The sequence below is a fragment of the Pedobacter frigiditerrae genome, from assembly GCF_004331645.1.
Classification (GTDB): Bacteria; Bacteroidota; Bacteroidia; order Sphingobacteriales; family Sphingobacteriaceae; genus Pedobacter; species Pedobacter frigiditerrae.
In genome coordinates this window covers 1,326,446-1,557,131 of the sequence record NZ_SJSK01000001.1, presented here as the reverse complement: position 1 = coordinate 1,557,131, position 230,686 = coordinate 1,326,446, and the positions used below count along the sequence as shown (strand labels likewise).

At 35.3% G+C, this 230,686-nt stretch carries 195 protein-coding genes, 4 tRNA genes and 1 riboswitch (2 of these 200 cut by a window edge); of the genes, 98 read left to right on the top strand and 101 right to left on the bottom strand.

From position 1 onward, the window contains the following. Together EZ428_RS06630 and EZ428_RS06625 are read right to left on the bottom strand one after the other, a co-directional pair. Window positions 1-1,064 carry the 5' portion of a TerC family protein gene (locus EZ428_RS06630; protein ID WP_131552304.1) on the bottom strand. 10 nt of this gene lie to the left of the window's left edge, so the window shows 1,064 of its 1,074 coding nt (coding positions 1-1,064); its start codon is at window positions 1,062-1,064; its stop codon lies beyond the left edge, outside the window. After that, on the bottom strand, window positions 1,064-2,035 hold the full coding sequence (locus EZ428_RS06625) for a polyprenyl synthetase family protein (RefSeq protein WP_131552303.1): 972 nt from the start codon (window positions 2,033-2,035) through the stop codon (window positions 1,064-1,066). Before EZ428_RS06625 ends, EZ428_RS06630 begins: the two co-directional genes overlap by 1 nt. A 70-nt stretch (window positions 2,036-2,105) precedes the next feature. Between EZ428_RS06625 and EZ428_RS06620 the strand changes: the two genes are divergently transcribed. The 3 genes from EZ428_RS06620 (at window position 2,106) to EZ428_RS06610 (ending at window position 4,217) form a co-directional block, all read left to right on the top strand. Continuing rightward, window positions 2,106-3,095 (top strand): alpha/beta hydrolase, encoded by a 990-nt coding sequence (locus tag EZ428_RS06620; protein ID WP_131552302.1) that lies wholly within the window; start codon window positions 2,106-2,108, stop codon window positions 3,093-3,095. Window positions 3,096-3,115: 20 nt separating this feature from the next. After that, window positions 3,116-3,496, top strand: a complete 381-nt coding sequence (locus EZ428_RS06615; RefSeq protein ID WP_131552301.1) for a PH domain-containing protein — start codon at window positions 3,116-3,118, stop codon at window positions 3,494-3,496. 247 nt (window positions 3,497-3,743) lie between these two features. Next, on the top strand, window positions 3,744-4,217 hold the full coding sequence (locus tag EZ428_RS06610) for a YdeI/OmpD-associated family protein (protein ID WP_131552300.1): 474 nt from the start codon (window positions 3,744-3,746) through the stop codon (window positions 4,215-4,217). A 57-nt stretch (window positions 4,218-4,274) separates the two neighbouring features. On the opposite strand, the gene EZ428_RS06605 is transcribed toward EZ428_RS06610, so the two are convergent. Both EZ428_RS06605 and EZ428_RS06600 read right to left on the bottom strand, forming a co-directional pair. Beyond that, entirely contained in the window at window positions 4,275-4,958 is a 684-nt protein-coding gene (locus EZ428_RS06605; protein WP_131552299.1) for a LytR/AlgR family response regulator transcription factor, read from the bottom strand. Then, window positions 4,955-6,019: a sensor histidine kinase gene (locus EZ428_RS06600; protein ID WP_131552298.1), complete on the bottom strand. Its 1,065-nt coding sequence runs from the start codon at window positions 6,017-6,019 to the stop codon at window positions 4,955-4,957. Before EZ428_RS06600 ends, EZ428_RS06605 begins: the two co-directional genes overlap by 4 nt. Before the next feature lie 177 nt (window positions 6,020-6,196). On the opposite strand from EZ428_RS06600, the gene EZ428_RS06595 reads away from it, so the two are divergent. Together EZ428_RS06595 and EZ428_RS06590 are read left to right on the top strand one after the other, a co-directional pair. Further along, window positions 6,197-7,285: a TlpA disulfide reductase family protein gene (locus EZ428_RS06595; protein ID WP_131552297.1), complete on the top strand. Its 1,089-nt coding sequence runs from the start codon at window positions 6,197-6,199 to the stop codon at window positions 7,283-7,285. Between the two features lie 61 nt (window positions 7,286-7,346). Further along, a complete protein-coding gene (locus tag EZ428_RS06590) occupies window positions 7,347-7,997 on the top strand; it encodes a hypothetical protein (RefSeq protein ID WP_131552296.1) in 651 nt (216 codons plus the stop codon). Window positions 7,998-8,010: 13 nt separating this feature from the next. On the opposite strand, the gene EZ428_RS06585 is transcribed toward EZ428_RS06590, so the two are convergent. The 6 genes from EZ428_RS06585 to EZ428_RS06560 all read right to left on the bottom strand — a co-directional run bounded on the left by EZ428_RS06585 (window position 8,011) and on the right by EZ428_RS06560 (window position 14,135). Further along, window positions 8,011-9,426 carry an MBL fold metallo-hydrolase gene (locus EZ428_RS06585; protein WP_131552295.1) on the bottom strand — a complete coding sequence of 472 codons (1,416 nt, stop codon included), beginning with the start codon at window positions 9,424-9,426 and terminating at the stop codon, window positions 8,011-8,013. Window positions 9,427-9,596: 170 nt separating this feature from the next. After that, window positions 9,597-10,613, bottom strand: a complete 1,017-nt coding sequence (locus EZ428_RS06580; protein ID WP_131552294.1) for an asparaginase — start codon at window positions 10,611-10,613, stop codon at window positions 9,597-9,599. A 101-nt stretch (window positions 10,614-10,714) separates the two neighbouring features. Further along, window positions 10,715-11,092: a GxxExxY protein gene (locus EZ428_RS06575; protein WP_131552293.1), complete on the bottom strand. Its 378-nt coding sequence runs from the start codon at window positions 11,090-11,092 to the stop codon at window positions 10,715-10,717. A 124-nt stretch (window positions 11,093-11,216) separates the two neighbouring features. Beyond that, entirely contained in the window at window positions 11,217-11,984 is a 768-nt protein-coding gene (locus tag EZ428_RS06570) for a TatD family hydrolase (protein ID WP_205945614.1), read from the bottom strand. Between the two features lie 97 nt (window positions 11,985-12,081). Continuing rightward, window positions 12,082-13,074: an FKBP-type peptidyl-prolyl cis-trans isomerase gene (locus tag EZ428_RS06565; RefSeq protein ID WP_131552291.1), complete on the bottom strand. Its 993-nt coding sequence runs from the start codon at window positions 13,072-13,074 to the stop codon at window positions 12,082-12,084. Between the two features lie 50 nt (window positions 13,075-13,124). Beyond that, a complete protein-coding gene (locus EZ428_RS06560; RefSeq protein WP_131552290.1) occupies window positions 13,125-14,135 on the bottom strand; it encodes a DHH family phosphoesterase in 1,011 nt (336 codons plus the stop codon). A 115-nt stretch (window positions 14,136-14,250) separates the two neighbouring features. On the opposite strand from EZ428_RS06560, the gene EZ428_RS06555 reads away from it, so the two are divergent. The 3 genes from EZ428_RS06555 (at window position 14,251) to EZ428_RS23950 (ending at window position 16,148) form a co-directional block, all read left to right on the top strand. Then, entirely contained in the window at window positions 14,251-14,670 is a 420-nt protein-coding gene (locus tag EZ428_RS06555; RefSeq protein ID WP_131552289.1) for a nucleoside-diphosphate kinase, read from the top strand. A gap of 90 nt (window positions 14,671-14,760) precedes the next feature. Beyond that, the gene (locus EZ428_RS06550) at window positions 14,761-15,531 is read left to right on the top strand and encodes an FKBP-type peptidyl-prolyl cis-trans isomerase (protein WP_131552288.1); all 771 of its coding nucleotides are present in this window, start codon (window positions 14,761-14,763) and stop codon (window positions 15,529-15,531) included. A 443-nt stretch (window positions 15,532-15,974) separates the two neighbouring features. Then, window positions 15,975-16,148 carry a hypothetical protein gene (locus tag EZ428_RS23950; RefSeq protein ID WP_165501720.1) on the top strand — a complete coding sequence of 58 codons (174 nt, stop codon included), beginning with the start codon at window positions 15,975-15,977 and terminating at the stop codon, window positions 16,146-16,148. Between the two features lie 27 nt (window positions 16,149-16,175). On the opposite strand, the gene EZ428_RS06545 is transcribed toward EZ428_RS23950, so the two are convergent. Beyond that, complete coding sequence (locus EZ428_RS06545) at window positions 16,176-16,466, bottom strand: DUF721 domain-containing protein (RefSeq protein WP_131552287.1); 291 nt, start codon at window positions 16,464-16,466, stop codon at window positions 16,176-16,178. Beyond that, window positions 16,459-17,562 (bottom strand): DNA replication/repair protein RecF, encoded by a 1,104-nt coding sequence (gene recF, locus EZ428_RS06540; RefSeq protein ID WP_131552286.1) that lies wholly within the window; start codon window positions 17,560-17,562, stop codon window positions 16,459-16,461. Before recF ends, EZ428_RS06545 begins: the two co-directional genes overlap by 8 nt. A gap of 203 nt (window positions 17,563-17,765) precedes the next feature. On the opposite strand from recF, the gene EZ428_RS06535 reads away from it, so the two are divergent. The 3 genes from EZ428_RS06535 to ytxJ all read left to right on the top strand — a co-directional run bounded on the left by EZ428_RS06535 (window position 17,766) and on the right by ytxJ (window position 19,565). Continuing rightward, the gene (locus EZ428_RS06535; RefSeq protein ID WP_131552285.1) at window positions 17,766-18,434 is read left to right on the top strand and encodes a tetratricopeptide repeat protein; all 669 of its coding nucleotides are present in this window, start codon (window positions 17,766-17,768) and stop codon (window positions 18,432-18,434) included. A gap of 114 nt (window positions 18,435-18,548) precedes the next feature. Next, window positions 18,549-19,040, top strand: coding sequence for a 6,7-dimethyl-8-ribityllumazine synthase (gene ribH, locus EZ428_RS06530; protein ID WP_131552284.1), 492 nt, complete (start codon window positions 18,549-18,551; stop codon window positions 19,038-19,040). Between the two features lie 192 nt (window positions 19,041-19,232). Beyond that, window positions 19,233-19,565: a bacillithiol system redox-active protein YtxJ gene (gene ytxJ / locus EZ428_RS06525; RefSeq protein WP_131552283.1), complete on the top strand. Its 333-nt coding sequence runs from the start codon at window positions 19,233-19,235 to the stop codon at window positions 19,563-19,565. Window positions 19,566-19,673: 108 nt separating this feature from the next. On the opposite strand, the gene EZ428_RS06520 is transcribed toward ytxJ, so the two are convergent. Further along, window positions 19,674-21,203, bottom strand: coding sequence for a malate:quinone oxidoreductase (locus EZ428_RS06520; protein WP_262711779.1), 1,530 nt, complete (start codon window positions 21,201-21,203; stop codon window positions 19,674-19,676). A 350-nt stretch (window positions 21,204-21,553) separates the two neighbouring features. Between EZ428_RS06520 and lipA the strand changes: the two genes are divergently transcribed. From lipA to EZ428_RS06505, 3 genes are all read left to right on the top strand, one after another. Next, on the top strand, window positions 21,554-22,435 hold the full coding sequence (gene lipA / locus EZ428_RS06515) for a lipoyl synthase (RefSeq protein ID WP_131552281.1): 882 nt from the start codon (window positions 21,554-21,556) through the stop codon (window positions 22,433-22,435). Between the two features lie 66 nt (window positions 22,436-22,501). Continuing rightward, on the top strand, window positions 22,502-23,053 hold the full coding sequence (locus EZ428_RS06510) for an RNA polymerase sigma factor (protein ID WP_131552280.1): 552 nt from the start codon (window positions 22,502-22,504) through the stop codon (window positions 23,051-23,053). 1 nt (window position 23,054) lies between these two features. Then, window positions 23,055-23,873, top strand: a complete 819-nt coding sequence (locus EZ428_RS06505; protein WP_131552279.1) for an anti-sigma factor — start codon at window positions 23,055-23,057, stop codon at window positions 23,871-23,873. A gap of 206 nt (window positions 23,874-24,079) precedes the next feature. Here EZ428_RS06505 and EZ428_RS06500 read toward each other — a convergent pair whose 3' ends face one another. Next, entirely contained in the window at window positions 24,080-25,573 is a 1,494-nt protein-coding gene (locus EZ428_RS06500; protein ID WP_225871007.1) for an NAD(P)H-hydrate dehydratase, read from the bottom strand. 124 nt (window positions 25,574-25,697) lie between these two features. On the opposite strand from EZ428_RS06500, the gene yiaA reads away from it, so the two are divergent. Both yiaA and EZ428_RS06490 read left to right on the top strand, forming a co-directional pair. Beyond that, on the top strand, window positions 25,698-26,105 hold the full coding sequence (gene yiaA / locus EZ428_RS06495) for an inner membrane protein YiaA (RefSeq protein ID WP_131552278.1): 408 nt from the start codon (window positions 25,698-25,700) through the stop codon (window positions 26,103-26,105). Between the two features lie 129 nt (window positions 26,106-26,234). Continuing rightward, window positions 26,235-27,464 carry a glycoside hydrolase family 5 protein gene (locus EZ428_RS06490; protein ID WP_131552277.1) on the top strand — a complete coding sequence of 410 codons (1,230 nt, stop codon included), beginning with the start codon at window positions 26,235-26,237 and terminating at the stop codon, window positions 27,462-27,464. On the opposite strand, the gene EZ428_RS06485 is transcribed toward EZ428_RS06490, so the two are convergent. The 3 genes from EZ428_RS06485 to EZ428_RS06475 are packed head-to-tail and all read right to left on the bottom strand — an operon-like array spanning window position 27,461 to window position 30,508. Then, window positions 27,461-27,868 carry a hypothetical protein gene (locus EZ428_RS06485; protein ID WP_131552276.1) on the bottom strand — a complete coding sequence of 136 codons (408 nt, stop codon included), beginning with the start codon at window positions 27,866-27,868 and terminating at the stop codon, window positions 27,461-27,463. The two genes, EZ428_RS06490 and EZ428_RS06485, sit on opposite strands and share 4 nt — an antisense overlap. A gap of 59 nt (window positions 27,869-27,927) precedes the next feature. After that, window positions 27,928-28,566, bottom strand: coding sequence for a response regulator transcription factor (locus EZ428_RS06480; RefSeq protein WP_131552275.1), 639 nt, complete (start codon window positions 28,564-28,566; stop codon window positions 27,928-27,930). Window positions 28,567-28,576: 10 nt separating this feature from the next. Beyond that, window positions 28,577-30,508, bottom strand: coding sequence for a tetratricopeptide repeat-containing sensor histidine kinase (locus EZ428_RS06475; protein WP_131552274.1), 1,932 nt, complete (start codon window positions 30,506-30,508; stop codon window positions 28,577-28,579). A gap of 123 nt (window positions 30,509-30,631) precedes the next feature. Here EZ428_RS06475 and EZ428_RS06470 point away from each other — a divergent pair, with 123 nt between their 5' ends. From EZ428_RS06470 to EZ428_RS06440, 7 genes are read left to right on the top strand one after another with little or no spacing between them, the layout of a single operon-like run. Beyond that, complete coding sequence (locus tag EZ428_RS06470) at window positions 30,632-31,765, top strand: NAD(P)/FAD-dependent oxidoreductase (protein ID WP_131552273.1); 1,134 nt, start codon at window positions 30,632-30,634, stop codon at window positions 31,763-31,765. Next, window positions 31,758-32,462 (top strand): methyltransferase domain-containing protein, encoded by a 705-nt coding sequence (locus tag EZ428_RS06465; RefSeq protein ID WP_131552272.1) that lies wholly within the window; start codon window positions 31,758-31,760, stop codon window positions 32,460-32,462. The genes EZ428_RS06470 and EZ428_RS06465 overlap by 8 nt, the downstream gene beginning before the upstream one ends. Next, on the top strand, window positions 32,459-33,511 hold the full coding sequence (locus EZ428_RS06460) for a type III polyketide synthase (RefSeq protein WP_131552271.1): 1,053 nt from the start codon (window positions 32,459-32,461) through the stop codon (window positions 33,509-33,511). The genes EZ428_RS06465 and EZ428_RS06460 overlap by 4 nt, the downstream gene beginning before the upstream one ends. 1 nt (window position 33,512) lies before the next feature. Continuing rightward, window positions 33,513-33,947 (top strand): 3-hydroxyacyl-ACP dehydratase FabZ family protein, encoded by a 435-nt coding sequence (locus tag EZ428_RS06455; protein ID WP_131552270.1) that lies wholly within the window; start codon window positions 33,513-33,515, stop codon window positions 33,945-33,947. After that, on the top strand, window positions 33,940-35,214 hold the full coding sequence (locus tag EZ428_RS06450) for a beta-ketoacyl-[acyl-carrier-protein] synthase family protein (protein WP_131552269.1): 1,275 nt from the start codon (window positions 33,940-33,942) through the stop codon (window positions 35,212-35,214). Before EZ428_RS06455 ends, EZ428_RS06450 begins: the two co-directional genes overlap by 8 nt. Further along, window positions 35,207-35,467: an acyl carrier protein gene (locus EZ428_RS06445; RefSeq protein ID WP_131552268.1), complete on the top strand. Its 261-nt coding sequence runs from the start codon at window positions 35,207-35,209 to the stop codon at window positions 35,465-35,467. Before EZ428_RS06450 ends, EZ428_RS06445 begins: the two co-directional genes overlap by 8 nt. Beyond that, window positions 35,457-35,996: a 4'-phosphopantetheinyl transferase family protein gene (locus tag EZ428_RS06440; RefSeq protein WP_131552267.1), complete on the top strand. Its 540-nt coding sequence runs from the start codon at window positions 35,457-35,459 to the stop codon at window positions 35,994-35,996. Before EZ428_RS06445 ends, EZ428_RS06440 begins: the two co-directional genes overlap by 11 nt. 92 nt (window positions 35,997-36,088) lie before the next feature. Here the strand turns inward: EZ428_RS06440 and uvrA are convergent, their stop codons facing one another. Further along, window positions 36,089-38,935, bottom strand: coding sequence for an excinuclease ABC subunit UvrA (uvrA, locus tag EZ428_RS06435; protein ID WP_131552266.1), 2,847 nt, complete (start codon window positions 38,933-38,935; stop codon window positions 36,089-36,091). A gap of 229 nt (window positions 38,936-39,164) precedes the next feature. On the opposite strand from uvrA, the gene EZ428_RS06430 reads away from it, so the two are divergent. Beyond that, the gene (locus EZ428_RS06430; protein WP_131552265.1) at window positions 39,165-40,406 is read left to right on the top strand and encodes a DNA cytosine methyltransferase; all 1,242 of its coding nucleotides are present in this window, start codon (window positions 39,165-39,167) and stop codon (window positions 40,404-40,406) included. A 552-nt stretch (window positions 40,407-40,958) separates the two neighbouring features. Then, window positions 40,959-42,167 carry an enoyl-ACP reductase FabV gene (gene fabV, locus EZ428_RS06425; RefSeq protein ID WP_131552264.1) on the top strand — a complete coding sequence of 403 codons (1,209 nt, stop codon included), beginning with the start codon at window positions 40,959-40,961 and terminating at the stop codon, window positions 42,165-42,167. Between the two features lie 70 nt (window positions 42,168-42,237). On the opposite strand, the gene EZ428_RS06420 is transcribed toward fabV, so the two are convergent. Genes EZ428_RS06420 through EZ428_RS06400 form a run of 5 tightly spaced genes read right to left on the bottom strand, consistent with a single transcriptional unit; the run spans window position 42,238 to window position 46,120 of the window. Beyond that, window positions 42,238-43,761 carry a SulP family inorganic anion transporter gene (locus EZ428_RS06420; protein WP_131552263.1) on the bottom strand — a complete coding sequence of 508 codons (1,524 nt, stop codon included), beginning with the start codon at window positions 43,759-43,761 and terminating at the stop codon, window positions 42,238-42,240. 43 nt (window positions 43,762-43,804) lie between these two features. After that, complete coding sequence (gene arsB / locus EZ428_RS06415; RefSeq protein WP_131552262.1) at window positions 43,805-44,866, bottom strand: ACR3 family arsenite efflux transporter; 1,062 nt, start codon at window positions 44,864-44,866, stop codon at window positions 43,805-43,807. Between the two features lie 2 nt (window positions 44,867-44,868). After that, window positions 44,869-45,288 carry an arsenate reductase ArsC gene (locus EZ428_RS06410; RefSeq protein WP_131552261.1) on the bottom strand — a complete coding sequence of 140 codons (420 nt, stop codon included), beginning with the start codon at window positions 45,286-45,288 and terminating at the stop codon, window positions 44,869-44,871. Between the two features lie 14 nt (window positions 45,289-45,302). Then, window positions 45,303-45,770: a DUF6428 family protein gene (locus EZ428_RS06405; protein WP_131552260.1), complete on the bottom strand. Its 468-nt coding sequence runs from the start codon at window positions 45,768-45,770 to the stop codon at window positions 45,303-45,305. 17 nt (window positions 45,771-45,787) lie between these two features. Continuing rightward, window positions 45,788-46,120: an ArsR/SmtB family transcription factor gene (locus tag EZ428_RS06400; protein WP_131552259.1), complete on the bottom strand. Its 333-nt coding sequence runs from the start codon at window positions 46,118-46,120 to the stop codon at window positions 45,788-45,790. A gap of 78 nt (window positions 46,121-46,198) precedes the next feature. On the opposite strand from EZ428_RS06400, the gene EZ428_RS06395 reads away from it, so the two are divergent. Beyond that, window positions 46,199-47,077 (top strand): pirin family protein, encoded by an 879-nt coding sequence (locus EZ428_RS06395; RefSeq protein WP_131552258.1) that lies wholly within the window; start codon window positions 46,199-46,201, stop codon window positions 47,075-47,077. Window positions 47,078-47,164: 87 nt separating this feature from the next. Here the strand turns inward: EZ428_RS06395 and EZ428_RS06390 are convergent, their stop codons facing one another. Together EZ428_RS06390 and EZ428_RS06385 are read right to left on the bottom strand one after the other, a co-directional pair. Beyond that, window positions 47,165-48,214: a ferredoxin--NADP reductase gene (locus tag EZ428_RS06390; protein WP_131552257.1), complete on the bottom strand. Its 1,050-nt coding sequence runs from the start codon at window positions 48,212-48,214 to the stop codon at window positions 47,165-47,167. A 228-nt stretch (window positions 48,215-48,442) separates the two neighbouring features. Next, a complete protein-coding gene (locus EZ428_RS06385; RefSeq protein WP_131552256.1) occupies window positions 48,443-49,216 on the bottom strand; it encodes a lytic transglycosylase domain-containing protein in 774 nt (257 codons plus the stop codon). Between the two features lie 221 nt (window positions 49,217-49,437). Here EZ428_RS06385 and EZ428_RS06380 point away from each other — a divergent pair, with 221 nt between their 5' ends. After that, entirely contained in the window at window positions 49,438-50,967 is a 1,530-nt protein-coding gene (locus EZ428_RS06380; protein WP_131552255.1) for a pseudouridine synthase, read from the top strand. Window positions 50,968-51,293: 326 nt separating this feature from the next. Continuing rightward, window positions 51,294-52,391 (top strand): lactonase family protein, encoded by a 1,098-nt coding sequence (locus EZ428_RS06375; protein WP_131552254.1) that lies wholly within the window; start codon window positions 51,294-51,296, stop codon window positions 52,389-52,391. A gap of 155 nt (window positions 52,392-52,546) precedes the next feature. Here the strand turns inward: EZ428_RS06375 and bshA are convergent, their stop codons facing one another. From bshA to tilS, 4 genes are all read right to left on the bottom strand, one after another. After that, entirely contained in the window at window positions 52,547-53,686 is a 1,140-nt protein-coding gene (gene bshA, locus EZ428_RS06370) for an N-acetyl-alpha-D-glucosaminyl L-malate synthase BshA (protein ID WP_131552253.1), read from the bottom strand. 139 nt (window positions 53,687-53,825) lie between these two features. Beyond that, the gene (locus EZ428_RS06365; RefSeq protein WP_131552252.1) at window positions 53,826-54,299 is read right to left on the bottom strand and encodes a hypothetical protein; all 474 of its coding nucleotides are present in this window, start codon (window positions 54,297-54,299) and stop codon (window positions 53,826-53,828) included. Window positions 54,300-54,441: 142 nt separating this feature from the next. Further along, a complete protein-coding gene (locus EZ428_RS06360; RefSeq protein WP_131552251.1) occupies window positions 54,442-54,924 on the bottom strand; it encodes a hypothetical protein in 483 nt (160 codons plus the stop codon). Beyond that, window positions 54,925-56,256, bottom strand: a complete 1,332-nt coding sequence (tilS, locus tag EZ428_RS06355; RefSeq protein WP_131552250.1) for a tRNA lysidine(34) synthetase TilS — start codon at window positions 56,254-56,256, stop codon at window positions 54,925-54,927. A 54-nt stretch (window positions 56,257-56,310) separates the two neighbouring features. Between tilS and EZ428_RS06350 the strand changes: the two genes are divergently transcribed. Beyond that, the gene (locus EZ428_RS06350; RefSeq protein WP_131552249.1) at window positions 56,311-58,548 is read left to right on the top strand and encodes an OstA-like protein; all 2,238 of its coding nucleotides are present in this window, start codon (window positions 56,311-56,313) and stop codon (window positions 58,546-58,548) included. On the opposite strand, the gene rdgB is transcribed toward EZ428_RS06350, so the two are convergent. Further along, window positions 58,545-59,126, bottom strand: a complete 582-nt coding sequence (gene rdgB / locus EZ428_RS06345) for an RdgB/HAM1 family non-canonical purine NTP pyrophosphatase (protein WP_131552248.1) — start codon at window positions 59,124-59,126, stop codon at window positions 58,545-58,547. The genes EZ428_RS06350 and rdgB overlap by 4 nt on opposite strands. After that, window positions 59,119-59,724, bottom strand: coding sequence for a hypothetical protein (locus EZ428_RS06340; protein ID WP_131552247.1), 606 nt, complete (start codon window positions 59,722-59,724; stop codon window positions 59,119-59,121). The genes rdgB and EZ428_RS06340 overlap by 8 nt, the downstream gene beginning before the upstream one ends. A gap of 212 nt (window positions 59,725-59,936) precedes the next feature. On the opposite strand from EZ428_RS06340, the gene EZ428_RS06335 reads away from it, so the two are divergent. The 4 genes from EZ428_RS06335 (at window position 59,937) to EZ428_RS06320 (ending at window position 64,020) form a co-directional block, all read left to right on the top strand. After that, window positions 59,937-60,422: a hypothetical protein gene (locus EZ428_RS06335; RefSeq protein ID WP_225871006.1), complete on the top strand. Its 486-nt coding sequence runs from the start codon at window positions 59,937-59,939 to the stop codon at window positions 60,420-60,422. Between the two features lie 58 nt (window positions 60,423-60,480). Beyond that, on the top strand, window positions 60,481-61,845 hold the full coding sequence (locus EZ428_RS06330; protein WP_131552245.1) for a peptidylprolyl isomerase: 1,365 nt from the start codon (window positions 60,481-60,483) through the stop codon (window positions 61,843-61,845). Continuing rightward, complete coding sequence (locus EZ428_RS06325) at window positions 61,846-62,808, top strand: AAA family ATPase (RefSeq protein WP_131552244.1); 963 nt, start codon at window positions 61,846-61,848, stop codon at window positions 62,806-62,808. Window positions 62,809-63,102: 294 nt separating this feature from the next. Further along, complete coding sequence (locus EZ428_RS06320; protein ID WP_131552243.1) at window positions 63,103-64,020, top strand: M28 family peptidase; 918 nt, start codon at window positions 63,103-63,105, stop codon at window positions 64,018-64,020. Window positions 64,021-64,706: 686 nt separating this feature from the next. On the opposite strand, the gene EZ428_RS06315 is transcribed toward EZ428_RS06320, so the two are convergent. The 8 genes from EZ428_RS06315 to mutL all read right to left on the bottom strand — a co-directional run bounded on the left by EZ428_RS06315 (window position 64,707) and on the right by mutL (window position 73,717). Next, complete coding sequence (locus EZ428_RS06315; RefSeq protein ID WP_131552242.1) at window positions 64,707-65,594, bottom strand: glycerophosphodiester phosphodiesterase family protein; 888 nt, start codon at window positions 65,592-65,594, stop codon at window positions 64,707-64,709. Window positions 65,595-65,722: 128 nt separating this feature from the next. Further along, the gene (locus EZ428_RS06310) at window positions 65,723-66,577 is read right to left on the bottom strand and encodes a DUF4440 domain-containing protein (protein ID WP_131552241.1); all 855 of its coding nucleotides are present in this window, start codon (window positions 66,575-66,577) and stop codon (window positions 65,723-65,725) included. Between the two features lie 77 nt (window positions 66,578-66,654). Next, window positions 66,655-67,632 carry a M28 family peptidase gene (locus EZ428_RS06305; protein ID WP_131552240.1) on the bottom strand — a complete coding sequence of 326 codons (978 nt, stop codon included), beginning with the start codon at window positions 67,630-67,632 and terminating at the stop codon, window positions 66,655-66,657. 4 nt (window positions 67,633-67,636) lie between these two features. Continuing rightward, entirely contained in the window at window positions 67,637-69,097 is a 1,461-nt protein-coding gene (cysS, locus tag EZ428_RS06300; RefSeq protein ID WP_131552239.1) for a cysteine--tRNA ligase, read from the bottom strand. 69 nt (window positions 69,098-69,166) lie between these two features. Continuing rightward, a complete protein-coding gene (locus tag EZ428_RS06295) occupies window positions 69,167-70,285 on the bottom strand; it encodes an endonuclease/exonuclease/phosphatase family protein (protein ID WP_131552238.1) in 1,119 nt (372 codons plus the stop codon). Beyond that, window positions 70,285-71,130 carry a rhomboid family intramembrane serine protease gene (locus EZ428_RS06290; protein ID WP_131552237.1) on the bottom strand — a complete coding sequence of 282 codons (846 nt, stop codon included), beginning with the start codon at window positions 71,128-71,130 and terminating at the stop codon, window positions 70,285-70,287. The genes EZ428_RS06295 and EZ428_RS06290 overlap by 1 nt, the downstream gene beginning before the upstream one ends. Further along, the gene (locus tag EZ428_RS06285) at window positions 71,123-71,863 is read right to left on the bottom strand and encodes a rhomboid family intramembrane serine protease (RefSeq protein ID WP_131552236.1); all 741 of its coding nucleotides are present in this window, start codon (window positions 71,861-71,863) and stop codon (window positions 71,123-71,125) included. Before EZ428_RS06285 ends, EZ428_RS06290 begins: the two co-directional genes overlap by 8 nt. Before the next feature lie 3 nt (window positions 71,864-71,866). Next, complete coding sequence (gene mutL / locus EZ428_RS06280; protein WP_131552235.1) at window positions 71,867-73,717, bottom strand: DNA mismatch repair endonuclease MutL; 1,851 nt, start codon at window positions 73,715-73,717, stop codon at window positions 71,867-71,869. A 227-nt stretch (window positions 73,718-73,944) separates the two neighbouring features. On the opposite strand from mutL, the gene EZ428_RS06275 reads away from it, so the two are divergent. Together EZ428_RS06275 and EZ428_RS06270 are read left to right on the top strand one after the other, a co-directional pair. Continuing rightward, window positions 73,945-75,576, top strand: coding sequence for an amidohydrolase (locus tag EZ428_RS06275; protein ID WP_131552234.1), 1,632 nt, complete (start codon window positions 73,945-73,947; stop codon window positions 75,574-75,576). Continuing rightward, window positions 75,563-77,380 carry a serine hydrolase domain-containing protein gene (locus tag EZ428_RS06270; protein ID WP_131552233.1) on the top strand — a complete coding sequence of 606 codons (1,818 nt, stop codon included), beginning with the start codon at window positions 75,563-75,565 and terminating at the stop codon, window positions 77,378-77,380. Before EZ428_RS06275 ends, EZ428_RS06270 begins: the two co-directional genes overlap by 14 nt. Window positions 77,381-77,557: 177 nt before the next feature. Here the strand turns inward: EZ428_RS06270 and EZ428_RS06265 are convergent, their stop codons facing one another. After that, window positions 77,558-78,235, bottom strand: a complete 678-nt coding sequence (locus EZ428_RS06265; RefSeq protein WP_131552232.1) for a hypothetical protein — start codon at window positions 78,233-78,235, stop codon at window positions 77,558-77,560. Between the two features lie 401 nt (window positions 78,236-78,636). Between EZ428_RS06265 and EZ428_RS06260 the strand changes: the two genes are divergently transcribed. Further along, window positions 78,637-79,041: a helix-turn-helix domain-containing protein gene (locus EZ428_RS06260; RefSeq protein ID WP_131552231.1), complete on the top strand. Its 405-nt coding sequence runs from the start codon at window positions 78,637-78,639 to the stop codon at window positions 79,039-79,041. Window positions 79,042-79,251: 210 nt separating this feature from the next. Here the strand turns inward: EZ428_RS06260 and EZ428_RS06255 are convergent, their stop codons facing one another. Both EZ428_RS06255 and EZ428_RS06250 read right to left on the bottom strand, forming a co-directional pair. Beyond that, window positions 79,252-80,082 (bottom strand): DUF6929 family protein, encoded by an 831-nt coding sequence (locus EZ428_RS06255; RefSeq protein ID WP_131552230.1) that lies wholly within the window; start codon window positions 80,080-80,082, stop codon window positions 79,252-79,254. Window positions 80,083-80,226: 144 nt separating this feature from the next. Continuing rightward, entirely contained in the window at window positions 80,227-81,189 is a 963-nt protein-coding gene (locus EZ428_RS06250) for an isopenicillin N synthase family dioxygenase (RefSeq protein WP_131552229.1), read from the bottom strand. A 225-nt stretch (window positions 81,190-81,414) separates the two neighbouring features. Here EZ428_RS06250 and msrA point away from each other — a divergent pair, with 225 nt between their 5' ends. The 3 genes from msrA (at window position 81,415) to EZ428_RS06235 (ending at window position 85,703) form a co-directional block, all read left to right on the top strand. Next, window positions 81,415-82,017, top strand: coding sequence for a peptide-methionine (S)-S-oxide reductase MsrA (msrA, locus tag EZ428_RS06245; RefSeq protein ID WP_131552228.1), 603 nt, complete (start codon window positions 81,415-81,417; stop codon window positions 82,015-82,017). Window positions 82,018-82,196: 179 nt separating this feature from the next. Further along, entirely contained in the window at window positions 82,197-82,829 is a 633-nt protein-coding gene (locus EZ428_RS06240) for an NAD(P)H-dependent oxidoreductase (protein ID WP_131552227.1), read from the top strand. A 72-nt stretch (window positions 82,830-82,901) separates the two neighbouring features. Next, window positions 82,902-85,703, top strand: a complete 2,802-nt coding sequence (locus EZ428_RS06235; RefSeq protein WP_225871005.1) for a carboxypeptidase regulatory-like domain-containing protein — start codon at window positions 82,902-82,904, stop codon at window positions 85,701-85,703. A 61-nt stretch (window positions 85,704-85,764) separates the two neighbouring features. On the opposite strand, the gene EZ428_RS06230 is transcribed toward EZ428_RS06235, so the two are convergent. The 4 genes from EZ428_RS06230 to EZ428_RS06215 all read right to left on the bottom strand — a co-directional run bounded on the left by EZ428_RS06230 (window position 85,765) and on the right by EZ428_RS06215 (window position 90,779). Next, window positions 85,765-86,136 carry a hypothetical protein gene (locus EZ428_RS06230; RefSeq protein WP_131552226.1) on the bottom strand — a complete coding sequence of 124 codons (372 nt, stop codon included), beginning with the start codon at window positions 86,134-86,136 and terminating at the stop codon, window positions 85,765-85,767. A gap of 162 nt (window positions 86,137-86,298) precedes the next feature. Further along, the gene (locus EZ428_RS06225) at window positions 86,299-88,752 is read right to left on the bottom strand and encodes an outer membrane beta-barrel family protein (protein ID WP_131552225.1); all 2,454 of its coding nucleotides are present in this window, start codon (window positions 88,750-88,752) and stop codon (window positions 86,299-86,301) included. A gap of 48 nt (window positions 88,753-88,800) precedes the next feature. Next, entirely contained in the window at window positions 88,801-90,414 is a 1,614-nt protein-coding gene (locus EZ428_RS06220; RefSeq protein WP_131552224.1) for a PspC domain-containing protein, read from the bottom strand. 11 nt (window positions 90,415-90,425) lie between these two features. Then, window positions 90,426-90,779, bottom strand: a complete 354-nt coding sequence (locus tag EZ428_RS06215) for a PadR family transcriptional regulator (RefSeq protein WP_131552223.1) — start codon at window positions 90,777-90,779, stop codon at window positions 90,426-90,428. A gap of 207 nt (window positions 90,780-90,986) precedes the next feature. Here EZ428_RS06215 and proB point away from each other — a divergent pair, with 207 nt between their 5' ends. Together proB and EZ428_RS06205 are read left to right on the top strand one after the other, a co-directional pair. After that, window positions 90,987-92,063 (top strand): glutamate 5-kinase, encoded by a 1,077-nt coding sequence (gene proB, locus EZ428_RS06210; RefSeq protein WP_131552222.1) that lies wholly within the window; start codon window positions 90,987-90,989, stop codon window positions 92,061-92,063. 119 nt (window positions 92,064-92,182) lie between these two features. Next, on the top strand, window positions 92,183-93,430 hold the full coding sequence (locus tag EZ428_RS06205) for a glutamate-5-semialdehyde dehydrogenase (protein WP_131552221.1): 1,248 nt from the start codon (window positions 92,183-92,185) through the stop codon (window positions 93,428-93,430). 12 nt (window positions 93,431-93,442) lie between these two features. Here EZ428_RS06205 and EZ428_RS06200 read toward each other — a convergent pair whose 3' ends face one another. Continuing rightward, the gene (locus tag EZ428_RS06200) at window positions 93,443-94,102 is read right to left on the bottom strand and encodes a SanA/YdcF family protein (RefSeq protein WP_131552220.1); all 660 of its coding nucleotides are present in this window, start codon (window positions 94,100-94,102) and stop codon (window positions 93,443-93,445) included. A 321-nt stretch (window positions 94,103-94,423) separates the two neighbouring features. Here EZ428_RS06200 and EZ428_RS23945 point away from each other — a divergent pair, with 321 nt between their 5' ends. Next, on the top strand, window positions 94,424-94,579 hold the full coding sequence (locus EZ428_RS23945; protein WP_165501719.1) for a hypothetical protein: 156 nt from the start codon (window positions 94,424-94,426) through the stop codon (window positions 94,577-94,579). Window positions 94,580-94,583: 4 nt separating this feature from the next. Here EZ428_RS23945 and EZ428_RS06195 read toward each other — a convergent pair whose 3' ends face one another. Next, window positions 94,584-95,723, bottom strand: a complete 1,140-nt coding sequence (locus EZ428_RS06195) for a putative sensor domain DACNV-containing protein (protein ID WP_131552219.1) — start codon at window positions 95,721-95,723, stop codon at window positions 94,584-94,586. A 459-nt stretch (window positions 95,724-96,182) separates the two neighbouring features. Between EZ428_RS06195 and EZ428_RS06190 the strand changes: the two genes are divergently transcribed. Both EZ428_RS06190 and EZ428_RS06185 read left to right on the top strand, forming a co-directional pair. Then, entirely contained in the window at window positions 96,183-96,899 is a 717-nt protein-coding gene (locus tag EZ428_RS06190; protein ID WP_131552218.1) for a pirin family protein, read from the top strand. 67 nt (window positions 96,900-96,966) lie between these two features. Beyond that, window positions 96,967-97,266: a hypothetical protein gene (locus EZ428_RS06185; protein WP_131552217.1), complete on the top strand. Its 300-nt coding sequence runs from the start codon at window positions 96,967-96,969 to the stop codon at window positions 97,264-97,266. A 10-nt stretch (window positions 97,267-97,276) separates the two neighbouring features. Here the strand turns inward: EZ428_RS06185 and EZ428_RS06180 are convergent, their stop codons facing one another. Next, window positions 97,277-97,666, bottom strand: coding sequence for a response regulator (locus EZ428_RS06180; RefSeq protein WP_131552216.1), 390 nt, complete (start codon window positions 97,664-97,666; stop codon window positions 97,277-97,279). A 314-nt stretch (window positions 97,667-97,980) separates the two neighbouring features. On the opposite strand from EZ428_RS06180, the gene EZ428_RS06175 reads away from it, so the two are divergent. Further along, window positions 97,981-98,460: a hypothetical protein gene (locus EZ428_RS06175; protein WP_165501718.1), complete on the top strand. Its 480-nt coding sequence runs from the start codon at window positions 97,981-97,983 to the stop codon at window positions 98,458-98,460. Window positions 98,461-98,554: 94 nt separating this feature from the next. Here the strand turns inward: EZ428_RS06175 and EZ428_RS06170 are convergent, their stop codons facing one another. After that, entirely contained in the window at window positions 98,555-100,366 is a 1,812-nt protein-coding gene (locus tag EZ428_RS06170) for a M61 family metallopeptidase (RefSeq protein ID WP_131552214.1), read from the bottom strand. A gap of 145 nt (window positions 100,367-100,511) precedes the next feature. Here EZ428_RS06170 and EZ428_RS06165 point away from each other — a divergent pair, with 145 nt between their 5' ends. The 8 genes from EZ428_RS06165 to EZ428_RS06130 all read left to right on the top strand — a co-directional run bounded on the left by EZ428_RS06165 (window position 100,512) and on the right by EZ428_RS06130 (window position 111,537). Then, the gene (locus tag EZ428_RS06165; protein ID WP_131552213.1) at window positions 100,512-101,615 is read left to right on the top strand and encodes an efflux RND transporter periplasmic adaptor subunit; all 1,104 of its coding nucleotides are present in this window, start codon (window positions 100,512-100,514) and stop codon (window positions 101,613-101,615) included. After that, a complete protein-coding gene (locus tag EZ428_RS06160; protein WP_131552212.1) occupies window positions 101,612-104,731 on the top strand; it encodes an efflux RND transporter permease subunit in 3,120 nt (1,039 codons plus the stop codon). The genes EZ428_RS06165 and EZ428_RS06160 overlap by 4 nt, the downstream gene beginning before the upstream one ends. A 1-nt stretch (window position 104,732) precedes the next feature. Further along, window positions 104,733-106,049, top strand: a complete 1,317-nt coding sequence (locus EZ428_RS06155; protein WP_131552211.1) for a TolC family protein — start codon at window positions 104,733-104,735, stop codon at window positions 106,047-106,049. A 17-nt stretch (window positions 106,050-106,066) separates the two neighbouring features. After that, a complete protein-coding gene (locus tag EZ428_RS06150; protein ID WP_131552210.1) occupies window positions 106,067-106,921 on the top strand; it encodes an N-acetylglucosamine kinase in 855 nt (284 codons plus the stop codon). A 244-nt stretch (window positions 106,922-107,165) separates the two neighbouring features. Further along, window positions 107,166-108,827: an immunoglobulin domain-containing protein gene (locus tag EZ428_RS06145; protein ID WP_131552209.1), complete on the top strand. Its 1,662-nt coding sequence runs from the start codon at window positions 107,166-107,168 to the stop codon at window positions 108,825-108,827. A gap of 35 nt (window positions 108,828-108,862) precedes the next feature. Further along, complete coding sequence (locus tag EZ428_RS06140; RefSeq protein WP_131552208.1) at window positions 108,863-109,588, top strand: hypothetical protein; 726 nt, start codon at window positions 108,863-108,865, stop codon at window positions 109,586-109,588. 27 nt (window positions 109,589-109,615) lie between these two features. Next, window positions 109,616-110,554, top strand: a complete 939-nt coding sequence (locus tag EZ428_RS06135; RefSeq protein ID WP_131552207.1) for a T9SS type B sorting domain-containing protein — start codon at window positions 109,616-109,618, stop codon at window positions 110,552-110,554. 11 nt (window positions 110,555-110,565) lie between these two features. After that, on the top strand, window positions 110,566-111,537 hold the full coding sequence (locus EZ428_RS06130; RefSeq protein ID WP_165501717.1) for a PorP/SprF family type IX secretion system membrane protein: 972 nt from the start codon (window positions 110,566-110,568) through the stop codon (window positions 111,535-111,537). On the opposite strand, the gene EZ428_RS06125 is transcribed toward EZ428_RS06130, so the two are convergent. The 3 genes from EZ428_RS06125 to EZ428_RS06115 all read right to left on the bottom strand — a co-directional run bounded on the left by EZ428_RS06125 (window position 111,538) and on the right by EZ428_RS06115 (window position 114,940). Then, window positions 111,538-111,738: a hypothetical protein gene (locus EZ428_RS06125; RefSeq protein ID WP_131552205.1), complete on the bottom strand. Its 201-nt coding sequence runs from the start codon at window positions 111,736-111,738 to the stop codon at window positions 111,538-111,540. A 3-nt stretch (window positions 111,739-111,741) separates the two neighbouring features. After that, a complete protein-coding gene (locus EZ428_RS06120; RefSeq protein ID WP_131552204.1) occupies window positions 111,742-113,259 on the bottom strand; it encodes a glycoside hydrolase family 10 protein in 1,518 nt (505 codons plus the stop codon). 115 nt (window positions 113,260-113,374) lie between these two features. After that, window positions 113,375-114,940, bottom strand: a complete 1,566-nt coding sequence (locus EZ428_RS06115) for a M20/M25/M40 family metallo-hydrolase (protein ID WP_225871004.1) — start codon at window positions 114,938-114,940, stop codon at window positions 113,375-113,377. Between the two features lie 577 nt (window positions 114,941-115,517). Between EZ428_RS06115 and EZ428_RS06110 the strand changes: the two genes are divergently transcribed. The 4 genes from EZ428_RS06110 to EZ428_RS06095 all read left to right on the top strand — a co-directional run bounded on the left by EZ428_RS06110 (window position 115,518) and on the right by EZ428_RS06095 (window position 120,057). After that, window positions 115,518-116,351 carry a helix-turn-helix domain-containing protein gene (locus EZ428_RS06110; protein WP_165501716.1) on the top strand — a complete coding sequence of 278 codons (834 nt, stop codon included), beginning with the start codon at window positions 115,518-115,520 and terminating at the stop codon, window positions 116,349-116,351. 75 nt (window positions 116,352-116,426) lie between these two features. Continuing rightward, on the top strand, window positions 116,427-117,875 hold the full coding sequence (locus EZ428_RS06105; RefSeq protein WP_131552202.1) for a serine hydrolase: 1,449 nt from the start codon (window positions 116,427-116,429) through the stop codon (window positions 117,873-117,875). 781 nt (window positions 117,876-118,656) lie between these two features. Beyond that, window positions 118,657-119,241, top strand: a complete 585-nt coding sequence (locus EZ428_RS06100; protein ID WP_205945612.1) for a Crp/Fnr family transcriptional regulator — start codon at window positions 118,657-118,659, stop codon at window positions 119,239-119,241. 93 nt (window positions 119,242-119,334) lie between these two features. Further along, window positions 119,335-120,057 carry an SDR family oxidoreductase gene (locus EZ428_RS06095; RefSeq protein WP_131552201.1) on the top strand — a complete coding sequence of 241 codons (723 nt, stop codon included), beginning with the start codon at window positions 119,335-119,337 and terminating at the stop codon, window positions 120,055-120,057. A 234-nt stretch (window positions 120,058-120,291) separates the two neighbouring features. On the opposite strand, the gene EZ428_RS06090 is transcribed toward EZ428_RS06095, so the two are convergent. Then, window positions 120,292-121,566, bottom strand: a complete 1,275-nt coding sequence (locus tag EZ428_RS06090; protein ID WP_131552200.1) for a DUF1501 domain-containing protein — start codon at window positions 121,564-121,566, stop codon at window positions 120,292-120,294. 7 nt (window positions 121,567-121,573) lie between these two features. Continuing rightward, complete coding sequence (locus tag EZ428_RS06085; RefSeq protein ID WP_131552199.1) at window positions 121,574-123,541, bottom strand: DUF1800 domain-containing protein; 1,968 nt, start codon at window positions 123,539-123,541, stop codon at window positions 121,574-121,576. Between the two features lie 353 nt (window positions 123,542-123,894). Here EZ428_RS06085 and EZ428_RS06080 point away from each other — a divergent pair, with 353 nt between their 5' ends. After that, window positions 123,895-127,710 (top strand): beta-propeller domain-containing protein, encoded by a 3,816-nt coding sequence (locus EZ428_RS06080; RefSeq protein ID WP_165501715.1) that lies wholly within the window; start codon window positions 123,895-123,897, stop codon window positions 127,708-127,710. Between the two features lie 61 nt (window positions 127,711-127,771). Here EZ428_RS06080 and EZ428_RS06075 read toward each other — a convergent pair whose 3' ends face one another. The 5 genes from EZ428_RS06075 to EZ428_RS06055 all read right to left on the bottom strand — a co-directional run bounded on the left by EZ428_RS06075 (window position 127,772) and on the right by EZ428_RS06055 (window position 132,922). After that, window positions 127,772-129,226 carry a glycoside hydrolase family 30 protein gene (locus EZ428_RS06075; protein WP_131552197.1) on the bottom strand — a complete coding sequence of 485 codons (1,455 nt, stop codon included), beginning with the start codon at window positions 129,224-129,226 and terminating at the stop codon, window positions 127,772-127,774. A gap of 216 nt (window positions 129,227-129,442) precedes the next feature. After that, a complete protein-coding gene (locus tag EZ428_RS06070) occupies window positions 129,443-130,708 on the bottom strand; it encodes an MFS transporter (protein WP_131552196.1) in 1,266 nt (421 codons plus the stop codon). A gap of 4 nt (window positions 130,709-130,712) precedes the next feature. Continuing rightward, window positions 130,713-130,937, bottom strand: coding sequence for a hypothetical protein (locus EZ428_RS06065; RefSeq protein WP_131552195.1), 225 nt, complete (start codon window positions 130,935-130,937; stop codon window positions 130,713-130,715). Between the two features lie 4 nt (window positions 130,938-130,941). Then, window positions 130,942-131,532 (bottom strand): TetR/AcrR family transcriptional regulator, encoded by a 591-nt coding sequence (locus EZ428_RS06060; protein WP_131552194.1) that lies wholly within the window; start codon window positions 131,530-131,532, stop codon window positions 130,942-130,944. Window positions 131,533-131,587: 55 nt separating this feature from the next. Continuing rightward, window positions 131,588-132,922, bottom strand: coding sequence for a M23 family metallopeptidase (locus EZ428_RS06055; RefSeq protein ID WP_131552193.1), 1,335 nt, complete (start codon window positions 132,920-132,922; stop codon window positions 131,588-131,590). A gap of 280 nt (window positions 132,923-133,202) precedes the next feature. Here EZ428_RS06055 and EZ428_RS06050 point away from each other — a divergent pair, with 280 nt between their 5' ends. Next, the gene (locus EZ428_RS06050) at window positions 133,203-134,045 is read left to right on the top strand and encodes a L,D-transpeptidase family protein (RefSeq protein ID WP_131552192.1); all 843 of its coding nucleotides are present in this window, start codon (window positions 133,203-133,205) and stop codon (window positions 134,043-134,045) included. Window position 134,046: 1 nt separating this feature from the next. Here the strand turns inward: EZ428_RS06050 and EZ428_RS06045 are convergent, their stop codons facing one another. The 5 genes from EZ428_RS06045 to EZ428_RS06025 all read right to left on the bottom strand — a co-directional run bounded on the left by EZ428_RS06045 (window position 134,047) and on the right by EZ428_RS06025 (window position 140,894). Further along, window positions 134,047-134,352 carry a GNAT family N-acetyltransferase gene (locus EZ428_RS06045; RefSeq protein ID WP_131552191.1) on the bottom strand — a complete coding sequence of 102 codons (306 nt, stop codon included), beginning with the start codon at window positions 134,350-134,352 and terminating at the stop codon, window positions 134,047-134,049. A 68-nt stretch (window positions 134,353-134,420) separates the two neighbouring features. Then, window positions 134,421-135,101 carry a GNAT family N-acetyltransferase gene (locus EZ428_RS06040; protein ID WP_131552190.1) on the bottom strand — a complete coding sequence of 227 codons (681 nt, stop codon included), beginning with the start codon at window positions 135,099-135,101 and terminating at the stop codon, window positions 134,421-134,423. A 489-nt stretch (window positions 135,102-135,590) separates the two neighbouring features. Next, window positions 135,591-135,815, bottom strand: a complete 225-nt coding sequence (locus EZ428_RS06035) for a CDGSH iron-sulfur domain-containing protein (protein WP_131552474.1) — start codon at window positions 135,813-135,815, stop codon at window positions 135,591-135,593. Between the two features lie 142 nt (window positions 135,816-135,957). Continuing rightward, window positions 135,958-137,835 (bottom strand): RagB/SusD family nutrient uptake outer membrane protein, encoded by a 1,878-nt coding sequence (locus EZ428_RS06030; RefSeq protein ID WP_165501714.1) that lies wholly within the window; start codon window positions 137,833-137,835, stop codon window positions 135,958-135,960. Between the two features lie 11 nt (window positions 137,836-137,846). Beyond that, window positions 137,847-140,894, bottom strand: coding sequence for a SusC/RagA family TonB-linked outer membrane protein (locus EZ428_RS06025; RefSeq protein WP_131552189.1), 3,048 nt, complete (start codon window positions 140,892-140,894; stop codon window positions 137,847-137,849). 389 nt (window positions 140,895-141,283) lie between these two features. On the opposite strand from EZ428_RS06025, the gene EZ428_RS06020 reads away from it, so the two are divergent. Continuing rightward, entirely contained in the window at window positions 141,284-141,889 is a 606-nt protein-coding gene (locus EZ428_RS06020; RefSeq protein WP_205945609.1) for a DUF2306 domain-containing protein, read from the top strand. On the opposite strand, the gene EZ428_RS06015 is transcribed toward EZ428_RS06020, so the two are convergent. The 4 genes from EZ428_RS06015 to EZ428_RS06000 all read right to left on the bottom strand — a co-directional run bounded on the left by EZ428_RS06015 (window position 141,857) and on the right by EZ428_RS06000 (window position 146,448). Continuing rightward, window positions 141,857-142,066 (bottom strand): hypothetical protein, encoded by a 210-nt coding sequence (locus EZ428_RS06015; protein WP_131552188.1) that lies wholly within the window; start codon window positions 142,064-142,066, stop codon window positions 141,857-141,859. The two genes, EZ428_RS06020 and EZ428_RS06015, sit on opposite strands and share 33 nt — an antisense overlap. Window positions 142,067-142,185: 119 nt before the next feature. Then, complete coding sequence (locus EZ428_RS06010; RefSeq protein ID WP_165501713.1) at window positions 142,186-143,046, bottom strand: alpha/beta fold hydrolase; 861 nt, start codon at window positions 143,044-143,046, stop codon at window positions 142,186-142,188. Between the two features lie 15 nt (window positions 143,047-143,061). After that, complete coding sequence (locus tag EZ428_RS06005; protein WP_131552187.1) at window positions 143,062-143,631, bottom strand: dihydrofolate reductase family protein; 570 nt, start codon at window positions 143,629-143,631, stop codon at window positions 143,062-143,064. Between the two features lie 309 nt (window positions 143,632-143,940). Next, a complete protein-coding gene (locus EZ428_RS06000; protein WP_131552186.1) occupies window positions 143,941-146,448 on the bottom strand; it encodes a zinc-dependent metalloprotease in 2,508 nt (835 codons plus the stop codon). A gap of 409 nt (window positions 146,449-146,857) precedes the next feature. Between EZ428_RS06000 and EZ428_RS05995 the strand changes: the two genes are divergently transcribed. Continuing rightward, window positions 146,858-148,234, top strand: a complete 1,377-nt coding sequence (locus EZ428_RS05995; RefSeq protein WP_131552185.1) for a caspase family protein — start codon at window positions 146,858-146,860, stop codon at window positions 148,232-148,234. A 401-nt stretch (window positions 148,235-148,635) separates the two neighbouring features. Here EZ428_RS05995 and EZ428_RS05990 read toward each other — a convergent pair whose 3' ends face one another. The 8 genes from EZ428_RS05990 to EZ428_RS05955 all read right to left on the bottom strand — a co-directional run bounded on the left by EZ428_RS05990 (window position 148,636) and on the right by EZ428_RS05955 (window position 161,408). Beyond that, on the bottom strand, window positions 148,636-149,526 hold the full coding sequence (locus EZ428_RS05990; protein ID WP_131552184.1) for a helix-turn-helix domain-containing protein: 891 nt from the start codon (window positions 149,524-149,526) through the stop codon (window positions 148,636-148,638). Window positions 149,527-149,600: 74 nt separating this feature from the next. Next, window positions 149,601-150,419, bottom strand: a complete 819-nt coding sequence (locus tag EZ428_RS05985; RefSeq protein WP_131552183.1) for an SDR family NAD(P)-dependent oxidoreductase — start codon at window positions 150,417-150,419, stop codon at window positions 149,601-149,603. A 104-nt stretch (window positions 150,420-150,523) separates the two neighbouring features. After that, window positions 150,524-151,423 carry a helix-turn-helix domain-containing protein gene (locus tag EZ428_RS05980; RefSeq protein ID WP_131552182.1) on the bottom strand — a complete coding sequence of 300 codons (900 nt, stop codon included), beginning with the start codon at window positions 151,421-151,423 and terminating at the stop codon, window positions 150,524-150,526. 97 nt (window positions 151,424-151,520) lie between these two features. Further along, window positions 151,521-152,369 carry an SDR family oxidoreductase gene (locus EZ428_RS05975; protein WP_225871003.1) on the bottom strand — a complete coding sequence of 283 codons (849 nt, stop codon included), beginning with the start codon at window positions 152,367-152,369 and terminating at the stop codon, window positions 151,521-151,523. A gap of 162 nt (window positions 152,370-152,531) precedes the next feature. Further along, on the bottom strand, window positions 152,532-155,738 hold the full coding sequence (locus tag EZ428_RS05970; protein WP_131552181.1) for a PAS domain S-box protein: 3,207 nt from the start codon (window positions 155,736-155,738) through the stop codon (window positions 152,532-152,534). A 400-nt stretch (window positions 155,739-156,138) separates the two neighbouring features. Beyond that, window positions 156,139-158,271 carry a polysaccharide lyase family protein gene (locus tag EZ428_RS05965; RefSeq protein WP_131552180.1) on the bottom strand — a complete coding sequence of 711 codons (2,133 nt, stop codon included), beginning with the start codon at window positions 158,269-158,271 and terminating at the stop codon, window positions 156,139-156,141. Window positions 158,272-158,410: 139 nt separating this feature from the next. After that, window positions 158,411-159,916: a hypothetical protein gene (locus EZ428_RS05960; protein WP_131552179.1), complete on the bottom strand. Its 1,506-nt coding sequence runs from the start codon at window positions 159,914-159,916 to the stop codon at window positions 158,411-158,413. A gap of 76 nt (window positions 159,917-159,992) precedes the next feature. Beyond that, window positions 159,993-161,408 carry a Gfo/Idh/MocA family protein gene (locus tag EZ428_RS05955; protein ID WP_131552178.1) on the bottom strand — a complete coding sequence of 472 codons (1,416 nt, stop codon included), beginning with the start codon at window positions 161,406-161,408 and terminating at the stop codon, window positions 159,993-159,995. A 251-nt stretch (window positions 161,409-161,659) separates the two neighbouring features. Here EZ428_RS05955 and EZ428_RS05950 point away from each other — a divergent pair, with 251 nt between their 5' ends. The 4 genes from EZ428_RS05950 to EZ428_RS05935 all read left to right on the top strand — a co-directional run bounded on the left by EZ428_RS05950 (window position 161,660) and on the right by EZ428_RS05935 (window position 171,077). Beyond that, on the top strand, window positions 161,660-162,073 hold the full coding sequence (locus EZ428_RS05950; protein WP_131552177.1) for a VOC family protein: 414 nt from the start codon (window positions 161,660-161,662) through the stop codon (window positions 162,071-162,073). A gap of 543 nt (window positions 162,074-162,616) precedes the next feature. Beyond that, entirely contained in the window at window positions 162,617-164,563 is a 1,947-nt protein-coding gene (locus EZ428_RS05945; RefSeq protein WP_131552176.1) for a hypothetical protein, read from the top strand. 22 nt (window positions 164,564-164,585) lie between these two features. Beyond that, window positions 164,586-165,413: a hypothetical protein gene (locus EZ428_RS05940; protein WP_131552175.1), complete on the top strand. Its 828-nt coding sequence runs from the start codon at window positions 164,586-164,588 to the stop codon at window positions 165,411-165,413. A 6-nt stretch (window positions 165,414-165,419) separates the two neighbouring features. Continuing rightward, on the top strand, window positions 165,420-171,077 hold the full coding sequence (locus tag EZ428_RS05935; protein WP_131552174.1) for a DUF6531 domain-containing protein: 5,658 nt from the start codon (window positions 165,420-165,422) through the stop codon (window positions 171,075-171,077). Window positions 171,078-171,561: 484 nt separating this feature from the next. Here the strand turns inward: EZ428_RS05935 and EZ428_RS05930 are convergent. From EZ428_RS05930 to EZ428_RS05915, 4 genes are all read right to left on the bottom strand, one after another. Next, a tRNA-Glu gene (locus tag EZ428_RS05930) sits at window positions 171,562-171,633 on the bottom strand. A gap of 75 nt (window positions 171,634-171,708) precedes the next feature. Further along, window positions 171,709-171,785, bottom strand: a tRNA-Met gene (locus tag EZ428_RS05925). Window positions 171,786-171,878: 93 nt separating this feature from the next. Continuing rightward, window positions 171,879-171,950, bottom strand: a tRNA-Glu gene (locus tag EZ428_RS05920). 148 nt (window positions 171,951-172,098) lie between these two features. Then, a tRNA-Met gene (locus EZ428_RS05915) sits at window positions 172,099-172,174 on the bottom strand. Between the two features lie 111 nt (window positions 172,175-172,285). On the opposite strand from EZ428_RS05915, the gene era reads away from it, so the two are divergent. The 3 genes from era (at window position 172,286) to EZ428_RS05900 (ending at window position 175,434) form a co-directional block, all read left to right on the top strand. Further along, window positions 172,286-173,176 carry a GTPase Era gene (era, locus tag EZ428_RS05910; RefSeq protein ID WP_131552173.1) on the top strand — a complete coding sequence of 297 codons (891 nt, stop codon included), beginning with the start codon at window positions 172,286-172,288 and terminating at the stop codon, window positions 173,174-173,176. Between the two features lie 213 nt (window positions 173,177-173,389). Then, window positions 173,390-174,691 carry a ribosome biogenesis GTPase Der gene (der, locus tag EZ428_RS05905; protein ID WP_131552172.1) on the top strand — a complete coding sequence of 434 codons (1,302 nt, stop codon included), beginning with the start codon at window positions 173,390-173,392 and terminating at the stop codon, window positions 174,689-174,691. Between the two features lie 224 nt (window positions 174,692-174,915). Then, window positions 174,916-175,434 (top strand): GNAT family N-acetyltransferase, encoded by a 519-nt coding sequence (locus tag EZ428_RS05900; protein WP_131552171.1) that lies wholly within the window; start codon window positions 174,916-174,918, stop codon window positions 175,432-175,434. Window positions 175,435-175,776: 342 nt separating this feature from the next. On the opposite strand, the gene EZ428_RS05895 is transcribed toward EZ428_RS05900, so the two are convergent. Then, on the bottom strand, window positions 175,777-177,384 hold the full coding sequence (locus EZ428_RS05895) for a S41 family peptidase (protein ID WP_131552170.1): 1,608 nt from the start codon (window positions 177,382-177,384) through the stop codon (window positions 175,777-175,779). A gap of 191 nt (window positions 177,385-177,575) precedes the next feature. Between EZ428_RS05895 and murQ the strand changes: the two genes are divergently transcribed. The 9 genes from murQ (at window position 177,576) to EZ428_RS05850 (ending at window position 187,570) form a co-directional block, all read left to right on the top strand. Beyond that, complete coding sequence (gene murQ / locus EZ428_RS05890; protein ID WP_131552169.1) at window positions 177,576-178,379, top strand: N-acetylmuramic acid 6-phosphate etherase; 804 nt, start codon at window positions 177,576-177,578, stop codon at window positions 178,377-178,379. Window positions 178,380-178,503: 124 nt separating this feature from the next. Then, window positions 178,504-179,070, top strand: a complete 567-nt coding sequence (locus EZ428_RS05885) for a hypothetical protein (RefSeq protein ID WP_131552168.1) — start codon at window positions 178,504-178,506, stop codon at window positions 179,068-179,070. Window positions 179,071-179,105: 35 nt separating this feature from the next. Beyond that, window positions 179,106-179,849: a Bax inhibitor-1/YccA family protein gene (locus EZ428_RS05880; RefSeq protein WP_131552167.1), complete on the top strand. Its 744-nt coding sequence runs from the start codon at window positions 179,106-179,108 to the stop codon at window positions 179,847-179,849. 120 nt (window positions 179,850-179,969) lie between these two features. Then, a riboswitch (SAM riboswitch) is annotated at window positions 179,970-180,073 on the top strand. A 158-nt stretch (window positions 180,074-180,231) separates the two neighbouring features. After that, complete coding sequence (gene metH, locus EZ428_RS05875) at window positions 180,232-183,930, top strand: methionine synthase (RefSeq protein ID WP_131552166.1); 3,699 nt, start codon at window positions 180,232-180,234, stop codon at window positions 183,928-183,930. A 37-nt stretch (window positions 183,931-183,967) separates the two neighbouring features. Further along, complete coding sequence (locus EZ428_RS05870) at window positions 183,968-184,327, top strand: four helix bundle protein (protein ID WP_131552165.1); 360 nt, start codon at window positions 183,968-183,970, stop codon at window positions 184,325-184,327. A 27-nt stretch (window positions 184,328-184,354) separates the two neighbouring features. Continuing rightward, window positions 184,355-185,308 carry a methylenetetrahydrofolate reductase [NAD(P)H] gene (metF, locus tag EZ428_RS05865; RefSeq protein ID WP_131552164.1) on the top strand — a complete coding sequence of 318 codons (954 nt, stop codon included), beginning with the start codon at window positions 184,355-184,357 and terminating at the stop codon, window positions 185,306-185,308. 30 nt (window positions 185,309-185,338) lie between these two features. Then, window positions 185,339-186,736, top strand: coding sequence for a pyridoxal phosphate-dependent decarboxylase family protein (locus EZ428_RS05860; RefSeq protein ID WP_131552163.1), 1,398 nt, complete (start codon window positions 185,339-185,341; stop codon window positions 186,734-186,736). A gap of 62 nt (window positions 186,737-186,798) precedes the next feature. Next, window positions 186,799-187,113, top strand: coding sequence for a hypothetical protein (locus EZ428_RS05855; protein ID WP_131552162.1), 315 nt, complete (start codon window positions 186,799-186,801; stop codon window positions 187,111-187,113). A 43-nt stretch (window positions 187,114-187,156) separates the two neighbouring features. Continuing rightward, the gene (locus EZ428_RS05850) at window positions 187,157-187,570 is read left to right on the top strand and encodes a hypothetical protein (protein WP_131552161.1); all 414 of its coding nucleotides are present in this window, start codon (window positions 187,157-187,159) and stop codon (window positions 187,568-187,570) included. An 81-nt stretch (window positions 187,571-187,651) separates the two neighbouring features. Here EZ428_RS05850 and thrC read toward each other — a convergent pair whose 3' ends face one another. From thrC to EZ428_RS05825, 5 genes are all read right to left on the bottom strand, one after another. Then, complete coding sequence (gene thrC / locus EZ428_RS05845) at window positions 187,652-188,959, bottom strand: threonine synthase (protein ID WP_131552160.1); 1,308 nt, start codon at window positions 188,957-188,959, stop codon at window positions 187,652-187,654. Between the two features lie 71 nt (window positions 188,960-189,030). Continuing rightward, window positions 189,031-189,960: a homoserine kinase gene (locus EZ428_RS05840; RefSeq protein ID WP_131552159.1), complete on the bottom strand. Its 930-nt coding sequence runs from the start codon at window positions 189,958-189,960 to the stop codon at window positions 189,031-189,033. Between the two features lie 77 nt (window positions 189,961-190,037). Then, complete coding sequence (locus EZ428_RS05835) at window positions 190,038-190,490, bottom strand: DinB family protein (protein ID WP_131552158.1); 453 nt, start codon at window positions 190,488-190,490, stop codon at window positions 190,038-190,040. A 3-nt stretch (window positions 190,491-190,493) separates the two neighbouring features. Continuing rightward, the gene (gene thrA, locus EZ428_RS05830; protein ID WP_131552157.1) at window positions 190,494-192,950 is read right to left on the bottom strand and encodes a bifunctional aspartate kinase/homoserine dehydrogenase I; all 2,457 of its coding nucleotides are present in this window, start codon (window positions 192,948-192,950) and stop codon (window positions 190,494-190,496) included. A gap of 300 nt (window positions 192,951-193,250) precedes the next feature. Next, window positions 193,251-193,694: an RDD family protein gene (locus EZ428_RS05825; RefSeq protein WP_165501712.1), complete on the bottom strand. Its 444-nt coding sequence runs from the start codon at window positions 193,692-193,694 to the stop codon at window positions 193,251-193,253. 530 nt (window positions 193,695-194,224) lie between these two features. On the opposite strand from EZ428_RS05825, the gene rsgA reads away from it, so the two are divergent. Then, window positions 194,225-195,145, top strand: coding sequence for a ribosome small subunit-dependent GTPase A (gene rsgA / locus EZ428_RS05820; RefSeq protein ID WP_131552155.1), 921 nt, complete (start codon window positions 194,225-194,227; stop codon window positions 195,143-195,145). 93 nt (window positions 195,146-195,238) lie between these two features. Here the strand turns inward: rsgA and EZ428_RS05815 are convergent, their stop codons facing one another. After that, on the bottom strand, window positions 195,239-197,755 hold the full coding sequence (locus tag EZ428_RS05815; protein ID WP_131552154.1) for a hypothetical protein: 2,517 nt from the start codon (window positions 197,753-197,755) through the stop codon (window positions 195,239-195,241). Beyond that, window positions 197,712-198,725 carry a hypothetical protein gene (locus EZ428_RS05810; RefSeq protein WP_131552153.1) on the bottom strand — a complete coding sequence of 338 codons (1,014 nt, stop codon included), beginning with the start codon at window positions 198,723-198,725 and terminating at the stop codon, window positions 197,712-197,714. Before EZ428_RS05810 ends, EZ428_RS05815 begins: the two co-directional genes overlap by 44 nt. Window positions 198,726-198,789: 64 nt before the next feature. Here EZ428_RS05810 and dtd point away from each other — a divergent pair, with 64 nt between their 5' ends. From dtd to EZ428_RS05795, 3 genes are all read left to right on the top strand, one after another. Then, window positions 198,790-199,248, top strand: a complete 459-nt coding sequence (gene dtd, locus EZ428_RS05805) for a D-aminoacyl-tRNA deacylase (protein WP_131552152.1) — start codon at window positions 198,790-198,792, stop codon at window positions 199,246-199,248. Window positions 199,249-199,257: 9 nt separating this feature from the next. Next, window positions 199,258-199,584: a nucleotide pyrophosphohydrolase gene (locus tag EZ428_RS05800; RefSeq protein ID WP_131552151.1), complete on the top strand. Its 327-nt coding sequence runs from the start codon at window positions 199,258-199,260 to the stop codon at window positions 199,582-199,584. Window positions 199,585-199,746: 162 nt separating this feature from the next. Then, a complete protein-coding gene (locus EZ428_RS05795; RefSeq protein WP_205945607.1) occupies window positions 199,747-200,598 on the top strand; it encodes a hypothetical protein in 852 nt (283 codons plus the stop codon). Window positions 200,599-200,675: 77 nt separating this feature from the next. On the opposite strand, the gene EZ428_RS05790 is transcribed toward EZ428_RS05795, so the two are convergent. Then, window positions 200,676-201,065 (bottom strand): HIT family protein, encoded by a 390-nt coding sequence (locus EZ428_RS05790; protein WP_131552150.1) that lies wholly within the window; start codon window positions 201,063-201,065, stop codon window positions 200,676-200,678. Between the two features lie 71 nt (window positions 201,066-201,136). After that, window positions 201,137-201,610 carry a transcription elongation factor GreA gene (gene greA, locus EZ428_RS05785; RefSeq protein WP_131552149.1) on the bottom strand — a complete coding sequence of 158 codons (474 nt, stop codon included), beginning with the start codon at window positions 201,608-201,610 and terminating at the stop codon, window positions 201,137-201,139. Between the two features lie 187 nt (window positions 201,611-201,797). On the opposite strand from greA, the gene EZ428_RS05780 reads away from it, so the two are divergent. Beyond that, window positions 201,798-203,681 carry a M1 family metallopeptidase gene (locus EZ428_RS05780; protein WP_131552148.1) on the top strand — a complete coding sequence of 628 codons (1,884 nt, stop codon included), beginning with the start codon at window positions 201,798-201,800 and terminating at the stop codon, window positions 203,679-203,681. A gap of 72 nt (window positions 203,682-203,753) precedes the next feature. On the opposite strand, the gene EZ428_RS05775 is transcribed toward EZ428_RS05780, so the two are convergent. The 3 genes from EZ428_RS05775 to rsmA form a co-directional block, all read right to left on the bottom strand. After that, window positions 203,754-204,230, bottom strand: a complete 477-nt coding sequence (locus tag EZ428_RS05775; RefSeq protein WP_131552147.1) for an OsmC family protein — start codon at window positions 204,228-204,230, stop codon at window positions 203,754-203,756. A 97-nt stretch (window positions 204,231-204,327) separates the two neighbouring features. Then, window positions 204,328-205,257 carry a 2-hydroxyacid dehydrogenase gene (locus EZ428_RS05770; RefSeq protein WP_131552146.1) on the bottom strand — a complete coding sequence of 310 codons (930 nt, stop codon included), beginning with the start codon at window positions 205,255-205,257 and terminating at the stop codon, window positions 204,328-204,330. Beyond that, on the bottom strand, window positions 205,258-206,043 hold the full coding sequence (gene rsmA / locus EZ428_RS05765) for a 16S rRNA (adenine(1518)-N(6)/adenine(1519)-N(6))-dimethyltransferase RsmA (RefSeq protein ID WP_131552145.1): 786 nt from the start codon (window positions 206,041-206,043) through the stop codon (window positions 205,258-205,260). It abuts the gene before it with no gap. Window positions 206,044-206,227: 184 nt separating this feature from the next. On the opposite strand from rsmA, the gene pdxA reads away from it, so the two are divergent. From pdxA to EZ428_RS05685, 16 genes are all read left to right on the top strand, one after another. After that, window positions 206,228-207,307 carry a 4-hydroxythreonine-4-phosphate dehydrogenase PdxA gene (gene pdxA / locus EZ428_RS05760; RefSeq protein WP_131552144.1) on the top strand — a complete coding sequence of 360 codons (1,080 nt, stop codon included), beginning with the start codon at window positions 206,228-206,230 and terminating at the stop codon, window positions 207,305-207,307. A gap of 160 nt (window positions 207,308-207,467) precedes the next feature. Beyond that, window positions 207,468-208,193 (top strand): DUF4412 domain-containing protein, encoded by a 726-nt coding sequence (locus EZ428_RS05755; protein WP_131552143.1) that lies wholly within the window; start codon window positions 207,468-207,470, stop codon window positions 208,191-208,193. A gap of 54 nt (window positions 208,194-208,247) precedes the next feature. Continuing rightward, window positions 208,248-209,033, top strand: a complete 786-nt coding sequence (locus EZ428_RS05750; protein ID WP_131552142.1) for a hypothetical protein — start codon at window positions 208,248-208,250, stop codon at window positions 209,031-209,033. A gap of 6 nt (window positions 209,034-209,039) precedes the next feature. Further along, window positions 209,040-209,879, top strand: coding sequence for a sulfurtransferase (locus EZ428_RS05745; RefSeq protein WP_131552141.1), 840 nt, complete (start codon window positions 209,040-209,042; stop codon window positions 209,877-209,879). Window positions 209,880-210,473: 594 nt separating this feature from the next. Then, window positions 210,474-211,007 (top strand): YceD family protein, encoded by a 534-nt coding sequence (locus EZ428_RS05740; RefSeq protein WP_131552140.1) that lies wholly within the window; start codon window positions 210,474-210,476, stop codon window positions 211,005-211,007. Between the two features lie 15 nt (window positions 211,008-211,022). After that, window positions 211,023-211,214, top strand: a complete 192-nt coding sequence (rpmF, locus tag EZ428_RS05735; protein WP_131552139.1) for a 50S ribosomal protein L32 — start codon at window positions 211,023-211,025, stop codon at window positions 211,212-211,214. Window positions 211,215-211,309: 95 nt separating this feature from the next. Continuing rightward, the gene (gene plsX / locus EZ428_RS05730; protein ID WP_131552138.1) at window positions 211,310-212,248 is read left to right on the top strand and encodes a phosphate acyltransferase PlsX; all 939 of its coding nucleotides are present in this window, start codon (window positions 211,310-211,312) and stop codon (window positions 212,246-212,248) included. A 98-nt stretch (window positions 212,249-212,346) separates the two neighbouring features. After that, window positions 212,347-213,342, top strand: a complete 996-nt coding sequence (locus EZ428_RS05725) for a beta-ketoacyl-ACP synthase III (RefSeq protein ID WP_131552137.1) — start codon at window positions 212,347-212,349, stop codon at window positions 213,340-213,342. A 143-nt stretch (window positions 213,343-213,485) separates the two neighbouring features. Further along, window positions 213,486-213,962, top strand: a complete 477-nt coding sequence (gene accB, locus EZ428_RS05720; RefSeq protein ID WP_131552136.1) for an acetyl-CoA carboxylase biotin carboxyl carrier protein — start codon at window positions 213,486-213,488, stop codon at window positions 213,960-213,962. Between the two features lie 42 nt (window positions 213,963-214,004). Continuing rightward, a complete protein-coding gene (accC, locus tag EZ428_RS05715; protein ID WP_131552135.1) occupies window positions 214,005-215,345 on the top strand; it encodes an acetyl-CoA carboxylase biotin carboxylase subunit in 1,341 nt (446 codons plus the stop codon). Window positions 215,346-215,499: 154 nt separating this feature from the next. After that, window positions 215,500-216,381, top strand: a complete 882-nt coding sequence (tatC, locus tag EZ428_RS05710) for a twin-arginine translocase subunit TatC (RefSeq protein ID WP_131552134.1) — start codon at window positions 215,500-215,502, stop codon at window positions 216,379-216,381. Window positions 216,382-216,534: 153 nt separating this feature from the next. After that, a complete protein-coding gene (gene rpiB, locus EZ428_RS05705) occupies window positions 216,535-216,975 on the top strand; it encodes a ribose 5-phosphate isomerase B (protein ID WP_131552133.1) in 441 nt (146 codons plus the stop codon). Between the two features lie 54 nt (window positions 216,976-217,029). Next, the gene (locus EZ428_RS05700) at window positions 217,030-218,676 is read left to right on the top strand and encodes a M28 family peptidase (RefSeq protein ID WP_131552132.1); all 1,647 of its coding nucleotides are present in this window, start codon (window positions 217,030-217,032) and stop codon (window positions 218,674-218,676) included. Between the two features lie 108 nt (window positions 218,677-218,784). Beyond that, entirely contained in the window at window positions 218,785-220,176 is a 1,392-nt protein-coding gene (locus tag EZ428_RS05695) for a LutB/LldF family L-lactate oxidation iron-sulfur protein (RefSeq protein ID WP_131552131.1), read from the top strand. A gap of 60 nt (window positions 220,177-220,236) precedes the next feature. Next, the gene (locus tag EZ428_RS05690) at window positions 220,237-222,213 is read left to right on the top strand and encodes an alpha-ketoacid dehydrogenase subunit alpha/beta (protein WP_131552130.1); all 1,977 of its coding nucleotides are present in this window, start codon (window positions 220,237-220,239) and stop codon (window positions 222,211-222,213) included. A 58-nt stretch (window positions 222,214-222,271) separates the two neighbouring features. Then, window positions 222,272-223,087, top strand: a complete 816-nt coding sequence (locus EZ428_RS05685) for a hypothetical protein (protein ID WP_131552129.1) — start codon at window positions 222,272-222,274, stop codon at window positions 223,085-223,087. Here the strand turns inward: EZ428_RS05685 and EZ428_RS05680 are convergent. From EZ428_RS05680 to sov, 7 genes are all read right to left on the bottom strand, one after another. Beyond that, window positions 223,039-223,650 carry a SprT-like domain-containing protein gene (locus EZ428_RS05680; protein WP_131552128.1) on the bottom strand — a complete coding sequence of 204 codons (612 nt, stop codon included), beginning with the start codon at window positions 223,648-223,650 and terminating at the stop codon, window positions 223,039-223,041. The two genes, EZ428_RS05685 and EZ428_RS05680, sit on opposite strands and share 49 nt — an antisense overlap. 415 nt (window positions 223,651-224,065) lie before the next feature. Beyond that, window positions 224,066-226,168 (bottom strand): ferrous iron transport protein B, encoded by a 2,103-nt coding sequence (gene feoB, locus EZ428_RS05675; protein ID WP_131552468.1) that lies wholly within the window; start codon window positions 226,166-226,168, stop codon window positions 224,066-224,068. A 13-nt stretch (window positions 226,169-226,181) separates the two neighbouring features. Beyond that, window positions 226,182-226,397: a FeoA family protein gene (locus tag EZ428_RS05670; RefSeq protein ID WP_131552127.1), complete on the bottom strand. Its 216-nt coding sequence runs from the start codon at window positions 226,395-226,397 to the stop codon at window positions 226,182-226,184. A gap of 124 nt (window positions 226,398-226,521) precedes the next feature. Beyond that, window positions 226,522-229,305, bottom strand: coding sequence for an outer membrane beta-barrel family protein (locus EZ428_RS05665; protein ID WP_131552126.1), 2,784 nt, complete (start codon window positions 229,303-229,305; stop codon window positions 226,522-226,524). Between the two features lie 266 nt (window positions 229,306-229,571). Beyond that, window positions 229,572-229,976, bottom strand: a complete 405-nt coding sequence (locus EZ428_RS05660) for a VanZ family protein (protein WP_131552125.1) — start codon at window positions 229,974-229,976, stop codon at window positions 229,572-229,574. Continuing rightward, on the bottom strand, window positions 229,977-230,357 hold the full coding sequence (gene gcvH, locus EZ428_RS05655; protein ID WP_131552124.1) for a glycine cleavage system protein GcvH: 381 nt from the start codon (window positions 230,355-230,357) through the stop codon (window positions 229,977-229,979). Between the two features lie 97 nt (window positions 230,358-230,454). Next, window positions 230,455-230,686 carry the end of a T9SS outer membrane translocon Sov/SprA gene (gene sov / locus EZ428_RS05650; protein ID WP_225871001.1) on the bottom strand. 6,932 nt of this gene lie beyond the right edge of the window, so the window shows 232 of its 7,164 coding nt (coding positions 6,933-7,164); the start codon falls outside the window, past its right edge; the stop codon is at window positions 230,455-230,457.

Sequence of the window (230,686 nt, the reverse complement as noted above, 5' to 3'; positions counted from 1 at the left end):
CGCTCTACTTCTTCTGAAGTACGTTTTACCTTTTTAGGAAATACCAATGATGCCACAATGCTTGCCGTTAAAATAAACAAGATGATCAACAAAGAATGTTCTGTTGTAAAACCCCACTCTTTTAAATAATGATGAGCGAGCATTTTTACACCAATAAAAGTCAATAAAAAAGCCAAGCCGGTTTTTAGATAATGGAATTTATGGATGATGTTAACTAGTAAAAAGAACATAGACCTTAAACCCATAATGGCGAATATGTTCGAAAAGAATACAATGTAAGCATCTTTTGTAACTGCAAAAATTGCGGGAATAGAGTCTACAGCAAAAATCAAATCAGTAAATTCTACAATTAACAACACTAAGAACAATGGGGTTAACAGCCTTTTACCATTTACCTTATGAAAAAAATTATTCCCTTCGTAACGAGGGTGAATAGCGAAAAATCTAGATGCAAACTTAACTACTGGATGTTTTTCGGTATCAATTTTATCCTCCTCGTCTTTAGAGAAGAACATTTTCATGCCAGTAAAAATTAAGAAAGCTCCAAAAACATATAAAATCCAAGAAAATTCATTAATCAAGGCAGCTCCTAAAAAAATGAAGATGAACCTCATGATAATTGCTCCTAAAATACCCCAGAATAAAACCCTATGGTAATATTTCTCTGGTACAGCAAAGGCTGAGAAAATCAGCACAATAACAAAGATATTATCTACAGAAAGGGCATATTCAATCACATAACCTGTTAGAAATTCAATTCCTAAATTCTGGTTGTAAAGCTTTAAACTCTCTTCAAAATTACCTGGAATAAGCGTAATTTGATGTTGATGCGCTTTAACGATTTGCTGCAGTTGTGCAAAATCTCTAATGCCATGTAATTCTTGCCCTTCTAAAATGAGCAAGAAATAAAAGCCCAGGGCAAGTGTCACCATAATGAAACTCATGATACCAGCTTGTTTTAAGCTTATGATGTGATCCTTTTTACTAAATAAACCTAAATCTAGCGCTAAAATAAGCACAATAAAAACCAGGAAACCACCAATGAATAATAATTCGTTCGACATTATTTTTTACGTTCTGTTGTATATCTTACCAGTTGTTCTAATCCAGTTCTCGCATCACTTTCTTCAAATTGATACAAAATATCAAAAGCTTCCTGTTGATATTCGAGCATTTTCTGATTGGCGTAATGAACCCCATCTTTGCTATTAACGAAATCTATTATTTCTTGTATTTTTTTCGGATCATCTTGATGGTTTTTCACCAAATTGATGATTCGTTTTCTTTCTGATTTTTCTACGCTATTTAAAGCATAAATTAATGGCAAGGTTACTTTTTTCTCTTTAATGTCAATTCCTAGTGGCTTACCAACATCGTCAGTTCCAAAATCGAAAGTATCATCCTTAATTTGAAAAGCGATACCTACTTTTTCTCCAAATAAGCGCATTTTCTCAACTGTTTCCTCATCGGCCCCCGCCGAAGCAGCACCACAAGCACAGCAAGACGCAATTAAAGAAGCTGTTTTCTGACGAATTACATCAAAATATAATTCCTCACTGATATCCATCCTTCTTACCTTTTCAATCTGCAACAACTCGCCCTCACTCATTTGCTGCACGGCAGTAGATACTATCTTCAACAAAGCAAACTCGCTATTGTTTACCGAAAGCAATAGGCCTTTTGCTAACAAATAATCCCCTACTAAAACGGCTATCTTATTTTTCCATAAAGCATTGATAGAAAAAAAACCTCTACGCTCGTAAGCATTATCAACTACATCATCGTGTACCAATGTTGCTGTATGTAAAAGTTCTACCAAAGCCGCTCCTCTATGTGTCGATTCGATAATGCCACCGCATAATTTTGCTGCAAAAAATACGAACATAGGTCGCATTTGTTTGCCTTTTCTTTTTACAATATAATGGGTAATGCGATTTAATAGTGGCGCATCGCTATGCATAGAATCCTTGAATTTGGCTTCAAAAGCATCAATCTCTGCGGCAATAGGTTGTTTTATCTGATTTATTCCGGGCATTCAGCTAAAAATGTGTCTACAAACTTACTTAAATTCCATTAAAACCGTATTTTTAATCAAACTTATATAGATGAAATTATTCTTAAGCATACTATTTGTCATCTTTTTGATATTGGTAATCGTTTATTTTGTTGGCCCAAAACCACTTAAACCAAAATACAACACTAAACTTCCAAGTATTCCTACTTTATCGGCCTTGCCAAATTATGTGACTAGACAAGAATCCAAGTTTAAGATTAAACCAGGTAATGAGGCTGAAATTGTTTGGGCAGATAGTACGAAACAGCAAACTGAATATGCAGTAGTTTATCTGCATGGCTTTTCTGCTTCAAAACAAGAAGGAAATCCGGCTTACGATTATTTAGCTAAAGCTTTACATGCCAATTTATATTTAGCTCGTTTGGAAGATCATGGTTTAGATACCGTTGCACCGATGCAGCATTTTACAGCCGACCGACTTTGGGAAAGTGCTAAAAAGGCTTATGCCATTGGCAAAAAACTAGGCAAAAAGGTAATTCTATTAGGTACTTCAACAGGTGGAACTTTAGCATTACAATTAGCAGCAGCCTATCCAGAAATTAACAGTCTGGTGTTAATGTCGCCAAATATTGCCATTAATGATGATAAAGCTTGGTTATTGAACAACCCTTGGGGTTTACAAATTGCTCGACAAGTTACTGGTGGTGAGGAACGAATTGTAGAAGGTAAAGACCCTATTTACAAGAAATTCTGGTATACAAATTACCGTTTAGAATCTTTGGTAGAACTAGAGGAAATGATTGAAAGCAGCATGACTCCAGAACTTTTTGCTAAAGTAAAACAACCAGTTTTAATGTTGTACTATTATAAAAGTGAAACTGAACAAGACCCTGTTGTTAAGGTAGATGCAATGTTAAAAATGTTCGATGAACTAGGAACACCTTCTGATTTAAAACAGAAAATTGCTGTCCCTAATGCAGGCAATCATGTAATTGGTTCGGCTATTACATCTAAAGACATTTTAGGAGTGGAGCATGCGATGGATGGGTTTATAGCAGAAAGACTAAAGCAAAAAAATTAAATTAAAATTTAAATAGAAAAATGGGATTATTTTCATCGTTAATGGGCAATGCAGGAGCAGTTAGCCAAGAAGAATTAAAAAAGAATTATGGTCAGTTGTTAATAAACGGTGAAGAAATTGAACTTGGCTTTAAATTAATCAGAGACACTTTTATTTTTACCAATAAGCGATTAATTCTGATAGATGTACAAGGTTTAACAGGGAGTAAAACAGAATATCTATCTGTAGCGTATAAAAGCATTTCTAAATTTAGCGTAGAAACTGCAGGAACTTTCGACTTAGAAGCTGAATTAAAAATATGGATTTCGAGCGAAACCATACCAAGCATCAAAAAGAAATTCAATAAATCTGTTAATGTATATGAGGTGCAAAATGTATTGGCACATCACGTTTTAGGATAATAATTATTCATCTATTAGTTAGTCAGAGAATTACAATATTAACTTTGTGTCTTTGCAGTTAATATTAGAAAAACAAGGGCAACATATTTTATACTGTAGTATAGTCCCGCCATACACTACCTGCCTACCGCAGTCAGGCAATCTTTTTTGTCCTTCGACAACTTGTCCCGACACTTCGGGAAGCTCAGGATGACAAAAAATATTTTCGTTACTGTCGGGTTAGATAACAAAGCCAGAACCGTAAACAATGAAACACCAATTTGAAGCAAAAATCTATAAAATAGGAATCAATTGGGCAGTTGATGTTCCTGCTTATATAACGGCTCAATTGAAACCAGAAAAAGGTTACATCAGAATTAAGGGCCAAATCAATGATTTTGATTTTATCCAAACCTTAGTTCCTGTAAAAAATTCACCTTACCGATTATTTGTAAACCTCCTCATGATGAAAGGTGGTAAAACCACTCTAGGTGAAGTTGCTGCTTTTGCGATAGAACAGAACGAAGTAGAACTGGTAAAAATGTATGCAATGCCAAAAATACTTTCAGCCATACTTGAAAAGGAAAAGTTAAATGATGATTTTAATGCACTAAGCGAAGCCAGAAAAAAAGACATCCTCAAATATTTAAGCTTTATAAAAACCGGAGAAACGATGATAAAAAATATCAATAAATTAATCGAACAGCTTAAAAGCAAACATAAAAATATAAGAATACCTTAATTCAATTTTATATTTTTTGCCTTTCCCTACCAGTATCTCATCTCCTAAACTAATCGATTATAAGTCAATCTTTAGTTGGTTTATTGCTTCTTTATAACTTTCCCCAATCGGAATTCCAACTTCGTTGATACGAATTTGATTTTTATCAATCGCTGTGATATAAGCTTGATTGATGAGATAAGACCTATGTACTCTAAAAAAATGTTTTGCTGGCAATAATTCGGTTAAATATTTCATCGTCATGTGTACTATTAAATTCCCATTATTGGTGTGCAATAGCAAATAATCTTTTATCGACTGAACATAAAAAACAGTAGCGTGTTCAACCTTCAACAATTTGCCAGAAACTTTAAAGTAAGTATAGTTTTTTTCCTCGTCTAAGATAATCGGTTGCAGTTTAAAGAATTTGGTCAAACTTTTATCAAACCTATCAATTGTTATGGGTTTCAATAAATAATCTACTGCGTCTAAGTCATAACTATCTGCAGCGTATTCTGAAAAGGCTGTTGTAAATATAACTGCAGGTGGGCTTTTAAGTGATTTTAAAAAATCAACACCATTTAACCCAGGCATTTTAACATCCAAAAACATTAAATCAATTTGCCGTTGATGTAATATTTCAAAAGCCTCAAAAGCCGTGTTGCACTTCCCTACCAATGATAAATTTTCTTTACCATTAATATACCCTTCTAAAATATCTTGCGCCAAGGGCTCATCATCAACAATTAGGCAATTAATCATCTCATTTCTAATGTTAAACTTACTTGATGAGTTTTCCCATCATTTTGTATTTCCAGTTTATGTTTTTCTGGATATAAAATTTCCAACCTTTTTTTAACATTTACCAAACCTATCCCACCTGCGCCTCCTTTATTTTTAGCTATACTATTATTAACTTCTAAAGTTAGTTCTTCTTCAGTTTTACAAATTATAATGTTCACGAAACCTTCCTTTGCTTCTTCTTCAATACCGTGTTTAAATGCATTCTCTATAAAAGGCAATAACAATAATGGACTTATTTTGCTTTTATCATCTATGCCTTGCACATCAAATTTAATGTTAATCGCAGTTCGATACCTTATATTTTCTACTTCAACATAGTTCTGAATAAATGCAATTTCATCTTTTAAAGGCACTAGATTTTCATCCGATTTATATAATATATAACGCATCATTTCGGCAAGCTTAGCTACCAATGGAGCTGTAGCTACAGATCGTTGCAATGCCAAACTATAAATGTTATTTAGTGTATTAAAAAAGAAATGAGGCTGTAATTGCGCCTTTAGATGAGTGAGTTCTGAAACTAGCTGTTGCTCTTTTAATGCTTTTAACTGTTCATCCTGTTGTACAGAATACATAAAATAAGCGAGTGAGCCTACAGCTAGAAATTCTTTTAAAACATATGCTAAACTATATCCAATTGACCTAAACCTTAAATATTTTAAGGCAGAATTTCTCAGCCCTTCTGAAAGAAAAGGTAAGTTGGAATATAATAGATTGACAGCCTTGTTATATAGAGAATAGCAGATTAAAAAGCCAACAATGAAGACAATAAACTGCCATACTTTCTTTTTTATCAATAAATGTAGTAAGATTTTATAGAAAGAATAAAAGGCAATTAAATTAGAAGTTCCATAGGCAATATTATATTCTACAGCTGATAAGTCAACACCAAAAATATGTCTTTCCCAAATGTTGTATTCGAAATCCGTAAGTATACGAAAAAGATAAAAGTATGTTAGGAAGAAGAAAAACTCGACTTTTCTATATTTATCAACCTTAAATTGTAAACGCCTTAGCATAGTAACAAGGTAAAGAAAAATTAGTGATGGAGATTTGTTTCAGTTCTATTTTCGACTAAGGGCTGGTTTTTTTCGACTAAAATTGATTTTCACTATATGTCGAATTAATAATGGTTTTAATCTAATTAGAAAAAAGAAACCATTTCCATCAATTACTTTTGGATACACAATTTTAAAATGATGACAAATCTAAAAAATCTAAGCATTTTATTTATGCTATCAATTTCTTCAGTTTCAGCTATAGCGCAAACCTTTAATATTACTGGCCAAACAACAGGAATTGATGATGGAACTTGGTTATATCTTCGGACTTCATCACCAGAAAAAACTTTAGATTCCACAAAAGTGATAAATGGGCGGTTCAAATTAGTTGGAAAAACAAATGAAAAAGTTAGCCACCTAGCTATTTATACTGCCAAATATGAAAACTATCTGTTTTTCTGGGCAGAGCAAAACACTCATTTGCAGTTAAAAAATGGAGAGTTTAAAAAAGGCATCATTACCGGTTCTAAAACACAAACACAAACTGATCTTCGTAATAAGCTTAAGGAACCAAACCGAAAATTACAAGACAGCTTAAGCCAGCTTCTCGCCAAAGAAAAAGATATTGCAACTAAAAAAGAATTGAAGGAAAAGCTGAATACCGCTAAAAATGCAGAAAAGGAATTAGATATCAAAGATGTTAGAGATAATCCAAATTCATTAATAAGTGCATATATTTTAAGTGTTTACGCCTCTACTTGGGGTAAAGAAAAATCTGCTGAACTTTACAATAACTTAAGCTCAGAAATGAAAAACACAACTTATGGCAAAACCATTAATGATTTTATAAACCTTAACCAAGAAATAAAGATTGGAGGCAAATTTGCTGATTTTGAGCAGGCTAACACTGCTGATAAAAAAATTAAACTATCAGGTATTAAAGCAAAATATATTCTATTAGAGTTTTGGGGTTCATGGTGTGGCCCTTGTAGAGAAGAAAATCCTAACTTAGTTAAAACCTATAATGCATATAAAGACAAGGGTTTCGAGATTTTAGGCGTGGCAGCCGATGATAAAAAAGAGCAATGGTTAAAAGCAATTAAAGACGATCATTTACCTTGGGAAAATGTGAGTGATTTAAAAGGAGATAAAAATGAAGCGGCCTTGATTTATGGCATCTCCGCCTACCCAACTAACTTTTTGATTGATGAAAAAGGAATTATTATAGCAAAAAACTTACGTGGAGATGCATTAAGTAAGAAATTAGCAGAATTGCTACCTTAACCATATTTTGCCTTCCTTTTAACTAAGCATGGAATTATAGCTTTCCTATCATCCACTTTATATGATAAGAAATAGAACTAAAATATTTTACCCTGCCGGATTAATTAGCCTCACTCTTTTACCTATACTTTGTATTTGGAATTTAAATAATCAAAAAGCTTTTGAAAAAATTGGCGCTTTAGAAGTTGCCTATTTTTATCATAATGAGTTAGAAGAATATAGTAATTTGCAGTCTTTTAAAGAGTTAATTTCATCAAGGAATTATACTGATATTGAATTTAGTGGCAATGAAAAAGGCGACAATATCATACTTGAATATGCAAAGGAAAAAATCACTGCATTAATCAAATTTAAAGACACAATAAATGGAGTTCATTTTAAATTTACAGAAAAAGCTAAATATTGGAATTTTGTTAAAGCAGTAGATATTTGTCAGCAAAAAAACCAATATCCCATAATGGATGGAAACAATATTTGGTTTAGCTATTATGCTCCTTTTATTGAAGAAAAAAATGATTCTGTATGGATTTGCGGAACAAATGAGGCTGCAAGAATATTTGTAGTAAAAGCAGAAAGATTAGCTGAATTTGACGAATACTTATCCAAAAAAATCAATTGTTTTATCCTTCCGCTTTTAGTTTTCTTACTAATGTGTTTCTTCAGTTTCAGAAAAATATTGCAAGAACGATTGCCTCGTCGTTCCTCCTCGTAATGACGAAATTTATCTAAACTTTCATCGCTTTGCTCGGACAAGCAAAATCAGTTCTTTTTAAGCTAGTTTCTTTAAGTGAACCATAACCACCAGCAATGTCAATCACGTTTTCTATACCACGAGCTTTTAAGATGGATGCTGCAATCATAGAGCGATAGCCACCTGCACAATGAATGTAATAAGTTTCATCAGGATTAATTTCACCTGTCCAATCGTTAATATAATCCAAAGGACGAGTTAATGTAGCTTCTAAATGTTCTGACTCATACTCTCCTGGCTTACGAACATCTAAGGCATTAATATATTCATTCGCATTCAAAACTGCTTCAAACTCATTTGCAGAAATTGATTTGATTTCATCAGTTTCTTTTCCTGTTTCTTTCCAAGCAGCAAATCCACCTGCCAAATAACCAATCGTATTATCGTATCCAACCCTTGCTAACCTGGTAATCGCTTCTTCTGCCTTGCCCTCTTCTGTAACCAATAACAATTCTTGTTTCAAGTCGGTAATTAAAGCACCAACCCAAGGCGCAAATTGTCCGTTTAAGCCAATGTTTATTGAATTTGGGATAAATCCCTTAGCAAAAACCTGAGGATCTCTTGTATCTAATATTAAAGCGCCAGTTAAATTGGCAACAGTTTCAAACTCTTTTGGTGATAAAGCAACTAAGCCCTTTTCAAAAACCTCATCAATACTTTCATAACCACCTTTATTCAACGCTACATTTTTAGCAAAATATTGTGGTGGAGGTAAAATTCCATCTGTTACTTCTTTAATGAATTGTTCTTTAGAACTTGCTTTTAAAGCGTAATTGACTTCTTTTTGGTGACCTAAGGTATCAAAGGTCTCTTTGCTCATACTTTTACCGCAAGCAGAGCCAGCACCATGAGCAGGATAAACAATTACATCATCTGCCAAAGGTTTAATCTTTGTAGTTAAGGAATCATAAAGCAAACCTGCTAAATCGTCCATCGTCAAATCGCCTTTTTGAGCCAAATCGGGTCTGCCAACATCGCCTATAAAAAGTGTATCACCAGAGAAAATACAATAGTCTTTACCGTTTGCATCTGTTAACAAATAGGTAGTGGATTCGAGCGTATGACCCGGTGTATGTAAAGTTGTAATGGTTAAATCACCAATTTTAAATTGCTCACCATCTTTAGCAATATGCGATGGAAAGTCAGTTTTTGCAGTTGGTCCGTAAACAATTGTTGCTCCAGATTTTTCTGCTAAATCTACGTGACCAGAAACAAAATCTGCGTGAAAATGAGTTTCGAAAATATATTTAATAGTTGCCCCATTTTGAGCAGCTTTTTTTAAATAAGGATTTATTTCACGTAGCGGGTCGATGATAGCAGCTTCGCCATTACTTTCTATATAATAAGCCGCTTCGGCTAAACATCCCGTATATATTTGCTCTATTTTCATTTTCCTAGTATCAAGTAGCGAGAATAAAGTATCAAGCTAAATTTATCGATCATCAAAAATAAGGTTATAAATTTAGATGTAGAATGATTTTAATCATAATTGCAGCAATTTTACTTAAACGAGATATGAGATAAGTTGCAACTTAACCAATGAACTATTGAACGAATGAACTAATTAGTTTGCTCCCCAGCAATTGAAATTTCTAACAATCGTTTTACTTCTGCTGTACTTAAATCTTGCCCTAATAAATACATCAACTTAGTAACCGCCGATTCAAAAGTTAAATCAGAACCACTTAAAATTCCCATTTTTTGTAGTTTTCTACTGGTTTCATACAAACCTAATTGTACAGAACCTCCCTTACACTGAGAAATATCCAATATGATTTTGTTGGCTTCAATAGCTTCCTTTAAACAGGTTATAAACCAAGGCGCTGTTGTTGTATTTCCTGAACCAAATGCTTCTAAAATGATTGCTGCTGCATTAGATTCTGTTATTGCCCTAACAGCATTTTCTGTTATGCCTGGATACATTTTCAACACTCCAATATTTGAGTTAAATGACGTATGAATTTGAAAAGCTTTGGTTGGAATTGGTAAAATATAGTTTGGATAAAAATCTAAATTCACTCCTGCCTCTGCCAAAATTGGATAATTTGGCGATGCAAATGCTTCGAATTTTTCTGAGTTATATTTAATGGAACGATTTCCTCTAAAAAGCTGATAATCGAAATAAATACATACTTCAGGAACCATGGCGTTACCATCTTTTTTAGTCGCCGCTATTTCTAAAGCCGTTATTAAATTCTCTTTTGCATCGGTTCTAATCTCTCCTATAGGTAATTGAGAACCTGTTAAAATAACTGGCTTAGCCAAATTTTGCAACATAAAGCTCAAGGCAGATGCAGTGAAAGACATGGTATCTGAACCATGTAAAATCACGAATCCATCAAAGGCATCATATTTTTCTTTAATTAACTCTGCTAGTTCTGCCCAAACTTCTGGGTTCATATTTGATGAATCTAGAATTGGGTCGAAAGAGTGAACAGAAAGTTGGTAATCTAATCTGGCTAATTCTGGCACATTATCCTGAATTTGTTCAAAATCAAATGGAATTAAAGTACCTGTTTTAGCATCATTAACCATCCCGATGGTACCGCCAGTGTAGATAATAAGAATTTTGGTCATACAGTTCAAAGATATAGATTTTTACCACAGAGAAAAGGAGAATTTAGAGTGGGATAACCGCAAAGAGCGCTAAGTTTTCCGCAAAGAATAAGAGGAAAGTTCTAGAGTTGATTAACTACTCGCTTTAATCCGTCCTTTAACCTAAATGTATTAAAGTTCATGAGTAAACCTAATTTATAATTACCTAATTTTAGATAGGTAAGTGTCTGCGCTAAATGAACATTGCTCAACGTATCTAACCTTTTCAATTCTAGCACTAATTTGCGTTCTACTAGAATATCTATTTTGTATCCACAATCCAGCTTAACATCCTCATAAACAACTGGCATTACTTTTTCCTTCTCTACAAAAAGTCCTGATTGATTTATCTTATGGAAAAGACATTCTTTATAAACGTTTTCTAGAAGACCTGGACCAAGTACTGTGTGTACCCCAATTGCAATTCCAATAATCTCATTTGACAATTCATTTTCATCCATTTCCCAATTTACAAATAAAAATTAACTAACTGATTATAAATACATTAAGTTAATCAATACTTAACAAAATTTCTTTTAACTTCATTTTCTTCGCGAAATCTTTTTGTCTTTGCGGTTAAAAAACTTAAACCCCAAATATCCTCCTCGAATTCTCCGTAGTAATCTCTGCCACCTCTTCTAAACTTACCTTATAAATATCAGCTACTTTTTGAGCGATGTGAATTAAATAACTACTTTCATTTGGTTTACCACGAAATGGAACTGGAGTTAAATATGGCGAATCAGTTTCTAATACAATATCCTTTAATGGAATGTCTTCCAATACTAAATCTAATCCAGCTTTTTTGTAAGTAACTACACCACCAATACCTAAATAAAACCCCAAATCTATTGCTCTTTTACCTTGTGCTAAATTCCCTGTAAAACAATGAAAAATCCCTCTTAACTTTTCATCCTTCATTTCATCTAGAACTTCGAAAGTTTCATCAAAGGCTTCACGGCAGTGGATAACTATTGGTAAACCTAAATCTTTAGCCCAATTAATTTGTTGCTTAAAGGCATCTTGCTGTATAGCTAAAGTAGTTTTATCCCAATATAAATCGATGCCAATTTCGCCTATGGCATAAATTTTTCTATCCCCTATGCTATTATAAATTAAAGGCAGTTGAGTTAAGTAATCTTCTTTTACATCGCAAGGGTGCAAGCCAGCCATCGCAAAACAATTTTCAGGATATTTTGCAACCAAATTATCAATCATCTCAATAGATTTCACATCTACATTTGGAAGGAAGAGTCGTTTTACATCAAAGGCAAAACACCTATCCATTAATAATGCTTGTTTTTCTAAATCGGTTTCGTAATATAAATGGGTGTGGGTATCTGTTAAAAGCATATACAAAGGTATTTTTATTTCTCAGCATTGCTGAAAATTGGGCACAAAAAAAACCCTGCTCCAATAAGAACAAGGTTTAATATTTTAATTAATTTGATTATGGTTTTGTTGACACAACTGGTGCTACTGGAGCAGGTGGCGCTGGCTGACCTTTGATGATGTTTACTACTTCTACATCGAAAACAACTGGTGCATACGGACCAATACCGCCTTGTGGACTACCTTGTTCTCCCCATCCTAATTTAGATGGAATAACAACTGTAATTTTACCACCCTTACCAATTAAAGTTAAAGCTTCTGTGAAACCTGGAACAGTTTGTCCTTGTACCATTTTAGTTGGCCCATAAGGTTTGCCTGGCTGTAATTTGCCTGCTTCTTTTGCTTTTTTCTCATCGCTAGTATCAAATAACTTATATTTTCCTTTAGCATCTTTTTTAGTTAATGTTCCAGTGTAATTTAATAATACTGTGTCACCCATAGCCGGTCTATCGGCACTACCAGGAGCAGTAATTACATAATTTAAACCACTTGGAGTTGTTTTAACTTTTAAGTCGTTATCAGCAATGTAAGTTTTGATTTTTCCTTCTTCAGCATTTTTAATTTTGTCAATTGTAGTTTTATAATCTGCTTGGAAAAATTCACCTGCTCTTTTTTGGAAAACTGAATCTGCCTCACCTGCTTTTTTAGCTACTACTTTTTCAATTTTAACTGTAAAAGTGATGTATTTATCATTTTTAAATTGCTCTGGTTTAGGATTTTTAGTGTAAAAAGCCATGGTATCCAAGTTCACTTTAAAAGTTGCACTATCTCCTTCACCAAACATTAATAAAACATCATTAATATCACCAGCATAAGTTTTTGCTTGAACCGGGAATATTTGTGCCATTTCGTTATCATAAGTGCTAGCTAAAACTGAATCTTTATCGTTTTTCTGTACAAAGTTCATTTTAATTGCATCACCTACTTTAATTTTTTCTTTTCCTTCAGAATGATGAATTGTATACAACAAACCTCCTGGACCTTTTTTCTCTCTGTTGCAAGAAGCTAAGCCTAATGTAGCCGCTAAAAGAATTACTAAACTTTTTTTCATTATGTTTTATTTGTTTTTAATTTGGTTGAAGAGCTTTCTGCTCATCTTTTTTATTGTAATAATTGAGTTTTATATTCTGGCAATATCGATTTAAATTCGGCAATTGTATCTGCCAAATTCTTATCAGATGCTCCACCTGCTGCATTTCTATGACCACCACCTGCAAAGTATTTTTTGCAGATTTCGTTGGCCGGGAAATCGCCAGTAGAACGCAAAGATAATTTAACTTTATCAGTTCTTTCAATAATAAATGCAGCTAACTTAATTCCGTTAATAGATAGGGCATAATTTACAATACCTTCTGTATCTCCAGTAGCAATATCATAATTTTTTAGTTCTTCTGCAGATACCGTAATTATAGCTACATTAAAATCTCTTAAAATCTCTAGTTTGTTAGTCAAACAATGACCTAAAAAGCGCAAACGGTTTTCAGATGCATTATCATACACCAACTGGTGGATTCTCCAATGTTCTGCTCCTAAATCAATTAAATCTGCAGCTATGCGATAAACTGCCGACGTTGCAGATGGAAAACGGAATGAGCCAGAATCTGTCATAATTCCTGTATATAAACAAGAAGCCACATCTTTGTTTATTAATTCGCCTTCATTCAGCTCATTAACTATAAAGTCGTAAACTAATTGAGCAGCAGCGCAGGCATTGATATTCCAGTGGCGATAATCATCAAAATCCTCTGGTTCTAAATGATGGTCAATCATCAATTTTAAACCTGGAGCTTGACGAATATGTTCTCCCAATTCATTTATCCTGCTTAAGGTGTTAAAATCACAGCAAAAAATTAAATCAGCTTGATTAACTAACTCAACAGACTTTTCTTCAGCCTCTGTATATATAATTACATCAGAGTTATTTGGCATCCAATGTAAAAAATCTGGATAATCTGTTGGTGTAATTACACTTACGTGATGCCCTTTTTGAATTAAAAAGGCATACAAACCCAAAGATGAGCCCATGGCATCTCCATCTGGTTTGTGATGTGTTGTAATCACAATCTTTTGTGGCGTAGCCAATAATGTCTTTAGTTCAGAGATCGATATCATAATTTTTCGCCTGCAAAGCTAATAATTTTAGGTTTAATTGATAGCTTTAATTCAGTAACCTTTAATATTAAGCTAAAGATTTGTACTTTTGCAAAAAATCTTGATTTAATATACAATGAGTACAAATAGAACATTTACAATGATAAAGCCTGATGGTGTTGCGAACGGGCACATTGGCGCTATCATAAACGACATCACTGCAGCTGGTTTTAAAATCATCGCTTTGAAATACACAAAATTAACGTCAGAAAAAGCTGGTGAATTTTATGCAGTTCACAGTGCTCGTCCTTTTTATAATGATTTAGTAAGCTTTATGTCTTCAGGACCTATCGTTGCTGCTATCTTAGAAAAAGATAACGCTATTGAAGATTTTAGAACTTTAATTGGTGCAACTAATCCTGCTGAAGCTGCGAAAGGCACTATCCGTCAGAAATATGCAAAATCTATTGATGCAAATGCAGTTCACGGTTCTGATTCTGATGAAAACGCTCAAATTGAAGGAGATTTCTTCTTTACTGCTGACGAACGTTTCTAAGCAAACTATCAGTTAAATTACATACATAAGCACCTTAATCAAATGAGGTGCTTATTTTTTTATTTATATTTCGACCTTAAAAATAAAAGAATGAAAAGAATACTTATAACAGGAATAATAGCCGTAGTGGGTTTAAGCGTAAATGCCCAAACAGTTGCAAAAAAAACTACAACAGTTAAAAAACCTACAACTTCTGTAAAAAGCGTATCAAAGGTTGTTGCAAATAAAGCACCTTTATTTAAAAACACTTTAGATTCGGCTAGTTATGCTTTAGGGATAAATGTTGGTAGCAGCTTTCAATCCGGCGGCTTAAAAACCATCAATTACGAATTGTTTAACAAGGGATTGAGAGATGTTTTCTCAAAAGCAAATCCAACATTAAGCCAGCAACAATGTCAAGAAGTGATCAACAATCTTTTCACCAGCTTTAGCAAACAAAAAGAAGCAGAAGACAAGCAAAAATATATGCCCAACGTTAATGCTGGCAATCAGTTCTTGGCAGCAAATAAGGTAAAACCTGGCATTAAAACAACTCCAAGTGGTTTACAATACGAGGTAATTACTCAAGGAGCGGGCGCTAAGCCAGGTGCTATAGACCAAGTTACCGTAAACTATAAAGGCACGTTATTGGATGGGACAGAGTTTGACAGTTCTTATAAAAGAGGTGAACCTGCAACATTTGGCTTAAACCAAGTTATTTCAGGTTGGACAGAAGGTTTGCAATTAATGCAAGAAGGTTCAAAATACCGCTTCTTTGTGCCCTATAATTTAGCTTATGGCGGTAGAGCTACCCCAGATGGCAGCATTCCTCCATTTAGCACTTTAATATTTGAGGTAGAACTGATTAAAGTAGCTCAATAAACTTCAATTGCATAGAATATCTAAGACGCATTTTGAAAAAGATGGGTCTTTTTTTACGCTAATGCAGACCTGTCTAAAGGCAAAATGTTATTTAGTTAAAAATTAAGCCAGCTGAAATTTGCAATCTTGTACAATTGCCATTAATAGATAGTCTAAGTATCATTGTACACCTACAGGGGTTTAACAGGGACTCTACAGGGGTCCAATAGGGAGTTAACAGGGGGAATATCCCTGTATAATCCTAATCATATCTTTGTTTGATATGAGTTTGTTATCACCGACACCTATTTCTCAATTAAGGAAGAGCTTGAAAAACTATAAAGTTGAATTCTTGACTTAAAGTTTATGAAGTAAATGCAATTTCCCATATTAGGTAAATCCTATATATTTTAAAACTATTCGTGATTTTCTCTGTTTTATCTCCAAATTAAAACAAAATCATCATGAGAAAATATAGCGCCTTGGCAATAGTTGCCTTGTTAGTAACCACATTAAGCAGTTGCGAATTAGTTGAAGGAATCTTTAAGGCCGGTGTTTGGTCGGGAGTAATTATAGTAGTTATTGTTTTAGCCTTAATTATTTGGTTAATCTCTAAAGTTTTCGGCGGAAAAGGCTAAAAGTGATGTTTTAATTCTACATCGCTTTTATAGAAAAACAATTTCTGTAATCACTTTAGAACCTGCTCGTTCATTTAACTTATCTATAATTCCTGTTCTAACCATCAATAATTCATTCTTAATGACTGAGGATTCGATGCGAACAAATAATTTTCCCTGACTAACATAAATTTGGGTAGTTCTATTTGCCACTGCCGTGCCCATTAATTCTGGCCAATGTACCACAATGCCAGTTTCATCATATTTGCCACGCAAGCGATAAACCGATAACATTTTTGTTATGGCATCTTTTAATGATATGTCGTTTGGTTTACGCATGTTTAATTATTCCATTATCAACTTCAAACAAAGCTACATCAACTTTAATTTCATTAAAAACAGAAAGTACTCTTTCTTTTCCTGTATCAGTAATAAATAGCTGTCCAAAGTCATGATGAGAAACCATCTCCATTAATTTATGTACCCTCAAATCATCCAATTTATCAAAAATATCATCTAATAATAACAAAGGTTTAAACCCTTTAAATTGCTGTAGATAGCTATATTGTGCAAGTTTTAAGGCAATTAAAAATGATTTCTGCTGTCCTTGGGAGCCGAATTTTTTCAATGGCATATCGCCTATGGCAAACAAAAGCTCATCCTTATGTATACCAGTTGTTGTTCTTTCTAAAATTCTATCTTTTTCTATGGAATTAATTAATAAATCATTAAAAGGCTGGTCGTTTAGTTGACTTTGATAGCTTAAAGAAACCTGTTCGGCATCATCAGTGATATAACTATAATGTTTATTAAAAAGTGGAATAAAATCAGACAAGAACTGTTTTCTCTTCTCATATAGCTTATTACCAGATAAAATCAATTGTTCGTCTAAAATCTGCAATAGTGTTATATCTAACTTTCTTGTAACGGCAACTTGTTTTAGTAAAGCATTTCTATTTAAAAGATGTTTGTTGTAAATAATCAGTTCATCTAGATAACTTGCATCTGTTTGAGAGATTACATTATCTATAAATCTTCTACGTTCTTCACTCCCATCCATGATCAAATTAACATCATAGGGAGAAATCATTACCAAAGGGAAAAGTCCTATGTGATTAGCTAATTTATCGTACTCTTTTTTATTTCTCTTAAAGCTCTTTTTTTGATTTCGTTTTAAGCCACAAGTGATCTTTTCATTTTTTTCCTTTCTATCAAAATCACCTTGTATTAAAAAAAGGTCTTCGCTTGTTTTAATTTGTTGGCTATCTATTGGATTAAAGTAGCTTTTGCAAAGGCACAAATAATGTATGGCATCTAGCAAGTTAGTCTTTCCAGCACCATTATTGCCTACAAAAGCATTCACTGTTTTAGCAAAGGTTAGCTCAGCTGAAGAGTAATTTTTAAAGTTGAGAAGAGTAATGTTTTTTAACCACATAGTTGATGCACAAAGATAACTTTTTATATGTGTAAGGCGAATAGAGTTTCTAGCTAATGAGATAGTGTTTTAGCTGGTGTTATGCTTAACACTTAGCGCTATACACCCTACTTAAACATGCTCTTAATTAAATAGTTAAAAAAGGGGTTGATACTTTCATTGAAAAACGTATTTTTGCAATCTCAATTTTTTTTTAAAAACAAATGTCTACAACAGATACTACAACAACACAACCAGTGAGAAAAGGAACTTTCTTTGAGGAGAACGGTAAAAGTTTGTTATTTATAGCAGTAGCTATACTTGCTTTAGGAGCAATTGCTCTATATTATTTCGCATCTTATTTGCCAAACAGAGCAGATGAAGCAGCTGCTAAAATGTTCAAATCAGAGCAATATGTAGGTGTAGATTCTTTAGCTAATAAAGCAATAAATGGTGAAGGTGGTAATTATGGGCTAGAAAAAATTGCTGAAGAATATGACAATACTAAATCTGCTAACTTAGCTAATCTTTACTTAGGTGGTATTTATTTACGTAAAGGCGAATACAAAAAAGCTACTGAAGCATTAGGTAAATATACAGCTACTGGTAGTCCAGTTGCAGATCCATTGGCCTTAGGCTTATTAGGAGATGCTTATAGCGAGTTAAAAGACTACAAACAAGCTGCAACTTATTATAAAAAAGCAGCTGATAAAGCAAGTAACAAATTTACTTCTCCTATGTTCCTTAAAAAATTGGGTTTAGTGAACGAAACTTTAAAGGATTTTAAAGGTGCCGAAGAAGCTTACGAAAAAATTAAGTCTCAATATCCAGATAGCCAAGAAGCAACAATGATAGATGAGTATTTAGCTCGTGTACAAGCACAAACAAACTAATTTTCCGCAAAGCGGATTAAAAAGACTCTGTTAACGCAGGGTCTTTTTTGTTTTATGACAACTTTACAACTTTACAACCTTTAAACATTTCAACAATAAATTTATCTTTGCACCATGGCTTCACATCTTAAAAATCTATCAGATTTTTCTCATACCACCATTCCAAATGGTGCAGATTTTAAAATCGCTATCGTTGTAGCAGAATGGAATGCGAAAATTACTGGCGCACTTTATCAAGGTGCTTATGATACTTTAATAAAGTATGGCGTAGATAAAAAGAATATCATTTCAATGGCCGTACCAGGAAGTTTTGAGTTAACAGGAGCTGCAGAAATTTTATTAGCAAAAAAGAAAAAATTAGATGCAGTAATTTGCCTTGGCTGCGTAATACAAGGAGACACAAAACATTTTGATTTTATTTGTGATGCTGTAGCTAACGGAATTACAAATGTTGGCATTAAGCACAGCAAGCCTGTTATTTTCGGAGTTTTAACCACTAACGATGAGCAACAAGCTATTGATAGGGCTGGCGGCAAACACGGAAACAAAGGAGATGAGGCCGCAATAACTGCTTTAAAAATGGCTCATTTTTCGGCAACAATTTAACAAGCTTGCTTGTTATTCATAAAATTTTGTAATTTAGAGTTATAAAAAGGAATTCTTAAAACAATCATCGATGAAAAAGGTAGCTATTCTATTATTATTTGTGTTCTGCGCTATCGCAGTATTAGAATCATGCTCTTCTCGCCTTTGCCCTGCTTATAGCTCTTACCCAGAGGGAAAAAGGAGGAGATAAAAATGCAATGGATAAGTCTTAACAACCTTGAACAGGTTGATACCATTAAAAATGCGAGTGGATATAGTGTTATTTTTAAGCACAGTACTCGTTGTTCTATCAGCTTAATGGCTAAAAGGAATTTCGAGTTAGACTGGGAAGCTATTCCTGCAGATACGCAACTTTACTTTTTAGATTTAATAAGTCATCGAGATATTTCTGCAGCAATTGCCGAAACTTTCCAGGTTCATCATGAATCGCCACAAACGTTATTAATTAAGGATGGCGAATGCATTCTAGATTCATCGCATAGCGATATTTCTGCAGAAGAAATTGCGGAAACTATAATAGCATAAATTCTTTCGATGAAAAAGGGATGTCATCCTGAGCGTAGTCGAAGGAATTCTTAGGTGATTTAATTTTAGAAGTCTTCGACTACGCTCAGACTGACAAACTAAGCCAGACTAACCCTCTACCAGGCTATTTAATTTTAGCACAGCTGATGTGTGTTTTCTAGTTTGCTCACATAGCTCATTATTGTCTGCTAAATTCTGCCCGTAAGTAGGGATCATGGCTTTTATTTTAGCTTGCCATTCTGAGGTCTGCAATTTGCTCTTAAAGCAACGTTCTAATAAATCTAGCATAATAGACACTGCAGTTGATGCACCGGGTGAGGCGCCTAATAAAGCTGCAATTGAACCATCAGCAGCGCTCACTACTTCGGTGCCAAACTCTAAAATTCCTCCCCCACTTTTTTTCTTTTTAATTACTTGTACTCTTTGTCCGGCGTACTCTAATTCCCAATCCTTAAATTCGGCATTTGGCAGATATTCTTTTAAGGCCTCAAATCTATCTTCTGGAGATTGACGAATCTGCTCAATCAAGTATTTTGTTAAATCGATATTTTTTAGTCCGGCAGAAACCATCGGACGGATATTATTAAATTTGATAGATAGCGGCAAATCTAAGAACGAACCATTTTTTAAGAATTTGGTAGAAAAACCGGCATACGGACCAAAAAGCAAAGCTTGTTTACCATTTATGATTCTCGTATCTAAATGTGGAACAGACATTGGTGGAGCACCAACGGCTGCTTTTCCGTATACTTTAGCATGGTGACGAGCAATTACTTCTTCATTTGTACATTTTAACCATTGCCCGCTAACCGGGAAGCCACCAAAACCTTTGCCTTCTGGTATATCAGATTTTTCTAATAAAGGCAGTGAACCACCGCCGGCGCCAATAAATACAAATTTAGCTAAGCGTTTGCGTTTCTTTTTAGATTCTAAATCTTTAACTGTTACTTTCCAATCGCCATTATCCATTTTATCTAACTCGCGGATTTCGTGATTAAAATGCAAAGTAACATTTGATTGTTTACTCAAATAGCTAAACATTTCCCTGGTTAAAGAACCGAAATTTACATCGGTACCCAAATCCATTTTTGTTGCAGCAACTTTATCTTTCTTAGACCTGCCTTCCATAACTAAAGGTGTCCATTCTTGAATTAGAGCTGGTTCTTCTGTATATTCCATGTCCTTAAAAAGATTGCATTGCTGTAAAGAAGAAAATCTAGTTTTAAGGAACTCAACGTTCTTTTTACCCCAAACAAAGCTTAGGTGAGGAATATTTCTAATAAAAAGATAAGGGTCAGAAAGAATGTTCTTTTCTACAAAGTAAGCCCAAAACTGTTTAGAAACTTCAAAAGATTCGGCAATTTGCACTGCTTTTTTAACATCTACAGAACCATCTTTCTTTTGCGGGGTGTAGTTTAATTCGCAAAATGCCGAGTGACCAGTACCTGCGTTGTTCCAGGCATCAGAACTTTCGGCAGCCGCAATATCTAAGCGTTCGTAAATTTCAATGCTTAAACTTGGGTCTAGTTCTTTTAAAAGTAAACCTAAAGTGGCGCTCATGATACCTGCACCAATTAAAATAACATCTGCGTCGGTTTCAACAACCGTCTTTTTCTTTTTGCTCATTACTATACTTATAAACCTTTTTTGAAAAGCACTTATAATGCTATTTTGTTTTAAAAAGGGTGCTAATTACTAATTTTCCGAGCTACAAATTTACTATTTGGATAGAGTAAACAAATATAAAAATTTGTATTGAAATTGATGTGTTTTTTTAACTGTTGCACAGCCCTTTATTATCTAAACCTTATTGAAGTGGAAATCTTTTTGTTGCGAAGCTTCAAAAAATTGAAACGTAGGGAAGGGCTAACTTTAAAAGTAGAAGTGTAATTGTTTTTAAAATTATTTCAATACGCTTAAATAAAACATTACAACCTTCAAACATTTCAATCTTACAACAATTCATGAAGATTGTTTAACTTTGTACCATGATTGAACTTCCTGTAGTTGCTGCTGTTACAGAAAAGGCTCGTAAACCAGATTGGTTAAGGGTTAAATTACCTGTTGGCAAGGAATATGCGCAAGTTAGAAGCCTTGTAGACACACATAAATTGCATACCATTTGCGAAAGTGGCAATTGCCCTAATATGGGCGAATGTTGGGGCGCAGGCACGGCCACATTTATGATTTTAGGTAATATTTGTACGCGTTCATGTTCATTTTGCGCCGTTGCTACTGGCAGACCTCTAGCTGTAGATACAGATGAACCAAATCGTATTGCAAATTCAGTAAAACTGATGAATGTTAAACATTGCGTTATTACTTCGGTAGATCGTGATGATTTAAAAGATGGTGGTTCTATCATTTGGGCCGAAACTTTACAAGCCATCAGACGCGAAAGTCCAAAAACTACATTAGAAACTTTAATTCCAGATTTTAAAGGTCAGTGGGATAATTTATACCGTGTTTTAGAAGAAAGACCAGAAGTAATGAGCCACAATGTAGAAACGGTTAGACGTTTAACAAAACAGGTTCGTATTCAGGCTAAATATGATAGAAGCTTAGAAGCTTTAAAAAGGATTTCGGAATTTGGGTTAAGAACTAAAACAGGTATCATGTTAGGCTTAGGTGAAACTGAAGACGATGTTTTAGAATCCATGGATGACTTGGTAGCAAATGGCGTTCATATTTTAACTTTAGGGCAATATTTACAGCCGACAAGAAACCATCACCCAGTTGTAGATTGGATACATCCAGACCAATTTGCAAAATACAAGGAAATTGGATTGGCAAAAGGCTTAAGATATGTGGAGAGTGGCCCATTGGTACGTTCGTCCTATCATGCAGAAAAACATTTATTCGATTTTTAGAGCTGTAAGTTTTAACTAAAACAAAAATTACTACGAGCTTGTTATAGTTTCTGTATATTAGCACCATTGGCACTAGCAAAAAAAATATCACTCTCTGAAGAAGAACTGGTTAACGCCCTTAAAAGACAGGACACTATCGCAATTAAAGCATTGTATGATATGTATTCGGGTGCTTTGTTAGGTGTGATATCCCGTATTGTTCTACATACTGAGGTTGCTGAAGACCTTTTACAAGAAACTTTCGTTAAAATATGGAATTCTGCCGGGGGATATGACTCTTCAAAAGGTCGTTTATTTACTTGGATGATGAATATTGCTCGTAATCTTTCTATAGATAAGTTACGTTCGAAAGATTTTAAGAATTCTAATAAAAACCAAGACATTGAAAATAACGTAGATTTTATCGACGAGCAAAAGAAAGTGAGTTTTAATTCTGATGTTTTAGGTTTAAAGGATATGGTTACATTACTTAAACCTGAGTTTAAGGATGTGTTAGATATGGTCTATTTTAAAGGCTATACACACGTAGAAACAGCAGAAGAATTAAATTTACCTTTGGGTACTGTTAAAACTCGTGTTAGGATGGCTATTTTAGAGTTAAGGAAAAAATTTAATTGAGGTGGAAGAAGTAAAAGCATATATCGAATCAGGCATACTTGAACTTTACGTTTTAGGGCAGTTAACTGCAACAGAACGTACCGAAGTTGAAGTCATGGCCAGCAAACATCCGGAGGTTAAAGCAGAAATAACTGCCATAGAACTTGCGATGGAGGCTTATGCACTCGAAAATGCAATTGCCCCATCTGCAGCATTAGAAGATAAAATCTTAGCACAATTTACCGAAACCAAAGCCCAGCCTAAGGTTGTGCCTCTTTATGAAGTTAAAAATGACGTGAGGATAAAAACTTTACGTTATGCTTTAGTGGCTTGCGTTGCTTTATTAGTGATTAGTGTCGCTGCTTTATTCTCTGTTTACACTCAATTAAAATTAGCTAATAACCAAATTGTTAGTTTAAGTTCTGAGAAAGATAAGTTTGCAACTACGGTTACCAAACTTGAGTTTGATAAGGCTGGTATGCAAAACCAAATTGACATGACAGAAACCACAGAGTGGGCAACTGTTAAGTTAGCTGGTGTTGCAAATTCACCAAAGGCTAAAATGTTGGTATATTGGAATAAAAAGAACAAAAGCATATTAATTAACCATTCGGCAATGGATTTACCCAAAACAGATAAATCTCATGAATATCAGTTATGGGCTTTGGTTGATGGAAAACCTGTTAGTTTAGGGGTATTTGGTGAAAATGCCAAAGATGCCGTACAACAGATGGAAACCATACCAAGAGCACAAGCATTTGCCGTAACTATTGAACCTACTGGTGGCAGTGTTAACCCTACTATGGAAAAAATGGTGGTGATGGGTGGTGTAACTATATAATATTTGTCATTCTGACAAAGGAAGAATCTATTTAATTGTATTTCTTGAAGCGCAAATTAGTGCAGCTAACAAAGGTTGTCCTGTGCCAATGTCATCCCTTTGGGACTATTCGCTTTAATCGCTACGCTTCGTGCTCGCTGCTATCAGGGCTATTAAACATAAGCATGACAAATAACGGGTATCTTTTCATAGAGCATAAACATCTCTTAGCTTAAGCTATCTTTCATTGTCTTCGGAATTTGTAAGGCAACCTGATGAGCACTTACCACAAACTTATTTTCTGCTAATTTATCTCCAGCTTTTCCGTGTATGTAAACAGCTAAAGTTGCAGCATCTTCAGATGAATAACCTTGCGCCATAAATGCTGTTATTATCCCTGTTAATACATCTCCCATCCCACCAGAGGCTATCGCCGGATTACCAGTTGGATTGATTCTAACTTCGCCAGTTGGCAAACAGATAAATGTATATTGATTCTTTAACACAATAATCAAATCCCTTTCCTTTGCCTCTTTTTGAGCGGTCTTTATTCTACCCCACCAGTTTTTATGTTCGCCAAACAAACGATCGAACTCTTTCACGTGAGGCGTTAAAATACTTTCAGCTGGTAATTTATCTAATAAATCTTTTCGTTTACTTAAAATTGTCAACCCATCTGCATCAACAATTATAGGTTTATTCAGGTTGATAATTTTCTCGAACAATTCTTCATTTTCAGGCTCCAACCCTAAACCAGGGCCAATGGCAATTACATTAAACTTATCAAAATCTTCAATCGCCAAATGTTCATTTCGTGGCAAGGCCATAACCTCTGGCAAAGTAGTATTAAGTGCTATTAATCCACTTTGTGGTAAACAGACTGTTGTTAAACCTGCCCCAGCATTTAAACAAGCACTTGCAACTAAAATTGCCGCTCCCATTGTGGTAGTATTTCCTGCAACTAATAAAGCGTGTCCATAAGTTCCCTTGTGACTAAAATTTGCTCTTGGCTTAATCAGCGCTTTTATATCTGCATTCTTTAACAGTTTCCAGTTACTTGTTAGTCCTTGAATAAAGTTTTCATCAAGACCAATATCTACGATTTTATACCTGTAAAATGCTTCGACAGATTCAGGAAAGAAAAAATTAATCTTCGGTCGCTGAAAAGAGATCACTAAATCAGCTTTAATGCCATTATAGTTTTCAGGAATTTCTCCTTCTGTAGCAAATCCTGTTGGCACATCAACCGAAATAATCCTTGCTTTTGAAGCATTTACCAGAGCAACTAAATCTGCATAATCATCTTTTAGTGGCTTATTGAGCCCTGAACCAAGCATTGCATCAATTATAATATCTGCTTTAAGCTCTTTTAATTTTACTGCGTTTTGTACAATAGTAACAGGAACCTTTAGCTTCAATAAACGTTTTACATTTTGCTTGTTACCTTCACTTTGGCTATCAGCGAATTTAATTACATAAACTGAAATATTCTTGTACTTATCGTTGTGCAATAACCTAGCAATAGCCAAACCATCTCCCCCATTATTTCCTTGTCCACATAAAATGGATAGCTGTGCTTCTTTATCTAAAACCTCTTTTTTAAAAAGTTTGCAGAAGGCTTTCGATGCATTTTCCATTAAATTAATTGAAGAAATTGGTTGATTGATAATTACATAATTATCAGCTTCTTGCATTTGATTTGCGGTTATTAGATTTTGCATTTAACTAAGTTAATTAAACTACTAACTAAATACAATTATGGTAGCTTTTGTTTGAGTTAGTAACATTTTAAGGCTACTTGCATCTCATTATCAATAATTAAATAGCTAACCAAAATTAAAAACGATGAATCAAAAACCATCAAACGCATTCATAGCAGCCGCATGGATAGCACTTGGAATTGGCATGATTGGCTTTATTGTAGGGCTTTGGCGCTCCGATATGCTATTAAACGAAAAAGGTTATTATTTTACCGTATTGATGTTCGGCCTTTTTGCCGTTATATCTTTACAAAAAGCAGTAAGAGATAAATTAGAAGGCATTCCAGTAACTGAGATTTACTATGGAATAAGCTGGTTTTCTACCCTATTAACAATCACTTTGTTAATTATTGGACTATGGAATGCAGACATTTTGCCCAGTGAAAAAGGCTTTTATGCCTTTGCTTTTCTACTAGCTCTATTTGCAGCTATCACGGTACAAAAAAATACCAGAGACAGCCAAATTTTTAACAGAACACAAAATTTGGATTAATTAATCCAGCATTATTACAGCCATCTTGTTCAAAGCAAGGTGGCTTTTTTATGCGCAAACCTTTGCGTAATCTATTCAGAAAAATTTTGTTTAATAGCAGTAATTTAGGACAACCAAATGTAATTTTTAATGAAAGCTTTAATAAAAATTGTTCTTATTTTTTTAGTGCCACTATCGCTAAGTGCACAAACTAATCGTTTTTTTAATGTAAAAGGTAAAGATATCATCGCCCCTAATGGCAAAGTGATAGTACTAACTGGAACAAATTTGGGCAACTGGTTAATACCGGAAGGATACATGTTTAAATTTAAGGATGTGGGCTCACCAAGAATGATTAACCAAGTTTTTAGTGAATTGATTGGGCCAGATAAAACCGCAGCATTTTGGAAGAAATATTTAGATAATTATATCACAAAGGAAGATATTCATTATTTAAAATCTACTGGGATGAATTCTATTCGCATTCCTTTTCACTATAAAATGTTTACCACTGAGAGCTACTTAGGTTCTAATAATCCAAATCGTGGATTCGAATTAATGGACAAAGTAATTAAGTGGTGCAAGGAAGAGAATTTGCCTGTAATATTAGATATGCATTGTGCACCAGGTGGACAAACTGGAGATAATATTGATGATAGTGATGGCTATCCTTTCTTATTTGAGAATGCAGCAAGTCAGGAATTAGCCAAAAGCATTTGGAAAAGAATCGCCCTGCATTATAAAGATGAAACTGCAGTTATTGGATACGATTTATTGAATGAACCAATTGCGCATTATTTCGACACCAAAAAATTAAATCCATATTTAGAACCGCTTTATAAAAGTATAACAGCCGAAGTAAGAAAAGTTGATAAAAACCATTTGATATTTCTGGGAGGCGCACAATGGGATTCAAACTTTAAAATTTTCAATCAGCCTTTTGATAGCAAATTGGTTTACACTTTTCATAAATATTGGACTGCCACTACACAAAATGTGATACAAGATTATTTAGATTTTAGGGATAAATACAATGTACCTATTTATGTTGGCGAAACCGGCGAAAACAAAGACCAGTGGATTTTAGAATTTAGAACATTGATGGAAAAACATAACATCAGTTGGCATTTTTGGCCTTATAAAAAAATGGATGCCAAAGCAGGAATTGTAACTTTTCCAATTCCAGAAAACTATAATTTGATTATTAAATATGCAGACCAGCCTAAAAACAATTTTGCCGATCTAAGAAAATTTGCACCAACAGACAGAGCTCTTATCGAAAAAGCTTTAGACGGTTTGTTGGAGCAATGCAAATTTTCTAATTGCACTACAAATGATGGTTACCTAAAAGGGTTAGGATTAAAAACCGGGAAACTCTAAATCGCTACGGCTGTCCAATTTAACTTATAAGTATCACAACTCAAGCCTGTAATATTCATCCTAAAAGTGCCATTAGCATGTTTACCGTTAACAACTCCTTCTAAGTTAAACCGAAAGGCTGATGCTCCCCCATTTTCTGGGTCAAGAATTACACCTTGGATTTTACCATTAACTACAGAAAAGCTTTTCTCTAGACCAGCTTTAATATGCTCAGTAGAACCACCACATCGCCAATAGCCATCAAAAGTAAAGCTTTGCACTTGCTTGCCATCTGCTGTTAAAGTAAAGGAAAGCTTAGCGCCCTTAAATCCATTTGAGAAAGTGCCCACAAATTTTTTCTGACTAAAAGCATTAAAACCTATAGAAATAAGGCATAAAGCGAAGTATATCTTGAGATGTTTCATTATCAATAAATTTAGCGCCTATAGATATGATTAAAATCCCTTTTAGTAGGTATTTAAGCTTAGCCTATTAATTGATGCTCTTTTGCATAATTAATTAAACCTATGATAGATTTAGCGCCCGTTTTGCGCCAGATATTTTTGCGATGTGTTTCTACCGTATGTTCAGAAATAAAGAGCCTTTTACTAATTTCTATGGTTGTATTCTCCGCTACAATAAGCCTTATGATTTCTATTTCTCGAGGCGATAGGTTATTTATTTTCTCCGTTTGTGAATCCTTTACGTAGCCATTTACAAATTTAGAGGCTATTGATTGCTGAATGTAAGTCTCATTGTTCATTACCTTTGCAATAGCCTTGTGCAGTTCTTCGTTTTTTACATTTTTAAGTAAATATCCAGAAGCTCCAGCTTTAATTAAGGTTGACATGTTAAAGTAATCATCATGCATAGAGAGAATAACAACTTTAATTTTAGGGTAGTGATGTTGAAGAAACTTGGTTAAATCCAATCCAGATTTTTTACCCATGCTTATGTCAGTTAATACTACATCTGGTTGTTTAACTTTAATGTATTGTTCTGCCATCTCAACTGAATTTGCTTTGCCAACAACAACGATATCATCAGCATCTTTTAAAATAGCTTCAATGCCATCCATCAAGATATCGTGGTCATCTACCAAAAAAACTTTAACCTTTTCCAAAATTATTCTTTTAAACTAATACATTTTTTCGAGTAGGCGATTTAAACTTAAGTATTGAAGTAGTTCCTTTTCCGACCATCGTATCAATATTTAAACCACCACCATATAACTTTATCCTGCTTTCTAAATTCTTTAATCCCAATCCAAATTTATTTGCGTTGCTATCAAATCCTCCGCCATTATCTTCAATCATCAGCAATGCTTCTTCCTCATTAACTATTAAATGTACACTAACTGCTGTGGCATTTGCATGTTTTAGTACATTGTTTGTTAACTCTTGAAATGCCCTGTACATCACAACTGCTAGCATCTCATCAATATCTTCAAACTCTACGTGCTCAAACAAAGTAAATTTGCTTTTATTTTGCGCATCGTTTAAACGTTCTATTCCTTGTTGTATGGCCATCAACAAACCATAATTCAATAGCAACTCTGGTGTCATTTGATGTGAAACAGCCCTTACCTCGGCCGTAGCCTGGTCTAATAACCCATCTATTTTAGCCAATTTTTGTTCATCGCCCTTCGCATTTTTTAATTGTAACGAAGCTGCCACTAGCATTTGGCAAACCCCATCATGTAAATCTCCTGCAATTCTTCTTCGCTCACTTTCTTCGGTTTGCATTACGGCAAGTGTTCTATTCTTTTGTTCATTCAATTGTTCTAGTGCCCGTTGGATTCTGTATTTACTTCTGGTTAAGTAGAAGATATATAATGCACTAGCAACTACTCCAAGCAAACCTGCTATTAATATAATTAGCCATTTTTGTTTGTTGCTGATGCTTAATTTACTCTCTAGATTTTCCTCTTTAAGTTTAAGATTTTCTGTTACTTTCTTTTCAGTGGCAAACTTCACTTGTAATTCGGCCAACGCTTTACTGTAATTACCTGTACCAGTACTGTCTTTATGAGCTAACAATTTTTGGTAATAACGATTTGCATTTTTATAATCTCCAATAGCAGTAAAGCCACCCGCCAAGGCCTCATAAGCATTAGCAAGCTTTAAATCTATTTTGTTTACATAACTAATTGCTTCAGCTTTTTTTGCGTATAAAATAGCTTGGTCAGCTTGTTTTGTTTTGAGGTACACATCTGCCAACTCTAAATAATCTGATGCTAACATTGCTGGATCTTCTACCTTTTCCCTTGCCTTACTCGCCTCTTTTAAGTAAACAATGGCTTTATCAAATTTACCCCGCTGGTAATTACTTCTTGCTAGAATATTTAACCCATTTGCCAAATCTACCATACTACCAGATGCTCTTGCTGCTTCAACACCTTGTAGAGCATATTTTTCTGCTGCTGTATAATTAGCCAAGATATTATAACATGCTGCAATGTTGCAAAGAACCAAAGCTCGGTTACTGTATGTCTTTTCTGGATTTAAACTTAACACTTCTGAGAAAAACCCAATCGCCTCTTTAGGCTTTGAATCTTCCATATATGCCCAACCTACACTAATTAATGCACCGGTTTTACTGGCAAAATCCTTCTTGCGTTCAGCTATTTTTATGGCAGTGCTGAAATTATTTACAGCTTGATCAAACTGTGTCTTTTTTACAAAACATTGTCCTTTTAAAATATAGAATTTAACTTCTGCTGCGTCGCTTGAAAGATTTGGAATATTCTTTATAGCACTATCTATTGATTTGATACATTGATCGGCAGAACCATACCTATAGGTTAACCATGAACGAAAAAATGCACTTTCAATTAATCCGTGTTTATAATTAAACTTAGTAGACAGCGCTTGAATTTGCTGCATTCTTTGAAGTGCCAATTTTTTATCGCTCCTCATTAAACCAGGCACCTGCGCAATTAGTGAATCTATATTTGAAGCCTGAGTATTAGCATTTTGAGCAGAAGCTATCGAGCTAAATGAAAAAACCAAAAACACAATGGCTAATACTTTACATTTAATAAATGGTAATTGCTGGAGAGCCATGAAAAAGAGATGGTTAATTTGGTTTCTCTAATTTAAACAAATATTTCTTTTAGCTGCAATTTAATATGTCTAAAGAAACCAACACCTTTTTGGCATACTACTGTTTATTAAGAAAGTTATTTTATGAATTCTAAATCAGATATATTGATAATTGGTGGTGGTCTTGCTGGGTTAACGGCAGCTCTACACCTTTACAAAGCTGGTTTGAATGTTATTTTGATCGAGAAAAATTCTTACCCAAATCATAAGGTTTGTGGCGAATACATCTCGAATGAAGTTTTACCCTATTTAAAATGGTTAGAAGTTGATATAGAAAGCTTAAATCCAACTCATATTAATAAGCTTCACTTAACCACTCAATCTGGGAAAAGCACATACACAAATTTACCATTGGGTGGTTTTGGCATCAGCCGATATACGCTTGATAATTATCTGTATCAATTATTGGTAAACAAAGGAGTTAAAGTATTTCAAGAAAGTGTAACTGACGTTCATTTCGAGGAAGATTTATTTACAGTTCGAACTACAAATGACATAACTTTTACCGCTAAACAAGTAATTGGCGCCTATGGGAAACGCTCCTCATTAGACATTAAGTTCAGCAGACCCTTTATCCAGAAAAAGGCTCCATTTTTAGCAATAAAAGCGCATTATAAAGGTGCATTTCCAAATGATATCGTCGCCCTGCATAATTTTAAAGGAGGTTACTGTGGCGTTTCTAAAGTAGAAAATGATAAGATTAACATTTGCTATTTAGCTGATTATGAAACATTCAAAAAATACAAAAACATAGAATCCTACCAGCAAAATGTGTTGATGGAGAACCAGACTTTAAAGGATATCCTCGAACATAGTGAATTATTGTTTGAAACACCAATAACCATTAGTCAGCTATCATTTGGGACTAAAAAAGCCGTTACAAGTCACGTTTTAATGGTGGGAGATGCTGCAGGTCTTATTCATCCACTTTGTGGAAATGGAATGGCTATGGCTATGCACGGCGCCAAAATCGTTTCGGAACATTTAATGGCATATTTTAACGGAGATATAAAATCGAGAAATGAACTCGAAAAAAAATATACTAAAGTTTGGAAAAAAACATTTAACTCAAGGTTAAGAACTGGAAGTATTTTATCTAGCTTGCTACAAAGAGAAATACTTACCGACTATTTAATTAATATACTTACAAAAATGCCTTGGTTATTGAAGCAAATTATTAAAAGAACACATGGAAAACCTTTATTAGGCAATGATTAATACGAAATACAGAAGCGATGCCCCAGAAATAATGGATGATTTTAACATGGAAGGGGAAATATTAAGAGATGCATTAGAAAAAATTGCAAGTATAAACAGGTTATTGGGTGGAAATAAGGTTACGCTAGATGGAGTAAAATCGTTATTTGAAAACAAACCTAAAGACCAAATTATTCGTATTACCGATATAGGTTGTGGTAGTGGAGATATGTTAAGAGCTTTGGCCGATTATGCGAAAGAACATGAACTTAAGTTTATGCTTAAAGGAATAGATGCCAATAGTTTCACGATTGATTATGCTAGAAAATTATCAGCTGATTATGAGAATATTACCTACAAATGCAAAGATATTTTTAATGAGGAGAATGACGAATGCGACATTATGCTTTGCACTTTAACCTTACATCATTTTAAGGATGAAGAAATAATAGCTTTTTTGCAAAACTATATGCAACTGGCAAAGGTTGGTATAGTAATTAACGATTTGAATAGAAATAAAATGGCTTACTATTTATTTAAAGCCTTATGTTTTGTATTTAGGTTAAATGACATGTCTAGAGAAGATGGACTGGTTTCGATACTTAGAGGATTCAAAAAAGCTGATTTATTAGCCTATTCTAAAGCGTTAAAACCAAAGTTCTTTTCTATAAAATGGAAGTGGGCTTTCCGTTACCAGTGGATAATCAAAACAAAATGAGCGTAAAAGTAAAAGCAGTAACTAAAGTATTGCCTAAATATTCAAGGTCTAAAGAAGAGCTTATGCCATTTTTTGACGTTTGGTTAAAAGGGCAAGAGACACGATTTGTAAGAAAAGTACTAAAGATATTTGAGAATGCTGGTGTAGACAGAAGGTATGCTTTCCTATCGCCAGAGGAAGTATTTAGCGATTTAAGTTTTGAGGACCGAAATGAAATCTATATTAGAGAAGGGATTAAATATGGTAAGGAATGTTTATCGGCAGCCTTAAAAAAAGCAAAATGGCAGCCTGAGAGTTTAGATTATCTCATTACCGTAAGTTGTACAGGTATCATGATTCCATCTCTTGATGCTTACTTAATTAACGAGCTTAATTTACGACAAGACATCGTTCGACTTCCGGTTACAGAAATGGGTTGTGTTGCCGGTGTTTCTGGAATGATTTACGCTAAGAATTTTCTGAAATCAAATCCAGGTAAAAGAGCTGCTGTTGTTGCTGTAGAATCGCCCTCTGCAACTTTTCAATTGAAAGATTATTCTATGGCAAATATTGTTAGCGCTGCTATTTTTGGTGATGGAGCAGCTTGTGTTTTAATGAGCTCCTATGATGAAGATGAGGGTCCAGAAATCATAGCAGAAGAAATGTATCACTTCTATAACGCACAAGAAATGATGGGTTTTAAAATGACCAATACTGGTTTACAAATGGTTTTAGACCAAAAAGTACCAGAAACAATTGCAGAGAACTTTCCAAACATCATTCATCCATTTTTGGCAAAAAATGGTTTGGAGATCAAGGATATTGATCATTTGATTTTTCATCCTGGAGGAAAAAAAATTGTACAAATTGTTGAAGATTTATTTGCTGATCTAGGCAAAAACATTGATGATACGAAAGAAGTTTTAAGGTTATATGGAAATATGTCTAGCGCTACTATTTTATATGTTTTAGAAAGATTTATGGAATCAAATCCAAATGTTGGAGATACAGGTTTAATGCTTAGCTTTGGTCCAGGCTTCTCCGCACAGCGGATTTTATTGCAATGGTAACATGACGAAACAAGAAATTTTAACGCATCTCCCTTATCAAAAACCTTTTCTTTTTGTAGACGAAATACTTGAAGTTGATGAAAATAGCATAAAAGGCACCTTTACCTTTGACAAAGATTTGTATTTTTACCAAGGTCATTTTAAAGATTATCCAGTTACACCTGGCGTAATCTTAACTGAGACTATGGCCCAAATAGGATTAGCTTGCCTTGGTGCTTATCTAATGGCGCCATCAGATCTTGTTGTAATGATGACTTCGAGCAAAATAGATTTTTTAAGACCTGTTTTCCCTTCAGAAAAGGTAACTGTAACCAGTAAAAAGAACTATTATCGATTTAATAAGTTAAGTTGTAATATCATTATGGAAAATGAAGCTGGAGAAGTTGTTTGTAAAGGTGAAATTGCTGGCATGTCAATGGTAAAACCCCATGAATAATAGAGTTGTAATTACAGGACTTGGAGTTGTTTCTCCAAATGGAATAAATGTAGCTGATTTTACGCATGCCATAAAAAATGGCATATCAGGAATTAGGCATGACCAACAGCTAAAAGATTTGAATTTTTCTTGTCAGATTGTTGGCGAGCCACAAATACCCGAAGGATATTTATTGAACTATTTTTCGGCCCTTGAATTGAGAAACCTTAAGAGTTCGGGCATTGAATATGGCGTAATTGCTGGTTTGGATGCGTGGAAAGATGCAGGATTGGAAATTCCAACTGACGAACCAGATTTTGATAGTGGAACAATTTTCGGCACAGGAACTTCTGGAGTGGATAAATTTAGAATAGGTATAGATATAATTGATAATGGCCAGGTTAGAAAACTAGGTAGCGGAACAGTTGTACAAACCATGGCAAGTGGTGTTAGTGCTTTCTTGGGAGGTAAATTAGGTCTAGGCAATATGGTAACTACTAATTCATCTGCTTGTTCTACTGGTACAGAAGCCGTTATTTTAGCTTATGAGCGCATTAAAAACGGGCAAGCAAAAAGAATGTTAGCGGGCAGTACTAGTGATAAAGGCCCATACATTTGGGGCGGATTTGATGCGATGAGGGTTTGCACCTACAAACACAATGAAGAACCAGAAAAAGGCAGTAGACCGATGAGCGAGTCTGCTAGTGGTTTTGTGCCAAGTGTTGGCGCTGGTGCCTTAGTTCTAGAGTCTTTGGATAGTGCCTTAAATAGAGGTGCTAAAATCTATGCTGAAATACTTGGTGGCAATATCAACTCTGGCGGACAAAGAGGTTTAGGCTCTATGACAGCTCCTAATCCAGTTGCCGTTCAAAGATGTATTACAGAAGCAATGAAAAGTGCGGGCGTTAAGCCTGAAGAAATTGATGTAATTAATGGTCACTTAACTGCTACTTCAAAGGATTCTTTGGAAATAGAGAATTGGGCAAAAGCACTAAATAGATATGGAAATGACTTTCCTTATATCAACACAGTAAAGTCTATGATTGGTCACTCTTTAAGCGGAACTGGAAGTATAGAATGTGTGGCTTCTGTTTTACAAATTGACCAAGATTTTATCTTTCCAAATATTAATTGCGAAGATTTACACCCAGAAATTGATGAATTAATTGACAAAAGTCGCATACCAACAACCTTAATAAATAAAAAAATATCGATCTTAGCAAAAGCAAATTTTGGCTTTGGCGATGTAAACGCCTGTATAATTTTTAAAAAATATAATAATGGATAACGATCAAATAATTAACGACTTAAAAGAAATAATCACCCCATATACTGATCATAAAGAAGCTTTAGAAACTTTAACAGAAAACACTGATTTGTTAATTGACTTAAAAATTAACTCTGCAAACTTGGTCGACATCATTTTAGATATTGAAGAGAAATTTGGCATTGAAATAGATAATGACTCGATGACAAAAATGATTAACGTTAAAGAAACCATTGCCGTTATTAAAGAAAAGTTAGCAGCAAATGCTGGGTAATGACATTGTCGATTTAGACAAAGCCAATACCGAAAGTGATTGGAAGAGAAAAGGTTATTTAGACAAGCTTTTCTCTTCTCAAGAACAACAAGAGATTCTGAACTCTTCAAATCCAGAAAGAATGGTTTGGCTGTTTTGGAGTATAAAAGAAGCAGCTTACAAAATCGTTAATCGCGAAACCCAAGAGCGATTTTATAGTCCAAGAAAGTTTAATGTTACCAGCATTGGAAATAATGGTATTGTAACCTTTGAAGGCAAAACATTTTATACGAAGAGTGAGATTAAGGATAATTTAATTCACACTATTGCAGCTGCAAAGGCTGAAAGCCTAAATCATATTCAAACTTCCTTCTTAACCAATACAAGTGATTACCTATCTCATTTTAATTCGAAATCTGAGCATTATACTTTAGAAAAAGATGCGAATGGCATCCCTAATTTAGTGGATAAGATTAATGGAGAAAGTCATTTTGCTTCTATTAGCCATCACGGGAGATATTTGGCGGTTGTTTATGGGGTGAGTCTTTAGAAAGTTCCGTCACCCTGAATTTATTTCAGGGTCTTTCTTGCAAGCCAGATGCTGATCCCGAACGTTCGGGACAGCATAACGACTACATAGATCTACCCTTCCATTTCCTTTTTAAGGAACTTACCAGTTAAGCTAATTGGATTTTGAATTAATCCTTCTGGCGTACCTTCGAAGATAATCCTACCACCTCCTGCGCCACCTTCTTCTCCTAAATCGATAACCCAGTCGGCAACTTTTACCACATCTAAATTATGCTCAATAACTAAAACTGTATTTCCTTTTTCTACTAATTCATTTAGAACGCCTAACAACACATTGATATCTTCAAAATGCAAACCGGTGGTTGGCTCATCTAAAATATAGAAGGTTTTACCTGTATCTTTTTTAGAAAGCTCTGTAGCCAATTTAACACGTTGTGCTTCTCCACCAGATAAAGTTGTAGAAGATTGTCCGAGGCGGATGTAACCTAAACCAACATCATTTAAAGTTTTGATTTTACGATAGATAGCTGGCATATTTTCGAAGAAAACACAAGCTTCTTCGATGCTCATATCCAAAACATCACTAATTGATTTACCTCTATAACGAACCTCTAAAGTTTCGCGATTATACCTTCTTCCACCACATTCTTCACAAGGAACAGAAACATCTGGCAAGAAATTCATCTCGATAACTTTCATACCTGCACCTTGGCAAGTTTCACACCTACCACCTTTAACGTTAAATGAGAAACGACCTGGTTTGTAACCTCTAATCTTCGCCTCTGGCAACATGACATACAAGTTCCTAATGTCTGAAAAAACACCAGTATAAGTAGAAGGATTTGACCTTGGTGTACGGCCAATTGGTGCTTGGTCAATTTCAATTACCTTGTCAATTTCCTTTAAACCATTAATTTTCTCATAAGGAAGCGGATGTTTTTTCGCCCTAAAGAAATGATGATTTAAGATTGGATATAAGGTTTCTGTTATTAAACTCGATTTACCGCTGCCTGAAACACCAGTAACCGCAATAAATTTACCCAAAGGAAAATCAACCGAAACTTCTTTTAGGTTATGTCCTGTTGCTTTAATGATGGATAATTTATGACCATTTCCTTTTCTGCGTTTCTTGGGAACCTGAATTCCCTTTTCTCCATTTAAGTAAGAAGCCGTTAAAGTACCCGATTTTAAAATCTCTGCAGGAGTTCCTTGGGCAACAATTTGTCCGCCATGTACACCCGCAGCCGGGCCAACATCAATCACATGATCAGCTTCTAAAATCATATCCTTATCGTGCTCTACTACCAAAACGGTATTGCCTAAATCACGTAGATTTTTCAAGGCACCAATTAAACGTTCGTTGTCTCTTTGGTGCAAACCAATACTTGGCTCATCTAAAATGTACATTACGTTCATTAGCTGAGAACCAATTTGAGTAGCTAAACGAATACGTTGTGCCTCGCCACCTGAAAGTGTACGGGCAGTTCTGTCTAACGATAGATAATTTAACCCTACATCAGTCAAGAAACCAATACGGGCTCTAATTTCCTTTAGAATTTCTTTAGCGATGGTGTTCTGTCTTTCATTTAAACGAGTTTCTACCTCAGCAAACCAAGTTCTTAAACTAAAAATATCCATTTCGGCAAGCTCGAAAATGTTTTTGCCATCTACCTTAAAGTGCAGACTCTCTTTTTTCAAACGAGCGCCATGACATACTGGACAAGTTTTTAACTTGCGGAAACTATCCATGTCATTCGCATTCTCGGTATCACTTCTTTTATCTTGTTGTTCTTCTAACAATTTAATGATCCCATCAAAGGTGATTTGATAGTTCTGAACGTTCCATTTATTATACTCAACCGCAACGCTTAAAAGGTCATGTGTTCCATTCAAAATGATATCTATATTCTCATCTCCCAATTTCTCTAATGGTGTAGAAAGTGAGAAATTATATTTTTTACCCAAGGCTTTTAAAACTTGGAACATCCAAACATCGCGATACTCACCAAGTGGAGTCAAACCACCATTAATAATGCTCAACTTCATATTTGGCATTACCGATTCTTTATCAACTACGAAAATATAACCTAAACCATCGCAACGCTCACAAGCCCCATAAGGCGAGTTGAAAGAAAAGCTATTTGGTTGCGGCTCATCATAAGAAATTCCTGTAGTTGGGCACATCAAAAATTTACTGAAATGCGCCACATTGTTGTCCTTATCACTTATTTTGATAATGCCTTTTCCCAAACGCATGGCAGTCTGAATGCTATCTAATAAACGTTTATGGTCTTTATCATCAACGATTAATCGGTCAACTACAATTTCTATATCGTGAATTTTGTAACGGTCTACCTGCATTTTTGCTGTAATATCTTTTATCTCGCCATCTACACGAACCTTAACATATCCTTGTTTACGAATTTGCTCAAATAATTCCCTGTAATGACCTTTACGACCTTTAACCACAGGCGCCAAGATATTCACTGGCATAGTGTCGAACTTTTTGTAAATATTTTTAAGGATTTGGTCTTCGCTCATGCGTTCCATTTTCTCGCCAGTATTGTAAGAAAAAGCATCTCCAACACGAGCGTAAAGCAAACGCATAAAATCGTAAATTTCTGTAATGGTGCCTACGGTAGAACGAGGGTTTTTACTGGTTGTTTTTTGTTCGATGGCAATAACCGGACTTAAACCAGAAACCTTATCCACATCAGGGCGTTCCATACCCCCCATGAACTGACGAGAATAGGCGCTAAATGTTTCCATGTAACGTCTTTGTCCTTCAGCATAAATCGTGTCAAAAGCTAAGGATGATTTACCGCTACCACTTAAACCAGTAATTACAACCAGTTGATTTCGAGGGAAACTAACATCAATATTTTTAAGATTATGCACCCTGGCGCCATACACTTCTACATCTTTTTGCTCGCCTAGGTCAATGTTCTTTTCGCTCATAAATTTATTAGTTTTCGGTATTAAAAAACAGCCTGCAAAAATAATGAATTTTAAGCAGAAAAGCTACTGATTTACAAAGCTTAAAATGTAGTTTCTTTGTCATCCTAGTAAGTTCAAATTCTGCCAAAGGCGAAGGTTTTTCAGTATTAAATTTTAACAATTTAAATGTGGAATAGTTGGCGCCAAACTGATAACATAATTTTTTACCTTTGGCCAATTAGGGACAAATATGGACAACAAGCAATTTTTAAGAATAGAAGATATAGCTGAAAAATTAAACGTTTCACAAAAGACAGTAAGAAGACATATCCATTCTGGCAAAATAAAATCGAGCAAAATTGGTGGTTTACATAGGGTGGAAGAAAACGATTTGCAGTACTTCATCAATCAATCTGTTTATGAAAACATTGTTCCCGAAGAAATAGAAAAGGCTAAACCAAAATCTACTAAAACCGATGTCATCAATTGGATTGATATTGCAGATGATTGGGATAATCCAGCTAAAACCGATTTCACTTCTGCCGATTTATTTTGTGGTGCTGGTGGAATGGCAAAAGGTTTTGAAATGGCAGGTTTTAAACAACTTTGCGGTCTAGATTGGTTTAAGGAAGCTGGCGAAACTTATCGTGCTAACCTTTCCCATCCATTAGTTGAAGGAGATATTACGCAACGGAACATTAAAGACCAATTCATCAATACGGTTAAAAAACAATTAAAGGGCAAAAGTTTAACCGTTCTTTCTGGCGGATTTCCTTGCCAGGGTTTTAGCATGTCTGGCAGTAGAATAATTGAAGACCAACGTAATTCCCTTTATAAGGATATGCTTGAAATCATAGAAGAACTAAAACCTCAATTTATTGTTGCTGAAAATGTAAAGGGTTTGCGTTCTATGCTTAAAGGCAAGTTAGAGGATAAAATCAAAGCAGACATTAGAGCACTGGGTTACGAAGTAAATGTGACTGTTTTAAACTCTGCAGATTATTATGTTCCTCAAAAAAGGGAAAGGGTAATTTTTATTGCGAATAGAATTAACAAGGTTAATCAGCACCCAACCCCTTTGTTAGAACCTGGCTCTTATGTAACCACAAAAGAAGCTATAGCTGATTTAATTGATTTAAAAGATGATGAGGCTTTTAACCACGTAAGGACAAAACATAGTGATGACATGAGCAAACGCCTTGCTTTGGTGCCAGAAGGTAAAAGCTTATACAGCAATTATTCCGATTCTTGGAAAAAGTGCCCTTGGAACGAAGCAAGTTGCACCATCAAGGAAAACCACGGCGGTGTTAACATTCATCCAATAGAACCAAGGGTAATTACGGTTAGGGAAATGGCAAGGTTACAGTCTTTTCCAGATGATTATATTTTCAAGGGTCCTAAAGCTAAACAAATGGTACAGATTGGTAATGCCGTTCCGCCTCTATTGGCAAAGGCAATAGCATTAGCGATAAAAAATACGCTTGCCCAATAATACCATTTCATTAAGCTAAAATCAACACTAAGGATATCCGTATTTCAGCTAGACGATAGTCGCTTGTTAGCCGTATCATACTCGTATTTCCCTCTAGGCTAATCCGCGTCAAAACCGCATCAAGTCCGCGTCTAGTCCGCATTGGAAGCGGAGTAGACGCGGATTAGATGAACTGTAGATGTGGTTTAGATAGGAAGGAGAATCGAATAGCTAGCGAAGATAACCGGGATGAAGATTAGCCGAGGTATGGGGTAACTGCGTTTTAGCAAATAGTTTCAATTACTGTGATTAAAACAATTTAATCTATAATAAGATTTCCGTCGGTGAGAACACCAACTGCTAGATTAAACAGTTATACCTTGCATTTCACGATTGACTAATGAACCAATGACAAGATTGAACAACAAATTTGCAGTCCCCCAATGTACCAATGAACCACTGACTAATGAACTATTAAACTATATATTTGGAATGGAAAGAAAATAAGGATAATTTTGATTTGAAAACGTGGGCAACAAAAACCGCGTATATTAAAATACTAGCAAGAAAAATATGATTATTGAACCTAGAGTACGAGGATTTATCTGTTTAACTGCACATCCGAAAGGCTGTGAGCAAAACGTAATTAATCAAATTAACTATATTAAATCTCAAAGTGCCATTAACGGCCCTAAAAAAGTGTTGGTAATTGGTGCATCGACTGGTTTTGGTTTGGCATCTAGAATTACCAGTGCTTTTGGCTCTGACGCTGCTACCATTGGCGTTTATTTTGAAAAACCACCTCAAGAAGGAAAAACTGCTTCACCAGGTTGGTATAATACCGCAGCCTTTGAAACTGAGGCTAATAAAGCAGGTTTATATGCAAAAAGTATCAATGGTGATGCTTTCTCTAATGAAGTTAAACAACAAACCATCGACTTGATTAAGGCTGATTTAGGTCAGATAGATTTAGTGATTTACAGTTTAGCTTCACCGATTAGAACTAATCCAAAAACGGGTATTACGCATCGTTCGGTATTAAAGCCAATTGGTGGCTCTTTCTCTAATAAAACAGTAGATTTTCATACGGGTGTAGTTTCTACAGTATCAATTGAGCCTGCAAACGAAGAAGAAATTCAAAATACAATTGCTGTAATGGGTGGTGAAGATTGGGAAATGTGGATTGATGCCTTAAAAGCAGAAAATTTGTTAGCTGATGGCTTTACAACCGTTGCTTATTCTTATATCGGCCCTGCTGTTACTGAAGCGGTATATCGTAAAGGAACAATTGGTATGGCTAAAGACCATTTAGAGGCAACTGCATTTACCATTACTGATAAATTAGCTGACCTAAACGGAAAAGCTTATGTTTCGGTTAACAAAGCTTTAGTAACTCAAGCAAGTTCTGCTATTCCTGTAATTCCTTTGTACATTTCAATTTTGTATAAAATCATGAAGGAAGAGGGTATTCATGAAGGATGTATTGAGCAAATTCAACGTTTATTTCAAAATAGATTATATACTGGCGATGCTGTTCCTTTAGATGAAAAAGGTAGAATTAGAATAGATGATTGGGAAATGCGTGAAGATGTACAAGCGCAAGTAGCAAAATTGTGGGCTGAAGCGACAACTGAAGAATTACCAAGCATTGGCGATTTAGCTGGTTATAAAACTGATTTCTTTAATTTATTTGGTTTCCAAGTAGCTGGCGTAGATTATACTGCTGATGTAAATGAAATGGTTAAAGTGCCTGGTTTGGTTGAAGCACGAAATGGGGAATAGGAAATAGAGAATAGATTATTCTTATAAAAAACCTCATTCAATTAATTTGGATGAGGTTTTTTGTTTTGTATTAACGATTAGCAACCTTATAAGTTGGGTCTTCTAAGATATTTACCTCAATAACTTCTTCGGCATTTCGAAGCAAAGCTCTACAATCTGCGCTTAAATGATATAGCCTTACCGTCTTGTTTAATTTTGAGTAACGCTCCGTAATTTTATTTACTGCATCAATTGCGCTCATGTCATTTATTCTGCTTTCCTTAAAATCGATAATGATTTGTTCTGGGTCGTTCGTAACATCAAACTTTTCTGCAAAGGCAGCTGTAGAACCAAAAAATAAGGGACCGAAAATCTCATAGTGTTTCACGCCATTTTCATCAATGTATTTTTTTGCCCGAATCCGTTTTGCGCTTTCCCAAGCAAATACCAATGCAGAAACAATTACGCCTATTAAAACTGCTAAAGCTAAATTATGAAGCAAAACGGTGATTGCAGCAACCAAAACGCCGACAAAAATATCATGCTTTGGCATTTTATTAATGATTTTGAAACTAGCCCACTCAAAAGTTCCAATCGCCACCATGATCATTACTCCTACCAATGCTGCCATTGGCAATTTACCAATAACTGGGGCTCCGTATAAAACAATTAACAAAATGGTAAGTGCTGCTACAATGCCTGATAAACGAGCTCTATAACCTGCAGAAAGATTAACCAATGTTTGAGCAATCATTGGACAACCACCCATTCCGAAGAAAAATCCGTTTAATATATTGGCGCTTCCTTGAGCAATACATTCTCTATTTCCATTTCCCTTTGTAGCTGTAATTTCATCAACCAAATTTAAGGTTAATAAACCCTCTGTTAAACCTACTGATGCCATAATTAAGCCATAAGGAAAAATGATTTTTAAAGTCTCAAAGTTTAATGGGATTTGGGGAACATGAAAAGGAGGAAATCCGCCAGCAACTGAAGCAATATCGTTTACCGTTTTGGTATGAATGCCAAAGCCAGCAACTATTGCAAAAACAACAAAAATAGCAACTAGTGATGCTGGAATTGCCTTTGTAATTTTCGGAAAGCCAATAACGATAGCGATGGTAAGTGCTACCAAACCTAGCATGATGTATAAAGCCGAGCCAGAAAGCCAACTTTCGGTTCCCTGCATTTTAAATTGGTTAATCTGCGACATAAAAATCACGATTGCCAATCCGTTTACAAAACCGAACATTACAGGTTGTGGTACCAGCCGAATAAATTTTCCGAACTTAAAAACCCCTACCAAAATCTGAATGATACCTGCCAATGCAACCGCAGCAAAGACATATTCTATACCATTAGATTTCATTAAGGCAATAAGCACGATTACGGTTGCTCCTGCTCCGCCAGAAACTAAGCCTGGTCTACCACCAAAAACAGCCGTAACTAAACCCATTATAAAAGCAGCATATAATCCTGCCAAAGGCGGAAAACCTGCAAGAATTGCAAATGAAAGTGATTCGGGAATCATTGTCATTGCAACAGTTAAGCCTGCTAAGATTTCTGTTTTATAATTTATCTTTTGCTTAAAATCAAATACGTTGAGGTAGCTCATTAGGCAAAGCTAGAAAAATGTGGTTTATTAAGATGGTATTAGTTCAGACAAAATACCTCTTTCTAAACCAAAATGCTACATTAACCAAAGCAATCAAGGCGGGTACCTCTACCAATGGGCCAATAACACCTGCAAAAGCCTGACCAGAGTTAATGCCAAAAACACCAATGGCCACGGCTATTGCTAATTCGAAATTATTGCCTGTTGCAGTAAAAGCAATTGCGGTACTTTTTGAGTAATCTGCTCCAAAATATCGCCCTGCGAAAAAGCTAAGCAAAAACATAATTGCGAAGTAGATAACTAAAGGAATGGCAATTCTAATTACATCCATTGGAATTTGAACAATGAGTTCTCCTTTTAAGCTAAACATCACCATTATGGTAAAAAGCAAAGCAATTAAGGTAATTGGCGAAATAAAAGGAACAAACTTGATATTAAACCATTGTTCTCCTTTTAATTTAATTAGCGCCATACGACTAATAATTCCCATGGTAAATGGTATACCTAAATAAACACCTACGCTTTCGGCAATTTGCCCAATAGAGATATTTATTGCTAAACCTTTTAAGCCAAAAACTGGAGGCAATATGGTAATGAAGACATAAGCAAAAACGCTATATAACAATACTTGGAAAATGCTATTTAGGGCAATTAAACCAGCGGCATATTCCCTATTTCCCTCTGCCAATTCATTCCAAACAACCACCATGGCAATACACCTGGCTAGGCCAATCAAAATTAAGCCAATCATATATTCTGGATAATCTTGCAAAAAGATAATTGCCAAAAAGAACATTAAGATAGGGCCAATTACCCAATTTAAAACAAGCGAAGTAGTTAACACTTTAATGTCCTTAAATACTTGTCCTAAATTTTCGTACTTAACTTTAGCCAAAGGGGGATACATCATCAATATCAATCCAACAGCTAAAGGAATATTTGTAGTGCCACTAGAAAATGAATTGATAAATATAGATGATGATGGAAAAAGAAAACCTATGCTTACTCCAATTGCCATGGCTAAGAAAATCCAAAGGGTTAAAAAACGGTCCAGAAAACCAAGCTTTTTCCTTTCGGCAACTGGCGCACACTGATTTGCAGACATTTTTATTTCTTTAAATATTCATTCACAAAATTTTCGCAGTAAGTCTTAATCATATTTCTTACGCTTTCAAACTGAGCTTTAATTTCTTCTTCTGTTCCTTTAGCTTTTGCCGGGTCTGGAAAGTTATAATGTAGTTTAACTGCTTTGGTTGGAAAATATGGACAATTCTCTTTTGCATGATCACATACGGTGATTACATAATCAAAATCGAAATCCGTATATTCATCAATATTGTTGGAAGTATGATTTGAAATATCAATACCATCTGCTGCCATAGTTTCCACAGCCATCGGATTTACGCCATGGGTTTCTATACCTGCACTATAAATTTCTGCATCCGCCCCTGCGAAATGTCTTAAATAACCTTCTGCTAATTGACTTCGGCAACTATTGCCTGTACATAACACTAATACTTTTTTCATGTTTATTTCTTATTTCAACAACAGCCACCGCCTGGCATACAAGCATTTGCTACCGGCAATTGAGTTAATTTTATTTTTTGTTTTTCAGCAGGAACTCCACAAGCATCACTTGCCAAACAAGCAGTTTGCATATTCACTAAAACAAAATCTTTTCCATCAAAAGTCAAGCTATACTTGCCAATAGTTGTGCTCTGATATTCAACTTCAATTTCTAAATCTTCTAAACCTAAAACCTTTTCAGATAAACTGATAATGCTTAACAACTTGCCTGGTTTTAAGCGATGTTCGAAATCATTTGCATCCCATAATTGAAAATTGGCTTTATTCTCTTTTCTTACTACACCACCACAGTCAATGAAATGTTTATTCACTACACCTATTTCGGTTACGTGAAAATGTTCTGGCACCATTGTACCATCTTCTAATTTAAAATTTACAGCCTCAACTGTGTTTAAAATGTTTTTGATTTCTGATAAGTTCATTTCCTTATAGATTAGATTTAACAACAATTACTTTTTTTAACTTGAATTTTCCCAAATACTTCTGATAGGAAATTTTGGAATTTCGAGAACGTTTCTTCATCAATACAGTAGCAAATCGCATTACCTTCAATATTTCCCTTAATCAATCCTGCATTTTTCAACTCTTTTAAATGCTGAGAAACAGTTGGTTGTGCTAAAGGCAATTCATTTACTATATCTCCACAAATGCAAGTCTCAACTTTTAGTAAATAATCAATAATGGCTATCCTAGCGGGATGGCCTAATGCTTTCATTATTGAAGCTATCTCATTTTGCTTAGCGGTAAAGTGTTCTGTTTTTGATGCGCCCATTACATTGTATCTTAATATTGCAATATTACGATATAGATTAATACAAACCAAATTATTATCTTTAAATAAAAAATCTAGATGTCGAATATTAAGCTCATTATTGAAGAAAGGCCAAGTGATATTGGCAATTTTATGGTTGGTAGGTTATTACCTTTCCGTGAGAAAAGAATGGTTGGTCCGTTTTCTTTTATAGACCATATGGGGCCAACTTTAATGAGCGATTATCAGAATTTGGACATCCCACCACATCCACATATTGGTTTATCTACGTTAACCTATCTTTTTGAAGGAAGTATCATGCACAAAGATAGTTTGGGCACTGAGGTAGAAGTTAAACCTGGACAAGTAAACTGGATGACCTCTGGAAAAGGCATTGCGCATTCTGAAAGAACGCCAGCATATCTTCGTCATACTAACAAAATGTTACACGGTTTGCAGATTTGGGTTGCCCTGCCTAAAGATTTAGAGCAAATGGAACCAGAGTTTTTTCACGCAGATGCGGATGAAATTCCTACTTGGGAAGAAAACGGCATTCAATATAAACTAGTTGCTGGGGAGGTTTTGGGGCACAAATCGCCAATTCCTGTCTATAGTCCGCTGTATTTATTGGAGTTGAAAAGTACAGCCAAAACAAACATTAAAATTGGCGACCAACTTTTTGGGGAGAGTGCCATTTACATTTTAGAAGGAGGAATTGAGAGTGAAGGAAATACGTTTACTCCAAAACAATTATTAGTAGCAAAAGAAAATTCACTTTGTGAGTTTACAATGCTAGAAAACACCAGCATTTACATTTTTGGTGGCGAACCATTCCCCGAAGAACGTTTTATCTATTGGAACTTTGTAGCAACTAGTAAAGAGTTAATTGAAGCCGCTAAAACAAGATGGCTACATCAAGAATTTGAACCTGTACCTGGAGATACTGATTTTGTTCCTTTGCCTGAAAGAAGATTATAAAGCCACAGATTCGCAGATTTCTAGAATTTTGTCAGTCTGAGTCGAAGACTCTTTGTAAATCCTTCTACAAGCTCAGGATGACATCTTTTAATCCCAAGTAATAGTTGTTCCATTTTCAGTTGGATGCCCTGTACAAACCAAAACTCTACCGTTAGCTATTTCATCATCTGTTAAAACCTCATTATAATCCATTCTAACTGCACCTGCAATACAAGTTGCTGTACAAGTACTACAAACACCACCACTGCAACTGTAAGGAATATTAATTTTATTTTCAAGTGCTACATCTAAAATCCTTTTATTCCAAGGAACAGATAAGTGATTAATATTTCCTTTAAAATGCAAAATGACAGCATAAGTGTTTTTATCCACTATCTTTTCGGTTCCATCATCTTCATCAACTTCATCTTCTGGCAACACAAAAGTTTCTCTTTTAACTTGATGAGGTTTAAATCCACTTCCTAACAAGGTAATTCTGCAAACATCCATATAATCTACTGGTCCGCAGGTGTAACACAAGCCGTCCTTCTTATCAAATGCTAAGTTTTCCTTTACCAACTGGTTGATGAGAAATCCATTCAGCCGTGCTCTCATTAAATTTTTAGAGTTACTAAATAAATGGATGACTTTAAATCTTTCGGGATATTTAACTTGCCATTTGGCTATTTCTTCTAAGAATAAAGTTTCATCAGCCGAGCGGCTGCTATAAATCAATGTAATTTTAGAGCTTGTTTCAGTAACTAAAGCTGTTTTTAAAATGGATAAAAGAGGTGTTATCCCAACCCCTGCCGCAAATAAAAAAATTGTTTTTTCTTTCGCATCTGGCTGATAAACGAATTGTCCATTTGGTTCGGCCATCTCCACTTCATCGCCTATGGTTAACTGATGGTGGATAAACCTTGAAATCTCACCATTTTCAACAAGCTTAACAGCAATCGACAATGGCTCATCTATATCAGGCGAACTGCAAAAAGAATAAGAACGCCTTCGCTCTTTTCCGTTCACTTGAAACACCAGCGATAAAAATTGCCCGGCTTTGTAATTCAGCTTTGCTCCACTTACCATTTCAAAATCAATTTTAATGACTTCGGTTGGTTGTTTGGTTACAGAAATTACCCGGAGCTTTTGTAAAAACATATTGCGAATAAAATTAAAAAATAAGCCGCAGATTAGCAGATTAAATTTTGCGAAAGAGAAAACCTTGTCATTGAGCGAGTTTTGTCATTCCGAGTTCCGAGGAATCTATTAGTTTAATAAATAGAAGTTAACATTTAGATTCTTCGCTGCGCTCTGAATGACAAAAGCATCAAAAAAGCCATTCCGATTGCTCGAAATGGCTTTACAGTAAATTTAAGATCTCAAAAACTACTCTACTGTAGCGGTTGTTGGCGCAACATAAGCAATAAATGCTTTTTGGCTTTTGTAACCATTACGTTGAGGGTTTTCTAAAATTTCTTTCATTGAAATTAACTTGTAAACATATCCACCTGTTTCACGGTTTAGTTTCATCTTGAAATAGTTGTCTTGATTTTGCTTGTTAATTTGCCTTTTCATGTGTACATCGCCAACATTGTAGGCAGCTGCAACTAAAGTCCAGCTATCAAAAATGCCATACAATTCTTTAATGTACTTACAGGCTGCAATAGTAGATTTCCTTAAGTTTTGACGCTCATCTACCCTACCGTTAACTTTTAATCCATAAGTACGGGCTGTGCCAGGCATAAATTGCCAATAACCAGACGCACCTTTTGGAGATGTACCACCTTGTAACCCAGACTCAACTAAGGGAACATATTTAAAATCGTTCGGGATACCATAAGCTGCTAAAATAGGTTCTATGATAGGAAACCATTCTGCAGCTTTGCGGTGTAAACGATTAGTTTGCAGGTTTTCGTAGCCGTATGAAGCTAAAATTCTCTTCATTTTGCTATTGATCCGAGTATCGCCCAATGGCAAAGTCTCTTCTGCAAATTCTAATTGAGCTAAGGTAAATGCTGGCTCTTCAGCTTCTTTTTTTATGGTGGTGAGATTGTTGTTCTTTAGATCTTTTTTTACTGTTGGTAGTGTGTAAGCAAACACTTGCGCCATAACCAGTAATGTTAAAATTACCGTACATGGAATGATGTGTTTCTTTATCATCTTCCTCCTTTTTTTGGTGAACAAATATAATTGGTTTTGCAAAGATACAATTCATATATCTAATTATCAAATAGTTACGAATTTTTCTGCAAAAATCTAGCTTTAAACTATCTTAAACCGTGATTTTAAAAACCTCATTTTACCCTAAAATTTACAAAATACATTGCTTCATTTTTATTATCTTTGCACCCGCATATTTTATGTGAGTTAAAGCGTATCAAATGAAAGACAACAAAAGGAACAGTCGGGATGACAAGTCCAAATCGGGCGACAAGAGCACAAGCAGAAGACCTGCTGGAACAGATAAACCCAAAGGAAAATACAGCGACAAAGACGGAAAAGATTCTGGATTTGACAAAGACGATAAAGACAAACGCAAACCAGGTTTTGCAACAGGCGACAGACCAGCTTATAAACCAAGAACATCAAGAGATGGCGATTCAAAGCCATACACTCCAAGAGCAGCTTCAGGAAAAGATTTCAAACCGAGAACTGACAGAGATAACTCATCAAGAGATTACAAACCGAGAACAACTAGAGACGGAGATTCAAAACCGTATTCTTCAAGACCATCTACTGGAAGCAAGGACTTTAAACCGAGAACTGACAGAGATGGCGATTCTAAACCATATTCGCCAAGACCAGCAATTGGAAGTAGGGATTACAAACCTAGAACAGAAGGCGATAGAGAACCAAGGGCTTACAAACCAAGAACTGAAGGAAACGACAAAGGTGGTTTTAAACCTTGGGAGAAAAAAGAAAGTGGCAATTCTGGCTACAAACCTAAAGCATTTAAAGAAGGTAGTTCACGTGACGATTCATCAGAAGGCAAACGTAGTTACGTTAAAAAAGATAATTATATAACAGACGGAGATAAATCTAAGTTCGCAGATAAAAAAGGCGGGGCATCTAGAAGTACAGATAGCCGTCCTTACAGAAAACGCGACGAAGGTGGTTATAAAGGAAAAGAAGACAGAGGCGAAAGAGTTTCTCCTGCAACAAGAGCAAGGAAAACTCCAGAACCAAAAGATGATGGCCTAATTCGTTTAAACCGTTATATCGCCAATTCAGGTATTTGTTCTCGTCGCAAGGCGGATGAATTAATTGAAGCTGGCGTAGTTTCAGTAAACAACATTCCTGTAACTGAACTTGGCCATAAGGTAGACCCTGCCAAAGATGAAGTTCGTTACAATGGAGAGTTATTAAAACGTGAAAAGAAAGTTTACGTTTTATTAAATAAACCTAAGGATTACATCACCACAACAGACGACCCACAAGAACGTAAAACGGTAATGCAATTAGTAGAAAAAGCTAGTCGCGAACGTATTTACCCAGTTGGTCGTTTAGATAGAAATACTACAGGATTAATTTTAATGACCAATGATGGTGATTTAGCTGATAAATTATCGCATCCTAAAAATGGTATCACTAAAATTTACCATGTTGAGTTAAGCAAAAACTTATCACAAGGTGATTTCAATAAAATTGAATTCGGTTTAGAATTGGAAGATGGTTTAATTAAACCTGATAACATTTCTTACGTTGCAGGGGCAAGTAAAAAAGAAGTTGGCATTCAAATTCACAGCGGTAAAAACAGAATTGTTCGTAGAATTTTCGAACATTTAGGATACGATGTTGTAAAACTTGACCGTGTTGTTTATGGCAACTTAACTAAGAAAGATTTACCAAGAGGTAGATGGAGATTCTTAGAAGAGCATGAATTAATCCAGATTAAACATCTAATCAAATAATATACCGCTAAGAAAGGTGAAGTTTTCGCACTTGCCTACCGGCAGGCAGGAAGGTCGCTAAGTAATTTACTAGCGACTTTTGTGTGTTAGGGCATTTTGTCATTAAATTTGCTTCGCAGACAAGAACCTGCTTAGCCCTGCGAACATCTGCGATTTATTACATCTATGACTTTTCTGCGAGAAAAAATCTCTCTTTTTTCGCAGATTTCTGCTGATTTCTCTCGCAGACAAGAACCGACATAGCTTTGCAAACCATCTGCGATTTCTTCCTTAATTTCTTTGCGCATTTTCTTTCTTTGCGTACTTTGCGATCCAAATCCTGCAAAATGAAAAAAACATTATTTCTGGTATGCGCCCTTTCCTTAACTTTTCAGGCAAATGCCCAAAACTATAATTTGATCATCGGCACTTACACAAACAAAGGAAATAGCGAAGGAATTTATGTGTATGACTATAATCCTTTAACTGCTGAAGCAAAGCTAAAGAGCACTACAAAAACAGTTAATCCGAGTTACTTAGCCATTTCTGAAAATAAGAAATTTATCTATAGTGTAAATGAAGATGGCAAAAACAGCTCAGTAAGTGCTTTTAGTTTTAACGCTCAAAGTGGGACGATGTCTTTATTGAACAAAAAATCATCAGAAGGTGCTGACCCATGCTTTATTACAGTTGATGATAAGAATGTAATCATTGCCAATTACAGTGGTGGTAACATTGCAGTTTTTGGTCGCAATGCTGATGGAAGTTTAACAGACCTTAAACAAAACATACAGCACAAAGGTAAAAGCATAGATCCTAAAAGGCAAACCAGTGCTCACGTTCATCAAGTATTATTTACAATAGATAAAAAGCACTTAATTTCAAACGATTTAGGCGAGGATCTAACCTACATCTATAAATATAATGCCACCTCAACCACTCCTTTGAGTACTCCCAAGGCATTTAAAACAAATCCAGGCTCTGGACCAAGACATTTAGCTTTTACACCAAATGGTAAAATTGCTTATCTAGCACATGAGTTTACTGGGAGTATTTCTACTTTTTCTTATGCCAAAGGCAATTTTAACAAACTTCAAGAGATTGGCACAATTGCTAAGGATTTTAAAGGAAAAATTGATGGTGCCGACATACATGTATCGCCTGATGGCAAATTCTTATATGAAACCAACAGAGGAGATGCAAATGAAATCTCCTTATTTGCCATTGCTACAGACGGAACATTAACCTTTATTGAAACGGCAAGCACATTAGGGAAAGGTCCAAGAAATTTCAGCATTGATCCTACTGGAAACTTTTTATTAGTTGCCCATCAATACACCAATGATGTAGTGATTTTTAAACGCGATAAAACAACTGGTAAGTTAACTGATAGTGGCAAAAGGATTAATGTCGGCACACCTGTTTGCTTGTTGTTTAGTAAATAAAAATTTTAACATCATACCCAATCGATCGGGCATCTTGATACATAAAAAGAATTTAAAACAGCTTAACGCTTTAAGATTGCAAGACGCCTGTCCCGATTTTGATTTGGGAAGCTGGCAATGACGTCCTAACCAAGCTATGTATAATTTACCCACACTTATTCAACAACCAAAGATTGTTGCAATACCTCTGTATAATAATCAATGTACATTGGCAATATCTTCTTTAAATCGAAGTCTTGCGCTCTTTTGAATGCATTTTCCTTGAAATATTTTAATGTTTCTTCATTGCTTAAAATAGTGATTGCTTTATTTGCCATGTCATCAATATCTCCCACATCGCACATATAACCGCAAAAGTCATCAATATTAAGTTCTGGTAAACCACCAGCATTTGATGTAATTACAGGAACTTTACAAGCCATTGCTTCTAATGCAGCTAATCCAAAACTTTCTGATTCAGAAGGCATGATAAATAAATCTGATACCGATAAAATTTCTTCAACAGCATCTTGTTTACCTAAAAACCTAACATGATCGCCAAGGTTTAATTCTCTACAGAGTTGCTCATTTGCAGTACGCTCTGGGCCGTCTCCGACCATTAATAATTTAGAAGGAATTTTCTCTAGCACCTTCTGAAACATCTTAATTACATCTTCGGTACGTTTTACTTTTCTAAAGTTTGAAGTATGAATTAATATACGCTCGTTATTAGGCGCAATGGCTTTTTTAAAATGATCTTTAGGTTGTAAGCTGAAGCGATTAAAATCTATAAAATTGTGGATGACTCTAATATCCTTTTTAATTTCAAAATGCTTATAGGTATCATCTTTTAAATCTTGAGATACAGCAGTTACGCCATCGCTCTGATTAATAGAAAAAGTTACCACAGGTTTATAAGTTGCATCTTTACCTACCAAAGTGATGTCTGTACCGTGCAAAGTAGTTACAAAAGGAATATTAATTCCAAAAGTAGCCAAAATCTGTTTGGCCATAAATGCTGCAGAAGCATGTGGAATGGCATAATGCACATGTAAAATATCCAATTGCTCAAAACGTACAACATCTACCAATTTACTTGCTAAAGCAGATTCGTAAGGGGCATAATCGAACAATGGATAATCCCTAACGGAAACTTCGTGATAAAATAGGTTGGCTGAGAAAAAATCTAATCTTGCAGGTTGGCTATAAGTTATAAAATGAACTTGATGACCTTGATTAGCCAATGCCTTACCTAATTCTGTAGCAACAACGCCGCTACCACCAAAGGTAGGATAACAAACAATTCCTATTTTCATCAATATTTAATTTGCTTTTTGATTGTAATAAATTACAATGGCAAATTAACTTATATCTTGTGTAATTTGTGTTATCTCTTGGTAATAAAATTGATGCCTAGTAAAAACAAAAATGGCTGTCTAGGAGACAGCCATTTCATTATTTATAATCATAAACTATTAAAGGTTTTTTATAAGTAAGCTTTCGCTCCTCTCCTTGTATCTGTGTTCTAATGTCTTCCACTTTTTGGATTTGCTTATTATATCGATCTAATGCTTTTTGTGCATCTGCAGTATCATTTTTAGCTTTTTTGGCAGCTTTTTCAATTGTCTTTGAATCGACAGTAGCTGATTTTAGTTTCTCTGAGAGATTACTATTCTGCGTTGCAGAGTTTTTTGCACTCGCATTGGCTTCAAGAAGTTTGATCCGCAATTGTTCTGCCTCCCCTTCCTCTTCCGATTCTTTTATCTTTAACTCCTGTACTTTTGCACTTGCCTTTAAAGCGTCTAATTTCGCATTCAAGATACTCAAAGAATCTTTTGAAACTTTTGGAGTATATGTTTGTGACTTGGCACTTAAGGTAAATAAAATGGCTACGGCCATTGTTAAATAAATTTTAATATTCTTTTTCATTGTAATAGATTTCTTAGAGAAATACAATTACAATGCCTTGTGCCAAAATGACTTTAGAACCATTGAAAAGCAAATTTTCAAGAAGCAATAAATAAATTTATATTGATTATTGGGGAAATAATTCCCATTTGAAATGCTAGAATTAGCTTTTCATTTCGGCTTGGATAACCAAGTACATTTCATTTGGACGTTGGGTACCAATAAAATATTCTAAACCATCCCTATCGGTTAAAACTATGGCGTCTTTACCTGAAGAATAAAAACGGATACTTCCATTTCTGTGTAGGTTATAAACTGGGTTATTGAAGATATAATTACTATAAGTTGCTTTGCGCACACTCACAATGCTATTTAAATCAATTTTAACTTTTTTGGCAGTCCACAGGCCATCTATAATCACACTTTTATTTTCTATTCGGATACTATATTGAATAAGAAATAATAATATAATAGAAACACCAATAATGCCGAAACCAACAACTAAAAACAAATCTACTGTGTTATCGCGGTCACGTTCGTAAACATAAGCAGCAAAACAGAAAGCGGCCATAATTAGCCTAATCGCAATGCGGATATAATCCCTGCCGATATACTGTTTTTCGATATAAATATGTTTCTGCTCCATTCAGTTTGATAGTTCGAATATAGCAACTTTTTTTGTTGTTGTATTTACTTTATATCTATTGTCTTGCCTTAAACCTGCCACCCAAATAATTTCTCCATTTCCATTAATTAGCAATGGGATTTTTTCCTTTTGTGGTAACGGAATTTTATTACCTATTAAAAAATCGCTTAGTTTTTTAAATTGTTTCATTCCTAAAGGCATAAAACGGTCTCCATCTTGTCTAAATCGGATAACTAATGGAAAAATCAACTTCTCGAAATCTACAAAAGCCTTATTGCAATTATCTTCAACCAGATTAGATTCGCTGTAATAAAGTGAAATCTTTTGGTCTTCAACTTTTATAAACTCATCTTGTGGGTGCATAAAATGATGCTCAAAAACCAACTCTTTTGGCAAGGTTGTTATCATTAAATCATCTCTATTGATAGTTGCCCTATGCGAATTGCTATAAAATGAGGTTCCACTTTGTTTAGTTAGTGATTCTAAAATTTCGTTCACTACTGAGTCTGTAAAATGATAAGGGCTTAACAACTCGAAAAACAATAACTTTTGAGGTTGGAGCTGCTTAATTTGCTCGATAGAAAAATAAATAACCCCATCCTCTTCTCTAGCAATTTTGCTTCTTTTCTGTTCAACTACTTGTCGTAAAACCTCCTCAGTCTCTGCAAATCGTTTAATATTTTGAACAAAGGTTTGTTCTAAATTTGGATTAATATCCAGCAAATGGGGAATAACATTTAACCTTATTTTATTACGAGCATATTTTGTTGTTTGATTAGAACTATCCTCAACAAAGGCAATGTTTTCACTTTCAGTTAAATCATTTATTTGATGTCGAGATAAAAACAATAAGGGTCTTATTAATTTACCTCTTTTAGGCAAAATACCATGTAAACCACTTATCCCTGTACCTCTTGTTAAGTTTAACAATAAGGTTTCCATCACATCATTTTGATGATGGGCTAAGGCAATATAACCATAACCACCCTCATTCCTGATCTTTTCAAACCATTGGTAACGTAAATCTCTTGCAGCCATTTGGGTAGAGATTTGATGTTCGTTAGCATATCCTTTTGTATCAAAATGTGTTACATAAAATGGAACACCTAATGTTGCTGCCAATAGCTTTACAAAAGTCTCATCTCTTTGAGCTTCATCGCCTCGCAAATTAAAGTTGCAATGCGCAATACTAAAGTTATAGTTAGAGAGTTTAAATAGCTGAGTCATTAAAACCGAATCTTTACCACCACTTACGGCCAACAAAATTTTATCGGCTGTAGTAAAAAGGGCATTTTTTTTGATGTAAGACGTAAACTGTTCTAGTGGCAACATGGCTCAAAAATGCTTAAAAATATTTAATTTAAAATAAAAACCTAACTTTGCAAAGTGAAGAAATTACGCTTTTTCTTAATCATTTTACTCTTTCCAAGTATTTTATTTGCGCAACAGCGCACTAAAATTATTTTGCAGAGCTCTTCTTTGATGGATGTTGATACAAAGACAAACATTACCAAGTTGAAAAACCCTGTCTTTTTGCACGACAATGCATTATTAAGTAGCGATAGTGCCAACTTTTTTACAGAAAGAAATTATGTTGAGTTTTTTAGTAATGTCCATATCAATCAAGGGGATACATTACATGTGTATTCTGATTTTTTAAATTATGATGGAAATACAAAAAACGCACATTTAACTGGCAAAGTTCGGTTAGAAGACAAAACACCTACTACTTTAACAACTAATCTACTAGATTATAATACAGGAACAAAGATTGGCCAATATTATGATGGTGGAAAGATTGTAAATAAAGATGTAATCTTAACAAGTAAAAGAGGTTGGTATTTTGCCAACACTAAAGATGCCTTTTTCAGGTACAATGTGGTAACAGTAACGCCCCAATCTACCATCAAAACAGACACTATGCGTTATAATACCTTTTCCAATTGGACCTATTTTTACGGCCCAACCAATATTAAAGGTAAGGATGATAACATGTACACAGAAAACGGAGCTTATAATACGGCAAGTGAGAATGCTTATTTCGGAAAAAAGAACCTATATACTCAAGGGTCAAAGTCATTAAAAGGCGATAGTTTGTATTATGATGGTAAAAAAGGTTATGGGAAAGCTGTAAAGAATATCATTTTTATGGATACCCAAGACAAAACCTTATTACGTGGTCAATTGGGAGAGTATTACAAAGCGGATGAGCGAGTTGTGGTGACTAAAAACGCTTATTTTGCCATGGGAACTAAAGATTCTATTACCGTGGGGCAAAAGAAAATACCCGATTCATTGTTCCTAGGAGCAGATACTTTAGAAACCCAAAGAGTATTATTGAAGTCGTTAAAGGTTTTAAACCGACCAATTGTTCAAAAAAACAATCAGGTTGGTGCAGATGAAGAAAAGGAAAAAGCAGAGAAAGAAAAAGAAAAAGCAGAGGCCAGGAAACAACTTGCTGAAGAGGCAAAAATTAAAAAAACAACAACAGTTGAGACCAGCAGCATAAAAAAATTAAGTAAAAAAGAAAAAAAAATAGTTGAGCAAAAAGCAAAAGATTTAAAGGATAATCCACCCACACAGCAGCAAATTGACAGGCAAAAATTTGTTAGTGATAGTATACGAACGGATAGTTTAAAAGCTGATAGCTTGTTGCGCAAAATTGTTGTGAATAAGCCTGTAATTCCATTAAAAAAAGACACTATAAAGGTGAATAAAAAACCTAACACAAAGGTTGCGGATAAAAATAAACCTGCTGTAAGTACACCAGCAACCAAAGCTAAATTAGGTACCACACCTTCAACCAAAAAAGATAGTGTGGTTGCATTTAATCCTGCAGATACCGTTAGAACGAGGGCAATAAGGGCATATCACAATGTTAGGGTATTTAAAACCAATATGCAGGCAAAGGCCGATTCTTTATTCTATACAGCTGCCGATTCTACTTTACGTTGGTACAAAAATCCAATGTTGTGGTCTGAGGGGACTCAGCAAACTGGCGATACGATTCATGTATTCTTTAAAAATGATAAAATCCATAGTTTTCAGGTGATACAAAATGGATTTATTGTAAACGTTGAAACAGATTCTACCAAGTTTAATCAAGTTAAAGGAAAATTGATTACTGGCTTTTTTAGCAACGGAAATGTGCGAGATGTTTATGTAGATGGCAATGCCGAAAGTATTTATTACAACAGGGATGACAAAGGCGTATATCAAAATATGTCTCAATCTGTTAGTGGTAGAATTCGCTTTAAATTTGATGACAAGGAACTAACTGACATTACATACGTGAAAGGAGATGAAGGCGTAACTCATCCAATTGATAAATTACCAAAAGAAACATTGCTAACTGGTTTTATCTGGAAACCAGAATTAAGACCTACAAGCAAAGCTGATATCATTAAAGGATTACCCCTTAAAAAAGCCCCGGTAAAACCTAAAGCAACCACTAAGCCCAAAATAACTCCTGCTGTAAAAGGAAAAGATCCATCCGGGATAAAACCAATATTACCTACTAAGAAAGCCGAAGTAAAACCTACAGTAAAAGAAGAAAAAACAACTGATTTATTGAAGAAGGAAATTATTCCTAGGCAGAAAATTGATACTTTGAAAAAGAATTAGGTTCCTTGTTGCAAGAATGCAATTAATTTTCGCATAGCTAATGCTCTATGGCTAATTTGGTTTTTCTCGGCCATCTCCATTTCAGCAAAAGTAATGTTATAGCCATTTGGTTCAAATATTGGGTCGTAGCCAAAACCTTTTTCACCGCTTGGTTCCGTTCTTAATTTACCTGCGATAACACCTTCAAAAAAATAGCTTTCTCCATTTTTTATTAAAGAAATTACCGTTTTGAAACGAGCATTTCTATTTTCAACACCATCCATTTTTTGCAAAAGGAATTTTAAATTCTCTGCATCGCCTCTTTTTCCACTATATCTTGCAGAGTAGATTCCAGGTTCATTGTTTAGGGCTTCCACTTCCAATCCGCTATCGTCCGCAAAACAATCGATATGAAAGTTCTCTACCACATAAATGCTTTTTAAAGCGGCGTTTTCTGCAAAGGTATCTCCTGTTTCTGGGATATCATATTCACAACCAATGTCAGTAAGGTTTAAAACCTGGTAATTTGGTTTCAATAACTCACGAACTTCACTTGTTTTATGTTGATTATTGGTAGCAAAAACTAATCTATTAGCCATTTTTTAGTTGTTGTAAAGTAGCCCACAATAGCTTTTTGCTAGCTTGGTCGGCATCTAAATCGTGTAAATTTGCAGTAAAAATCATTCTAGTTTGTACTAACGTAGACATTTGATGTAAAGCCTGCTCTGCCAAGCCTAATGTTTTAGCACTTACGCCGAATGAAATTAATAATTGACAAGAAAAAACTCGATTCAAATCATCAAAAGTAGCATCGAGGTAATTGGAATAATTAACTAAAGCAAAATCATTATTGGTTAATTCTATAGCCTTAACCAGCTTTCTTAATAATTCAGTACCTTGTGGTGAGCTTACTTTATTGGCTGCATCATTTACTAGAATTAAAATGCCTTTTTGGTTCTTACCTAAAAATTCAAAATTCCATTCTTTTTGCATTTTAGGTTTTGGTTCTTCCACAATTGGCAAACTTGGTGTTTCTTCCCTAACAATTAGTTCATTTGTCGGAAGATCACTTGCAATATCAGCTTTTACTGTAACAGGCTCAACAAAAGCATTTTGAAATTCATCTTTCACCAAATAAACATCTTCGGTAAAAAATAAACGCAAAGCTTCGGCGTTACTAGTAAGTTGATTGGCCATCTTCTATTTTTAATGAAATTATTTTCTGTTAAAATTAGTTAAATATCTTATTATAGCGCCTTAAATTGTTACTTTTATCCATTAAAATTATATAGCTGTTGTCTTTTGTGAGAAAAGTCTGTTGCATTTTTATTTCATGTTTTTTTGTTCACGTTGCATTTGCGCAAAATATTGCTTCTGTTAATGGGAAATCCATAAGTGCAAAGGAATTTATGTGGGTATATAAAAAAAACCATGCAGGTGTAGCGAATGCTTCTTACGCAGAATTAAACGCATACCTAAATCTCTACATTAACTTCAAGTTAAAGGTAGTAGATGCAAAAGCAATGAATTTAGATGCCGATACTGCTTACAAAAAAGAAATTAATGGTTACGAAAGCGCTTTAAAATCACAAAAAAAGACTTCTCCAAAAAACATAGAGTACAATTTTATCATGAATGAGTACAGAGAAGGTGTTTTAATGTTTAACGTATCAGAAAAAAAGATTTGGAGCAGGGTTCAAGACAACGACGCTCAAATTTTAGATTTTTACAATAAAAATGCCTCGCTTTATACAGGCAAAACTTTTGATGAAGTTCGTGGACAAGTGGTTGCAGATTATCAGCAGCATTTAGAAAACGAGTGGATAAAAACCCTGAGGGCAAAATATAACGTTAAGGTAAACGAAGATGAACTTGAAAAGCTTGCAAAGCCTTAAAAGCTTTGTAATTTGAAATATTAACTTTGCAATAGAAATACAATTGAACAAAAATAGAATGAAGAAATTTTTATTAATAGCAGGTAGTTTAATGTGCCTGTTTTTAAATGTAAATGCACAAAAAACAAACATAGATAAAGTTGTTGCCGTAGTTGGAAGTAATATTATTCTATTATCAGATTTAAATCAGCAATATGCCATTTACCTTAATCAAGGTAATCCCTCAGACGAAAGAGCTAAATGTTATTTCTTGCAGCAAATGTTAGTTCAAAAATTATTGAAACAACAAGCAGAGATTGACTCAATTATGGTTGAAGATTCGCAAGTTGATGATGCATTAGACAGACGTATGCGAAGCCAAATACAGAAAATGGGCGGACAAGACCGTTTAGAGCAATTTTTAGGAAAATCCGTTTTGCAGTATAAAGATGAAATGAGACCTGATATTAAAGAAGGTCTTATTGCAGAAAAAATGCAGCAGAAAATAACGGAGAACTCAACTGTAACGCCGTTAGAAGTTAAACAGTATTTTGAAGGTTATAAAAAAGATAGTTTACCAGACATTGGTAGCGAGTTTGAAGTTGGTGAGATTGTATTATACCCAAAATTAACGAAAGCAGAAAAGCAAAAATTTTACGATAAACTTGATGCTATCAGATTGCGTATTAAAAGCGGCGAAGATTTTGGCTTTTTAGCTAAAACTTATTCAGAAGACCCCGGTTCTGCATCAGAAGGTGGCGACTTGGGCTTTTTTGACAGAGGGATGATGGTAAAAGAATTTACTGCTTGGGCGTTTAAATTAAAAGCTGGAGAAATGTCGCCAGTATTTGAAACAGAAAATGGCTATCACATTTTACAAGTAATAGAACGCCGTGGAGAGCAAGTGCATGCAAGGCACGTATTGATTAGGCCAGTAACCACGCTAGCAAGTTTAGAGCGTGTTAAGCTAAAAGCAGATAGTATTTACAAAGACATCCAAGATAAAAAAATCCCCTTCTCGGCTGCGGCCTCTCTTTATTCAGATAACAAAGAAACCCAATATAACGGAGGTATGATGTTGTATGCTGATAACGTAACTGCCAGAACAACATTTATACCTGTAGAAAAATTAGATCCATCGGTTTTCTTGGTTGTAGATACCATGAAGGTTGGTTCAGTATCTAAGCCTGTTGCTTTTACAAGTCAGCAAGATGGAAAAGAAGGTTATAAAATTTTCTTGTTAAAATCTAAAATACCTCCTCACAAAGGTAACTTAGAACAAGATTATCCAAAGTTCAAAGAAAGAGCTCAAAGTGAAAAACAAGCTAAAATCATGAGCGAGTGGTTTGAAAAACGCAAAGAAACTACCTATATTAGGATCGATGACGAATTTGCTACTTGTGATGAAATGAAACTTTGGGTTAAAACAGACAAGAAACAATAAATGCAGTTTAAAAACGAGGTAGAAGCCGTAGATGCGCTGAACCAATCATTCAACAAAATAAAAGCCGAAATAGGCAAAGTTGTTATTGGTCAAGATGAAATTATAAAATCTGTGCTTATTGCTATTTTTAGCAATGGGCACTGTTTATTAGTTGGCGTACCCGGATTGGCTAAAACCTTGTTAGTACAAACTGTTGCCAGCGTTTTAGACCTTAACTTTAACAGAATTCAGTTTACGCCAGATTTAATGCCAAGCGATATTATTGGAGCCGAAATTTTAGGCGAAGACCGTCATTTTAAATTTATCAAAGGCCCAATTTTTTCTAATATCATTTTGGCGGACGAGATTAACCGTACACCTCCAAAAACGCAGGCTGCTTTGTTAGAAGCCATGCAAGAGAAAGCGGTTACAGCAGCTGGCCATACGCACAAATTACCACAACCTTTCTTTGTATTGGCAACACAAAATCCAATTGAGCAAGAAGGAACCTATCCACTTCCCGAAGCGCAGTTAGACCGTTTTATGTTTAACATTAAGTTAGATTATCCAGCATTTGCTGATGAATTAACCATTGTAAAGAACACCACCAGCAACAGAGAAGTTAAATTAGAAAAGATCGTCAGCGCTGATGAAATTCAATACTTTCAAAAGCTAATTAGAAATATTCCTGTTACCGATAATGTGTTAGAATATGCTGTTAAATTAGCAGCAAAAACACGCCCTCATACCGAATTTGCATCAGAATCAATTAACAATTATGTTTCTTGGGGTGCTGGACCAAGAGCTTCTCAATTCTTGGTTTTAGGTGCTAAATGTCATGCTGCAATTTCAGGGAAATATGCGCCAGATATCGAAGATGTGCAAGCAGTTGCCGAAGCTATTTTACGCCATAGAATTGTTCGTAATTACAGAGCAGAAGCTGAAGGTTTATCAATAGAAAAAATCATAAAGGATTTGTTTTAAAACCTAGCCTAATACGAGTGTGACCCTGAGCCTGTCGAAGGGCAATTGTTAAAATTTTTTCATTCGAAAAGTAAATACAGCATTCCAATTATTGTTAATACTGTCCCAACGGGACTTCTGCGGAGCTATTCATTGCAAGTCCTCGCTGCGCTGTGGGCTTTCCATTACTATCAGGTTTAGAGGGCAAGGGTTGTCCTCCTATGAAAAATATGAACAAACTTGAGAATAAACAATTATATTAGTTTACTAAAAGAATTGATGTCTAAAGTTGTAAGCAATCATACAATTTATTCAATGAATCCCTTAAAAAAAATAGCCTTCTTACTGTTACTCTTAAATAACTTTTGTTTTGCATCTAACAATTCAGATACCACACTCATCAAATCTCATTTAACAGTCCTTACCAAAACACATAAGTTTCGTACTTACCAAAATGTAGACCAGCTTAACGAAACCGCCAATTACATTAAAGGTATTTTTGAGAAATATGCAGACAGTGTCTATTTTCAAGAATATGAGGTAAACGGACAAACTTATAAAAATGTAATCTGCTCTTTCGGCACTGCCCATAAAAAAAGAATTATAGTTGGTGCACATTATGATAGTTGTGGCGACCAAGAAGGTGCTGATGACAATGCAAGTGGCGTGGTTGGCTTGTTAGAATTAGCTAGGTTATTAAAAGGACAAAAGCTAAATCAACGGATAGATTTAGTGGCTTTTTCTTTGGAAGAACCGCCATTCTTTAGAACAGTATTTATGGGTAGTTATATTCATGCTAAATCATTAATGGATAGCAAAACAGAAGTATATGGAATGATTTCCTTAGAAATGATTGGGTATTTTAAGGATGAGAAAAAATCACAATCGTATCCGCTTGGCTTGCTTTCTTTAATCTATGGCAACAAAGGAAATTACATTACCTTGGTTAAAAAGTTTGGCGCTGGACAATTTACTAGAAAGTTTTGTAGGACTTTTAAATCCGCTAAAGCAATTAAAACAAAAAAGTTTGCCGGTCCGCCAGCATTACCTGGAATTGATTTTTCAGACCATTTGAACTATTGGAATTTTGGTTTTAGTGCATTAATGCTTACCGACACTTCCTTCTTTAGAAATAAAAACTACCATAAGTCTACGGATACAATGGAAACCTTAGATATTGCTCGAATGGCAAAAGTAATTAATGGTGTGTTTGGTACTTTAATAAAATTGTAAGGTTTTAGGTAAGTATAAATTAGATAGAACTTATCACTATTAATTAAATCGCACGCTAACTAACTTGTAATTAACGATAATTATAATTGAATGTAAGCGATAAAAAGCACCTTTTTTGGAGCACTACTCATTTCAATTCCTCATATTTTATATTCAAACTTTCGGATGGCAAAATATGTAGTCAATTTCATAAGATCAGCGTAACACAGCTGCCTATTTGGGTTCGATAACTAAAAGAGGCATCAACCTCCAAACTATTCTTTCTCTGCTATGATTCGTTGCCTTGGTCACTAATTTCTAAATATACTTATGTTTTTCATCGCTTCTTGGTATTACCTGGTTCGACACTGGGTCGTATTTGAATCGCTACTGCGTCGTAACAGAAATGCAATGAGTCCAATATGAGTCCAGTATGAGTCCAATATGTGTCCAACTATTTCAATAAAAACTTGGACTTCTAATGTATATATTTTGCATTTACTATTGTAAGATTACGATTCTGTTACGACGCAGACATTAACCAGTAGCGACGACGTCTCGACTGTGTTACGAATAATTACTAGAGAACATACGAACCACGATTGAATAGGTAAAAAGCTACTAGGCAGCTGCAGCCTGCCTCGATTTATCGATTAATATAAGGTGATGGATGAAAAAAGAAAATGGCATTGGCGTAAAAACCCGAGCTAATTACCCCTATTTATTTGCCCCATCAAATTTGGATAGTCTGTTATAATGCCATCAACACCAAGATTCATCATGTATTCGATATCCTTTACAGAATTTACCGTCCACGGGATAATTTTAACGCCAGCTTTATGGCATTTATCAACTAGGTTTTTACCTACTAAAACAGAGTATGGGCTATAAATTGTCGGCTTAAAGCCTAAATCAGCTATGTTGTTTTCGAAATCTTCCTTTTCATCTATACCTAAAGAAGTTCTCATTTTAGGATATTTTTGATGTAGGTATTGCAGCGCCCTGATATCAAAAGATTGAATAATGACACGTTTTTCCAGTTTCTTTTTTTTGACTATGTCCATGATAATATCAACATATTCTTCTGGACTAGGCTGAAATTCTCCATCGCCTTTGCGGATCAGTTTTGTTTCGATGTTATAATCAGGCTTTGCCAATTTATTCAATTTCACGTAAGCTTCTACCGAGTCTATTAACTCTCCTAATAAAGGCTTATAAGCTTTAAATTTTTGCTGACCTAAAAATCGTGGATGAACTTTACTTCCAACATCAAATTTCTTAACCTCGGCATAGTCCATTTTAAAGATATTGTATTTTTTTTCGTCTTTTAATGCAATTGGTTTTCCAGCTGGTGTTAAACTAAATTCGTGATTAAAATAAGGTTCTTGAGACACCACAGCTTGTTTATCTTTAGAAATTACAATATCCATTTCTATAGTAGTGGCTCCTAAATCTATTGCTTTAATCATTCCAGCTATTGTATTCTCTGGCATAATTCCTCGAGCACCACGATGTCCTTGAACATCGAATTTCTTTTGTGCCATAGCGGATAAAAACAAAAGAAGAGATAGGCTTAAAAGTAGTAGTTTTTTCATGGTGATTTGTATCAATAATGACGCCAATTTTTTGTGATTCTTCGTTCGCTCTGAATGACAAGAGCTTAGAAACAAAAAAGGATTTCGGCAATGCCGAAATCCTAAGGTTTATATTTGGTTGTATTTGGTTAGCGTTCTGCCAAAGTATAAATTTGAGACATGATGTTCCAGTTTCCATCAGTTTGGCGTTCCCAGATATAAATATAGTGAAAAGTTTCACGTAAATCAGTTTTGTAATCAATTGTTGCCACACCATAAGTGTAACCAATATCAGCACCTAATGCTTTATCAAATGAAGTGGTTTTTAAATTGATTTTTTCAATCATTCTATTGTTAAATGCCTGAATGTTTTCTTTACCGATTAGCGCTTCCGTTCCAGGGAAAAACAATTGAGCATCCTTGTTCAAAAAACCAGCAAAGGCACTTGGTCCGTAAGATTTTAAAGTTGCATTAAGCGTTTTTTCAGTTGAATTAATAATTTCCTTACTGGCCTTCAATTCTTTATCGTTTGCAAATTTCGGCGAGGCATGGTCTTTAGGTTCAATATAATTCTGAGTAGCTTTTTTTAATGGCTTATTGGTTTCTGCACCTAAATCTAAAATGAACTCCCACTTACCATTATTAGCTCTCCATACAGAAAGATAGTGTCCATAAGATTTTTTCTCACCATCAACAACATAACTTCCGCTTGTAAAACCTAAATCTCCACTTCTCGAAACTCGAGCATAATTAGGTGCCCAGCTTAAGTTTTTCATATCTGGAGCAGTGCTATAAAATTTCTTAGCATTAACAGGATTTGGTCTAAAAACTAAAGCATCATTTGCTGCATACTTAGTAAAGGCTGCATTGGCTCCATCTTTGGCTGCGTCTTCTGCAAATGCTTTTTCTGCATTCACCAATGATTTAGTGGTACCATCTGCTTTTTGTGCATAAGCATTTACACTAATAGAAGCTATTAAAAGGGAGTAAATTATTTTCTTCATCGTTTAAAATAAAAATGGTGTTGCGAATATATGATTTGAAAGATTATATCGGCTAAAAAGAAATTAACAATTAAACATTAAGCTGCCAGTTTCTCTCTAAAGATAACTTCTAGAACGGTTTGTCCAACAGCTTTTAAAGTATTTCTGTCAATATTATTTAAGTTATCCAATTGGGTATGCCAGTTTTTATAAAAAATACCATCTGCAGAATAGTCAATAATATCAATACATGGGATTCCAGCTTTATTTACCCAGTAATGGTCGTCAATTATACTTCCTGAAATTTCATTAACAAAATAGGCCGCGTAACCAATTTCATTTCCAATGCTCCAAACTTTTTGCACTACTTCGGGTGCATATTTTCTCGATATTTCATCCTGTGTAAATTGAGCATTACTGCCACCTACCATATCTAAATTAATACCATACAAAGGCTTATATCCTTTTACCAGTGGATTTTTAGCCCAATATTGAGAACCAATGCACCAAGTGGTATCATCTGCAGATTCATCATCTGAACTACCGTAGTCTTCAATGTCCCAAAGCATAAAGTCTACACCCACATTTGGTTGTTTTTGCTGAATTTGACGAGCCATTTCTAACATAATGGCAACACCACTTGCTCCGTCATTAGCTGCGTCAAAAGGTTTGTTTTTCATTTTAGGATCAGGGTCTTGATCAGAAAATGGACGAGCATCCCAATGAGCAGTAATTAAAACTCGTTGTGTCTTTTCTGGATTAAAAGCAACAATGATATTTTTCAATTGATGATTTTTACCATCGTACGTCTTAGCTGCACCTTGTTGAACAAAAACCTCTCCTCCAAACGATTTGAATTTCTTAACCAAATAATTTAAACAATTAGTGTGGGCTTCAGTCGATGGAATTCTTGGCCCGAAATCTACTTGAGCCTTTGTGTAAGCAAATGCACTATCTGCATTAAAATCTGGCGATGATAATTTAACGACTGATGTTTCTTCAGTTGTTTTTTTATCATTTGTACAAGCAAGAAAGCTGCAAAGCGCAATTAAAGGGATTATAAAAATTTTATTCATTCTGCTAAGATTTACTCCAAGTTGTACCTTCTTTACTGTCTTTTAATTGAATACCAATATTTTGCAATCCAACCCTGATTAGATCAGAAGTAGCATAATCTTTATTTTCCTTGGCTTCTTTTCGCAGGGCAATAACCATATCTAATACATCGTTTAGCTCTGCATTGCTTGTATCTTCATCTTTTAAGCCGAATACATCAACTACAAAATCATTCATCAAGTTTTTTAATTTATCTAACTCTGTTGAATTAATTTTTGTTGCGCCATCATAAACAGTGTTGATAATACGAGCAGCCTCAAAAAGCTCAGCAATAACAACAGGGCTATTGAAATCATCATTCATCGCATTTTCGCAATTGACACGAATCGGGTCAATTTCTACTTCACCCTGTTCACTTGCCACTAATTTAGGCAATAAACTTAGGGCGTTCATCAACCTCCTAAATCCTTTTTCAGATGCATCTAAAGCATCATTAGAAAAATCTAACGTACTACGGTAGTGAGCTTGCAACATAAAAAATTTAACCGTCATAGGGCTATATCCTTTTCGCAACAGCGGATGATTACCAGTAAATAGTTCCCCGGGTAAAAAACCATTACCTGCAGATTTTGACATACGTGTTCCGTTAACCGTTAACATATTGGTATGCATCCAATATTTTGCAGGTTGATGATGACTGCAAGCTTCAGACTGAGCAATCTCATTGGTGTGATGTGTTGCGGCCAAATCCATTCCACCTCCATGAATATCAAATTCCTGCCCCAAATACTTAGCGCTCATGGCAGAACATTCGATATGCCAACCTGGAAAACCCATTCCCCATGGAGACACCCATTGCATTAAAGTTTCTGGCTTAGCCTTAATCCATAATGCAAAATCTAACCTCCCGTGTTTATCATCTTGCCCACCTAATTCTCTTGTATTGGCCAACATATCTTCGAGATTACGATTGGTTAAAATGGTATAGTTGTATTGCTTGCTGTATTTCTCTACATCGAAATAAATTGTGCCATCAACTTCATAGGCATAACCATTAGCTATAATGGTTTTAATCATTTCAATTTGCTCAATGATATGTCCAGTTGCAGTTGGTTCAATACTTGGGGGCAATGTGTTAAACATTCCCATTACTTCTCGAAAACCTAAAGTATATTTCTGAACAATTTCCATTGGTTCCAATTGTTCCAATTTTGCTCTTTTTGCAAATTTATCATCACCCTCATCCCTATCTCCCTCCAAATGGCCAGCATCAGTAATATTTCTTACATAGCGAACTTTGTAGCCACTATATTTTAGATACCTAAAGATTAAATCGAATGAAATAAAAGTACGACAATTACCCAAATGTACGTCACTGTAAACCGTTGGGCCGCATACATACATACCTACGTGAGGCGCATGCAAGGGCTCAAAAACTTCTTTTTTTCGTGAAATAGTATTGTATAATTGTAGATTTTGTTTCATTGTGCAAATGTAAATAAAAAGTCCCAAAGGGATGCCTTTGAGAGATTGATGTTTAATGTATACAATTGGCTATTTGGCAGCGTTATTTTTAAGACGTAAATCGCTACGCACTGGAAAATGATCTGACAGTTTAGCTTCTATGATATGGTAATTAGTTACCTCAATATCTTTTGTGGTAACGATATAATCGATTTGAAAATTAGGAAATTTGCCATTATAAGTTCTTCCAAATCCTCCACCTTGTTTAACAAAGGCATTATTTAAAGAATCTGTCATTTTAGTAACTGCGTAGGACGCTGGGGTATCATTAAAATCACCAGCAACTATATATGGAATTTCACAAGTTCTCATATGGGCTTTCATCAAATCTACTTGCATACTTCTTTTTGCAAATGCTCTTTTCAACATTCTGGCAATACGTTTTGATGGTCCTACTTCCGTATCCATTTCTTTAACCTTATCTAAATATTGGTAATCTTCCTTTTCAAATGAGATAGATTGTAAGTGAACATTATAGACTCTCAATGGCTTACCCTTTACTTCCAAGTCTAAATAAATACATTCGTTACCAGCGCCTTCTGCAAATACAATTTTCCCTTTATCTTTAATTGGATATTTTGAAAAAATAGCTAAGCCAAATGCTTCAGACTGGCTTTTCATGGTCGGTTGAAAATAATAATACTTGGTATTTAATATTTCCTTTAAGCTGTCAATGGTATTATAAAGTCCCTTATATTGAGTATAGAATTCCTGAATGCAGATGACATCAGGATTTTGAGTTTCTATAACATCAAACATATTTTCCTTAACTGTCTCATTTAATTCATCACCATACGGTTTAAAAGCATGAACGTTATAAGTCATCATTCGCAGTAATTCTTCTTCAGCTTTTTCATCTTTTCCTGAGTTACCGAAAAAGCCAAAAGTGGCAATTAATGTATGCCAACCAGAGCAAACAATTACGATAGTTAAAAAAGTCAAAAGCCATTTTCTCCGCAGCAACCACCATAGCAACATTGCAACATTTGCAGTTAAAAAAAATGGATAAGCTAAACCAGCAAAGGCCAAATAGGTATGTTGACGTGGGTCGCTTTTACCAGCAAGAATGCCACAGATTAGTCCTATAGCCGCAATAATGGCTATAAAAATCATCAATTTATCGAAAAAAGTTATTTTGCTTTTTTTCATTAATTCTTACTTGCCTTAAACAAGGTCTCTTTTTCTTCTTTAGTTAATTTATCATAGCCTGTTTTAGATATTTTATCTAAAATCGCATCAACTTCTTTTTGATTCACCATACCTTGAGCTTTCTTAGGCGATTCATTTTTAACCACTCTTAATTTTGGTTTTTTCTTAAAGATTGTACTCAAATCTGTTCCACCTTGTAATAGCTTAACATACACAAAACCAAATAATGCACCTCCCAAATGAGATAAACTTCCACCTGCATTCATTTTAGTAGTACCGATTAAATCTAAAAGGATATAAACCAATAAAAGGTATTTAATTTTTACCTCACCCACAAACATTAGACGAAGGCTATAGTTTGGGACAAGCGTTGCTGCTGCAGTAAAAACTGCCATTACAGCTGCCGATGAACCAATGAGAGGGATACTTACTGAAGTTATAAATACAGGAACAATATTGAATATCAACGCATAAAAGATTGCACCTAAAATACCTCCACAAATATACACAAAGTGAAATTGACGAGGTTTTACAAAATCTAAGAATATCTGCCCCATCCAATACAACCACAACATATTGAAAAGGATATGAAAAAAGCCATCGTGGAAAAACTGGTAAGTTAAAACTGTATAAAAACGACTTAACCAAAATCTTGAGGCTGAAGGGAAGCCTAAATATTCATTAACTACTGCATCTATAAATCCTTCTCTTCCTGAATAATAAAATATAACAGACAATAAGGAAACAACAACAAAAATTGCAGCATTAACACCGATATAAAGCATAACCGGATTGCCAGACTTAAAAAACTTAAGCTTTAAATCATTCCATATGTTGTTAGTCATAGTAATCGTAGTAGGTATTTTTATTTCGCCAAAGTTTAACTAAAATATAGCCTATTAATGCTCCACCAAGGTGAGCAAAGTGAGCCACAGTATCACCTTCAATACGACTAACTCCTAAATATAATTCTAGCACAATATATCCAGGAATGAAATATTTCGCTTTAACTGGGAATGGAATAAACATAAGCATCAATTCCATATTGGGATAAAGAACCGCAAATGCTGTCATTACACCGAAAACTGCTCCAGAAGCTCCTACCATTGTACCGAAGTAAACAGAGCTAATGTTAGAAGCTTGTGCATTAGAAAATATTTCTGGGTTATATTGACCATTTGCGAGTAAATCTAGTTGCATTCTTCCATTATCGACAATTGAACCAGTAATTTGATATAATTCAACCGCCTGTACTACCCACTGCAAAAATATTGCCCCCAATCCTGTTATTAAATAAAAGTTAATGAATCTTTTTGCGCCATAATGATTTTCTAAAATGCTACCAAACATATATAATCCGAACATGTTAAAAATGATATGCATAATATCCTTATCAGAATGCATAAACATATACGTAATTGGTTGCCAAACTTGGAATTTTGGAGAATCAAAATAATGCGCTCCTAAAAAATCTGCCAAATCAATTCCTTGCGCTTTAAACACCCAAGTTGCAGCATAAAATATCACATTTATAATGAGTAAATTTTTTACAACTGGTGGTATATTTATATTATTCATAAATTACTTATCAAATTTTTGAGCAATTTCTATTAGTGGAATTGTTTGTACAACTGGTCTTCCACTGATGCTAAAATTAGGTGTTTTACAAGCAAATAATTCTTCAATCAAGGTGTTCATTTCTTGCTGACCCAAACTTGTTCCCCCTTTAATGGCACTGTTCTTTGCCATACTCCTAGCCAAAGCATCTCGTTTATCTAATTTTAACTCTTGTTGAGAGTTTTTAAAACCCTCTATTAAATGTTCAAATAATTGTGTTTCGTTAATATTTGTACTTCCTAAATCTACAGGAATACCTTCAATAACCAATGTATTTTTACCAAATTCCCTTACCTCAAACCCTAAACTTTTAATATCATCTAACAAGCTTTTTGCCAACTCATAGTCGTTCGGGCTAAGTGTTACTGTTTGTGGGAAAAGGCTTTGTTGTGACGCACCTTTTCTATCCTCTAAATGCAATAAAAATCTTTCATATAAAATTCTTTCATGAGCGGCCTGTTGATCAATAATCATTACACCAGATTTAATCTGAGAAATAATATAACGATTATGTATCTGCATAAATTGCTTTTGCACAGGCTCAAATTGTACATCTTTTGATTCGCCTAAATCTATTGAAACTTGCTCTGGCACATGATGATTAGTAACCTCATACAATGAACCCCAATTTTTACTCGGCTCCATACCGCTACCCCGACTTTCATTTCTATAAAATGAGGTTTCTTTATTTGTGGCTTTTGTTGAGCTAAAAGGATTAAAATCTGGATTAAAGGCAATGCTTGGTGGTACAATATCTTCTGGTGCTTTATGACTAATCATATTGCTAAAACCAGTTTCCTGGTTAAAATCGATGGTAGGACTGATATTAAATCTGCCTAAAGACCTTTTAACAGCTGAGTGAATAATTGCATAAATAGACTTTTCATCTAAATATTTAATTTCTGTTTTAGTAGGATGAACATTTACATCAATTTTTGCAGGATCGATATCTATGAACAAAACATACAATGGAAAATTATCATCAGGCAATAATTCTTGATAGGCCTTATTAACTGCGTGATTTAAATAAGCATCTTTTATAAACCTATCGTTAACAAAAAAGAACTGTTCGCCTCTCGTTTTTTTAGCGAATTCTGGTTTACCAATAAATCCTTTTAGGTTAATGATGGTCGTTTCTTCCTCTACAGGAATTAATCTTTCGTTATAATTATTACCAAATAAATGAACAATACGTTGTTTCATTGCAGATGATGGCAAACGATAAACCTCTAAACCATCATGGTGCAAGCTAAAAGCGATGTGTGGCTTTGCTAATGCAACTCTTTGAAATTCGTCTATGATATGACGCATCTCAGCAGGATTACTTTTTAAAAAGTTCCGCCTGGCAGGTGTATTATAAAAAAGATTTTTAATGCAGATACTTGTTCCGTTGGGAGTTCCAACAGGTTCTTGTTTAATGAAAGTTGCACCTTCAATTTCTATCAATGTACCCACCTCATCCTCATGGCGTTTAGTTTTCATTTCTACTTGAGAAATAGCGGCAATTGAAGCCATTGCTTCACCCCTAAAACCCATTGTACGAATGGTAAATAAATCTTCCGCTTTACGAACTTTAGAAGTTGCGTGACGTTCGAAACACATTCTTGCATCGGTTATAGTCATTCCACAACCGTTATCTATTACTTGTATAAGTGCTTTTCCAGCATCTTTGACAATCAATTGTATTTTATCCGCCCCAGCGTCTATTGCATTCTCTAGTAATTCTTTCACCGCTGATGCAGGTCTTTGCACCACCTCTCCAGCTGCAATTTGATTAGCAACACTATCGGGTAAAAGTTGTATAATATCAGACATTTATTCTTTTTTGTAAGGGTGCTAATTTAGCGAAAATAAGGCTAATTTAGGTTACAAAAATTGATTGTTTAATTGTCAAATTGCACCCCCAATAATTATTTTTAACCACAGATGCACACAGATAAATACAGATTTTAATAAATTAATCAACAAATCTGTGTACATCCTTTTTATCTGTGGTTAATTTTGTTACCCGAAAACTGCAAACTGATTTATATCTTTAAAATATGAAACGAATTCTCCCCCTGTTTGCCTTGCTTGTTATTCTTTTTGGTTGTGGTAAACCACAAGCAGACTTAATTATTTATAATGCAAAAATTTATACCGTTAACGCTCAATTTGATATTGCTGAGGCAATGGCAGTTAAGGACGGAAAAATTTTAAGTGTGGGAAGCAATGCTGATGTTCGCGAAAAATTTGGAGCAAAAGATGAAGTAGACGCAAATGGAAAAGCAGTTTATCCAGGTTTTATAGATGCTCACGCTCACTTTTATGGTTATGGCGAAAGTTTGCAAAGTGCAGATTTGAGAGGGACAACAAGTTGGGAAGATGTATTGAAAAGAATAACAGAATTTGCAAAAACGCATCCAGACGGCTGGTTAACAGGCAGGGGCTGGGATCAAAATGATTGGGACAACAAACAGTTTCCATCTAAAGAAAAACTAGATGAATTATTCCCAAACAGACCCGTTTTATTAGAAAGAATAGATGGACATGCTTCTATTGCAAATCAGAGTGCTTTAAACGCAGCTGGCATTACTAAATCATTTACATTAACTGGCGGAGATATTGTAGAAAAAGATGGCAAATTAACTGGTTTATTAATTGACAATGCAGTAGAATTGGTTTCGAACAAGGTACCTAGTGCTGATGAGAAAAAAGCCACGAAAATATTATTAGACGCACAAAAAAACTGCTTTGCTGTTGGATTAACAACTATAGACGATTGCGGTTTAGACTTTGAAGCTGTTGAATTTATTGAAAAAATGCAAAGCGATAAAAGCCTAAAAATGCGTTTATACGTGATGCTTTCTGATGCCGAGAAAAACTTCGATTACTTATTTAAAAGGGGTGCAATTAAAACTGACAGGCTAAACGTTAGGGCTTTTAAAGTTTATGCAGATGGAGCATTAGGTTCTCGTGGCGCTTGCTTATTGCATCCTTACAGCGATATGTCTAACAAATCTGGCTTTTTATTAAGCGATATTAAACATTTTGAAGAAGTAGCCGATAAAATTAATGCGCACGATTTTCAAATGTGTACCCATGCCATCGGCGATTCGGCTAACCGCAGCATTTTAAATATTTACGACAAGGTTTTAAAAGGGAAAAATGATAAACGTTGGAGAATAGAACACGCTCAAGTTGTTGCGCAAAGTGATTTCGGGTTATTCGGAAAATCTAGCGTTGTGCCTTCCGTGCAACCAACTCACGCAACTTCTGATATGTATTGGGCAGCAGACCGTCTAGGTAATGAAAGGGTAAAAGGTGCGTATGCCTACAAACAATTAATGGATCAAAATGGTTGGATACCTTTAGGAACTGATTTTCCAGTAGAGCAAATTAACCCGATGTTAACTTTTTATGCTGCAACGGCAAGAAAGGATTCTAAGGAATTTCCAAAAGATGGATTTCAAATGGAGAATGCTTTAACTCCAGAGCAAGCTTTAAGAGGAATGACCATTTGGGCTGCTAAAGCTAATTTTGAAGAAAAAGAAAAAGGAAGTTTAGAAGTTGGCAAATTTGCCGATTTTGTGATTTTAGATAGTGATATCATGAAAGCAACTGGACAACAAATTCTGAACAATAAAGTATTAAAGACCTACCTAAATGGAGAAAAAGTATATGAACAAAAATAAACTAACAGGGATTATAGCCTTATGTGTAACCGTAATTTTTACAATGAGTGCTTGTGCGCAGGACCACAAACAAAATGAAAATCGACTAAAAAACATCAATGTTGCAGCAAATAGCTCTGTTCTATTAAACAATCAAGATAGTTTTATTCCAGTTACAAAGCTTGCTGAGAAAAAATTCACTTCCATTAATTTAGGTTTCGACTATCAAGTTTCTTTTGACAGTTTGCTAAATAAATATGCTGATGTAAAATCTATAAGTGCCAAAAAATATGCTGATTCATCAACTTATAATGATTTAGCAGATGATTTAAAATACTACACCACTATCATCATTACCATTACAGACCAATTGGCAAATGATGGTAAAACCTTAAATTTCATTACAGACGTTGCTAAACACAAACAAGTCATATTAGCCGTTTTTGGAAATGGAAAAGCTTTAAATTCTTTCGATAATTTAAACGCTCCAATTGTTTGGAGTGCGCAAAATACGGAAGAAGCTGCAATGGTTGTTCCGCAAATTATTTTTGGAGGGATTGCTGCCCAGCAAACTTTAAGCAAAGGGTATTCGGCGAAATATACGGTTGGTTCTGGCTATAAAACTGCTGTAACTCGTTTAAAATACACAGTCCCAGAAGATGCTGGCGTTAATACTGAAGGTTTACTGGAAGTAGATAAAATTGCAAAAGAAGCAATTGCTGGCAAAGCTACTCCTGGTGTTGTGGTTTTAGTGGCAAAAGATGGTAAAGTAATTTATAATAAAGCTTTCGGCTCTCATACTTATGATAATACCATACCAGATAAGGTAACCGATATATTCGATTTGGCATCTGTTACCAAAGTTACCGCTACAACACCTACGGTAATGAGATTGGTAGAACAAGGAAAATTAAAGCTCGACACAAACATAGGTTATTACATCCCAAAAGCTCGAAATACACCAATGAACAACATTAATGTTCGTGAGGTAATGTTGCATCAAGCAGGATTTATACCATACATCCCTTTTCATAATTTTGTAAAAGAAGGAGATTACAGCAGAGATTCTTCTGCCGCTTACCCAACAAAAGTTGCAGACAGATACTATATCAAAAAAGGATTTTTTAGCGATTTCATGTGGCCAAAAATGCTAAACTCTCCAATTAAAACTCGAGGCAGCTATGTATATAGCGATATCAGCATGTATGTAATGCAAGATATTGTAGAGCACATTTCGCAGAAACCTGAAGAGCAATATGTAAGAGATAATTTTTACAGTCCATTAGGAATGCATAGCACTGGTTATTTACCTAGAAATCGTTTTTCAAAGGAGCAAATTGTACCTACAGAAGACGACCAGGTTTTTAGAAAAACATTATTAGAAGGTTATGTTCACGACCAAGGCGCTGCTTTAAAAGGAGGGGTCGCTGGTCACGCAGGTTTGTTTGGTAGTGCTAACGATTTAGCTATTTTTTATCAATTAATGCTAAACAAAGGAACTTACGGAGGTGAACAATATTTTAAACCACAAACCGTAGATATGTTTACCACCAAACAAAGCAATGTGAGCAGAAGAGGTTTAGGTTTTGACCGTTGGGATCCAGATGCTAGTAAAAAATACCCCTCAGAACTGGCTTCCTCTCAAACTTTTGGGCATACAGGTTATACAGGAATTGGTGTTTGGGTAGACCCCTCTAGGGGATTGGTATATATCTTTTTATCTAATCGTGTCAACCCTACCGTTAGTGAAAACTTAGGTAGAATGAATATTAGACCGAGGATACAAGATGCAATTAACAGAGCGATTGATAATGGGAGGAAATAGATTCAGTTATAACTTCCACAAGAACAAGAAGTAAAACATAAAATTTTTATTATCTAAACAATGAAGGCAGATTAAATCCATATCAATGTTATAAAAACAATAATAGGATTTAATTTGCCAAAAGAGAGGCTCCTGTGAAAAGAGCTTTTATTTATCAAAGATTCAGAGTAAAAAAAATTAATTATTTTCAGATTCTAGTTTAGATTTAATATCTCTTCCCTTTTTGGTTTTTTTCAATCTATCAGAGAATAAATCATACATTTTATTTAATTGAAATTTCTTCGATTCATCGGATTGATTTGAAAATATCATATGATTAATATTAATAAAAGATGAAAATAGACTTAATGGTATAGGTGAATCAGGATGACTCTTAATAAAAGCTAATGTTAATTCGGGATTATTATAAATTTTTCTGAATTCTTGATGCTCCTTGGTTAAAACACCACCCGCAACAATGTTAGCTTGAGACATTTTTGCACCAGTATCAATGGATAATTCAATAGTCTCCAATAGCATGAAATTTAATCCATTAACACCAAAACGAAATTCCTTCTTATTATATTTTTCTTGCACCTCTGCAACTGTAATTTTATTAGAAACATCAACAAATATAGAAGCGGTATGGTAAAGATTCGAGTCCAGATCCATTTCCCCATTAAACTCAAAAATTCCATTTTTTATAGGAACTGACATTAGTTTAAAAGGTTTAGTATGGATGATAAGGTATGCATAATTGTTTAAACCAACTTTAGCAATATTTCCTCTCACATTATACTTAATTGTTTGTGCAGAACTTGCCAACGCAACTATAGAAATCAATATAACAAAAATGTGTCTTTTATAATTTAGCATATTATTATTTGGACTAAGAATATCTTGATAAGTGTTAGTTATAAATTGCAACTCTCCATGCAAAAATCCATATAATGATAATCCTCTTCTTCAGAAACAGCTATATCTCCCAATATACCATAACAACAATTATAACACACTCCTGCGTCGGGATTAGTCATCTATCCATCACATACTCCACTTCCTGACACATTACCGCCCATTACCTTTTTCATATCAGCTTTACTGAGTAAATTTACTTTTTTCATAGTTTAAATTTTAATTTAGTTTATAATAAATTGATTGATATAAAACTAATTCAACAAAAAATGAAATTGTAATAAATCAGGAATAACATTATGCCAAATAGGAATAAATTTATTCCTATTTGGCATAATGTTATTATTTAAACTTACGGTACTATGGAAAAACATCAAATATTAACAAGTGCTGAAAAGAAGAATATCTATTGTGACGATATAAGAAAATATAGAGACGAAAAATGTTATCCTCAAGATTACATGGCTAGTTTGTTAGGTATCACACAAAGTGCTTATTATAAAATAGAAGCTGGTGCGGTTAAAATATCTACAGAACGCTTAGCGCAAATTGCCAAAATTTTAGGCAAACCAATTGAAGCGTTTTTGCAAAAGGAACAATATAATGAGCAATTAAAGAGCGAGCAAAAGGTCTATATCAATTTAAATGAGTTAGAACTCTTACAAAAAACTATCACTCAACAACAAAACCGAATTGAAGAATTAAAAGCTAAGCTTAAAAAACGAGATGATGAGATTGAGAAGCTTAAACAACAAATTATAGTTTAAGTTATGAATTACGTCTTGCAAACCAATCGGGCTTAGTTTGCTTCAACGATATGATTTTTACATATACGTTATTGGGTCAGTCTGATTACAAGCGGGCTACTCCATTTTTCTTTTATTAGTTGGCCAAGCGCTTGCCAAAACCACATTTGTTATTTCGGTCGGTGAGACATCGTCCGATAGATAATCTTAAAGCGTCCGATGAAACCTTTTTTATACAACCAACTTATAAATCACAGTCTCTAAAATTTCTATATCTCTATCTTCGCAAACCAAGAATTCTAATTTCATTGCGCTTCTTTTAATAAAGGAAATCCCTTCAAATTTTTGGTTGGTAGATATTTGTTTGATGAAATTTAAACTTAGCGTTTCTGCATTCAAGCTACCTAGGTAACTTCCCAAAATTTCACCATCGTGGTAAGTAGATTTTGTATCTTCTGCTGCTGCGATGAAATAGATTTGATTTTTATATAAAACAGCATCGGTAAATGAAACTAACTTTTGATCAGTTTTTAGTAGAACTATTGATGAAAACTCAATTTTTGTGGCTTTGGCTAAATCACTTCCGTAGATTTTAACAACACCATTTTTCTTTGCATTACCATTCCCCCTATTAAACAAAAACCAGTTTGTTCCATCAAAAACGGCACCTTCAATATTCAAATTGTCATTATCTATTTCACAACTACTTTTTACCTTGGCGTATATTGATGACAAATTTTTCTGTACAATCTTTTTAGTTTCTAAATGGTAGGCAACCATCAGATTCCTATTTGGGGTAGAGCCAGAGCCTAAAATATAAAGGCTGTTCTTAAAACTACAAAGTACCTCAAAATCTGGCTTTTTTGCTTTTGGAATGTTCTCTAAAACCTTTAAGCCTTTTAATAGTTCAATTTTATTTAAGATTTTACTTTTGATATTATACTCATACAAACAAGAGCTATTATCGCCAATTACATATAATAAATTGTTTTTCAAGAATAATCCTGATGCAGATCCAATTCCTTTTATTGTAGCAAAAATTTGTAATTCTTTATTAATCATTAACTTAAAATAATAAAGCGCTAAATATATAGCGCTTTATATTAAAAATTTGCAGGTTACGTGAGGGATTGAAGCGAAAAGCTAATTCAATTCTCAGTTTTCAATTGGCAGTTGCGATTTACCAACTGAAAACTGCAAACTGGACTATTTTTTTAGTCCAATCTCTCTTAATCTTTCATCTAAATATTCTCCTGCAGTCATATCGCTATATACTTTTGGATGTTCAGCATCAATTGTTGAAGGCAAACTTGTTAAATCCATATCAGAACGTGGATGCAAGAAAAATGGCACAGAAAACCGTGAAGTTTTCATCAGTTCAACTGGCGGATTTACCACTCTGTGCGTTGTAGACCTTAATTTGTTATTGGTTAATCTTTGCAACATATCTCCAACGTTTACAACGATATCTGTATGATGTGCTTTTATTGGTAACCATTCGTTACTACGAGTTAAAACTTCTAAACCATCGGCACTTGCACCAATTAGCAAAGTAATTAAATTAATGTCTTCGTGGGCACCAGCACGAACTGCGTCATCAGGTAAGGCTTCCGGATTTTCGATCGGGAAATAGTGTATACCTCTTAAAATTGAATTTCCATTATGAACGTGTTTGTCAAAATAATCAATTGGCAATTCTAAATAAGTTGCAATGGCACGTAATAAATGCTTGCCGTTTTCTTCTAATTTCTGATAAATCTCTCTGGTAACAGGATTAAATTCTGCAATTTCTTCCAATACTTCATTATCAGGATATTCGCTTTTGATTGGGTCGCCATCAGTAACCTCATTACCTATTTGCCAAAACTCTTTTAAATCGGCAGTTTTAGCACCTTTTGCAGTTTCTTTACCTGCACTGGTGTAACCACGTTGACCAGCCAATTCTGGTTTTTCGTATTTACGCTTAGTTTCTACAGGCAAAGCAAAAACAGCCTTAATGTTTGCATACAATTTATCAATCAGCTCTTGACTAACGCCATGATTAGTGATGGTTACAAAACCAGAATCATTAAAAGCTCTTCCTAATTCGTCAGAAAACTTTTTGCGTTGTTCTTCATTACCATTAATGTAAGTGCCCAAATCAAGGCAAGGAATATAAGGTGTAGACATGTTATTTATTTTAAATGTTATTTAAATTTATAAAAGATATGTTAATAAACATTGTTTATATAAATTTTACTTATCTAACAATTTACCAAACAGTTTGTTAAGTTATTAACAAAGTGAATTAATCGTATTTTTTAAACTAGATTGTCAGTACCAGGTCCCTTTTCAACTTCATAAAACTTTACTGTTTCGTTTTCCGTATTATTACTTAGAAAACAAAAGTAAAAAATGAAAAAATATATTCTAATAACAATATTAATCATCCTATCTATGCAAAATGCCGATGCGCAAAAGCAAAAATTACAAAAAGCAACTTTTGGAATGGGCTGTTTTTGGTGCACTGAGGCGCTTTTTGAAAGGTTAAACGGAGTGTCTAGTGTAAAATCTGGCTATGAGGGTGGCGATGTTGTAAATCCTACTTATGAAGATGTTTGTAGCGGAACAACAAATCACGCTGAGGTTACGGAAATAACTTACGACCCTGCAAAAATTAGTTACGATGAACTATTGGAGGTTTTTTGGAAAAGTCATGACCCTACAACTTTAAACAGACAAGGAGCAGATGTTGGCACACAATATCGCTCGGTTATTTTTTACCACACCGATGAACAAAAAGAAATTGCAACTAAATATAAAGCCGAATTAAATAAAACAAAGGCCTTTGACAATCCGGTAGTAACTGTTATTGAAAAAGCCAAGCCTTTTTACGTGGCCGAGAACTATCATCAAGATTATTTTATTAAAAATGGCGAATTACCTTATTGCCGATTAGTGATTTTACCAAAAATGGAAAAGCTAGAGAAATTATTTAAAGCAAAGCTGAAACATTAGGAAAAGAGCCCATTGAACAGCAGATTTAAAATCTACCTAATCTGTGGCTTTCTTATGTGATCAAATCCATTTAGCAATTTAATTGTCAACAGACCTAAAATGACAATTTACTTATCATACATCAATGCTTCATTAATTTATAATATTCACCTTTGTTTTATAAAATTGATATAAACAAAATGAGTTTAATAGAAGCCCTAAACTGGCGATATGCCACTAAAAAAATGAATGGCAAGGCCGTTCCTCAAGATAAAGTAGATTTAATTTTAGAAGCTGCTCGTTTGGCACCAACTTCTTCGGGTCTACAACCCTACAAAGTAATTGTAGTTACTAATCCTGATTTAAAACAAACACTTTTAGCGCATTCATTTAACCAATCGCAAATTATAGATTCATCGCATCTTTTGGTATTTGCAGCTTGGGATACCTATACAGAAGATAGAATTAATGGTGTTTTTGCGCATACGCATAACGAACGTGGAACTCCTCCAGAGAGCACCACAGATTATCAAAAAATGTTGGTTGGCAATTATGTTCCAAGAACTGAAGAAATAAACTTTAATCACGCAGCTCGCCAAGCTTACATTGGTTTTGGAATGGCATTAGCAGAAGCAGCCATCCAAAAAGTAGATGCAACACCAATGGAGGGATTTGACAATGCTGAGTATGATAAAATTTTAGGTTTGAAAGAAAAAGGCTTAAAGAGCGTTGCGATTATGCCTCTGGGTTACCGTGACGAAACAGGCGACTGGTTAGTAAACTTAAAAAAAGTACGTCAGCCAAAATCAGAATTCATCATCGAATTCAAATAGAAAAAATAAAATCCATAACGGGTGCCCTGCAATAAGGCATCCGTTTTTTTATGCCTTTTCAATTGTAAAAATATGTTAAAGATTGGTTACAATGCATATCCATCGATCAATTATCAATATATTAGCAAACAATCTACCACTATAATTCAATTGATGAAATCTACAAGAATACTTTTTGCAATCGTTATTTTTTCCGCTTTTTTAAGCCAATCTGCCTTTGCTCAAGACAGTGTGGTTTTAAATAACATCCTCACCAAAACAAAAAGGCTAGCAGAAGAACAGCCAGTTGAAAAAGTTTATTTACATTTTGACAAGCCTTATTATGCAGTTGCTGATACCATGTGGTTTAAAGCTTATGTTACAACAGAACAAAATTTACCATCTCCCTGGAGTAAAATTGTATACGTAGAAGTTTGGAATGCGCAAGATTCTTTAATGCAAACTGTAAGATTACCCTTAAAAAATAGCGTTGCCAATGGAAATATTGCACTTAATATGCAAAACTATAAACAAGGCAATTATTATGTTAGGGCATACACATTGTGGATGATTAATTTTAGCGACGCCTACTTTTTTACCAAAACCATCCCAATTGGCGAAGCAATTGACAAACAATTGATCACTAATATTTCATTTAATACAGAACCAAGCGATAAAGGCTTAAAAACAACAGCCAAAATACAATTTAGGGATATGTCTAAAAAGGTATTGGTTAATAAAACGGTTAATTGGCGAGTACTTTCTAATTATGATGTTTATACAAAAGGCAAAGGAACTACAGATCAAAACGGAGTATTAACTGTTGTAATTACAAGTAAACCTGGAGAAATAATAACCAAAGGCGATATTATCACAGACATCAGCATTGCTGAAAAAGAAATTGCCAGCGCAAGTTTTAAATTGAAGCAGACAGCGAGTGATATTGATGTCCAGTTTTTCCCTGAGGGAGGTCAATTGATTAATGGGATACCAAATCAAGTGGGATTTAAAGGTATAAAAACATCTGGTTTAAGCGTAGATTTTAAAGGTAGTTTAGTAGATGATACTGGTAGCGAGCTCACAACTTTTACTTCATCTTATGCAGGTATGGGCTCCTTATTTATGACACCCGAAGCCGGGAAAAGTTATAAAGCTAAAATTACATTTAAGGATGGCAGCATCAAAACATTCGATTTACCCAAAGCAGTTGATGCCGGAATTAGTTTACAAATAACCAATTCAAATGCAGAATTTATCAATTTAAAGGTACTGGCAAACGGCCCATATTTTGAAGCCTATAAAGACAAAGGCTTCTTTATAGTGGCACAAAGCACAAATGTGGTTTATTATGCAGCAAAAGCAGAGCTGAAAAATCAAGTAATTACTACCAGAATACCAAAAAAGAATTTTCCTTCTGGCGTTGTTCAGATTACTTTATTTAATGATAAAGGAGACCCAATTAGCGAACGGCTGAGTTTTGTTCTCCATCAAGATGCGCTAAACTTAGCTGTTAAAACAGATTTACCTATTTACAAGCCTCGCCAAAAAGTTAAAATGACTTTAGATGCTAAAAGTGCTGGTTTACCAAGTTTAGGGAATTTCTCTATTTCAGTAATTGATGAGCAGAAAGTTCCTGTGGATGAAAATAGTGAAACTACGATATTAAGTTCGTTATTGTTAACATCTGATTTAAAAGGATACATAGAAAAACCCAACTATTATTTTACCAAAACTGATGAAAAAAAATTAGCTGATTTAGATAAACTGATGCTTACTCAAGGTTATCGCAGGTTTACGTACAAAGATATATTAGCAAATAAATATCCGGTAGTTACAATTGCTCCCGAAGAAGGAATTGCCATTACAGGAACTTTAAGGGATCGCACAGGAATGCCAATAAGAAAAGGCGCCATGCGATTAATGGTTCCTGGCAAGCCTATTTCTTCTGAAACTATTACCACGAATATGGGTGTTTTCAGATTTCAAAACTTAAACATTCCAGATTCATCTGAAGTAGTGGTTAGTGCAAAATACAATGCAAATGCTGCAAATTTAATGATCATGCTAGATGGAAACCCAAGTCCAGTTGCTGGCAAAAACATTAACGTAGCAGATGAAGTAGCTAACATAGATACTGTTTTATCATCTTATCTGAGCAATAGCCAAAAACAATACAGGTATATGAAAACTCTTAAAACTGTAGAAATTAAAGGGGCTGCAATTAAAAAACCAAGCCATGCAGACCATAGTGCATTATCTAGTTTAAGCATGATGCCAGATCATTTATTAAGCGCTGACAGATTTGTTGGTGGATGTAATTTTCTTTTAGAATGTTTAAAAACAATGGCTACAGGAATGACATTTGATACCGAAAATTTTTATGTATCAAGAGATTTTAACCAAGGTGGCAGAACCCCTGTGCAAGTATTTATCAATGGAAATCCAGTTGATGCCAGAGATATTAACTCTGTAAATGTTACAGATCTAGAGTCTGTAGAGGTGTTTTTGAAAGATGACTTAGGGACTGTAGATAGAGCTTATGGCACTAAAGGTGTATTGGTTATTAATACCAAAAAAGCTCCTGTTGGCAAGAAAATTACCAAGGAAGAATTGATGAATATGTTGCCAAAAAACAACATCGTAAACTTTACACCAATGGGATATGCAAAAGAGCGTGAGTTTTATTCTCCTAAATATATACCAAATGCTATTCCCACAAGCAGTGATTTAAGAACTACCATTTATTGGAATCCTAAATTAATGACTGATGACAACGGCAATATTAGTTTCGAGTTTTTCAACGCAGATGGAAGAGGATCTTACCGTGCTGTTGTAGAAGGTTTTGATAAAAATGGGAATATCGGAAGGGCTGTTTATAGATATACGGTTAAGTAATTGATTATAATAAGCTTGTCGAAGGATAAACAGTCTTCGACTGGCTCAGACTGACAACTATTTACTTTAAAACTTCTTTAACTCCTTTACACATATTTACTAATTTGACATAAGAAGCTTCAGAATTATGCTGCTTTTTAAAATCTATTTCTATGTTTCCTGGTGATGATTTTAAATAAAATTTAACACTATCTCCCAAGGCAACTTCCTCATCTTTAATATCGCTAGGGGCCGTAAAGATTTTATCATCTCCTAAGGTTTTCTCTAAATATGCTACCACTTTTTCTGTTTTCTTCTCAGGGTAAGATGCTTCGAAACTGTAGCCAGCATCTGTACTCTTAACCCCTATTGATAGGTTATCGTTGTTCCCATTAAAATTGCAGCCAAAAAGAGTAGCTGAGATAAGTGTGATTAAATAATGTACTTTTTTCATATTGTTATTTTTTAATTATTGTTGTTTTCTAAGAGAATTTGTCATTCTGAGTGCAACAGCTTGCCACTACTTCTTTGGAAAAGAATCTCGTTTAAGAATTCAGCTTTGAGATTCTTCGCAAGGTCCGGGATGAAAAAATCGTGCAGTATGACAAATGTTTAATTAATTACTTCCTGCCCTACCTTTAATATCATCAGTTGCAGTATTTCTATTTCTTGCAGATTTCACATTCTGATTTCCAAAATTATAATTAACCGTAAATGCTGCCCTTCTACTCATGTAACGATTAACCACATTTAAGTTAACATTTTGATACTGCAATTTCCCTTCCCAATGATTGGTTAAAAAAATATCATCCATACTCAATCTTATTTTCAGTTTTTTATTCATCAAGCTTTTCTGAATCCCTGCGTTTAATGCATACTGAGTAATTGTTGTTTCCTCAACCCCGTTTAACCTTGGAGAATTTAACCAAAAGCCAAGTTCCACTGAAAAATTTTGAGGTAAGGTAAGTGAGTTATTAGTGTTGAGATTAAACGCTACTTTACTTGCTTGGTATTTGGCACCTTCTAAATTTCCATCATTAAATTTAGATAAAAATACGCTCACATTATTTTGCATTCTCCAGAATTTAGTCACCTTAACAGGGATATATAAGTTGGCAGAAAAAATTTGTGCTCTTCCTAAGTTTTTGCGAATTACGTTAACAACCCTAGTTACCTCATTTTGTTGACTAATTTGAGTAATCATATCTTTAGTATCAGCATAATTAAATGACAATGAAGCTTCTTTATAACTATAACCAACTTCAAGATTATAAGTAAACTGAGGTTTTAGATATGGATTTCCTTCATCCAATGCATAAGGATCCATATAAAATACAAACGGATTTAACTGTTGATAATTAGGCCTATCTACCCTTCTGCTAAATGAATAATTAATGCTATTATTTTTATTTAGTGTTTGATTTACAAATACAGTTGGAAATAAGGAAAGATAATTTCTATCGACCACTTTATTACTCGTTACCGAATTACCATTGGAATGGGTATATTCTGCCCTTAAACCTAGTTGAAATTGCCATTTTTTCCATTCTTTTGCGTAGTTGGTGTAAGCAGCGTTTATGTTTTCCTTGTAGATGAAATTATTAGATTGTCCAGCAATATTTTGCCAAGCTCCTGCCAAAAATTGTTCAGATATTAATTCGTTATGGGTGACTACATAACTACTTTTTAAACCGACCTCTATTTTTACCGTTTTATTAATCGCCCAAGTAAAATCTGTTTTAGCAGCCAACACATCAATTTTTGCATCAGTAAAATTTTTTAAGGCTGTGGTTTTGGTTAAGTTGCCAGCATTATTAAGATATTGCGCATCAAAATTATCGTTCTTTTCGTTGCTAAAACCAGAATAATCAGCATCAAAAGTTAAGTTAGTTCCTTCCTTATTAAAATCGTGTTTAATATTAAAATTTGCAGTAAGGTTTCCGACTGGAGAATCAGACAAGGCCAATTGATTAACAGCATTATTTGTTTCAACGCCACTTTGCATTTCCTTAATTCTTGTCTGACTAACATTATCTAAATCTGAATTTATCTTATTTCCATCAACCATTACACCAATAACCGTTTTATCAGACACATAATAATCTGCTCCCAACTTGCCCATATAAGCCACTCCTTTTGAATGTCTTGCAAAACTCTGATTGAATGAACTTGCCAAATTACTTGTTAAGGTACTACGCAACACATTGATATTGTTAAAACCTACTTTCCTGTTAAAAGCACCTGTTCCATAAACATTCCATTTATTTATTCTATTGTTTAGCGTTAAGCTTAAGCCAACACGATACATATCTTTAGGAAAATTTGGCTGAATTGCCTGTCCTGTATTTAATGACAAATTTCCGTTCGTACCGAAAGCCTTATTTCGTTTTAGTTTAATATTGATAATTCCAGCAGCTCCTGCAGCATCATATTTTGATGAAGGATTGGTAATCAATTCTATTGTAGCAATTTGGTCGCTACTCATGTTACTCAATAAAGTGGTTACATCTGTTCCTGATAAAAAGTTTGTTTTACCATCTATCATTACTGTAATGCCAGGTTTATTATTCAATCTAATTTGGTCATTTTGCCTATCGACCGTAACTCCTGGTGCTTTTTCTAATAGCTCTAGCGCACTATTACCAGATGAATTAATACTACTTTCTACGTTCAAAACCGTTCTGTCAACCTTGCGCTCTACATAGGGTTTTATCCCTGTAATAGATACTTCTTTTAAGTTTTTGGTTACACTTTCAATTTTGATATTTGGCATTTGCACATCAGTTTCTGCTACTGTAAACTTTACTGACTTAGTGCTTTTAAAGCCCACCATATTTACGGCTAGTATGTAATTGCCAACTTTAACTTGGTCGAAATTATAGAAACCATCAAAATCTGTTTGTATGCTTTTAACGAATGATGTATCTGGATAATTTAACAACTTAACCAATGCATAAGGTATAACAGCTGCTTTTTCATCAACAATTTTCCCTGTTATTTTAGCTGTTTTTTGGGCAAAACAAGCCCCACATACCAAAAGGTATGCAATTAGCACTGCTATATTTTTCATGATTTCTTTTGTTTTTTGTCACCCGGCATCTATCGAGTGACAAATTGCTTATGGATTATTCGGATGCGGTAATTCTTGACTTTTATCTAATTCGCTTTTACATTTTAAGCCATCTTCTGTCATTATCCACTCTCTATATTGAGTAGGGTCTTCTACTCCACATTGGTAATAATAGAATTGTAGATATCGATAAATATTATTATTCAACATTAGATGTGTTCCCACTGGCACTTTTAAAGAAATATGTACTTCTTGATTTCTCCAGATGCTTTCGCTCTTCAATCTTAATCTAGGACTCAAGGTTAATAATGAATCTTTTTGGGTGTACCTATAATCAATGTTCTGAGCATTACGCAATGCGATCAGAAAGGTTTTACCTTGCGATTCGTAAGTCTGTACCATTGAAGTTTTTCCATTCTCACTTTTTTCAATTTCAATCCTTACGTTTCTTGGCACTCTAAAAGGATGGTCATCATCATCGTTTACAATTACACGGCTACCAAAATCATTTTCTTTGATATTATAAGCCAAACTATCTTCCCTACTAAATTCCATTCCTTTATCTACATCAATTACATAAGTTGGGTAAGTTTTTAGCTCATTAGATTGTACCAATTCTGCATGTTCCTGGAACTCTGCTGAAATTTTTGTTGCAAAATATACTGTAGAAGATACGCCGAACAACCAAATAATTAATAAGGCAAATGAAACAGTTTTGTTAATTGCTTTTTTGTTAAAAGCAACTCTTATGGCAAATAAAACCAATGCTAAAACTGGGATAAATATGGTGATAAAAGCTCCAACTAAAATTTCCGTTCTGAAGCCATCATTAATTATAGAAAAAGGGAATCGGTACATGTCTTCGTCCCAGAAACCAAGAAACCCTGCTAGGCAAATAACTAACGCAAGTAAGGCAATGAAACCGCAAACTATTAAAGCTCCTGCAATAAACTTCATAATTACCTTGCCAGATACGGTTATGAAAGTTCCAATAACCCTGATTAATTCGGTAATGAAATTTCCAGAATTCCTCATCAATGGTTGAAAGTGTTCGTTAGCCGCTTTCATTTTTTCGTTAAATGCTGCTAATTCCTCTTCGAAACTTTTCTTGTAGCCATAAAGATTAGTGGCCTCACCTTTCATTGCCATTTTTTCAGACCTAGTTGTCGCCCTCGGCATAACTACCCATAAAATGATGTAAGCCAAAATACCTGCTCCACTTAAAAGAATTGATAGTAATGCAAATAACCTAACCCAACGAGCTTCAATATTAAGGTAATAACCCAAGCCAGCACAAACACCTGCAATTACACCTTCATCTGTATCCCGGTATAATTTCTTTTCACCTTCATAAGCTGATGATTTGGTAGCTTTTGGTGTTTCTTCTTCATCTTCCTCAGTCTGAAAATCTTGAACTTGACCCATTTGTGCCATTACACTTTCTACATCTGCTAATTCAATCACTTGTTTTTGACCTGCTACTAATATTTCAGCAAACATTTCCGCAATGCGATTTTCTATGTCGGTTACGATTTCGAAATCATCAGCATTTTTGGTGAAATGCATCTTAATTTCGTTTAAATAGGTGGTTAAAATCTCATAAGCATCCTCTTCAATGTGAATGATGGAATTACCTATATTTATGATGAGTGTCTTTTTCATATTCTGTTTCTTTAATTTTGAGTGTCAGCTAATTTTTGAACACCATTTTGAGAAGTGGTAATGGCATAAGCCAATTCTTGCCAAGTGGTATCCAATTGTTTTAAAAATTGAGTTCCTTCTGCGGTAAGCACATAATATTTACGTGGCGGACCAGAAGTAGACTCGACCCAGTTATAACTTAACAACCCATTATTTTTTAATCGAGTAAGCAAGGGGTACAATGTTCCTTCTACCACAAGTAGTTTTGCTTGCTTTAATTCTGCGATAATATCCGAAGCGTAAATTTCTCCTCTAGATATGATTAAAAGCACACAATATTCGAGTATGCCTTTTCGCATTTGCGTTTGCGTATTTTCTGCTATCATAAAACAAAGATATATGTTTCATATAGTATTATGCAATACATAGTACTATAATTATTTTTATACATTTATTAACTAATTGATTTACAGACAAATAATTTTTACATAACTTTTTATTAATGGATAGATTATTCCAAAAAATATTAAAATACGTCAAATAATTCTCTATTAAATCTATAGAATTACTACATTTAGGTTTTTAATTTTGAGATGAGTTTAGGCTACAAAAAGATAGTTGTTAAGGTTGGTTCTAATGTAATTACACAAGCCAATGGTTTGCCTGATGAGCGAAGGATAAATCATTTGGTGAATCAATTAGTGGCAATTAAAACACAAGGCATAGAGGTTATTTTGGTGTCTTCAGGGGCTGTTGCATCTGGCAGAAGTTTAATTCAAATTGCCGAAAAACAAGATGCCGTAACTACAAGGCAATTATTAGCCGCAATTGGTCAGGTGAAATTGATTAATACTTACGCAAACTTTTTTGCCGAACACGATATAAAATGCGCTCAGGTTTTAGTTACCAAGGAAGATTTTAGAGATAGGGCTCATTACCTGAATATGAAAAATTGTATGCAGATTTTGCTACAACATAATGTAATTCCGGTGGTAAATGAAAATGATGTGGTTTCGGTAACAGAGTTGATGTTTACCGATAATGACGAGTTAGCTGGCTTAATTGCCTCTATGCTAAATACGGATGCTTTGATAATTTTATCAAATGTAAACGGAATTTATAATGGAGACCCAAAAATAGAAGGCTCTAAAGTTATTGAAGAAATTGAAGGTTCAATCGCAAATTTAGCATCATTTATTAGCACTGGAAAATCACAATTTGGCAGAGGTGGAATGGTAACTAAATCTACAATGGCACAAAAAGTAGCCAAATTGGGCATAACGGTACACATCGCCAATGGCACAACAGACAATGTTTTAACGGCATTGCTTGATGAAAATTTAATACACACTCGTTTTGTTCCAGAGAAAAGTAAGTCTGGCAAGAAAAAATGGATTGCTCATTCAGAGACTAATGCAAAAGGAATTGTTAAATTAAACAATGGTGCAAAAGAGGTTTTAACTTCTGGTAAAGCTACTAGTTTACTACCTATCGGGATAATTGAAATTAAATCAGATTTCCTTAAAGGTGATATTATTAAGATTGTTGATGAGGATGATAACCTAATTGGTTTAGGAATAGCAGAATACGGCTCAGACAAGGCAAGAGAACGAATTGGACAGAAAAAACAAAAGGCTTTAGTACATTACGATTATTTGTATTTAAGCTAAAAGACTAAAGCGAATATTAACCGCAAAGACATCGTAAAGAAGAAATTGTTGACTTGAACAATAAATCTCGGTGTTCTTTACGTTAAACTTAACTTGCTTTGCGTTTAAAACAACACCATATGGATTACAAAATATACTTCGAGAAAGCACAAAAAGCGAGTCGCAGCACAACAAGTTTAGCTAAAGAAAAAATAAATTCTGTTTTATTAGATTTAGGCCTAGCTTTAGTTAGCAGCGCTGATGAAATTCTTAATGCAAATACAAAGGATTTAGCTAAAATGCCTATCGAAGACCCAAAATACGATAGGTTAAAGCTTACACTTGATAGAATTGAAGGCATTGCAAAAGACATACAAAATGTTGCCAAATTAAATAGTCCCTTGGGAGATGTACTCTCTACAAAAACATTAGAAAATCAACTTCATATACAAAAAGTAAGAGTACCATTGGGTACTGTTGGGGTAATTTACGAAGCAAGACCAAATGTTACTGCCGATGTATTTTCGCTTTGCTTTAAAACTGGGAATGTTGCAGTGTTAAAAGGCGGCAGCGACGCTGAATTTTCAAATGTTGCCATTACAAAAGTTATTCATCAAGTATTAGAAAGGCATCAAATTAATATAGATGTTTTGACCCTATTACCAGTAGAAAGAGCTGCAACAGAGGCCTTGTTAAATGCAAGGGGATTTGTAGATGTACTAATTCCGAGGGGAAGTCAATCTTTAATTAATTACGTAAGAGAGAACAGCAAAATTCCTGTAATAGAAACTGGTGCAGGCATTGTTCATACTTATTTTGATGAAACAGGAGATTTGGAAAAAGGAAAAGCAATCATTCTAAACGCAAAAACCAGAAGAGTGAGTGTTTGCAATGCTTTAGATTGTGTGTTAGTAAATGAAGGTAGATTGAATGATTTATCAGTGCTTTTATTGCCTTTGGCTGAAAAAGAAGTTGAACTTTTTGTAGATGAAAGAAGTTACGAAGTTTTAAAAGCTAGCTATCCATCAACATTATTAAACCTGGCTTTGCCTGAACATTTTGGAACTGAGTTTTTATCCCTAAAAATGGCCGTTAAAGTTGTTAAAGATTTAAATGAAGCATTAGACCATATTTCTAATTATAGTTCTAAACATAGTGAAGCCATTATTTCTGAAGATGCCAATCATGTAGCTCAATTCTTGAACCAAGTAGATGCAGCAGCGGTGTATGCAAATACTTCAACTGCTTTTACAGATGGTGCTCAATTTGGTTTAGGTGCAGAAATAGGAATTAGCACACAAAAACTCCATGCTCGTGGTCCAATGGGATTAGAGGAACTAACAAGTTATAAATGGATTGTTCAAGGAAATGGACAAGTGAGGAGGTAATCAAATTTCCACTTATTCTTTTGTATAATTAGATAGGCCGTTAACGTCAACTGTTTTACCAAGGTATTTAGGTTTTCTATCCCTTAACACATCAAAAACAGCTTTTGTTATAGATAATTTCTCTCTAAATGTGTAATATTTGTATCCTTTGTAAACGCCTTGATCTGCACTGTAGCCATAAGATTTTACGCCTAATTTATCGCCAATATAAATACATCTGTTTAAATGATATTTCTGAGAAACCAGAATTGCTGTATCAACTTTAAAAATATGTTTAGCCCTGTACATAGTAGAATAACTGTCGAAACCAGCATAATCAACATAAATTTTATTTGTATCAACTCCGTTTTCATAGCAATACAGCTTCATTATTATAAGCTCATTATGTTCATCTCTACCATTATCTCCAGATAATAGAATTTTGTCAACTATATTGTTTTTGTAAAGTGAAATGCCAGCATCTAACCTATCCTTTAAATACCTGCTTGGTTTGTCTCCATTTATTCCAGCTCCAAAGATGATGGCAACCTTGGTTTTAGGCATTTTATTTAAATTGCTATAAATTACGTCTTCCGTTCTAGATTGTACATTGTTATTCGCTATCCAAACTATTACAATGGCTATTAAACATAAAATGATTGGGGGCAGAATGAATTTTTTATTTTTTTTCATTTGATATCAAAAACTACAACGATTTATAAAATTCTGTTTCGACAACTTGTTTTGCAAAACTATTATTTGAAAGCTATTTTCTGTAAAATAATTGTAAGCACTAATTCATTAGCATTTTTATGCTAAAAACTAGAATAATTATTCTCAAAGTGTACAATTTCACAAACAACGAATGCGAACATTGAAGAAAAAATACAACCTAAAGTTTTAAAAATCAATATTTTCTAACTAAAAACCATAAAGCAAGAATATTTTAACAACTTATAAATCATTGGCTTAAGTTTTGATGTAGAAAAATTATCTACCCTAAAACATCTACCTATGATTATTAAATTACCTATTCACTTTACTTATGCAAGGCATAAAGAGGCAAGAGTTACTAAGGCTTTAACGCTTAAAGAAAGAATTAAAGCAGATAGAATAGTAATGACTATCATGATGCTAATTATGATAACCTTAGCTGTTGCCTTTGTCTAAAATCTTACAAAAGAAGCGTATCTATTCTATGCGCTTGCACCATATTCAAAGCAGGCGACCAACTAAAAATGGTAAAATGTCCATCTTGAGAAGCCACTAATGCTTGTGCATTTCTTTGGTCGAATATAAATTGTGCCGCAGATAAATGTCTTGTCCCTCCTATTTTTGCTGGGTGAACAACAATGGCATCACCACCGCTAATAGGCTCAGAGTAAGATAATTCTTGAATATGCCCACTGCTATTTGCCCTTCCAGTTTTTGCACCAAAAGCTAAAAGCTCATATTCATCAGTTATTAAAGTTGCACCATCAATAGCCGTTAATCCAGCTAAGTGGTCTACTTCCCTTTTTAACGCACTTTGCCAAAAAATCTCACTTGAATTTGTGTCTTTTTTCACTAAATCTGCCAATCCTCTAAAGCTAGGTTCTAAAGCATAACTAATGGGATGAATGATAGATTGTTTCCAATCTTCTGTACCATGAGGAACAACCAAAACTGCTCCGCCACGTCCGTGTGCTCTCATTGAAACTGCCAACTGGATTAAAATATTTGCAGAATCATTCCAATAAGAATGTGCCGTTAAATCTAAAAGCGAAAGTAACATTGATGGGCAATCTGCATTAGAAGCACTTTTCTCTTCAACAATTTTTATCTGGTCGCCTTTTAAAACAGCAACGTTAGTATATTTCCCGAAACCATAAATTCTACGGTGTTTAATTACCAATAAACCAGGTTCAGATACATCTACTACAAAACAATAGTTAGGAATATTTAAGGTTGTACCCCATATGTGTAAATTATAACCATCATGCCAAACGCCAATATGTATGCCACCACGTTCCACTCCGGGTGCCATTTTTGTTAAAACATTAGGATTAAGTGGTAAGGTATGAGTAAAAATCAACGGTTTTCCAGCTTGTTCTGGTGGCAAAAAAGCAATGGATATTTTGGGAGAATGACCTTCTTCTTTCCTCAAGCTTGCCCAAAAAGCCGAATCTAAAATTGCCTCAATTACTCTTGCAGGAGGTTGTGGAGCCAAATCCAGTTCGCCCTTTGCATTAGCCTCTGCCAAATGTTTTGCGAAGTGCACTTCGATTCGTGGCGCTACTAGTTTTGCAGCCTGATAAGTTGCTCGGTTTACCATTCTACTAAGTTAAGTGTTTTGGCTATTCAAAAAAGTTGGATTAAAGTAAAATGTATAAGAAATTGTTTGATTGCTAAATTGTTGACGTTAATATATCTTGAAAAGCAAGGCTATTGTTTCATCGGTAACTTCAGTCCCGTTTTCCGCTTTTACTTCGTGTTCGCTTCAATCGGGTTTATTAAACTTGTATTTGTGAAACTATGAACAGTTTCATGGCACAGTCCTTTAATTTTAAACCCGATTGACAGTGATAGTATTTGAAGCTAAAATCGAAAAGACTAAAGCAAAAAGCGGGACTAATCCCATCCAAAAAAAACCACTTCTCCTCACATTTTCAAGCTAAAATCTTTCGGGTTATCGACTTCCAAACTTTTCTGGCTTCTCATACACTTCTTATCCTACATCAATGAATTGGATTTTGACCGACCTTATCTTTGTATCAATAAATAACAAATAGTTATGGCACAAACAGTATTGCACAAAGCCAACACTCGAGGAGTGGCAAATCATGGCTGGTTAAAAAGTTATCAAAGTTTCAGCTTTGCTGGATATTACAACCCAGAGCGAATTAACTTTGGTGCATTGAGAGTTTTAAATGATGATATCGTTACAGGTGGAATGGGTTTCGGAGAGCATCCACATGATAATATGGAAATTATATCTATCCCGTTAGAAGGAGAGCTACAACATAAAGACAGTATGGGAAACACGGCTACCATTAAAGCCGGAGAAATACAGGTTATGAGTGCTGGAACGGGCATTTATCATTCTGAATACAATTCTGATCCTAAAAATCCAGCTAAGTTTTTGCAGATTTGGTTGTTTCCAAACAAAAGGAACGTAACACCAAGATACGACCAAATTTTATTGAATGACACAGATAAAAGAAATAAGTTTATACAGGTTTTATCTCCAAATGCTAATGATGCAGGTGTATGGATTTATCAAGATGCTTGGTTTAATTTAGCAAGTTTTGATATAGCAACCGCTAAAACATACATCTTAAATAAAAAAGGAAATGGTGTTTATGTTTTTGTATTAAAAGGACAAATTGAAGTTGATGGACAAACTTTAGATACAAGAGATGGTTTCGGAATTTGGGATACAGATAACTTTGAAATAAAGGCGATTGCTGATGCAGAATTTTTATTGATGGAAGTACCAATGGAATTTTAAGCTTCATAAGTCTGCTTTGGCGGAAACTTTTTCCCAAAAGGGATGGATAATTACTTAATATATAAATATGCAAATAATAGAAATTCTTATTGTTGGAACTAATAAACCTATAATGGAAACCATTGCTAGGCTAATTGATAAAGATGGGGTGTGGAAAGCAACAATAAGTCTTTCTTTTGATGATGCTTGCGAGGTATGTTTAAGAAAGGATTTTAAGCTAGCACTAATTGGCGCTGGACTTACAGATGAACAAGAATCACAATTAAAAGCATATTTTAATAAACTAAAGCCTAGCTTACCGATTGTTAAACATTATGGTGGCGGAAGTGGTTTATTATTTGCAGAAATCCATCAGGCATTATCTTGATAGATTTTTTTTATGCCAGCAAAAGCATATGTATGAAATCTCTAAACTTAACGGTGTTTAAGGGTTTAGCTAAAAAATAATCAATACCAATATCTCTCTTTAAATCTTCTTCTGGAATTGAAGTAGTAGAAATAACAATTATAGGTGTGTCTTTCGAAATTTCTTTCATCCTTCTTGAAGCTTCAAAACCATCCATAATTGGCATATATAGATCCATAATCACCAGGCTGAAAGATGTTTTTTTAAATTTTTCAATCGCCTCAAAACCATCTACAGCGACAACCAATTCAAAGTGATAATCTTTTAACAAATGTTGAATCAACCTTACACTCATGGGTTCATCTTCAACTATTAGAATTTTTTTCTTTTTGGTAAGATAATCTTTAAAATTTAGTTTCACTATGGCGTATTGTTATGTACTTATTGTAAATATAAATAATGAATTCCTATTTACAATAGATCTTTAAGCTGTGAACAAAAAAATAAATGTTACAACATGCAAATATTACTCAGCGTAAAAAAAAATACCTCATTTCAGAGATCAAGGCGAAGATTTTTCCTAATAATAGTTGTTTTCAACTACAACTAGTAACTCTTGATTTTTTGTTATTAAACAATAAGTTTTTCTTTATTGCCAAAGTAAAATCTATAAATTAACTATAACGGCACAAAAGTTGTTATCATGTTCATAACAAAAAACAAGTACATATGATTATGAAAAAACTACTTTTTACTCTTGTTGCAATTGCAACATTAACCACCCTTAGTATTACAAATGCTAAAGCTCAAGATTACAAAAATGCTATTGGTGGTCGCTTTGGTAGCTACAATGGTGTTACATTTAAAACTGGCTTAAGCAAAGGTGCCATGTTAGAACTCATTGGTAACTTTAGAAGTAACAAAAATTTTAGTTGGGTACAGTTAACAGGTTTATACGAAGTATATAAACCAATTGGTGGTGCACCTGGCTTAAAATGGTACTATGGTGCTGGTGCAAGTGTTGGTTCTGTAAAAAATAAATTTATTGATGAAAGTGACGTTTACTTAGGGGTAAATGGCGTTTTAGGTTTAGATTATAAATTTAATGGTGCTCCAATTAACTTATCTTTAGACTGGATTCCGACTTTAAGATTAACTCCTGATACTGATTTTTACAGTGGTGATATCGGTTTAGGCGTTCGTTTTACATTCTAGGATATGAAATCTTATTAGTTCAACTTAAAGAGCATAAAAAAGTCCCAGTAAGATTTACTGGGACTTTTTTTTATAAACCGAGAAATAAAATCATCTATATTCCCATCCACTTTTTGCGAACTACTAATTGCTGCGGTGTTGCACTTTCATTTAAAGCTGCTTTAAACCTAACAATTTCATTCGTTGTTAAAATAACATTCAAATCCTTTTTAAGGCCGTCTCTAATGATGCTTACTTTTACAACATCACCAACTTTTTTATTGGTTATCACTGCCATTCTTTCAATACTTGCTTCTGCAGGAACATCATCAATAGAAACAATTTCATCGTTTACGTTAACGCCACCATTCCAAGCACCAGAACTACGACTAACTGAACCGATAATTACCTTACCGCCACTTACTCCTGCCATTCTACCTGTTGATGCACCAAAAAATGGGACACTTTTACCCTCGTTTTCATTAACAACATCAATACCTGCATAAGCGAAATATTTAGCGTATTCTACTGGTACTGTTCCTGTTACATATTTATCCCAGAAGCTTGTAAAGCTAATACCACTAATCTTTTCTACCATTGCTTTAAATTCTGCATCAGTATAGCCACGTTTTAAAGTTTTGCATTGTAAATACATGGCTTTCATGACATCATCTAAGCTTTTTGCGCCTTTCGTAGCGTTGATGATTTCCAAATCCATCAAATTACCAATCACCTGACCTTTTGTGTAATAAGAAATAAAAGTATTATTTCCATTTTCTGAAGGACGATAAGCTGGATTAATCCAAGCATTAAAACTAGATTCGGCAGCAGAATTGATTTTGGAACCCGGTGTATTCATCACTGTTCCAATTGTACCTAAATTACTATTTACAAAGCCTTCCGGATTAGTAAAACCTGCTCTTAACATCACCTTGATTGGGTAATAAGAAGTAAAACCTTCTGCAATCCAAAGATTGGTTGTATAGTTTTCATTATCATAATCAAATGGGCCTAAAGCTATTGGACGTAATCTTTTCACATTCCATAAATGGAAATATTCGTGGGCAACTAAACCCAAAAATCCTTGATAACCTCTTTCGCTACTATAAGCGTTTCTACTTGCGCCTAAAACAGTAGAATTTAAATGTTCTAAACCACCTCCACCTTGTGCATAATTATGTACAATAAATGTATAATGCTTGTTTGGATTTTCGCCGAAAATTGCGGTTTCTTGTTCTACAATTTTAGCCATATCAACTTTTAGACGTTCTTTATCATAGTTACCACCACCATACATTGCAACTTCATGCCTAACTCCCGCCGCATTAAATTCGAATATATCTTGTGTACCTACCTCCATAGGGCTATCGAATAAAATATCAAAATCTGAAGCGGTGTATGTAAATTTCTGACCAGCAATTGGCTCTAAACCTGTACTTACTTTATCCCAACCTGTAAATGGAACAATCTTTACTGTACTTGGTGTCTTAATCATCCCAGCAGGGTACATAAAAATACTTGCAGGAGAAAGAAAAGCATGTGAAGCATCTATAAATGCCGTACGTACTGAAATTTCGAAAGCATAAACACGGTAATTAATTTTTACTGCATTTGTTTTAGCGTTAAAAACTCTCCAAGTATTTTTGTTTACTTTTTCTACTTTAACGGCTTTACCATTTGATGTTGCGCCAAAGCTTTCTACACTTTTAGCAAACTCACGAACAAGGTATGAGCCTGGTGTCCAAACAGGCATCTTTACATCGACATGTGTTTTTGTTGCTATGCCAGAGATATTCATTTCTACCTCTGCGTAATGTGCTTGTGGTTCTTTAAAGCTTACTTCGAAACCTATTTTAACTTGAGATTTAGCTGCCATGGTAATTGATAGTAATACTACTATTCCTAAAATTGATTTTTTTATATTCATAGTTGAAATATTTGACTACAAAAATATAATTTATTTATTTTTTTGATCGGTATTTAAAAATTAAGGTGTAACATATTAAGTACATCAAATGATAACAGAAACAATTAAATAATTTTGTGCGTTACCCTAATCAACACACACATATATGAAAGTTAGATATATCATTTACACACTCTTACTGTTAGGACTTGCCTATCTAGTTTATTATAGAATTTCTGACAACAAAAAAATTGCTGGAGAAGGTGGACCAAAAGGAGGCGCTGCTGGAAAAGAAGGTAAAGGTGGTGGAAAAGGTGGCCCTGCCATATCTGTGGAAGGTATAATTGTAAAAACTGTTTCTTTTGACAATAGATTAGAAGTTTCTGGAAGTATTGAGGCCAATGAATCGGTTGTATTGAGAAGCGAGGTTGCAGGCTTGGTTACTGGAATTTACTTTAAAGAAGGAAGTAATGTAAGCAAGGGTAGTGTTTTGGTAAAAGTAAATGATAGAGATATTCAGGCTCAATTGCGGGAGGCTTTAACGAAACAAAATTTATCTGCTACTAATGAAAATAGAGCTAAACAACTTTTGCAAAAAGGTGCTATAAGTCAAGAAGAATATGACACGGCATTAGCCGATTTACAAACATTAAAGGCACAAGCACAATTAATTAGAGCTCAACTAGCTAAAACATCTATTATTGCTCCATTTAGGGGTAAAATTGGATTAAGATCTATTTCTGTTGGTGAGTATTTAACACCTTCTACAACAATAGCCAATCTATCTAGCATTAATCCTGTAAAAATTAGTTTCTCTGTTCCGGAAAAATATGTTGGCCAAATCTCTTTAAATTCAAGCATTACATTTACTACAGACGCATCTGGAAAAACTTACACTGGAAAGGTTTTCGCAATCGAACCAGGCATTAATCAACAAACCAGAACATTGCAAATAAAGGCATTGGCTCAAAATCCTAATGGAGAACTTTTGCCAGGTGCATTTGCTAAAATTAAACTGTCTCTAAAAACCCTCGATAATGCAATACTTATCCCTACAGAAGCCGTAATTCCGGTACTAAAGGGCAAGATTGTTTATATCAGTAAAGATGGAAAAGCAAAACAAGTTAATGTAGAAGCAGGTACAAGAACAGCTGAAAGCATAGTGATCACTTCTGGCTTAAGTGTTGGCGATACAGTTTTAACAACTGGAGCCATGTCATTAAAACCTGATGCACCCGTTAAAGTTAAATTGGTAAAAACTAAACAATGAGCATTTCAACCACCAGTATTAAACGACCGGTTCTTGCCATTGTAATGAACCTCGTCATTATCCTTTTTGGGGTAATTGGCTATAATTTTCTGGGTATTAGAGAATATCCATCTATTGATCCAACAGTTGTTTCAGTTCGTACTTCCTACCCAGGTGCGAACTCTGATATTATTGAGTCCCAAATTACAGAACCCTTAGAAAAATCTATCAACTCCATTGATGGGATTAGAAATATTTCATCGTCGAGTAATCAGGGTTCTAGCAACATTACCATTGAGTTTAACTTAGGTAAAAACATTGATGAAGCAGCGAATGATGTACGTGATAAAGTTTCTCAAGCTGCTCGTAACTTACCAAAAGACATTGATGGCTTGCCAACGGTAACCAAAGCAGACGCCAACTCTGACGCAATTATTTCGATGACAGTACAGAGTGATAAGCGTGGCGTTACTGATTTGAGTGATTTTGCAGAAAACGTTATTGCTGATAGAATTCAGACCATTCCAGGAGTAAGTAGTGTGCAAATTCAAGGGCAAAGAAAATACGCTATGCGTGTTCGCATAGACCCAAATAAACTATCATCTTATGGTTTGACATCACAAGATATTGTTACTGCTTTAAACAATGAAAATGTTGAGCTACCTTCTGGAAAATTAACAGGAGCAACTACTGAATTAACCGTTAAAACTTTAGGAAAATTAACTACAGCTGAACAATTCAATAACCTGATTATTAAAAATGATAGTCTAAATGTGGTTAAACTGCAAGATGTAGCACAAATAGATCTGGGTTCAGAAAACGAAGAAACTGTTCTACGCGAATCAGGCATACCAATGGTTGCAGTGGGAATTATCCCTCAGCCAGGCGCTAATTATTTAGAAATAAGTAATGAGTTTTATAAGCGTTTTGATGATTTAAAAGCTGATATGCCCGCAGATATCAAATTGAAAGTTTCTCTAGACACTACCTTATTTATAAAAAGATCTGTAACGGAGGTGGCTGAAACAATTTTGATCTCATTAGTGCTCGTAATTCTAATTATTTACCTGTTTTTTAGGGATTGGGCAATTGCATTTAGGCCATTGATTGATATACCTGTTTCTTTAATAGCTACCTTTTTTATCATGTACATTTTTGGATTTTCCATTAACGTATTAACACTATTAGCTATTGTTTTGGCAACAGGTTTAGTGGTAGATGATGGCATCGTGGTAACGGAGAATATCTTTAAAAAAGTTGAGGAAGGCTACTCTCCTATTGAAGCAGCAATTAAAGGCTCTAATGAAATATTTTTTGCAGTAATTTCTATCTCCATTACCCTTGCAGCAGTATTCTTACCAGTAATTTTCTTGCAAGGATTTGTCGGGCGGCTCTTTCGAGAGTTTGGTGTAGTCATAGGTGCAGCGGTACTAATTTCGGCATTTGTTTCATTGACTTTAACCCCGATGTTAAATGCTTATTTAATGAAAAAGGGTGGTCACAAGCCATCTAAGTTTTACAACTTCACTGAGCCTTATTTCGTTAAGTTAAACGATTCTTATAAACGTAACCTTGAGAAGTTTTTAAGTAGACGATGGTTAGCCGCTCCAATCATTATTATATGTGTTGGTTTAATTGCATTGTTTTGGAATTTATTACAAAAAGAAACAGCACCTTATGATGACAGGAGTGCAATTAACATGAATTTAAGCACACCCGAAGGTTCTTCTTTTGCTTATACAGATAAATTCATGAACAAAGTTGCTCAAATGGTAACCGATTCAGTTCCTGAGAAAAAAGTGCTGATAACCATTACTTCTCCAGGTTTTGGTGGTGCTGGAGCAACAAATTCTGGCTTTGTGCGCATGGGTTTGACTGACCCAGAAGATAGAGAAAAGTCTCAAAAAGAAATTGCCGATAGGTTAACTAAAATAACCAGAAAATACACTGAAGGTAAAGTTACAGTAACACAACAACCTACCATTTCTGTTGGACGAAGAGGTGGTTTGCCAATTAGCTACATTTTACAAGCACAAAACTTTGAGAAGTTGAGAGAAAAGGTGCCATTGTTTATGGATGAAGTTGCTAAAGACCCCACCTTTTCTACTTCTGACGTTAACTTAAAATTTAATAAGCCAGAAATTAGCTTAACCATTGATAGAGAGAAAGCAAATAATCTAGGTGTTTCCATTGTAGATATAGCTCAAACTCTGCAATTAGGTTTAAGTGGTCAACGTTTTTCTTATTTCTTTATGAATGGCAAACAATATCAAGTTATTGGACAATTTGATGTTAGCGATAGAAAAGATCCATTAGATTTAAGTTCCGTTTATGTAAGGAATAATAAAGGACAATTGATACAACTAGACAATCTGGTAACTGCAAAAGAAGAAAGCAGTCCACCACAATTATATAGGAATAACCGTTTCATTTCTGCAACTGTTTCTGCTGGTTTAGCCCCTGGGAAAAGTATTGGAGATGGAATTGAAGCGATGGATAAAATTAAAGCTAAAGTATTAGATGAAAGTTTTTCTACAGATTTAAGTGGCGAATCGAGGGATTTTCAAGAAAGTTCATCAAACACTTTATTCGCCTTCGGCTTAGCTTTATTATTAGTTTATTTAATACTATCTGCGCAGTTTGAAAGTTTCAAAGATCCAATCATTATTATTCTAACTGTACCTATGGCTGTTGCTGGAGCATTTTTATCACTTTGGTTATGTGGTCAAAGTTGGAATATTTTTAGTCAGATTGGTACAATTATGTTAATTGGTTTGGTAACTAAAAATGGTATTTTAATTGTTGAGTTTGCTAATCAATTAAAAGAAAAAGGCGCAACAGTCCAAGATGCAATTAGAGAAGCTGCTGTTTCGAGATTAAGGCCAATTTTAATGACAAGTATGGCCATTGCCATTGGCGCTTTACCAATTGCAATGGCACTAGGAGCCGCAGCAAAAAGCAGAATGAGTATGGGAACTGTTATTATTGGAGGAACAATGTTCTCTTTAATTTTAACCTTGTTTGTAATTCCTGCAATTTACTCGGCATGGTCTAAAGAGCATAAAGAAAATAAAGATTTAACAGCATCATTAGCAGCTGCAGAGGCTGAGGAAAAGGCATCAAAAAATAATGACTAGAATGAAATTAAAGTATATTATATTTTTTATCGTCCTATGGCTAGCAAATGCTAACCAATATATTTTTGCACAAGAAAAATTAAGCTTACAAGACGCGATTAGCATTGCCTTAAAGAACAACTATGATATTAAGCTGATAAATAATGATATTGCAATAGCAAAAAACAACGTTAATTTAGGTAATGCAGGAATATTACCTGTTGCTGTGGGAACATTTAACACTGGTGGCAGCAGGCAGAACACTGTGCAAACACAATCTACAGGAACACAAAGAATTGTAGATGGGGCAAGAAGCACAAATATGTCTTATGGCGTAGGCTTAGATTGGACAATATTTGATGGTTTTACCATGTTTGCTAATTATGATAGATTAAAAGCATTAGAGCAACAAGGACAAATAGTTGCGAAAGGACAAATTTTAACTACCATTTCTGATGTAATCACTGCATATTTTAATGTGGTAAAGCAGCAACAATTGGTTTTAGCTTCTGATAGTGCTATTGATGTTTCAACTTATAGATTAAAAATTGCAAACAATAAGCTAGAAATTGGTCGTGGTTCTAAATTAGATGTAGTAGCAGCTAAAGTTGATTATAATACAGATACCTCGAATTATTTACAACAAAAAAACTTGCTAAATAATTATTTGGTTACGCTTAATCAACTAATGGCCAGAGATGCGACCATTAAATTTATGGCAGATAATCAAATGGTTATCGACAATAATTTAAACTATACTGAACTTGCTACTCAAACAGAAAGTCTTAATCCTGATTTGCAAAATGCGTTCCTTAGCAAAAAGATTGCAGAGTTAAATTTAAAACAGATTAAAGGAAGTCGTTATCCTAGAGTTAGCGTAAACACAAGTTATGATTTTAATCGTAATGCCAATCCAACAGGGTTCAGTACACAATCAAGATCGAATGGTTATACTTATGGCCTAACGGCAAGTGTTCCAATTTTTAATGGCTTTTTGCAAAGACAAAATGAGCGAAATGCTAAAATTCAAATCAATTCATCTGAATTAACATTAGAAAAAACCAGACAAGATATTATAGCACAGCTAACTTCTGCTTATCAAAATTATAGTACTTATCTTGAGTTGATAAAGCTAGAACGAGGCAATGTGAATCTTGCAAAAGAAAATTTAGATATCACATTAGAGAAATATCGCTTAGGTAGCATTGCCCCTTTAGAGTTAAGAGAAGCGCAAAGAAATGCATTAGACGCAAATAATAGGTATCTTGAAATACAATATCAAGCGAAATTGGCAGAAATTGCACTAAAAGAACTAAGTGGAACCTTAAATATTCAATAATTTGCTATTTTTAGTGTATGATTTTAGTTGCGGATAGCGGATCTTCGAAAACAGACTGGATGGCGTACAGTCCTAACAAGACACTTACCTTTAGTACACAAGGGATTAATCCTTATTTTGTAAATGCCTTCGATGTTGTTAAAATTCTATCTAAAAATAGAGATTTATCCGCTTATGCAACAGCAATCAAAGAAGTTTATTTTTTTGGTTCAGGCTGTTCTTCTCCAGATAAGCATGAAATCATCTCAAATGGTCTTTCTACTTTTTTCACCAATGCATTTATAAGTGTAGATCATGATTTAATCGGATCTGCCTATGCAACTTGCGGAGATAAAAAAGGACTTACATGTATTTTAGGAACAGGGTCTAACATTGCTTATTATGATGGAACTGAAGTTCATAGAAGCAACCATGGATTAGGGTATGTTTTAGGAGACGAAGGTTCAGGAACTTATTTTGGCAGGAAAGTATTGGTTAGTTACTTACACAATAAGATGCCAGAAGAATTAAGACTAGAGTTTGCAAAGAATTTTGAGGTTGACAGAGATAATATTATAACCAACATCTATCAAAAGCCTTTCCCTAACTCTTACCTTGCTACTTTCAGCAGGTTCATGATCGCCCACAAAGACCATCCCTTTATTCAGCAAATACTTAAGGATGGTTTTCAAGAATTTATTGATACCAACGTTAAAGACTATAAAAGCTACAAAACATTAGAATGCAATTTCGTTGGCTCTATTTCATATTACTACCAAGATGCCCTTAAAGCAGTTTTTGCCGAAAACGGTATTAAGGTTGGCAAAATTTTGCAAAAACCTATAGAAGGAATTTTCGATTATATCCTTAAAAGAGAGGGAATTACAGCTTAATCATTGCTTTTATCGCAGAAAAAAATTTGTTCATCATTTCAATACCCTGACCCTCTATTATTCAATAAAAATCATTCTTGTTCATTTTCTGAACAAACTTTGTTCATTTTTGCTAATCGTAGTGTTACGTTACAAAACACTGTATAAAATGAACGAGTTAATATGTTGATAAATAATTTAAGTTTATAACGAAATCCTCATTTAGATATATCTAAGTCGGTTTTTAAACTAAATTATCCCCAACGTGCTCTCTCTTAAAAAACCATATCCCTCATTATTATGGCTGCTATCCGTAGCAATTTTATTTTTCTCATGGAGAGAGGTGAAGGGGCAAAACTGTACGCCAACTGAACGTGTATATGCTAATAGTCAAACCAGTAGTGCTGATGTTTCAGTACTTTTTGTTACACTGGCCGAAGTTAATAACAAACCCAACTCAGTAGATGGCTCCTTAAGTACCCATTCTACACTTGCAACCTATGTAGGTTTGTTAGGGTTAGGAACTGCTTGGCAAAACTTAAAATTTCCTGCTTCAGAATTACCTGCTGGTGATAACGGTAGTACTCCTATTTCAGTTAAGATTGCCACAGGCTCTACCATACTTAATGTTTTAAACAACGTTACAATTCAAGCAACACTTAGTGGGTCGCCAGTAGGGGTCTCTTATTCAGGAGCCTCGCTTCTTAGCTTACTAAGCGGACAAGGAGAAAACATTATCACTTTTACACCTGGAGCAAAATATGATGGCGTTAGGGTAATCATTAACCCAATTGTAGACGTAGGAACATCTGTAGATCTTTATTATGCCTATTTTAATAAACCGAGCGGAACAATAGCTTGTGCTTCTCCTATAGAAGTATTAAGTGGTTCCACAGGGACAATTGCTAGTTCATTAACCGCAGTTGACAACCCTAATAGAGCAATAGATGGCAATTTAAGTCTTTATGCAAAGATAAACTCTACTGTAAGTGCCCTTAATGAAACTTATTTAACAGCTGTATATCCTGCTCATTCTGTTGTTGGGGATTCAATTAGAATTATCATTGAGTCTGATAATTTGGCCTTACTAAACGCAACAATTTTAGCAAGTGATTTTCATGTTAGAGGCTTTAGTGGGAATACTCAAGTGATGGACGTTGCAGGGAATTCTCCTTTTTTGAACCTAAATCTTCTAAATGGTTCGACGACAAAGTACACAATAACTATACCTATAACCAATGCATTTGATAAAGTTCAAATAGCTACAGCCGGAGGACTAGCTTCGTTGTTAAATGGGCTTAGAATATATGAGATACAGAGAATTATTGCTAAACCAAAAATTTCAAGTACAGATTTAGTTTCAAACCTTATCACTTTGTGCTCTGGAAACACAACAAATTTAACAGTTGGTACAGCCCAAGATTGCACAACTTATAATTGGTACAATACAGCAATTGGCGGCCCAATTTTACATACTGGTGTTAGCTATACCCCCGATGTTAGTCTATTAACGCCAGGCGACCATATTTTTTACGTAGAGTCAGTTCGAAACAATTGCACAGAGACATCTGGAAGAATACCTGTTAATATAAAAATCAATTCATTACCTAGCATCAATTTAGGTTCTGATCCCTCAATTTGTGTTGAGACGCTGACAGCACTATTGCCCTTTACCGCAACAACAGAAACGCCAACATCTTACAGTATAACTTGGGCTGGTGGTAGTCCGTTAACAAACATTGTTGATGCGGCGTTTCCTGCAAGCAGCCCAATAAGTATTCCTATCCACATATCTACTCCAGCGGCTACCTATGCTGGAACAATAACCGTAAAAAATGCAAATGGATGTATAAGCAACCCTGTCAATTTTAATGTAATTATTAACCCAAAAATAACATCACCAAACGTAACCATTACTTCAAATTAAATTAATTCACTCATAAACAATAAATAACAAGCGACATGAAAACAACAATCAAAACCCTAAAAAAAATGATGCTAGTGGCATTATTTACATTAATCTCAAGCTCAGCATTTGCGGCAACTTATTACGTATGCGCTGGTGCAACTTTAAATTTCACACCACAAACAATTGCAAACATCTCCTATACTTGGGATGTGGAAGGAGGAGGATTTAATTCTATAACACCCGTTGCCGGAGTTTATAGCATAACGGCTTCATCTACTCCTGGCACATACACTGTTACTATGCGTTCTACATCAAGTAACCCTGCTATTTGTGCGCCTGCAGATGTAGTGAACGATTTTATAGTACTGCCACCATTAGCATTTAATTTAGCGTCAGCGCCAAGCAATGCACAATATTGTACTTCGGCAGGCGCCAACGCAAATTCAGTAATTACACCAACATTTACTGGATTTCCAACTGGCACACCTTATACCGATGATTTAGAAGCCGAATATAGTTACAGTGTTGTAAAAGATGGTGGATCAGCAGTTAATGGAACCACCGTAGGCACTATAAATACTACTACTGGAGCTTACACATTAACCACTACTGCAATAGGCACTTATGTAATTACTGGCAGTGTTAAGTATAAACAAAAAGCTGGCTTTACCAATGCACTAATTAGCACTTCTGGTTGCCCTGTTACTGGTGTTACAACTCAAACAGTTGAAGTAATTGCAGCACCAGCTCAGCCAACAATTGTAATTACTGCTAACTAAATTAGGTAATTCGAGTCATTCCATCAGATGCTTAACAAGACCATAGGTTTCCTATTAAGTATGCTGTTGCTCTTTGCAATGGTAAGTTTTGCGCAATCTCCTGTTCCACAAACAGTAAATATTGCCAGCGGGAAAACTGTGACTTTAAAAGCCAACTCAACTGGTGGAATAAAATATCAATGGTTAAAGGATGCCATCCCTATCACTGGAGAAATAGCCCAAAGTTATACCACTGGGAATGCTGGAACTTATACAGTAATTTCTTACAACATAGCAGGTTGTATTTCTGATGTATCAGACCCCGTAATAATTACTGTAGATGACCCACTTAAAACCGCAGATCTAATGATTACAAAAACATCTGAAGCTAGAGCCATCTCTGTTAATGAAGTTTTTGAATATAACCTGAGGGTAAAGAATAATGGTCCGAGTGATGCAACAGGAATAAAAGTAACCGATGCCTTACCAAAGGAACTTACCTTTTCTCAATTGATAAACCCTTCCATTGGTGTAGCGAGTTATAGTGAAAGTACACGAACCATTATATGGGATATACCAAAGGTGATAACCGGAGAAACCGCAGATTTAAAAATCAAGGTTATGGCAAGCAAACCCGGATTAGTTAAAAATATTGCAATGGCTTATGCCTTAGAAAACGACCCCAAGGTTGCAAACAATACCTCTATTGACTTTAAGCCAATTATTGGAGTGCTCATACCCAATGTATTTACGCCTAATAATGATGGGAAGAATGATTTCTTCAAAATTACTGGGCTTGAATATTATACTTCAAATGAGCTAACCATTATTAATAGGTGGCAAAGTACGGTTTATGAAAAAAAGGGATACCAAAATGATTGGACAGCAAATGGGCTTAGCGATGGTACTTATTTCTATGTATTGAGGGTTAAAACAGCGAATTCGGCTTGGCAAGAGTTAACAGGTTATATTACTGTAGTACGATAAAATAAATGGATATGAAAAAGATTATTTTAACGGGATTATTTTATTTGATGTTATCTCCCTTATTTGGGCAGCAAGAAACGCAGTATGGACAATATATTTATAATGGGCTTTATGTAAATCCAGCATATGCGGGATATAAAGAGGCTGTTTTTGCTCAGGCTATTTACAGAGCACAATGGACAGGTTTAAAGGGTGCGCCACAAAGTTTATCCATAGCTTTTGATGCCCCAATTACAGATAAAGACATTGCGGTTGGAGCCATCATCACAAAAGACAAAATCGGTGCACAAAGCACATTGAACGCTTATGCTAATTTAGCCTATCGCTTGAGGTTAAATCATAATGTATTCAATGTGCTGGCATTCGGAATTGGAGTTGGAGTAATGCAAACTGGTTTAAATGGGAGTTTATTGACACCAGACGAAGTTGGTGATGCCAAAATCCCAGTAGGTTTTGAAAGTAGAACAATGCCAAGTTTAAGAGTTGGTGCCCAACTATCCACAGAAACCTTTTTTATGGGCTTTTCGGCTAATAATCTTTTCGCTAAAAGATTAACTACCGACAATGATTTTTTTGCCAATTTAAATACACAAGAACATTTTTATTTTACAGCTGCAATGTTATTTCCTGTGCAGAGAGATATCAGCTTTAAACCATCATTTTTACTTAAGGATGATTTGCATGGGCCAACCTCGTTAGACATTAATTCTTTTCTAATTTTTAAGGATAGGTTTTCAATTGGAGCAGTTTATAGAACATCACTGAATCTTTTTCCTAGACCAGCAATACAAAACAATTTATTGAAGAAAAGTGCTGTAGGGATAATGACAGATTTTCTGATTAAGGAACGTTTTAGAATTGGTTATGGATTTGATTATAGCCTAAATAAGCTAGGTAATTATGGTTTTGGATCTCACGAAATCTCTGTAGGTTATTACTTTAACCTAGCTCCAGTTCGAAATAAGCTCTTTTTTTGTTTCTAACTAGTCTTTGCCCTCATCAGCTTCAAAAGCTACAAAACTCCATTTTCCTTTAGCATCTTTTTCATAGCTTACTTTATAATTTGAACTTGGCGGAATGGTAAAGTGGAAGCTAAATGATTTTTCATCTGCGTTTTTTGGAATAAAATGATCCTTTATCGCATTAGCCGTAGCTTCTATTAATTCTTTTGAGTGTTGTTTCATCAGTTAATTTGCACCTCCAATTTGATGTTCAATAAATTCACTCTCATTACCAGTTCTATCTATTGCAGTTACAGCAAATGAACTCAAAAGTGTTCTGCTGCCTTTTGTGCCGTTTTCAATAGAAGCCATTAAATCTAAACTTTCATCCTTTCTGTTCATGATTTTATAGCTCCATTTGTTTCCATATTTAAAATAAACTACCCATTTAAACACATCACTCTTTTCTGTGTGATTCCATCTAACTTCCCATAATTTATCTTTTGGAGCTACTGTAATTATCGGTTTTGCTGGTCCTTTACGATCTAACCATTCGCTAGCTGGCACTAAAGCCTGATTTTTATACGGACCACTTTTTAAGCCACTACGCAAAAGCGGATGTTTAACTAATGCCGCAATACTCCAATGTACTGCTCCAGGGCTTTGAGGCAACATACCTCTGGTTACCATGATTTGGTTTATGATTTCATCGACGTTTTTATCATCGCCACCTAAACCTACATTCATACCTGGCCATAAATGTCTATTTTTTGTGTTTTCGCTTTGCCACCAACCCAACAAAACAGGAAAACTATGCGGAATATCATTCACTTTCCAATACAACTGCGGAGTAAAATAATCTATCCATCCTTTGTTTAGCCACAATTTTGCATCAGCATAAAGTTTCTCGTATTGATCATAACCTTCAACAGATGCTGGATAACCAGGTCTCCAAATCCCAAACGGACTTAACCCAAATTTAACGTGTTTTTTCTCTGCTTTAATCTCTTTATAAATGCGTTCGATGAAGGTATTTATACTTTCTCTTCTCCAATCAGACCTAGTTAATTTACCCCCACTTTGTTGGTAAGCTACCCAACTTAAATTATCCGGAAAATCTGCACCTCCATTATACGAATCATATGGATAAAAATAATCGTCAAAATGAACACCGTCTATATCGTAACGTTTAACAATATCTCTCACCACTGCAGCCGACTGATCTTGCACACCTTTTAAGGATGGATCCATCCAATACTGCCCATCTTTTAACTTCACTACCAGTTCTGGTTTTGATTTTACAACTGAAGTTGCACTTTCTCCACCGCCAGAAAGATGATGAGCTCTGTAAGGATTTAACCAAACATGTAATTCCAAACCTCTATCATGTGCTGCTTCAACCCAAAATTCCAAAGGATCATAATATGGATTTGGAGCCTTTCCTTGTTCTCCAGTTAAAAAGTAAGACCAAGGCTCTAAATCGCTTTTATATAAGGCATCTGCCTGAGGTCTAATTTGTAATATGGCTGCATTAAAGTTTAAACTTTGCAATAAATCCAACAACACAATAGCTTCCTTTTGTTGTTCTGCTGTACTTAAGCCAGGTTTACTTGGCCAATTAATGTTAGCTACAGAAGCAATCCAAGCAGCCCTAAATTCTCGCATCGCCTTTGGCGGTTGTTCTACAGGTTTTTGTGCCTTAACCAATTGCAAGCTATTTAAACTTAAAAAAACAATGAGTAGCTGAAATATCCTTTTTACCATTTGGTGATTAATTTGATATTATAAAAATGCAAAAAAAGCCCCGATAAAACACCGAGGCTTCTCTAAATATTATTTCCTAAGGATGTTCTATAGTCCCCTTCAGGGGATTTAGGGGTTAATTTAATCCACCTTTACGGTTTGCTTTAACTGGAGCTGGCCACACACCTGGTTGGTTTGTTCTAGGATTAACAGACATTGGCGCTTTCTCATTTGATGTTCTCTCTGGATCTTCGCAAGCCATGTAAACTAAAATAGCAGCTAAAATTGCATTGTTTCTAACTTCATCAAAAACAACTTTGTCATAAGTATCACGATTGGTGTGCCAAGTATAGCTGAAATAATCCCAAGGCAATGCACCTAAAGAAAAACCTAATGCACCAGCTGCAACAAATGAGGCGTTATCTGAACCACCACCACTTGGTGTACCAGGGAAATTAGTTTTGATTTGATTTTTAATGGTATCTGGAACCGCAGCCAACCATCTTGGTAAAAAGTCTTTAGCTTTTGCATAACCCGCACCACCAATATTAACAACCCTTCCTGTACCGTTATCTTGATTAAATAAAGCCTGTAAGTTGCTTACAATTTCAGGGTGATCTTCAACAAATGCCCTTGAACCATTTAAACCTTGCTCTTCACTTGCCCAATGGCCAACTAAAATTGTCCTTTTAGGATTTGGATAGAACTTTTTAAGCAAACGCATGGCTTCCATCATCATAATAGTTCCAGTACCGTTATCTGTAGCGCCACTAGATGCATCCCATGAATCAAAGTGAGCTGATAACATCACGTATTCATTTGGTTTCTCAGAACCTTTAATTTCTGCCAATGTATTAAATGTTGGCACTACACCTAATTCTTTTGATTCAGACTCTATTCTAAGCATTGGTTTGTTTCCATATTCTGCCAAGCGATAAACCAAACCATAATCTTCAACAGACAAATCTACAGTTGGGATTTTAGTGGTGTTTGCACCAAAAACTTTATCAACTCCCCATCCTGCACTCCAGTTATTGATGATGATACCCGCAGCGCCAGCTTTTTCAATGGCTAAAGCTAAATTTTTAGCATTTAAACCAGTTTTAGCTAACCTATCTCTCCAAGCTTTTGCAGCCTCTTCTTTATCCTTTTTAAATTTTGCTAAACCATCTTTTGTTGCAAAATCTTCGTAATTCTTATCTGGTCGGCCAGAAATTTGAGCTTGCGAAATTAAAACCAATTTACCTTTTACACTCGGTAACCACTTTACAAAAGCCATCGAATCTGCAACTAATGGCAAAACAATAGCTTCAGCATTAATTGGTTTTCCTTTTACTGTAGATGGGCTCCAAGCTAATTGCGTACCTTCTAAAGTTCTTAACCTCGGGCTAACCAAATCTATGTGCGTAATTCCTCTTTCCCATCCACGCCATTCTCCCCATTTTTCTGTTTTGGCAGAAATACCCCAATCACTATATTTTTTTACTGCCCAATCGCCAGCTTGTTTCATTTGTGGTGTTCCAACTAATCGCGGACCAACAACATCAAAAAGTTCGTGTGCTAATTTCTCTAATTGAGAATTTTCATTTGCTTCTTTAGTAACACTTGAAACAAATGCTTCTTTAGTTTGCGCAAAGGCAAAACTGCTGCTCAGCATCGTAGCTACAAAAAGTAACAATCTAGATTTTTGGGTAGTTTTCATTCTATAAGTTTATGAGTTAGTTTTCTTTTGAAAGATAAGCAAAGCCTAAGTTTTAAGCAATAATCATCAAATAAGTTACAGGGAGTTTTAGATTTTAGAATGACGATTTAAAATAATGTCTCACAATACCGTAATTATCTAGGAACTAGAAATCTGTATGGAAAGAGCTTCCAAAAAATCTTTAGAGAAACTCCAAAGGAGTCCCTTTGGGACAATTTCAGTATTCCATCGCGTCTGTAGCCCTTCTTTGCACTTCAACTCCAAAAGATGGGGTTTTCGCTTCAATAAGGTTTAGATTTTAGCGTTTGGTGGGTCTTTTGTTCGGTTGCTAGATACCAAGAACTTAAATAAGTTATATATCGCAAATTAAACGTGTATATTCGTTTAAAAATGATTAAAAACGGATAAAGTTGCGCGCAAAGCCGCGAGTTAGCGGTAATTTTAGTGAACCAATGGTAAAATACAAAAGGCTTATTAATGTATAACAAATTAAAAGGCTCGTTGACAGCAAATGAATCCAATTTTTTTCAAATATGCGTACAAACAGTTAGTTAGGCTCTAACTCCCAATGCAACCTATGAAAATAAAAGCTTATTCCCCTTTAAATCCTTTACTTAAAAAATACATAGAGTGTATTTATATACTCACACATACATCTGAAGAAAAACCCGCCAAATACATAACCTTCCCATCTATTTTTACCATTGTATCAATAAGTGAAAAATCAAAAACTATTAATAAAGGAAATAAATTAATAATCGGGCAATGCGATGACAATGAGGTAGAAACCAATTTGGTATCTAATTTTAATAAGCCGGTGTATGTCCAATACGAAGGGAACATAAACGAAATTACTATCTATTTTAAACCGTTGGCTATTAATTCATTTTTGGAGCACGAATTAAACCATTACAACAGTTCAAACTTTTCTGAATTTTCACCTTTTGAAGATTATAGAAAAGTTATGATAGAAATTCTTTCTTTGCAAAATGATACCAAAAAAATTGAAGCTGTTGAAAGTTATTGGTTATCCAAATTGATAGGGTTTCAGCATCATTTCCTTGAAACTGTTTTGTCTGAAATGATGTGTGATGAAAATGACGCTGTAACCATTACAGAACTATGCAAAAAAAATCCTATTTCACGTACAACATTAAACAAACACTTTGGCAAACACATCTGCAAAACACCATCTCAATTCAAAAAGATATTAAGATTCAGAAATGCGGTTAATAAATACTCATCAGATAAAGCAAAAAACAACTTAACGGATATTGCATATGGTGTTGATTATTTTGACCAGTCGCATATGACAAGAGAATTCAAATCAGTGACAGGGTTCTCTCCCAAAGTTTTTTTTAACAAAACGACGGCGCTGGAAAAAAAACAAATTCACTGGCTGTTTTTATAGGTAGGTTTACGTTTGTACAATTTTTCCTTTTATGATTAAAGTACTTTTGCCACTTAATCATATAAAGAGACCCATATGACAATCCGTCAAATATATTTTATTACAGCTATCTTCTTCATAGCTCTTTTACAGCCTATTGTGGTACAATCACAAAATTTGGAAAGTATAGTTAATCCGATAAAATCTCACTTAAAAAATCTCGAAAAAGAAAATAACTTAAGCGGGGTCGTTCTTATTGCAAAAGATGGCAAACCAACCTATAGAGAAGCATTTGGTTTTGCTAATTTGCCGGACCGTGTTAAAAATAAACCGGACACGAAGTTCAACTTAGCTTCTATCAACAAGATGTTCACAGCAACGGCTATTATGCAATTGGTGGAATCTGGGAAAATTTCGCTTCAAGATAAAGTAGGCCAATATCTTTTGGATTATCCTAATAAAACTGTTGCTGACTCTGTGACCATCCATCAATTATTAACGCACACTTCAGGAATGAGCAGTTTTTGGGAGGAATACGATAAGCTTGCAAAAGTAAACTTCAAAACAGTTTCTGATTACCTTCCATTGTTTGCTTATAAAAAACTAGCCTTTGCTCCAGGTAGTGACTTCTTATACAGCAATTCCGGATATATGGTTTTAGGATTAATCATTGAAAAGGTGTCGGGTCAAAATTATTTTGATTTCGTAAAAGAACATCTCTATAAACCTGCAAAAATGATTAATACTGATGCTTACGAATTGGATAATGTTATTCCAAATTTGGCTACCGGCTATACAATGTCATCGGAAGAACCAGGGCAATGGAAAAATAATATTTTCTCAAATTTAGCAAAAGGAACACCTGCAGGTGGTGGCTATTCAACAGCTGACGATTTGTTGAGTTTCGCCAATGCTTTACAAAACAATATTTTACTTAGCAAAGAGAGTGTAACCCTTTATACATCAGGTAAAGTAAAGTACAGAGAAGGAATGTATGGTTATGGTTTTGAAGAAAACACAATCAACGGGCACCGCATTATTGGACATACCGGCGGACACGATGGTATTGCTTGTGAAATAATGATTTATCCGGATTTGGGCTACACTGTTGTTATTCTAACAAATGGAGAAGTCGAAAATTATTGGGAAGTGAGTAATCTGATTAAAAAACAATTAGTAGGTTCAGCACCATCAATTGACAATTTTTTTTACACTAAAGATATCATTAAGACCATATGCAACAAAGGCTATGAAGCTGGCATTAAGGAAATAGAACAAAATTCAAAGAAATATTCATTAAGAGAAAATCTGATTGAAAGATATGGTTACAAGCTATTGTTCGAAAAAAAGACTAATCAGGCCATAGATTTATTTAAGTTAAATATTCACTTTTTTCCAAACTCAACCTATGGTTATTATTATATAAGCGAGGCATACAGGGTTTCAGGTCAAAAAAAACAAGCAATTGAATATCTAAAGTTATACATCGAAAAAGAGCCGGAAGACAATGATGCTAAATTAAAATATAAATTGCTAATGAAATAACTACGCTGACGGCTATTACAACGGATTTAGGCAATTGGTTTTGAGAAAAGTTAAGTTTTGGAATATGCCCTATGCTAACATTCTCGATGACAACGAACAAATACAACAGAAATGAAGGGCGAAGTGCTAACATCGGTTTGGTTGTATATTGGCTGAAGTGCTTCGATTTCCTGCCCAAACACAAAGCACCAAAACGTTAACTATTATTTTACCAAACAATCCACAAACGACAATCGCTTCTCACAGTTGAACGAGAGTAATTTTTTAGGATTTTCACCCTTGTATTGACAATAAGAGTAAAATGATATCTAAACAGATTCCCAGCCCCACAAGTTGGTCTGGATTTGCAATCTCGACTAACCTACATCAAGCTTAACCTAACCAAAGGAATAAGATTTTTAGAAAAACAATGTCAGTATTTTATAGCAATTGCAGCCCCTCTATCCGCTATTGCCTGAAAAAGGCATCCGCTACTATAGGGTTTATAGGTTAGCGTTTGGAGGTTCTTTTGTTCGATTGCTAGGTGCCAAAGAATCATAAGCCTTAAAGAAAGACTGCATAACCAGCCGTGAAAGATGGTGCTGAAAAACTTATTTTCATAAATTCAATAGTTTATAAATCGTAAATTAAACGTGTATATTCGTTTATAAATGATTAAAACGAATATAGTTGTGCAAAGTCGCAAGTTGTCCGCCATTTTATTGCAACACCCTGCGATTACTAATTTTCCATTACAATAGACTGATTTTTTAGATTACATTACCATCTGCTATTTTTTTTATTGACAAAAACTATGTTTGAGCCACTCTTTACCTATCTTGAACTTTTTCAAAAAATACCTTCTAAGGACAAAGAAACCATTTGCCAAAATACAACATTTATAAAAGTAAAGGAAGGCGAAATTTTATTGCAAGAAGGAAAGGCGGCAAAACAAATGTTTTTTATTTGCAAAGGAATTTTAAAAATCGTGAGTATAAGCGAAAAAGGAAACGAAGTGATTCATTTCTTTTTAAGTGAAAATCAGTTTTGTACCATTTTGAAAAGCTTTACAGAAAACGCAGTATCAACAGACAGTATCCATGCAGCTTGTGATTCCGAAATAATTGTTTTTCAAAAAGACAAATTACATTCCTTGTATAACACTTTACCTTATTTCAAGAGCCTGTTGGACAACATTACCAAACAAGCTTTACTTAACAAAATATCATTACGAAACTCATATATTGGCGAAGACGCAACGACACGTTATCAAAAATTTATTGTGCAACAATCCAACATAGCGTTAAGAGTTTCACAAACTGACATAGCTTCTTATCTCGGCATCACAAAACAATCATTAAGCAGAATAAGAAAAAATATGCACTAATTCGTTTTTTACCATTTGGTAAATCCTTTCGATATCAAGCTTTCTACTTTTGTTCGACGAAAAATAATTTCGAGAACAATAAAATTGAAAGAAATGGAAAGTTTAAAAGGCAAAAAAGTAGTAATTATCGGTGGCAGTTCGGGTATTGGTTTGGCAACAGCAAAATCTGTTGCTTCAAAAGGCGGATTTGTTATTATTGCTTCGAGTAATCAACAACGCATAGACAAAGCGTTACAAGAATTACCTACTGAAAGTATTGGCTACACAATTGATGTGACAAATGAAATGCAAGTCAAAAATCTTTTTGTACAAATTGGAGCATTCGACCATTTGGTTTTTACAGCAGGCGAAAACCTCATTCTTAGCAATGTAGCGGACACCACATTGGAAGTGGCTCGGAACTATTTTAATATTCGTTATTGGGGAGCCTTTACAGCCGTAAAATATGCTACACCATTTATCAATACCACAGGCTCAATTGTATTAACAAGTGGCATTGCCAGCAACAGGCCCAACAAAGGATGGGCGTTGGGTGCAAGTATCTGTGCCGCAATGGAAGGTTTTGCGAGAGCAATGGCAATGGAACTGGCGCCAATAAGAGTAAATGCTGTTTCGCCTGGAGTAGTAAAAACAGAGCTTTGGGGCGGTATGTCGGAAAGCGACAGAAAAACAATGTACACAAGTATTGGAAACACATTACCCGTAAAACGAGTTGGGGAAGCGGAAGATATTGCCAAGACATTTGTATATTTATTGGAACAAGAATACGGTACAGGACAAACACTTACCATTGATGGCGGCACTTCATTAGTATAACAGTTGAGACAAAAGAAGGTGCATAACAGGGTTTGGCGTTATAGGGGCTAACGAACATAGACTGAACATTTGTAATCTATGTATCTTTAGATGCAAGGGTTGGGCTGATGAGTAATGAATACCCCTACAACGCCAAACCCAAACTGTTATAAATGATTATTTGGCTACAAAAAAAATGGCTCGCTTAAAACGAACCATCTCTAAATACTAAGTACTAACTACTATATACTTCTTTTAAGCTCCCCTCATCACACCAATCTGTTTTCCAGACCAATCTGGGAAGAGTACTTTATCATTGTGTATACCTAAGTGTTTATCAGCAACTTCACTAAATACAGCTCTAAAATCAGTAGTTACCGCTAAATCTCTACCGTCTTCTAAATTCTCTTTAGCTAATGGATTAATTAAACCGTGAACCAATCCTCCACTTACACTATTACCTAAGATAAAATTACAAGAAGCACGACCATGGTCTGTACCACCTGTTCCATTTTGCGCAACAGTACGTCCAAATTCTGTCATTGTCATCACCGTAACTTCATCCTGATATTTGCTCATGTCATTCCAAAAAGCCATCATGCTTTCACTCAAATCGTTTACGTTACGGGCAAAAATCCCAGTTTCAGTACCTTGGTTAAAATGTGTATCCCATCCTCCAGATTCTGCAAATGCCACTTCCATACCCACATCCATTTTAATCAATTGGGCTATTTGCTTTAACGAATTTCCTAAGGCACTTGCAGGATAAACGGCATTATTTTCTGGTCTGTAGTTTTTAGTATCTGTTTTATCAAGCATTTTAATAGCATCGAAACTTTCCTTGCCTGTATTTTTTAGCAAACCAGATGAAGTTTGGTCATACAAATCTTCAAAACTTTTTGAAGCCATATTAGCACCAGCCTGATTTCCTTTCAACTGAATATTAAAATCTGACAAGTTTTTTATCGCAACTGCAGGATGATCTCCATAAAAAGACCTTGGCAAAGAAGACGTTAAACTTACCCCTTGAAAAGGAGTTGTTGCTGCATCATGACCTAATAAACCAACTGCCCTATTTAACCAGCCACTTGCAGTTCCTTTGCTAAATGGCGTTCCAGATTCCATGTAATCTTGCGCATCAAAGTGTGAGCGTGTATTGTTTGGTGAACCAATACCATGTACAATCGCCATGCGTTTTTCACGAAACATAGGTTCAAAAGCACTCATTGATGGGTGCAATCCAAATTTACCATCAAGGTCAATCAATGGTTTATTTTTTCCACCTTGTGCAGCAGTCATGAACAAACCTGGCCTAGCAGCTTTTAAATATTGGTCGGTAAATGGAGTTACCGCCATTAAACCATCCATTGCACCTCTTTGAAAAATACATACTAATATTTTTTTCTTTTTAAATAAGCCTGGGGTAGTTGTTCCTGCAACGGCATCAGCCAAAAAGCCAGGAATACCACCTAAACCAATTCCAAATAATGCCAGTCCGCCGGCTTTGATAAAACCTCTTCTACTTGTCATGATAATATTATTTACGTTGAAATTCTGGTGAACCTATAATTACGCCAACAACTTGCGACAACATGGTGTTTGTACCTGCCTTTTGTTGTGGTGTTGCATTTGCAAATGCCTTTTTCCCTTTCCCTTTTGGTGCTCCACCATCATCCATGATATTTGCATCTTCATTTGCCATGGTATTCATTTGTTGAGGGGGTGTAGATTTCTGGGCCGCATTTGCAACATTTGTTTCCAAATTCGGGTCATTAAGCATTGGCTTTAGTCTAGCAATGGTTTCATCTAATTTACGCTCTGGCATAAAAAGTTTACTATAAATAACCAAGGCTGCTTCGGCACTTTCTGGCTCGTGATTGTTATTCATCTTTGCCAAACTAAAAGTGATACCTGGAATTCTTTGCGAGGCTAGTGCCAAACCAAAGTTCATTCTATTCAACAAAGAACCTGTATTTATCCAATATTGTCCTTTATCTGGGAAGCCTGTAGGCGCTTGGTAATAATACATCTGCTGACCCATTTTGCTAATCCAAGTATACAATTGGTAAGGTTGGTTAACTTTTGCATCAAGACTTCTTACAGCGCTTATTGCTAATTCAAAAGGTGATTTAGTTTTTTCTCTTAAAGCTTCCTTAGACCAAAATTCTGGAGAACTAGCCATCGTGATCAATACACTTTTAATATCCCCTTCAGTTGATAAAAATGTTTTTGCCATTTTATCTATCAAACTTTGAGGTGGATTATCGTTTACAAAACGAGTAGCTAATTTTCTAGAAATAAATTTAGCAGTAGAGTTATGATGAGCTAACATTTTTAACAACTCCACTCCTTCTTCGTAACCGCCTCCAGCTGGAAATTTTTTACCTAAAACTGTTTTCTCTCCATTATCGTGACGATTTATAGCAAAAATAAAATCACCATCCAACACGAAACCTCGCTTAAGGAGATTTTCTTGTCCAACGGTTTCCATCAATTTTTTCATCGGAGCGCCATATCCGTTATCGCCCATTGGCGCAATTGTCCATCCTGTTAAAACGCGGGCAGCTTGGGTTACATCGCTTTGCGTATAACCACCATCCACACCCAAGGTATGCAATTCCATTACCTCACGAGCGTAGTTTTCATTTAAGCCAGTTTTTCCTTTTCCCTGTTTTAATTTATTCTTTTGAACAACTTGTTGGAATTTCTTTCTGCGTTGCTGCTGTTGTGCATTTCCAGCCATTTGCATATCGTTGCCTGCATTTTCCATCGGTACATTAGTTCCAGCACTGCTAAAATTATCTAGATACATCAGCATCGCAGGAGACTTAGCCGTACTTAACACCAAGTTTTCGAACTTACCAATTACATTCGGGCGAATAACATCTCGCTCGTAAGCAGGCACATAAGAAGCACATTGATTTTTATTTAAAGAAACATTAAAATGATTGAACCAAAAATCTGTCATCAATTCTTGCAACTGATTATTGGTATAAGTTGCCCTTAATATTTTTTGATTGATAAATTGACGATATAGTTCTTGCTGAGGTTTATAGCCTTTTGTTTTCATATAGGCTAAAATCTGCGCTCTGTACTCCTTGCCGTTAGCTTTGTTTACAGAATCTTTATGGATTACACCGTCCTTAACTGCATAGCGAACAATCTGCGCATTTCTTGGATAAATATTCTCAACCTCCGTATTGGTTAAGTTAATGTCTTCTAATTTCGACAGCATTTGATTAAGGCTTGCATCTTCTTGCTTACCATCTAATTGTTGCACCAACCATTTTTCTAAGCCTTCTTTTACAACCGCATCAACATCACCAGCTTTGGCGCCATAAGTAAAACGACTTAATAAATGTGCAGCTGCTTGCTGTTCTGTTAAGCCCGCCTTTTTGTAGGGCAACGTAAATTTTTCTGAAGTTGAATTTCTTACAAAGGAAGAAAAAACTATTCCGCAACTAAATGCAAGAAGGCAGATATAGAAACTGTGAATCTTTTTCATAACTATTTGGCAATTACAATTGTATGACAAGATAAACGTAAGAAGGATTAATTGATTATTAAAATTAACACAAATCTTTAAACTTTATTATCTTAAAAACCATAAAATATTCTTCAGAAATAAGCTTAAAGGCAATTCAATTCACTATTTAATTTTTAATTTCTTCAAAAAATATACCACTTATTAGGTATTGGTTAAACTAAAATTTGATGGTAAATTGAAGCAGTATTATTTCAATTATGGTGATTTCCAAATTTTCAGCTTCTAAAAACGCTTTACCAAAATTAGGATACCTTTTCATATGCTTCTTTTTCCTATTATCTCTTGTATCAAAAGCGCAAGAACCAAAACTAATGTTGCCTATTGGTCATACAAGTTATTTAAAATCAATTAAAATTAGTCCCCAAGGGGAAAAAGCAATCACCGTAGGAGAAGATAAAAAAACAATTTTATGGGACATTGAAACAGGTTATCGTTTGGCGGATTTAGCTAACGAAAACATGGGGTTAGATGATGTTCTTTTCAATGCAAACGGTACAAGAATTTTAGGAACACTTAAATATGGAGATGGAACAAGTATTCCGTTATGGGATGGAAAAACGGGTGAGCTAATAACACGTTTAACACATGCAAAAACCATTAGATATGCTGAATTTAGCCCAGACAAGAAGAAGATTCTTACAGCATCATACGATGGATTTGTGAAGATTTGGGATCCCAGCAATGGATCTCTATTAGATAGCTTAACAGTTAACACCTTAGTTTTTAAAGCTATTTTTAGTCCAGATGGCCAACAAATCGTAACGGCAGATGCACGTAGTATAATCATTTGGGATTTACTAAAAAAAGTACCTTTATTTACATTAGATGGGCATACAGATATAGTAACCGATATCACTTTTAGTCCAGATCAATCAAAAATCTTATCCTCTTCTTATGATCACACATCGAAAATATGGGATGCAAAAACAGGAAAACTGCTTTACACGCTTAACTTAAATGACAAATTAGAAGAGGCTTATTTTAATGTAACCGGTAATGCATTTGTAACCAAAGTAAATGGCTTTGATCATAAAAACATCAAATTATGGGACGCAAATACAGGTAACTTAATTGAAACGCTTAGCAGTGATAAAGACGAACCTAGATTTGCCACCTTTAGTCATGATGGAAAAATAATTGCCTCAGGATCGAGCACAGAAGAAGTAAAAATATGGGAAGTGCAAACAGGTAAACTTTTACAAACATTAAAAGCGCATTATGGAGGTGCTAGGGTTGCTTTATTTACACCAGATGATTCAAAACTTACTGTTGGAACTGGATCTACAAATACCAAATTTTGGGACTTGAAAACAGGATCGTTGATTTTTGACTTTAAAGGTGATGGAAATGGGGTATTAACCATAACAATGACTCTAGATGGAAAAAGATTAATTACACCAATGGGAAATTTAGCCCAAGTTTGGGATTTAGAGAAAAACACCTTGGTAACACAACTTAAGGGCGCTACTACAAATGCGATTGAAAAAATTGAGTTTTTAGATGATCAGAAAACACTAATTACAGATAATGCTACAGGAAGATTTACAAGAATATGGGATATTGAAAATGGAGATATGCTTGGTGGTCAAATGTATGCCCAAAATGATATTGAAAGAATAGTCTATGGCAAAAACTACCTTAAAGCTTTAGTACGATATAAAGATTCGAAAACCCATGAGATTTGGGATTTGCGTAAGGGCACCTTAATTTCTACACTAGATAAAAAATATAGTGGTTATCAAAATCGCTGGGCATTTACACCAGATGAAACAAAATTAGCTACTGCCTCAGCTTCAGAAAACTTAATCAATATTTGGGATAATAGTACTGGCCAACTGATTAGACAGATAGACAGGAAAAATAAGGTAACCATTAATCACCTGTTAATTACGCCAGATAATAAGCTGTTGCTTTGCATTGATAATGAATCTAATGCAATGATATGGGACTTGGCAACTGGCAATGAAATAGCCACGATTAACAATATGAGTGGAAAATTCTTTCACAACTTTGCGTTTATTGGGCACAAGAATTGGTTTTTAACCTCTGATAAGGGCAATGCAAAGATTTGGGATATTGGTACTGGAGCATTAGTCATGAATTTAACTGGGGTTAAAGAATCCATCCGCTATTGGAAAATTAGTTCAGATAGTAAAAGGTTTTTAACTGCAGAATTCTATCAAGAAAATGCAAAATTATGGAATTTAGATACTAAAAAATTAATTGCAGAACTACCGGGTGCTAAAAGGGAAGTTGGAAAAATAGTAGTAAGCCCAGATTGGAAATATATTATGATTAGCTCTTCTTTCGGCCCAAAGATTAATGTTTTTAATGGTACTGACGGAACATTGATACACTCAATTGATGCTCATAAAATTTCTACTTCAAATTTAATTTTAGCAACTGAAACAAATACATTTTTTAGTTATGGTAGCGATGAAATTAAGAGATGGGATTTAGTGACTGGCAAACTACTCATGAATTACAGTTGGCCAAAGAAATATGCTTCTTCTTTTGCTTATGATTATAAAACCAAACAACTATTAGCTGGCTCATCTGGAGGAGAAATAAGATCATGGAATGTAGAAACAGGAACAGTCATTAATAATTTTACAGGTCATAACAGTTATATTTATGTAGTAAAATTTGGCCCAAAAGAAAATACTATTATTTCTTCTGCCGAAGATCAAACAGTTAAAACATGGAATATCCTAACTGGAAAAAATATCAGCACCTTTTTCCCTGTAGGTGAGGCAGATTTTTTAAATAAAGTTAATTATGGCTATTATAAATCTTCTCCAGGAGCATCTAAACTTTTACACTATGTAAGTAAAGACTTACAACCCATTAATTTTGATCAGTTAGATGTAAAATACAACAGGCCAGATAAAGTGTTACAAGAAATGGGAAGCGCTGATACTTCATTAATTACGGCCTTTCATAAAGCTTATCTAAAAAGAATTAAGAAACTTGGGATAGATACCGCTGCTTTTAAAGCAAATTTCGCTTTACCAACTTTAAACATTGTAAATAGAGACAAGCTTGCCTTTGAACAAAAGGAAAATCTAATTTCCATTCACATTAAAGCTAGTGATTCTATAAATAAAATCGATCGTTTTAATATTTGGGTAAATGAAACTCCACTTTATGGTTTAAAAGGGATAAGTCTAAAATCAAAAAAAATTCAGCTTTTAGATACTACAATTACCATTAAACTTAGCGATGGTAACAATCAGATTGATGCTTCAATAACAAATGGAAATGGGATAGAAAGTTACAGAATTCCAATTTTAGTTAAGTATACACCAGAAAAGGTGAGTTCAGAGAAACTTTATTTTGTAGGCATTGGGATTAATGATTTTGCACAAAAGGAAAATAATTTAAAATGGAGTGTTAAAGATGTACGCGACCTAGTTAAAGCGATGAAAATAAAGTATGGTGATGATATTCTTATTGATACCTTATTCGACCAACAGGTAACTATCGCTAATGTAAGTGCCTTAAAAGAAAAACTCAAGCAAAGTAATATTAATGACAAGGTGATTATAACTTATTCTGGTCATGGCTTATTAAATAAAGATTTTGATTATTTCTTATCTACATACGATGTTGATTTTAACAAACCTGAAAAAAATGGTTTAGCCTATGATACTTTGGAGGATTTGTTAGACAACATCCCAGCTCGGAAAAAACTACTTTTAATAGATGCTTGCCATAGTGGAGAGCTAGATAAAGATGAATTGCTGAAAATAAATAATGCCGAACAAAGTTTAGCAAAAAATAATACCCAAGGGGGAAAAGGGGTTAAAGTAATAAATACTGGCAATAAGAAAGCGAATATGAAATCTAGCTTAGAATTGATGCAACAGCTATTTGCAAACGTGGGCAGAAGTACTGGAGCAACTGTAATTTCTGCAGCGGCAGGAACTCAATTTGCATTAGAAAAAAACGATTTAAAAAATGGTGTATTTAGTTATAGCATATTAGAATACATGCAAGCAAACCCACATGCAACAGTAACTGATCTTAAAAAATATGTAAATAAGCGAGTGGCCGAATTAACTGCTGGTTTACAAGTTCCTACAACAAGAAACGAAACTAAAAACTTAAATTGGAAAGTTTGGTAATTCTTAGATTAGTTAGCCACAGATTCGCAGATTAAAATCCGCGAATCTGTGGCTAATAGAATTATTTAATAACCAAAGTACTAATAGAATGCGGTAAACTCACCGTTTCTGCGGCGCTACCTTTTATCCATAGCTGATAAGGTAATTTCTGGTCTGTATTATTCATTACTACTACTGCAATAGAACCATCTGGATTTTGAAAAGCAGTGCTGATTAACATTGAACGACTTGGCGAACTGATAATTCTTTTCGCACCTGGCTTGATAAATTTAGAGAAGTGGCCAATGTAATAATAAGAGTTAGTATACAAAAGTTTACCTGTTCTCAAGTCTGCATGTATAGGAGCAAAACAAAAATTACCAACGTGGTTTGGACCCCCATTCTCGTCTAAAAGAATGTTCCAATCTGTCCAAGTCGTAGTACCTGCATTAAAATCGTTAATCATCGAAAGTCCATAACGTTCGCCTAAAGCCCAATCGTTAATTCTATCGAAGCCAAATTTCTCTACACAACCTTCAGTAAAAATTAACTGTTTTGTAGGGAAGGCTTCATTAACCCTTTTTAAGTTCTCGAAATTCTGTGTGCTACCTGTCCAGGTTTCGTACCAGTGAAAACCTATGCCCCAGATGTATTTAGCTGCCAAAGGATCTTCTAACAAAGTTGATGCTCTTTGGTAAATTAGATCGCGGTTATGGTCCCAAGCAATTAATTTCTTGCTAGCCATATTGTTCTTCTGCAAGGTTGGACCTAAAAAATTCTTTATAAAATCTCTTTCCTCTTCTGCACTGTATAAACATGATTCCCATCTTTGGGTTGCCATTGGTTCATTTTGAACGGTTAAACCCCAAATGGGCATTCCTGCTTTTTCATATTCTTGAATAAACCTTACATAATAATTAGCCCATGACTGGTTGTAAGCTGGCAATAAAGTTCCTCCTTTTAGCATGTTATTGTTACTTTTCATCCACGCAGGTGGGCTCCAAGGACTTACAAATAAGTTTATTTTTCCTCCAGCAGTTGCTGTAGCCTGTTTAATCAATGGAATTTTAAACTTACGATCGTGATCAATATTAAAGGTTTTTAAAGTCTTATCGTTATCTGTAACATACGTATAGGTATCACTACTGAAATCGCAACTGTTAATGTTTGTACGAGCTATTGTGTAACCAATTCCTTTTGTTCTATCATAATATGCTGTTAGCAATTCTTGTTGAGCGGCTTTTGGCATTTTTGCAAAAACCTCTGCAGATGCATCTGTAATTGCCCCACCAACACCAATAAAAGTTTGAAACTTTCTATTTGGATCTACAAACACCAAAGTTTGTGTTTCCATGGGTTGTTTTAAAGTTTTAAAAGTTAAAACCTCAGTTTGCGACATAGGTTTGTCTGAACCTTTAACAGTTGAAAAAACTGTTACTTTTTTGGTTGCATAAGAAACTGATTTTTGTTGTGCAAAAGCTATAGCATTTGTCAATAACAAAGCAGCGAATAGAACTAGTTGATTAGATTTGTTCATTTGTATTTGAAATTTGGTTCGATAAAATCGATATGCAATTTCTTCATTTTAAAAGCTCAAACCAATAGATGCACATCCTTTGCCTAGCATAATTCTACGCAAAGGTTTGCTTAAGCACTTAAATGGAGATATTCATAAAACTTGTAGGGGATTTGTAGGGGCGCCAAACAATTAGTAAACCTAATTATAGAGCAATTATTTGGTGTTTTTTGTTTTCTAGACTATCTCTTCTACAACTGTAGGATGAACTTTAGGCGATTTTTCTGAAACCATTTTACTTACTCTAGACATTAAGAAAATACTAATTAGCGTGATAACTATGATTACATAACCTACAACATTATAATTCTCGAGTGGGCTATACTTAGTTTCTTGTACTACAATTAAGCCAGAAACTGCAGCCGCAACACCACCAGCAATTTGTTGTAAAGATGCATTAATACTCATAAATGCACCTCTATCTTCTAAATCTGGAATGGCACTTGTTAAGGCTGACGAAGGAACCATCCTGCTCATGATACCCATCATCATTAAAATATTAAGGATAACCACAATCCAAAATGGAGTAATAGCTAAGTTGGTATAAACCACACACATGATCATCATCCAAACTGAGGCAACCATAAATATTTTAAATTTGCTAATGGTATCACTTAGCTTTCCAATTAAGGGCATAATTACCAATGAGCTCACTCCAGAAATCATAAATAACATAGGCAATTCTGCATTAGTTAAACCTAAATTATTAATGGCAAATGCACTTCCAAAGGGCATCATCATAAAACCACCTATTGATAGTAAAGCTGTTGATGTAAAACCAACTCGATGTCTTTTCTTAGCTACAGTATGCCATAAATGCATCAATGCTGATTTATCTCTTTGTACCAATAAGTGAGCTGTAACAGGTTTCATCTGAAGCAAAATAACAACTGCTATGATAACTGCCAAACCTGCAACCATCCAAAACGGAGCTTCCCAACCCCAAATATTTGCTAAATATAAACCTATTGGCACCCCTAAAACCTGACTAGCACCAAAACCCATTTGCAAAAAACCCATCACTCTACCTCGTTGTTGCAAACTGAATATATCCGTAACTATTGCCATAGAAATTGAGCCAATTACCCCTCCAAATAAACCAGTAATAATTCGGGCGGCAACTAATTCTACATAAGTATGAGCCAATCCACAGAAAATTGTTCCTGCAATAAAACCCGTGTAAAAGAATAACAACAATTTTTTACGATCAAAACGATCTGCAAAACCTGCTGTTAGTAATCCAGATAATCCGGCACTAAAAGCATAAGCCGAAACCGCAATGCCAAACGCCGAAGGTTTTAACGAAAGTGATTTCATCAAAATATCGCCTAATGGCGACATCACCATAAAATCTAATATTACGGTAAATTGCGTTATTGCCAAAAGGAAAATTGCCAATTTTTGGTAACCAGTAAACGGAATGGTTTCTTGTGTCGATTTCATTATATTAAGTTAATTCACAGCAAAAATGGCCGTGATCATTAATCAGTTCTATTACTTGTTGGTGATTTAGCGTTTCGGAAATTATCCTCAATACAAAATCATGATCGTCTAAAGCTATATTCCACTTAGATATATCACTATGATTATCAAGAATGGCTTGTAATTTCGCCTTACAATCTTCAGTCTTGATATCAGTTTTAAACAATAAGATATGTTCTAAATTCTCCATAATTCTAATTTTTTAAAGCTTTAATTACTAAATCGAAAGTTTGCCATAATATTTGATCAGTCATTTGAAAGGGTTTACCTCCAATGCTTTGTCCTTCTCTTTCAAAACGAATTAAAGAATAAAGTGGCGCATAAGCCACAGACCAAAAAACTTCTAAAGGCATTGGCTTTATCTCTCCATTAGCAACTACATTATGCATAAACTCGCTAATTACACCTTTAAATTTTTTCATGAAGCTTTCCAAAAACTTCACTTGGTACGTAGAGGTACGTAATTGCTCAAAAAACAAATAAGAATTAGGGTTTGCCATTACATACGCATACCTATTTTGCCATTGAATACGCATCCCTTCTTCAAATGATGCTTTTGGATCAAGGTTTTTAATCATCGCATCTGCCATTTTATCGCCTTCTTCTTGACCAATGCTGATAATTAAATCGTCCTTATCTTTGTAATAGATATAAAGCGTAGCAACAGAAATGCCGCAAGCCTTGGCAAGCTTGTTCATGCTAAACCCTTCAAAACCATCCTGAACTAGGCTCTCAAGTGCTTTTTGCTTTACTAACTGAACTTTTTCTTCATCTCTTACTCGCATTCAGCAAATATAAGTGAATATTCATTCATTTATGAAATGTTTTAACACTTTTCGTTTATATGTTAGTTTTTAGCCATCCTATTACATTATTTTCACTCGATACCAATTGATAATCACCATAATTACCAAGCACATCCACCGTTTGTCCTTCTTTTAAATCCAGCTTTACAGCCGCATCGGGCTTTGGTTTATCAAATAATGATTGTGGTGTTTTAATTTTTAGTTTAGTTAAGGGCTTTGAAACTGTTGTTAGTGTTTTACCAGCCAAGTAACCTGTTTTTCCATCAGGCAATTCTATTCTGTAATTACTCCCAGCTGCAGCCAGAACCCTTAATGTAGTTCCTATTTTGAGGTTAAAATCGTCAAGGTTACTAGGTGATGATGTTCGCATTGTTGTATTTAAATTAGCTAAGGAAGTTACTATTTTCGGTACGTTTTCAATAGTCGGATTGATAAACGGAAGTGGGTCTATTGCTCCACCACTTGTATAAATACCAAAATGTAAATGTGGTGGACCGCCTTGTGCGTTGCCAGTATCGCCCATCCTTCCTAGTGTATCTCCGTAATTAACGGTCTGACCTTCCGTTACATTTTGTTCATCCAAATGCGCATAATACAATGTGTATTCCTTCCCTTCTGGCCTAAACCATACCACCTTTCCTCCCAAATTATTTGTATTTACACCAGTAACCCTACCTGGCGAAACTGCAATAACTGGAGTTCTAAAAGGTGCAAAAATGTCTATGCCTTCATGTCTTCTGGTATTGTTATCCCTACCTACTCCCCAAAAGCTTTGAATCTGATTTTTATTAACAGCTTTTAATGGATAGTTTAAAGATGGTCCAGTTGTAATTTCTAAAGTATACTCGCCACTTCCTAATAATTCAGGTTGTAGTCTTAAAACATAAATGCCAGATTTATCAGCATCTAGCTGGATGGAATTACTTAACGTATCACCAGAACCTAGCAACTTAAAATTAGCAGTTTCTGTTGATTCCCAAACATCTGCATAAATCATAAATCCATCCGAAGGCTTTTTTGTGATTTTGACCTGTAACTTTTGACCTCTGACTAAGTTAAATCGAAAGGCAGCCGCATCAACCTTTTCCGCAGAAAAATATCCATTTTCTTGATAAGGCAATTTAATTGGCAAAGCTTTTAGTAAGCTTTGTTGTGCATTATTAATCCACATGGTGCCCATTGTAGTTTGATTAAGTCCTGCATTAATCAATCTCCTTTCATATTCTTGGTGTGGTGAAGCAGGTTTTAGTAAATTAAATGGCCCACTTTTACAAGATGCTAGAAAGAAAATGCAAAAACATAATTGTACAATCTGAATTCTATTAAGTCGAAAATCTATCTTTTTATATCTTCTTTTTTTCCCAATCATTTTTCAATTTTTTATATGATTTCTTACTCACTGTTTTTCTTTTTCTAGACCTAGAAATTCCCTTCTTTTTTCGGGCATTGATATTATTAACCAAAGATTTTTAACGCCGAGTTTATTCTTCCTACCCTTCTTTTTTAATTTTGTCTTTGACTTCTTTCTTCATCTTGCCCTTTTTTACTTTTACGAATAACAAATCAATCAATTAATAGTTTACGAGCAATTTGTTTCCAATATTCTTTATCACTAAATATTTAGTTATATTAGATCATAAAAAATTAAGATGATAAAATTGGTTGTATATATTTTATTTGGGGCTATAATCTGTTTCATTATTTGGTTTCAAACCAAATCGACGCCAATCATTCAGGCAAAAAAAAATAATGCTGAAAAAGAGCTAGAGAACACCGGTGTAAAATGGAATGATAGTTTAATGAACCATCTTCCTAAAGGGATAGATACTAGTATAGTTATTAAAGATCTAAATGGGACTTCAATAAAGTTCAATCAGTATGTTAAAATAGTTTTTAATCACGATGCGATTATTTACCAAGATAAGGGAACCTGGAAGTTGCATAGATTAACTCAGTCTTCACAAGATTCATTAAAAAAAGACGATTACGCAGTTGCCGCTCGGCAAAGATGGGAAGCTTACAGAAACCCAGATACCATACAAATCTGGAAAGAGAAATTAAATAACATAAAAAACACCTTAGCACAGGCAGATTATGTATTGGTTCTAAAGAGTAAACGAAAAATGATTGTTACACGCAAAGGAATTGAAGTACTTACCTTTCCAATAAATCTAGGTTTTTCGCCTACTGGCAATAAAGTATTTGATGGAGATGGCAAAACACCAGAAGGCATATATCATCTAGACAATAAATATGTGCGTAATGATAACTTTCATAAAAGCTATTGGATTTCTTATCCTAATGCCAATGACAAATTGATTGCAAAACAAAGAGGGGTAAAACCAGGGAATGGAATTTCAATTCATGGCACAACACCTAAAAGAAAAAATGCTAAAGATTGGACAGCAGGTTGTATCGCGCTACAAAATAAAGATATTGACACCTTATTTAAATATGTTGGCGATGGAACGATTATAGAGATTAAAAAATAACTTATCCGTTTTCGTGAATCTTATTCCAAATATCTTCATAATCTGCCGGATGTCTTTTAAACTGAGCGTGAACATAAGGGCAAAGTGGAATAACTTTTAAGTTTTTTTCTCGAGCGTAAGCCACCATTGCATTAAGCATTAATTTTGCTAAACCTTTTCCTTCTGCTTTAGGCGAAACTTCTGTATGGTAAACGATCAAATCGTTATCTACAATGGCAAGTACCATTTCGCCAAGTTGTTCATCTCCGTCTAGCACTAAAAAAGCGCCATGGTTTTTTTCGTTTAGATTTAGTTTTACCTCTTCCATATGTTATCAATTTATGATTGTTTAAGATAAATAATATTTAGAAACTTTCAGCAATTGTTAATGATCAACTAAGCCTTCTTGATCACATAAGCAATCATACTTGTTCTAATTTTAAAACCCAGTTTTTGATACAGCTTTATGGCCCCTTCATTATCATCCCTAACATGCAAAAAAGGGATTTCATTTTTAGCCAAAATGCGTTTAATCTGTTCTCGCAATAAATTATAGGCATAACCTTTACCCAAATGATTGGGATGTGTGCAAACTGCACTCACTTCTGTATACGGTGTTGGATTAAAGCGATGACCTGCCATTGAAACCAACTTTCCATTTTCAAAAATACCTGTATAATTACCAAAATCTATCGTTTTTTCTAAAAATGGGCCAGGCTCTGTTAACTGAACCAATGCTATCATTTCATCAACATGAGTTTCATTTAAATCTACAAATTCACTTTCGTCGCCAGTTGGCACAGTTTGATGCCCATAAACTAGTTGAAACATATTAATTTCCCTAATCAGTTTCCATTGATTTGAAATTTCAAGGGCCTTGATGGAGAATACGATAAAGAAACTTTCTGGCTCACTGATTTGATAAAGTTCTTCAAAATTTGCAGTAGAATTATCCTTTAATCCTGCAAAAGAAGCAAAACTTGGGAAATAATATTTTACTACCTTAGAGCCTAAGGAAATTGGATGATGTGCAGAGCTTAAAGCATTATAAATTGGGTTGTCTAGTAAATGTGGCATAGATGCGTGGCTTTATTAATCCAAAGATATTAAAATGAATATATGATGATGAGGGATCAGAACCAAAACCTGTGAACCAATAGTAACCTAGGTTTAAAGATAAGCGAATAGGCATTGCCGTTTGCCCCCGAATCTTAATAGTTAAAATGTTTAATTGCAGTGATACTTCTCACCTATCTAACTAGATAGTAAGTCCATATATTAACATTAAAACTTGGACTTTGTACAGATTTTGTATGATTTTATAATGAAGGCTTATCGAAGGAGTGTTTCACCGCGATTATATCCTTCCTAAAGTGCAAATGATCTTGATCATAATAGCAGGTAAATTCGTTAGTGAGGCAAAACAGGATGATGCCCATAAAGGGTTATTTAGCGAGCATATAATCCATTACTTGGTACCAAGTTTGTGTAATCGATCAATAATGAGTCTATTAAAAGCAAAAGCATCAACCAGATTGAGATTGATGCTTTTTGACATAGAGTAAATTAAACTTTTTTAGGAGGCAGATCAAAAGCTACTGCTTCATGTTCAAAATGCCCATTATGTGAACCATCACAAAAAGGTTTATTACTCGACAAGCCGCAGCGACAAATTGAAAGCACCGTTCTTCCTTGTAAACCATAAGCGTTACCACTTCTATCTACAATTTCGAAATCTCCTTCTATTTTAACTGAACCGTTATTATTAATTGTAAGTTTTGTTTTCGACATCATTAAATATTTAAAGCAAAACTAGGTCAATCAAATTGCATTATAGCATCTGTTTTTAATTTAGAAACATTCTCCCAAAGCAAAAAAGAGGCAATCTTTTTACGAACTGCCTCTCTTGGTTTTAACAACCATACCAAAAGTATTAAGGTATTTTATCTAATGCTGGAACGTTATTTTCATACCCAGTGTATCCTTTATTTTGATTGATACGACCTTGCGTATTAAATCTTTGTGCTGCACCCGGAACTGGCCATAACACATGGTATGGAGAAATTTTGAAATTAACTCCAGAAACCGTAGGCACTTTATTTTTGTAGAAATCATTTTTTTCCATGATTCTATCATAAAAGAAGTTGTTATCTGAAAATGCAGCCATCGTATAGCTTTTGCCATTATAAGCAGCTTTACCTGTTTGAGCAAAAATGTAAGCTATACGAGTTAGCTCGGTTTTACGAGGTTCTTCATAATATAATTCTCTTGCTCTTTCATCTAAAATTGTACCAATGGTAATTGTAGACGGATCGGTGATTAATGCAGCATTTGCTCTTGATCTAACCTGATTTAAATCGGCCATTGCCAAAGCAAGATTATTTTTCCAGTAGTAAGCCTCTGCTCTTAACAGGTAGGTTTCTGCCAACCTGAAGATGTACCAATCGGTATTTGTACCTCTTGGTGGCGACCAATATTTATCTACAGCCAAAGCATTTGTAGAGTTAATAAAGGTTTTGTAGTGAGGCCAGCCAAAAAAGTGACGAATGGTATCTAAACCTTTATTCAAAAACATATTGTTCAGGTTTGAAGGTGTAGCATCTACCAATGGTTTACCGTATAATGCTTTTTCTGTTGGATTGGTAGAGTTCTTTAATGCAGGGTTGTTATATACCAAATCAGTCATATTTACCCACATTCCTGATGCATGGCGATAATCTGTATTATCTGTCCAGATGTATTTCGTGCTATATGGCGTTCCGCGATACCTACCAATTCCTCTACCATACATTAACGTCAATGGAATTTCTACTGTAACCCCATCAACAATTGCAGGGTTTAAGCCTGATGGTGTTCTTAAATTTGCAAAATGCCAAGCAGGCACACAGTTACGCATAACCTGAGAACCATTTGCCGTTGCTCCGGCAAGCGTTTCTCTATCAATTGCTAAAAATAAAGTTTCTTTATTGGCTGCGATTGCCTTGTTATCCATTCTATGCAAATCCCAAATCACATTTTTTGTTGCATCGGCGGCAGTACTTCCAAAACGAGTTTTCATTAACGCGTATTTACCTCCATTAATTACGTTATTGGCAGAGGTTATGGCATCATCAAAATCTCCTAAAGCCAAATTAACCTTCGTTAATAAATGACTAACAGCACCTTTGGTTACCTCTCCTCTATCAACCCCATCTAAAACCCAAGTTTCTGCAAACAACAAGTCTGATTTCATTTTTTTTAGGATTACATCGCGCTTTGTAGAATAGTAATCAAGTTTTGGAGCCGTTAATTCTTCTAAAATCAAAGGAACATCACCAAATTGGTGAACTAAACGATAATAGTAATAAGCACGATAAAATAATGCTGAACCCAATATTGAGTTTTTCTCTGCATCATTTTTAAAGGTCACCTTATTGATGTTAATAATAATTGTATTAGCATATCTAATACCTTTAAAACCTTCAATCCAATAGAAACCTATCCTATTAAAATCTGGATTATTTAGTTCTGCATCTGGCGTTACCCTTGTATCCATGTCTTGCGCTTGGGTACTTTTATCTGTTGTACCATCTACAGCAACATCAGAGAAAATAGATTCTGTAACTATCGGAGCCATATCTCCAAAAAACTCTTGCCTTGCATTTAAACCTAATCCTGCTAATGCAGCTTTCATTCCCGCAACATTACTTAAAGCTACTTCCGGTTCAAATTTCGAAAGAAACTCTGACTCAAGATCAGCTTTCTTACAACTATTAGCCGCCGTCATTAAAACGACTAGTGCTAAGATTAACTTTTTATTTAAAATTTTCATATCTATAAATTCTATAATGAAATATTTAGTCCTAGTGTATAATACCTTGGTGTTGGACCATTATTTTGAGGGTCCCATGTATTCCAATCTGGCGCATAAAGTGCTGCGTTATTGATATTGAAATATACTTTAGCACTTTGTAATCTTACTTTGCCAATTAAATCTTTTGGTAATGAATAAGACAATGCCACAGTATTTAACCTGATAAATGAACTTTTCCTGTACACATTAAAACTAGTTCCACTTAAGCCAGAACTTAAACGAGCGTACTCATTTGTTGGGTTATCTACTGTCCAGTAAGGCACAACATAAGAACTGGTTCGTCCAAAGCCCACACTGCCTGGCTGGTTAATACCTTGGTTATCCTGTGCTTTTTGACCCCAGTTGGAGATTAATTGAAATGATAGATCAAAGCTTTTATAGATGTTAAACTCATTGCGAACTGCCCAAGTAAATCTAGGGTTGCGATATCCTAAAAACTGCTTATCAGAGTCGTTATAAACATAGTTGCCATCCACGTCTTGTAACTTGTAATCGCCTGGTTTTATACCTTTATTAAATTTGTTGGCTTCAGCAACTTCATTAGTTTGCCAAACACCTAAAATCTTATAATCCCAAATTACATCAATATCTTTTCCAATAAACCAGCCATTACCAAGATCGTTATTAGGTGTAGCAAGGCGAATGATTTTATTCCTATTTAGGGAAAATATGACGTTAGAACTCCATTGAAAATTACCAGAGGTGATGTTTTTACTGCTCACAGAAAACTCCACACCTTTGTTATTAACTGCTCCAATATTAGAAATTACATTACTAGCACCTGATACACTTGATAATGTTTGGCTAATCAATAAGTCAGATGTCTTTTTATCATAATACTCTAAAGCACCATTGATCCTATTATTGATGATCCCAAAATCTAATCCTATGTTTAGGGATTTTGTTTTTTCCCATTTAAGTTCTGGATTACCGATTCTAGTCCCACCAATTATACCATTTACTTCTGCTGGTACTCCACTGGCATTTACTGATTGATACTTAACAAGGTCTTCGCTAGATAAACTTGAATACTGATCTACAACTCTATTTCCATTTTCACCGTAAGAAACTCTTAACTTACCATAATTAAGCCATTTGATATCCTTTAAGAAACTCTCTTCGGTAAAAGTCCAAGCTACAGCCGCTGATGGAAATGTTGCTCTTTTATTTGCAGCTCCAAAGCCAGAGAAACCGTCACGACGTAAGGTAAATGAAAAGTTATAACGGTTCATTAACGAGTAATTTATCCTGCCCATTAAAGCATCCCCTTTGTAAGCCTGATCATCACTACTAACTGTTGCCTTAACGCCGCTACCTAAATTATGGTAACCCAGAACATCACTAGGAATAAAGCCTTCGTTTCCTGATAAGGTGTACCAAGACTGGTATTTTTCTCCATTTACTAAAAAAGTAACATCAAAGTTGTGGATTTTGCCAATTGTTTTATTCCATTTTAACAAATTATCAACTTGCCAATTGTATCTGGTTTCTTGCGCTCTTGTTGCAGCACCTCCAGGGGTTGTAACATTTGGATTTAATGACGATGATGCATTAAAAGTACGGTACATGTCTATTCCCGGACTAAAATTTAATTGGTAAGTGATACCGAATGGCAAAGCAGCTTTTGCGTAAATACTTCCAAATAAGGTATTCAAACGTACCATCCTACTGTTATAAGTTGGATTTAAGAATGGGTTTCTTGCGTTTAGACCATTATCATCAGTTGGAATTCTTCTTAGCGTACCGTCTGCATTATAATAATCCCCATAAGGAGATAAACTTGTTAATTGGCCCCAATCTGCTTCTATTGCACCTTCATCTCGATCTGCATATTGAAAATTGATGCCAACATTTAAAAATTTTGCAGCTTTTGCATCTAAATTCACCCTAGTTCTTACCGTGCTAAATTCTCCCCCCTCAATTAGGTTTTCATTTTTTAAATAACCAAGAGACATGTAATAATTGATCTCATCTTTTCTTCCAGACATACTTAAGGTATGGTCTTGGCGCTGTCCTGTGCGGAATAATAAATCATACCAATCTATTGTTTTACCAGCAAAGTAGTTGTTTTTCTCGTTGGTAAGCAAACCTAACCTGGTTAACCAAAGGTCTTTTGGATTGGTAGTTGTTTGTCCATTAAGCCATTGGGTCATAGTAACACCAGCAGGCAAATTATCTGGATCGTTATAAATATAAGCAGGACTAGTTCCTGCACTTCTCAAAACATCTCCACGCCAAGCCAAAAACCCAGGACCATCATAAACTGGCTGATCTTTTGAAAGCGTAGCAATACCAAAATTGCTATTGAAGTTAATAGTTGGCGTACTTGATTTACCTCTTTTGGTAGTAATGGCAACTACTCCAGTTGCCGCCTTAGAACCGTAAACTGCCAGCGAACTTGCATCTTTTAGTACATCTATGGTTTCAATATCATTCGGGTTGATATCTGAAAGCTGTCCGATGTAAATTATACCATCCAAAACAATTAATGGCGATGTACTTGCCGTTAAGGTTGTTTTTCCTCTTACCAATAAATCGCCACCGCCTTTAGCACTAGTATTCATACCTACGCTTAAGCCCGGAATGTTGCCTTTTAAAATATCAGCAACACTTTGTGGATTTTCATTTTCTAACTGTGTGGCCTTGACACTTGAAACTGCTCCAGTAATGTCTTTCTTTTGAGCTGTTCCATAACCAATAACCACCACATCTGTTAATTGACTAACTGATTCTAACAATACAACATCAATAGAAGTTTTGTTGTTAACTGGAATCTCTTGGGTAATATATCCCAACATGGTAAACACCAAAGTTGAGCTTGGCGCAACACCAATTGCATAAGCTCCATCTCCATTAGCCGAAACTGCAATTTTAGAATTTTTAACATTTACAGAAACTCCTGGTAATGGAGCTCCGTCTTTGTCCTTGATACTACCTTTTACAACCACATCCTGTGCAAAACAAAATGTAAAGGCGGTAAGGACCATACTAACAAGTAGGGTAACTTTTTTTCTCATGTTTATATTTGGTTAGAATAAATTATGTGTGGTAAAACTATTTTAAATTGATGGTAAAACAAAATGTTTTTTATTCATAACATACTCATAATTAATACTTTATGATAATATTGATACGCTTAATCCGCAAGAGAAAACAATAAAAAAGTAGCTGTAACATTGCCGTGACTAATCTGGCAAATTTTGGTCGATACGTTTAATTCGCAAGAAAAAAAATTAAATAAAATTGAAGTAACGGGCTTATTGATGCCCTAACAGCACATCAATAAATTAAGACAGCATATTTTTTTGATACTTTAGCTTAAGGAACTGATAGACATTTTAAAATTTACCCGCTGGAAACTGTAAAATACATCTTCAAAAACATCATTGTTTATTTAACATTAAGTGTGGTTACATTCTTAATGCTTAGAGGAATTGTGATTTATTTTCCTATTCGTGATGATATTGGCTTTTTAAAATTCAAAAAAGAATACCTCAATATACTCCCTTGGAAAATTGCTTTTTATGCCCATGTGTTTACAGTCGCATTTGCGTTAATTGCCGGCTTTACACAGTTCTCAAATCATATTCTAAAAGAGCACAGAAAACTTCACCGCACAATGGGTAAGATTTATGTGTATGACATTTTTATCAATTTTATTCCTGCTTTTATCATGGCGATATATGCCAATGGACAAATGCCATCAAAAATTGCTTTTATAATTTTAGATTGTTTGTGGTTATGGTTTACTTATAAGGCAGTGGCCGAAATTAAAAAAGGAAATGTTAGGGCGCACAAAAACTTCATGATTAGAAGTTATGCCCTTACACTTTCTGCTGTTACTTTACGTTTGTGGAAACCTTTAATTGCCAGTCTTGTAGAAATTGACCCATTACATTTATACATGATTATTTCTTGGATGGGTTTTGTACCCAATTTATTATTCGCCGAATGGTTAATTAGTAGAAAGAAAACAAAATTACCTGCTAATCTCGATATTATAGGCAATTAAAGCATAAATTGATATTACAATAATCAAAAAGCTACCAATAAATGTAATTACACTAATGACCTTAACATTTTTGTTTGCTGTTTTCCTTAATTTATTCCGGGTAAACAAAGCGATAAAATAAGAAGCTGTTAAAGCAATGCCAATTGGCAGAATTAAAAACAAGAAAATGAGTTCCATTGGCTAATAATTAGATATTTAAATCTAAATAATTTAAGTGATTAGTTTAAATTAATAATTAGAATGTCAGCATGAGCGAAGACAGCATATAAATCCTTCGACTACGCTCCGGATGACAATTACTTAGCCTTCAAAAACTCATCCACCAAAGCAGCTGTAATTTCTGGCATTTTACTTCCCTTTTCTACCGTGCAAACTTCACCAATACAAGAACCGTGAACACCTGGTAAAACAATTAGTTTAGCTTCGGTTATTAGCTGAGACATTTTTAGGGTATGGTCAATGGTAATTACGTCATTTTGAGACACAATTAATAACGTAGGTGCTTTAATAGATTGAAGATCTTCGTCGTTCCAATCCTGAAAATTAATCATTCGATCTCTATCTTTTTCGAACATCACTTTTAGTCCGTCCTTATTTGGAGCCACTTTTAGGTAAGCTTCTTGCAGCGGCATTGGCATTTGTTCAAGGGTTACACCTTTCATTCCCTCAAAAAAGCCAGCTATCAATCCGTCTCTTTTACTAGCTGCAGACAGCGCTATTATTTTATTTACCAATCTTGGATGCCTAATTGCAATTTGCAAAGTGGTAGAACCACCATTGCTAAAGCCAAAAAAGTTTGCTTTCTCTATTTTTAAGTGTTTTACCAAAGCTGCTACATCATCAGCATCTTGAGCAAAAGATTCAGGTGCATTTCTATCACTTGTTCTGCCATGTGCTTGTAATTCTACTGCTATCACCTTCCTGTATTTGGCCAAAAAAGGAATAATATTCGAAAATGAAGTTTCAATTGTAGAGCCTCCACCATGTATCAAGACTAATGGGATTTCGCCTTCACCATAAGTTTCATAATACATTTTGATGCCATTAACTGGCGCATAACCTGTAGTTTTCATCTTTACCGATTGATTATTTTGTTGTGCAATAACTGATGTTGTTGATACAATCATCAATAAAGCTAAAAAGAAAATTGTTCGCATTTCGGTCTATTGTTATTATTTATCTACAATATAATTCAGTTCAGTTACCCCTGAAGTAAATTGTTTCGTGTTCAATAATTTTAATTTTATTTTGTCTTTAACATTTACAAACAAAGGAATACCTTCCCCCAAAATAATTGGATTAACGAACAACCAATAGCCGTCAATCAAGTCTTGTTGCATAAGTGAGTGTGTTGCTGTCGGGCTACCAAAAAGCAAAATATCTGCACCTTCACCTTGTTTTACTTTATTTATGCCATCGAAAAGATCATCACTAATCACTGTAGTATTTGCCAAATCATCATTCTTCATTGTTTTCGACAAAACGACTTTGTGAACATTAGCATACCACTTTGAATGTTCAATATCGTGCTTACTTGCATCAGGTTTGTCTGCCGCAGTTGGCCAGTAATCTTCCATCATCTGGTAAGTTACTCGTCCATACAATGCTGTGTCGCCTTCGCCTATGCGTTTAGCGCCATGGTCAAAAATTTCTTCATCAACTTTAATCCAATTCATTTCTCCATTCGGTCCTGCTACAAAACCATCAAGCGATATGTGCATAAATGAAATTATTTTTCTCATCGATTCTATTTTTTATTGTTGCCTAAATTAGCTTCATTTACTAACAATAGAGGAGCCATTTTAAGACAATTTATGGGCTTAAATGCGACAAATTACTTTCGTTTAAAGCGTATTGTCATTCCGACTTTATCCCAAAGGGACTCCGTTGGAGGAGGAATCTATTAAGAAATGTTCGATTAAATAGACCCTTCGCTGCGCTACCGATGTAAAATCGGCACAAGTTCTGGATGACAAACTTCTTTTTTTGGTTGGTGAGACACCAACCGATAGGAACAACCTATGTTCTCTATGTCTCTATGTGGTTAGTCCTTATTTCCAATCATCTATAAAATCAATTCCACCCATCCCAATAGGTGCACCAGGAGGCATAACCTGTGCAGGTGCTGGTTGAAATTTACTTGGTGTTTCTTCAAACTCTTTCATTTGAGAAAGCGCAAACAATATCCCTGCTTTTTGTTTTGGAGCAGCTTTTGCAACTGCGCTAGTCATCCAAGTTTTCAATTCTTCAATCTTCAACAAAGCCTCTCCCCTCACACTTTCTGCAGCATTGGTATTTGCCGCTAATTGCAATAAGTATTTTAAGGTTAAATTATTCACTAACCTTTGCAATTCGCCTTTATAGCCTGTTACTGGTGTAGCTTTCCAAGTTTTTTCTACCAGTGCATCAATAACCGCCATTAAACCTGGTTGTTTTTCATCACGAGCATTGTATTCAATTAATCGTGCAGCTCGTTCAGGATTTAAAAGAGAACTTATCGTTTCATTTGCTGCAGTTTCTGCAGTGGCAATTGGGTCGAACGTTGGCCCGGTATAACCGCTAAACAATTCTGTAGAACTCGGATAACCAGTTGGACGAGGAGGTATTTTTGCAATCAATCCATCCGGCAACGCCAAAGCATCTGGACTAACAGTTGCCATCAATGCTTCAAAGGCACTCCATTGTTGTGCAGGATCTACCATTTTTGTTGGCACTTGACCATCGTTTTTAACTGCGTGAGTAAAATATAAGCCACCAATAGATTTGGCAACCGCTTCAATTTCATAACGATGCAATAAATATATTGGCACTAAAACCTCTTCTAAAGTAGCCAGTGGAGCATTTTGTACAATTGCTTTTTCAGAAAAATTATCTAACACTTGTCGGCGAATTTTCATTAACCTGTTCAATTCCTCAATCGGATTAACCCCATCTTCCCACTGGTTAGCAGCAGGGTGTGTATAACCACCAATATCTGGAATGTACTGAAACCCTTGTTTCAAGGTTTCATTCATAATTCCATCTAAAGCTTTACTTTCATCCACACCTGTAGGAAAAACAGAATAACCCCACATGATCGCTCTTTTATCCCAGCTACCTATTCCTTTTGCATAAGCATCAGATAAATCTATGCTGCCGTCTGCTTTTTGCTTAATTCGTGGAAAAGGGTAATCCATTACAGAAGCCCTTTCTTTCGGACTAGCCGCAAAATTGTGGTTCAGACCTAACGTATGGCCAATCTCATGAGCAGATAACTGTCTGATTCTAGCCAATGCCATTTCTTCCATTTCCTTGGTAACAGGCTTACCATCCACATAAGGCTGTAACAAACCTTCGGCAATCATGTAATCTTGGCGATGACGATCTGAACCCAAAGTAACCACACCTTTAATGATTTCGCCAGTGCGAGGATCAGTATAAGAAGAACCATAAGAAAAAGCTCTCGGACTGCCTGCACGAGTAATCCAGTTGACTACGTTATAACGAATATCCATTGGGTCTGCTCCTTCTGGCAATTCCTTAACCTGAAATGCATCCTTAAAACCCGCAGCTTCAAATGCTTGGTTCCAAAATGCACCACCCTCAATTAATGCCTTTTTTATTGGCGCAGGTGCTCCTCTATCTATATAGTAAATTATCGGCTTAACGGCTTCACTTACTTTGGCATTAGGGTCTTTTTTCTCTAAACGATGTCTAACTGTAAAACGCTTAACCAAAGGTTCAGACATTGGCGCTGAAAAATCAGTATAACTAAATTGAAAGAAACTTGAACGAGGGTCGAATTTGCGTTGTTTAAAATTATTATCTGGTAATTCTACAAATGATTGGTGCATTCTTACCGTAACCGCATTTGGATCAGGCGCAATATTTCCTCTTCCGCTAGGTGCACCACCTGTAAAAGTAAGCATGGCTTCAAATTCAGCGTTTTTAGGGAAGTTTTTGGTATTTGGTAGATATACCGCCGATCTGGTTTCATCAATCCGGTAAACGCCAGCAGCTACTGCAGCCCCTCTACCTCCAGCGCCACCAGAAGTTGCTGGAGCACCAATGCTTGCCCCAATATTCTGACTATCGCGAATCATAAATGGTGTAAAATCTATCAATACTTTTCCATCTTCTGTGGCAACGGGAACAAAACCCCAAATTACAGATTTAGCAAACGAGCCTTCTACGGTTTTAATTTCATCGGCATTGCCACTTCCAGCACGATAAGCAGTATTAGGTTCTAATAAAAAAACCTTTGGTCCAACTTTAATAAATTTGGTAACACTGGTTGATGCACCTCCTCTTTCTGCATTTCTGCCTGCCCCGTCTGTTAAGGAACTGAAGTATAAAAACTCTTGGTCAAATTTGCTAACCTCTAAAAATATCTTCCCTGATTTTTCATCATAATAGAAATTAAAATATCCCTCAAACTTTTTAAAGTCTTTAGTAAAAGAGGCTATACTTGTAGCCGGCGCGGCGGTTTGTGTTCTAACGGGAGTTGGTGAGGTTTGCGCTTGAAGTGCTGAGCTGATCAATAATCCGGCAGCAGCTAAACAATAAACTTTTTTAATCATAAGGGTTAAGAATTGGGCGTTAACAGAAGGAATAAGCAGGTAAACAAGTTATTGTTAATCAGCTTAACAAATATAATTTTTAATAGCAATTAACACTAGTGGCTTACGTAAAATTTTGATTGAAAGAAGGATAGTTTAAATTAATTTGTCTCCCGATAGTTATCGGGAACGACTTCGGAGGAATCTGACAAGTAGAACTCCAAGAGTTAGATTCTTCGCTTCGCCCTGAATGACAAAAGTCCATTCAACCTCGGGTTGGTGTTATCACCAACAAAAGATCAATGGTTGATTCCATGAGTCTTCGACAAGCTCAGACTGACAATCTAATTATACCCACAATTGGGTATTTTTAGCGTAGGTAAAAACCTCTACTTTAGTTCAGATATCTAACCCATAAATCGCTCCTATCATGAAAGCCTTTATTTTATCTATAGCTCTTCTGTTCTGTGTATTAATCGGATCTGCCAATACTATTTATGAAATTAAGTACAAATTTCAAGATGCTACTGAATATACCGCTTTTATGGTGAGATATGATAATAAAACAGGTTTTATAAGGGTTAAATATTACAATACCAAAAAGCAATACCGTGTGGTAAACATGGATTTTGTTGAAGAAGAAAGTAAACGAGAAATTAATGGTGTATTGTATGATGCCCTACGATTTGTAGGTAAAAATCCATCGTTTATATTAGGTAGCGATGAAGAAACAGAAGCCTACAACCCAGATTATATTTGGTTTTGCAAACTGCCTTCTCAAAAAGATTATAAACCTTGGGGCGTTACTTCGCCAGATGCCGATGGAAGTGTTACCCAAGGTACCATTATTAGCGTAAAAATATTAAACACCAGTGAGCTCTCAGAATCTTATGTGCATTCTTTCTTTAGAACTGATGAAGCATTTTACATCAATCTTTTTAAAAAGCCAACGGCCATATTAACTTCGAACAAGCCAAATACATCCCCAACAAAACCTAATACCACTCCTAATAAACCTAACACTACTGGCACAACTCAAACTACAACAGGGGCTAGCCTAAAGTTAATCATGGTTGCGAATACACTAGATGCAAGAATTGGAGTTACCTGTCAGTTAGACATAGACCGTGTTAAAAAAACATTTAAGGATATTGCTGTAGCCTTAAATTTAAACTTTGTATACACAGAGGTGAAGGGTGTAGAGTTTAATAAAACAAATTTGATGAATGCGGTAAACAATGTCACCTCTAAAAATAGTGATATCATTGTTTTTTGTTATACTGGACACGGCTATCATTTTGAGAACGATCTGCAAAACCCCTACCCTCAAATGGATATGAGATTAAGCCCTAAACAAGATGCAGCAACTAATACCGTAAATGTAACAGAGGTTTACAGCAAACTAAAAACACAGCCTGCACATTTAAAACTCATCTTAACAGATTGCTGCAATACAATTTTAGATGAACCAAAAATGTTTGGCAAGCCGAATGCCAGTACCATGCGCTCAAATATTCAATGGAGTAAATCTAATTGCGAAAACTTGTTTCTAAGACAAAGTGGCGTCGTAGTGGCCTCAGCGGCATCTATTGGCGAAATTGCAAGGTGCAACCTGGAATATGGAGGGTTTTTCTTATTTAATTTCTTAAAATCCCTAGATAAATCGCTGAGTGTTTTTGGTTCATCACAATCATGGGATAATATTGTTTCTGAAACCAGGGAAACGGTTTTGAACATGTCTCGCATGCAAGAATGCGAAGCTAAAGTTTGTACGCAAACTGCCGTGAGTTATGTAACAGTGAAATAGGCTCTTTCTTCACTCATCATTCGGCTCTCCTTCGTATCAGTTTATCACCAGCATCGTATCGGGTTCGTATCAGGTTCGACATTTCTTCGCCAACGATGTGGAAACTTGGGCCTACAATTTGCAACAAAACTAGATGCGTAGCCGAACCTTTCACGAATTCTTCTCGAACTCTTCTCGAACTTGTCACGAAGCAGACTAGAACGCAAGTCGCGGTAAGGTCGCCGTAATGTCGCGATAAGGTCGCTGTAAAGCATTAAGATTGAAGTTATTTTTGGCAGATTTGCCCCTATTAGACTTGTTAAGTAAATATACGTTTTTAAGCTAAAAGATTAAAGAAAAAAGAGACTGCAACTATAAAGTTATTTTGCTAGCCTCCTTTGCTTATTACAATAAATGTTGCCTTAATTTAACATTTGTTTTTTAAAGCCAATGGGACTTACGCCAACTTCTCTTTTAAATAATCTGGAGAAATAAGATAAGTTCTCGAAGCCTAAGGCATAAGCAATTTCGGACACTGATTGCGTTTCTCCAATCAATCGGTTTTTTGCTTCTGCTATTAAATAGATATGAATATGTTCTAAAGCGGTTTTACCGCTTTCTTGTTTTAACGTATCAGATAAATAACCTGGAGAGATATTCAATTTATCGGCCATGTAATGCACGGATGGTAAACCTTTACTATCTAACAAGCCACTAGCCATGTAATGATCTAATTCTTTGATGAACTTTGTTATTGTTTTGCTAGAAAGCTCAAATCTATTAATGAATTGTCTTTTATAAAAACGCTGCGCATATTTAAGCATGGTATCTAAATTTGCTAGCATGATCTCCCTGCTATACTCATCCTGATTATTGTTGTACTCGCTTTCAATCTTATGATATAACTCCCAGATGGTTTTCTCTTCATTAGGCGAAAGATGCAAAGCTTCATTGGTTTCATAATCGAAATAATGATATTTTCTGATTTCCTCATGCAAGATATGTCCGTTTAAAAAATCCTCATGAACGAAAATTAAAAAACCATCTTCTTCTAAATGAAGGTCTTTCATTTCAATGATCTGCCTTGGTTTTACAAACATCATCGAGCCACTTTCGTGATCATATTTTGTGCGTCCGTATTTAATTACTCCTGAGATTAATTTTTTCACCCCAATCATATAGAAATCGCTAGTAAATTCCCTTTCTATCATGGAGCAGGCATGATTGCATTGGAAAATACTGAACAAAGGATTTTCTGGCGCAGGAAATCCGTTTTCCTGATGTAATTCTGCCAAGCTTTTATAATGTTTCATCGCCCTTTTTTGAAATCATCACAATCTACACAATTGACTGTATAGACTGTGATTTAAGCTATTTAAATGATTTTTTAGTGACCGTGAGCATTTGCCGACACTTCTTTCCACTCTTCAAACTGTGCTAGGCGATCTGCATAAACCTGTTTAACACCTGGGTAAGCTATTTTACCCAATAAAAAATGTAATGGAGGGTTTTCGCTATCAATTAAAGCCAATACTGCAGGTGTTGTTGCTTCAGGATTACCCCAAGTATCGGGTGTGGCACCTTCTGCAAAAGCTTTTTTAATTGGTGCATAAACTTCATTAGGCTCGGTTTGAAAAGCTGAAGCACCAGACCAGTCTGTAGAAAAGCCATTAGGTTCTATTAAACTTACTTTGATACCAAACCCTGCAACTTCAGCAGCTAAAGTTTCCGTTAATCCGTTTACTGCATATTTTGAAGCATTATAAAGTCCTAAAACAGGTAAAGTTACCAAACCCAAGAAACTTGAAACTTGTATAATGTGTCCACTTTGTTGTTCCCTAAATATTGGAAGAATGGCTTGCGTAACCCAAAGTACGCCAAAGAAATTGGTTTCCATTTGTGCCCTTGCTTGATCCTCTGTTGTTTCTTCTATAGCACCAAACAGACCAAAACCAGCATTATTAATTAATCCATCTATATGACCAAAATGTTCCTTCGCTTGGTTTACCGCAGCAAAACAAGCAGCCCTATCATTAACATCTAGTTGAATAGGAAAAACAGCATCTCCAAACTCTTCAACAAGGTCGTTTAAATGCGCTATATTTCTTGCAGTGGCAGCAACTTTGTCGCCGCGTTTTAAAAGGGCTTTTGCCCAGATTTTACCGAAACCGCGTGAAGCTCCAGTAATTATGATTGTTTTTGACATGATAATAATTGTTTTTATTTACCATGTAAAGGTAGGCTCATAAGATCCGCTGGTGTTTGAACAAAACCTTGGATCATTGACACATTTCAACTGTGCACTTAAAATTATATCCTGTAAGCCTTGGGTGTTTGACTAGTTTGTTTTTTAAAGAAATTATTAAAGTGTGCAGGTTCTTCAAAACCAAGTGTATAACTAATTTCTGAGATGTTCCAGTTGGTATGTTTTAACAAGGCTATGGCTTCAGTAATCAATCTTTCGCTAATATGAGTAGTAGTGGTTTTGCCAGTAGCTGTTTTAATTGCCCTGTTTAAATGATTGGGGTGTACGTTTAACTTGTCTGCAAAGTCTTTTGCCGAACGCATGTTAAACTGTTGTGAACGAGATTCAATTGGAAATTGCCTTTCTAAAAGTTCGGTAAAAACTGCCGTGATACGGGAGTTGGCATCAGGGTGTTTATATAAAGTTTCTGAAGGCTGCAATTTCATGGCACCATGAATTACCTCCATGATGTAATTGCGAATCAAATCAAACTTAAAAGCATAATCAGATTGCAGTTCATCAATCATTTTAAGGAAGATTAAAGCAAACGCTTCATCTTGTTGTTCATTTAATAAATACGCTGGTTTGCCATTGGGCGAATACATTGGAAGGTTTTTTAAGCTTCCCCGAATATATTCTGTAAAAAAAGCATCCTTAAAAATACAGAAATAACCTGTCGCATCTTCGGTTAAAGGCTCGAAAGTATAAGGCACTTCTGGATTAAAAAACATCAAGGTACTGCCATTAACTTCTAAAGTTTTGTCGCCATAATGGTAAAGGTGTCTACCTCTCATTAAGGCAACTTTATAAAAATCTCGGCGACTATATTGTACAGGTGGCCGACCAGGTGCATTGCAATCTTCTAATCTAAAAACATTGAAATGCCCTAAGTCGGCATTAATGCCTTCGAATTTTAAATCGAATTTCCTTTCATAAAAATCTTCGAGGGTTTCTAATGGCTCCATATTGTAAATTTAAAACATTTAAAGGATATCTGTTACAGCAAAAACTCAATCCTTTGTAACGAATTGAGTTTTCAAACAGATTTAGTCCTAGCAAAAGTTAGTTATCAAATCCGGTAGTAGTACCTAATGTTCTAAAGATTTCCATGTCTTTTTGCACCAATTCTATTTTGTTTAGTGCAGCTTGATAAGCATCAGCCCCTAAAAACAAATGCAAGGCAGGATCAGCTTGATTTGCAACTTCAATCATTACATCAGCAGCTTTTTCTGGATCACCTTGCTGGTTGTTATTGATCTCATTTACGTGTGCATTTTGTACGTCTCTCACATTTTGATAAGCTGCAATTTCATTTTGTGGTTTCGCAATGGAATCGCCTTCTAAAAAGTTAGTACGGAAATAACCAGGCATTACCAAGCTCACGTTAATCCCAAACGGTTTTACTTCGTGGTATAAAGATTCTGTTAAGCCATGCACAGCAAATTTACTTGCGCAATAAACGCCAAAAGCAGGAAATCCGCCAGTGAAACCACCAATAGATGAAATATTAAAGATGTGTCCGTTTTGTTGGGTTCTTAAATAAGGTAATGCTTTGCGAATTACGTTTAGGGAACCAAATACATTTACATCGAAATTAGTTCTAGCTTCGGCATCGGTTAACTCTTCCAAACCGCCCATTTGTCCATAACCTGCATTATTTACAATTACATCAATGCTACCAAAATGTGTTACGGTTTGTTTGATTGCCTTATCTACCTCTACTTCATCAACAATGTTCATTGCTAATGGTAAAAAGTTTGCAGTTTCTGCACCCACCGCTTTTTTCAAAGCATCAATGGTGCGCGATGTTGCTGCTACATTATAACCTTGCGCTAATAATTTCTTAGCCAAGGTAAGCCCTAATCCTTTAGAGGCTCCAGTAATAAACCATGTTTTTCTTGTGTTCATCATTATCATTTTTTATAACACAAAGTTGATGGTATTTTAGCCTGCCTTGTTAGCGCCGTTCAAACAGATAATTGCGAAATTCAAACAATTGACAAGGAGTTTAGTTGTGGAATTGGTTAACTGTCGGAAGTGGTTAACTGGTTAATTGTGGAATTGGTTAACTGGTTAATTGGTTAATTGTTGGAATTGGCTCTCTTCAGTTTCAAATTCTATGATAAATTCTGAGCCTTTATTTGGTTCGCTTTTGATGGAGATTTTACCCCCTAGTGTTTCTACCTGCGTTTTTACCATGAACAAACCAATTCCTTTTCCTTCGGTATGTAAGTGAAACCGTTTGTATAAACCAAATATTTCATCTTCATATTTCTGAAGGTCTATACCAAGTCCATTGTCTCTAAATATTAGGGTAACCATATTACCAGACAGTTCACTAGTTACCTCTATTTGTGGGTTAACGCCATCTCTTTTATACTTAATGCTATTTGCTATCAAATTAAAAAAGACACTGTAGAGGTAGCTTTTCAGTGTAGTGAGGTGATCAATGGCAGAAAAATCGCTCGTAATACTGACGTTTTCTTGCGTAATCATGTTAAGGATACTAGCCTCTACATCTTTTAACAATTTAGATAATTGAACTACGCCCTTTTTCTCACTTACCTCACGTTTAACCTGTAGAATATGATTAAGGTCTTTGATTACATTATCCAGCTTTGTTACATTCAAGGAAAGTGCTTCCATCATTTCTTCTTTTTCTATCTCACTTAAACCAGGTAAATGTAACAGGTCGGTAATACCAATTACATTTGCAACGGGAGCCCTTAAATTATGCGAAATGATATAAGCAAACTGTTCCAAATCCTTGTTTCGCTGTATGATATCAGCAGTCATACTTGTCCGTTCTTGCTCGGCAATTTTTCTTTCGGTAATATCTCTATAAATCACGATGTAAGCGTTTACGCTATCATTATGAAGTAAGTTAGTCATGGTACCCTCAATCCAAATGTAATGTCCTAGTTTATGAATAATTCGGTATTGTATATGTTGTGGAATGCCTGGCGAATCTTTTGCTTTTTGCAAATCCTCTTTAGATTTTTGCACGTCTGCTGGGTACATGAAATCTAAAATTGTTTTACCTTTTAATTCCTCTTTTGTAAATCCTGCACTTCTACCAAAAGAAGGGCTTTGATAAATAACCTCAACTTTATCATTTATTAAAATAATGGTATCGCTAATGTTTTCGATTAGGGCCCTATGTCTTTCTTCGCTCTTTTTAAGCTTCTCTTTTGCCTGTCTACGTTCAGTAATATCGGTTGCAATAACCATGACCCGTGAAATTTCACCATGAAAAACAATAGGTACAAACCTTGAGCGAACTAAACTGCCATTACTCATTGCACTTTCTGATTCTTGAGGCAAACCAGTTTCTAAACAAGCTTTAACAGAGGCTCTGGCTATCTCTCTACTTTCTTCAGGCAAAATTGAAATGCTATCTAATCCAATTAATTCTGCCACGGTTCTACCACCTGGGAATCCTCTATTGATCGATTCGATTTTGAAATCCCTATTAATGATCAAAATGATGTCGGGCGAATTCTCAAACTGTTGTTTAAAAAGTTCGGTTGCATTTTTACGTTCGGTTATTACCTCGGTTAGCATGATGATACCACCAATTTTACCAGACGCTTTATACCATGGCCTTGTTTCCCACCTTATCCAATCTATTTTACCATCTGGGTGAACAAATGAATCTTCTTCCTTTTTTTCTACTGCCCCTTGCAAACAACGTTGATGGCCATCTCTCCAATGCTGAGGGACATCTGGAAAAATCTCATAATGACTTTTCCCCACCAAGTCATATTCAGATGCATTGTTTTCATGCTTCCACCTGTTACTGGTGGCAATGTACCTCATCTCTGTATCAAACATAGCTAATGATGCAGGACTATGTTCAATGAATATGGCCAACTGTTCTTTATGTTTTGCTAATTCGTTCTCTATGCGCTTACGTTCGGTAATGTTGCGGAATGAGCCATCAAGGTGGCTAGGTTTTCCATCAGCATCGCAAATGAGACGAGCATTCATAGAAACAAAAACATCCTCGCCAGATTTTGATTTAAAAGTTACCTCATAATCATCAAATTCTCCATCAGTCCTAATCATTTCCAGTGCATTTGTTCTGTCTTCAAGGTTATAATAGAGACTAGCAGTTGGCTCCCCTATCACTTCTTCTGGAGCATAACCTAAGTGTTTGGTAATGGAAGGACTTACCTCTAAAAGAATACCTTCAAGACTTGTTTGATAAAATACATCTTGAACGTTTTCGAAAATATTACGGTACTTTCGTTCACTTTCCCTTAAAGCTTCTTCTGTTTGAATACGGGCTGTAATATCTCTGGCGATAGCCAAATAACCTATACCTTCAAAAACACGTGTATTGATCTCAACTGCTACCCTTGTACCATCTTTTCTTAACCATCTTTTCTCTAACAAGAGTGTTCTTTTCTGTTCTAGCAGATCGAGTTGTAAGGGTTGTTTTTCTAAATCTTCTGCCGAAAAGAGTTGAGATAAATGCATACTTAACAACTCTTTCTCCGTATAACCAAGCAATTGGCACATGCTATTATTTACTTCAATAAAATAACCTCTTTTATTTAAAAGAAATACGGGATCGCCGGCGTGGCTCAATAAGGATTGGTACTTTTCTTTGTTTTGTTTAAGGTTCTTTATTAATTCTCGAACATTGTTAATTAAATAATAAGAAAAGGCAAAGGCAAGCACTAGGGAGAGGAAGATTAAAAAAATGGATTCTAACAGTGCAGTATCATAAGCATTATTGCTACTTGTATAAACTTCACTACCCACCCTTACTTGCAAAGTAATTAGTCTATTCAATTTAGTGCTAACTGCATTTATTTGAGGATAAAGTTCATTATCTATAAAGGTACTATCATCAAGTAGGTCATCATTTTTTAATACCTCTTTTAGTTTCTGAATAGTTTTTGTTAACTGTTTAATTAAGGCAGAAGATTGTACTGCCAACTTATTTTCTTGAGGGGTGAGGAATGTAGTCATGTAACTAGACCAATCTGCAGCAATAGATTTTTCTGCTTTGTTAATCAATTCAAGTCCTTCGGCATAAGAAATGTCTTTTGTTTTAACCCGCTGTGCGGTCATTAAAATACCAACCGTATAATTGTACTGTGTATGGGTTAGTTGCTGGAGTGGAAATACCCTATCCGCATAAAGCGTTTGCGTTCGCTTATGCATTTTCTTTAGCTCGAGAATCCCATATAAGCCTATGCCAACAATTGCCGTGGTCATAACGATAATGAGCAGGTACAGTTTTTTAGATGCCTTTAGTTTATCTATCATAGTTGCTTGTTGCAAAAACTAATTAAGATATAAGGGGGATGATTGTCTTATATATTTCTTTAGAGTTAATTATGATTAAATATATAGAAAAACTTATAATTATGATTGGGTTTCCTTTTGAGGAAATTATTTTTTTCTTGGAGCTCTAACCACTTCATCTCCCTCCTAGATTATGGGAATTACGCAGATTAGAAATATAGGATAGAATATGCATCATCTGTCAAATCAGCGGGTGGAACTTAGCGGTATCTTTTCCCGCAGATTAAGGGAATTACGCAGATAAAAGAAAAAAACAGCTGCCCCCATCTGCTAAATCAGCTGGTGGAACTTAACGGTATCTTTTCCTGCAGATTGTAGGAATTACGCAGATAAAAGAAAACATAATCAGTGCGAAAATTAATTAAGGCTTTCCTACCTCTAACCTAATCACATCATAACACAATCCGTTTGTTACACTGCCTGCTGGCACAGTAAGTGTAATTGTGTTTTTGCCTTCTTTTAGCAATGCGGCATCAAATTCGAATTTCTTCTCTACCCAAGTGCCTTCAATACCATCACGAATCATGATGGCACCACCTCCACTCAGATCGGTAAAAGGACCTACCTCTATCCCATTCACATTGATACCCAAGGAACGTGCGCCTGAACCAGCGATACCAAAACGAAGCGTTGCATTGCCCTTGCTTAAGTCTTTTGCAGCCATGGTAAAATTAATTTTCCAGGGAGTAGCTCTTCCTTGATCACGACCGTCTGGTTTAAAATCTATATCATGTGGTACGTGATAGATATACCAATCTTTAGCGGGATCAGATTTGCCGACCGTAAAATCTACATCATTGGGGTAAAGCTTGGCATATTCAATATACATTCCCCAATGCCAGTGATCATCTCCTTTAAAGAATTCTTTTGCTGAGCGATTAGGAATACCAATTTCAAAAATCTGCTTACCATACCGAACAGGTTTCCATTCTATGGTTCCTAAGTCGAGTTTCTCTCCTGCTTTAATCGTTACATTAGCAGTTGCATCATAAGCACCTAAAACACCATCGGCAACTGCATGCAATTGGTAAATACCCGGACGAACATTTGGAATACTAAATGTACCATCTTCTGAAGCTTCTGTCCAAAACTCATAATGTTTGGCATCATTTTGCCAATTGATGGCAGGTTGATAAGCGTTACCAGGACGAAATGCTGATTGGTTAGGCGGAAGATAAGTACCACGATTAGCAGGTTTTCCATTTGCCAAAGTATCTCTTTTCGGTGCTGGCTGTTGTTGAGTTGTTCTTTGTTGCTGTGCTAACCTCATTTGTGCCATTGCTGCAGAATCTGCTTGTGGAGTACGCGGTGGACGAACTTTTTCTGCTTCATCTGGAAATGACAATCCTACTAATAAGTTGGAAAATTTACCTTTAACAGCTTGTTGATCTACCAATTTCATTTTGCCTTTTACTACTGCTCGTTCACTGGCAAGCGGATAATCTACTCCTTTTACCCAGACATATGGCCATTGTGCCTGCTCTAGTTTTGCATGCTTTTTGGCATCCGCAAACATGGCATTAGGTTCTAATCCTGTAGGCACGTAGATAAACATTGGCCCAACAACCTTGGTCCAGTATTCCTTATCACTAAAGTTAAGTACGCTACCGCCATAATGTGTTCCTCTCCAATAATTAAGCAAGGTTGGGTCTGCTCCATCGCCATTATCCAAGTGACCGGTTAGTTCAAAATGGTTTGGCCCACTTGAAAGGTATTCGAAGGAAGGGTTAATGATATAAACGCCTACCTTTTCTTTTGTTGATGCCCACCCATAAGCGGGGATTTTAGATTGTTTAGCCGAGTAATCATATTTATGTTCAGCCTTACCTTTAAAAACACCAGTGGTTAATCTGCGTGCTTCTTTCATGTTCAAGTCTTGTCCTTCGTCCCAATCTTTACCTGTAGGCATTAAACCATTTCGTTTTTCATCAATAGACATCCAGTCGAACACTTTACCCGACAGTTTAAAACCAAACCTCGATTCGCCAACGGAACCCGCAGGGTAAGTATCTTGATGGGTAAATATGGCATAGGTATATAATCCTTTAGCGCCACGCTCTAGCGTATAACGGATTTCTAGATCGGCAATGAGGCCACCTGCTTGTCCGGCTGCTGTTGGGTTTTTACCCAGTATAGATTTCCCATCTGAATAGCCTTTCACAAAAACTTCGCCCCGTTGACCATTGGTTACTTTAGGGTCAATGGAAATACCAGCAAGCCTTCGTGCAGCCAATGCAGGGCTTTGCTCCCAATAACCTGCATGATGCCCAGAAACATAGCCCATCAATTCTACGTTGGGGCTAACTGAATTAGCTGTTTTTACAGATATTAAATCGGCTGTTCGTTTATCAATCTTTAAAGTTAGGTAGCCATTAGACATGGTATAAATAAGGCCATCATCGGTAATGGTAACTGGTTGATTGGTTTGCGCTACCGAGCCTAGTGTTAAAAAACAGAACAAGGTTGCAAAACTTAACGATAAAAGATTTTTCATGACAACAATTGGTTAAGCAATAATCCATTGTTTAAAAGAGAAATGCAAGGGTTTGAGGGATTGTGTTATAAATGATACTTGAGTTTGGAGGGCGAATTAACTCACTACTCTGATCCTACTTATATCAAAGGAAATTAGATTAATTTTTTGCTAACAAAACTGCTCTAATCTTTTGAAAAATCTCCTCATTTACATCTACAACAATCCTAGGAGCTGTTGAATTAAGAGTTTCAATCTTTGCAAATAAATATTTTATCTTAATATCATTAAGTCGCTTTAAAAAGTTTTCAATGGGTAAAAATCCACTTTGACCAGAAAAGTAAAAATAACTAGTTTCATTAGGCCGAAACGGAAAACCTAAGAGTACCAGGTCTTCATAAACAGCACGATAGTGCCTTTCCATCTCAGACATATCTATATTGTTTGTTTGCCCTTGCTTGTCAAGAGTCATTTGTATAGCATAATGATAAAGATCGGTTCTATCAAAGCCTTTAGTTAAAAGATCTTGGTACAATATGTCCCATTTGGGGCACCAAGGAGTTGAAGGTTTATCAGTTTCTATCGCTTCGTTCCTAAGCGTATTGTTATGATCAAGCCTATCTTCAAACAAATGAATCTTCGGCTTAAATTCAGCAACTATTTTTTTGCTTTGTAAGGGGCTTTTGGTGTCATTAACAATTACAAGCCTAAGGTTTTTATCTGTCTTGCTTCTGAGTGATAAGATGTTATTGTTTGTTGCAATATCTGTAGAGATAAAATAATTGTTTAAACCAGAATCAACTGTGCTGGGCTTTTGGCTTTTCTCAACTATTTCTTGTAAAAGGTCTTGAATGGCATATATGTGTAGCCACCCCGCCTGAACAAAAATCCTATCATGTTTATTCAATTGTTCTTTAATATTATCGAGCAGAGATGAATCTCTTAAAACACACCAGTAAAATCTTATTTCTTTTAATCTTTCATCCTGGTCAGTTAAAGTTAATTGTTTAGAAAACTCATCTTGTGAAGAGAAATTAACCACTTTTTTAAAGTGTTTTTCAAAAAGTTTGTAATAATAGCTTAGGGCTTTCTGTTCTTCCTTAATGGGATATCCATACATCTCCATTGTACGGATTTTAGCTTTATGAAAATCCTCATAAGAGCTCCATACTGTTGAGGAGTACTTATAATCAATACTCGAGAGCATCATCAGTAAAATATCATCAGATGAGTACCTTTTGTTAAGCCGATAATAACCAACACCCAAATCTAAATCCCAATTTAGTACGGGTATGTTATTTGTTGTGCCATAGAACGAGCAATAACCAACATCATTTGACTTGTTAATTGTTTCATCCTTTGTACTAGAAATGAAAGAGAAATTCTCGGTTAATATAACTTGGGGATTTAATGACTTGAGATTTTCTTCCATTTTAATGAACATCTCATTATTGGGGTTATTATAAGTATGATTTGTTCCGATCAGAATTACACTTTTGTTTTTATAAACAATATGCTTTATGTAAGGAACCTTAATTTGAGAAATAGAAACTGTATTATATTTTTTTAATTGCTGTTTATAAAAATCCTGACCCTGTGCCCAGCTAGGTGTATATAATCCGACAACTAATGCTAGTACAGTTATACTTATTTTATATCTCGTCATCCAAAAGGTTAATTGAAATATTTTGTGAGCATCAATCTTTATCAGATTGATGCTGGTTATTTACTGAAGCAAATGATTATACTTTATAATATTGCTCCCAGCCTTTACGTGGTGGTGGACCCATCAGTAATTGGTTAGCTTTTCTATTATTGGTAATGACTTTTTTCTCTCTATCGAATTTCAATTTATCGCCTGTCCATTGTGCCAAAACACCCAAACAGAATACCTGGCTTAAAGGTCCGGCTATTGCAAACGGAGAACGGGTTTTTTCCTGTCCTTTGCAAGCCAATAAGAAATTAGCGAAGTGATTAGAAGGGCTTTTAGGTACTTGCGGTAAGCTAGCGGCAATCTCTTTTGCTTTTTCTTCTGGAATGATAGATAAAGTGCTACCGTGTGAACCTCCCTTGAAGGTAAGGTCTTTACCATAAATGATCTTCCCTGGATTTAGTTTTGCCGGCTGTATAGCACCTGTACTTGGGGGTGGAATATTAGGATCTAAACCAGAAACCCCATAACCCGCAGGTATAGGCGGCAGGTTATCTACACCATCATACCAACTGATTTCTAATGGTGGCATTTCTCCACGCTTAGGGAATTTGAAGGATAAGGTGGTAGAGGTTGGATAGAAGAAATCATTATGCCCTGTTAATTTCTTCGGTTTTACTTCATAAGGCAAACCAAGATTAAGGAATTCATGTGAGGTATCTAAAATATGTGCACCCCAATCGCCCAATGCGCCCATTCCAAAATCAAACCAACAACGCCATTGTCCGTTCACAAAATCCTTATTGTATTCATGGTTATCGGTAGCCATCTGCCAAATGTCCCAGTCTAAGGTGCCTGGCTTTGGTTGTGCTGGCGGGAAAGTTTTGATCTTTGTATCCCAACCGTGCCAGCGCCTTGGTGAGTTCATGTGTGCCGTGATTGCGGTTACGTCCTTAATGATACCTGCATCTACCCAAGCCTTGTACTGAAAGTAATTGGCTTCAGAGTGCCCCTGGTTACCCATTTGTGTAACCACCTTAGGATATTTCTCGGCAGCTTTCATCATTAGCTCTACTTCATTAAAGGTACGGGCCATTGGCTTCTCTGTATAGACATGTATACCCAGGCCCATTGCCATCATGGTGATGGGGAAATGGGCAAAATCTGGAACACCAATGGATACGGCTTCTATCTGCTTGCCCATTTTATCAAACATCTGTCTAAAATCCTGAAAACGTGGAACATCTGGAAACTGCTTTAAGATTTGTAGTGTTTGTGGTGCGCCCATGTCTACATCACATAAGGCCACAACATTAGCCAAGCCCGTTTTATATAACTCTAGGGCAATTTCTGCTCCTCGGTTGCCAATACCAATAAAGGCAATGTTTACCTTATCATTTGCCCCTATCCACTTGCCGTTTGCCATTAATAAATTAGGCGCAGCAATTGCCGCCGATGCTAGTAAGGCTTGTTTCAAGAATAACCGCCTCGAAGATTCTTTGTTCATTTTGCTAATATTTGGGTGATTTGAGGCCTCAAAATACATAAATTATATAAAAAATTATGCCGCTTAAGATTTAGCAACAACATTGTATTTAAAAAAATACGTTCTTAACACCCGCGAACTAAAAAATCTTATTTAAGGTAAGCTCTTGAAATCTAGAACTCAACCCCTTAAAAATCATAATTAACCAAAAATAGCATATCTTTATTTCACTATACAATTGACAATCAACACAAACTAGTACAGTCATTGCAATGAAGATTAATTCTGCTATTCCTGCATTCCCTGTAATCAACATCCAAAAAGCTGTAGATTTTTATGAGGCAAAGCTGGGATTTATGGCAAGGCATCAGGAGAAATATTTTGCAATTGTTGTTCGTGATGGCGTTGAAATTCATCTTTGGGCAGCTTGCGATAACAGTTGGAAATTTCGTAATATCCTTCTTTTCCTTAAACCTATCTGGAGTGGTTCAGAAACTTTTATTGCAGGAACTGCCCATTGTAGGATGGCAATAATAGGAATTGATGAGCTCCATAATGAATACAAAGAAAAAAAGGTGCTTTATGCTGAACATGATATGATTACTGAACAGCATTGGGGGCAAAGGGATTTTGCTATTCGTGACTACTATGGCAATCTAATTACCTTTTTTGAGGAGGTAATTTAATCAACTTAAGGTAGATGCCGAAGCCTTATTTTTAGAATAAGGTCTATTAAAAAAAAGTCTCTAACTTTCGTTCCATTTTCAAGAACCTTGATCTTATTTTCTCTTACGGAACGAGGATGCTCATGATAATCTGGCACAAAAATTATCTCATTTATTTTATTCTCTTATTTTCAGAGGAACTGGTATTTTCAGGTTAGGATAGCTCCTGCTAACCATTAGCTTCATGAGCATAATTTGTTTTGATTTAAACGTCAAAAAACCAGATTTTCAACAGGAGCTCACGCCAGCACCCACACCACAATCACCGTTCACTAACTAGCTAATTTACCGTTAATTAACGGTACAAAAACAGTCGACTACACCTTTAATCAACAAAAAAAGCCGTGTAAATTCGATTATTAATTACGCTAAAGGGTAATCTACTGATCAAATTTTCTACTTACAACTAGCATCAATGCGGATTCATCATTTCGAGAATCGCTAATGAACATGTTCTCTAAACCCAATAAAAATAATCTAGTTCACATTTAAAATTTAAACACTATGTCAAACTTCAAATTAAATCTTCCCACAGACATTCCTTGGAAACGTATATGCGTAAGCAAGGATATGATCGACCCAAAAATTTGCGACTCTCGTCGCCCAAAAAGATGGAATTCTTCTATTGCTATTTTTCAGTATTCGCCCGAGGAAGAATACCAAACAACCGAAGGTATGCTTATCACCTATATTAAGGTGGCGTGTTCCGTTACTGGCTACCAAGCTGGTCCCGATGAAATTGGCTTGCACAGAGGAGGCTTCGACAATTTCTGGAAAGAAAACGGTGAAGTATTAAAAGATACCATCATGGATTACTACCCATGTTATGGCGCAATCTTGGAAGTAGCTGTTGCCCCAAAAAAGAAAGATACGCCATTAAGCCAGTATCCTTACTTCTCAGATTTCGAACCTAAGAAAAGAGAGCTGTATGAAATTGCAACTGAAACCGGCGAGGTAATGTCGCGTTCACTTAAAAACTTAAGTGTTGGCAAAGGCTCTTCTACCTTAAATTCACACGAAATACTAGATGTAGATCATGGGTTTAGCTTTGGTGCAGAAGGTTCTTATGCAGGTACCGGCGGTGGTTTTAACGTAAGCCGTTCAGGCGAATGGGGAACAAAAGATATTAGTCAATCAGAAACAAACAGTATTCGTACTACCGATCAATCGCAGGAGTCGAGAGAAACACAATCACATACTACGCAAATTTCTCAATTGTATCATCAATTAGACAGTTACCATATGGGCACTAATCGTGCAGTGTTCTTTCTATTACCGCGACCACATACCATTGAAACTGAACGTACTTTTGTAAATGGTCCTCGGAACATTGAAGGTATTCAAGAATTCTTCTTCGTAACCATGCGCCCAAAAGACGTAGAAGAGATATGTGTTGAAGCCTATTTAGAAACTGGCCATATTGCAAAAGTTCCAACCTTAGCCTACGAGGGCGAAATAGAAACCACTGATTCAGTTACCCTAAACATATTATCAAACTTTGATGGAAGAAGTGACGCCGTATTGGATAGCTCTTGGGGCGATGATTCGACAACTTCTATCAAATCGGATTCTATTCCTTACAACCCTCCTGCTGGATGGGAAATTGATTTAAGCAAAGGCAGTGGTGGTTATAATGTTGCCTCTGCAAGCGGAACTGGTTATGGGTATCCTTCGGGAACTTACAACTACAGTGTTACTGAGATCGACCGCAATCATCTTGTGTTGTGGGGCGAAGTGTCCGCAGCATTTCAAGATACTGCAGGATTAAGTGATGGGGGTAAAATATGGACAGGAACGCTAAATGTTACCTTAACGGTGTACTTAAAAAAGGTAAACCCTAAGCAAGTTATTACCGGTTACGAAGAGCATTTGTTTTTAACAGCCCGCGATCTTTGCTGCTGTGAAGACAGTGAAATGGATTTACCATTTGTTGCTTGGGAAAAACCTTTCAAATACATTGATAGCAGAAAGGCTGCTTCAGAAAAAATGATTGGCGATAAAATGTCATTAGTGGAAGCTAATAACATGGGCAAAACGATGTCTCGTGAGTTTATGAAAAGTGGAAATGACATTGATCGACGCTATGACAAAGGCAAGGTAAATATATTAGAAACTCAGTTTGTTGGCAAAATGCTAGCCAATACACTTAAAGATACCAGTCGAGATTTGAAGATCGATAAAGTAAGTCATTTATCGGCAGGGTTAAAAGCAAAAATTACTTCAGTTGTTCCTACTGCTAGTTTATCTAGTGTATTGCAGATGCCGATCCAAATGCAAAAGGAGGTATTTGACTTAAATGATGAAGAAATTAAGAACCTCCGAACTTCACTTACCGCTGCTAATCAATCTATTACCGATCCCAAGCTAAAATGGTTTACAACCTCTCAGCTAAAAGCCTTCGAAAGAACAAAAGCAGAAAAAGTTAAAGCAGCTACTAAAAATAAAAAGTAAACCTACATCATAATCAATCGCCATGGAATTCAATTATTTTTTCGGACCTGATAAATCACCATTTGCAATCTCCGCTGAAGGCAAGATTCAGCAAGAATTAAGTACGCCATTTCATGGTATAATTAGTCGCGGTTTATTAGATCATGGGTGTTCTATTTGGAACACCCATTCGCACCTGCTTGAGTATGGCAATGATGATTTGCTAACTGAAGAATGGATCATACTCAAACAAAATGCTACTCAATGTGGTGTATTAAGCTTCGCTCAATCAACTTTAGCGGCTAAAAAATATGTGGAAACAAATACTAAGGTTGCTAAAGTTGAATTATGGAATATTAAAGAAGGACATACTTCAAGTGTTTGGAAAGTTACACCAGCAAATGAAGAACCCTTTGTTTTAAACATTGCACGTGATCAAGTAGCCGGTGAAGAATTAAAAACACTATCAACTCACTTAAAAAAAATAACCGATGAAGGGGATACTTCACACTTGGCCAAAGTATATGATATTGTGGAAATTGAAGATGAACAGCTACCCATCAAAGTAGTGTTGACTAAAAATGAATGGATTAATGATTCATTTGAAATTCACTCCCGAATAAATTTAAAAACTAATGAGGAGGAGCTACTGTTGGTTGAACGATTTATAACCGATGCCCAAAAACCCGCTGAAATTACTTCAATTCTCGGGAGGGTATTTAACGCTACAGAAACTCAACAAATCAAAAAAGAAATCTTAAATTTTTTAACCCAAGCAACTACTTGCTTATCACATACCCCTGTTATAAATATTAATGATGGCGATGTGGTTTGGAATGGAGAGAAAGCAGTGGTAATTGCAATAAACTAAGGTAAAATGGCAAATTGGTATTATAATATAGGAACAAACGAAGATGGAACAGATAGAACCGTTACGTTTGATAATACGGACTATACAACTGGACAAAGATTTGAAACGGACAATGTTTGTGAAATGGTTCGATTTATTAGGGCTTTACCTGGGAATGCCCGTGAAGAAGAAAGTGGCTTTTTTCAGTCCGTAGAAGAGGCTTCCACCCTTCCTGAAAACAATTGCCCTATTTCATTTTCAACAGATGGCTCAATGCAACCAGTTGTTCCAACACCTTCAACGCCAGTTGAAACTGACCCGATATTAAGCGGTGGTGATGATGGGGGCACACAGGCTGCCCCTAATCCTTCAGTTGCCGGAACTGTTGGTCGTTCTTCTGGCACTGGTGACGGTGGTGATACTCCACCTCCAACCCATGAACCAACCCGACCGCCCGCTGGAGACCCACATCCTACACGGGGTGGCGAGCAACCGCAGCAATCAACCAATGCTGGAGACCCGGTTGATATCTTTACTGGTGCATTTTATTTAGAAGAAACAGATTTAACCATTCCTAATACGCTTTTGCCGCTTAGCTTTACCCGATTATATAAAAGTGGTGCAGCTGCCATGGGGCCTTTGGGCTGGAATTGGGATCATAACTTCAACTTATTTATTCGGGAACTAAATTCGGGCGATATCGCCGTATGGCGAAATTTACATGAAGATATTTTCAAGTTTAATGGCATTGATTTCGAGCCACCAAGAAGTGCCTTTGAAAAACTAGAACCCATTACCGGAATGATACAAGCCTATGAAATAAAACAAAAAGGAGGTGTAGTATTGCATTTTGAACGCCCAGGTAGCTGGCTTGATGGCGAACGAATTCCCTTACTTTGGATCAAAGACCAATACGGAAACCAATTAAAGTTTACGTATGGTGCTGAAGATAAGTTAGCTGAAGTACGAGATGATGATGACCGATTTTTTCATCTCGAATACGATTTATGTGGATTATTAGTTGCCGTTTCCGATCATGCAGGGAGAAAATTTTTGTATGAGCATGACGAGCAAACCATGCAGTTAACCAATGTGCAATCACCACCAATTAGTGACCATCCTAATGGTATTTCTCGAATTTACCACTATGAACAGCCATGGGCGATGCCTGAGTTGAGACATAACATTCTTCGCATTGAAGATGGCCAAGGCAATATTTACGTAGAAAATACTTATGAGCAAGATCCTGCATCAATTAGTTATGCAAGAGTAACTGAACAGTTATATGGCGGCTTTTTATATCAATTTAATTATACGCAATTGCAATACGTACCCGCTAATGTAGTCTACATTAATATTCCGGCTTTACGTGTAGAGGTCATGAATCCCGACTATGGATTAGAAACTTATACTTTTAACTATCGTGGCGATTTATTGGATAGGCGGTACCGCTTGAATAAGGACAAATCGTTTCGCGTAGTGGCTTGGTTATATGAATTTGATGAACAAGGTAATCCTGCAAAAACAACAAGTCCAAATGGTGGCGAGGAAATAAACATTTTTGATTTTGCCAATCCAGATCCCCGCATGAGGAGTAACTTGCTCCAGAAAGAAATTACCGCTGCTTCGGGTTTTCCATCGCCTAGCAGGATAATTTGGAAAGGGAAATATGATCCCAATTATCAGCTATTGATTGAAGAAAAAAATGAAACAAATAAAGTCATCACTTATAAATATGATTCTACTGGTAAGCTTTTGGAAGTAATTCAACCTGATGCAACTTTACCTGATGGCACTACTCAAGTTGCCAAAACAAGTTTCACTTACAATAGCAAAGGGCAAATACTGACGACCGTTTTAGCTGATGGCACCCAGAATGAGAATGAATATGGAAGTATCGGCAATGAAAAAAGCAGGTTAATTAAGTATCGGGCTGATGTAGCTAATTTGAATATTGAACAGCAATATAAGTATGACGCCAATGGATTCACTACGGAAACGATTGACGGCAATGGAAATTCAACCAAACAAATTTATAATGCATTAGGATTGCTTGAAAAAGAGATTCAAGCACCACTGAGCGGAAGCACCACTGAAACCATATTACATTACGATACCGATAAAAAAGTAATCAAATCTGAAAAACCTAAAGGTGCATTCACTGACGCGGTAATTATTGGTAATTTTATCATCGATCAATTTGAAAGAGATGTACTTGGATACCCTACCAAACTGATGCTCAGCAATAATACGGGCGAAGCAAAGATGTTTCATATTTGCAATGATTATAGGGGCTTTCCTGTAGAAACATTAAATCCTGATGGAAGCAAAATAAGAAAAACATTTGATGAAAGAGGCTTGTCACTTATCGAAGAAATTATAGGTATTGATGGTCAAAAAATCACCTCAAAGAAAGTCTATAATCGTTTAGGAAGATTGATTCAGGAAACAAACGCGTTTGGTCTTACTACCAACTATGAATATGACGCTTTTGCTAGGATTAGTAAAACCACGTTACCAAACGGATCGGAGGTTCGCAACAAATGGCTGAAAAACGACTTATTAGAATCCGAAGAAGTAATAGGCGATGATGGCAGTGGAACAATTCGTCAGCTATCCTTTAAATCATATACCTATGATGAAAAAAACAGAAGGATTACTGAAGCTGTAAAAATCTTTACCAATGATTCTTTAGTATTCACTAATTCAACTACTACTCATTTTTATGACCCCTTAGATAGAATAGTTAAATCGATTAATAACCGAGGTGGCGTTGCAACCACCAGCTATGATGGCGTAGGCAGACCAACGGTTACCACAGATGCCGAAGGAAATGAGCAACACAACACCTTTGACAAGGCTGGAAATTTAGTCCAAACTGATAGTCATCATCTAGAGCCTAATGGCAATGTTTCGATACTCACTAAACAATTCAAATACGACTCAAGAAATAGAAGAACTCAACTAATTGAGCCAGATGGTGCTAATGTAGTTTCTGGATATGATGACAGGAACTTATTAGTGCGGCAAACCGATTATTTGGGCATTGTTTTAACCAATACTTTTAATTCTTTCAGCAATAAAACCAGGGAAGTAAAAGACGATGGGGGGTTAGCTATCGTACAACAATGGACATTCGATAGCATGTCTCGTATGGTAAGTTTTACCGACCCAACAACCGAGGTATCTACCTATCAATATGATTCCCTTGGCAGAAACATCCAGATCAATTACCCAAATGGTTTTTCGAGTCGCAAAGTGTACAATGTCAACAACCAAATCATTAAAGAACAAATGGTTAGTGGAGCGGAGTTTGTTTACACCTATGATTTTGCAAATAGAATTTCAAAGATTGAAAACACTGTATCACCGGCACCATTAAATCCAGTAGCAACGCATGAATTTAGGTATGACGGTTTAAATAACGTTCTTGATGCAAACTCTGGTACAGCAACGGTCGCTAGAAGATATGATAGCATTGGTCGTCTTTTATCCGAAACAACCAATGGAATAAACATCGCCTGTAAGTACGATGATGCATCGGGTACTGTTGAAAAAACTTGGCCTGATGGAAGGAAAGAAAAGTTGTCCCATAACCTAAATGGCATCCTTACCACTATTGAAGAAACAACTAATGGAGTACTAGGAAGCGGTAACAGTTTAATTGCCTCCTTTAAAATAAGTGGCCCAAATGCTTTTGGAGAAGCTAGTTACCAAGGCGGACTAACGGTATTGAACACTTACGATGAGCGTAAAAGGCTTACCAACATAGCGATGGTAAGTGGCACTATCAACGAAGTTGTTAAATATCGTTACAACATGGCTGGACTTAAAAAAGTGGAAGCAGTATTGGGTCAAAATCCAAAAATCAGCTATTTTGAATTTGACAATAAGTATAGGCTCGTAGCTACCAAAGATTCGTTTAACGTTGCGATCCCAAATGCGGTTACGCAGGCTGAACATAATGCCGCTATCAATACTGTTATGTTGGCTGCAGCAGTAGCGCCTCATGCTGAAAACTTCTCCTACAACCCTGCCGATGCCCGGACGAAACGTACTGAAACAGGTGTTCCAGATAAAAACTATACTTACCTATCCGGACATAGAATTCAACACGATGGCGTGAATCCTTATACGCATCATCCAGACGGCACTTTAAAATCCGATGGTACATTTAGCTATGTAGCTGACACATTAGGCAGAATAGTAACGATTAAATCGGGCGTTAATACAATTACTGAATTTAGTTATGATGCTTTTGGTAGGCCAAGTGTGGTGAAAGAAACAGGACAGCCTGTAAAATCATATCATTATTTAGGTGGGTTTGTTGAGCAGATAAATGAAAATGGAACAGCACAAAGACAAATCACCCTCCATCCCGGCACCGGTGTGCCAATCGCTTATCATACTGCATTGGGCACGCATTATACCTTGTTCGATAGCCGTAATAATTTAATCGGATTAGCAGAGGTGGGTGGAAACTTAGTAGAAACCTATCGTTATCAATCGTTTGGTGCGCCTACCCTATTTAACGCAACCGGGGTAGCGATTACCAATTCGGCATTTGGTATAGAACCGATATATGGGGGCCAGCGCTATTTAGCCACATCAGGTTTATATCTTTCAAAAAGAAGGCTGATGAACCCGGTTAATGGTTTATTCCTATCGATTGATCCAAAGGGATACGCAGACTCATCATCACTCTACGGCTATGCTGCCCAAGACCCTATCAACAACATAGATCCAAATGGCGCTATTATCCCATTTATCGTCGCTGCGTTCGTTATTGGCGGTGCATTGCTGGGTGCAGGTTATAGTGTTTATGATGCTACAGAACATCCTGACAGATATGAGGGTGCCGCAGGTGTTTGGAGACCATTGGCAAATACCTTTGGCGGGGCTATCATTGGAGGCGCAGCAGTGGTTGGAGGTGAAATGGTCTTAGCAGTTGGAGGTACTGGTATATTCGCTACCGGAGCAACAACCACATCTCTAACAGCTTCACAGGCATTTGTATTATATGGCACTTCAAGTGCGGTTACCGGTGCAATTGGCCGTAATGGCTTTAACAATTTATTTCCAGAATATATCGACCCCGTTTCGTCGAGAACAATTGCGACAGATTATATTTTAGGAGGAGGAATTGGCGCTATCTTAAATCCACTTAGACCCGCAGCAACATGGACTTTGCAAGGTGACAGAGAAGCTATCTTAGAAAGTCGACGAATATGGGGGCAAACCGAAGGTAGTGTATATGCTATGGACACTCCTAATCTTCCGGTATGGAGAGCAACCGGAGGAGGAACAGTTAGCCCTAACTCAGCAATTTTTGAATTTGAAGGTATTAATAATGTTTTTAGGCCTCATGAAATTACTGGACCATTTAGCTTACTAAAGAGGATTTTAGGGCAAAGCAAAGCTCCTTTTGGTGACGTTGCATTTAGCGAGGCTGTTCAAATTGGAGAACGAACAGTTGGGGGTAATCTAATTCCAGTATATCGTTTGTCTGGCGTAAGTGTTCTACCAGGAGAATTTGCAGGGCAGTCTACACTAAGAGCTGCTTCACGCTTATGGGGAAGAAGGGGCTTAGATGCTGTTTTAGGTGCTGGGTTTTTAACAGCACTCGGACTAAACATGATGGATACGACTTCCCACCCTAATGAAACAAGACCTTCAGCAAAATAAATGATATACATAGATGCTGTCGTTAAGATAACTGAAATTTTGGATTGGGAAATAAACTTTTAATAAATTCCTTTAGCTTGGAGTCCTGGAGATGAGTCTTTTTATTCCTTATTTTGGAGGGCTGAATTCTGTTCAGCCCTTTACTTTTTGTTTCATGTGGAGCTTGGATTTAGGAAAAGGCGAAAAGAGGTATTTACGGTGTTTGAAGTGATCTTGGCGAGGGCTTCAGCTGTGGCGTTTTACGACCGAAGAAAATGAAAAGTAAGTAAATAACGAATGATACAATGCTGAATACACTACGATAATTTCAATGCCAACATTATTGTTAGTTCTTTATTAATTGCATCATATACCACACCTATACTAACAATCAATAAGAAAGTCAACAAAAATGAATTAAGAAACAATAGGAATAAGCTGTCAACGCTCAAAATATTGAAGAAATAAAAAAACCGCTCCTATTAATAATAGAAGCGGCTTAATGTAGCCCGCAGGGGAATCGAACCCCTATTTCCAGAATGAAAATCTGGCGTCCTAACCGGTAGACGAGCGGGCCATTTCGATTTACAATTTTAGATTTCGGATTTTAGATTGAAATCGTCAATCTTAATTCTTCAATCGTAACTCTACTTGGGTAGCGGGAACCAGACTCGAACTGATGACCTTCGGGTTATGAGCCCGACGAGCTACCAACTGCTCCATCCCGCACTATTTCGTTGATGTTTATCTTCTTCAGGTAATAAACCCGCACACCTCAACATTTTTTAATCTTATTAAACACTCCATTTTAAAAGAGGTTCGTAGCCCGTAGGGGAATCGAACCCCTGTTTCCAGAATGAAAATCTGGCGTCCTCACCCCTAGACGAACGGGCCATGTTAATTTACAATTGTAGATTTACGATTTTAGATTGTTGGTATCTCCAACCTCAAATCTTACAATAGTATCTTTTCAATTTACAATTTTAAATTTCCGATTTTAGATTAAAATCGTCAATCGTAATTCTTCAATTGTAATTCAATTTGGTAGCGGGAACCAGACTCGAACTGATGACCTTCGGGTTATGAGCCCGACGAGCTACCAACTGCTCCATCCCGCACGCTATACAATTCTGAAGCCTTCTGCAAATGTTCCTGCCCTTGTTCCGAATTGGAATGCAAAGATATAATTCGTTTCTTTGCAGAACAAATTTATTTCAAAAAATATTTCTATGTCACATAAAGCTGGTTTTGTAAGTATCATCGGGAAGCCAAATGTTGGTAAATCTACCCTAATGAATGCCCTAGTGGGTGAAAAGCTTTCTATCATTACACCAAAAGCGCAAACCACTCGTCACCGAATTTTGGGAATTGTGAACGAAGATGAGTATCAAATTGTATTTTCAGACACGCCCGGCATCATAAAACCGCTATACGGATTGCAAGATTCGATGATGAGCGCCGTAAGTGGTGCACTTAGTGATGCAGATTTAATTCTCTTTGTAACAGACATTTTCGAGAAACATGACGAGAATGATGTGTTAGAGAAAATCATCAATACTACTATCCCCATGGTGGTGCTATTAAATAAAATTGATAACGCAACACAAGAGCAAGTAGATGAAAAGTTTGCTTACTGGCAAGAGAAATTAAACCCTAAACATATTTATGCTATTTCTGCGTTGCATAAATATAATTTAGAAGGCATATTGCCGATGATTTTGGAGAACATCCCTGAACATCCTGCTTATTATGATAAAGAAGAACTAACAGATCGCAGTCAACGTTTTTTTGTTTCGGAGATTATTCGTGAGAAAATCTTCTTTAACTACAAAAAAGAAATTCCTTACAGCACAGAGGTAATTGTAACTGCCTTTAAAGAAGAAGAAAGCAAAGGTGGTCCTATGGTTCGCATCACTGCCGAAATTATAGTGGAACGTGATTCGCAAAAAAACATATTGATTGGCACTGGCGGTGCGATGTTGAAGAAAGTTGGAATGGAAGCTAGAAAAGACATCGAAACGTTTTTAGAGAGCAAAGTATTCTTAGAAACCTTCGTTAAAGTAATACCAGACTGGAGAAGCAAGAAAAATTATTTAAAGAGTTTCGGGTACGATAGTTAACCCCGCCCTACGGGCACCCCTAAAGGGGTAAGGTAATAGCGTCAAGAACAAAAAGCAATTTTGGTTTAATGTTCCAATTATTTACCTTACCTTTGCACTCCCTTTCAAAAAGGGTTAATAGTTGATAGTCAATGGCTATTGATAAAATTTTAATACTTTTTTACTTTTGTGATTACAAAATCCACAATCGTAAATCTACAATCGTAAATACAAATGAGTAACATTATCGCAATTGTCGGAAGACCAAACGTAGGCAAATCTACCCTTTTTAATCGCTTAACAGAAAGTCGCAAAGCTATTGTAGATGATTTTAGCGGTGTAACTCGCGACAGGCATTATGGTAAAGCAGAATGGACTGACAAGGAATTTACCGTTATTGATACTGGTGGTTATGTTGCCAATTCTGAAGACGTTTTTGAAGCTGCCATTCGTGAGCAAGTTGTAATTGCCATTGAAGAAGCTACTGTTCTTGTATTCATGGTTGATGTGACTACAGGCATCACAGATTTAGATGATGAAATTGCTTCACTTTTACGTCGCAGTAAAAAACCTGTATTTGTTGTTGTAAATAAGGTTGATAACCATCAATTAGAAAATGATGCAACTGTATTTTATGGTTTTGGCTTAGGTGAAATCTACACCATCTCTTCTATGACAGGTTCTGGAACTGGGGAGTTGTTAGACCAAATCATTACTCACTTTGAAGACGTTGTTGAAGAAGAAAATGCTTTACCTAAAATCACGATCGTTGGTCGCCCGAATGTTGGTAAATCTTCGTTAATTAACGCTTTAATTGGTAAAGATCGTAATATCGTAACGCCAATCGCTGGTACAACCCGCGATTCAATTCATATTCACTACAATCAGTTTGGCCATGAATTTATGTTTATCGACACTGCCGGTTTACGTAAAAAAACAAAGGTAAAAGAGAACATCGAATTTTATTCGGTAATGCGTACCATTAAAGCTTTGGAAGAAGCTGATGTAGTGATGTTAATGATTGATGCGGAAGATGGTTTAGAATCTCAGGATGTAAACATTTTCCACTTAGCTGAGAAAAACAAAAAAGGTATCGTAATCTTGGTTAACAAATGGGATTTAATTGAGAAGAACAATAAGACCATTAAAGAATTCGAGGACCAAATTCGCACTAAATTACAACCGTTTACAGATGTGCCGATTGTATTTATCTCAGTATTGAACAAACAACGTATCTTTAAAACAATAGAAACAGCTTTAGAAGTTCATAAAAACCGTAGCAAAAAAATCCCAACTTCTAAGTTGAATGATGTGATGTTACCGATTATCGAAAACTATCCGCCACCTGCATTAAAAGGAAAATACATTAAGGTAAAATATGTTACTCAGATTAACGCGACCTCTCCAATGTTTGCGTTTTTCTGTAATTTACCTCAGTACATTAAAGAGCCTTATAAACGTTTCATAGAGAACAAATTGCGAGAACATTTCGATTTTTCTGGCGTACCAATACAGATTTATTTTAGACAGAAATAGAATAGTCAGAAAGTCCGAAAGTCAGTAAAGTCTGGAGTCGAGAGTCAGAAGTCTTGAGTTAAACTAAATTCTTCCAAATCGTCATTTCGAAATGAGCTTTTTGCGATTGAGAACTCCCTATTCTAGAATTACTATTTTTAGAAACGATTGTCAGTATTTCATGGTAATTTTAGTCCTGCTTTCAGCTTTAAATAACAAAGGCTGTATTTCAATCATTCGGTAATATGCAAAATCACATAGAAATTGTAAACAGCACAACTGAAAACTTAGCTATCTTATTTGAGTTTTATGACATGGCTGTTGCTCATCAAAAAAAGGTTTCCGATAAACATTGGCAAGATTTTGATGTCGAGCTAGTTAAAAATGAAATATCGGAACAAAGGCAATATAAAATATTAGTCGACGGGAAGGTAGCCTGTGTATTTTTAGTCACCTTCAACGACCCACAAATTTGGGAAGAAAAAGATAAAGATTCAGCTATTTATCTTCATCGCATTGTTACCCATCCAGACTTTAGGGGTTATGGTTTTGTAAATATCATCACCAATTGGGCAAAAGCTTATGCCAAAGACAATCAGATTCAATTTGTGAGATTAGATACTTGGGCAGATAATGAAAAGCTCTTCACCTATTACACAAGTTGCGGCTTTAATCATGTTGGCAGCATCAAAATTGCAGCAGATAGTGGCCTTCCAAAACATTATGAAGGGATTAGATTAAATCTTTTTGAGATAGGGGTGTAAGAAAGAAGTCGGAAAGTCCGGAAGTCAGTAAAGTCCGCACTCGTAAGTCAGAAGTCTCAAGTTAACCTCTCCTATTCCGTCATTCCCGTGAATCCCGATAGCTATCGGGAGGAAATCTTAAAGTGCAATTCATTATACCTAGCCTTTTTATCGCATTAAGATACCCAATCAAGTTGGGTATGACGCCCATAATGTGATTCTTCGAAAGCTAATGATGTATAATTGGCCTGACTCCTATCTATATTATGATTCTTCAAACTAATTTGCGCTCTTTGCTTCTTTGCGGATAATTTTGGGAACAATCTTTCGGACTTCCCGACTAAAAACTTTTGGACTTCCTTTTTACTGCAAACTAACCAAAGCCTGTTTCACCACATTATCGGTTAAGTTATGGGCTTTGTAGTAACCAGCATAACCTAAATGATATTTACAAAGCATCAACTTCAGGTCGTTATAAATTAATGGCTTAGATGCGATTAACTGTTTTGTATCAATAGTAATATTTTTTGCCTGAATATACTTTAGCAAATCTTTGTAATCTGTATCATTAATGCTAAATGTATTAAGTGCTTGACCTAAATAAGCCGAGGTATATCTATCGGCTAAAACATCAAAAACGAAATCTATCAATACTTTTTTATCGACTAAATTGGCGTAAAATTTATTATAACCAATTGTATCTAACTTAATATACACATCTGGCTGAATGCCACCACCACCATAAACTCTTTTTCCACCTTGTGTTGTATAGATTAATGTTTTTTGAAGGCTATCACGAGTTTTGGTATTCATTGCGGTAAGTTCTCCGTCTTTATATCTATCCTCCAGCTCATGTTGATAGGCCACATAACCTTTTTTATAAGATTTTTGAATGCTCCTACCCAATGGCGTATAATACCTAGCAATGGTTAGGTTTAAAGCCGAACCATCATCAAACGCAAATTGCTCTTGTACTAAACCTTTTCCAAAAGAACGTCGGCCAATGATAATTCCCCTATCTAAATCTTGTATGGCCCCTGCAAAAATCTCACTAGCCGAAGCAGAGTTTTCATTAATCAGCACGGCTAATTTACCTTGTTCAAACTCACCCCCACCTGTGGTGTAATAATCTGTACGGGGTTCGTGTTTACCCTCCGTATAAACAATCAACTTATTTTCCGGCAAAAATTGATTGGCTAATCCGGTTGCAGCGGTTACATAACCACCTCCATTGTCCCTTAAGTCTAAAACCAGTTTTTTCATTCCCTTGGCTTTAAGCGAACGAACTGTTTCTACGAAATCATTATCTGTATTGGCGCCAAACTTACTGATGCGCACATAGGCAGTTTCGTTATTGAGCATATAAGCTGCGTCAATGCTACTCACATCCACCTTTCCTCTTTTTATATTTAAGGATGTTGGAGCGCTGTTTCCGGGACGCAAAAAAGAAATTAACACTGAAGTTCCTCTTCTGCCCTTAATTTTACCTATCATTTCTGAACGTGGTAAAGATTTTCCACTCACATACGTACTATCAACCCTTAAAATTTTATCGCCCTGCTTAATTCCTGCAAAAAATGCCGGGCCGTCTTTAAGTACATTGGTAACTAATAAAGTATCGTTAAGGATATAATACTCTACGCCAATCCCTTCAAAATTACCCTCTAAAGCTTCTTCTAGTTCAAAAGCTTTTGTAGCAGGCAAATACATACTGTGTGGGTCTAATTGATGCAACAAACTATCTATAGGAAGATGATGAAGACTATCTGCATTTACATCATCAACATAATTTTTATTAATGATATGGATAATGTCTTCTACTTTTTGAGCATCACTATTTGCTAAGCGAGCGTCTCGATTAACCTGAAATCCTTGGTCTTTTAGAAATTTATAACCCAAAAACATACCACCTATTAAGGTAACTGAATAGGTTAATGCAATAAGGATATTAAAACGAGTACTTTTTTTCATTGCGTAGCGCCTTACAAAGCTATGAATTTTAGCGTGTTAATTAAAAAAGAATAGCTGTAACATTTTAGTTTTTTGAATATTTTAAGTCAAATATTTGCAATGGCGTAATCTTCTCTCTAAAATTGCAGTGATTTATCTATAATATTTCCTGTTAATTGAGAAATTAACGAACTTTAACATAAATGACTTCCATGAACCGAGTAACCGAGCAAGACTCTAAATATAACGATATTGATAAAATGTCTGTTCTAGAGATTCTAACAAATATCAATAACGAAGACAAAACCGTTCCCTTAGCTGTAGAAAAAGCCTTGCCACAGATTGAAAAATTAGCAACAGCTATTGCCGAAAGAATGAGTGAAGGCGGCCGCTTATTTTATATTGGCGCAGGAACAAGCGGTCGTTTAGGTGTGGTTGATGCATCTGAATGCCCTCCAACTTTTGGTGTATCTTTCGATACCGTGGTTGGAATTATTGCCGGTGGTGATACAGCGATTAGAAGAGCGGTTGAATTTGCAGAAGACAATGAAACACAAGCTTGGGTAGATTTACAAGAATATCAAATTAATGAAAAGGATTCATTAGTCGGCTTGGCTGCATCAGGAACAACACCTTACGTAATTGGCGGTTTAAACACGGCTCGTAAGCATGGCGTTTTAACAGGTTGTATCATTTGCAATGATGGTGGACCAATTGTAGCAGAATCTGATTTTCCTGTTGAAGTAGTAGTTGGTCCGGAGTTTTTAACGGGTTCTACAAGAATGAAATCTGGCACAGCTCAAAAATTAGTTTTAAATATGCTGAGCACAACTGTGATGATTAGATTAGGCAGAGTTAAAGGCAATAAAATGGTAGATATGCAGTTAACTAACCATAAATTAGTAGATAGGGGCACGCAAATGGTGATGAAAGAATTAAACATTGGTCACGATGAAGCCGCAGATTTATTAAACAAATACGGAAGTGTTCGTAAGGCCGTAGAGGCAAGTAAATAAATTTACGATTTTAGATTTACGCCAGACCAATTACATTTTACATTAGCATTATTACCTGTACCATTGTAAAAAATCTAAAATCGTCACCCGATAGCTATCGGGTCTAAAATCTAAAATCCACCTGATGCACGAAATTGAGCCTTTTTACTTATGGAGAGATGATTACATTGCTGCAGAAGATGACCGTTCGCCGTTTTTTGAAACCGAATATTCTGAGTTTTATTACGATAAGCAGCTTTATAATTTCTTAATCCACCCGCAATGGGACACTTTTGGCTCTAATACGCTTTACATAAAAGTATTATTTGTAGACTATGATAAGGAATACGCGATTATAGAATTAATGGGCGAGTGGAATGATGCGATTAACAATGATATCATGATGCTCAAAAGAGAAATTATTGAGTTAATGGTTGATGAAGGTATCAATAAATTTATCCTCATAGGAGAAAATGTATTGAATTTTCACGCTTCTGATGACAGCTATTATGAAGAATGGTTTCAGGATGTGGAAGAAGGCTGGATTGCTGGTGTTAATTTCCATGAGCACGTAATTAGAGAGTTTAGGGACAATAGCATTGACTATTACATCAACTTTGGCGGCGAGTTAGATGATTTGCATTGGCGCAAGTTGAAACCTCGTCAGTTTTTCAAAAAAGTTGAAGAACTGTTGACAAAAAGACTAAATTAAAATACGATATTTAAATACAATTATTTACAAATCAAATGGAACAACAAAATTATCAATATCAAGAGAACAGTGTTTTCGTTCAGGAAAATGCTGTTTCTAAAAAATTCTTTGCAAATGTGTTTACCTGGATGTTTGTTGCCTTGGCAATTTCAACTTTAGCAGCATATTTTATTAACTCTTCTTTAGAAGCCCAATCTTACCTAATAAACCCATTAACTGGTGGCAGAACTACTCTTGGAACGGTGGCAATGTTTGCTCCCTTAGCTTTGGTTTTAATAATGGGTGCTGGTTTTAGTAGACTATCTTATGGAGTTTTAGTTGGTGTATTTATCCTTTTTGCTTCCTTACTAGGCATTAGCTTAAGTTACATTTTAGTTGTTTACCAATTAGGTTCGGTTGTAGGTTGTTTTGCAGCTGCTGCTGGTATATTTGGCATAATGGCTGTTTTAGGCTATACCACAGATGTGGATTTAAGTAAATTCGGCCCCATCTTAATGGTTGGTCTAGTTGGTTTAATCATTGCTTCTGTTGTTAACTGGTTTTTACAGAGTGCACAATTTGATTATATCATGAGCTTTTTCGGAGTTGCACTTTTTACTGCCTTGACTGCATATGATGTTCAAAAAATTAAAAGAATTGGCTTAGGCATTGAAGCTAACGGAGACCAAATAGTTGCAGTTGACAGTAAAAAGCTAGCGATTATGTCTGCTCTTACTTTGTATCTTGACTTCTTAAACATATTCCTTTTCTTACTTCGCATCTTTGGAGGAAGAAAGTAATCTTAACTTATTTCAGAATATAATATCGAAGGCTACGCAGATTTGCGTGGCCTTTGTAATTTTATTTGGCATTGCCTCCCAATTTTTTGGAATTGATCATGCTTTGTTGCACCTTTGTATTGCTTATTAAGAAAGATGGAGGGAGTAGACCCAACGAAGTCTTAGCAACCTGTGCCAACAAGGTGCTAATTTCTAATCTCAGCAGTGGCGAGAGAAGATAAGTTTAAGGAGAAAATATTCCAACTTTTTAGAAGCATTTTAAAGTACTTAGTATATAGTACTTAGTATTTAGATCGTAAATGCTAAGCGTATAACTGGGTCAATTGTAGTTTTATCGTGTGTCAAATGTCTTGATACTAAATACCAACTACTAAATACTAATATGGATATTAGAGAAGAATTAGAGAAACGTATTTTAATTATAGATGGTGCAATGGGCACCATGATTCAGCGCTACACCTTAACTGAGGAAGATTTCAGGGGAGAACGCTTTAAGGATCATCCTTGTGATGTAAAAGGCAATAACGATTTGCTCAATATCACTCGCCCTGATATTATCAAAGCCATACATCTTGAATATTTAAAAGCAGGTGCTGATATTATCGAAACCAATACCTTTAGCACACAACGCATTTCCATGGCCGATTATCAAATGGAAGACCTTTCTTACGAACTAAGTTTTGAAGGTGCAAGGGTTGCAAAGGAAGCCGCTACAGAATTCATGGCTACAAATCCCGATAGGAAATGTTTTGTAGCTGGTGCAATTGGCCCAACGAATAGAACCTTGTCTATGTCGCCAAACGTAAACGACCCAGGTTACAGGGCCGTTTATTTTGATGAATTAGAAGAAGCCTATTACGAGCAAGTTAGAGGTTTAGTTGATGGTGGTTCTGATGTACTTTTAATCGAAACCATATTTGATACTTTAAATGCAAAAGTGGCTATCGTTGCCATTAAAAAATATGAAGAAGTAATTGGCAGGAAGCTAGAAATTATGATTTCTGGAACAATCACCGATGCTTCAGGAAGAACTTTATCTGGCCAAACCGCTGAAGCTTTCTTAAACTCTGTGATGCATGCCCATCCGTTGAGCATTGGATTTAACTGTGCATTAGGAGCAAAAGAAATGCGACCTCACATTGAAGAATTGGCAGCAAAAGCTGGTTGTTATGTTTCTGCCTACCCTAATGCTGGTTTGCCAAACGAGTTTGGTGCTTACGATGAAATGCCTCATGAAACTGCACATCTGGTGGATGATTTTATCGCCTCAGGATTTGTAAACATTGTGGGTGGTTGTTGTGGCACAACACCAGAACATATTGGCTGCATTGCCGAAAAAGCAAGAAAAGCTGAACCCAGAAAAATTCCCGCCATTGAGCCTTATATGCGTTTAAGTGGCTTAGAGCCTGTAACCATTACACCAGAAAGTATTTTCGTAAACATTGGCGAAAGAACAAACATTACGGGTTCTCCTAAATTTTCTAAGTTAATTTTAGGTGGCGATTATGAAGCTGCCCTTGCCGTTGCCTTACAGCAGGTAGAAGGTGGTGCTCAAATCATCGACGTAAACATGGACGAAGGGATGTTAGATTCGGAAGCGGCAATGACCAAGTTCTTAAATCTAATTGCATCTGAACCTGATATTGCCAAATTACCCATTATGGTCGATTCATCTAAATGGTCGGTGATTGAAAATGGCTTAAAATGTTTGCAGGGAAAGGGTATCGTTAACTCCATATCCTTAAAAGAAGGAGAAGAAAAGTTTAAAGAAAGCGCCCGTAAGATTATGCAATACGGTGCTGCGGTTGTGGTAATGGCTTTTGATGAACAAGGACAAGCTGATAACTTTGAACGTAGAAAAGAAATCTGTAAAAGAAGTTATGATATTTTAGTGGGTGAAATAGGCTTTCCTGCTCAGGATATCATTTTCGACCCAAATATTTTAACGGTTGCAACTGGTTTAGAAGAGCATAACAATTATGCTGTAGACTTTATCAATGCCACAAGGTGGATTAAACAAAACTTACCTTATGCAAAGGTAAGCGGTGGTGTTTCTAATATTTCGTTCTCATTTAGAGGGAACAATACAGTTAGGGAAGCGATGCACTCTGCATTTTTATATCACGCCATTCAGGCTGGCTTAGATATGGGAATCGTTAACGCAGGTATGCTAGAAGTTTATCAGGAAATTCCACCTGAGCTTTTAGAACGTGTGGAAGATGTATTGTTAAACAGAAGAGACGATGCTACTGAGCGATTGGTAGAATATGCTGACACTATCAAAAGTAAGGGCAAAGAAATTGTTCGTGATGAAGAGTGGAGAAAAGGAACGGTTGAAGAAAGATTATCTCATTCATTAGTTAAAGGAATTGTAGAATATTTAGATGATGATGTTGAAGAGGCTCGTCAGCAATATGCCAGACCAATTCAGGTAATCGAGGGTCCGTTAATGGACGGGATGAACATTGTTGGAGATTTATTTGGTGCCGGAAAAATGTTCTTGCCACAGGTGGTTAAATCTGCAAGGGTAATGAAAAAGGCTGTTGCTTACCTCCTACCATTTATTGAGCAAGAGAAATTAGACAATCCAGACCAAGACCAAAATTCATCTGCTGGAAAGGTGTTAATGGCAACCGTAAAAGGTGATGTGCATGATATAGGAAAAAATATTGTAGGCGTGGTTTTAGCCTGTAATAATTTCGAAATTGTGGATATGGGTGTAATGGTTCCGGCGCAAGACATCATTAAAAAAGCAAAAGAAATTAATGCAGATATTATAGGTTTAAGTGGATTGATTACACCATCATTAGATGAAATGGTTCACTTTGCCAAAGAAATGGAACGTGAAGGGTTTACCATTCCATTAATTATTGGAGGTGCAACAACTTCTAGAATTCACGCTGCGGTAAAAGTTGCTCCTAATTATTCTGGACCAGCGATTCACGTTTTAGATGCTTCGAGAAGCGTAACGGTTTGTAGCACTTTGATGAATCCAGAAACTAAAGGTGAATATGTCGCTGGAATTAAAGCAGAATATGATAAAGCACGTGAAGCTCACTTAAATAAACGTTCTGACAAGAGATTTAAAACCATTGAAGAAGCAAGGGCAGACAAATTTCAAATCGACTTAGATAAAGTAGTAACCGAACCAACTTTTACGGGAACAAAGGTTTTTGAAGATTACCCATTAGCTGAATTAGTTCCTTATATCGATTGGACACCATTTTTCCATACATGGGAGTTAAGGGGCAGTTATCCTAAAATATTTGACGACAAATTTGTTGGGGATGAAGCCAAAAAACTATTTGATGATGCGCAAGTATTATTAAAAAAGGTGGTTGATGAAAAACTATTAACCGCAAAAGGAGTAATTGGATTTTGGCCAGCAAATTCGGCTGGAGATGATATTGAGTTGAGAGTTGAGAGTGCCGAGTTGGGAGATGCACAACTCCAAACTTCAAACTCCAAACTAACTACTATCCACACCCTTCGCCAACAGGCTGAAAAAATGGCTGGAGAACCCTATTATGCTTTATCAGATTTTGTGGCACCCAAGGAAAGTGGCGTGCAAGATTACTTTGGTGGTTTTGCTGTTACCACAGGAATTGGTATTGATGAATTGGTGGCTGAGTTTGAGAAAAACTATGATGATTACAATAGCATTATGATTAAAGCATTGGCTGATAGGTTAGCTGAAGCTTTTGCTGAACGGATGCACGAGTTAGTTCGCAAAGAATACTGGGGTTATGCAAAAGATGAGAACTTGAGTAATCAGGAATTAATTAAGGAAGAATATGCAGGTATTCGTCCGGCACCAGGTTACCCAGCTTGCCCTGAACATACTGAAAAAGGAACTTTGTTTAACTTGCTTGATGCGGAGCATAAAATTGGATTACGCTTAACAGAAAGTTATGCCATGTACCCAACCGCAGCAGTTAGTGGCTTTTACTTTGCTCACCCTCAATCTCGTTACTTCGGATTAGGAAAGATTACAAAAGACCAAGTTGAAGATTACGCTGCTAGAAAAGGAATGAGTTTAGAAGAGGCAGAGAAATGGCTTAGTCCGAATTTGGCGTATTAAGAAGTAGTTAGTATATAGTATAAAGTAGTTAGACTGGATGCATAATTTTAGAGAGCTTAAAGTGTGGAAAATGGGAATTGAAATCTCTAAATTGGTTTTTCAACTTACTAGAACTTTTCCCGTTGAAGAAAGATATTCTCTAACTTCTCAACTAACTCGTTGTGCTATTTCAATTCCTTCTAATATTGCTGAAGGATGCGGAAGAAAATCTGACAAAGAACTTAATCAATTTTTAAGCATTAGCTTAGGCTCTGCTTTTGAATTAGAAACACAAATAATATTAGCTTACGAATTTGGATATATTGATAAAGCCATTTATGACAACACTATAATCCAAATAAATGAAGTACAAAAAATGATAAGTGGATTGCAACGAAGTTTAGGCATCCAATCATGATACTAACGACTTTATACTAAGTACTCAATGAAGATTACAGACCATATAAAAAACGCAAACGGTAAAACCTTATTCTCATTTGAACTTTTGCCACCTATAAAAGGGCAAAGCATTCAGTGGATTTATGATGCTATTGACCCACTTTTAGAGTTTAACCCACCTTTTATTGATGTAACCTCATTAAGGGAAGATTACATTTATAAAGAGCAAGAAAATGGACTATTGCAAAAGGTTTCTTATCGCAAACGTCCAGGTACAATTGCTATTTGTGCAGCAATTATTCACAAGTATAAGATAGATGCTGTTCCGCATTTAATTTGTGGTGGTTTTACAAAAGAGGAAACTGAAAATGCCTTGATAGACTTGCAATTTTTAGGGATTGATAATGTTTTAGCTTTAAGGGGTGATGCTCGTGCTGCAGATACGTCATTTGTTCCAACAAAAGGCGGTCATTGTTATGCTACAGACTTAATTCAGCATATTAAAAACCATAATGAAGGTAAGTTTCTGCATGAAGACATAGACACCTTTAAAAGTGATTTCTGCATCGGCGTTGCCGGATATCCTGAAAAACATTTTGAGGCCCCTAACTTAAATGCCGACTTCAAGTTCTTAAAGAAAAAAGTTGACATGGGTGCTGAATTTATTGTTACCCAAATGTTTTTTGACAATCAGAAATATTTCGACTTTGTAAATAAATGTAGGGAAAATGGAATTAACGTGCCCATCATTCCTGGATTAAAACCCATCAGCACACTTACGCAATTAAATGTTTTGCCTAAAATTTTCCATATAGATTTACCTGAGGATTTAACTGATGCTTTAGCTCATGCAAAAAGTAATGCAGAGGCAAAAGAAATTGGAACAGAAGCCATGATTAAACAGTGTAAGGAGTTAATTGAATTTGGAGCGCCAGTATTACATTTTTACACCATGGGCAGACCAGAACAAACGAAACAAATAGCAAGGGCAATATTTTAAGTTGTTTAGTTAACATTCAAAACTTGTAACGTGAATCATTTAAATAAAGACGCACAAATTCTTCAGGAAATCTTCAATCAAGTTCAGCAACAAGGGTTAGCTTATTTAAATGACATTCATGAAAGACCAACTAGAAGTGAACAAAAAGTAACAACGACTACCAATTTAAGTATCGATGGCATTGGTACATTAGATACACTCAAATATTTTAATGAGAGATTTGAACCAATTATTGTTGCCTCTTCTGGGCCTAGGTATTGGGGATTTGTAACTGGAGGCACTACTCCAGCAGCTATTGCAGGTGATTGGTTAACGACTATTTACGACCAGAATACACAGTCGATAAAAGGTAACGGTGACATTTCTGCAATCATAGAACTAGAAACCATTCAATTATTACTTTCTCTTTTTAACCTACCTAAAGATTTTTTTGGCGGCTTTGTGACTGGGGCAACCTTATCAAACTTTAGCTGTTTAGCCGTAGCTAGGCAATGGATAGGCAAACAATTAGGTAAAGATTTTAGTAGAGATGGCATTACCACCGGAGTTAAAGTCCTATCGGCAACACCTCATTCATCAGCTATTAAATCTCTAGCAATGTTAGGAATTGGCAGCAATAATTTTATCCCTGTAAATGTTAGTGCAGGTAATAGAGAAGCGATAGACATTACAGATTTAACTGAGAAGATAAAGGCATTAAATGGTGAGCCTTTTATTCTCATATCAAGTGCAGGAACAGTAAACACTGTTGATTTTGATGATTTTGAGGCAATACATCAATTAAAAGAACAATATAACTTCTGGTGGCATATAGACGCAGCATTTGGGGGCTTTGCTGCTTGCTCGCCATTATATAAGCACCTTGTTAAAGGCTGGGAGAATGCAGATAGCATTACTGTCGATTGTCATAAATGGTTAAATGTACCTTATGAAAGTGCTGTGTTTTTCGTGAAAGAAAAACACCAACGGTTACAGGTAGAAACCTTTCAAAATTCTAATGCCGCTTATTTGGGAGACCCCCAAGAAAACTTCAGTTACCTTAATTTCTTACCAGAAAATTCAAGACGCCTAAAAGCTTTACCTACTTGGTTTACATTAATGAGTTATGGCAAAACTGGCTATAAAGAATTGGTTGAAAGTAATGTTTTAATGGCTCAACAATTTGCTGACTTTATTACCAACAATAAAAACTTTGAACTACTTGCTCCTGTTCGTTTAAATACTGTTTGCTTTACTTTAGTTAATGAAGATTTAGTTGCTGATTTTTTAAATCAGCTTAATGCTACAGGCAAGGTATTTATGACACCAACTTTCTACAATGGTAAAAAAGGTATAAGAGCTGCTTTTGTAAATTGGAGAACCTCAACAAATGATATTGCAATCGCAAGTGCGGAAATGGAACGGATAGCCACTTCGCTGTATATTTAAATGTTTTACGTTATTACAAAATAATGGCACTCTAATAAATTATTGCTGTTATTTTTGAGGCAATGATTAAAAGCTCAATAAGACAGCTATGCTATGTGATGCTCATCACCTTAACTTTTTTAAGTTTTGGCACTTATGTTTTATTGGAAAATTTTAAGGCTAAAACAGAAAATGTTAGCAATGACGTTTCTGAAGAAAATGCAGAATCAAGCAAGGAAACTTCAAAGGAACTAACTAATAGTTATCTTTTCGAGAAAGCATTAAACCTTGCTTATCTAAACTGCTCTAGCATTAAAGAATTTCCTTTGTTGGAGATTAAAGTATCCTCATTTTCTGTAAAGCCAAGCACACCTCCACCAGATTTATTTGAGAGTTAAATCAAATAAAAAACATCCAAATTAATATTTAATACTTTTTAATATGAAACAAATACTTTCTATTATAGCTATTGCTATGGTCGGATTTGTAGCACAATCTAATGCGCAAACCGCTAAACAAACTAATGTTACCCCAATTAAAAACTCCTTATCCACAGTTGTAAAACTAGAGCCAATAAATTTCACTTATGATAAAGATTGGTTACAAAAACTTAATTTAAAACCTTCACAAAGTGGATTTAATATAGAGCAACTTTCAAAGGTTAATCCAAAATTGGTTGTAAATCAGCAATTAAATTATAGCGAAGGAAAAAACAACAATAAAACAATTGTAGTTCAAAAAGTGGATTATGAAATGCTGATTCCAATGTTAGTTGGCAGCATTAAGGAACAACAGCAACAGATTGATGCGCTAAAGGCAGAATTGACGACGTTAAAGAATAAGTCTGCGAAATAGTATAGTTTTGTCATTCTGAGTGTAACGAATAATCTATTCGACAAGTAGATTCCTCGCAGGCTCGGAATGACAAATTCTTCTTTATTCTTCCAACAAATACCCCTTAAATTCTTCAAAATCTTTTCCCAACTCATCATACAATTCTGGGTTATTTTTGAGGGATTCTACTTGAGTAGGTAATTGGATTTTCTTTAAAATGTCAACAGGAAAAACTTCTGGGAATTTACAAGCATGAGCAGTAGATAAAAAGACTTTTGCACTTTTATCCCCTGGATTTTCTTCTGTATAAGTTTTCGTTGCTAGATATGCAATTGCTGTATGTGGGCAAGCAACATAATTAAATTGCTCAAAAACCTCGTTAATTCCGGACAAGGTTTCCTCATCTGTAAAACTATAAGCTTTTACCAACTCTTGGATTGCATTCCTGTCGTCATTAAACAAATTCATGATACGCACCCAATTGCTTGGCGCTCCTACATCCATCGCGTTAGCGTAAGTTTGTACAGATGGTTTAGTTTCGTAAATTCCTGATTCTAAAAAGCGAGGCACAGTGTCATTTGCATTGGTTGCTGCAATAAATTGATGAACAGGTAATCCCATTTTGTAGGCTAACAAACCAGCGCCAATGTTACCAAAATTTCCGCTAGGCACTGAAAAAACTACATCCTTAAACCCTTGTCTTTTCAATTGTGCATAAGCATTGAAATAATAGAAAGTCTGAGGAATTAGCCTTGCAATATTTATCGAATTAGCAGAGGTTAATCTGAATTTGGCATTCAATTCAACATCAGCAAAAGCTTGTTTAACTAATGCTTGACAATCATCAAATGTACCATCAACAGCTATAGCTCTAATATTTTTACCATTGGTAGTTAATTGCAAACGTTGCACCTCACTTACTTTTCCTTTCGGGAAAAGTATAGTTACCCTTGTATTTGGCACACCTAAAAAACCTAAAGCAACGGCACCTCCTGTATCTCCAGATGTAGCTACTAAAACATCTAAAAGTTGTTCTCCATCTTTTAAGAAATAAGCCATTATGCGACTCATGAATCGAGCACCAAAATCTTTAAAAGCTAAAGACGGTCCGTGAAATAATTCCAGCACAAAAGTCTCTTCGTCTAACTTTACAACTGGTGCGTCAAAGTTTGCAGCCTCTTCAACTAAAGCTTTTAAATCAGCAGCAGGAATTTCATCCTTTAACAAAGTTGATGCAATTTTATAGGCAATTTCTGGCAGGGAATATTTTTCAATATTATCGATAAATTCTTGCTCCAATTGAAGGATTTCTACAGGCATGTATAAGCCTTTATCTTGTGGCATGCTATTAAACACTGCCTCTTGAAAGGAAACACGTAGGTCTTTATTGTTAGTTGAGTATAACTTCATAATTTATGGAAAATGGAAGATGGAAGATGGAAGATGTAGGTGAACCCTTTTCCATTTTACATCTTACCTGTCTACATTATCCTAGGTCCTTCAGCATTTACTGAAGACACGTAAGCATTACTATTGATATTTAATTTTGTTAAGTGATTTTGTTGTGCATCTGTAATCTTTCGAGCAGTTGCCTCATCTTTTGCTAAGGCAAAAACAGACGGACCAGAGCCAGAAATCCCAAAACCTACCGCACCGTTTTCCATTGCCAATTCTCTTAAAGTTTCAAAACCTGGAATTAAAATAGAACGAGTTGGTTCAATTAGTACATCTTTCATACTCCTGCCCACTAAGTCGATATCATTTAAAAATAATCCACTTACCAAACCAGCTACATTGCCCCATTGGGTAACAGCATCTTTTAATAAAACTTTAGCCTTAATCATTTGCCTTGCGTCTTTTGTTGGCACTTCCACTTCTGGATAAACTATTGCGGCAAACAAATCTTTAGGCGTTGGCAAAGCAATTAAATCTAAGGGCTCGTAACTACGCACCAATACAAAGCCACCCATTAAAGCGGGCGCTACATTGTCTGCGTGACCATAACCACAAGCCAATTCCTCACCTTTCATTGCGAAAGGAACCAATTCTTTAGCCGTTAAGAGATTACCCAATAATTGATTTATGGCAAATAATCCAGCAACTGTACTTGCTGAGCTAGAGCCCAATCCACTACCTATTGGCATTTTTTTATGCAACTCTATTTCTACACCAACATCTTCCCTATTTAAATGTTTAAGGTAATGTTGCACACTTGCACTTACTGTATTCTTTGCAGAATCTAATGGCAAACGACCATCATCCCCAGTAATTTTTAACAAACGAACACCCGGTTCATCAACTAATCGCATCACTACTTCATCGCCAGGCTCATTTACTGCAAAACCTAAAACATCAAATCCACAAACTACGTTGGCAACGGTGGCTGGGGCAAAAACTTTTATTTCTTTCATATCTTGTATTGAGTAGAGCGTATTGCGAATTGAGACTTTTGTCTTTTATAGTTACTCTTTGTTCTTTTATCCTTATTCTAACTAATCTCGGTTATTTGTTTTAAGTGATATTTCAAGTGCACAATGTAATCTTCTATGAAATAAACAAGACTATGCACTTCTGCTTTTCCCAAGCCCGTATCACAAGTATTATCTAACTTACTTTGAGGTATTCTACCAATAACTTCAGCGAGTTGATGATTTATTAGTTTCCATAATGTTTTAACATCCTCAAAATTCATTCCTTGATAGTTTTGATAAGCTACCCACTTATCTTGGTCATAAACAATCTTTGTCCCTTGCTCATATTGCCCTACAATCAATCTTCTTAAATTATTGGATGCACTATCTATTAAATGACCTAGAAGTTCTTTTCTAGACCATTTTATTGGGTTGGGTTTATTATCCCAATCTTCAATACGATTAAAATTAAGCAGGGCTGCATCAACTACCGCCAAGATTTCAACTTTTGCTTTTTCTACTAAGCTCATAACTTACCCCCTTTCGCCCCCAACATTGATGATGTCTGCAAAAACTCCCGCAGCAGTAACCTCTGCACCAGCACCTGGACCTTTAACTACTAATGGCCTAACCTTATACCTATCAGTTGTGAAAGAGATAATGTTATCACTTCCCGAAAGCATATAAAACGGATGGTTTTCATCTACCATTTGCAGGGTGATTGAGGCTTTTCCATCTTCTAGTTTTCCAATGTATCTTAACACTTTTTTACTAGCTTCTGCCTCTTGTTTCAACTTGGTAAAATAATCTGCATTCAATTCTAATTGGTTGTAAAACTCTTCTACTGTTGGTGCTTGCAAACAGGCATCTGGCAACATATTTTGAATGCTAACATCAGCTTCCTCAAAAGCATAACCAGCATCACGCGCTAGAATTAGCATTTTACGCATAAAATCTCTTCCGTTCAAATCATCACGTGGGTCTGGCTCAGTATAACCTAATTCTTGCGCTTCTTTAACAATTTCGTGGAAAGCAGCATCACCTTTAAAGTGGTTAAAAATGTAAGATATTGTTCCAGAAAGGATAGCCTCAATTCGAGCGATTTTATCACCACTCATCATTAAATCTTTTAAAGTTCTTATGATAGGTAAACCTGCACCCACATTGGTTTCGTAATAGAAATCTACACCAAATTTGCGAGCAGTATTTTTAAAAGTTTCATACTGCGCAAAACTTGCAGAGTTACCAATTTTATTACAAGTAACTACTGAAATGCTTGCTTCAAAGACTCCTTGGTAAAATGGCACTGTCTTCGGACTAGCGGTATTATCTACAAATACACAATTCGGTAAGTTCATTGCTTTCATTTGAGCTACAAAATCTTCCAAGTTTGCAGTTTCACCTTGTGTATCTAAAGTTTCCTCCCAGTTTTCTAAAGCGATGCCATTGGGTGATAAAAGCATTTTACGAGTATTACTAATTCCCATTACTTTTACCTGTAAATCGTTATTTTTAGCCAAGAAAGGCATTTGAACCTGTAATTGCTTGAACAAAGTTTTACCAATATTTCCAGTCCCTAAGCAGAAAATGTGAAGGGTTTTATTCAATTCTGTATAAAAAGCATCATGTACTGCATTTACCGCTTTAGATAAATCTGCCTTAGCAATAATTACCGAGATATTGTATTCTGATGAACCTTGCGCAATGGCGTGAACATTTACACCGTTTCTTCCTAACGAGTGGAACAACTTGCCAGAAATACCAGGTGTACGTTTCATATTTTCGCCGACAATAGCTAAAACCGCTAAGCCATCTTCAATTTCTGGTTGGTCTAATTTTTTAGCTTGTAACTCTAAATCAAATTCTTTTGCAATAAGATTAACTGCTGTAACTGCATCTGCCGGTTTTACTGCAAAAGTAATGCTATGCTCTGATGATGATTGAGTAATTAAAACAATGTTGATTTGCTCACGAGATAATAATGAAAACAATCTTCCGCTAAACCCTGCTTTACCCACCATACCACTACCAGCTAAATTAATGATGCTGATATCATCAATAGAAGAAATCCCTTTTATTGGCAATGCCGAATGTTTTGCACCGTGTAAAATATAAGTCCCTTTGAAATCTGAATCAAATGTATTTTTAATTACGATTGGGATTTTCTTTAAGAAAGCAGGAGTCATTGTTGGGGGATAAATCACTTTAGCACCGAAATAAGATAATTCCATTGCTTCGATGTAACTCAGCTCCTCCAACGGAAAAGCTTTTTTTACAATCCTTGGGTCAGCTGTCATCATACCGTTTACGTCAGTCCAGATTTGGATTTCGTTAGCATTTAATGCCGAAGCTAAAATTGCTGCAGTATAATCGCTACCACCTCTGCCTAAAGTTGTAACACGATTGGCTTCGTTACTAGCGATGAAACCCGTAACAAAAAGCATTTTACCTGCATTGTTTTCGTAGAAATCCTTAACTAAAAAATCTGTTAATGGTGTATTTACTCGAGCCTGACCAAAATTACCATCTGTTTTAATGAATTGTGTTGCATCTGCAAAAATAGCTTCAGGAAACTGTTGCTTGGCAATATGGCAAACCATAAAAGCAGAACAACGTTCGCCATAACTTAACACTAAATCTTTGGCTTGTAAACTCAGTTCTTGCAAATTATAAATGGCTTGCAACAATTCTTCTAACTCATTGAAATACAATTTCAATTTTGTTAAAACAGGGTTTTGTGCAGAAGCTGGCAATAAAGCTCTAATCACCTCAAAGTGACGTTGCTCAATCGCTTTTAACTCCTCATTATAATCTTGCCCCAGTGCAGCTTTTTCTGCCATTGATGTAAGCAGGTTGGTTACACCGCTCATAGCCGATAAAACGACAACTGGTTGTTCTTGCTGCAGATTTTCTTTTGCCAAGATGTTCAACAAAGCACTAATGCTTTCTACTGAACCTACTGATGTACCACCAAATTTTAAAATGTTCATGATATAAGGTTAAAAAAAAAGCGCTCCCGATTTTGTCGGGAGCGCTTTGTATATTGTGTTTAAATTATTCCACTAGCGTTTCCCCATCAGGTATTTACCTGTTGTTGATGTTGTTGTGGTAATAATTGTGTTGATTAAAATCATTTCTGTTCTTAGTGTCTTTTCTACACCGCTAAGTAGGTCATTATTTTTTACAATGTCAAGTATTATTTAAAAATAATTTTATTTTTTTATTAAAACGGTTTAGCAGTTGCGAGAATGGCAAGGATATTAGATTTTTACCGCATAATTATCAATGATTTAAAATCTGTTTCTTACAGGTTCATAAACATCATTTTTCCCAATCACCAAAGTTTTCGCTAGAATATCTCCAAGACGTTGATGCTTATCATTATTCTCTGCTATAAAAAAAGCAATTATACCGAAACACCAAGATATTTCAAGCGCATCGCATATTCTACGTTTAAAAACTTGACCAAATGACAATTCAGCGCCATCAACAGAGACAACTTTAAGCTTTACAATTTCGTGTCCTAAAGTAGCAGCACAATATTTTTCAGCGATTACAAAATATAAAACCCATACCAAGATAGGCAAAAGCGCACCTAGGCCAGATATTGTATAACTCCCCTCTTCATTAGGCAACCCAAATTCAAAAATATACCAAATATAGAATGCAAATATTAAAGTATAATCTATAATTGTTGCAGCAATTTTTCTGGCTAAATTATATTTAGTTTTCAAGATATATGTGTTTATTTTTCTTTTTAAATATATAAACATTTTAGAAAAGGTAGTTCAGCAATTATAGGGAGAGTTCTGTCCCGCTGTTCCTACAAGCCCGAGAAAAACGGGGCTTTTCGTGCCATCGGGTTTAAGGATGAAAGGCTTTTGCTGCTATTACAGTTGCTTTGAAGGTAGCGAATTAGTAAAGAAGCACAAAAGCACCTGAATTACTCAATAACCACCCCGCCCTTTGGGCACCCCTCCAGCGGAGGGGAATTGCGACCTACATTTTGTTTTTTACGCATTCACATTTAAGTTCTTGCACAATTTTAAATTCTCTAAACCTGACAGTAGTGGAAATACTTTTTTGTTGCAGTACTTCGAGAAGCTCAGTATGACAACAACAAAAAAGATTGAAACGAATGGCAGGACTTCCATCAATTGAAACGCCGCATTTGCTTTTCAAAATAATCCTACACACGTTTTCCATTTTATCCCGAACGTTCGGGATTTCGCTACGCTCAACATTTTATTTACATTTGTGCTTTATGCAAGGATTAGTCATTAAATCTACAGGAAGTTGGTATCAAGTTTATGCCGAAGATGGTAAAACCTACGATTGCCGTATTAAAGGTAAATTTAGGATTCAAGGTATACAAACCACTAATCCGATTGCCGTTGGCGATAAAGTTGGCTTTGAATTAGAGCCAAATGCCGAAACTGGTGTAATTGACACGTTGCAGGATAGAAAGAATTACATTATCCGCAAATCAATAAATCTTTCTAAACAAGCGCAAATCATCGCGGCTAATTTAGACCAAGCTTTTCTTATTGTTACCTTGGCTTCGCCAAGAACCTCACTAGGTTTTATTGACCGATTTTTGGTGACTTCTGAGGCTTACAGTATTCCCACTTGTTTAATATTTAACAAGCTAGATTTATTTAGCAAGCAAGGCTTAGAATTTCTGGCTGAGTACAAAGCCATTTACGAGAAAATTGGCTATCCTTGTTATGAGGTTTCTGCTTTAAAAGGCACAAATGTTGACCAAATAAAAGATTTATTAAAAGATAAAACGACTTTATTTTCTGGTCATTCGGGCGTTGGAAAATCAAGTTTAATTAATGCTTTATTACCTGGTTTTGAGATTAAAACTGGCGAAATATCTGATTGGAGCGATAAAGGTCAGCATACTACAACCTTTGCCGAAATGCATACTTTACCTTTTGGCGGCTACTTAATTGACACTCCCGGAATAAGGGAATTAGGTGTTTTTGACATTAAACCTGAAGAGTTAAGCCATTATTTTGTGGAGATGCGTGAACGCTTAAATCAATGTCGTTTTAACAATTGCCGCCATGTAAATGAACCTGGTTGTGCTGTCCTTAAAGCTGTTGAGGAAGGTGAAATTGAAATAAGCAGGTATGAAAGTTATTTGAGTATTTTTCATAATAATGATACTAGAGCATAGCTTGGTTGCGAGTTGCGGGTTTCGAGTTACAGTTCTAAGCACATAACTTTTCTGCATCCAGACCTGCAACCTTTAACTTATAACCCGTAACTTTTATCTCCCTTTATCAATTACAATTACTCTGGGCTGTTTAGGTTTAACATATTTTGTAGGTCGTAAAAACTCTCTAAAATAACTACACTCTCCCACTGCAATTTTATAATATGGTGTTGCAGCATATTTCAATTTCATTTCTTTAAAGTAGGGGTTGTTGTAGTTTAGCGCCAAAAACTTGCGATTGCTTTCTTTATAATCATCATCATACCAATTGATGTTGCCATAACTATTATTGATGATTTTTTTCTGTTGGCATTTGGCTAACATAAATGTGCATTTAGCCTTTAGATTAACATCTTTTGTTAAGGTTCTAGCTTTTAAATACCAATTTTCTGCTGTTAAGGCTAACTTATAATCTGCATCGTAACTATTTGTTGGCTTTTCGAAATTGGAAAAACTACTCCAATCGTAACTAATCAAAAACCACGAATTACCATAATAACCAGTTTGGTAAATTGCATTAGCCATTTTGTAATAATACAAAGCTGCATTTGCCTTGTCGCTCACTGTTAATTTCTGCAACCTTAGCATTTCTTGGGCAAAGGTTTTTTTTGTGATACCAGGCGATTTAGTCCCGTATCTTTTTGGATAATCTCTTATCCTTTCTATAAATGGATTAGCATACGTTTTCTGGTCTACTTTTTCGCTATACCAATTACTTGGCGCAAAGTATTTGTATTTAACTGATATTTTATTGAATGCGGTTAATGCTTTATCGTATTCGTGTGTACGCAAATAAGTAGTGCCTAAAAGTTCATAAAAATCATCTGAACTTAATTTATTTAGTCCTTCACTTAGCATTCCATCTAAACCATCACTTTTATAATTTACTTTTAAATCAGCAATTGCTAACATTGTTTTTGGACTTAAACTATTCTGCCAGAAATATATAGTTGATGCACTCATGTTGTTTAAAAAAGCAGCCTGTTTTGAAGACTTAAATTTCAAATCCCCTTTTAACATTGCCATTGCTGCTTTAGCGGTATCCTTCATTTTAGCATAAGCTGGAGCTAGAATTTGCTGATAGAAATTTCTAGTTGTAAGTGTAAAACGATTCTCTCCATTTGCCCAATCGTAGTCGTAATAATTTTCATTTGCTGTTGGCTTTTCTATATTCTCAGCGAAACGTTTCTCATCTAACCATTTTAAAACGGGAACTAGTTCTATTTCCTTAAACTCACTTCCTTTATTAATTTTTGTGGCAGAGATTAAGAGCTGAATAATTCTAACTTGATTTGTTAATCTTTCTGGTAATTTATCAGGGTTTGTTAAACTGGCTAAATAAGTTAAACTTTCGTCAGGGTTATTTTCCATCCATGATAAATAAGCAGCGCTGATAGTTCCTAGTTCTGGTTGAGGATATTTTTTATCTGCCGCCAATTTAAGAGCAAAGTCTTTAATGGATTGTAAGTGTTTTAAGCTTGCATTCTGTAGGCTATCTACATTTTTATTTTCATCATTATAACGATTAAAGTAGAAGTCTGCAGGATTAGTGGAAAGTGTACTTTCTTTAATTAAATTTTGTTCCAACTTATTAATTTCCCTTACCAATAAAGCTCCATTTAATAAGCTTGAAGGTGCATATTCATAAATTTTATGCAAACTCTCTAAATCAGGAGTAGGGTTTCCAAAAGCATTGATTGCCCAAACACTGGCTTTTTCCGCATTATTTTTGGTAAACTTTAATGCGTTTTCCAATGGCGAACTTGTGTAATAATAATTTTTATATGCTTGTACTCTTCTTTCTGGATTACCTGCAAAGACTTTCGAAAATAAATAAGCTGCTTCATCTGGTTTACCAGCGTACCTTACCGCACCGGCATAAATAGCCAAAGCCCAACCTTTCACTGCACTAATACTTTCATTCTTTTCAATTAGTTTTTCATAAACTGCTTTACTTTTTTCATAATTACCATTATAATGATACAATCTTTCTGCTTGGTAAGCATAACGAAGTTTTAGAAAATTATCCTTTTCATATAGCGCTAATTCATTTGCCTCATCAGCTTTTTTTAACATTAATAAACTGTCTTTTGCCACAGGATTCCATATGTCAAAGTCTTTAGTAACCAATGGCTCAACACTTTTAGCAAATAAATAGTATTTTTTCGCACCCTCTTTCTGCGTTAATGATTGTAAAAAACTATTCTGTTTTAAGCTATCAGGCAAACTTGTTATCGATTGAAAGCTTGATAACTTTACACTTGTTGCACTATCAGCCGCATACATTACTTTAAAAACATCTTCCTTTTTTACATTCAAATATTTTGCCCACTCAGTACTATTAATTTCTGCTTCACTTTCTACTTCATTCTCGTTATATAAGTAAACCATTTCATTAAAAGCAAAAGGCGAGTATTCATTACCTTGCACATTATTGTGGAAGTAAGAAACATAATAATCATATGGATCTTGCTCTGGACCACAGGCAATATTTACGGCAACTTCGCCAAAGAAAACAGCAAAGAAACTAACGCAAAATATCAGCGATTTCTTCCAATTGAGTGATTTCATAGTTTTTGAGTAGATTTTGGTCTAAATGGTAGTAGATTAAATTTATTGGTTTTTCTGATAAGTAAGACGATAAATATTCAGCCGTTTTTTTAATGTCTTCAGCTTTGCTTTCCTCATACCTCACTTCATCATTTTTAATTAATCCGAATGTTGGCAAATCTGTTTTTGCCAGGTATAAACCATTACTTTGGATAATAAATATTTCCTTGTTTTGCAAATCTGATAAACTAACTCTTTTAGAAATCCCTGCATATTGTTTATTCCTAAAAGCCACACTCCAAGAAAATAAAGGCAGAGCAACATCAATATCCATCGGATAAAAACCAAGATTTGTACCTGCGTATTTTTGAAGTTCGGACACATCTAAAATAGAATTCTGCTTTCCATACTGACGAAGATTTCCCATGTTGTAGCACATCAGCAAAACTTTGTCTGCAGGAGGAATTCCACTTTTCTCTTGATTCTTTAATTGGTGCAGCCTTAATGTTGAGGATAAAATCCTTGTCTTATTATGCTCTTTTAAATTTCTAAGCAATTCGAAATATTTAGTCCTTGTTGTTACAGTCCAGTCGCAATCTATTTGCAATTCTTCATAATCTTTTTGTCCAGATTGTAAAACTTTTGATTTAACAAAAGCTAAAATATTGTAGGCCAATTGCGTTAACTGCGCCTCGCTTTGTGATTTTAGCACCTCATTAACAATGAAGACCACAGGAACAATTTCTAGATTTTTAGGGATTGAATCGGTAAAAGTTATCGGAGCAATAGGCACAGCTTTTTGGTTGATATCTAAATCAACATCCATCATTCTTATATAAACTTTCTTGCTTTGAAATTGCTTTAAATGTTGATTTTCGACTTTGTTCTGTTTATAAACTGTTTTCCAATAATAAAAAGACGTACTTACTTCTCGCTTTTCTTGGCAAGCAGTTAGTAGAATTATAAAAAACAGTATATACTTGTATCTCATTAGTTAAAACTAATATTTATAATGATTAGAAGCTATACGTATTAGTAGGTATTTTTAATAAAAGATGAGAGCAGTTTTACAAAGAGTTACACAAGCAAGTTGCAAAGTAGATGGTCAAATTACTGGAGAAATTGAAACCGGTTTTTTGGTTTTATTAGGCATTGAAGATGCAGATACACAAGAAGATTTGGAATGGTTGGCTCAAAAAATTGCCAATATGAGAGTTTTTGGAGATGAAAATGATTTGATGAATAAATCGCTTTCAGACATTGATGGAAACATTTTATTGATTAGCCAGTTTACATTATTTGCCGCTACCAAAAAAGGGAATAGACCAGGTTTTACCAGAGCCGCAAGGCCTGATAAAGCTATACCGATGTACGAGCAAATGATTAAACAGTTATCAACATTGCTAAATAAACAAGTACAATGTGGCATTTTTGGAGCTGATATGAAAATCAGTTTATTAAATGATGGACCGGTTACAATTATAATGGACACGAAAGATAAGGACAACCATTAATATACAATTATGACGATTGAACAAGCGCAAGAAAGTGTTGATAACTGGATAAAAACAACAGGAGTTCGCTATTTTAATGAACTTACAAATACCGCCATCTTAATGGAAGAAGTTGGTGAAGTTGCCAGAATCATGTCTCGCAAATATGGTGAGCAATCTTTCAAAAAAAGTGATGAAGAAGTGAATTTAGCAGATGAAATGGCTGATGTTTTATTTGTATTGATCTGTTTGGCAAATCAGACCGGTATAGATTTAAATGAAGCGTTGATTAAAAATCTGGAGAAGAAAACTATTCGTGATGCAGATAGGCACAAGAATAATGAGAAGTTGAAATAAAGTCTTGAGTCGTCAGTCAATAGTCTTGAACCTTACAGCTCCATAATCATTTCATTATTTAACAATCTGTTTTCCATCTTAAATTTTCCATCCTACATCAAAAGCAACCTTAATTAACATCGTTTCGTATCCATTAGTATAAAACTAATTTAAAACGAAATCATGATGTTAATTTATCTAAGAAAAACCCCAGTTGGCATTATTTGCCTAGCCTTATTGTTTATTCTTGCTTGTAAAAAGGATAAACCTGAAGAAACTCCTATGGTAAAAAAAGGTATTCAAATCTCCACGGATTCAAAATTTGGTGCAGTTTTAACTGATAGTATTGGTAGAACATTGTACTTCTTTGCTTCTGATGTTGCAGGAACAGCAAATTGTACTGGTGCTTGCGAAACTACTTGGCCAGTTTATTATTCTGCAAATGCAAGTACCGATTTAAACGTAAACGCTTCAGAAGTTGCCGTTATAACTCGCTCAGATGGCAAAAAACAAACTACCTACAAAGGTTATCCATTGTATTATTACATGAACGACTTAGCAGCAGGACAGACTAATGGAGATGGAGTGGGTGGAATTTGGTTTGTTGCAAAACCTGATTATGCATTAATGGTTGCTAATTTTCAGTTAACTGGTTTAAATGGAAAAACGTATACCAAAACTTATGCAGAGGGAACGGGAAAAACAATTTATTTCACAGACTCTAAAGGGAGAACACTTTATGCTTTCTCGCCAGATAAAAACAATAAAAACACTTTCACTACAGACTTAACTAAGAATGGTATTTGGCCAGTTTACGAAGGTGAATTGAAAAGTGTACCATCTATCATAACAAAGGATTTGATTGCAGTAATTGACGTAACTACAATAGGTAAAAAGCAATTAACCTATAAAGGTTGGCCTTTGTATTATTTTGGTCAAGATGCTATTCGAGGAGAGAATAAGGGAGTAAGTGTTGGTGCTGGGCCAGGTTTTTGGCCAGTGTTAACAGTAGCCACGACTGTAGCACCTAATTAAACGAAATCAACTGGTTTATTTAGCCACAGATTCGCAGATTTTTACATTTTCAATCTGCGAATCTGTGGCTATTTATTTTATAACTCGGCTTTAATTTTCGCCGCTGCCTCGGCTAATTCTTCTTGAGTAGGTTTTAGTTTCTCTTTACTAAAATTCATATCGCTCACATTGTTCATTGGTATTAAATGAATATGTGTATGCGGAACTTCTAATCCGATAACTGCAACACCTATCTTTTTGCAAGGAAAAGCTTTTTTTAATCCAACAGCAACAATTTTAGCAAACAGCGTTAATCCGAAATAACTTTCATCATCCATATCGAAAATGTAGTCAATCTCTTTTTTTGGAATAACCAAAACGTGTCCCGTTACTAATGGATTTACGTCTAAAAAAGCCATAAACTCTGTAGTTTCTGCAACAACGTGTGCTTGGATTTCTCCACTTACGATTTTAGAAAATATGCTCATTTTTTGAGTATTTAGTATTTAGTATAAAGTATCTAGACAGTTCCATCTTACCTTTTACATCTTACATCAAGTTATCTTGATATCTCTAATATTTCAAATTCCATTTTACCAGCTGGCACTTGGATTTCTGTTGTGTCTCCAACAGATTTTCCTAATAAGCCTTGTGCAATTGGAGATTTTACCGAAATTTTTCCAGTTTTTAAATCTGCTTCGCTTTCGGCTACCAATTGATAAGTCATTGTAGCGCCGTTTTTAACATTTTTAATTTTTACGATAGACAAAGCCAAAACTTTGGTTAAATCAAGCTTGCTCTCATCAATCAGTCTTGCGCTAGAAAGTGTAGCTTCCATTTTTGAGATTTTAGCCTCATGTAAACCTTGCGCTTCTTTCGCTGCATCGTACTCTGCATTTTCAGATAAATCGCCTTTATCCCTTGCCTCAGCAATAGCCTTAGATATTGCCGCTCTGTCCACAGTTTTTAATTTGTGCAATTCCTCTTTCAGTTTATCTAAACCTTCTTGGGTATAATAAGTTACGTCTGACATACTTAGTTATTCTTTGTGAAATCCTATAAAAAACAAACAAGACTACATCGGCATCTAGCCTACATAGTCTTGCTTCAATTAAAACGAAGATATAAGGCAATTTTTACAAAAGCAAATATTTTGACACTAATTATTTCATCAAACCTTCATCAGCATTTGCTAACTTTAAATTCTGATTTTTACACGAATGAAAAAACTTAAACTATTATCACTTCTAGTTATTGCTACAATATCTTTACAAAATCTTTGGGCGCAAGATTTATATATGCCCAGAAACATTAAGGCCGCTTACCAAAAAGGCACACGTGCTGCAGATGGTAAACCTGGAAAAAATTACTGGCAAAATCACGGCCAATACAATATGGAAATTACCGTAAATCCAGAAACGAAGATTGTTAGTGGCACAGAAACCATTGATTATTCAAACAATAGCAAGGATACTTTAAAATTTGTTACCATACGTTTTGTAAATAATTTACACAAGCCAACATCATCCAGAGGAGGTAATGTGAGTGAAGATTTTCTTTCAGCTGGGCTAACCATTACTTCTTTTAAAATTAACGGCGAGGTATATAACATAAATGGTAAAGCTTGGGGAACCACAGGTGATGTTAAATTAAAAACACCATTGCTTCCTGGTCAAAAAGCATTGCTAAATATCGATTGGAATTATCCTTTATCGAAAGAAAGCGGAAGAGAAGGACAAATTGACCCTACAAGTATGTTTGTAGCTTATAGTTATCCTCGTGTATCTGTATATGATGATTATAACGGATGGGATAGATTACCACATACAGACAGGCAGGAGTTTTATAACGATTTTAACGATTATATTTTCTCTATTAAAGCTCCAAAAAATTATGTTGTTTATGCCACAGGCGATCTATTAAATCCTGATGAAGTTTTACAACCTGAGTTCGCTGCACGATTAAAAAAATCTTACACCAGCGATGATGTTATCCATATTGCTACCGAACAAGAAATGAAAGGTGGCAAAGTTACCTTGCAAAACGACTGGAATACTTGGAAGTTTTCTGTAAACAACATAGTTGATGTTTGTTTTGCGCTAAGCAGCACTTATTTATGGGATGCAGGAAGCGTAGTTGTAGATAATAAAACCAATAGAAGAGCTAGCACCCAAGCAGCTTATGATGTAAAAGGAACTGATTTTGTTAATTCTGTAAAAAATAACAATTATGCATTAGCTTGGTTTTCTAACAACTGGCCAGGCGTTCCTTATCCGTTCTCAAAAATGACGGCCTTTCAAGGTTTTGCAGATATGGAATACCCAGGAATGGTTAATGATTCGCAAATGGGCGATGCTTCTTTTGCACAATTGGTTCAAGACCACGAAATAGCGCACACTTACTTCCCTTTTTACATGGGCATTAACGAAACTCGTTATGCTTTTATGGATGAAGGCTGGGCAACAACCCTAGAGTATTTAATCGGCATTGCCGAAAAAGGAAAAGAAGCAGCTGATCAATTTTACAAACAATTTAGAGTTAATGGTTACATCAAGGATAAATCTACTGAAGAAGACCAGCCTATTATTTCTATGTCTACACAATTATCTGGCGCAGGTTATGGCAACAACTCTTATGGTAAGGCTTCTTTATCTTATTTGGCATTAAAAGATATGCTAGGCGATGTTACTTTCAAAAAAGCATTGCATACCTATATGGACAATTGGAATGGCAAACATCCAATTCCTTGGGATTATTTTAACTCAATGAATACGGGTTCTGGACAAAACTTAAACTGGTTTTTTAACAACTGGTTTTTTAGTAATAATTATATTGATTTGGCTGTTTCAAAAGTTTCAGCAACTGTCGGAAAAAATGCCGTAAGCATTAAAAATGAAGGTGGTTTCGCAATTCCTTTTGATGTGGTAATTACCTATACTGATGGAACAAAGCAAACTTTACATCAAACCTCAGCTGTTTGGAAAGCTAATCAGAAATTGGCAACGGTACGTTTTGCAGGAACAAAGAAAATCACATCAGTAACATTAGATGGAGGTATTTTCATGGATGCAACTCCAAATGATAACACTTGGTCAACAAAGTAATTTGACCTTAAAATAATAGGCCGCAGATTCACAGATTAATACATTTAAATTTGCGAATCTGCGGCTTTCTTTTTAACCATTAATAGCCTTACAATCTGGCTGATGTTTTACTGAAAAATTTAATGAATTAGCAATAAAGCACATTTTATTTGCTTCTTCGTGTAAAGCATTAGCTTGCTCAATTTGAGCTTTGTCGCTTATCAAAACTTCTGGTTGCAATAAAATTGAAGAAAATTGTCCGCTTCCATCAGTATTTTCTACCATTGTTCCCACGGCATTATCTTTATATTCCATCACAACAATATCGTTTTTAGAGCATAAATGTAAATACCAAAGCATATGGCATGACGAAACCGATGCTAACAGAAGGTCTTCTGGGTTGTATTTCGTTTTATCTCCCAAAAAAACCGAATCTGATGAGCCTGAAATAGGTTGTTTGTTTTCAATTGAGACAACAAAATCTCGGTCGTAAGAGCGATAATCCATTGTTCCTGAACCTTTGTTGCCCGCCCAAACTAAATTGGTTTTGTATTGATGTTCTTTTGCCATAACAAGTTAGAATTGAGTATTGAGATGTGAGATGCGAGACAAAGTCTCTTAATCTAACATTCAAATAGTTTATATTTGTTATGAGCAATTTATGGAATTATAATTTGATTTCGGCTAGCTTTTCGGCTAAAACTTCAGAAATTTTACGATAAGAATCAAAAGTCCATCCACCCACATGAGGTGTTAAAATTACCTTGTCATTCGCTTTTAATTCATCAAACCAAGGTTGTTCTCCGAGTGCTGGAAACTTTTCCGTTTCCAAAACATCTAAGCCAGCACCTAAAATTTTACCACTCTTCATATTAGCAAGCACAGCTGATGTATTTACAATTTCGCCTCTGGCCGTATTGATAAAAAATATTGGTTTTTTGAAGTGATAAAAATACTCTCCGTTTACCATTTGCCTGGTTTCTTTTGTAAGCGGGATATGCAAGCTCAACACATCACTATGTTTTACAATTTCCTCCATACTTACCTCACGCGCAAACTCATTACTAAAACCAGTTTTATATTTATCGTATGCAATTACATTAACCTCAAAACCAGCTAATTTACGAGCCATTTTTTCCCCCATAAATCCATAACCAACAATGCCTACAGTTTTACCTTTAAGTTCATAACCGCGGTTACCTTCCCTATCCCAGACGCCATTTCTAATTTCATTATCCGCATTACGGAAGTTATTCATTAAAGAAAGTAAAAGTCCGATGGCGTGCTCTCCAACTGCATCTCTATTTCCCTCTGGCGCATTAATAAGTTTGATATTTCTTTCATTCGCAACGGCATCATCAATATTGTCTAATCCTGCTCCTGCCCTAGCTACAAACCTTAAATTTGGCGCAACATCAAAAAGTTCCTTATCAATTCGAAATTTAGTACGCACAGCGATACCAACATAATCTTTAATTACAGCTAACGTTTCGGTTCTAGTTATCAATGGCTTGTCATCAACTTCAAAACCTAAGGCTATTGCTCTTTCTTTAAATACAGGATGTAAATCATCAATAATTAATATTTTCTTACTCATTTATTGTGCTGTTAAAAAGCTTAAATGTTGTGTCAGGATAATAAAATCTTCAACCGTTAACTGTTCTGCTCTTTTATCAAAAAACGGATGGTCATCCATTTTATCTTTTGGAATGGTGCCGGATAAGGAATTTCGCAAAGTTTTTCTACGCTGATTAAAGCCACCCTTAACGGTACGCCAAAACAATTTTTCATCGCATGGTAAAGTCTCCATTTTATTTCTGCTCAAACGGATTACACCAGAATTTACCTTCGGCGGCGGATTAAATGTTCCTGGTTTTACCGTAAATAAATATTCAATATCGTAATAAGCCTGAATTAAAACACTTAAAATTCCGTACTCCTTGGTCCCAGATTTTGAGGCGCAACGTTCTGCAACTTCCTTTTGAAACATCCCCACCATTTCTACCACATTATCTTTATGTTCTAAAATTTTAAATAGAATTTGAGACGAAATATTGTAAGGAAAATTACCAATTACTGCAAATTTGCCAGGAAAAATTGAAGTTAAATCAAGTTTCAAAAAATCTCCACTTATTAATCTATCTCCCAACTGGGGATATTTACTCGCTAGAAAAGCAATAGATTCAACATCAATATCAATTAAAAAAGTTTCCAGATTTTCTCTCTCTAAAAGAATGTCAGAAAGAATTCCCATTCCAGGTCCTACCTCTAAAACTTGGCGGTATTGATCGGTATGAATTAGTCCATCTACAATTTTTTCGGCTATCCTTTTATCTGTTAAAAAGTGTTGTCCTAAATGTTTTTTTGCTTTTACTAAACTCATAACGCCAAAGTTAAGGTTTTATAAGTGTTTGGCGAAAAGGCCTTAACCGCAAAGACACAAAGAACGCAAAGGTTTTTATTCTTTTCTCTGCAATTTCTCTCTTTCTCTGTGTTTAATATTCTTTGCGAACTTCTTTTCTTAGCGGTTAAATTGTTAATTTGCGCTAAATTCTTTTCAATTAATAATGAGCAATAAAGTTAAAATAGGTATCAGCATAGGTGATGTAAATGGCATTGGTTTAGAAGTAATTTTAAAAACCTTTGCAGAAAGTAAAATGCTAGATTACTGCACACCTATAGTTTATGGGCATACAAAAGTGGCTTCTTTTCATAGAAAGGTACTAAACTTTGGCGAGTTGATGTTCAATGTAATCAGCAATGCTGCGGATGCTAACCCACGCAAGGTAAATATGATTAATGCCTGGGAAGAAGATGTGAAAATCGACTTAGGTATTGCTAATGAAACTGGCGGAAAATACGCTTTATTATCATTACAAAAAGCAACTGATGATTTGGTAAGTGGTGCAATTGATGCATTAGTTACAGCTCCAATTAACAAAAATAACATCCAATCAGAGAATTTCAGTTTCCCTGGTCATACAGAATATTTACAAGAACGTAGCGGAAGTAGTGACGTCCTTATGTTTTTAATCAGCGAAACTTTACGTGTTGGGGTGGTTACAGGCCACATACCTGTTTTAGAAGTGCCACAGGCTATAACCAAAGAAAAAATCGTAAAAAAAATTCAACTCATTAACGAAAGCTTAAAAAAAGATTTCTGGATTGAGAAACCTAAAATTGCCATTTTAGGCTTAAATCCTCACGCAAGTGATAACGGACTCTTAGGTAAGGAAGAAGCAGAAATTATTTCTCCAGCTATACAAGAAGCATTTGATAAAGGCATAATTTGTTTTGGCCCATACCCTGCTGATGGATTTTTTGGCAATGGCACTTACAAAAAATTTGATGCTGTTTTAGCTATGTACCACGATCAAGGTCTAATTCCTTTTAAAACTATTGCCTTTGATACAGGTGTAAATTATACAGCAGGTTTAAAGTTTGTACGCACTTCACCAGACCATGGAACTGGTTATGATATTGCTGGTAAAAACTTAGCAGACCCAACCTCATTTATGGAAGCGGTTTTCGCAGCAGTTCATATTGTAGAACATCGCCGTGAGCAAGAAAGTCTATTGAAAAACCAATTACGCAGTGGCGGAAAATTAATTGAGACCGCTAGTGATGTGAAGGATGACGCTAATTAAGGCAGAAGGCAAGCGGTTAAAAGGCGGAAGGTAGCATGGCTTCTTACAGGTGATCTTTGACGCAAACACCATTACACAAAACACCTTATATCACACAAATATGGTATATGTTTTATGTCAAAAAATGTTCAACTTTAATAAACCTTAAAATTCTACCAATATGAAAACTTCATTATTATTCTTGACCAATCTATTTTTCCTATTCATTTTTTCTTCATCAGCAAATTCAGCAGATATTTATGCAGAATATCAAATAACAGGAACTAATAGCACCCCCATGATCAGCAAAATGTACGGCAAAAACGGGAATGTGAGAACTGAAACAATTATGAATGTGGGCGGTCGACCAATGAATACTACTACACTAATACTCAAAAGCAATCCCAATGTTGCCTATGTATATAATTCATTAACTACAACTTACACAGAAGCAAAAATTAATTCTAAAGCATCAATTAAAGACATAAGTATCAAAGTTTTAGGCAACGAAAAGGTTGGCAATTACAATTGTACTCATGTTAAAATGACTTCCGATGGAAAAACCTGGGATGCTTGGTTCACTAAGGAACTTCCATCGTTTAATTTCCCAATTAGCGGAAATAATGAATTAGGAAGCCAAAAAGTGATGAATGAATTAAAAAGCAAAGGAATTACTGGAATGATGGCTAAAGCTGTTTTTTTAACACCTGGAGGAAAATCAAAAGCCTTTACAATGCAATTGGTTAAATACGAAACCAAAACGCTAAATGCCAGTTTATTTACTTTACCATCGGGCTATAAAAAAAGTAGCGTTACACTTGACCCTGAGAAAATGAAAAACATGACACGTGAGCAAAAGAAAGAGCTGATGATGAAGATGATAAAGGAGCAACAGTTAAAACATTAGCTTACATTTCTGGCATAAGCTTTGTTTCAAAGACTTCTATATTAATCGCTTGAGATGTTTAAATTGATATTTTCTTTTTTCTGTTTAATACTAATTATCGAACCATCTTTAGCTCAAAAGTTAGTTATACATCCTAAAAAAGGCGAAATACACTTTACCTCGAAAACCATTATTAAAGACCAACAAGCTTTTGATAATGCAATAAATCAAAAGCGTGAAAAGTTGGTTGAAGCATTATTATCAACATTTAATGGTGTGTACGATTCGGCAATTGTTGATTCAAATTTCTTAAAAAGAGTAAAATCTGAAATGAAAGATCAACCTTTTAAAGTTGAAGATTTTGATTACCATCAGGTTTATTTAGACACAATTATTAAGAGCTACATAACTAATGCTGATACTTTAGTTGGTGATTACACAGTCATCAGTATTAAAAAATCAACTTTTGTTATTCATGCGGAAAAAGATGTTTTAAAAACTGTTACCAGTTCAGAGGATTTCGCTTTCAGCAAAAACAATGAGGTTATGATTCAAGAATTTAGGAAAGAAAGAAAAGTAATTAACGGTTACAATTGTTTTAAAGTAATTTATAAATATAAAATTGATTTTAGTGATGTTGAGGAAGTTGATGGTGTAGACATTTTAGGTATTTTAGGTGTTGACCAAATTAACACAACTGAATTTTGGGTCACTGAAAAAATTCAATCGCTATTTCATCCAATATGCAAGGAAAAAGAGATCTTAGAAAAATATTACCCGTTAGAGATTCTACAAGAGACTTCTTTTTTTAAAGGAATGAAAATGTTTTATACATTAAAATCAATCAGCCTATCAAACTAATTTTTTATGAAACTAACTTCAATTATTCAACCTGCTGAGCTACTTAACTTAAATCCAGATGAATTCGCGCTTATTGATGCAAGTGCAGGTTCGAAAGCTAGATATGATGAAAGTCATTTAGCAAACGCCTTATACATTGATTTAAATACCGATTTAGCAAACATTAAAGATTTTGCCATTGGCGGAAGGCATCCATTGCCAACGCTAAATCAATTTTCTGAAGTATTGCAAAAATTTGGAATTGATAAAGATACCCATGTAATTATATATGACGATAAAAATGGAGGCAATGCTGCTGCTCGTTTTTGGTGGATGTTAAAAGCAATTGGACACGAAAAGGTTCAAGTTTTAAATGGTGGCTTTGATGCTGCAATTAAAGTTGGTTTCCCTACAGATAATTTAAAGCCGAAAGCCGAAAGCAAAAAAACTTATCCAGTTAACGGTTGGCAGTTAGCAACAGCAGATATCGATGAAGTAGAATTAGCAAGTAAAACAGGTAACCAAACTATTGTAGATGTTAGAGATGCCAATCGTTTTGCTGGTTTAACTGAACCTATCGATTTAATTGCAGGTCATATCCCTGGCGCTTTAAATATTCCTTTTACTGGAAATTTAGATGAAAACGGCTTATTTCTTTCTCCAGAAGTATTAAGAGAAAAATATGTTACAGCATTGGCTGATGTAAAACATGAAAAAGTGATTGTACATTGCGGTTCTGGTGTAACGGCTTGCCACATGCTGTTGGCAATGGATTATGCAGGTTTGGAAATTCCGAAATTATATGTTGGTTCTTGGAGCGAATGGAGCCGGAATCATAAGGATATGGTTCTGGCGTCTCGCACATAAACAACTCTCCCTTGGTTGAGCAGTTAATAACCAGTCCCTTTCACTTGAAATACAATACTTACACGTAATTTTCTCGAAGATCCCCCTATTTAGCACCTAATTAATGGCTTATTATTATAGGCCTAGGTTGCCGGAGAGTTAGACCTCTGTAAATGTTGAGTTGCACAGTCGGTTTGTTGCGGGAAGGTTTGTTTAGTGCTTAGGGTTTATAAGGTTAGCTAGCTATAGAAGAGTTTAGCATTAGTGGTAGTAGCACCATCTTACGTCCATCCTTCGTTCATCTTACGTTCATCCTTCGTCTTAGCAAGCTGTGTTCAGTGGCTTTTGCGGCCTTATGATTGGCATAGTACAGGTACTAAAAATGAATGCTGTAAGATAACAATGCATACAATCTTTTCAGTAATAGAACCCTCATTTAATTTGGCTAATTAGCACTATATTTTTACCATTAAAAATTCCTTTTCCTCATATCTTTTGTTACTCCCTTTATGAGGATTGAAAAATATGGGTATTATTTTTCTAGATTCAATTTTGCAAAAATATTTCATTTTATAAATATATTTCCTACCTTTGCAGGCTAAAATTTAGTTACAATTGAAGGCATTAAAACAATTTTCAATCCCGTTTACCGGCTTAAAATTGGGCAAACATCAATTCGAATTCGAGGTTGATAAAAGCTTTTTTGATGCATTTGAGTACTCTTTAGTTAAAAATGGAGCACTTAAAGTTGAAGTTGAATTAGATAAGCAAGAAACAATGTTGATTTTGCATTTCCACATCTTGGGAACCATTCAACTTAATTGTGATAAATGTTTAACTGAATTTGCACAACCAATTGACATAACTGAGAGGCAAATTGTAAAGTTTGCAGAAGATGATTTAGAAAGTGATGATTTAGAGATTATCATGCTAAATAAAAAGGAAAGTGCGCTTGATGTTTCGGAAATCATTTACGAATTAATCAATGTTTCAGTTCCTTATATAAATACTTGCCAACAAGTTGGCCAAACTGTAAAATGCGATCCAGAAATGATTGCAACTTTAGAGAAATTGGCAAGCGGATCGGCAGAACAAGAAGAAGAACAAAATGACGACCCTCGTTGGGCGGCGTTAAAAAAATTAAAATAATAATTAAACAAGACAATGGCACATCCAAAACGCAAGATTTCTAAACAAAGAAGAGATAAAAGAAGAACTCACTATAAAGCTGTGGCTCCTTCTTTGGCTACATGCCAAACTACTGGTGCTATACACGTTCCTCATACAGCATACAATGTTGATGGTAACTTGTACTACAACGGTAAATTAGTTATAGAAAACACTTCAATAGGTTAATTTTCTGAAAAATTTTTGTGTTTTCCACTGGTTTAAGTTTAACTTAGATTGTTGGAATTAATTAGCGTTATGCTTACACACAAAAGATTTTTACTATGAAAATAGGTCTCGATATTATGGGCGGAGACTATGCTCCCAAAGCAAATGTTTTGGGGGCAATAGCAGCTCATCAATCCCTTACTCCCGATCAGCACTTGGTGCTTATTGGCGATACCCAGCAGATTAAACAACTACTTTCAGAGAATGGATTCAATCCAGATCACTTTGAATACGTACATACTGACGAAGTTATTGGTATGGGTGAACACCCAACAAAAGCCATTCTTCAAAAACCAAACTCAAGTATTGCAGTTGGCTTCCAATTATTAAAGGAAGGCAAAATTGATTCATTCGCAAGCGCAGGAAATTCTGGCGCTATGCTTGTTGGTGCTGTATTTAGCGTAAAAACAATCCCAGGAATTATTCGCCCCTGTTTATCAACCATTGTTCCTAAATTAAAAGGAGGAACTGGATTGATGCTAGACGTTGGTGCCAATGCAGACTGTAAACCAGATGTTTTATTGCAATTTGGAGTTTTGGGCAGTATGTATGCGGAACATATCATGCAGATTGAAAATCCGAAGGTTGGCTTAATGAACATTGGTGAAGAAGACGAAAAAGGAAATATACTTTCTATGGCAACTTTTCCATTAATGAAAGAGAGCAATCTTTTTAATTTTGTTGGAAATATTGAAGGAAGAGATTTATTTAATGAGAAAGCTGACGTTATAGTTTGTGATGGTTTTACAGGAAATATAATGCTTAAGTTGGCGGAATCATTTTACGTACTAACCATTAAAAAAGGGTTAAAAGATGAGTTTTTTGATCGTTTTAATTACGAAAACTATGGTGGAAGTCCGGTTTTAGGCGTCAATGCTCCAGTGATAATTGGTCACGGTATTTCTAGTCCTGAAGCTGTTAAAAATATGATTTTCCAATCAAGAGATATGATTAACACTGGATTGGTTGGAAAAATACAAGCCGCATTCCAATAATTTAACATAAATAAACCACCATGATTTTACAATTGCGTAAAAAACACCTAAAATCATGGTAGCTTCATCACAAATGAAGATATATTAAATAGATGAAAATGAGTAAAATTCACGCTGCCATTACTGCTGTTCATGGTTATGTCCCTGAGTATATCTTAACGAACAAGGAAATGGAAACCTTTGTAGATACCTCTGATGAATGGATTACATCTAGAACGGGTATTAAGGAGCGAAGAATATTAAAAGGTGAAGGTTTAGGCACATCAGATATGGCTGTTCATGCTGTAAATGGCTTACTTAAAAAGAGAGGAATTAATGCAAAGGAAATTGAATTGATTATTTTTTGCACCACTACTCCAGACTTTACCTTCCCTGCAACTGCTAATGTTTTGGCAGATAAGGTTGGTGCAACCAATGCTTGGGGTTACGATCTACAAGCTGCTTGTTCTGGTTTTTTATTCGGATTATCTACAGGAGCCTCATTTATCGAATCTGGAAAACATAAAAAAGTATTGGTAGTTGGTGGCGATAAAATGTCATCAATCATTAACTATAAAGACCGTACTACTTGCATCATTTTTGGTGATGGTTGTGGTTGTGTTTTATTAGAACCAAATGAAGAGGGATTAGGCGTTCAAGATTCTATACTGAGATCTGATGGTTCTGGAAGAAATTTCTTAGGAATGAAAGCTGGTGGTTCCGTGAGACCTGCGACTCATGAAAGTATTGATGCCAATGAACATTTTGCACACCAAGAAGGTCCAACAGTATTTAAATTTGCTGTTACCAATATGGCAGATGTTGCAGCAGAAATTATGGAACGTAATAGCTTAACTGCTGATGACGTTGCTTGGTTGGTTCCTCATCAAGCTAACAAAAGAATTATTGATGCAACCGCTTCTAGAATGGGCGTAAATACCGATAAGGTTATGATTAACATTGAACGTTACGGTAATACTACTAACGGAACTATTCCTCTCTGTTTATGGGAATGGGAAAGTAAACTTAAAAAAGGCGATAATTTAGTCTTAGCCGCATTTGGCGGAGGTTTTACTTGGGGCTCTGTTTACCTTAAGTGGGCATACAATAGTTAATTTGTTCATTAGTTCATTTGGCAGTAAACTTACCAATCAGTGAACCAATGAACTATTGAACCACTGACTATAATTTAAAACAAAAAAAACTATAACTTAGTTAATTCATTAAGACACCAATTTTTTAACATAATAACAAAAGAATGGATATCAAACAAATTCAGGAACTCATTAAATTTGTTTCTCGGTCAGGAGTAAATGAAGTTGCTATTGAGCAAGAAAACTTCAAGATTACAATTAAAACTAACCAAGCACCAGTTTATGTAAATGCAGCTTTACCAGCAGCAGGTGCTCCACAGCCAGTTGCTCCGGCAGCCGCACCAACAGTTGCAGTTGAATCTAAAGCACCTAGTGCTCCAGAAGTTGAAGATACTTCAAAATATATCACGGTAAAATCTCCAATGATTGGTACTTTTTATCGTTCTTCTAGCCCAGATAAACCATCGTTTGCAAATGTTGGCGATGAGATTGGCGTAGGAAAAGTTGTTTGTATCATTGAAGCAATGAAATTATTCAATGAGATTGAAAGTGAAGTTTCAGGTCGTATTGTAAAAGTATTGGTAGAAAATGCATCTCCAGTAGAATATGATCAACCATTATTCTTAGTAGAACCTATCTAATTAGCTAATTAACTAATTAGCCAATTAGCTAATTTAAAACATATGTTTAAAAAAATATTAATTGCCAACAGGGGCGAAATCGCTTTGCGCATTATACGTACCTGTAAAGAAATGGGCATAAAAACGGTTGCTGTTTACTCTACTGCAGATAGAGAGAGTTTACATGTACGTTTTGCCGATGAGGCTGTTTGTATAGGTCCGCCCCCTAGTAAAGATTCTTATTTAAGTATACCGAACATCATTTCTGCTGCTGAATTAACCAATGCCGATGCTATTCATCCAGGCTATGGTTTCCTTTCAGAAAACGCTAAGTTTTCTTCTGTTTGTCGTGATTACGGAATTAAATTTATTGGTGCTACACCAGAACAAATCAATGGTATGGGCGATAAAGCTTCTGCTAAAGAGACAATGAAAATTGCTGGTGTACCAACTATTCCAGGTTCTGAAGGCTTGTTAGAAAGCGTTAAAGAAGGTATTAAAATTGCAAATGGAATGGGCTATCCCGTAATTTTAAAAGCTACTGCTGGTGGCGGTGGTCGCGGAATGAGGATTGTTTGGAAGGATGAAGAATTTGAAAATGCTTGGGATAGTGCTCGTCAAGAGTCTGGAGCTGCATTTGGTAACGATGGCCTTTATTTAGAAAAATATATCGAAGATCCTCGTCACATTGAAATCCAAATCATTGGTGATCAATATGGCAAAGCTTGTCACTTATCAGAAAGGGATTGTTCTATCCAACGTCGTCACCAAAAATTAGTTGAAGAAGCTCCTTCTCCATTCATGACACCAGAATTGCGTGAAAAAATGGGCGAGGCTGCAATCAAAGGTGCTTTGGCTGTAAGTTATGAAGGTGCTGGAACCGTAGAGTTTTTAGTTGACAAACACCGTAATTTCTACTTTATGGAGATGAATACCCGTATCCAAGTAGAACATCCGGTTACTGAAGAAGTGATTAACTTCGATTTAATTAAGGAACAAATTAAGGTTGCTGCAGGTATTCCAATTTCAGGAAACAATTATGTGCCAAATATGCATGCAATTGAATGCCGTATCAATGCTGAAGATCCTTTCAATAACTTTAGACCATCACCAGGAAGAATTACAAACTTCCATTCTCCAGGTGGTCATGGTGTAAGAGTTGATACTCACGTTTATGCAGGTTATCAAATCCCATCTAATTATGATTCGATGATAGCAAAACTGATTTGTGTTGCGCAAACACGTGAAGAGGCAATTTGCACAATGGAGCGTGCTTTAAGTGAATTTGTTATTGAAGGTGTAAAGACAACAATTCCTTTTCACTTACAATTGATGAAAGACCCAAACTTTAGGGCTGGTAATTTTACCACGAAGTTTATGGAAACTTTCGAATTCTCAGCATAACCTGTTTATGATTAGAATATTTTAATCATAAAAAAGAGCTATTCGACCACTAAAAAAAAGATAGTGTCCGAATAAAATAATCTTTTTATAGATTTAAACCGTAAATACCATTCTATATCAAACAGAATGGTATTTTTGTTTAACAAATAATTCAATGAGCGATAACAAAGCAAAGGATCTGATCGATTCTATAAAAAATAAAGGTAAAAGTTTAGAAGCAGAGATGTCTTTCTTTGATCATATTGATGTTCTAAGAAAACATTTATTAAGAGGGCTTGCTGTCGTAACATTATTTACATGCGTAGCCTTCTATTTTTCAGATTTTATTTGGAGTAAAATTATAATGGGTCCAAAAGACCCCTCTTTTTGGACTTACAGAATGGGATGCAAGATTGCGGCAATGATTCCTTCATTAGCCCAAGATTTTTGCATCACTAAAATCGACGCCAAAATCATCAATACAGAAATGTCTGGGCAGTTTACCTTACAAATGACATCTTGTATCATGGCTGGCTTGATTTTAGGTATTCCCTATCTTTTATTTGAAGTATGGCTTTTTATTAAACCTGCCTTGTTAGAAACTGAAAGGAAATCATCTCAAGGATTTGTATTTTTTGCGTCGGTATTATTCTTATTAGGCGTATTATTTGGTTACTATTTTATAGCGCCTTGGTCTATTAACTTCTTGATTAATTTTACCGTAGATCCTGGCATCGAGAATACATTCACCATTGATTCTTACCTCTCTACAGTATTAACCTTAACATTAGGAACAGGAATAATCTTTCAATTACCTGTTGTTATTTTTATTCTTTCAAAGCTAGGTGTGATGACTCCACAGTTTATGCGAAAAAACAGGAGGTATGCTGCCATACTTATTTTAGTAATTGCAGCCGTCATTACACCAACTGCAGATCCATTTACTATGATGATTGTTGCTTTACCTTTATTCTTATTGTATGAATTAAGTATTATGATTTCATCGAATATTCAGAAGAAAAAATTAAAAGCAGAAGCGTTATTCTTTAAAAATTAATTTTCGTCATATTCACTTTGTCAATTTTCTTAACGGCTAATTAGCAAGTTGACAAAGTCCAAACCATTAATCAGATCCTATAGCTCAGAATATAAAGTTGGTTAATAACAAAAAATTTACGCATTAGCTGTATTATTCTACATAAATTTGAAAATGCCTTTAGAAGATAAATTAAAGATTGCAATCGGTGCAGACCACGCTGGTTTCGAATACAAGGAGATTTTAAAAGATTTCTTGTCAAACTACGAAGTTAAAGATTTTGGGACACACACTGCTGAGTCAGTAGATTACCCAGATTTTGCGCATCCTGTTGCATCTGCGGTAGAAAGTGGTGAATTCGATTTTGGCATTTTAGTATGTGGAAGCGCAAACGGGGTTGCAATTACAGCAAATAAACATCAAAAAATAAGAGCTGCCATTTGCTGGGAAAACGAATTAGCTGCGCTATGTAGACAACATAATAATGCAAATATCATCTGTATTCCTGCAAGGTTTGTTTCCACCGATGCGGCAAAAGCAATGACAACTACTTTTTTAACAACTGCTTTTGAAGGCGGTAGACATCAAAACAGAGTAAATAAAATATCCTGCTAACAAAAATTATAAAACCTACTAGTGATTAAACTGCACTAGTTTAAACCAACTTTAATGAAAAAAATATTTTTATTCACCGGCTTTGCGGTAGCGCTAAGCCTAAGTGCTGTAGCTCAGAAGAATGCTGATGCAGTGAAATTTAGTGAAAGTATCAATAAAAAGAGAGGGTATGACCACCTGTCAATTTTAGCTTCTGATGAATATGAAGGTAGAGAAACTGGAAAAAAAGGTGCTTGGATGGCAGCTGAATACATTAAAAAACAATTCCAAAGTTTCGGCTTAAAAGGCCCTGTTAAAGACAGTGCGGATCCTTATTTTCAAAAGTTAGGTTATGCTTCTTTGAGCCTATCTAAATCTGTATTTTCAGTTAACGGCCAAGCTAAAGAAAGTCTTAAGGATTATTACATTACTCCTGCATCTGTAAGTTCAACTGGTTATGATGTTAAAGCTTCTTCAATTTTATTTGCTGGTTATGGCTTAAATAAAGAAGGATTTAACGAATATGAAGGACAAGATGTAGCTGGTAAAGTTGTAATGATTTTTGCAACTGGTGATCCAACTGCAACAGCACCAGCTCCACAAACTGGTGGTCGTCGTGCAATGTCAAGTGTTGGAAGTCAACAAGCAAAAATTAAATATTTGCTAGACAATAAGGCCGCTGGTGTTTTAGTTATCAATGCAAATGTTGATAATATGGATCCAAGGTTAAAAAATGCATTGCAAAATGGAAATCCGTATTTAAAAACTGCTGACAGGATTAAAAATATGTCATCAGCGCAAGGCTTACCTGTTGTTGTAATTGGAACAGCAGTTGCTAACCAGCTATTGGCTACAGTTAATACCAACTTAGATGACATTAAAAAGAAAATTACCGACAGTAAAAAACCAGCAACAGTTGTTATAAATGTACCAGTTGCATTTAGTGCTAAAAGTGTTGAGACTGATGTTAGGGCAGAAAACGTTTTAGGTTTCTTAGAAGGTTCTGATCCAAAATTAAAAAATGAAATTTTGGTACTTACTAGTCATTATGATCACATTGGTTTAGTTGCAGATCCTAACGCAAAGGATAAAGTTAACAATGGTGCCGATGATGATGGTTCTGGTACAACTGGCGTTTTATTAATGGCAGAAGCATTTGCAAAAGCAAAAAAAGCTGGAAAGGGTCCTAAAAGAAGTATCTTATTTATGACTGTTGTTGGTGAAGAAAAAGGTTTATTAGGTTCTGAATGGTATTCTGAACACCCAGTTTTCCCAGTAGAAAATACAATTGCCGATTTAAACACAGATATGATTGGTCGTATTGGTGAAGAATACTTAGGCAAACCAGATAGTGCAAATTACGTCTACTCAGTAGGTTCATTCAAATTAAGTACCGAATTAGGTAAATTAAGTGAGCAAATGAACGACACTTATACTAAAATGAAATTGGATTATAAATATGATGATCCAAAAGACACACAACAAATCTACTATCGCTCAGATCATTATAACTTTGCTAAGTTAGGTATTCCTGTTATTTTCTTTTATGATGGAATGCTAGAACAAGATTACCACAGACCGGGTGATGAGGTGAACAAAATCAATTTTGATTTATTGGCAAAACGTGCTCATTTAACTTTTTACACTGCTTGGGAATTAGCTAACAGAGCTAACAGACCTGTGGTTGATAAAAATGCAGACGGTACACCTAAAACAAAATAGATCTACTAAAAATATTAAGTCCCGATAGTCAAAAGCTACCGGGATTTTTTTTGTCTATTCCATTTACATTTTACATCTTCCCTTTTACATTTTCTAGTATCTTTGAATATGACGAATATTGCTGAGGAATTTTTGGAAAAAGCTGATGAAAAGGCATTTGATTTACCACATCGTAAAACTATAAACCATAACATTGGAAAATATAATGTAGCGGTTGAAAGAGGTTTATCAAAATTCGAAAATCTAGAAGCATCAAAAAGAAAGGCACACGTTACTAAATGGCGTGTAATGGAGAATTTAGATAAGTTTTTACCTGAATTTGAATCTAACTTTCAAAAGCGTGGAGGAAAGGTAATTTGGGCGAATGATGTTGAAGAAGCTCAAAAAGAAATCCTAAATATCATCCAAAAAAATGGTGGCAAAACTGTTATCAAATCTAAATCTATGACAACAGAAGAAATTCATATCAATGAGTTTCTAGAACAGCATGGGATTGAATCTTTAGAGAGTGATTTAGGTGAATACATTGTGCAATTGTTAGGTCAAAAACCTTATCACATTGTAACTCCAGCAATGCATTTAAGCAAGGAAGAAATTGCACAATTGTTTCATGAAAAATTTGGAACACCGATAGATGCAACACCACCACAATTAGTTCAAAAAGCAAGAGAATTACTAAGAGAGAAATACCTTAAAGCTGACATTGGCATATCTGGAGGGAATTTTTTAATTGCAGATACTGGAAGTATTGCATTAACAGAGAACGAAGGAAATGCTCGTTTATGCACTACTTTTCCTAAAATTCATATCGCTATTGTTGGCATTGAAAAGGTGATTCCATCCATAGCAGATTTAGATTTATTTTGGCCATTATTAGCTAGCCACGGAACTGGGCAAAACTTAACGGTTTATAATAGCATTTTAACAGGCCCAAGGCAAGCAAATGAAACAGATGGTCCAGAGGAAATGTATGTTATCCTTTTAGATAATGGCAGAACCAATCTGTTAGCTCAAAAAGAACAAAGACAAGCACTTTATTGCATCCGTTGCGGAGCTTGTTTAAATGCCTGTCCGGTTTATAAAAACATAGGCGGTCACACTTATAACACAACTTATAGCGGTCCGATTGGCTCTATCATCACTCCACATTTTAAAGGAATGAAGGAATTTAAGCATTTGAGTTACGCTTCTAGCTTATGCGGAAAATGTTCTGAAGTTTGCCCTGTTAAGATTGATATCCATAAAATGTTGCTCCTTAATAGAAGAGATGCAGCTGCTGAACATATCAATACCAAAAAAGAAGATATTGGTTGGAATCTATGGAAAAAAGGAATGAAAAAACGTTCGCTGATGGATATGGTTGGTGGCAAAATGAAAAATTTCTTCCTTAAAAAATTCTTTAAAAAAAGTTGGGGGAAATATCGTGATATGCCAGAAATAGCTGCTCAATCTTTCTCTAAACAATGGGAAGAAAAACAGAAGAATAGTGCTGAGTCTTAAGTCCAAAGTCTTGAGTAAATTCAATCTATATACTTTATACTAACTACTATCTACTAACCTATGCAGTTCGACAGAAAAGATAAAGATGATGCAAGCCTTTTAAAGCTTTATAAAACGTTGCTTTATCCCAGGATGGTAGAAGAAAAGATGCTTATTCTTTTGCGTCAAGGTAGAATTGGGAAATGGTTTTCTGGAATTGGTCAAGAAGCTATCGCCGTTGGCAGTACTTTAGCCATGCAGAGCGATGAATATATCTTACCAATGCACCGTAATTTGGGTGTGTTCACCAGTAGGCATATTCCACTTAAAAAGCTGATGGCACAATGGCAAGGGAAAATCTCAGGCTTTACAAAAGGCCGTGATCGCTCTTTCCATTTTGGTACGCAAGATTATAAAATCATTGGCATGATTTCGCATTTAGGTCCGCAAATGGCATTAGCAAATGGGATTGCACTTGCAGATTTAATAGCAAACAGAAAAAATGCAACCTTAGTTTTTACAGGAGAAGGCGCTACCAGCGAAGGGGATTTTCACGAAGCCATAAATGTGGCATCTGTATGGAATTTACCAGTTATCTTTTTGATAGAGAACAATGGTTATGGCTTATCAACCCCTATTAATGAGCAATTTAACTGCAAGCATTTAGTAGATAGAGCAATTGGTTATGGTATTGAAGGCATTCAATTGGATGGGAATAACATCCTCGAAGTTTATGATAAATTAACTGAGGTTGCTAGATGCATCAGAGAAAATCCGCGACCAGTATTAATAGAATGTTTAACCTTCAGAATGCGTGGCCATGAAGAAGCATCAGGCACCAAATATGTTCCACAGCATTTGTTTGACGCCTGGGAACAAAAAGACCCTGTTAAAAACTTCGAAAAGTTTTTACTAACCGAAGATATTTTAAATGATGATTTAATTGCCAGCATTAAAAGTGGATTTAAAACCGATATTGAACAAGAGGTTGAATCAGCTTTTAACGAGCAAGAGCCCACAGTAGATGATGCAACAGAGTTGAATGACATGTATGCGCCTTATGTTTACAGAGAAACCCCTCCAAGCGAAACCAAAACCGAAAAAAGATATTTAGATGCCATAACTGAGGGTTTACGGGAAGGGATGCAACGCCATGATAACTTAGTGATCATGGGACAAGATATTGCAGAATATGGTGGTGCATTTAAAATAACTGATGGTTTTGTAGCGCAATTTGGTAAGGCAAGGGTACGGAACACGCCTATTTGCGAATCGGCAATTGTTGGTGCCGGGTTGGGCCTTTCAATTAACGGTCATAAAGCCGTGGTAGAAATGCAATTTGCAGATTTTGTAACCTGTGGCTTTAATCAGATTGTAAATAACCTGGCAAAGACACATTACCGCTGGGGCGAAAAGGCAGATGTAGTTATCCGTATGCCAACAGGTGCAGGCACTGGAGCAGGACCATTTCACTCGCAAAGCAATGAAGCATGGTTTACCAAAACGCCAGGTTTAAAAGTTGTTTACCCTGCTTTTCCTTATGATGCAAAAGGATTGTTAATTGCGGCGATTGAAGATCCAAATCCGGTTATTTATTTTGAACATAAATATTTATACCGCAACTTAAGCGGATTGGTTCCAGATGGCTACTATACGGTAGAAATTGGTAAAGCAAATGTATTAAAACAAGGTGAACAGTTAAGCATCATCACCTATGGTTTAGGTGTACATTGGGCGCTTGAATATTTAAATAACCATCAAGAAATTTCTGCCACATTGGTGGATTTAGTGAGCTTACAGCCTTGGGACAAAGATGCAGTTACCAAAGCTGTTAAGGCAACTGGAAGAGTAATCATTTTACATGAAGATACTTTAAGCTCTGGTTTTGGAGCAGAACTATCTGCCTGGATTTCAGAAAATTGTTTTGAATATTTAGATGCTCCTGTTATGCGTTGTGCAAGTTTAGACACAGCCATACCAATGAGTAAAGTATTGGAAGATAGTTTTTTAGCTAAAAGTAGGTTGGCAGAAACTGTAAGCAAATTATTGGCTTTCTAAATTCATTGGCACGATAATAGCCTTATCATAAATAAGATACCTAATTTATGAAAGCGCTATGAAATTGTATACTTTTCTAATCCTACTTGCTGTTTTTAGCACAATTACTGGTTGTAATCAGTTCAAGTCCGATCATCCACAAGCAGAAATTAATGATCAATATACAACAGACCTAACTGCTAATTCAATTTTACACTACGCAGATTCGATAAATAAAAATCTAAACAGTTACACAAAAGCCATCAGTTTAGTTTATATGCTTGGCGATTTATCGTTTTATGTAGAAAAATATACATCGTTTGATAAACCAGTATTATTAGTAGAACACGCTTACAATGGTGGTGTTAGCAATAGTTTAAAGAAATATTATTTTAGAAACGATAGCTTGATTTTAGAAGAGGTAAAAAATCAATTGGCAAATGATGATGGCTCGATATTTAAAGATTCACGCACCTATTTAAGAAGCAATACTGTCTTTAAGGTAGAAAATAGAACAGCTTCGGCAGGTGGCGAAATTAAATCATTACCTTTTTTAGATGTTCCATTAAGCGCTAATAAAACCACTGATAAAACTCTACTAGACAATGTAAAAACACTAAATGATGTGATTAACAGGGTAGACAGATTTGATGTCGTTTTTGAAAGCATAACCACATTCCCAGACTCGAGATATATAGTTTTGAGAAGTAAAATTCAGAACAGTTATACTGCAAGCATCTTGGTTCAAGAAAAAGATGCTTTTATAGATAGTTTATTAAATGATCCAATGATTTTTAAAGACGAGAAGTTGAATTTTAATTGGACAATAAAAGATAAGGAAGCTGTTTACGTACCAGTTGCTAATAATACCTCGGCAAGCGGATTGAAAAGATAGATATTTCCATTATCTAGACACTCACATCTGTAACGTTTTCTAATCCGCTCTCCTTTCTTGAATTTCCTTCCGTCTTTCAAGACGAATATAGCGTGAATAGGGAGCTCCTCTATTCTTGTTGTCGACAAATGTGTGTCGTATTTTTTCAAAGCCCTTGCAAGAGTTAGATCAGTACAACTTGAAGCTGTTGGATTATTTAAATAATTGGTAATGGTTTGATGGATATCCGGAGGAAAAACTTCTATCTCAAAAAATGGATTCATCATCCTCTTAAAATTAGTCTTCCACTCTGTACCGTGAGGTTTAGCTTTATTTTTATGGTCGTTCCAAGTTAGTAAATGTGCAAACTCGTGTACTGTTGTTACTAGAAAAGCATACTGGTTTAAATCGTTATTAACTGAAATTTTATGCCCTTTGTCTTTAAATGGGTGTCGATAATCGCCTAGTTTAGTAGAACGATTTTTAGAAATTCTAAATTCACACTGAAAGTAATCAATCCATTTGGCAATGATAGGGGCTGCAGGTGCAGGCATATATTGTGCTAATACGTTAACCTTATCCATTTATTTTAAGAGGATTGAATATAATTTTTAAAAATAAACAAAATTCAAAAATAGATTGTCATGCTAATTGCGTTTTGTAATTTATTCAGCCACAGATTTGCAGATTAGATTTTATATCTATAGCATTAGGATACCCAATCATATTGGTATGGATGCTCGATGGAAATACTTTTAATAAAATCATGCATTTTGCGATAATTGGGGGGGGGAGGGGAACTGTGATTTGCTTACTCGAAGGATACAGCGGAAATACTTTTTTGCCTAAAAAGGCGCAGCCAAGGCAAAAAAGATTGAAGCGCATAGCCACGATCCTTGCGTAGCTTGGGGCACGCCCAATTAAGTTACTTTATTTTATGGCTACTTCAAGGAGGAAATTGCTTCACTGCGTTCGCACAATGACCAAAAGATAGACATACTATTTTAAAAATTGATAGGCGATTAAAGCCGCCACATAAGCCATTGCTGTCATGTAAACCAGTTGAATAACTGGCCATTTCCAAGATTTGGTTTCGCGATAAACAACTGCAACAGTACTCATACACTGCATGGCAAATGCATAAAAGAACATAATTGAAATACCTGTAGCAAACGTATAAACTGGTAAACCGGTTTTACTATTTATTGAAGATAGCATACGTTCTCGAATTGTTGATGTGTCTTCGTCGCCACCATCTACACTATAGATTGTTGCCATTGTACCAACAAAAGCTTCTCTTGCTGCAAACGAAGTTATCAAGGCGATACCAATCTTCCAATCGTAACCCAAAGGCCTAATCGCTGGCTCTATCCAGTGCCCAAGAATACCTACATACGAGTTTTCTAGTTTTTCACTATTGATTAAAACGTTAACGTGTTCAGTGTTTTTTGTTGTATCAGTCAATGCTGATGCATATTTCTTTTCGATGTTTTCAAAACGATCTCCAGGTCCGAAAGATGCCATTACCCACAGCACAATAGAAATCGCAATGATTACCTTACCCGCTTCAAAAACAAAAGTTTTTGATTTTTCATAAACAGTAAGAAATACATTTTTCCATCTTGGCATGCGATAAACTGGCAACTCCATGATGAAATAAGATTTTTCTTTAGCCTTAATGATAAATTTCATCACCCAAGCCACAATTACAGCAGCAATAATACCAACTAAGTACATCGCCATTAAAGCTAATGCTTGTTTATTTATGATGCCAAAAACAGTTTCAGAAGGAATAATGATAGAGATAATTAAAATGTAAACCGGCAACCTTGCAGAACAACTCACCAATGGTGTAACCATAATGGTAATCATTCTATCCTTCCAGCTTTCTATATTTCTTGCTGCCATGATAGAAGGAACTGCACAGGCTAAACCGCCAATCATAGGTACTACAGATTTGCCGCTTAAACCAACCTTACTCATCATTTTATCCATCATAAAAGTAACCCTAGACATATAGCCTGTATCTTCTAGGATAGAAATGAATGCAAATAAAATAGCGATTTGAGGCACAAAAATAACAATACCGCCCAAACCTGCTACAACTCCATCAAGTAATAAACTGGTCAATAAACCTTCTGGTAAATGTTGATGCCCAAATTCAGTAATCCATCCAAATGAGCCTTCAATCCAATCCATCGGATAAGTAGCCCATGAAAAGATGGCATTAAAAATGACGAAAAGAATTAAAATAAATATAGCGAAACCCCAAACTTTATGAGTTAAAATAGAATCTAGTTTATCGGTAATTTTAAATTTCTTTTCTGCTCCAGTATCAAAAACAATATCTGTTAAAACAGTACTTAAGTATCTATATCTAGCAACTGTTTCTGCTCCTTGCAATTTAGAAGATTGGAAATGATGTGCTTTTTCAATTGCTTCAATCTCTTCTTGTTCAGTTTCCGTAAAAAATGCCAAATGCTCATGTTGGTGTAGAACCTGTAAAGCATAATAATCATTTTCGGTTTTTATTTTTTCCTTTACTTCAGCTATAGCTTCTGGGGCAAATGGTTTAACATCTACTCCATTTATTTGTGTACTTATTGCTGTAGTATGAGAAATTGCTTTTTTTAATGCATCAAGACCATCGTTTTTTCTCGCAGACATAGCTACGACTTGAATGCCTAATCGTTCAGAAAGTTTATTAACGTTAATGTGTATTCCTTCTTTTCTTGCTAAATCGGTCATATTTAGCACTAATAACATTGGCAAGCCCAAATCTGCTACTTGAGAACACAATAAAAGATTACGACGAAGATTTGTCGCATCTACAACCATTATAATAACATCTGGATAGCTTGAGTTATTTTTATCGGCTAAAACCTGAAATACGATACTTTCATCTTTACTTTTAGGGTATAAGCTGTAAGTTCCAGGCAGATCAATGATCTCAGCATTTTGTGTAGACGAAACCTTGCAATAGCCTACTTTTTTATCGACAGTTATTCCAGGGAAGTTTCCAATTTTTTGATTTAACCCAGTTAACAGATTAAAGAGGGTAGATTTTCCGGTATTTGGATTACCAACTAATGCAACTTTAATATCGGCCAATTTATTACTGAATTATAATTACAGATGCTTCACTTTTACGTAAACAGAGTTGATATCCCGCAACGCGGATAGCTATTGGATCGCCAAGGGGGGCAAAGCGTTCTACTTCCACAACTTCACCAGGAAGACAGCCCATCTCCATTAACTTTACAGACATTTCTAAATCTGTAAACGCGACGATTGTACCTTGTTCTCCTGGGTTTAACTGTGAAAGTTTCATACTTTAAATATAGCGCAATTTACCCTTTATTTATATTAAATACAAATAAGGTAAGAACTAAGTTTAAATAAAAAGGGTTGCAATCTAATTGATTGCAACCCTTTTTATGAAATATTTGAATGGCTTACATTCCGCCCATCCTCATACCACCCATGCCTTGTCTTTGGCCGCCACCTTGACCACCCATACCGACACCAGCAATTTTGCTTAACGCGAAAGTAAGTGAGAACATATAATAGCGTTTTAATACATTATAATTTAAATCCTGAATTGTATTTGCTCCGCCATTACGCTCAACACCAGTATTTTGATTTAATAAATCGTTCACAGAGGCTTTAAATGTAAGTCTATTGAATTGACGACTAACATAGGCATTTATCAATGTATAATCAGTATCGAAACCAGCACCACGTCCTGTTAACTTATTATAAGTTAAATCTGATTGAATGCGGATATTACCAGGAAGCAGATAACTGATATCGATGTTTGGAGATAACGTGTAATATTTTGTATTGCTATTTACATTTACAGAATACCTATCCCGGTTAATTGTACCTGAGATACCCGCAATTAGATCAAGCTTATCTAAATTTGAAACAAGCTTATAACCATTAGTAATAGAATAACTCTTAGTAATATTCTCTAGCGTTCCAGAAAACCCTGTCGTTTTTGAATAACCACCTCTTAAATCAATTTGAAAATTCAATTTATTTCCTTTAATAATCGGTTGGCTTACAGATCCAAAAACATTCGCACTAAAATTACCGTCTACGTTTACACTTTTCTGCTCAATCTTTCCATAATCTTCTGGTCTAGCTGGATCTTGAACTACAACTGATTGTGTTGAAAATGCATTGAACTGTTGATTAATGAAAGCTCCAATAAACAATGAACGATAGCTTGCAAAATCAAAATTATTATAGAATATATTTAAACTGTTAGTAAATGATGGTTTTAAATCTGGGTTACCGATCGGTAGAGTTGTCGTGTTGGTATTATCTAATATTGGTGCAATCTGACTTATCGACGGTTGAGCGGTACGCCCATTATAATTAATTCTTAAACGTTTGCTATTGCTAAAGTTATACCTAAACTGTGCAGACGGTGTTAGGTTTACGAAGCTACGATCGAAAGTATCATTATTTGTAACATCATATCTTTTCTGATCTATATTTTGAACAGCCAAACCTATCTGCCAATTGTATTTTTTCTGCGTTTTATTAAAACTGAAACCAATGGCGTTGGTATATGCCGTGTTTTCAAAATTATTACTGAACTTGGCATTAATTAAATCATACTGTTGAGTAATTGGGTTAAAATCATAAACGCCTTTCTCTTGGTTATCAAAAGAATAAACATTTTGATAATTTAATTCCAAACTCAAGGTTTTATTTAATGGTTCAGTGTAAACCAATCTTGCAGTATTTGATATTGACCTAGCATCTTGGTCATTTAATTGATCTCTATTTACTACCGAAGGGTTTCCATTTACCGATGTGTTTTCAGAGAACTTATTGAAGTTATTGCCATCACTATCATTAAAATTTGTATTGATATTTAAAGATAAAGTACGACCTCTACGTTGAAATTTCTTCCTTAATAACAAGTTATTGCTTAATGTAGGAGCTTTAGAGTTAGTTATATATGTCTGACTACCAACAGTATTATTATTTAAAACTTGTCTATTGTACAAGGTTAAACTATTCCCGTTATTTTCTGCATAAGCAATATTTGGTTGCCATCTAAGTGAAATTGATGAATCTATCTTTGTATCTAAAGTTGCGTTGAATACATGATTTAACCGTTCAGTTGTACTTTCTAAATCTGAAGAATTTGTCGTGGTAATATCGCCTAATAAATTTCTAGTTAAACTCGTTTGATCATTAAATAATGATGTTTTATTGAATCTGTAACTGGCATTAAAGGTCGTTCCACTTTTATAAACATCAGCATAGTTGAAGCCCGCCATATTGGTAGTTGTTATACCTTTTTGAGGACCGCCACCTCCACCGCCAAATCTCATTCCGCCGCCACCACCAATTCCACCGCCAAAATTTTGTTTATTAACATTGTTAAACTGACCAATTAGCGACATTTGTTCACTTTCATTGAACCTTGAAACACTTAGATTAACATCGTATCTATCATTGGTTCCGTATCCTACAGTATTATTACCTACAAACCCCTTGTTTTTAACACCATTTTTTGTAGTAATATTGATGATCTTCTCACGATTACCATCATCTACTCCAGAAAATTTAGATTGATCAGACATGTCATCAATAATCTGAATTTTATCAACCATATCAGCAGGCAAGTTTCTTGTAGCCATCAGTGGATCAGTACCCATAAAATCTTTACCATCCACTTTTACTCTTTTGATGGTTTCTCCTTGCGTGGTAACAGTGCCATCTTTAGCTACCTCTACACCAGGTAGTTTTTTCAATACATCTTCTACTACTGCATTTTCTTTTACTTTAATAGTTTTAGCGTCAAACTCTAAAGTATCTTTTTTAACTACCACCGGAGGAATTTCACCTTGAATGGTAACACCTTTTAAGGTTACACCTGTATCCTCCATTGTTAAGTTTCCAAAGTTTTTTGAAGGGGCAGCTGCAGTTATCTCAAATTCTTGGTTAATAGATTTTAAGCCTATATAAACTACATATAATTTATATTTACCTGGAGCCAAGCCACTAACGGTAAAAGTCCCTGTTTGTGTTGTGTTTGTGCCTCCAACGGTAACTGAATCGCTAAGGCGTTTAACTGCAACAGAAGCGTAATCAACTGGAGATTTATCTTTACCATTCAATACCTTGCCAGTTGCCGACCCAGTATTTTGGGCAGCAGCCGTATAGCTAATGAATAGTAGGGCAACAATTATTGTTCTTTGTAAAAAATTCTTCATTTCGGTTTTATAATATTTTGTAAAGTTACCTATCAGACTACGGATAGCCAGAAAAGTTTGTTAATGAGCATTAAAAAGAGGGTAACAATTTAAATACAACTAACTTTATCGTTACAGTTGTATATAATTAAGGATTTACTTCAAAAATTGGAAAAGCTAATTAATAGGCTCTAGAATGGCTTCTAGGCATTTTTGGGCAGTTGCAAGAAGGTTTAAATAAGCTACAAGAGCTTAAACAAAAAGCCAGTAATAAAATTAATAAACCACTAAACCTTTTCATTGTAATTAGATAAATGTAATAATATATAACTAAAGACTCCCATTAATGCCCCGAGCATATCACAACCAAAATCCCACCATTCGGCAGATCTATAAGTGAAAACTTTCCATTGCAATAACTCTATACCCCCGCCAATTATTGCATTAATTAGAATTACTTTAAAGATTGTGAGCGAGCGGAAGCTAAAATTATGTTGGTATTTAATCTTTCCATAGAACAACAAGATTGTTAAAACATAGAAAAAACCCAAATGTGTCATTTTATCAAAGCCAGTAAAAAAGATATCTAGATCATTACTCTCTGGCATTTGAATATTACAAAGTATTAAAATAACGATAGTCCAAATAATTGACCATATTTGATATCTTAATACTTTGTAATTCTTTTTCAACTATGCGCCAACTAAAGTTTTATAATCATCTGCGCTTAATAAGCCTTCAAGCTCACTATCGTTAGAAATAGTAATTTTAATAATCCAGCCATTTCCATAAGGATCAGAGTTAACTAACTCAGGACTGTTATTTAAATCATCATTAACTGCCAAAATAGTTCCAGTAACTGGCATATATAAGTCCGATACAGTTTTTACCGCTTCAATGGTTCCGAAAACTTCTTCTTTACTTACTTCAGTACCTACCGAGTTGATATCAACATAAACAATATCACCTAGTTCACGTTGTGCAAAATCAGTAATACCAATTGTTGCCTCGTTGCCAGAAATGCTAACCCATTCGTGATCTTTTGTGTATTTTAATTCTGATGGAAAGTTCATTGTATTTATTTTTAATTTTTATGTTTTTGCTTTATTAAATCAGCCAGCAAAACTAGCTTACCTCAAAGGTAGTTATTATACCCATTTATAACAATTACTAATTAAGGGTTACGCGTAAGCTGAATCCGAAACTACTAAATGAAGTATTAAATGATTGAGAAGTATAAGGTTTAGTAATATTAGAATCGTAAAATAGCTTAACGTTAAACCTCTGATTTAAAACGTAATCGATACTTGGTCTAAGTGTTATATTCTTAGCACCAGATGAAACCTCAGCTTCTGCTATATCAGCTCTGTAAATAACTGTTTTATTATCTCTCACTGCAACA

What these genes read in the sequence shown, in the direction of transcription:
- EZ428_RS06625 (WP_131552303.1), bottom strand. Translation starts at nt 2,035, where the DNA reads ATGCCCGGAATAAATCAGATAAAACAACCTATTGCCGCAGAGATTGAT.
- EZ428_RS06620 (WP_131552302.1), top strand. Translation starts at nt 2,106, where the DNA reads ATGAAATTATTCTTAAGCATACTATTTGTCATCTTTTTGATATTGGTA.
- EZ428_RS06615 (WP_131552301.1), top strand. Translation starts at nt 3,116, where the DNA reads ATGGGATTATTTTCATCGTTAATGGGCAATGCAGGAGCAGTTAGCCAA.
- EZ428_RS06610 (WP_131552300.1), top strand. Translation starts at nt 3,744, where the DNA reads ATGAAACACCAATTTGAAGCAAAAATCTATAAAATAGGAATCAATTGG.
- EZ428_RS06605 (WP_131552299.1), bottom strand. Translation starts at nt 4,958, where the DNA reads ATGATTAATTGCCTAATTGTTGATGATGAGCCCTTGGCGCAAGATATT.
- EZ428_RS06600 (WP_131552298.1), bottom strand. Translation starts at nt 6,019, where the DNA reads ATGCTAAGGCGTTTACAATTTAAGGTTGATAAATATAGAAAAGTCGAG.
- EZ428_RS06595 (WP_131552297.1), top strand. Translation starts at nt 6,197, where the DNA reads ATGATGACAAATCTAAAAAATCTAAGCATTTTATTTATGCTATCAATT.
- EZ428_RS06590 (WP_131552296.1), top strand. Translation starts at nt 7,347, where the DNA reads ATGATAAGAAATAGAACTAAAATATTTTACCCTGCCGGATTAATTAGC.
- EZ428_RS06585 (WP_131552295.1), bottom strand. Translation starts at nt 9,426, where the DNA reads ATGAAAATAGAGCAAATATATACGGGATGTTTAGCCGAAGCGGCTTAT.
- EZ428_RS06580 (WP_131552294.1), bottom strand. Translation starts at nt 10,613, where the DNA reads ATGACCAAAATTCTTATTATCTACACTGGCGGTACCATCGGGATGGTT.
- EZ428_RS06575 (WP_131552293.1), bottom strand. Translation starts at nt 11,092, where the DNA reads ATGGATGAAAATGAATTGTCAAATGAGATTATTGGAATTGCAATTGGG.
- EZ428_RS06570 (WP_205945614.1), bottom strand. Translation starts at nt 11,984, where the DNA reads ATGCTTTTAACAGATACCCACACCCATTTATATTACGAAACCGATTTA.
- EZ428_RS06565 (WP_131552291.1), bottom strand. Translation starts at nt 13,074, where the DNA reads ATGAAAAAAAGTTTAGTAATTCTTTTAGCGGCTACATTAGGCTTAGCT.
- EZ428_RS06560 (WP_131552290.1), bottom strand. Translation starts at nt 14,135, where the DNA reads ATGATATCGATCTCTGAACTAAAGACATTATTGGCTACGCCACAAAAG.
- EZ428_RS06555 (WP_131552289.1), top strand. Translation starts at nt 14,251, where the DNA reads ATGAGTACAAATAGAACATTTACAATGATAAAGCCTGATGGTGTTGCG.
- EZ428_RS06550 (WP_131552288.1), top strand. Translation starts at nt 14,761, where the DNA reads ATGAAAAGAATACTTATAACAGGAATAATAGCCGTAGTGGGTTTAAGC.
- EZ428_RS23950 (WP_165501720.1), top strand. Translation starts at nt 15,975, where the DNA reads ATGAGAAAATATAGCGCCTTGGCAATAGTTGCCTTGTTAGTAACCACA.
- EZ428_RS06545 (WP_131552287.1), bottom strand. Translation starts at nt 16,466, where the DNA reads ATGCGTAAACCAAACGACATATCATTAAAAGATGCCATAACAAAAATG.
- recF (WP_131552286.1), bottom strand. Translation starts at nt 17,562, where the DNA reads ATGTGGTTAAAAAACATTACTCTTCTCAACTTTAAAAATTACTCTTCA.
- EZ428_RS06535 (WP_131552285.1), top strand. Translation starts at nt 17,766, where the DNA reads ATGTCTACAACAGATACTACAACAACACAACCAGTGAGAAAAGGAACT.
- ribH (WP_131552284.1), top strand. Translation starts at nt 18,549, where the DNA reads ATGGCTTCACATCTTAAAAATCTATCAGATTTTTCTCATACCACCATT.
- ytxJ (WP_131552283.1), top strand. Translation starts at nt 19,233, where the DNA reads ATGCAATGGATAAGTCTTAACAACCTTGAACAGGTTGATACCATTAAA.
- lipA (WP_131552281.1), top strand. Translation starts at nt 21,554, where the DNA reads ATGATTGAACTTCCTGTAGTTGCTGCTGTTACAGAAAAGGCTCGTAAA.
- EZ428_RS06500 (WP_225871007.1), bottom strand. Translation starts at nt 25,573, where the DNA reads ATGCAAAATCTAATAACCGCAAATCAAATGCAAGAAGCTGATAATTAT.
- yiaA (WP_131552278.1), top strand. Translation starts at nt 25,698, where the DNA reads ATGAATCAAAAACCATCAAACGCATTCATAGCAGCCGCATGGATAGCA.
- EZ428_RS06490 (WP_131552277.1), top strand. Translation starts at nt 26,235, where the DNA reads ATGAAAGCTTTAATAAAAATTGTTCTTATTTTTTTAGTGCCACTATCG.
- EZ428_RS06485 (WP_131552276.1), bottom strand. Translation starts at nt 27,868, where the DNA reads ATGAAACATCTCAAGATATACTTCGCTTTATGCCTTATTTCTATAGGT.
- EZ428_RS06475 (WP_131552274.1), bottom strand. Translation starts at nt 30,508, where the DNA reads ATGGCTCTCCAGCAATTACCATTTATTAAATGTAAAGTATTAGCCATT.
- EZ428_RS06470 (WP_131552273.1), top strand. Translation starts at nt 30,632, where the DNA reads ATGAATTCTAAATCAGATATATTGATAATTGGTGGTGGTCTTGCTGGG.
- EZ428_RS06465 (WP_131552272.1), top strand. Translation starts at nt 31,758, where the DNA reads ATGATTAATACGAAATACAGAAGCGATGCCCCAGAAATAATGGATGAT.
- EZ428_RS06460 (WP_131552271.1), top strand. Translation starts at nt 32,459, where the DNA reads ATGAGCGTAAAAGTAAAAGCAGTAACTAAAGTATTGCCTAAATATTCA.
- EZ428_RS06455 (WP_131552270.1), top strand. Translation starts at nt 33,513, where the DNA reads ATGACGAAACAAGAAATTTTAACGCATCTCCCTTATCAAAAACCTTTT.
- EZ428_RS06450 (WP_131552269.1), top strand. Translation starts at nt 33,940, where the DNA reads ATGAATAATAGAGTTGTAATTACAGGACTTGGAGTTGTTTCTCCAAAT.
- EZ428_RS06445 (WP_131552268.1), top strand. Translation starts at nt 35,207, where the DNA reads ATGGATAACGATCAAATAATTAACGACTTAAAAGAAATAATCACCCCA.
- EZ428_RS06440 (WP_131552267.1), top strand. Translation starts at nt 35,457, where the DNA reads ATGCTGGGTAATGACATTGTCGATTTAGACAAAGCCAATACCGAAAGT.
- uvrA (WP_131552266.1), bottom strand. Translation starts at nt 38,935, where the DNA reads ATGAGCGAAAAGAACATTGACCTAGGCGAGCAAAAAGATGTAGAAGTG.
- EZ428_RS06430 (WP_131552265.1), top strand. Translation starts at nt 39,165, where the DNA reads ATGGACAACAAGCAATTTTTAAGAATAGAAGATATAGCTGAAAAATTA.
- fabV (WP_131552264.1), top strand. Translation starts at nt 40,959, where the DNA reads ATGATTATTGAACCTAGAGTACGAGGATTTATCTGTTTAACTGCACAT.
- EZ428_RS06420 (WP_131552263.1), bottom strand. Translation starts at nt 43,761, where the DNA reads ATGAGCTACCTCAACGTATTTGATTTTAAGCAAAAGATAAATTATAAA.
- arsB (WP_131552262.1), bottom strand. Translation starts at nt 44,866, where the DNA reads ATGTCTGCAAATCAGTGTGCGCCAGTTGCCGAAAGGAAAAAGCTTGGT.
- EZ428_RS06410 (WP_131552261.1), bottom strand. Translation starts at nt 45,288, where the DNA reads ATGAAAAAAGTATTAGTGTTATGTACAGGCAATAGTTGCCGAAGTCAA.
- EZ428_RS06405 (WP_131552260.1), bottom strand. Translation starts at nt 45,770, where the DNA reads ATGAACTTATCAGAAATCAAAAACATTTTAAACACAGTTGAGGCTGTA.
- EZ428_RS06400 (WP_131552259.1), bottom strand. Translation starts at nt 46,120, where the DNA reads ATGGGCGCATCAAAAACAGAACACTTTACCGCTAAGCAAAATGAGATA.
- EZ428_RS06395 (WP_131552258.1), top strand. Translation starts at nt 46,199, where the DNA reads ATGTCGAATATTAAGCTCATTATTGAAGAAAGGCCAAGTGATATTGGC.
- EZ428_RS06390 (WP_131552257.1), bottom strand. Translation starts at nt 48,214, where the DNA reads ATGTTTTTACAAAAGCTCCGGGTAATTTCTGTAACCAAACAACCAACC.
- EZ428_RS06385 (WP_131552256.1), bottom strand. Translation starts at nt 49,216, where the DNA reads ATGATAAAGAAACACATCATTCCATGTACGGTAATTTTAACATTACTG.
- EZ428_RS06380 (WP_131552255.1), top strand. Translation starts at nt 49,438, where the DNA reads ATGAAAGACAACAAAAGGAACAGTCGGGATGACAAGTCCAAATCGGGC.
- EZ428_RS06375 (WP_131552254.1), top strand. Translation starts at nt 51,294, where the DNA reads ATGAAAAAAACATTATTTCTGGTATGCGCCCTTTCCTTAACTTTTCAG.
- bshA (WP_131552253.1), bottom strand. Translation starts at nt 53,686, where the DNA reads ATGAAAATAGGAATTGTTTGTTATCCTACCTTTGGTGGTAGCGGCGTT.
- EZ428_RS06365 (WP_131552252.1), bottom strand. Translation starts at nt 54,299, where the DNA reads ATGAAAAAGAATATTAAAATTTATTTAACAATGGCCGTAGCCATTTTA.
- EZ428_RS06360 (WP_131552251.1), bottom strand. Translation starts at nt 54,924, where the DNA reads ATGGAGCAGAAACATATTTATATCGAAAAACAGTATATCGGCAGGGAT.
- tilS (WP_131552250.1), bottom strand. Translation starts at nt 56,256, where the DNA reads ATGTTGCCACTAGAACAGTTTACGTCTTACATCAAAAAAAATGCCCTT.
- rdgB (WP_131552248.1), bottom strand. Translation starts at nt 59,126, where the DNA reads ATGGCTAATAGATTAGTTTTTGCTACCAATAATCAACATAAAACAAGT.
- EZ428_RS06340 (WP_131552247.1), bottom strand. Translation starts at nt 59,724, where the DNA reads ATGGCCAATCAACTTACTAGTAACGCCGAAGCTTTGCGTTTATTTTTT.
- EZ428_RS06335 (WP_225871006.1), top strand. Translation starts at nt 59,937, where the DNA reads ATGTGGGTATATAAAAAAAACCATGCAGGTGTAGCGAATGCTTCTTAC.
- EZ428_RS06330 (WP_131552245.1), top strand. Translation starts at nt 60,481, where the DNA reads ATGAAGAAATTTTTATTAATAGCAGGTAGTTTAATGTGCCTGTTTTTA.
- EZ428_RS06325 (WP_131552244.1), top strand. Translation starts at nt 61,846, where the DNA reads ATGCAGTTTAAAAACGAGGTAGAAGCCGTAGATGCGCTGAACCAATCA.
- EZ428_RS06320 (WP_131552243.1), top strand. Translation starts at nt 63,103, where the DNA reads ATGAATCCCTTAAAAAAAATAGCCTTCTTACTGTTACTCTTAAATAAC.
- EZ428_RS06315 (WP_131552242.1), bottom strand. Translation starts at nt 65,594, where the DNA reads ATGAAAAAACTACTACTTTTAAGCCTATCTCTTCTTTTGTTTTTATCC.
- EZ428_RS06310 (WP_131552241.1), bottom strand. Translation starts at nt 66,577, where the DNA reads ATGAAGAAAATAATTTACTCCCTTTTAATAGCTTCTATTAGTGTAAAT.
- EZ428_RS06305 (WP_131552240.1), bottom strand. Translation starts at nt 67,632, where the DNA reads ATGAATAAAATTTTTATAATCCCTTTAATTGCGCTTTGCAGCTTTCTT.
- cysS (WP_131552239.1), bottom strand. Translation starts at nt 69,097, where the DNA reads ATGAAACAAAATCTACAATTATACAATACTATTTCACGAAAAAAAGAA.
- EZ428_RS06295 (WP_131552238.1), bottom strand. Translation starts at nt 70,285, where the DNA reads ATGAAAAAAAGCAAAATAACTTTTTTCGATAAATTGATGATTTTTATA.
- EZ428_RS06290 (WP_131552237.1), bottom strand. Translation starts at nt 71,130, where the DNA reads ATGACTAACAACATATGGAATGATTTAAAGCTTAAGTTTTTTAAGTCT.
- EZ428_RS06285 (WP_131552236.1), bottom strand. Translation starts at nt 71,863, where the DNA reads ATGAATAATATAAATATACCACCAGTTGTAAAAAATTTACTCATTATA.
- mutL (WP_131552235.1), bottom strand. Translation starts at nt 73,717, where the DNA reads ATGTCTGATATTATACAACTTTTACCCGATAGTGTTGCTAATCAAATT.
- EZ428_RS06275 (WP_131552234.1), top strand. Translation starts at nt 73,945, where the DNA reads ATGAAACGAATTCTCCCCCTGTTTGCCTTGCTTGTTATTCTTTTTGGT.
- EZ428_RS06270 (WP_131552233.1), top strand. Translation starts at nt 75,563, where the DNA reads ATGAACAAAAATAAACTAACAGGGATTATAGCCTTATGTGTAACCGTA.
- EZ428_RS06265 (WP_131552232.1), bottom strand. Translation starts at nt 78,235, where the DNA reads ATGCTAAATTATAAAAGACACATTTTTGTTATATTGATTTCTATAGTT.
- EZ428_RS06260 (WP_131552231.1), top strand. Translation starts at nt 78,637, where the DNA reads ATGGAAAAACATCAAATATTAACAAGTGCTGAAAAGAAGAATATCTAT.
- EZ428_RS06255 (WP_131552230.1), bottom strand. Translation starts at nt 80,082, where the DNA reads ATGATTAATAAAGAATTACAAATTTTTGCTACAATAAAAGGAATTGGA.
- EZ428_RS06250 (WP_131552229.1), bottom strand. Translation starts at nt 81,189, where the DNA reads ATGTCTACACCTTATATTCCTTGCCTTGATTTGGGCACTTACATTAAT.
- msrA (WP_131552228.1), top strand. Translation starts at nt 81,415, where the DNA reads ATGAAAAAATATATTCTAATAACAATATTAATCATCCTATCTATGCAA.
- EZ428_RS06240 (WP_131552227.1), top strand. Translation starts at nt 82,197, where the DNA reads ATGAGTTTAATAGAAGCCCTAAACTGGCGATATGCCACTAAAAAAATG.
- EZ428_RS06235 (WP_225871005.1), top strand. Translation starts at nt 82,902, where the DNA reads ATGTTAAAGATTGGTTACAATGCATATCCATCGATCAATTATCAATAT.
- EZ428_RS06230 (WP_131552226.1), bottom strand. Translation starts at nt 86,136, where the DNA reads ATGAAAAAAGTACATTATTTAATCACACTTATCTCAGCTACTCTTTTT.
- EZ428_RS06225 (WP_131552225.1), bottom strand. Translation starts at nt 88,752, where the DNA reads ATGAAAAATATAGCAGTGCTAATTGCATACCTTTTGGTATGTGGGGCT.
- EZ428_RS06220 (WP_131552224.1), bottom strand. Translation starts at nt 90,414, where the DNA reads ATGAAAAAGACACTCATCATAAATATAGGTAATTCCATCATTCACATT.
- EZ428_RS06215 (WP_131552223.1), bottom strand. Translation starts at nt 90,779, where the DNA reads ATGATAGCAGAAAATACGCAAACGCAAATGCGAAAAGGCATACTCGAA.
- proB (WP_131552222.1), top strand. Translation starts at nt 90,987, where the DNA reads ATGAGTTTAGGCTACAAAAAGATAGTTGTTAAGGTTGGTTCTAATGTA.
- EZ428_RS06205 (WP_131552221.1), top strand. Translation starts at nt 92,183, where the DNA reads ATGGATTACAAAATATACTTCGAGAAAGCACAAAAAGCGAGTCGCAGC.
- EZ428_RS06200 (WP_131552220.1), bottom strand. Translation starts at nt 94,102, where the DNA reads ATGAAAAAAAATAAAAAATTCATTCTGCCCCCAATCATTTTATGTTTA.
- EZ428_RS23945 (WP_165501719.1), top strand. Translation starts at nt 94,424, where the DNA reads ATGATTATTAAATTACCTATTCACTTTACTTATGCAAGGCATAAAGAG.
- EZ428_RS06195 (WP_131552219.1), bottom strand. Translation starts at nt 95,723, where the DNA reads ATGGTAAACCGAGCAACTTATCAGGCTGCAAAACTAGTAGCGCCACGA.
- EZ428_RS06190 (WP_131552218.1), top strand. Translation starts at nt 96,183, where the DNA reads ATGGCACAAACAGTATTGCACAAAGCCAACACTCGAGGAGTGGCAAAT.
- EZ428_RS06185 (WP_131552217.1), top strand. Translation starts at nt 96,967, where the DNA reads ATGCAAATAATAGAAATTCTTATTGTTGGAACTAATAAACCTATAATG.
- EZ428_RS06175 (WP_165501718.1), top strand. Translation starts at nt 97,981, where the DNA reads ATGAAAAAACTACTTTTTACTCTTGTTGCAATTGCAACATTAACCACC.
- EZ428_RS06170 (WP_131552214.1), bottom strand. Translation starts at nt 100,366, where the DNA reads ATGAATATAAAAAAATCAATTTTAGGAATAGTAGTATTACTATCAATT.
- EZ428_RS06165 (WP_131552213.1), top strand. Translation starts at nt 100,512, where the DNA reads ATGAAAGTTAGATATATCATTTACACACTCTTACTGTTAGGACTTGCC.
- EZ428_RS06160 (WP_131552212.1), top strand. Translation starts at nt 101,612, where the DNA reads ATGAGCATTTCAACCACCAGTATTAAACGACCGGTTCTTGCCATTGTA.
- EZ428_RS06155 (WP_131552211.1), top strand. Translation starts at nt 104,733, where the DNA reads ATGAAATTAAAGTATATTATATTTTTTATCGTCCTATGGCTAGCAAAT.
- EZ428_RS06150 (WP_131552210.1), top strand. Translation starts at nt 106,067, where the DNA reads ATGATTTTAGTTGCGGATAGCGGATCTTCGAAAACAGACTGGATGGCG.
- EZ428_RS06140 (WP_131552208.1), top strand. Translation starts at nt 108,863, where the DNA reads ATGAAAACAACAATCAAAACCCTAAAAAAAATGATGCTAGTGGCATTA.
- EZ428_RS06135 (WP_131552207.1), top strand. Translation starts at nt 109,616, where the DNA reads ATGCTTAACAAGACCATAGGTTTCCTATTAAGTATGCTGTTGCTCTTT.
- EZ428_RS06130 (WP_165501717.1), top strand. Translation starts at nt 110,566, where the DNA reads ATGAAAAAGATTATTTTAACGGGATTATTTTATTTGATGTTATCTCCC.
- EZ428_RS06125 (WP_131552205.1), bottom strand. Translation starts at nt 111,738, where the DNA reads ATGAAACAACACTCAAAAGAATTAATAGAAGCTACGGCTAATGCGATA.
- EZ428_RS06120 (WP_131552204.1), bottom strand. Translation starts at nt 113,259, where the DNA reads ATGGTAAAAAGGATATTTCAGCTACTCATTGTTTTTTTAAGTTTAAAT.
- EZ428_RS06115 (WP_225871004.1), bottom strand. Translation starts at nt 114,940, where the DNA reads ATGAAAACTACCCAAAAATCTAGATTGTTACTTTTTGTAGCTACGATG.
- EZ428_RS06110 (WP_165501716.1), top strand. Translation starts at nt 115,518, where the DNA reads ATGAAAATAAAAGCTTATTCCCCTTTAAATCCTTTACTTAAAAAATAC.
- EZ428_RS06105 (WP_131552202.1), top strand. Translation starts at nt 116,427, where the DNA reads ATGACAATCCGTCAAATATATTTTATTACAGCTATCTTCTTCATAGCT.
- EZ428_RS06095 (WP_131552201.1), top strand. Translation starts at nt 119,335, where the DNA reads ATGGAAAGTTTAAAAGGCAAAAAAGTAGTAATTATCGGTGGCAGTTCG.
- EZ428_RS06090 (WP_131552200.1), bottom strand. Translation starts at nt 121,566, where the DNA reads ATGACAAGTAGAAGAGGTTTTATCAAAGCCGGCGGACTGGCATTATTT.
- EZ428_RS06085 (WP_131552199.1), bottom strand. Translation starts at nt 123,541, where the DNA reads ATGAAAAAGATTCACAGTTTCTATATCTGCCTTCTTGCATTTAGTTGC.
- EZ428_RS06080 (WP_165501715.1), top strand. Translation starts at nt 123,895, where the DNA reads ATGTTGCCTATTGGTCATACAAGTTATTTAAAATCAATTAAAATTAGT.
- EZ428_RS06075 (WP_131552197.1), bottom strand. Translation starts at nt 129,226, where the DNA reads ATGAACAAATCTAATCAACTAGTTCTATTCGCTGCTTTGTTATTGACA.
- EZ428_RS06070 (WP_131552196.1), bottom strand. Translation starts at nt 130,708, where the DNA reads ATGAAATCGACACAAGAAACCATTCCGTTTACTGGTTACCAAAAATTG.
- EZ428_RS06065 (WP_131552195.1), bottom strand. Translation starts at nt 130,937, where the DNA reads ATGGAGAATTTAGAACATATCTTATTGTTTAAAACTGATATCAAGACT.
- EZ428_RS06060 (WP_131552194.1), bottom strand. Translation starts at nt 131,532, where the DNA reads ATGCGAGTAAGAGATGAAGAAAAAGTTCAGTTAGTAAAGCAAAAAGCA.
- EZ428_RS06055 (WP_131552193.1), bottom strand. Translation starts at nt 132,922, where the DNA reads ATGATTGGGAAAAAAAGAAGATATAAAAAGATAGATTTTCGACTTAAT.
- EZ428_RS06050 (WP_131552192.1), top strand. Translation starts at nt 133,203, where the DNA reads ATGATAAAATTGGTTGTATATATTTTATTTGGGGCTATAATCTGTTTC.
- EZ428_RS06045 (WP_131552191.1), bottom strand. Translation starts at nt 134,352, where the DNA reads ATGGAAGAGGTAAAACTAAATCTAAACGAAAAAAACCATGGCGCTTTT.
- EZ428_RS06040 (WP_131552190.1), bottom strand. Translation starts at nt 135,101, where the DNA reads ATGCCACATTTACTAGACAACCCAATTTATAATGCTTTAAGCTCTGCA.
- EZ428_RS06035 (WP_131552474.1), bottom strand. Translation starts at nt 135,815, where the DNA reads ATGTCGAAAACAAAACTTACAATTAATAATAACGGTTCAGTTAAAATA.
- EZ428_RS06030 (WP_165501714.1), bottom strand. Translation starts at nt 137,835, where the DNA reads ATGAAAATTTTAAATAAAAAGTTAATCTTAGCACTAGTCGTTTTAATG.
- EZ428_RS06025 (WP_131552189.1), bottom strand. Translation starts at nt 140,894, where the DNA reads ATGAGAAAAAAAGTTACCCTACTTGTTAGTATGGTCCTTACCGCCTTT.
- EZ428_RS06015 (WP_131552188.1), bottom strand. Translation starts at nt 142,066, where the DNA reads ATGGAACTCATTTTCTTGTTTTTAATTCTGCCAATTGGCATTGCTTTA.
- EZ428_RS06010 (WP_165501713.1), bottom strand. Translation starts at nt 143,046, where the DNA reads ATGCGAACAATTTTCTTTTTAGCTTTATTGATGATTGTATCAACAACA.
- EZ428_RS06005 (WP_131552187.1), bottom strand. Translation starts at nt 143,631, where the DNA reads ATGAGAAAAATAATTTCATTTATGCACATATCGCTTGATGGTTTTGTA.
- EZ428_RS06000 (WP_131552186.1), bottom strand. Translation starts at nt 146,448, where the DNA reads ATGATTAAAAAAGTTTATTGTTTAGCTGCTGCCGGATTATTGATCAGC.
- EZ428_RS05995 (WP_131552185.1), top strand. Translation starts at nt 146,858, where the DNA reads ATGAAAGCCTTTATTTTATCTATAGCTCTTCTGTTCTGTGTATTAATC.
- EZ428_RS05990 (WP_131552184.1), bottom strand. Translation starts at nt 149,526, where the DNA reads ATGAAACATTATAAAAGCTTGGCAGAATTACATCAGGAAAACGGATTT.
- EZ428_RS05985 (WP_131552183.1), bottom strand. Translation starts at nt 150,419, where the DNA reads ATGTCAAAAACAATCATAATTACTGGAGCTTCACGCGGTTTCGGTAAA.
- EZ428_RS05980 (WP_131552182.1), bottom strand. Translation starts at nt 151,423, where the DNA reads ATGGAGCCATTAGAAACCCTCGAAGATTTTTATGAAAGGAAATTCGAT.
- EZ428_RS05975 (WP_225871003.1), bottom strand. Translation starts at nt 152,369, where the DNA reads ATGATGAACACAAGAAAAACATGGTTTATTACTGGAGCCTCTAAAGGA.
- EZ428_RS05970 (WP_131552181.1), bottom strand. Translation starts at nt 155,738, where the DNA reads ATGATAGATAAACTAAAGGCATCTAAAAAACTGTACCTGCTCATTATC.
- EZ428_RS05965 (WP_131552180.1), bottom strand. Translation starts at nt 158,271, where the DNA reads ATGAAAAATCTTTTATCGTTAAGTTTTGCAACCTTGTTCTGTTTTTTA.
- EZ428_RS05960 (WP_131552179.1), bottom strand. Translation starts at nt 159,916, where the DNA reads ATGACGAGATATAAAATAAGTATAACTGTACTAGCATTAGTTGTCGGA.
- EZ428_RS05955 (WP_131552178.1), bottom strand. Translation starts at nt 161,408, where the DNA reads ATGAACAAAGAATCTTCGAGGCGGTTATTCTTGAAACAAGCCTTACTA.
- EZ428_RS05950 (WP_131552177.1), top strand. Translation starts at nt 161,660, where the DNA reads ATGAAGATTAATTCTGCTATTCCTGCATTCCCTGTAATCAACATCCAA.
- EZ428_RS05945 (WP_131552176.1), top strand. Translation starts at nt 162,617, where the DNA reads ATGTCAAACTTCAAATTAAATCTTCCCACAGACATTCCTTGGAAACGT.
- EZ428_RS05940 (WP_131552175.1), top strand. Translation starts at nt 164,586, where the DNA reads ATGGAATTCAATTATTTTTTCGGACCTGATAAATCACCATTTGCAATC.
- EZ428_RS05935 (WP_131552174.1), top strand. Translation starts at nt 165,420, where the DNA reads ATGGCAAATTGGTATTATAATATAGGAACAAACGAAGATGGAACAGAT.
- era (WP_131552173.1), top strand. Translation starts at nt 172,286, where the DNA reads ATGTCACATAAAGCTGGTTTTGTAAGTATCATCGGGAAGCCAAATGTT.
- der (WP_131552172.1), top strand. Translation starts at nt 173,390, where the DNA reads ATGAGTAACATTATCGCAATTGTCGGAAGACCAAACGTAGGCAAATCT.
- EZ428_RS05900 (WP_131552171.1), top strand. Translation starts at nt 174,916, where the DNA reads ATGCAAAATCACATAGAAATTGTAAACAGCACAACTGAAAACTTAGCT.
- EZ428_RS05895 (WP_131552170.1), bottom strand. Translation starts at nt 177,384, where the DNA reads ATGAAAAAAAGTACTCGTTTTAATATCCTTATTGCATTAACCTATTCA.
- murQ (WP_131552169.1), top strand. Translation starts at nt 177,576, where the DNA reads ATGAACCGAGTAACCGAGCAAGACTCTAAATATAACGATATTGATAAA.
- EZ428_RS05885 (WP_131552168.1), top strand. Translation starts at nt 178,504, where the DNA reads ATGCACGAAATTGAGCCTTTTTACTTATGGAGAGATGATTACATTGCT.
- EZ428_RS05880 (WP_131552167.1), top strand. Translation starts at nt 179,106, where the DNA reads ATGGAACAACAAAATTATCAATATCAAGAGAACAGTGTTTTCGTTCAG.
- metH (WP_131552166.1), top strand. Translation starts at nt 180,232, where the DNA reads ATGGATATTAGAGAAGAATTAGAGAAACGTATTTTAATTATAGATGGT.
- EZ428_RS05870 (WP_131552165.1), top strand. Translation starts at nt 183,968, where the DNA reads ATGCATAATTTTAGAGAGCTTAAAGTGTGGAAAATGGGAATTGAAATC.
- metF (WP_131552164.1), top strand. Translation starts at nt 184,355, where the DNA reads ATGAAGATTACAGACCATATAAAAAACGCAAACGGTAAAACCTTATTC.
- EZ428_RS05855 (WP_131552162.1), top strand. Translation starts at nt 186,799, where the DNA reads ATGATTAAAAGCTCAATAAGACAGCTATGCTATGTGATGCTCATCACC.
- EZ428_RS05850 (WP_131552161.1), top strand. Translation starts at nt 187,157, where the DNA reads ATGAAACAAATACTTTCTATTATAGCTATTGCTATGGTCGGATTTGTA.
- thrC (WP_131552160.1), bottom strand. Translation starts at nt 188,959, where the DNA reads ATGAAGTTATACTCAACTAACAATAAAGACCTACGTGTTTCCTTTCAA.
- EZ428_RS05840 (WP_131552159.1), bottom strand. Translation starts at nt 189,960, where the DNA reads ATGAAAGAAATAAAAGTTTTTGCCCCAGCCACCGTTGCCAACGTAGTT.
- EZ428_RS05835 (WP_131552158.1), bottom strand. Translation starts at nt 190,490, where the DNA reads ATGAGCTTAGTAGAAAAAGCAAAAGTTGAAATCTTGGCGGTAGTTGAT.
- thrA (WP_131552157.1), bottom strand. Translation starts at nt 192,950, where the DNA reads ATGAACATTTTAAAATTTGGTGGTACATCAGTAGGTTCAGTAGAAAGC.
- rsgA (WP_131552155.1), top strand. Translation starts at nt 194,225, where the DNA reads ATGCAAGGATTAGTCATTAAATCTACAGGAAGTTGGTATCAAGTTTAT.
- EZ428_RS05815 (WP_131552154.1), bottom strand. Translation starts at nt 197,755, where the DNA reads ATGAAATCACTCAATTGGAAGAAATCGCTGATATTTTGCGTTAGTTTC.
- EZ428_RS05810 (WP_131552153.1), bottom strand. Translation starts at nt 198,725, where the DNA reads ATGAGATACAAGTATATACTGTTTTTTATAATTCTACTAACTGCTTGC.
- dtd (WP_131552152.1), top strand. Translation starts at nt 198,790, where the DNA reads ATGAGAGCAGTTTTACAAAGAGTTACACAAGCAAGTTGCAAAGTAGAT.
- EZ428_RS05800 (WP_131552151.1), top strand. Translation starts at nt 199,258, where the DNA reads ATGACGATTGAACAAGCGCAAGAAAGTGTTGATAACTGGATAAAAACA.
- EZ428_RS05795 (WP_205945607.1), top strand. Translation starts at nt 199,747, where the DNA reads ATGATGTTAATTTATCTAAGAAAAACCCCAGTTGGCATTATTTGCCTA.
- EZ428_RS05790 (WP_131552150.1), bottom strand. Translation starts at nt 201,065, where the DNA reads ATGAGCATATTTTCTAAAATCGTAAGTGGAGAAATCCAAGCACACGTT.
- greA (WP_131552149.1), bottom strand. Translation starts at nt 201,610, where the DNA reads ATGTCAGACGTAACTTATTATACCCAAGAAGGTTTAGATAAACTGAAA.
- EZ428_RS05780 (WP_131552148.1), top strand. Translation starts at nt 201,798, where the DNA reads ATGAAAAAACTTAAACTATTATCACTTCTAGTTATTGCTACAATATCT.
- EZ428_RS05775 (WP_131552147.1), bottom strand. Translation starts at nt 204,230, where the DNA reads ATGGCAAAAGAACATCAATACAAAACCAATTTAGTTTGGGCGGGCAAC.
- EZ428_RS05770 (WP_131552146.1), bottom strand. Translation starts at nt 205,257, where the DNA reads ATGAGTAAGAAAATATTAATTATTGATGATTTACATCCTGTATTTAAA.
- rsmA (WP_131552145.1), bottom strand. Translation starts at nt 206,043, where the DNA reads ATGAGTTTAGTAAAAGCAAAAAAACATTTAGGACAACACTTTTTAACA.
- pdxA (WP_131552144.1), top strand. Translation starts at nt 206,228, where the DNA reads ATGAGCAATAAAGTTAAAATAGGTATCAGCATAGGTGATGTAAATGGC.
- EZ428_RS05755 (WP_131552143.1), top strand. Translation starts at nt 207,468, where the DNA reads ATGAAAACTTCATTATTATTCTTGACCAATCTATTTTTCCTATTCATT.
- EZ428_RS05750 (WP_131552142.1), top strand. Translation starts at nt 208,248, where the DNA reads ATGTTTAAATTGATATTTTCTTTTTTCTGTTTAATACTAATTATCGAA.
- EZ428_RS05745 (WP_131552141.1), top strand. Translation starts at nt 209,040, where the DNA reads ATGAAACTAACTTCAATTATTCAACCTGCTGAGCTACTTAACTTAAAT.
- rpmF (WP_131552139.1), top strand. Translation starts at nt 211,023, where the DNA reads ATGGCACATCCAAAACGCAAGATTTCTAAACAAAGAAGAGATAAAAGA.
- plsX (WP_131552138.1), top strand. Translation starts at nt 211,310, where the DNA reads ATGAAAATAGGTCTCGATATTATGGGCGGAGACTATGCTCCCAAAGCA.
- EZ428_RS05725 (WP_131552137.1), top strand. Translation starts at nt 212,347, where the DNA reads ATGAGTAAAATTCACGCTGCCATTACTGCTGTTCATGGTTATGTCCCT.
- accB (WP_131552136.1), top strand. Translation starts at nt 213,486, where the DNA reads ATGGATATCAAACAAATTCAGGAACTCATTAAATTTGTTTCTCGGTCA.
- accC (WP_131552135.1), top strand. Translation starts at nt 214,005, where the DNA reads ATGTTTAAAAAAATATTAATTGCCAACAGGGGCGAAATCGCTTTGCGC.
- tatC (WP_131552134.1), top strand. Translation starts at nt 215,500, where the DNA reads ATGAGCGATAACAAAGCAAAGGATCTGATCGATTCTATAAAAAATAAA.
- rpiB (WP_131552133.1), top strand. Translation starts at nt 216,535, where the DNA reads ATGCCTTTAGAAGATAAATTAAAGATTGCAATCGGTGCAGACCACGCT.
- EZ428_RS05700 (WP_131552132.1), top strand. Translation starts at nt 217,030, where the DNA reads ATGAAAAAAATATTTTTATTCACCGGCTTTGCGGTAGCGCTAAGCCTA.
- EZ428_RS05695 (WP_131552131.1), top strand. Translation starts at nt 218,785, where the DNA reads ATGACGAATATTGCTGAGGAATTTTTGGAAAAAGCTGATGAAAAGGCA.
- EZ428_RS05690 (WP_131552130.1), top strand. Translation starts at nt 220,237, where the DNA reads ATGCAGTTCGACAGAAAAGATAAAGATGATGCAAGCCTTTTAAAGCTT.
- EZ428_RS05685 (WP_131552129.1), top strand. Translation starts at nt 222,272, where the DNA reads ATGAAATTGTATACTTTTCTAATCCTACTTGCTGTTTTTAGCACAATT.
- EZ428_RS05680 (WP_131552128.1), bottom strand. Translation starts at nt 223,650, where the DNA reads ATGGATAAGGTTAACGTATTAGCACAATATATGCCTGCACCTGCAGCC.
- EZ428_RS05670 (WP_131552127.1), bottom strand. Translation starts at nt 226,397, where the DNA reads ATGAAACTTTCACAGTTAAACCCAGGAGAACAAGGTACAATCGTCGCG.
- EZ428_RS05665 (WP_131552126.1), bottom strand. Translation starts at nt 229,305, where the DNA reads ATGAAGAATTTTTTACAAAGAACAATAATTGTTGCCCTACTATTCATT.
- gcvH (WP_131552124.1), bottom strand. Translation starts at nt 230,357, where the DNA reads ATGAACTTTCCATCAGAATTAAAATACACAAAAGATCACGAATGGGTT.